188 protein-coding genes, 1 tRNA gene, 1 rRNA gene and 7 pseudogenes (1 of these 197 only partly in view) are annotated in these 213,655 nt (G+C 71.7%); 119 read left to right on the top strand and 78 right to left on the bottom strand.

What is annotated here, in order from left to right; translation table 11 throughout:
• Nucleotides 1-178: 178 nt before the first annotated feature.
• From rrf to ACIBL4_RS22165, 3 genes are all read left to right on the top strand, one after another.
• Nucleotides 179-295: ribosomal RNA gene (gene rrf, locus ACIBL4_RS22175) — 5S ribosomal RNA — on the top strand.
• A gap of 225 nt (nucleotides 296-520) precedes the next feature.
• The gene (locus ACIBL4_RS22170; protein ID WP_399412611.1) at nucleotides 521-1,624 is read left to right on the top strand and encodes a hypothetical protein; all 1,104 of its coding nucleotides are present in this window, start codon (nucleotides 521-523) and stop codon (nucleotides 1,622-1,624) included.
• Entirely contained in the window at nucleotides 1,516-2,265 is a 750-nt protein-coding gene (locus ACIBL4_RS22165) for a hypothetical protein (RefSeq protein WP_399412609.1), read from the top strand. The genes ACIBL4_RS22170 and ACIBL4_RS22165 overlap by 109 nt, the downstream gene beginning before the upstream one ends.
• A gap of 62 nt (nucleotides 2,266-2,327) precedes the next feature.
• Here ACIBL4_RS22165 and ACIBL4_RS22160 read toward each other — a convergent pair whose 3' ends face one another.
• Nucleotides 2,328-3,620 (bottom strand): DUF1015 domain-containing protein, encoded by a 1,293-nt coding sequence (locus ACIBL4_RS22160; protein ID WP_399412576.1) that lies wholly within the window; start codon nucleotides 3,618-3,620, stop codon nucleotides 2,328-2,330.
• Nucleotides 3,621-3,692: 72 nt separating this feature from the next.
• Here ACIBL4_RS22160 and ACIBL4_RS22155 point away from each other — a divergent pair, with 72 nt between their 5' ends.
• The 4 genes from ACIBL4_RS22155 to ACIBL4_RS22140 all read left to right on the top strand — a co-directional run bounded on the left by ACIBL4_RS22155 (nucleotide 3,693) and on the right by ACIBL4_RS22140 (nucleotide 7,780).
• A complete protein-coding gene (locus ACIBL4_RS22155) occupies nucleotides 3,693-4,724 on the top strand; it encodes an HAD hydrolase-like protein (RefSeq protein WP_399412574.1) in 1,032 nt (343 codons plus the stop codon).
• A gap of 106 nt (nucleotides 4,725-4,830) precedes the next feature.
• Nucleotides 4,831-5,874, top strand: a complete 1,044-nt coding sequence (locus ACIBL4_RS22150; protein ID WP_399412572.1) for a FecCD family ABC transporter permease — start codon at nucleotides 4,831-4,833, stop codon at nucleotides 5,872-5,874.
• A complete protein-coding gene (locus ACIBL4_RS22145) occupies nucleotides 5,871-6,911 on the top strand; it encodes a FecCD family ABC transporter permease (RefSeq protein ID WP_399412570.1) in 1,041 nt (346 codons plus the stop codon). The genes ACIBL4_RS22150 and ACIBL4_RS22145 overlap by 4 nt, the downstream gene beginning before the upstream one ends.
• Complete coding sequence (locus ACIBL4_RS22140; RefSeq protein WP_399412568.1) at nucleotides 6,908-7,780, top strand: ABC transporter ATP-binding protein; 873 nt, start codon at nucleotides 6,908-6,910, stop codon at nucleotides 7,778-7,780. The genes ACIBL4_RS22145 and ACIBL4_RS22140 overlap by 4 nt, the downstream gene beginning before the upstream one ends.
• Here the strand turns inward: ACIBL4_RS22140 and ACIBL4_RS22135 are convergent.
• On the bottom strand, nucleotides 7,764-8,111 hold the full coding sequence (locus ACIBL4_RS22135) for an SCP2 sterol-binding domain-containing protein (protein ID WP_399412566.1): 348 nt from the start codon (nucleotides 8,109-8,111) through the stop codon (nucleotides 7,764-7,766). The two genes, ACIBL4_RS22140 and ACIBL4_RS22135, sit on opposite strands and share 17 nt — an antisense overlap.
• Nucleotides 8,112-8,153: 42 nt before the next feature.
• On the opposite strand from ACIBL4_RS22135, the gene ACIBL4_RS22130 reads away from it, so the two are divergent.
• The 5 genes from ACIBL4_RS22130 to ACIBL4_RS22110 all read left to right on the top strand — a co-directional run bounded on the left by ACIBL4_RS22130 (nucleotide 8,154) and on the right by ACIBL4_RS22110 (nucleotide 13,438).
• Nucleotides 8,154-8,438, top strand: coding sequence for a hypothetical protein (locus tag ACIBL4_RS22130; RefSeq protein ID WP_317926984.1), 285 nt, complete (start codon nucleotides 8,154-8,156; stop codon nucleotides 8,436-8,438).
• A 7-nt stretch (nucleotides 8,439-8,445) separates the two neighbouring features.
• Entirely contained in the window at nucleotides 8,446-9,261 is an 816-nt protein-coding gene (locus ACIBL4_RS22125; RefSeq protein WP_399412564.1) for a TlyA family RNA methyltransferase, read from the top strand.
• Nucleotides 9,258-10,163, top strand: a complete 906-nt coding sequence (locus ACIBL4_RS22120; protein ID WP_399412561.1) for an NAD kinase — start codon at nucleotides 9,258-9,260, stop codon at nucleotides 10,161-10,163. Before ACIBL4_RS22125 ends, ACIBL4_RS22120 begins: the two co-directional genes overlap by 4 nt.
• 166 nt (nucleotides 10,164-10,329) lie before the next feature.
• Entirely contained in the window at nucleotides 10,330-12,048 is a 1,719-nt protein-coding gene (recN, locus tag ACIBL4_RS22115; RefSeq protein ID WP_399412607.1) for a DNA repair protein RecN, read from the top strand.
• Between the two features lie 244 nt (nucleotides 12,049-12,292).
• Complete coding sequence (locus ACIBL4_RS22110) at nucleotides 12,293-13,438, top strand: glycosyltransferase family 4 protein (protein WP_399412559.1); 1,146 nt, start codon at nucleotides 12,293-12,295, stop codon at nucleotides 13,436-13,438.
• Between the two features lie 35 nt (nucleotides 13,439-13,473).
• On the opposite strand, the gene ACIBL4_RS22105 is transcribed toward ACIBL4_RS22110, so the two are convergent.
• Entirely contained in the window at nucleotides 13,474-15,117 is a 1,644-nt protein-coding gene (locus ACIBL4_RS22105; protein WP_399412557.1) for a PucR family transcriptional regulator, read from the bottom strand.
• 92 nt (nucleotides 15,118-15,209) lie between these two features.
• Here ACIBL4_RS22105 and ACIBL4_RS22100 point away from each other — a divergent pair, with 92 nt between their 5' ends.
• Entirely contained in the window at nucleotides 15,210-16,166 is a 957-nt protein-coding gene (locus ACIBL4_RS22100) for an LLM class F420-dependent oxidoreductase (protein WP_399412555.1), read from the top strand.
• A 21-nt stretch (nucleotides 16,167-16,187) separates the two neighbouring features.
• Here the strand turns inward: ACIBL4_RS22100 and ACIBL4_RS22095 are convergent, their stop codons facing one another.
• On the bottom strand, nucleotides 16,188-17,990 hold the full coding sequence (locus ACIBL4_RS22095) for a glycoside hydrolase family 15 protein (RefSeq protein WP_399412553.1): 1,803 nt from the start codon (nucleotides 17,988-17,990) through the stop codon (nucleotides 16,188-16,190).
• A 516-nt stretch (nucleotides 17,991-18,506) separates the two neighbouring features.
• On the opposite strand from ACIBL4_RS22095, the gene ACIBL4_RS22090 reads away from it, so the two are divergent.
• From ACIBL4_RS22090 to ACIBL4_RS22045, 10 genes are all read left to right on the top strand, one after another.
• The gene (locus tag ACIBL4_RS22090) at nucleotides 18,507-20,165 is read left to right on the top strand and encodes a CTP synthase (RefSeq protein ID WP_397628120.1); all 1,659 of its coding nucleotides are present in this window, start codon (nucleotides 18,507-18,509) and stop codon (nucleotides 20,163-20,165) included.
• A 115-nt stretch (nucleotides 20,166-20,280) separates the two neighbouring features.
• Nucleotides 20,281-20,907, top strand: a complete 627-nt coding sequence (locus ACIBL4_RS22085) for an NUDIX domain-containing protein (RefSeq protein ID WP_399412551.1) — start codon at nucleotides 20,281-20,283, stop codon at nucleotides 20,905-20,907.
• A gap of 221 nt (nucleotides 20,908-21,128) precedes the next feature.
• On the top strand, nucleotides 21,129-23,213 hold the full coding sequence (locus tag ACIBL4_RS22080) for a tetratricopeptide repeat protein (protein ID WP_399412549.1): 2,085 nt from the start codon (nucleotides 21,129-21,131) through the stop codon (nucleotides 23,211-23,213).
• 136 nt (nucleotides 23,214-23,349) lie between these two features.
• Nucleotides 23,350-24,474: an alanine dehydrogenase gene (gene ald / locus ACIBL4_RS22075; protein ID WP_399412547.1), complete on the top strand. Its 1,125-nt coding sequence runs from the start codon at nucleotides 23,350-23,352 to the stop codon at nucleotides 24,472-24,474.
• Between the two features lie 413 nt (nucleotides 24,475-24,887).
• Entirely contained in the window at nucleotides 24,888-26,015 is a 1,128-nt protein-coding gene (locus ACIBL4_RS22070) for a ParA family protein (RefSeq protein WP_399412544.1), read from the top strand.
• Nucleotides 26,000-26,587, top strand: coding sequence for a hypothetical protein (locus ACIBL4_RS22065; protein ID WP_399412542.1), 588 nt, complete (start codon nucleotides 26,000-26,002; stop codon nucleotides 26,585-26,587). The genes ACIBL4_RS22070 and ACIBL4_RS22065 overlap by 16 nt, the downstream gene beginning before the upstream one ends.
• Nucleotides 26,588-26,983: 396 nt before the next feature.
• Nucleotides 26,984-28,114, top strand: a complete 1,131-nt coding sequence (locus tag ACIBL4_RS22060) for a segregation and condensation protein A (protein WP_399412540.1) — start codon at nucleotides 26,984-26,986, stop codon at nucleotides 28,112-28,114.
• A complete protein-coding gene (scpB, locus tag ACIBL4_RS22055; protein WP_399412538.1) occupies nucleotides 28,111-28,800 on the top strand; it encodes an SMC-Scp complex subunit ScpB in 690 nt (229 codons plus the stop codon). The genes ACIBL4_RS22060 and scpB overlap by 4 nt, the downstream gene beginning before the upstream one ends.
• Entirely contained in the window at nucleotides 28,800-29,861 is a 1,062-nt protein-coding gene (locus tag ACIBL4_RS22050) for a pseudouridine synthase (RefSeq protein ID WP_399412536.1), read from the top strand. The genes scpB and ACIBL4_RS22050 overlap by 1 nt, the downstream gene beginning before the upstream one ends.
• Nucleotides 29,862-29,933: 72 nt before the next feature.
• Nucleotides 29,934-30,953, top strand: a complete 1,020-nt coding sequence (locus ACIBL4_RS22045) for an ADP-ribosylglycohydrolase family protein (RefSeq protein ID WP_399412534.1) — start codon at nucleotides 29,934-29,936, stop codon at nucleotides 30,951-30,953.
• 46 nt (nucleotides 30,954-30,999) lie between these two features.
• Here the strand turns inward: ACIBL4_RS22045 and ACIBL4_RS22040 are convergent, their stop codons facing one another.
• Nucleotides 31,000-31,761, bottom strand: coding sequence for a DNA polymerase beta superfamily protein (locus tag ACIBL4_RS22040; RefSeq protein ID WP_399412532.1), 762 nt, complete (start codon nucleotides 31,759-31,761; stop codon nucleotides 31,000-31,002).
• Nucleotides 31,762-31,783: 22 nt separating this feature from the next.
• A complete protein-coding gene (locus tag ACIBL4_RS22035; protein ID WP_399412530.1) occupies nucleotides 31,784-32,212 on the bottom strand; it encodes a Rieske (2Fe-2S) protein in 429 nt (142 codons plus the stop codon).
• A gap of 188 nt (nucleotides 32,213-32,400) precedes the next feature.
• Between ACIBL4_RS22035 and aroH the strand changes: the two genes are divergently transcribed.
• From aroH to der, 5 genes are all read left to right on the top strand, one after another.
• Nucleotides 32,401-32,763 carry a chorismate mutase gene (aroH, locus tag ACIBL4_RS22030; RefSeq protein ID WP_184982189.1) on the top strand — a complete coding sequence of 121 codons (363 nt, stop codon included), beginning with the start codon at nucleotides 32,401-32,403 and terminating at the stop codon, nucleotides 32,761-32,763.
• Entirely contained in the window at nucleotides 32,760-33,845 is a 1,086-nt protein-coding gene (locus ACIBL4_RS22025) for a prephenate dehydrogenase (protein ID WP_399412527.1), read from the top strand. The genes aroH and ACIBL4_RS22025 overlap by 4 nt, the downstream gene beginning before the upstream one ends.
• A 115-nt stretch (nucleotides 33,846-33,960) precedes the next feature.
• Complete coding sequence (gene cmk, locus ACIBL4_RS22020) at nucleotides 33,961-34,641, top strand: (d)CMP kinase (protein WP_399412525.1); 681 nt, start codon at nucleotides 33,961-33,963, stop codon at nucleotides 34,639-34,641.
• Nucleotides 34,599-35,282 carry a lysophospholipid acyltransferase family protein gene (locus ACIBL4_RS22015; protein ID WP_399412523.1) on the top strand — a complete coding sequence of 228 codons (684 nt, stop codon included), beginning with the start codon at nucleotides 34,599-34,601 and terminating at the stop codon, nucleotides 35,280-35,282. The genes cmk and ACIBL4_RS22015 overlap by 43 nt, the downstream gene beginning before the upstream one ends.
• An 80-nt stretch (nucleotides 35,283-35,362) precedes the next feature.
• A complete protein-coding gene (gene der / locus ACIBL4_RS22010) occupies nucleotides 35,363-36,856 on the top strand; it encodes a ribosome biogenesis GTPase Der (RefSeq protein WP_399412521.1) in 1,494 nt (497 codons plus the stop codon).
• A 68-nt stretch (nucleotides 36,857-36,924) separates the two neighbouring features.
• Here the strand turns inward: der and ACIBL4_RS22005 are convergent, their stop codons facing one another.
• Together ACIBL4_RS22005 and ACIBL4_RS22000 are read right to left on the bottom strand one after the other, a co-directional pair.
• The gene (locus ACIBL4_RS22005; RefSeq protein ID WP_399412519.1) at nucleotides 36,925-37,314 is read right to left on the bottom strand and encodes a hypothetical protein; all 390 of its coding nucleotides are present in this window, start codon (nucleotides 37,312-37,314) and stop codon (nucleotides 36,925-36,927) included.
• 85 nt (nucleotides 37,315-37,399) lie between these two features.
• On the bottom strand, nucleotides 37,400-38,182 hold the full coding sequence (locus ACIBL4_RS22000; RefSeq protein ID WP_399412517.1) for a hypothetical protein: 783 nt from the start codon (nucleotides 38,180-38,182) through the stop codon (nucleotides 37,400-37,402).
• A 544-nt stretch (nucleotides 38,183-38,726) separates the two neighbouring features.
• Here ACIBL4_RS22000 and ACIBL4_RS21995 point away from each other — a divergent pair.
• Entirely contained in the window at nucleotides 38,727-39,371 is a 645-nt protein-coding gene (locus ACIBL4_RS21995) for a transglycosylase family protein (RefSeq protein ID WP_399412515.1), read from the top strand.
• Nucleotides 39,372-39,481: 110 nt separating this feature from the next.
• On the opposite strand, the gene ACIBL4_RS21990 is transcribed toward ACIBL4_RS21995, so the two are convergent.
• From ACIBL4_RS21990 to ACIBL4_RS21980, 3 genes are read right to left on the bottom strand one after another with little or no spacing between them, the layout of a single operon-like run.
• Nucleotides 39,482-40,123 carry an ATP-binding cassette domain-containing protein gene (locus ACIBL4_RS21990; RefSeq protein WP_399412513.1) on the bottom strand — a complete coding sequence of 214 codons (642 nt, stop codon included), beginning with the start codon at nucleotides 40,121-40,123 and terminating at the stop codon, nucleotides 39,482-39,484.
• On the bottom strand, nucleotides 40,120-43,188 hold the full coding sequence (locus ACIBL4_RS21985; RefSeq protein ID WP_399412510.1) for an ATP-binding cassette domain-containing protein: 3,069 nt from the start codon (nucleotides 43,186-43,188) through the stop codon (nucleotides 40,120-40,122). The genes ACIBL4_RS21990 and ACIBL4_RS21985 overlap by 4 nt, the downstream gene beginning before the upstream one ends.
• A gap of 9 nt (nucleotides 43,189-43,197) precedes the next feature.
• Complete coding sequence (locus ACIBL4_RS21980; RefSeq protein WP_399412508.1) at nucleotides 43,198-43,674, bottom strand: hypothetical protein; 477 nt, start codon at nucleotides 43,672-43,674, stop codon at nucleotides 43,198-43,200.
• A gap of 143 nt (nucleotides 43,675-43,817) precedes the next feature.
• Here ACIBL4_RS21980 and ACIBL4_RS21975 point away from each other — a divergent pair, with 143 nt between their 5' ends.
• From ACIBL4_RS21975 to ACIBL4_RS21965, 3 genes are read left to right on the top strand one after another with little or no spacing between them, the layout of a single operon-like run.
• On the top strand, nucleotides 43,818-44,375 hold the full coding sequence (locus tag ACIBL4_RS21975; RefSeq protein WP_399412506.1) for a hypothetical protein: 558 nt from the start codon (nucleotides 43,818-43,820) through the stop codon (nucleotides 44,373-44,375).
• The gene (locus tag ACIBL4_RS21970) at nucleotides 44,350-45,636 is read left to right on the top strand and encodes an ABC transporter substrate-binding protein (protein ID WP_399412504.1); all 1,287 of its coding nucleotides are present in this window, start codon (nucleotides 44,350-44,352) and stop codon (nucleotides 45,634-45,636) included. Before ACIBL4_RS21975 ends, ACIBL4_RS21970 begins: the two co-directional genes overlap by 26 nt.
• A gap of 39 nt (nucleotides 45,637-45,675) precedes the next feature.
• On the top strand, nucleotides 45,676-46,716 hold the full coding sequence (locus ACIBL4_RS21965; RefSeq protein WP_399412502.1) for a helix-turn-helix transcriptional regulator: 1,041 nt from the start codon (nucleotides 45,676-45,678) through the stop codon (nucleotides 46,714-46,716).
• Nucleotides 46,717-46,759: 43 nt separating this feature from the next.
• Here ACIBL4_RS21965 and ctaD read toward each other — a convergent pair.
• Nucleotides 46,760-48,286 (bottom strand): annotated as a pseudogene (ctaD, locus tag ACIBL4_RS21960) (cytochrome c oxidase subunit I); the annotation flags it as partial.
• A 430-nt stretch (nucleotides 48,287-48,716) separates the two neighbouring features.
• On the opposite strand from ctaD, the gene ACIBL4_RS21955 reads away from it, so the two are divergent.
• Nucleotides 48,717-48,932, top strand: a complete 216-nt coding sequence (locus tag ACIBL4_RS21955; RefSeq protein ID WP_356926717.1) for an I78 family peptidase inhibitor — start codon at nucleotides 48,717-48,719, stop codon at nucleotides 48,930-48,932.
• A gap of 118 nt (nucleotides 48,933-49,050) precedes the next feature.
• Here the strand turns inward: ACIBL4_RS21955 and ACIBL4_RS21950 are convergent, their stop codons facing one another.
• Both ACIBL4_RS21950 and ACIBL4_RS21945 read right to left on the bottom strand, forming a co-directional pair.
• Entirely contained in the window at nucleotides 49,051-50,043 is a 993-nt protein-coding gene (locus tag ACIBL4_RS21950) for a phosphatase PAP2 family protein (RefSeq protein ID WP_399412500.1), read from the bottom strand.
• A gap of 227 nt (nucleotides 50,044-50,270) precedes the next feature.
• Nucleotides 50,271-51,674 carry a glycosyltransferase family 39 protein gene (locus tag ACIBL4_RS21945; protein WP_399412498.1) on the bottom strand — a complete coding sequence of 468 codons (1,404 nt, stop codon included), beginning with the start codon at nucleotides 51,672-51,674 and terminating at the stop codon, nucleotides 50,271-50,273.
• Nucleotides 51,675-51,948: 274 nt separating this feature from the next.
• On the opposite strand from ACIBL4_RS21945, the gene ACIBL4_RS21940 reads away from it, so the two are divergent.
• Entirely contained in the window at nucleotides 51,949-53,550 is a 1,602-nt protein-coding gene (locus ACIBL4_RS21940; RefSeq protein WP_399412496.1) for an MFS transporter, read from the top strand.
• A gap of 251 nt (nucleotides 53,551-53,801) precedes the next feature.
• Nucleotides 53,802-54,992 carry an acyl-CoA dehydrogenase family protein gene (locus ACIBL4_RS21935; RefSeq protein ID WP_399412494.1) on the top strand — a complete coding sequence of 397 codons (1,191 nt, stop codon included), beginning with the start codon at nucleotides 53,802-53,804 and terminating at the stop codon, nucleotides 54,990-54,992.
• Nucleotides 54,993-55,027: 35 nt separating this feature from the next.
• Here the strand turns inward: ACIBL4_RS21935 and ACIBL4_RS21930 are convergent, their stop codons facing one another.
• Nucleotides 55,028-55,465 (bottom strand): cell division protein SepF, encoded by a 438-nt coding sequence (locus ACIBL4_RS21930; protein WP_399412492.1) that lies wholly within the window; start codon nucleotides 55,463-55,465, stop codon nucleotides 55,028-55,030.
• Nucleotides 55,466-55,754: 289 nt separating this feature from the next.
• On the opposite strand from ACIBL4_RS21930, the gene ACIBL4_RS21925 reads away from it, so the two are divergent.
• The 3 genes from ACIBL4_RS21925 (at nucleotide 55,755) to ACIBL4_RS21915 (ending at nucleotide 59,593) form a co-directional block, all read left to right on the top strand.
• The gene (locus ACIBL4_RS21925) at nucleotides 55,755-57,002 is read left to right on the top strand and encodes a DUF5685 family protein (RefSeq protein ID WP_399412490.1); all 1,248 of its coding nucleotides are present in this window, start codon (nucleotides 55,755-55,757) and stop codon (nucleotides 57,000-57,002) included.
• 232 nt (nucleotides 57,003-57,234) lie between these two features.
• Nucleotides 57,235-58,140, top strand: coding sequence for a S1 family peptidase (locus ACIBL4_RS21920; protein ID WP_399412488.1), 906 nt, complete (start codon nucleotides 57,235-57,237; stop codon nucleotides 58,138-58,140).
• 370 nt (nucleotides 58,141-58,510) lie between these two features.
• Complete coding sequence (locus ACIBL4_RS21915) at nucleotides 58,511-59,593, top strand: S1 family peptidase (protein ID WP_399412486.1); 1,083 nt, start codon at nucleotides 58,511-58,513, stop codon at nucleotides 59,591-59,593.
• A gap of 265 nt (nucleotides 59,594-59,858) precedes the next feature.
• Here ACIBL4_RS21915 and ACIBL4_RS21910 read toward each other — a convergent pair.
• Nucleotides 59,859-60,623, bottom strand: a pseudogene (locus ACIBL4_RS21910) (DUF3533 domain-containing protein).
• A 152-nt stretch (nucleotides 60,624-60,775) separates the two neighbouring features.
• Here ACIBL4_RS21910 and ACIBL4_RS21905 point away from each other — a divergent pair.
• On the top strand, nucleotides 60,776-64,249 hold the full coding sequence (locus tag ACIBL4_RS21905; protein ID WP_399412484.1) for a DNA polymerase III subunit alpha: 3,474 nt from the start codon (nucleotides 60,776-60,778) through the stop codon (nucleotides 64,247-64,249).
• Complete coding sequence (locus tag ACIBL4_RS21900; RefSeq protein ID WP_399412482.1) at nucleotides 64,246-65,229, top strand: DNA polymerase thumb domain-containing protein; 984 nt, start codon at nucleotides 64,246-64,248, stop codon at nucleotides 65,227-65,229. The genes ACIBL4_RS21905 and ACIBL4_RS21900 overlap by 4 nt, the downstream gene beginning before the upstream one ends.
• Nucleotides 65,230-65,245: 16 nt before the next feature.
• Here ACIBL4_RS21900 and ACIBL4_RS21895 read toward each other — a convergent pair whose 3' ends face one another.
• A complete protein-coding gene (locus ACIBL4_RS21895; RefSeq protein ID WP_399412480.1) occupies nucleotides 65,246-65,620 on the bottom strand; it encodes a cupin domain-containing protein in 375 nt (124 codons plus the stop codon).
• An 80-nt stretch (nucleotides 65,621-65,700) separates the two neighbouring features.
• On the opposite strand from ACIBL4_RS21895, the pseudogene ACIBL4_RS21890 reads away from it, so the two are divergent.
• Nucleotides 65,701-66,148: pseudogene (locus tag ACIBL4_RS21890) on the top strand (MarR family winged helix-turn-helix transcriptional regulator).
• A gap of 171 nt (nucleotides 66,149-66,319) precedes the next feature.
• Nucleotides 66,320-67,180 carry an esterase/lipase family protein gene (locus ACIBL4_RS21885; RefSeq protein WP_399412478.1) on the top strand — a complete coding sequence of 287 codons (861 nt, stop codon included), beginning with the start codon at nucleotides 66,320-66,322 and terminating at the stop codon, nucleotides 67,178-67,180.
• Nucleotides 67,181-67,254: 74 nt separating this feature from the next.
• Here the strand turns inward: ACIBL4_RS21885 and ACIBL4_RS21880 are convergent, their stop codons facing one another.
• Nucleotides 67,255-68,286: a lytic polysaccharide monooxygenase gene (locus ACIBL4_RS21880; protein WP_399412476.1), complete on the bottom strand. Its 1,032-nt coding sequence runs from the start codon at nucleotides 68,284-68,286 to the stop codon at nucleotides 67,255-67,257.
• Between the two features lie 185 nt (nucleotides 68,287-68,471).
• Between ACIBL4_RS21880 and ACIBL4_RS21875 the strand changes: the two are divergent.
• Nucleotides 68,472-68,920 (top strand): annotated as a pseudogene (locus ACIBL4_RS21875) (GNAT family N-acetyltransferase).
• Nucleotides 68,921-68,947: 27 nt separating this feature from the next.
• On the opposite strand, the gene ACIBL4_RS21870 reads toward ACIBL4_RS21875, so the two are convergent.
• Nucleotides 68,948-69,082 carry a hypothetical protein gene (locus tag ACIBL4_RS21870; protein WP_399412474.1) on the bottom strand — a complete coding sequence of 45 codons (135 nt, stop codon included), beginning with the start codon at nucleotides 69,080-69,082 and terminating at the stop codon, nucleotides 68,948-68,950.
• A gap of 139 nt (nucleotides 69,083-69,221) precedes the next feature.
• Here ACIBL4_RS21870 and ACIBL4_RS21865 point away from each other — a divergent pair, with 139 nt between their 5' ends.
• Nucleotides 69,222-69,893, top strand: coding sequence for a class I SAM-dependent methyltransferase (locus tag ACIBL4_RS21865; protein WP_399412471.1), 672 nt, complete (start codon nucleotides 69,222-69,224; stop codon nucleotides 69,891-69,893).
• Here ACIBL4_RS21865 and ACIBL4_RS21860 read toward each other — a convergent pair.
• Together ACIBL4_RS21860 and ACIBL4_RS21855 are read right to left on the bottom strand one after the other, a co-directional pair.
• Nucleotides 69,852-70,352, bottom strand: coding sequence for a DUF402 domain-containing protein (locus ACIBL4_RS21860; protein ID WP_399412469.1), 501 nt, complete (start codon nucleotides 70,350-70,352; stop codon nucleotides 69,852-69,854). The two genes, ACIBL4_RS21865 and ACIBL4_RS21860, sit on opposite strands and share 42 nt — an antisense overlap.
• Nucleotides 70,333-71,259, bottom strand: a complete 927-nt coding sequence (locus ACIBL4_RS21855) for a GNAT family N-acetyltransferase (RefSeq protein WP_399412467.1) — start codon at nucleotides 71,257-71,259, stop codon at nucleotides 70,333-70,335. Before ACIBL4_RS21855 ends, ACIBL4_RS21860 begins: the two co-directional genes overlap by 20 nt.
• Nucleotides 71,260-71,330: 71 nt before the next feature.
• On the opposite strand from ACIBL4_RS21855, the gene ACIBL4_RS21850 reads away from it, so the two are divergent.
• Nucleotides 71,331-71,699 (top strand): GntR family transcriptional regulator, encoded by a 369-nt coding sequence (locus ACIBL4_RS21850; RefSeq protein ID WP_399412465.1) that lies wholly within the window; start codon nucleotides 71,331-71,333, stop codon nucleotides 71,697-71,699.
• Nucleotides 71,700-71,707: 8 nt separating this feature from the next.
• On the opposite strand, the gene ACIBL4_RS21845 is transcribed toward ACIBL4_RS21850, so the two are convergent.
• From ACIBL4_RS21845 to ACIBL4_RS21815, 7 genes are all read right to left on the bottom strand, one after another.
• On the bottom strand, nucleotides 71,708-72,481 hold the full coding sequence (locus tag ACIBL4_RS21845) for a DUF72 domain-containing protein (protein ID WP_399412463.1): 774 nt from the start codon (nucleotides 72,479-72,481) through the stop codon (nucleotides 71,708-71,710).
• Between the two features lie 62 nt (nucleotides 72,482-72,543).
• Nucleotides 72,544-72,939: a hypothetical protein gene (locus ACIBL4_RS21840; RefSeq protein ID WP_399412461.1), complete on the bottom strand. Its 396-nt coding sequence runs from the start codon at nucleotides 72,937-72,939 to the stop codon at nucleotides 72,544-72,546.
• Nucleotides 72,940-73,040: 101 nt separating this feature from the next.
• The gene (locus ACIBL4_RS21835; protein WP_399412459.1) at nucleotides 73,041-74,135 is read right to left on the bottom strand and encodes a DUF5925 domain-containing protein; all 1,095 of its coding nucleotides are present in this window, start codon (nucleotides 74,133-74,135) and stop codon (nucleotides 73,041-73,043) included.
• A gap of 73 nt (nucleotides 74,136-74,208) precedes the next feature.
• Nucleotides 74,209-75,009 (bottom strand): polysaccharide deacetylase family protein, encoded by an 801-nt coding sequence (locus tag ACIBL4_RS21830; protein WP_399412457.1) that lies wholly within the window; start codon nucleotides 75,007-75,009, stop codon nucleotides 74,209-74,211.
• Nucleotides 75,002-75,991: a glycosyltransferase family 2 protein gene (locus ACIBL4_RS21825; protein WP_399412455.1), complete on the bottom strand. Its 990-nt coding sequence runs from the start codon at nucleotides 75,989-75,991 to the stop codon at nucleotides 75,002-75,004. The genes ACIBL4_RS21830 and ACIBL4_RS21825 overlap by 8 nt, the downstream gene beginning before the upstream one ends.
• Nucleotides 75,988-76,809: a glycosyltransferase family 2 protein gene (locus ACIBL4_RS21820; protein WP_399412453.1), complete on the bottom strand. Its 822-nt coding sequence runs from the start codon at nucleotides 76,807-76,809 to the stop codon at nucleotides 75,988-75,990. Before ACIBL4_RS21820 ends, ACIBL4_RS21825 begins: the two co-directional genes overlap by 4 nt.
• Nucleotides 76,810-77,276: 467 nt before the next feature.
• Nucleotides 77,277-78,488, bottom strand: a complete 1,212-nt coding sequence (locus tag ACIBL4_RS21815) for a S8 family peptidase (protein WP_399412451.1) — start codon at nucleotides 78,486-78,488, stop codon at nucleotides 77,277-77,279.
• A 336-nt stretch (nucleotides 78,489-78,824) separates the two neighbouring features.
• Between ACIBL4_RS21815 and ACIBL4_RS21810 the strand changes: the two genes are divergently transcribed.
• The gene (locus ACIBL4_RS21810; RefSeq protein WP_399412449.1) at nucleotides 78,825-79,631 is read left to right on the top strand and encodes an SGNH/GDSL hydrolase family protein; all 807 of its coding nucleotides are present in this window, start codon (nucleotides 78,825-78,827) and stop codon (nucleotides 79,629-79,631) included.
• A gap of 4 nt (nucleotides 79,632-79,635) precedes the next feature.
• On the opposite strand, the gene ACIBL4_RS21805 is transcribed toward ACIBL4_RS21810, so the two are convergent.
• The 4 genes from ACIBL4_RS21805 to ACIBL4_RS21790 all read right to left on the bottom strand — a co-directional run bounded on the left by ACIBL4_RS21805 (nucleotide 79,636) and on the right by ACIBL4_RS21790 (nucleotide 86,429).
• A complete protein-coding gene (locus ACIBL4_RS21805; RefSeq protein ID WP_399412447.1) occupies nucleotides 79,636-81,285 on the bottom strand; it encodes a protein kinase in 1,650 nt (549 codons plus the stop codon).
• Between the two features lie 79 nt (nucleotides 81,286-81,364).
• Nucleotides 81,365-82,933, bottom strand: coding sequence for a nickel transporter (locus ACIBL4_RS21800; RefSeq protein WP_399412445.1), 1,569 nt, complete (start codon nucleotides 82,931-82,933; stop codon nucleotides 81,365-81,367).
• Nucleotides 82,930-84,771: a tetratricopeptide repeat protein gene (locus ACIBL4_RS21795; protein ID WP_399412443.1), complete on the bottom strand. Its 1,842-nt coding sequence runs from the start codon at nucleotides 84,769-84,771 to the stop codon at nucleotides 82,930-82,932. The genes ACIBL4_RS21800 and ACIBL4_RS21795 overlap by 4 nt, the downstream gene beginning before the upstream one ends.
• Before the next feature lie 107 nt (nucleotides 84,772-84,878).
• Complete coding sequence (locus tag ACIBL4_RS21790; protein ID WP_399412441.1) at nucleotides 84,879-86,429, bottom strand: DUF4331 domain-containing protein; 1,551 nt, start codon at nucleotides 86,427-86,429, stop codon at nucleotides 84,879-84,881.
• 227 nt (nucleotides 86,430-86,656) lie between these two features.
• Here ACIBL4_RS21790 and ACIBL4_RS21785 point away from each other — a divergent pair, with 227 nt between their 5' ends.
• The 3 genes from ACIBL4_RS21785 (at nucleotide 86,657) to ACIBL4_RS21775 (ending at nucleotide 88,398) form a co-directional block, all read left to right on the top strand.
• On the top strand, nucleotides 86,657-87,199 hold the full coding sequence (locus ACIBL4_RS21785; protein WP_167537312.1) for a sigma-70 family RNA polymerase sigma factor: 543 nt from the start codon (nucleotides 86,657-86,659) through the stop codon (nucleotides 87,197-87,199).
• Nucleotides 87,196-88,005 carry an anti-sigma factor domain-containing protein gene (locus ACIBL4_RS21780; protein WP_399412438.1) on the top strand — a complete coding sequence of 270 codons (810 nt, stop codon included), beginning with the start codon at nucleotides 87,196-87,198 and terminating at the stop codon, nucleotides 88,003-88,005. The genes ACIBL4_RS21785 and ACIBL4_RS21780 overlap by 4 nt, the downstream gene beginning before the upstream one ends.
• Before the next feature lie 126 nt (nucleotides 88,006-88,131).
• Nucleotides 88,132-88,398, top strand: coding sequence for a hypothetical protein (locus ACIBL4_RS21775; protein WP_037671693.1), 267 nt, complete (start codon nucleotides 88,132-88,134; stop codon nucleotides 88,396-88,398).
• Between the two features lie 181 nt (nucleotides 88,399-88,579).
• Here ACIBL4_RS21775 and ACIBL4_RS21770 read toward each other — a convergent pair whose 3' ends face one another.
• Entirely contained in the window at nucleotides 88,580-89,362 is a 783-nt protein-coding gene (locus ACIBL4_RS21770; RefSeq protein ID WP_399412436.1) for an ABC transporter permease, read from the bottom strand.
• Complete coding sequence (locus ACIBL4_RS21765; protein ID WP_399412434.1) at nucleotides 89,359-90,345, bottom strand: ATP-binding cassette domain-containing protein; 987 nt, start codon at nucleotides 90,343-90,345, stop codon at nucleotides 89,359-89,361. The genes ACIBL4_RS21770 and ACIBL4_RS21765 overlap by 4 nt, the downstream gene beginning before the upstream one ends.
• Before the next feature lie 63 nt (nucleotides 90,346-90,408).
• Between ACIBL4_RS21765 and ACIBL4_RS21760 the strand changes: the two genes are divergently transcribed.
• Nucleotides 90,409-91,125, top strand: a complete 717-nt coding sequence (locus tag ACIBL4_RS21760) for a TetR/AcrR family transcriptional regulator (RefSeq protein WP_399412432.1) — start codon at nucleotides 90,409-90,411, stop codon at nucleotides 91,123-91,125.
• Nucleotides 91,126-91,129: 4 nt separating this feature from the next.
• Here ACIBL4_RS21760 and ACIBL4_RS21755 read toward each other — a convergent pair whose 3' ends face one another.
• The 3 genes from ACIBL4_RS21755 to hmgA are packed head-to-tail and all read right to left on the bottom strand — an operon-like array spanning nucleotide 91,130 to nucleotide 94,457.
• Nucleotides 91,130-92,302, bottom strand: a complete 1,173-nt coding sequence (locus ACIBL4_RS21755) for a type ISP restriction/modification enzyme (RefSeq protein WP_399412430.1) — start codon at nucleotides 92,300-92,302, stop codon at nucleotides 91,130-91,132.
• Nucleotides 92,303-92,328: 26 nt separating this feature from the next.
• On the bottom strand, nucleotides 92,329-93,078 hold the full coding sequence (locus ACIBL4_RS21750; RefSeq protein ID WP_399412428.1) for a GntR family transcriptional regulator: 750 nt from the start codon (nucleotides 93,076-93,078) through the stop codon (nucleotides 92,329-92,331).
• 26 nt (nucleotides 93,079-93,104) lie between these two features.
• Nucleotides 93,105-94,457: a homogentisate 1,2-dioxygenase gene (gene hmgA, locus ACIBL4_RS21745; protein ID WP_399412426.1), complete on the bottom strand. Its 1,353-nt coding sequence runs from the start codon at nucleotides 94,455-94,457 to the stop codon at nucleotides 93,105-93,107.
• Between the two features lie 179 nt (nucleotides 94,458-94,636).
• Here hmgA and ACIBL4_RS21740 point away from each other — a divergent pair, with 179 nt between their 5' ends.
• The 10 genes and pseudogenes from ACIBL4_RS21740 (at nucleotide 94,637) to ACIBL4_RS21695 (ending at nucleotide 107,334) form a co-directional block, all read left to right on the top strand.
• Nucleotides 94,637-95,167, top strand: a complete 531-nt coding sequence (locus tag ACIBL4_RS21740; RefSeq protein ID WP_399412424.1) for a hypothetical protein — start codon at nucleotides 94,637-94,639, stop codon at nucleotides 95,165-95,167.
• Between the two features lie 208 nt (nucleotides 95,168-95,375).
• Entirely contained in the window at nucleotides 95,376-95,981 is a 606-nt protein-coding gene (locus ACIBL4_RS21735; protein WP_399412422.1) for a TetR family transcriptional regulator, read from the top strand.
• A gap of 93 nt (nucleotides 95,982-96,074) precedes the next feature.
• Entirely contained in the window at nucleotides 96,075-98,354 is a 2,280-nt protein-coding gene (locus ACIBL4_RS21730; protein WP_399412420.1) for a molybdopterin oxidoreductase family protein, read from the top strand.
• A 135-nt stretch (nucleotides 98,355-98,489) separates the two neighbouring features.
• Nucleotides 98,490-99,908 carry a CitMHS family transporter gene (locus tag ACIBL4_RS21725; protein WP_399412418.1) on the top strand — a complete coding sequence of 473 codons (1,419 nt, stop codon included), beginning with the start codon at nucleotides 98,490-98,492 and terminating at the stop codon, nucleotides 99,906-99,908.
• A gap of 22 nt (nucleotides 99,909-99,930) precedes the next feature.
• Entirely contained in the window at nucleotides 99,931-101,226 is a 1,296-nt protein-coding gene (locus ACIBL4_RS21720) for an MFS transporter (RefSeq protein WP_399412416.1), read from the top strand.
• Between the two features lie 40 nt (nucleotides 101,227-101,266).
• Nucleotides 101,267-101,621: pseudogene (locus ACIBL4_RS21715) on the top strand (sortase domain-bontaining protein); the annotation flags it as partial.
• Nucleotides 101,622-101,786: 165 nt separating this feature from the next.
• Nucleotides 101,787-103,142 (top strand): ABC transporter ATP-binding protein, encoded by a 1,356-nt coding sequence (locus ACIBL4_RS21710; protein WP_399412414.1) that lies wholly within the window; start codon nucleotides 101,787-101,789, stop codon nucleotides 103,140-103,142.
• Nucleotides 103,143-103,278: 136 nt separating this feature from the next.
• A complete protein-coding gene (locus ACIBL4_RS21705; RefSeq protein ID WP_399412412.1) occupies nucleotides 103,279-104,667 on the top strand; it encodes an aldehyde dehydrogenase family protein in 1,389 nt (462 codons plus the stop codon).
• A 20-nt stretch (nucleotides 104,668-104,687) separates the two neighbouring features.
• Nucleotides 104,688-105,770, top strand: a complete 1,083-nt coding sequence (locus ACIBL4_RS21700; RefSeq protein WP_399412410.1) for a Zn-dependent alcohol dehydrogenase — start codon at nucleotides 104,688-104,690, stop codon at nucleotides 105,768-105,770.
• A gap of 193 nt (nucleotides 105,771-105,963) precedes the next feature.
• Complete coding sequence (locus tag ACIBL4_RS21695) at nucleotides 105,964-107,334, top strand: MFS transporter (RefSeq protein ID WP_399412408.1); 1,371 nt, start codon at nucleotides 105,964-105,966, stop codon at nucleotides 107,332-107,334.
• Here ACIBL4_RS21695 and ACIBL4_RS21690 read toward each other — a convergent pair.
• The 3 genes from ACIBL4_RS21690 to ACIBL4_RS21680 form a co-directional block, all read right to left on the bottom strand.
• On the bottom strand, nucleotides 107,323-108,291 hold the full coding sequence (locus ACIBL4_RS21690; protein ID WP_399412406.1) for a DMT family transporter: 969 nt from the start codon (nucleotides 108,289-108,291) through the stop codon (nucleotides 107,323-107,325). The genes ACIBL4_RS21695 and ACIBL4_RS21690 overlap by 12 nt on opposite strands.
• A gap of 100 nt (nucleotides 108,292-108,391) precedes the next feature.
• The gene (locus tag ACIBL4_RS21685; protein ID WP_399412404.1) at nucleotides 108,392-109,102 is read right to left on the bottom strand and encodes an ArsR/SmtB family transcription factor; all 711 of its coding nucleotides are present in this window, start codon (nucleotides 109,100-109,102) and stop codon (nucleotides 108,392-108,394) included.
• 46 nt (nucleotides 109,103-109,148) lie between these two features.
• Complete coding sequence (locus ACIBL4_RS21680; RefSeq protein ID WP_399412402.1) at nucleotides 109,149-109,790, bottom strand: TetR/AcrR family transcriptional regulator; 642 nt, start codon at nucleotides 109,788-109,790, stop codon at nucleotides 109,149-109,151.
• A 110-nt stretch (nucleotides 109,791-109,900) separates the two neighbouring features.
• Between ACIBL4_RS21680 and ACIBL4_RS21675 the strand changes: the two genes are divergently transcribed.
• The 3 genes from ACIBL4_RS21675 (at nucleotide 109,901) to ACIBL4_RS21665 (ending at nucleotide 112,100) form a co-directional block, all read left to right on the top strand.
• Nucleotides 109,901-111,052 carry an acyl-CoA dehydrogenase family protein gene (locus ACIBL4_RS21675; protein ID WP_399412400.1) on the top strand — a complete coding sequence of 384 codons (1,152 nt, stop codon included), beginning with the start codon at nucleotides 109,901-109,903 and terminating at the stop codon, nucleotides 111,050-111,052.
• 60 nt (nucleotides 111,053-111,112) lie between these two features.
• A complete protein-coding gene (locus tag ACIBL4_RS21670) occupies nucleotides 111,113-111,400 on the top strand; it encodes a YiaA/YiaB family inner membrane protein (RefSeq protein WP_399412398.1) in 288 nt (95 codons plus the stop codon).
• 70 nt (nucleotides 111,401-111,470) lie between these two features.
• Nucleotides 111,471-112,100 carry a TetR/AcrR family transcriptional regulator gene (locus tag ACIBL4_RS21665; protein WP_399412396.1) on the top strand — a complete coding sequence of 210 codons (630 nt, stop codon included), beginning with the start codon at nucleotides 111,471-111,473 and terminating at the stop codon, nucleotides 112,098-112,100.
• Between the two features lie 10 nt (nucleotides 112,101-112,110).
• On the opposite strand, the gene ACIBL4_RS21660 is transcribed toward ACIBL4_RS21665, so the two are convergent.
• Nucleotides 112,111-112,572, bottom strand: a complete 462-nt coding sequence (locus tag ACIBL4_RS21660; RefSeq protein WP_399412395.1) for a MaoC family dehydratase — start codon at nucleotides 112,570-112,572, stop codon at nucleotides 112,111-112,113.
• A 108-nt stretch (nucleotides 112,573-112,680) separates the two neighbouring features.
• Here ACIBL4_RS21660 and soxR point away from each other — a divergent pair, with 108 nt between their 5' ends.
• Nucleotides 112,681-113,145 carry a redox-sensitive transcriptional activator SoxR gene (soxR, locus tag ACIBL4_RS21655; protein WP_399412393.1) on the top strand — a complete coding sequence of 155 codons (465 nt, stop codon included), beginning with the start codon at nucleotides 112,681-112,683 and terminating at the stop codon, nucleotides 113,143-113,145.
• Nucleotides 113,146-113,623: 478 nt separating this feature from the next.
• On the opposite strand, the gene ACIBL4_RS21650 is transcribed toward soxR, so the two are convergent.
• Nucleotides 113,624-114,364, bottom strand: a complete 741-nt coding sequence (locus ACIBL4_RS21650; RefSeq protein WP_399412604.1) for a 3-keto-5-aminohexanoate cleavage protein — start codon at nucleotides 114,362-114,364, stop codon at nucleotides 113,624-113,626.
• 75 nt (nucleotides 114,365-114,439) lie between these two features.
• A complete protein-coding gene (locus ACIBL4_RS21645) occupies nucleotides 114,440-115,042 on the bottom strand; it encodes a hypothetical protein (protein ID WP_399412391.1) in 603 nt (200 codons plus the stop codon).
• Nucleotides 115,043-115,306: 264 nt separating this feature from the next.
• On the opposite strand from ACIBL4_RS21645, the gene ACIBL4_RS21640 reads away from it, so the two are divergent.
• Nucleotides 115,307-118,105 carry a penicillin acylase family protein gene (locus ACIBL4_RS21640; RefSeq protein WP_399412389.1) on the top strand — a complete coding sequence of 933 codons (2,799 nt, stop codon included), beginning with the start codon at nucleotides 115,307-115,309 and terminating at the stop codon, nucleotides 118,103-118,105.
• A 34-nt stretch (nucleotides 118,106-118,139) separates the two neighbouring features.
• Here the strand turns inward: ACIBL4_RS21640 and ACIBL4_RS21635 are convergent, their stop codons facing one another.
• Both ACIBL4_RS21635 and ACIBL4_RS21630 read right to left on the bottom strand, forming a co-directional pair.
• Nucleotides 118,140-119,456: a serine-threonine protein kinase gene (locus ACIBL4_RS21635; RefSeq protein WP_399412387.1), complete on the bottom strand. Its 1,317-nt coding sequence runs from the start codon at nucleotides 119,454-119,456 to the stop codon at nucleotides 118,140-118,142.
• A gap of 115 nt (nucleotides 119,457-119,571) precedes the next feature.
• Complete coding sequence (locus tag ACIBL4_RS21630) at nucleotides 119,572-120,807, bottom strand: exo-beta-N-acetylmuramidase NamZ domain-containing protein (RefSeq protein ID WP_399412385.1); 1,236 nt, start codon at nucleotides 120,805-120,807, stop codon at nucleotides 119,572-119,574.
• 174 nt (nucleotides 120,808-120,981) lie between these two features.
• Here ACIBL4_RS21630 and ACIBL4_RS21625 point away from each other — a divergent pair, with 174 nt between their 5' ends.
• The 3 genes from ACIBL4_RS21625 to ACIBL4_RS21615 are packed head-to-tail and all read left to right on the top strand — an operon-like array spanning nucleotide 120,982 to nucleotide 124,038.
• Entirely contained in the window at nucleotides 120,982-121,755 is a 774-nt protein-coding gene (locus tag ACIBL4_RS21625) for an SDR family oxidoreductase (RefSeq protein ID WP_399412383.1), read from the top strand.
• A complete protein-coding gene (locus ACIBL4_RS21620) occupies nucleotides 121,752-123,416 on the top strand; it encodes a class I adenylate-forming enzyme family protein (protein ID WP_399412381.1) in 1,665 nt (554 codons plus the stop codon). Before ACIBL4_RS21625 ends, ACIBL4_RS21620 begins: the two co-directional genes overlap by 4 nt.
• 28 nt (nucleotides 123,417-123,444) lie before the next feature.
• Nucleotides 123,445-124,038, top strand: coding sequence for a TetR/AcrR family transcriptional regulator (locus tag ACIBL4_RS21615; protein WP_399412379.1), 594 nt, complete (start codon nucleotides 123,445-123,447; stop codon nucleotides 124,036-124,038).
• Between the two features lie 460 nt (nucleotides 124,039-124,498).
• On the opposite strand, the gene ACIBL4_RS21610 is transcribed toward ACIBL4_RS21615, so the two are convergent.
• Together ACIBL4_RS21610 and ACIBL4_RS21605 are read right to left on the bottom strand one after the other, a co-directional pair.
• Nucleotides 124,499-125,713 carry an acyl-CoA dehydrogenase family protein gene (locus tag ACIBL4_RS21610; protein ID WP_399412376.1) on the bottom strand — a complete coding sequence of 405 codons (1,215 nt, stop codon included), beginning with the start codon at nucleotides 125,711-125,713 and terminating at the stop codon, nucleotides 124,499-124,501.
• Between the two features lie 5 nt (nucleotides 125,714-125,718).
• Nucleotides 125,719-126,741, bottom strand: a complete 1,023-nt coding sequence (locus ACIBL4_RS21605; RefSeq protein ID WP_399412374.1) for a phosphotransferase family protein — start codon at nucleotides 126,739-126,741, stop codon at nucleotides 125,719-125,721.
• Between the two features lie 198 nt (nucleotides 126,742-126,939).
• Between ACIBL4_RS21605 and ACIBL4_RS21600 the strand changes: the two genes are divergently transcribed.
• Nucleotides 126,940-127,884, top strand: coding sequence for an NADP-dependent oxidoreductase (locus tag ACIBL4_RS21600; protein ID WP_399412372.1), 945 nt, complete (start codon nucleotides 126,940-126,942; stop codon nucleotides 127,882-127,884).
• Nucleotides 127,885-127,962: 78 nt separating this feature from the next.
• On the opposite strand, the gene ACIBL4_RS21595 is transcribed toward ACIBL4_RS21600, so the two are convergent.
• The 4 genes from ACIBL4_RS21595 to ACIBL4_RS21580 form a co-directional block, all read right to left on the bottom strand.
• Complete coding sequence (locus ACIBL4_RS21595) at nucleotides 127,963-128,298, bottom strand: DUF202 domain-containing protein (RefSeq protein ID WP_399412370.1); 336 nt, start codon at nucleotides 128,296-128,298, stop codon at nucleotides 127,963-127,965.
• Nucleotides 128,295-128,687 carry a DUF202 domain-containing protein gene (locus ACIBL4_RS21590; RefSeq protein WP_356925507.1) on the bottom strand — a complete coding sequence of 131 codons (393 nt, stop codon included), beginning with the start codon at nucleotides 128,685-128,687 and terminating at the stop codon, nucleotides 128,295-128,297. Before ACIBL4_RS21590 ends, ACIBL4_RS21595 begins: the two co-directional genes overlap by 4 nt.
• A gap of 96 nt (nucleotides 128,688-128,783) precedes the next feature.
• The gene (locus tag ACIBL4_RS21585; protein WP_399412602.1) at nucleotides 128,784-129,341 is read right to left on the bottom strand and encodes an NUDIX hydrolase; all 558 of its coding nucleotides are present in this window, start codon (nucleotides 129,339-129,341) and stop codon (nucleotides 128,784-128,786) included.
• Between the two features lie 48 nt (nucleotides 129,342-129,389).
• The gene (locus ACIBL4_RS21580) at nucleotides 129,390-130,295 is read right to left on the bottom strand and encodes a DMT family transporter (RefSeq protein WP_399412368.1); all 906 of its coding nucleotides are present in this window, start codon (nucleotides 130,293-130,295) and stop codon (nucleotides 129,390-129,392) included.
• Between the two features lie 365 nt (nucleotides 130,296-130,660).
• On the opposite strand from ACIBL4_RS21580, the gene ACIBL4_RS21575 reads away from it, so the two are divergent.
• From ACIBL4_RS21575 to ACIBL4_RS21560, 4 genes are all read left to right on the top strand, one after another.
• Nucleotides 130,661-131,611: a hypothetical protein gene (locus ACIBL4_RS21575; RefSeq protein WP_399412366.1), complete on the top strand. Its 951-nt coding sequence runs from the start codon at nucleotides 130,661-130,663 to the stop codon at nucleotides 131,609-131,611.
• A gap of 35 nt (nucleotides 131,612-131,646) precedes the next feature.
• Complete coding sequence (locus tag ACIBL4_RS21570; protein ID WP_399412364.1) at nucleotides 131,647-133,197, top strand: APC family permease; 1,551 nt, start codon at nucleotides 131,647-131,649, stop codon at nucleotides 133,195-133,197.
• A 111-nt stretch (nucleotides 133,198-133,308) separates the two neighbouring features.
• The gene (locus tag ACIBL4_RS21565; protein WP_399412362.1) at nucleotides 133,309-134,034 is read left to right on the top strand and encodes a molybdopterin-dependent oxidoreductase; all 726 of its coding nucleotides are present in this window, start codon (nucleotides 133,309-133,311) and stop codon (nucleotides 134,032-134,034) included.
• Entirely contained in the window at nucleotides 134,018-134,632 is a 615-nt protein-coding gene (locus ACIBL4_RS21560; RefSeq protein WP_399412359.1) for a cytochrome b/b6 domain-containing protein, read from the top strand. The genes ACIBL4_RS21565 and ACIBL4_RS21560 overlap by 17 nt, the downstream gene beginning before the upstream one ends.
• Nucleotides 134,633-134,783: 151 nt before the next feature.
• Here ACIBL4_RS21560 and ACIBL4_RS21555 read toward each other — a convergent pair whose 3' ends face one another.
• Genes ACIBL4_RS21555 through ACIBL4_RS21540 form a run of 4 tightly spaced genes read right to left on the bottom strand, consistent with a single transcriptional unit; the run spans nucleotide 134,784 to nucleotide 138,581 of the window.
• Complete coding sequence (locus tag ACIBL4_RS21555) at nucleotides 134,784-135,815, bottom strand: L-idonate 5-dehydrogenase (RefSeq protein WP_399412357.1); 1,032 nt, start codon at nucleotides 135,813-135,815, stop codon at nucleotides 134,784-134,786.
• A 20-nt stretch (nucleotides 135,816-135,835) separates the two neighbouring features.
• Nucleotides 135,836-136,600 (bottom strand): SDR family oxidoreductase, encoded by a 765-nt coding sequence (locus tag ACIBL4_RS21550; protein ID WP_399412355.1) that lies wholly within the window; start codon nucleotides 136,598-136,600, stop codon nucleotides 135,836-135,838.
• Nucleotides 136,601-136,613: 13 nt separating this feature from the next.
• A complete protein-coding gene (locus tag ACIBL4_RS21545; RefSeq protein ID WP_399412353.1) occupies nucleotides 136,614-138,011 on the bottom strand; it encodes a GntP family permease in 1,398 nt (465 codons plus the stop codon).
• Between the two features lie 51 nt (nucleotides 138,012-138,062).
• Entirely contained in the window at nucleotides 138,063-138,581 is a 519-nt protein-coding gene (locus ACIBL4_RS21540; protein ID WP_399412351.1) for a gluconokinase, read from the bottom strand.
• 138 nt (nucleotides 138,582-138,719) lie between these two features.
• On the opposite strand from ACIBL4_RS21540, the gene ACIBL4_RS21535 reads away from it, so the two are divergent.
• A complete protein-coding gene (locus tag ACIBL4_RS21535) occupies nucleotides 138,720-139,421 on the top strand; it encodes a FadR/GntR family transcriptional regulator (RefSeq protein WP_399412349.1) in 702 nt (233 codons plus the stop codon).
• Nucleotides 139,422-139,431: 10 nt separating this feature from the next.
• Here the strand turns inward: ACIBL4_RS21535 and ACIBL4_RS21530 are convergent, their stop codons facing one another.
• The 3 genes and pseudogenes from ACIBL4_RS21530 to ACIBL4_RS21520 all read right to left on the bottom strand — a co-directional run bounded on the left by ACIBL4_RS21530 (nucleotide 139,432) and on the right by ACIBL4_RS21520 (nucleotide 140,212).
• Nucleotides 139,432-139,806, bottom strand: a complete 375-nt coding sequence (locus ACIBL4_RS21530; RefSeq protein WP_399412347.1) for a YchJ family protein — start codon at nucleotides 139,804-139,806, stop codon at nucleotides 139,432-139,434.
• A gap of 13 nt (nucleotides 139,807-139,819) precedes the next feature.
• Nucleotides 139,820-140,050: pseudogene (locus ACIBL4_RS21525) on the bottom strand (M1 family peptidase); the annotation flags it as partial.
• Nucleotides 140,051-140,127: 77 nt separating this feature from the next.
• Nucleotides 140,128-140,212, bottom strand: a tRNA-Leu gene (locus tag ACIBL4_RS21520).
• A 197-nt stretch (nucleotides 140,213-140,409) separates the two neighbouring features.
• Here ACIBL4_RS21520 and ACIBL4_RS21515 point away from each other — a divergent pair.
• From ACIBL4_RS21515 to ACIBL4_RS21505, 3 genes are all read left to right on the top strand, one after another.
• On the top strand, nucleotides 140,410-141,735 hold the full coding sequence (locus tag ACIBL4_RS21515) for a M20/M25/M40 family metallo-hydrolase (RefSeq protein WP_399412345.1): 1,326 nt from the start codon (nucleotides 140,410-140,412) through the stop codon (nucleotides 141,733-141,735).
• A 150-nt stretch (nucleotides 141,736-141,885) separates the two neighbouring features.
• Nucleotides 141,886-142,119 carry a chaplin ChpH gene (gene chpH / locus ACIBL4_RS21510; protein WP_399412343.1) on the top strand — a complete coding sequence of 78 codons (234 nt, stop codon included), beginning with the start codon at nucleotides 141,886-141,888 and terminating at the stop codon, nucleotides 142,117-142,119.
• A gap of 129 nt (nucleotides 142,120-142,248) precedes the next feature.
• Nucleotides 142,249-143,076, top strand: a complete 828-nt coding sequence (locus ACIBL4_RS21505; protein WP_399412341.1) for a chaplin — start codon at nucleotides 142,249-142,251, stop codon at nucleotides 143,074-143,076.
• A 98-nt stretch (nucleotides 143,077-143,174) separates the two neighbouring features.
• On the opposite strand, the gene ACIBL4_RS21500 is transcribed toward ACIBL4_RS21505, so the two are convergent.
• The gene (locus ACIBL4_RS21500) at nucleotides 143,175-143,363 is read right to left on the bottom strand and encodes a DUF5703 family protein (protein ID WP_010045410.1); all 189 of its coding nucleotides are present in this window, start codon (nucleotides 143,361-143,363) and stop codon (nucleotides 143,175-143,177) included.
• Between the two features lie 47 nt (nucleotides 143,364-143,410).
• Here ACIBL4_RS21500 and ACIBL4_RS21495 point away from each other — a divergent pair, with 47 nt between their 5' ends.
• Nucleotides 143,411-144,118 (top strand): hypothetical protein, encoded by a 708-nt coding sequence (locus tag ACIBL4_RS21495; protein ID WP_399412339.1) that lies wholly within the window; start codon nucleotides 143,411-143,413, stop codon nucleotides 144,116-144,118.
• 64 nt (nucleotides 144,119-144,182) lie between these two features.
• Here the strand turns inward: ACIBL4_RS21495 and ACIBL4_RS21490 are convergent, their stop codons facing one another.
• A complete protein-coding gene (locus ACIBL4_RS21490; protein WP_399412337.1) occupies nucleotides 144,183-146,438 on the bottom strand; it encodes a helix-hairpin-helix domain-containing protein in 2,256 nt (751 codons plus the stop codon).
• Nucleotides 146,435-147,421, bottom strand: a complete 987-nt coding sequence (locus tag ACIBL4_RS21485) for an aldo/keto reductase (RefSeq protein ID WP_399412335.1) — start codon at nucleotides 147,419-147,421, stop codon at nucleotides 146,435-146,437. Before ACIBL4_RS21485 ends, ACIBL4_RS21490 begins: the two co-directional genes overlap by 4 nt.
• Before the next feature lie 183 nt (nucleotides 147,422-147,604).
• Between ACIBL4_RS21485 and ACIBL4_RS21480 the strand changes: the two genes are divergently transcribed.
• Both ACIBL4_RS21480 and ACIBL4_RS21475 read left to right on the top strand, forming a co-directional pair.
• Nucleotides 147,605-148,660: an LLM class F420-dependent oxidoreductase gene (locus tag ACIBL4_RS21480; RefSeq protein ID WP_399412332.1), complete on the top strand. Its 1,056-nt coding sequence runs from the start codon at nucleotides 147,605-147,607 to the stop codon at nucleotides 148,658-148,660.
• Between the two features lie 283 nt (nucleotides 148,661-148,943).
• Nucleotides 148,944-149,732 (top strand): ferritin-like domain-containing protein, encoded by a 789-nt coding sequence (locus ACIBL4_RS21475; RefSeq protein WP_399412330.1) that lies wholly within the window; start codon nucleotides 148,944-148,946, stop codon nucleotides 149,730-149,732.
• A gap of 32 nt (nucleotides 149,733-149,764) precedes the next feature.
• Here the strand turns inward: ACIBL4_RS21475 and corA are convergent, their stop codons facing one another.
• A complete protein-coding gene (corA, locus tag ACIBL4_RS21470; RefSeq protein ID WP_399412328.1) occupies nucleotides 149,765-150,760 on the bottom strand; it encodes a magnesium/cobalt transporter CorA in 996 nt (331 codons plus the stop codon).
• Nucleotides 150,761-150,821: 61 nt separating this feature from the next.
• Between corA and ACIBL4_RS21465 the strand changes: the two genes are divergently transcribed.
• From ACIBL4_RS21465 to mshC, 4 genes are all read left to right on the top strand, one after another.
• Nucleotides 150,822-151,508, top strand: coding sequence for a histidine phosphatase family protein (locus tag ACIBL4_RS21465; RefSeq protein ID WP_399412326.1), 687 nt, complete (start codon nucleotides 150,822-150,824; stop codon nucleotides 151,506-151,508).
• A gap of 78 nt (nucleotides 151,509-151,586) precedes the next feature.
• Nucleotides 151,587-152,177, top strand: a complete 591-nt coding sequence (locus ACIBL4_RS21460) for a DUF3090 domain-containing protein (RefSeq protein WP_086600096.1) — start codon at nucleotides 151,587-151,589, stop codon at nucleotides 152,175-152,177.
• The gene (locus ACIBL4_RS21455) at nucleotides 152,141-152,971 is read left to right on the top strand and encodes an SCO1664 family protein (protein WP_399412323.1); all 831 of its coding nucleotides are present in this window, start codon (nucleotides 152,141-152,143) and stop codon (nucleotides 152,969-152,971) included. Before ACIBL4_RS21460 ends, ACIBL4_RS21455 begins: the two co-directional genes overlap by 37 nt.
• Before the next feature lie 94 nt (nucleotides 152,972-153,065).
• Nucleotides 153,066-154,295, top strand: coding sequence for a cysteine--1-D-myo-inosityl 2-amino-2-deoxy-alpha-D-glucopyranoside ligase (gene mshC, locus ACIBL4_RS21450; RefSeq protein WP_399412322.1), 1,230 nt, complete (start codon nucleotides 153,066-153,068; stop codon nucleotides 154,293-154,295).
• Between the two features lie 65 nt (nucleotides 154,296-154,360).
• On the opposite strand, the gene ACIBL4_RS21445 is transcribed toward mshC, so the two are convergent.
• The 6 genes from ACIBL4_RS21445 to ACIBL4_RS21420 all read right to left on the bottom strand — a co-directional run bounded on the left by ACIBL4_RS21445 (nucleotide 154,361) and on the right by ACIBL4_RS21420 (nucleotide 161,449).
• Nucleotides 154,361-155,344, bottom strand: coding sequence for a PAC2 family protein (locus ACIBL4_RS21445; RefSeq protein WP_399412320.1), 984 nt, complete (start codon nucleotides 155,342-155,344; stop codon nucleotides 154,361-154,363).
• Nucleotides 155,345-155,501: 157 nt separating this feature from the next.
• Entirely contained in the window at nucleotides 155,502-156,173 is a 672-nt protein-coding gene (locus ACIBL4_RS21440; RefSeq protein ID WP_399412317.1) for a FadR/GntR family transcriptional regulator, read from the bottom strand.
• A gap of 184 nt (nucleotides 156,174-156,357) precedes the next feature.
• Nucleotides 156,358-157,974 (bottom strand): FAD-dependent oxidoreductase, encoded by a 1,617-nt coding sequence (locus tag ACIBL4_RS21435; protein ID WP_399412316.1) that lies wholly within the window; start codon nucleotides 157,972-157,974, stop codon nucleotides 156,358-156,360.
• A gap of 8 nt (nucleotides 157,975-157,982) precedes the next feature.
• Nucleotides 157,983-159,521, bottom strand: a complete 1,539-nt coding sequence (gene glpK, locus ACIBL4_RS21430; RefSeq protein ID WP_193504432.1) for a glycerol kinase GlpK — start codon at nucleotides 159,519-159,521, stop codon at nucleotides 157,983-157,985.
• 83 nt (nucleotides 159,522-159,604) lie between these two features.
• A complete protein-coding gene (locus ACIBL4_RS21425; protein WP_356925532.1) occupies nucleotides 159,605-160,396 on the bottom strand; it encodes an MIP/aquaporin family protein in 792 nt (263 codons plus the stop codon).
• A 279-nt stretch (nucleotides 160,397-160,675) separates the two neighbouring features.
• Nucleotides 160,676-161,449: an IclR family transcriptional regulator gene (locus tag ACIBL4_RS21420; protein ID WP_020276830.1), complete on the bottom strand. Its 774-nt coding sequence runs from the start codon at nucleotides 161,447-161,449 to the stop codon at nucleotides 160,676-160,678.
• A gap of 339 nt (nucleotides 161,450-161,788) precedes the next feature.
• Between ACIBL4_RS21420 and metH the strand changes: the two genes are divergently transcribed.
• The 4 genes from metH (at nucleotide 161,789) to ACIBL4_RS21400 (ending at nucleotide 169,879) form a co-directional block, all read left to right on the top strand.
• Nucleotides 161,789-165,301 (top strand): methionine synthase, encoded by a 3,513-nt coding sequence (gene metH / locus ACIBL4_RS21415; RefSeq protein ID WP_399412313.1) that lies wholly within the window; start codon nucleotides 161,789-161,791, stop codon nucleotides 165,299-165,301.
• Between the two features lie 170 nt (nucleotides 165,302-165,471).
• Nucleotides 165,472-166,173, top strand: a complete 702-nt coding sequence (locus tag ACIBL4_RS21410; RefSeq protein WP_399412311.1) for an HAD family hydrolase — start codon at nucleotides 165,472-165,474, stop codon at nucleotides 166,171-166,173.
• Nucleotides 166,174-166,580: 407 nt separating this feature from the next.
• Nucleotides 166,581-168,185, top strand: a complete 1,605-nt coding sequence (locus ACIBL4_RS21405) for an ABC transporter substrate-binding protein (RefSeq protein ID WP_399412309.1) — start codon at nucleotides 166,581-166,583, stop codon at nucleotides 168,183-168,185.
• A gap of 107 nt (nucleotides 168,186-168,292) precedes the next feature.
• Entirely contained in the window at nucleotides 168,293-169,879 is a 1,587-nt protein-coding gene (locus ACIBL4_RS21400; RefSeq protein ID WP_399412307.1) for an ABC transporter substrate-binding protein, read from the top strand.
• A 70-nt stretch (nucleotides 169,880-169,949) separates the two neighbouring features.
• Here the strand turns inward: ACIBL4_RS21400 and ACIBL4_RS21395 are convergent, their stop codons facing one another.
• Both ACIBL4_RS21395 and ACIBL4_RS21390 read right to left on the bottom strand, forming a co-directional pair.
• Nucleotides 169,950-170,621: a response regulator transcription factor gene (locus ACIBL4_RS21395; protein WP_010045368.1), complete on the bottom strand. Its 672-nt coding sequence runs from the start codon at nucleotides 170,619-170,621 to the stop codon at nucleotides 169,950-169,952.
• A gap of 14 nt (nucleotides 170,622-170,635) precedes the next feature.
• Nucleotides 170,636-171,656, bottom strand: a pseudogene (locus ACIBL4_RS21390) (RecB family exonuclease).
• Nucleotides 171,657-171,833: 177 nt separating this feature from the next.
• Here ACIBL4_RS21390 and ACIBL4_RS21385 point away from each other — a divergent pair.
• From ACIBL4_RS21385 to ACIBL4_RS21375, 3 genes are all read left to right on the top strand, one after another.
• A complete protein-coding gene (locus ACIBL4_RS21385; protein WP_399412305.1) occupies nucleotides 171,834-173,708 on the top strand; it encodes a site-2 protease family protein in 1,875 nt (624 codons plus the stop codon).
• A 153-nt stretch (nucleotides 173,709-173,861) separates the two neighbouring features.
• Nucleotides 173,862-174,764, top strand: coding sequence for a tRNA (adenine-N1)-methyltransferase (locus ACIBL4_RS21380; protein ID WP_020274881.1), 903 nt, complete (start codon nucleotides 173,862-173,864; stop codon nucleotides 174,762-174,764).
• Between the two features lie 339 nt (nucleotides 174,765-175,103).
• Nucleotides 175,104-175,682, top strand: a complete 579-nt coding sequence (locus tag ACIBL4_RS21375; RefSeq protein ID WP_399412303.1) for a hypothetical protein — start codon at nucleotides 175,104-175,106, stop codon at nucleotides 175,680-175,682.
• A gap of 59 nt (nucleotides 175,683-175,741) precedes the next feature.
• On the opposite strand, the gene ACIBL4_RS21370 is transcribed toward ACIBL4_RS21375, so the two are convergent.
• Complete coding sequence (locus ACIBL4_RS21370; RefSeq protein WP_391086785.1) at nucleotides 175,742-176,047, bottom strand: ferredoxin; 306 nt, start codon at nucleotides 176,045-176,047, stop codon at nucleotides 175,742-175,744.
• Between the two features lie 246 nt (nucleotides 176,048-176,293).
• On the opposite strand from ACIBL4_RS21370, the gene arc reads away from it, so the two are divergent.
• The 5 genes from arc to prcA all read left to right on the top strand — a co-directional run bounded on the left by arc (nucleotide 176,294) and on the right by prcA (nucleotide 182,224).
• Nucleotides 176,294-178,060 carry a proteasome ATPase gene (arc, locus tag ACIBL4_RS21365; RefSeq protein ID WP_399412300.1) on the top strand — a complete coding sequence of 589 codons (1,767 nt, stop codon included), beginning with the start codon at nucleotides 176,294-176,296 and terminating at the stop codon, nucleotides 178,058-178,060.
• 234 nt (nucleotides 178,061-178,294) lie between these two features.
• Nucleotides 178,295-179,806, top strand: a complete 1,512-nt coding sequence (gene dop / locus ACIBL4_RS21360; protein WP_399412298.1) for a depupylase/deamidase Dop — start codon at nucleotides 178,295-178,297, stop codon at nucleotides 179,804-179,806.
• Nucleotides 179,807-179,984: 178 nt separating this feature from the next.
• A complete protein-coding gene (locus ACIBL4_RS21355) occupies nucleotides 179,985-180,203 on the top strand; it encodes a ubiquitin-like protein Pup (RefSeq protein WP_094055289.1) in 219 nt (72 codons plus the stop codon).
• A gap of 335 nt (nucleotides 180,204-180,538) precedes the next feature.
• Nucleotides 180,539-181,384, top strand: coding sequence for a proteasome subunit beta (gene prcB / locus ACIBL4_RS21350; protein WP_086564245.1), 846 nt, complete (start codon nucleotides 180,539-180,541; stop codon nucleotides 181,382-181,384).
• Between the two features lie 69 nt (nucleotides 181,385-181,453).
• Nucleotides 181,454-182,224 (top strand): proteasome subunit alpha, encoded by a 771-nt coding sequence (prcA, locus tag ACIBL4_RS21345; RefSeq protein WP_399412295.1) that lies wholly within the window; start codon nucleotides 181,454-181,456, stop codon nucleotides 182,222-182,224.
• A 436-nt stretch (nucleotides 182,225-182,660) separates the two neighbouring features.
• Here prcA and ACIBL4_RS21340 read toward each other — a convergent pair whose 3' ends face one another.
• Complete coding sequence (locus ACIBL4_RS21340) at nucleotides 182,661-183,719, bottom strand: LacI family DNA-binding transcriptional regulator (protein ID WP_399412293.1); 1,059 nt, start codon at nucleotides 183,717-183,719, stop codon at nucleotides 182,661-182,663.
• A 46-nt stretch (nucleotides 183,720-183,765) separates the two neighbouring features.
• Between ACIBL4_RS21340 and ACIBL4_RS21335 the strand changes: the two genes are divergently transcribed.
• The 17 genes from ACIBL4_RS21335 (at nucleotide 183,766) to ACIBL4_RS21255 (ending at nucleotide 201,172) form a co-directional block, all read left to right on the top strand.
• On the top strand, nucleotides 183,766-185,025 hold the full coding sequence (locus tag ACIBL4_RS21335; RefSeq protein WP_399412291.1) for an MFS transporter: 1,260 nt from the start codon (nucleotides 183,766-183,768) through the stop codon (nucleotides 185,023-185,025).
• Nucleotides 185,026-185,034: 9 nt separating this feature from the next.
• Nucleotides 185,035-186,396: a Pup--protein ligase gene (pafA, locus tag ACIBL4_RS21330; RefSeq protein ID WP_119101884.1), complete on the top strand. Its 1,362-nt coding sequence runs from the start codon at nucleotides 185,035-185,037 to the stop codon at nucleotides 186,394-186,396.
• A 194-nt stretch (nucleotides 186,397-186,590) separates the two neighbouring features.
• On the top strand, nucleotides 186,591-187,571 hold the full coding sequence (locus tag ACIBL4_RS21325) for an FKBP-type peptidyl-prolyl cis-trans isomerase (protein WP_399412289.1): 981 nt from the start codon (nucleotides 186,591-186,593) through the stop codon (nucleotides 187,569-187,571).
• Nucleotides 187,572-187,626: 55 nt separating this feature from the next.
• Nucleotides 187,627-187,998, top strand: coding sequence for an FKBP-type peptidyl-prolyl cis-trans isomerase (locus tag ACIBL4_RS21320; protein WP_020274869.1), 372 nt, complete (start codon nucleotides 187,627-187,629; stop codon nucleotides 187,996-187,998).
• A gap of 128 nt (nucleotides 187,999-188,126) precedes the next feature.
• The gene (locus ACIBL4_RS21315; protein ID WP_399412286.1) at nucleotides 188,127-189,104 is read left to right on the top strand and encodes a helix-turn-helix transcriptional regulator; all 978 of its coding nucleotides are present in this window, start codon (nucleotides 188,127-188,129) and stop codon (nucleotides 189,102-189,104) included.
• 18 nt (nucleotides 189,105-189,122) lie between these two features.
• A complete protein-coding gene (locus ACIBL4_RS21310; protein ID WP_399412284.1) occupies nucleotides 189,123-190,202 on the top strand; it encodes a helix-turn-helix transcriptional regulator in 1,080 nt (359 codons plus the stop codon).
• A 100-nt stretch (nucleotides 190,203-190,302) separates the two neighbouring features.
• Complete coding sequence (locus ACIBL4_RS21305; RefSeq protein ID WP_399412281.1) at nucleotides 190,303-190,596, top strand: hypothetical protein; 294 nt, start codon at nucleotides 190,303-190,305, stop codon at nucleotides 190,594-190,596.
• A 45-nt stretch (nucleotides 190,597-190,641) separates the two neighbouring features.
• Nucleotides 190,642-190,836, top strand: coding sequence for a hypothetical protein (locus tag ACIBL4_RS21300; protein WP_399412279.1), 195 nt, complete (start codon nucleotides 190,642-190,644; stop codon nucleotides 190,834-190,836).
• Between the two features lie 259 nt (nucleotides 190,837-191,095).
• Nucleotides 191,096-191,377 (top strand): Sec-independent protein translocase subunit TatA, encoded by a 282-nt coding sequence (gene tatA / locus ACIBL4_RS21295; RefSeq protein ID WP_010045330.1) that lies wholly within the window; start codon nucleotides 191,096-191,098, stop codon nucleotides 191,375-191,377.
• A 47-nt stretch (nucleotides 191,378-191,424) separates the two neighbouring features.
• Complete coding sequence (gene tatC, locus ACIBL4_RS21290) at nucleotides 191,425-192,387, top strand: twin-arginine translocase subunit TatC (protein ID WP_399412276.1); 963 nt, start codon at nucleotides 191,425-191,427, stop codon at nucleotides 192,385-192,387.
• A 31-nt stretch (nucleotides 192,388-192,418) separates the two neighbouring features.
• Nucleotides 192,419-193,309 carry a diacylglycerol kinase gene (locus ACIBL4_RS21285; RefSeq protein WP_399412274.1) on the top strand — a complete coding sequence of 297 codons (891 nt, stop codon included), beginning with the start codon at nucleotides 192,419-192,421 and terminating at the stop codon, nucleotides 193,307-193,309.
• A 40-nt stretch (nucleotides 193,310-193,349) separates the two neighbouring features.
• A complete protein-coding gene (locus ACIBL4_RS21280; RefSeq protein ID WP_399412272.1) occupies nucleotides 193,350-196,196 on the top strand; it encodes a DEAD/DEAH box helicase in 2,847 nt (948 codons plus the stop codon).
• Nucleotides 196,197-196,567: 371 nt separating this feature from the next.
• A complete protein-coding gene (locus tag ACIBL4_RS21275) occupies nucleotides 196,568-198,208 on the top strand; it encodes a sensor histidine kinase (RefSeq protein WP_399412270.1) in 1,641 nt (546 codons plus the stop codon).
• Nucleotides 198,205-198,612 (top strand): roadblock/LC7 domain-containing protein, encoded by a 408-nt coding sequence (locus ACIBL4_RS21270; RefSeq protein WP_399412268.1) that lies wholly within the window; start codon nucleotides 198,205-198,207, stop codon nucleotides 198,610-198,612. Before ACIBL4_RS21275 ends, ACIBL4_RS21270 begins: the two co-directional genes overlap by 4 nt.
• On the top strand, nucleotides 198,609-199,007 hold the full coding sequence (locus tag ACIBL4_RS21265; RefSeq protein WP_356925556.1) for a DUF742 domain-containing protein: 399 nt from the start codon (nucleotides 198,609-198,611) through the stop codon (nucleotides 199,005-199,007). The genes ACIBL4_RS21270 and ACIBL4_RS21265 overlap by 4 nt, the downstream gene beginning before the upstream one ends.
• Nucleotides 198,988-199,608, top strand: coding sequence for a GTP-binding protein (locus tag ACIBL4_RS21260; protein ID WP_399412266.1), 621 nt, complete (start codon nucleotides 198,988-198,990; stop codon nucleotides 199,606-199,608). The genes ACIBL4_RS21265 and ACIBL4_RS21260 overlap by 20 nt, the downstream gene beginning before the upstream one ends.
• Nucleotides 199,609-199,669: 61 nt before the next feature.
• Entirely contained in the window at nucleotides 199,670-201,172 is a 1,503-nt protein-coding gene (locus ACIBL4_RS21255) for a cytochrome P450 (protein ID WP_399412264.1), read from the top strand.
• Here ACIBL4_RS21255 and ACIBL4_RS21250 read toward each other — a convergent pair.
• Nucleotides 201,166-202,152 carry an RluA family pseudouridine synthase gene (locus ACIBL4_RS21250; RefSeq protein ID WP_399412262.1) on the bottom strand — a complete coding sequence of 329 codons (987 nt, stop codon included), beginning with the start codon at nucleotides 202,150-202,152 and terminating at the stop codon, nucleotides 201,166-201,168. The genes ACIBL4_RS21255 and ACIBL4_RS21250 overlap by 7 nt on opposite strands.
• Before the next feature lie 79 nt (nucleotides 202,153-202,231).
• Here ACIBL4_RS21250 and ACIBL4_RS21245 point away from each other — a divergent pair, with 79 nt between their 5' ends.
• Nucleotides 202,232-202,813 carry a GNAT family N-acetyltransferase gene (locus ACIBL4_RS21245; protein ID WP_399412260.1) on the top strand — a complete coding sequence of 194 codons (582 nt, stop codon included), beginning with the start codon at nucleotides 202,232-202,234 and terminating at the stop codon, nucleotides 202,811-202,813.
• 238 nt (nucleotides 202,814-203,051) lie between these two features.
• Here ACIBL4_RS21245 and ACIBL4_RS21240 read toward each other — a convergent pair whose 3' ends face one another.
• Both ACIBL4_RS21240 and ACIBL4_RS21235 read right to left on the bottom strand, forming a co-directional pair.
• Complete coding sequence (locus tag ACIBL4_RS21240; protein WP_399412258.1) at nucleotides 203,052-203,894, bottom strand: siderophore-interacting protein; 843 nt, start codon at nucleotides 203,892-203,894, stop codon at nucleotides 203,052-203,054.
• A gap of 125 nt (nucleotides 203,895-204,019) precedes the next feature.
• Nucleotides 204,020-204,976, bottom strand: a complete 957-nt coding sequence (locus tag ACIBL4_RS21235) for a 5'-3' exonuclease H3TH domain-containing protein (protein WP_399412256.1) — start codon at nucleotides 204,974-204,976, stop codon at nucleotides 204,020-204,022.
• A 141-nt stretch (nucleotides 204,977-205,117) separates the two neighbouring features.
• Between ACIBL4_RS21235 and ACIBL4_RS21230 the strand changes: the two genes are divergently transcribed.
• The 4 genes from ACIBL4_RS21230 to ACIBL4_RS21215 all read left to right on the top strand — a co-directional run bounded on the left by ACIBL4_RS21230 (nucleotide 205,118) and on the right by ACIBL4_RS21215 (nucleotide 210,359).
• Nucleotides 205,118-206,209 carry a glycine betaine/L-proline ABC transporter ATP-binding protein gene (locus tag ACIBL4_RS21230; protein ID WP_399412254.1) on the top strand — a complete coding sequence of 364 codons (1,092 nt, stop codon included), beginning with the start codon at nucleotides 205,118-205,120 and terminating at the stop codon, nucleotides 206,207-206,209.
• A complete protein-coding gene (locus ACIBL4_RS21225) occupies nucleotides 206,202-208,820 on the top strand; it encodes an ABC transporter permease/substrate binding protein (RefSeq protein WP_399412252.1) in 2,619 nt (872 codons plus the stop codon). The genes ACIBL4_RS21230 and ACIBL4_RS21225 overlap by 8 nt, the downstream gene beginning before the upstream one ends.
• A gap of 253 nt (nucleotides 208,821-209,073) precedes the next feature.
• Nucleotides 209,074-209,643, top strand: a complete 570-nt coding sequence (locus ACIBL4_RS21220) for a helix-turn-helix domain-containing protein (protein WP_399412249.1) — start codon at nucleotides 209,074-209,076, stop codon at nucleotides 209,641-209,643.
• Nucleotides 209,640-210,359: a helical backbone metal receptor gene (locus ACIBL4_RS21215; RefSeq protein WP_399412247.1), complete on the top strand. Its 720-nt coding sequence runs from the start codon at nucleotides 209,640-209,642 to the stop codon at nucleotides 210,357-210,359. The genes ACIBL4_RS21220 and ACIBL4_RS21215 overlap by 4 nt, the downstream gene beginning before the upstream one ends.
• Here ACIBL4_RS21215 and ACIBL4_RS21210 read toward each other — a convergent pair.
• Nucleotides 210,271-211,431, bottom strand: coding sequence for a TDT family transporter (locus ACIBL4_RS21210; protein WP_399412245.1), 1,161 nt, complete (start codon nucleotides 211,429-211,431; stop codon nucleotides 210,271-210,273). The two genes, ACIBL4_RS21215 and ACIBL4_RS21210, sit on opposite strands and share 89 nt — an antisense overlap.
• A gap of 71 nt (nucleotides 211,432-211,502) precedes the next feature.
• On the opposite strand from ACIBL4_RS21210, the gene ACIBL4_RS21205 reads away from it, so the two are divergent.
• Nucleotides 211,503-212,432 (top strand): LysR family transcriptional regulator, encoded by a 930-nt coding sequence (locus ACIBL4_RS21205; protein WP_399412243.1) that lies wholly within the window; start codon nucleotides 211,503-211,505, stop codon nucleotides 212,430-212,432.
• Nucleotides 212,433-212,754: 322 nt separating this feature from the next.
• On the opposite strand, the gene ACIBL4_RS21200 is transcribed toward ACIBL4_RS21205, so the two are convergent.
• On the bottom strand, nucleotides 212,755-213,447 hold the full coding sequence (locus ACIBL4_RS21200) for a gamma-glutamyl-gamma-aminobutyrate hydrolase family protein (protein WP_399412241.1): 693 nt from the start codon (nucleotides 213,445-213,447) through the stop codon (nucleotides 212,755-212,757).
• A 22-nt stretch (nucleotides 213,448-213,469) separates the two neighbouring features.
• Nucleotides 213,470-213,655 carry the final stretch of an ethanolamine permease gene (gene eat / locus ACIBL4_RS21195; protein WP_399412239.1) on the bottom strand. The gene runs 1,260 nt beyond the window's last position, so only the last 186 of its 1,446 coding nucleotides appear in the window; the start codon falls outside the window, past its right edge; the stop codon is at nucleotides 213,470-213,472.

The raw sequence follows: 213,655 nt of genomic DNA, 5'->3' as shown, positions 1-213,655 counted from the left end.
GTTGATAGGCCGGATATGGAAGCCAGGTAACTGGTGGAGTTGACCGGTACTAATAGGCCGAGGGCTTGTCCTCAGTTGCTCGCGTCCACTGTGTTAGTTCTGAGACAACGAACAGTTGTCGGCTTTGAGCAGAACACACAATTGAAGAGTGTGCTTGTTCGCTCGAAACCATTAGGGTTTCGGTGGTTATAGCGTAGGGGAAACGCCCGGTTACATTTCGAACCCGGAAGCTAAGCCTTACAGCGCCGATGGTACTGCAGGGGGGACCCTGTGGGAGAGTAGGACGCCGCCGAACAATCTTTGGAAGGACCCCTGGTCACCAGCGTTCAGCTGGGACCAGGGGTCCTTTTTGTTTTTGCACTGCGCGCTGGGCACCCGGCTGCGCGAGAATGACTTGCGGTACCGAAGACAGGAGTCACCATGTCCACCAACTCTCCCGACGACCGACCGGAGCGCGACCAGCAGCGACGGGAGGGGGACCGGAGCGACCGCGGCGGTCAGCGCGGGGACCGTGGGGACCGTGGCGGCTTCCGCCGAAGCGAGCGAAGCGGAAGCGACCGAAACGACCGAAACGACCGGAGCGACCGCGGCGAGCGTGGTGGCTTCCGGCGGGACGACAACCGGGGTGGCGGTTACGGCCGGCGTGACGACCGTGACCGGGGTGACCGTGGCGGGTTCCGTCGGGACGACCGCGGAGAGCGTCCCTCCTTCCGGCGGGACGACCGCGGAGAGCGTCGGGACGACCGGGACCGTGGCGGATTCCGCCGCGACGACAACCGCGGCGGTGGCTACGGCCGCCGTGACGATAGCCGGCGTGATGACCGACGGGGCGATGACCGTGGGCAGCGCGGTGGTTTCCGGCGGGATGACCGTCGGGATGACAGGCGTGATGACCGCCGTGACGACAGGCGCGAGGGCGACCGCGGAGGGTTCCCCCGGCGGGACGACCGTGCCCCCGAGCGCCGCGACAACCGGGATCGTAACTTCCGTGGAGACGACCGGGATCGCGGGCCTCGTGGCGACGACCGCGACCGCGGTGTCCGGCGTGATGACCGGGACCGTGGCTTCCGTGGGGACGACCGCGACCGTGGTTTCCGGCGTGATGACCGGGATCGCGGGCCTCGCGGCGATGACCGCGACCGTGGCTTCCGGCGTGACGACCGCGGTGGTTTCCGCGGCCGTGACGAGCGCCGTGACGACCGACGCGGGGACGACCGCGGGGAGCGTGGCGGTTTCCGGCGCGACGACGCCCCTCGGGGCGGGCGTGGCGACTTCCGTCGGGATGACAGCCGCGACACCCGTGGCGACCGCGGCGGTTTCCGTGGACGGGACGACCGTGGGCGCGACGATCGCGGGCGTGACGACCGTGGGCGTGGCCCGCGGCGCGACGATCGTGGTGGGCGGCCCGGGGGCTTCCGGGGCCGTGACGACCGGCGCGACGACCGCCGTGACGACCGCCGAGGTGGCGGCCGGTTCCGCGAGGAGCGGGAGCGCGACAGGGAGCCGATCAAGCGGCTGCCGATCCCCGAGGACGTCACGGGCGAAGAGATCGACAAGGACGTACGGCAGGAGCTCCAGAGCCTGCCGAAGACGCTCGCGGAAGATGTCGCGAAGAACCTGGTGATGGTCGCGCGGCTCCTCGACGAGGACCCCGAGGGCGCGTACGGCTACTCCAGGGTGGCGTTGCGGCTGGCGTCGCGGGTCGCCGCCGTGCGGGAGGCCGCCGGGTTCGCCGCGTATGCCACCCAGAAGTACGGCGAGGCGCTGGCCGAGTTCCGGGCCGCCAAGCGGATGACCGGGAACATCGACCTGTGGCCTGTCATGGCCGACTGCGAGCGTGGGCTCGGGCGGCCGGAGAAGGCGCTGGACATGGCCGGGGCACCCGAGGTGCACAAGCTCGACAAGGCCGGGCAGGTCGAGATGCGGCTCGTCGCGGCCGGTGCGCGGCGGGACATGGGGCAGCTGGACGCGGCCATCGTGACGCTGCAGAGCCCGGAGCTGGCCTCCAACTCCGTGCAGCCGTGGACCGCGCGGCTGCGGTACGCCTATGCCGACGCGCTGCTGGCGGCCGGGCGGGAGCCCGAGGCGCGGGAGTGGTTCGCGAAGGCCGTGGAGGCCGACCGGGACGGCAGCACCGACGCCTCGGACCGGCTCGCCGAGCTGGACGGGGTGGAGTTCATGGACGCCCTGGCCGAGGACGAGACCGAGGACGAGACCGTCGGCGAGGGTGAGGCCGGCGACGTCGCCGAGGAGAAGAAGGACTGACCTCGCACAGAAGGGGCGGATCCCGTTCGGGATCCGCCCCTTCCGCCTTTGTGGGTCTGACGTCAGAGGTCCAGCGCCCGCAGCACCAGACCCGAGGCCGGCTTCGGGCCGAACGACGTCGACTTGCGTGGCATGGTGACGCCCTGCCGGGCCAGGTCGCGGACGACCTCCTCGCGTACCGGGTGCATCAGGACGGCCGTACCGCCGTCGCGTTCCGCCTTCGCGACCGTGGCGGCCGTGTCGTGGATGTAGGTGATGTGCGCGGGGGAGTCCTCGGGGATGCGCCAGACGTGGTCGAGGAGCGTGGCGTGCAGGACCGTCGCGTCGAGGGTGCGCCAGGCGGCGGGGCGGTCGGCGGGGATGGTGCGGGCCAGGAGGTCCGGGTCGGGGCGGTCGACGAGGTGGAAGGCGCCGTCGCCGGCCAGGAGGAAGGCGTTGCCCGCGCAGGCCGCGTCCGCCAGTGCCTCCAGGGCCTCGGGGAGCGGGACTTCGAGGCGGCGTACGCGGAAATGGCCGTCCAGGGCGGCCACGGCCTCGACGACCGGCAGGTCGTGCAGGAGGCGGTGGATGGCGCGGACGCGGAGGGGGTAGCGGGCCGTGTCGACGAGGAGGACCAGGCCGTGGTCCCACGGGCTGGGGGACGGGTGCTCCGTGCGCAGGCGGCGGTAGGTCGCCCAGCGGTGGTGGCCGTCGGCGATGAGGGCCTGGTGACGGGCCAGGTCGTTCTGGATGGTCGTCAGGTCGGCGGGGGCGGTGACCGACCACAGGCGGTGGCTGAAGCCGTCCTCCGTGGTGGTCGCGAGGAGCGGTGGCCGCTCGGCGGTCCGCTCGATCAGGTCCGCCGTGGCGGTCGTCGAGTCGTCGCCGCGGTAGGTCAGCAGGAGGGGTTCGAGGTTCGCGGAGGTGGCCCGCATCAGGGCCGCGCGGTCGGCCACGATGTGCGGCATGACGTCCTCGTGCGGCAGCACTACCTGCTCGGCCGGGTCCGTCACGCGCAGGGCGCCGATGACGCCGCGTTGCAGCATGCCGTCGCCGTCCCGCTGCTCGTAGACGTAGAGGCAGGGTTCCGGGTCGGTGGTCAGGACGCCTTCGGACAGCCAGCGGCGCAGGGTCTGCGCGGCCTGGTCGTTGCGGGCGTCGGGAGTGTCGGCCTGGGGGAGGATCAGACGGACGATGTTGTACGGGTCGGCGGACTGGAGGTGGTGCACTCCGTCGGGGCGGACGACGACGTCGTACGGCGGGGACGTCACTGCGGCCAGGCTGCCGACCCGGTCGGGGTCGTAGCGAAGGCCTCGGAACGGGGTGAGTTCCAGGCCTCGGCGCTCCGTTGCTTCCGAGTGACCTGCTGTGTTCATCCCGGCATCGTACGGGTGTCAGTGGCATGGGGGATGATCGGGGGAAAGCCGTCGAACGAGGAGCGATGCGGGATGAGCCGGAGCGTCAGGACGAGGCCCGAGGGCAGTGGGCAGGCCCTGAGCGAGGCGTACGACACGGCGCTGCTCGACCTGGACGGTGTCGTGTACGCGGGCGGGAGCGCGATCGCGCACGCCGTCGAGTCGCTGGCCACGGCCCGGTCGGGCGGGATGCGCCTGGCGTACGTCACCAACAACGCGCTGCGGACGCCGGACACGGTGGCCGAGCATCTGACGGAGCTGGGCATACCGACGGGCGCGGACGATGTCATCACCTCCGCGCAGGCGGTCGCCCGGCTGATCAGCGAGCAGGTGCCGCGGCGCGCCCGCGTGCTGGTGGTCGGCGGTGAGGGGCTGCGGGTGGCGCTGCGCGAGCGCGGGCTCGTACCGGTGGAGTCGGCGGACGACGATCCGGCGGCTGTGGTGCAGGGGTACGGCGGTCCCGAGCTGCCGTGGGGCCGTTTCGCGGAGGCCAGTTACGCGGTCGCGCGCGGTGTGCCCTGGTTCGCCTCGAACACCGACCTGACGATTCCGAGCGGGCGCGGCATCGCGCCGGGCAACGGCGCGGCGGTGGAGGTCGTGCGGATCGCCACGGGTGCCGAGCCGCAGGTCGCGGGCAAGCCGCTGCCGCCGATGCACCGGGAGACCATCCTGCGGACGGGGGCCGAGCGGCCGCTGGTGGTGGGGGACCGGCTGGACACGGACATCGAGGGCGCGTTCCACGGGGAGGTCGACTCGCTGCTCGTCCTGACCGGGGTGACGGACGGCGCGCAGCTGCTGGCCGCGCCGCCGCAGCACCGGCCGACGTATGTGGACGCCGATCTGCGCGGGATGCTCAGCGGCCAGCCGGATGTCGTGGAGGCGGGCGACGGCGGGTTCCGGTGCGGTGGCTGGACGGCGAGGGCCCGTGCGGACCGGCTGGAGCTCGACGGGGACGGCGAGGCGCTTGACGGGCTGCGCGCGCTGTGCGCCGCGGCGTGGACGGCCGCCGGTGGGGGGGTGTGCGAGCTGGACGGGGAGAAGTCGCTGGCGAGGCTGGGTCTTTGAGTGCCGGTTGGATCCGCGGTGCGGGGGCACGCTCCGAGCGGGCGTCCGTGGCGGCGGCCGGGCTCCGGATCGAGGTCGGATGGCAGGGTAGGCTAACCTAACCTGCGTGTTGGTCGACAGTCCCCCCGAACAGCGCGCGGAGACCGCCCCCGCGCCCCCGACCCGACGGGCGATACGGGCCTTCGGGCTCCTCCTGGCCGTCGCGATCCTGGTGCTCGTCGCGCTGGCGAGTATCGCGATCGGAGCGAAAGAGCTGTCCCTCGGGCAGGTCTGGCACGGCTTGTTCGAGGACTCGGGGACGTACGGCGACGTCGTCGTCGCCGAGCGGTTGTCGCGGACCGTGCTCGGGCTGCTCGCCGGCGCCGCCCTCGGTCTGGCCGGGGCGGTTCTCCAGGCGCTCACGCGCAACCCGCTGGCCGATCCCGGGCTGCTCGGCATCAACGCGGGCGCGTCCGCCGCGGTCGTCACGGCCATCTCCTACCTCGGGGTCACCTCGCTCAGCGGCTACGTCTGGTTCGCGTTCTTCGGCGCGGCCGCGGTCGGGGCGCTGGTGTGGTTCCTCGGCGGCAGCCGGGGCGCGACGCCGGTGCGGCTCGCGCTCGCCGGTACGGCGATCAGCGCCGCGCTCTACGGCTACCTCCAGGCCGTGATGATCATGGATGACGCGGCGCTCGGCAAGATGCGGTTCTGGACGGTCGGTTCGCTGTCCTCGGCGAGCGAGTCGACCATCCGGCAGGTCCTGCCGTTCCTGCTGGCCGGTGTGGTCCTGGCGCTGGCGTTGTCCCGGCCGCTCAACGCCATGGCCATGGGCGACGACACCGCCAAGGCGCTCGGCGCCAACCTGAACCGGACGCGGGCGCTGTCCATGCTGGCCGCGACCGTGCTGTGCGGGGCGGCGACCGCGGCCTGCGGGCCGATCGTGTTCGTCGGGCTGATGGTGCCGCACGTCGTGCGTTCCTTCACCGGGCCCGACCTGCGCTGGATCCTGCCGTACGCGGCGATCCTGTCGCCCGTGCTGCTGCTCGGCGCCGACGTCATCGGCCGGATCGTGGCCCGGCCCGCGGAACTCCAGGTGGGCATCGTCACCGCGATCCTCGGCGGCCCGGTGTTCATCTATCTCGTACGACGGCGGAGGACGGCGCAGCTGTGAAGACCACCAACCGTGCCGTGCGGACCCCGGGCGGGCTCTCCATACGCCTGGACGTGCGGGGCTTGACCGTCGTGCTCCTGCTGCTGGTCGCGGCGCTCACGGCGAGTGTCGTGCTCATCGGCACCGGCGACTTCCCGATCCCGGCCGCCGACGTGCTGCGGACGCTGTTCGGCGAGGGCAACGCGGGCCAGGAGTTCATCGTCAACGAACTGCGGCTGCCGCGGGTCCTGGTCGGGCTGCTGGTCGGGGCCTCGCTCGGGCTCGGCGGCGCGCTGTTCCAGTCCATCTCCCGCAATCCGCTGGGCAGTCCGGACGTGCTGGGCCTCGGACAGGGGGCGACGGCCGGCGCGCTCACCGTGATCGTGCTGTTCTCCGGGAGCGCGAACCAGGTCGCCGCCGGCGCGCTGGTGGGCGGTCTGGTGACCGGCCTGGCCATCTACGTTCTCGCCTGGAAGCGGGGCGTGCACGGATACCGGCTGGTGCTGGTCGGCATCGGCGTCTCCGCGATCGTCACGGCGGTCAACGGCTATCTGCTCACCAAGTCCGACATCGTGGACGCGGCCCGCGCGGTCGTGTGGATGACCGGATCCCTCGACGGCCGTGACTGGGCCCAGGTCTGGCCGCTGCTCGGGCTGTGCGCCGTGCTGGTGCCGCTGGTCCTGGTCAACGCGCGCGGGCTGCGGATGATGGAGATGGGCGACGACGTGTCGTACGCCCTCGGGGTGCGGGTGGAGCGCGTACGGCTGCTGCTGATGGTGGCGGCCGTGCTGCTGACCGCGTCCGCGACCGCCGCCGCCGGTCCCGTCAGCTTCGTCGCGCTCACCGCGCCGCAGCTGGCCCGGCGCCTGACCCGCGCGCCCGGCCCGAACCTGCTGGCCTCCCTGTGCATGGGCGCCGCCCTGCTGGTCGTCGCCGACTGGCTCTCGCAGCGGGCGTTCGGCGCCGAGCAGTTGCCCGTGGGTGTGGTCACCGGCGTGCTCGGCGGCGTCTACCTGCTGTGGCTGCTGGTCACCGAGCGCAAGGCGGGCCGGATATGAGCAAGAACCGAAGGAGCACCGTGAACCGTCTGTCCGCCGAGAACGTCACCCTCGCCTACGACCAGCGGGTGATCGCCGAGCAACTGTCGGTGGAGATACCCGACAACTCCTTCACCGTGATCGTCGGCCCGAACGCGTGCGGCAAGTCGACGCTCCTGCGGGCGCTGTCGCGGATGCTCAAGCCCAGCGACGGCCGGGTGCTGCTCGACGGCCAGACCATCCAGTCGATGCCCGCGAAGAAGGTCGCGCGGACCCTCGGTCTGCTGCCCCAGTCGTCGATCGCGCCCGACGGCATCACCGTCGGCGACCTGGTGGGCCGCGGCCGCTACCCGCACCAGGGCATCCTGCGCCAGTGGTCGACCGAGGACGAGCGGGTCGTCCAGGAGTCGATGCGGCAGACCGGCGTCGCCGAGCTGGCCGAGCGGTACGTCGACGAACTGTCGGGCGGTCAGCGCCAGCGCGTGTGGATCGCCATGGCACTCGCCCAGCAGACGCCGCTGCTGCTGCTCGACGAGCCGACGACGTTCCTGGACATCCAGCACCAGATCGACGTCCTGGACCTGTGCGCGGAGCTGCACGAGGAGCAGGGGCGCACCCTCGTCGCCGTGCTGCACGACCTGAACCACGCCGCCCGCTACGCCACGCACCTCATCGCCCTGCGCGATGGCCGGGTCATCGCCGAGGGCGCGCCGAAGGACATCGTGACGGCCGGCCTGGTGGAGGAGGTCTTCGGACTGCGCTGCCAGGTCATCGACGACCCGGAGACGGGCACGCCGCTGGTCGTGCCGGCGGCGCGGAAGGCCCGCGTCGGGGCGACGGCCGGGGCGGGGACCGGGGCCGGGAAGGCGGCCGCTACAGAAGCTTCCTGAGCTGGAGCAGGTCCCGCACGCCCGCGGACAGCTTCACCCGGCCCGAGCCCCAGGCCTTGGCGAAGTTCAGCTCGCCGTCGACCAGGGCGACCAGGTCGTCGCCGGTCATGGCCAGCCGGATCTCGGCCCTCTCGGGCGGCGGTCCCTGGACCGTGTCGCGCACGACGATCCGCCCGCCCTGCATACGGCCGACGAAGGTGACGTCCAGGTCCGTGATGTGGCAGCTCACGGAACGGTCCAGGGCCGCGGCCTCGCGGACGTCTCCTTCGGCGTGCTGCATGTTGTCGGAAAGCTTGTCGAGTGCGCTGCGGCACTCCTCGATCGTGGCCATCGCGGTCGACGGTACCGCAGCGGTTCGCGGTAGCGTCGGGGCATGGACGACGCAGTTCCCCCGACGGACCTCCCGGAGGAGGCGCAGCAGGCGGAGCCCGAGCACGACCCCGCCGCCCCCGCCCCTTTGAACGTGCCCCGCACGCCCACCGGTGACGCCGACGTGGACGCGGCCCTGGACCGGCTCGGTGACGCGGACCACCTCGCCACGGACGGCCATGTCGAGGTGTACGAGGATGTACACCGGGGGCTGCGCGACGCGCTCACCGCGCTCGACGCCCGCCCGGGACCTCCGGCGCCCCCGCGGCCGCACGAACACAGGAGCTGAACACACCGTGGCAGGAGTCGCACGCCGCCGTCTCGACGCGGAGCTGGTCCGCCGGAAGCTCGCGCGCTCGCGTGAGCATGCGGGCCAGCTGATCGCCGCCGGGCGGGTCTCCGTCGGCAAGACCGTCGCGACCAAGCCCGCCACGCAGGTGGAGACCGCGGCCGCGATCGTGGTCGCGGCCGACGCGAACGATCCCGACTACGTGTCCCGCGGCGGTCACAAGCTCGCCGGCGCGCTGACGGCGTTCCTGCCGCAGGGCCTGGTCGTCGAGGGACGCAGGGCGCTCGACGCCGGCGCGTCCACCGGCGGTTTCACCGATGTCCTGCTGCGGGCGGGCGCCGCCCATGTCGTCGCCGTGGACGTCGGATACGGACAACTCGCCTGGTCTCTTCAGAACGATGAACGCGTCACCGTCAAGGACCGTACGAACGTTCGCGAATTGACACTTGAAGAGATCGATGGGGAGCCTGTGGATCTTGTCGTGGGGGATCTGTCCTTCATCCCGCTCGGGCTGGTCCTGCCAGCCCTGGCGCGGTGCGTGAAGCCGGACGCGGACCTGGTGATGATGGTCAAGCCGCAGTTCGAGGTGGGGAAGGAGCGTCTGGGCAGCGGCGGAGTCGTCCGCAGCCCCCAGCTGCGGGCCGAAGCGGTGACGGGGGTGGCCCAGAAGGCCTGGGGGCTGGGGCTCGGGGTGAAGGGCGTGACGGCCAGTCCGCTGCCCGGGCCTTCGGGGAATGTCGAATACTTTCTGTGGCTGCGGGCCGGGGCACCGGAACTGGACCCGGCCGATGTCGACCGTGCAGTGGCGGAGGGGCCGCGTTGACCGAGAACCTAGCTCGTACTGTTTTCCTGCTCGCCCACACGGGGCGGCCCGCCGCCGTGCGCAGTGCCGAGCTCGTCGTGAAGGGGCTGCTGCGCTCCGGTCTCGGCGTGCGCGTCCTGGAGGCCGAGGCGTGCGACCTGCCGCTGCCGGACGAGGTGGAGCTGGTCAAGGAGGCCACTCCGCAGTGCCTCGACGGGTGTGAGCTGCTCATCGTGCTGGGCGGTGACGGCACGCTGCTGCGCGGTGCGGAGTTCGCGCGGGCGTCGGGCGTGCCGATGCTCGGCGTCAACCTGGGCCGGGTCGGCTTCCTCGCGGAGGCCGAGCGGGACGACCTCGACAAGGTCGTCGACCGGGTGGTGAGCAAGGCGTACGAGGTCGAGGAGCGGATGACCGTCGACGTCGTGGTGCACCGCAACGGGGACATCGTGCACACGGACTGGGCGCTGAACGAGGCGGCTGTGCAGAAGGTGTCCGCGGAGCGGATGCTGGAGGTCGTCCTGGAGATCGACGGGCGGCCGGTGACGGGGTTCGGCTGTGACGGGATCGTGTGTGCGACGCCCACGGGGTCGACGGCGTACGCGTTCTCCGCGGGCGGGCCCGTGGTGTGGCCGGAGGTCGAGGCGCTGCTGATGGTGCCGATCTCGGCCCATGCGTTGTTCGCGAAGCCGTTGGTGACGTCGCCGGATTCTGTGTTGGCTGTGGAGGTTCTGCCACACATTCCGCCGGGGGTTCTGTGGTGTGACGGGCGACGGACTGTGGAGTTGCCGCCCGGGGCGAGGGTGGAGGTGCGGCGCGGGGCTGTGCCGGTGCGGCTGGCTCGGCTGCATCATGCGTCGTTCACGGATCGGCTGGTGGCCAAGTTCGCGCTGCCTGTTTCCGGGTGGCGGGGGGCTCCTCACTAGCCATCTGTGGGGGGGGTCTCGTCGTTGGCGGCCACGGGTCGTCTTTTGGTTGCTCGCGCAGTTCCCCGCGCCCCTGGAGGGGCGCTGCCACTCTCGTGGGTGACAAGGGCAGGCCAGTCGCAATCCTCGGCCCGGACCTCGTAAGGTCGTGTCCGTGTTGGAGGAGATGCGGATACGGTCGCTCGGTGTGATCGACGACGCTGTTGTCGAGCTGTCGCCGGGGTTCACCGCGGTCACCGGTGAGACGGGTGCGGGCAAGACCATGGTGGTCACCAGCCTCGGGCTGCTGCTGGGCGGGCGCGCGGACCCGGCGCTCGTGCGGATCGGGGCCGGGAAGGCGGTCGTGGAGGGGCGGATCACCGTCCCCGACGACGCCACGGCCGCCGTACGAGCCGAGGAGGCCGGGGCCGAGCTCGACGACGGGGCGCTGCTGATCAGCCGTACCGTTTCCGCCGAGGGGCGCTCGCGGGCGCACCTGGGCGGGCGCAGCGTGCCCGTGGGAGTGCTCGCCGAGCTCGCCGACGAGCTGGTGGCCGTGCACGGGCAGACCGACCAGCAGGGGCTGCTCAAGCTGTCCCGGCAGCGGCAGGCGCTCGACCGGTACGCCGGTGACGCGGTCGCCGTGCCGCTGGCCAAGTACGGCGAGGCGTACAAGCGGCTGCGGGCCGTCTCCGCCGAGCTCGACGAGATCACCACGCGCGCGCGTGAACGGGCCCAGGAGGCCGACATGCTGCGCTACGGGCTCGACGAGATCGCCGCCGTCGAGCCCCGGGCCGGTGAGGACGTGGAGCTGGCCGAGGAGGCCGAGCGGCTCGGGCACGCCGAGGCGCTGGCGTCCGCCGCCGCGGTCGCGCACGCCGCGCTCGCGGGCAATCCCGAGGACCCCGAGGGCGTCGACGCCGGGACGCTCGTCGCGGGCGCGCAGCGGGCCCTGGACGCCGTACGGTCGCACGACCCGGCGCTGGCCGCGCTCGCCGACCGCATCGGTGAGATCGGGATCCTGCTGCGCGACGCGGCCGGGGACCTGGCCGGGTACGCCGACGATCTGGACGCCGATCCGCTGCGGCTCGCGGCCGTCGAGGAGCGGCGGGCCGCGCTGACCGGGCTGACGCGGAAGTACGGCGAGGACATCGCCGCCGTGCTGGCCTGGGCCGAGCGCGGTGCCGCCAGGCTGACCGAACTCGACGGCGACGACGAGCGGATCGGGGAACTGACCGCCGAGCGGGACGCGCTGCGGGCCGAACTGGGCGGGCTCGCACAGGCGTTGACGGACGCGCGGACGGAGGCCGCCGATCGGTTCGCGGCTGCCGTGACCGCCGAGCTGGCCTCGCTGGCCATGCCGCACGCGCGCGTGTCGTTCGACATCCGGCAGACCGAGGACCCGGAGGGTGTCGAGGTCGGGGGCCGTCCGGTCGCCTACGGGCCCGCGGGTGCCGACGAGGTCGAATTGCTGCTGGCTCCGCACCCGGGTGCTCCGGCGCGGCCGATCGCCAAGGGGGCGTCCGGCGGTGAGCTGTCCCGCGTGATGCTGGCCGTGGAGGTCGTGTTCGCGGGGACGGATCCCGTGCCGACGTACCTCTTCGACGAGGTCGACGCCGGTGTCGGCGGCAAGGCGGCGGTCGAGATCGGCCGGCGGCTCGCGCGTCTGGCGAAGACCGCGCAGGTCGTGGTCGTGACCCATCTCCCGCAGGTCGCCGCCTTCGCAGACCGGCAGTTGCTGGTCGAGAAGACGAACGACGGGTCGGTCACCCGTTCCGGTGTGAAGGTGCTGGAAGGGGAGGAGCGGGTGCGGGAGCTGTCCCGGATGCTCGCCGGCCAGGAGGACTCGGAGACGGCACGCGCGCACGCGGAGGAGCTGCTGGCGACGGCTCGGGCGGATCTGTAGTGAGGCGGTCTGTAGGGAAAGAGCGGATCTGTAGTGGAGGAGCGGTCGCGTAATTGACGGGAGATGCGCCGATCTTCACTCGTGTGGGTGACCCGGCCCGGCGCGTCTCCCCGATGCCGCGCCCCACTGTCACGCCGCCGGGCCCCGGGCGTTCCCGGAACCCGCATATGTCCTGGCATCCTTGGCGGAGTACGCGTGGGAATCCTGCGCGGTGACCCCCGACCCGAACCAGGAGCCCGGCCACGTGACCCCCGTGAGCAGCCACTCACCGCATGGCCAGTCGCCGTTGCGCACCGTGCAGGTGCTGGGCGGAGGCAACGCGGCCAGCAGTGCGCATGTGCGCTCCCTGGCCGCGGGGCTCGTTGCGCGGGGCGTGAAGGTCACGGTGTGCGCCCCTTATGAGGCGGACCAGGCCTATGACTTCAGCGGTGCCGGGGCCGACCATGTGCATGTGCCGCGCAGCAGTGACCCGGTGTCGGTGGCGGCCCTGCGGGCGGCCTGTGCCGACGCCGACCTGGTGCACGCGCACGGGCTGCACGCCTCGTTCCGTACCGTGCTCGCCCTCAGCGGGCGGCGGGTGCGCACTCCGCTCGTCGTGACGTGGCACGACCGGGCGCATGCCGACGGGGCCCGCGCCCATCTGCTGCGAGTCCTGGAGCGGCGGGTCGTGAAGGCCGCCACCGTGGTGCTGGGGACGACCTCGGCCCTCGTGGACCGGGCGCGGCTCACCGGCGCGCGGGACGCGCGGCTCGCAGCCGTCGCGCTGCCCGGCCCCCGCAGGCCCGTGGAGCCCGACGACCCCGACCGGCTGCGGCCGAAGGTGCGTGCCGAACTCGGCGCCATCGGACGGCCGTTGCTGATCGCCGTCGGCTCCCTGGAGCGGCACCGGGGATACGACGTGCTGCTGGACGCCGCGCGCGCCTGGCGCCGGCTCGATCCCGTGCCCCTGGTGGTGATCGCGGGCGAGGGGCCGCTGCGCGGTGAACTCCAGGAGCGGATCGAGGGCGAGGGACTGCCCGTCCGCCTCATCGGGCGGCGCGAGGACATCACCGACCTGCTCGCCGCCGCCGACCTCGCCCTGCTGCCGAGCCGGTGGGAGGAGGCACGCTCCGTCCTCGCCCAGGAGGCCCTCCACGCGCGCGTGCCGCTCGTCGCGACCGACGTCGGCGGCATCCCGGAACTCGTCGGCGACGCGGCCGAACTCGTCCCGCGCGGCGACGCGGAGGCGCTCGCCGGAACGGTCGTACGCCTGCTCGGCGACCCCGAGCGCCGGGAGCTGCTGAAGGCCAAGGGCACGCGGCAGGCGGCGACCTGGCCGAGCGAGGACGAGACGGTCGCCCAAGTGCTCAGCGTTTACGACGAGTTGACGCAGCCCCGGCCCCTCGCATAGACACCCCCGGCCCCTCGCTCAGACCCCGCCGGGTCTCAGGGGACGTGTCTGCGGGCCCGCAGGGCCAGGCTCAGGGCCAGAACCGTCTGCGGGTCGTCGAGGTCCGTGCCCAGCAACTCCCCGATGCGCGCCAGGCGGTTGTAGAGCGTCTGCCGGTTGAGGTGGAGCTCACGGGCCGTCTCCGCCTTGCGTCCCGCGTGGGCGAGGTAGGTCGACAGGGTGGGCAGCAGCGACGGACGGGAGCGCCGGTCGTGCTCCAGGAGCGGGCCGAGGGCCCGGTCGACGAAGGCGGCCAGGTCCGGATGGTCGCGCAGCCGCCACAGCAGCAGGTCGATGTCCAGCCGGCGGGCGTCGTACCAGGGCCGGTCCGGCAGGCCCTGGGCCGCCGTGGCCGTCTCGGCCGCGTGCCGCAGGCCCGATGCCGCAGCCGTCCAGCCGCCCGGCACCCCCACGACCACCACCGGCGGCTGCCCGCCCGGCCGCAGCATCCCGGCCCGGCCGGCCCCGGCCCGCAGCGCCGCCGCGACCCGTTCCGCCACCGTCGCCCGCTCCGGCTCCGCGCGCAGCCCCAGCAGCACCAGCACCCGGCCCTCCACCGGCCGCACCCCGAGCAGCACCGGCACGCCCACCGAGGCCAGTTCCTCGGACACCGCCCGGGCCAGCACGGCCCAGCCTCCCCCCGGCGACAGCGTGTCCCCGAGCCGCATGACGACCGGCAGCAGCGGGCCGTCACTCGGCCGGAAGCCCAGCACGCGGGCCTGCGCCGGGGCGTCCTGCGCCGTGACCCGGCCCTCGGCGAGGTCCGTGAGGAAGTCGCCGCGCCCGCGCGCCGCCAGCTCCTCCTCCTGCCGCGCCTGCATCAGCACCACGGCCAGGATGCCCGCGGCCCGCTCCGCCGCCATCCGGTGCACCAGCGCCAGGGGAGCCCGTACGGGCAGCAGCACGAGCCGCGCGCGGACGCCTCCGCTGCCGGGCCCGCCGCCCGGCACGTCCACCAGGACCGAGCCCGCGAGCGGCGGCTCGTCCTTGTGCTGGCCGCGCAGCCCCTCCCACACCTGGAGCGGGTCCGCGCCCTCGGGACCCTCCCCGGCGGCGTACAGCAACTGCCCGTCCGCCGTCTCCAGGAAGACGGGATTGCCGCCGAAGTCGGCCAGGATGCCGAGGACTTGAGGTACCCCGCCGCCGCCCAGCAGGGCCTCCGTGCACCGCCGGTGCACCTCCTCGGCCCGCTGGAGCAGCGCGTAGTGCCCGTTGACGATCTCGGTGTGGATCTCCTCCGTGACCGTGACGAACGGCACCTCGCGGTGCAGCTGGACGAGCGGCAGCCCGGCCGAGCGGGCCGTGTCGACGAGGGCGGCGGGCAGCCGCGTGAAGCGCGGGCCGAGCTCCACGACCAGGGCGGTGATGCCGCGCTCGGCCAGCGTGCGCACGAACGCCCGCTGTTCGGCCGGGCGGGTGCCGAGGCCGTAGCCCGTGGTCAGCAGCAGCTCGCCGCCCTTGAGCAGCGAGGCGATGTGCGGCACCTCACCGGCGTGCACCCAGCGCACGGTCCGCCCCAGCCGGTCGGCGCCCGCCAGCACCTCGGGCAGCCCGCTGCGCAGACCCGGCAGCTCCAGTGCCCGCTGCACGGTGATCCCGGCGCCCTGGGTGCCGTAGCCGCTGTCCGTCGCGCTGTCCATGAGCCGGACGCTACCCGCGCGGGTGCGTGTCGGACATCTCAGGGACGACCGAACCCGGATTACGCCGCAGGCGACCGGGTACGGGCGCGGTCATGGACATCAGCGTGGTCGACGTGGGGCGGGAGGACGACAGTCCGGTCGAGGAGCCGTTGCGGGTGGCGGTGCTCGCCGACCGGCTCGGGTACCGGGAGGTGTGGGCGGGCGAGGGACCGACGTGGGACTCGTTCGTCCTGGCGACGGCGATCGGCGCGGCCACCGGGCAGGCGACCCTGACGGCCGGTCCCGTGCCGGTGTCGGTGCGCGACCCGCTCACCATCGTGCGGGGCGCCGCGTCCACCGCGGCCGTCACCGGCCGGCCCGTCGGCGTGGCCCTGGGCACGTCCAGCAAGCGGGTCGTCGAGGGCGTGCACGGCCGGCCGCGGACCCGGCCCGCCGCCGCGCTGACGGAGTCGGCGGCGGCCGTGCGCGCGCTGATGGACAGCCGGCCGGGCGAGCCGATCGTGCCCGGCAGCGGCTTCCCGCGCCGGCTGCCGCCGCCCGGAGGCCTGCTCACCGTCGCGGCGTTCGGGGAGCGCGCGGTCGCCGCGGCCGTCGAGCACGCCGACCGGATGCTGCTCGACCTCGTCTCCCCCGAGCAGGTCCGCATGCTGCGGGCCCGGATGCTCGCCGCCGCCGAGCGGGCCGGGCGTACGCCGCCGAAGCTGGCCGCCTGGCTGCCCGCCGCCGTGGATCCGGAGCCGGAGACGCTCACGCAGGTCCTGCGCAGTGCCGTCGGCTATCTCGCCGTGCCGGGCTACAGCGACATGTTCGTCGAGGCGGGGTTCGCCGAGGTCGTGGAACTGGCCGCCAAGGGAGCCGACCCGGACACCCTGCTGCGGGCCCTGCCGCCCCGGGCAGCGGACACGGTCGCCCTCGTCGGCGACGCCGGAACCGTCCGCGCCCGCATGGACGCCTACGCCGAGGCCGGCCTCGACGAGATCGCCCTCGTCCCCGCCACGGCGGGCGACCCGGCGGGGGAGCGCACGCTCACGGCCCTCAGGCCGGAGTGACACCCCCGAGGGCCGCCCCGCTCAGCCGCCGTACGCGCCGGAAGCCGTCAGCCGCAGTGCGGTGTCGATCAGCGGCACGTGGCTGAACGCCTGGGGGAAGTTGCCCACCTGGCGCTGGAGGTGCGGGTCCCACTCCTCCGCCAGCAGGCCGAGGTCGTTGCGCAGCGACAGCAGCTTCTCGAACAGCTTGCGGGCCTCGTCCACGCGGCCGATCATCGCCAGGTCGTCGGCCATCCAGAACGAGCAGGCGAGGAACGCGCCCTCGTCGCCGGGCAGGCCGTCGACGCCCTCGTTGTCGCCCTGCGTCGGGTAGCGCAGGATGAAGCCGTCCGGCGTGGACAGCTCCCGCTGGATCGCCTCGATGGTGCCGATGACCCGCTTGTCGTCCGGCGGCAGGAAGCCCATCTGCGGGATCAGCAGCAGCGACGCGTCCAGCTCCTTCGAGCCGTACGACTGCGTGAAGGTATTGCGTTCCTTGTCGTAGCCCTTCTCGCAGACATCACGGTGGATGTCGTCGCGCAGTTCCTTCCACCGCTCCAGCGGGCCGTCCGCGTCGCCGGACTCGATCAGCTTGATCGTGCGGTCGACGGCGACCCAGGCCATCACCTTGGAGTGCACGAAGTGGCGGCGCGGGCCGCGCACCTCCCAGATGCCCTCGTCCGGGTCCTGCCAGTGGTCCTCCAGGTAGCGGATCAGCTTCAGCTGGAGAAGGGAGGCGTAGTCGTTGCGCGCCAGGCCCGTCATGTGGGCCAGGTGCAGGGCCTCGGTGACCTCGCCGTAGACGTCCAGCTGGAGCTGGTGCGCGGCGCCGTTGCCGACCCGGACCGGGGTGGAGCTCTCGAAGCCCGGCAGCCAGTCCAGCTCCGCCTCGCCGAGCTCCCGCTCACCGGCGATGCCGTACATGATCTGGAGGTTCTCCGGGTCGCCGGCCACGGCCCGCAGCAGCCACTCGCGCCAGGCGCGGGCCTCCTCGCGGTAGCCGGTGCGCAGCAGGGAGGACAGCGTGATCGCCGCGTCGCGCAGCCACGTGTAGCGGTAGTCCCAGTTGCGGACACCGCCGATGTCCTCGGGCAGGGAGGTGGTCGGCGCGGCGACGATGCCACCGGTCGGGGCGTACGTCAGGGCCTTCAGCGTGATCAGCGAGCGGACCACGGCCTCCCGGTAGGGGCCGTGGTACGTGCAGTGGTCGACCCACTCGCGCCAGAAGTCCTCCGTCGCCTCCAGCGACTGCTCCGGCTCGGGCAGCGGCGGCGGCTCCTTGTGCGAGGGCTGCCAGGAGATCGTGAACGCGATCCGGTCACCCGGTGCGACCGTGAAATCCGCGTACGTCGTCAGCGACTTGCCGTACGTCTCGGCGGATGTGTCGAACCACACGGAGTCGGGGCCCGCCACGGCCACCGTGCGCCCGTCGTGCTTGTGCACCCACGGCACCACCCGCCCGTAGGAGAAGCGCATGCGCAGAGCCGAGCGCATCGGCACGCGGCCCGAGACGCCCTCCACGATCCGGATCAGCTGCGGGGCGCCGTCACGCGGCGGCATGAAATCGGTCACGCGGACCGTGCCCCGCTGGGTGTCCCACTCGGATTCCAGGATCAGCGAGTCACCGCGGTAGCTGCGCCGGGCCGCGGTGGGCGGCTGCTGGTCGGAGGCGTACGCCGGTCCGAGCCGCCAGAAGCCGTGTTCCTCGGTGCCCAGCAGGCCGGCGAAGATGGCGTGCGAGTCGAAGCGGGGCAGGCACAGCCAGTCCACCGTGCCGTCCCGGCAGACCAGGGCAGCGGTCTGCATGTCTCCGATGAGTGCGTAGTCTTCGATGCGCCCGGCCACGTGCAACTCCAGTCGAACGGCCACGTCACCCCGCAAGGGGGCTGTCGCTAGTGCGGTCAAGGGGATTTTCAGCAAGTCTTGCAATGCATCGTTGAGCGATGAAGCAAAACAGGTCGCTTGCCGTGATGCAAAGCGCCAATTGTTGCTCAACGAACTGTCGAGCTCACGTTGTTCCGGTACTTCCGGGCGGGGGTGGTGCCGTTGGGCCGGCGGGCTCGGCAGCGAGTGTCCGAGCAGGATACGACGCACGCCGATGTTCCGGGTGCCCGTCCAGGCAAGGCGAGTACGCCGAACGAGTGAGCAAGGGGTGAGAGACCGGTGAGGGCGACCGTCTCCGTGTCGAGATGTGTGCGGAGCGTGGCCGGAAGCCATCGCCCCGCGGCGCTGATACGCTGGTAGCCCGTGGACCGGTGGGCAGCAAACCCCCGAACCGCAGCGACGGCGACCCCCCGGAAACCTCCGGCAGGCAGCCGTACCGCACCCCCAGACCGCGACCACGGGAGCCCCGTCTTGGCCATGCCGCCCGCCGCATTTCGTAATTCGACGACCAAGCACATCTTCGTCACCGGGGGTGTCGCCTCCTCGCTCGGCAAGGGCCTGACGGCCTCCAGCCTCGGCATGCTGCTCAAGGCCCGGGGCCTGCGCGTCGTGATGCAGAAGCTCGACCCGTACCTGAACGTCGACCCCGGCACGATGAACCCCTTCCAGCACGGTGAGGTGTTCGTCACCAACGACGGCGCCGAGACCGACCTGGACATCGGCCACTACGAGCGCTTCCTCGACCGCGACCTGGACGGTTCCGCGAACGTCACCACCGGCCAGGTGTACTCGACTGTGATCGCCAAGGAGCGGCGCGGCGAGTACCTGGGCGACACCGTGCAGGTCATCCCGCACATCACCAACGAGATCAAGCACCGCATCCGCCGCATGGCGACGGACGAGGTCGACGTCGTGATCACCGAGGTCGGCGGCACGGTCGGCGACATCGAGTCGCTGCCGTTCCTGGAGACCGTCCGCCAGGTCCGGCACGAGGTCGGCCGCGACAACGTGTTCGTGGTGCATATCTCGCTCCTGCCGTACATCGGCCCCTCGGGTGAGCTGAAGACGAAGCCCACCCAGCACTCGGTTGCGGCCCTACGCAACATCGGTATCCAGCCGGACGCGATCGTGCTGCGCTGCGACCGCGAGGTCCCGACCGCGATCAAGCGGAAGATCTCGCTGATGTGCGACGTCGACGAGGCCGCCGTCGTCGCCTGCCCCGACGCCCGCTCGATCTACGACATCCCGAAGACCGTGCACGGCGAGGGCCTGGACGCCTATGTCGTCCGCAAGCTCGACCTGCCGTTCCGCGACGTCGACTGGACGACCTGGGACGACCTGCTCGACCGCGTCCACAACCCCGACCACGAGATCACCCTCGCGCTGGTCGGCAAGTACATCGACCTGCCCGATGCCTACCTGTCGGTCACCGAGGCGCTGCGCGCCGGCGGCTTCGCCAACCGGGCCCGCGTGAAGATCAAGTGGGTCACCTCCGACGACTGCAAGACCCCGGCGGGCGCCGCGGCGCAGCTCGGCGACGTCGACGGCATCTGCATCCCCGGCGGCTTCGGCGACCGCGGTGTGCTCGGCAAGGTCGGCGCGATCAAGTACGCCCGCGAGAACAAGATCCCGCTGCTCGGCCTCTGCCTCGGCCTGCAGTGCATCGTGATCGAGGCCGCGCGCAACCTGGCCGACATCGGCGACGCCAACTCCACCGAGTTCGACCCGGCCACCGCCCACCCGGTCATCTCCACGATGGCCGAGCAGCTCGACATCGTCGCCGGTGAGGGCGACATGGGCGGCACCATGCGGCTCGGCATGTACCCGGCGAAGCTGGCCGAGGGCTCGATCGTGCGCGAGGTGTACGACGGCAAGGAGTACGTCGAGGAGCGCCACCGGCACCGCTACGAGGTGAACAACGCCTACCGCGCCGAGCTGGAGAAGCGGGCGGGCATCCTGTTCTCCGGCACGTCCCCGGACGGCAAGCTCGTCGAGTACGTCGAATACCCGCGCGACGTCCACCCGTACCTGGTCGCCACCCAGGCGCACCCGGAGCTGCGCTCGCGGCCGACCCGCCCGCACCCGCTGTTCGCCGGGCTCGTCAAGGCCGCGGTCGAGCGGAAGACTTCGAAGTAACACACCAGTTGTACGGTGGCCGGGGTGCATCCCTTCAAAGGGTGTGCACCCCGGTTTCTTTTCGGCACGTCGGGCCCGGCACGCGCAGTCGCGCCGGGCATCTGGAAGGACAGCCATGACGATCAAGGACACCCCGGAGGAGTGGGAGATCCGGGCGACGGACACCCCCTTCGTGGGCAACAAGACCTCCGTCCGCACCGACGACGTGGTCATGCCCGACGGCACCGTGGTCGGCCGCGACTACCAGGTCCACCCCGGCTCCGTGGCCGTCCTCGCCCTCGACGAGGCCGACCGCGTCCTGGTCCTGCGCCAGTACCGCCACCCCGTGCGCCACAAGCTGTGGGAGATCCCGGCCGGTCTGCTCGACGTCCCCGGCGAGAACCCGCTGCACGCGGCGCAGCGCGAGCTGTACGAGGAGGCGCACGTCAAGGCCGAGGACTGGCGGGTGCTGGCCGACGTCTACACCACCCCCGGCGGCTGTGACGAGGCCGTCCGGATCTTCCTCGCCCGCAATCTGTCCGAGGCCGAGGGCGAGCGCTTCGCGGTCGAGGAGGAAGAGGCCGACATGGAGCTCGACCGGGTGCCGGTCGACGACCTCGTCCGGGGTGTGCTGGCCGGGGAACTGCACAACAACTGCCTCGTCGTGGGCGTCCTCTCCCTGGTGGCCGCGCGCGCCGGCGACGGCCTGGACGCCCTGCGCCCGGCCCAGGCGCCGTGGCCGGCGCGTCCCTTCGAGGCGTGAAGGGACGTGGAGGGGTCTGAAGGGCCGTGGAGGGTCTGAGGGGGTCTGAACCCCACCCTGCCTCCCGTGCGGTGTGAAGATCGGCTGATCCGATCGAGGGATGTGCCCGCCGTGTCCGTCGTGCTCCGGCCGGGGCGTTGCAGAGCGTGAACTAGGCTCTGTTCACGCCCGGACCGGAGTCCCGGCGGGCTTGTGCGTGTGGTGGGACGGGAGTGTGGCCCGTGACGGATCAGGTCGTTGAGACAGGCGACGTGCGGCTGGCCGGACACGCCTGCGGTGAGAGCCGATTCCTGGGCCGCACGCGGGAGTTGAAGGGACTGCGCGCCGACATCGAGCGTGCCGGACTCGACACCCTCGCCGGCCGCAAGGCCCCACGCGCGCGCGTGCTGCTCATCGCCGGCCGGCCCGGCTCGGGGCGCACCGCCCTCGCCGAGGAACTCGTCCGGCAGATCGCGGACCGTTACCCCGACGGGGTGCTGCGCGCCCGCCTGAGCGAGCCCGACGGCACCCCCGTACCCGTCGGGCGCACCGCCCGGGACCTGCTCGCCGCCCTGGACCAGGAGGCCCCGGCCGGAGCCTGCGAGGACGACCTCACCGAGGCCCTGCGCACCGCCCTGGCCGACCGCCGGGCACTGCTCCTGCTGGACGACGCGGCCGAGGCCGAGCAGGTCGACGCCCTGCTGCCCGACACCCCGGAGTGCCTGGTCGTCGCGGTCTCCGAGGGCCCGCTGACCGGCATCTCGGACGTCCGCCCCTGCACCCTGGGCGGCCTGGACGCCAAGTCCGGGGTGGAGCTGCTGTCCCGGCACACCGGCTCGGTCCGCATCACCGTCGACCCCCGGGCCGCCGAGGGCCTCGCCGAGGAGTGCCAGGGGCAGCCGGCCGCGCTCATGCTGGCGGGCGGCTGGCTCGCCGCCCGCCCCAAGGCGGCCGTCTCCGACCTCGCCAAGCAACTCCGCGCCGAGGACGGCGAGGGCACCGCACTGAACCGGGTCTTCCGCCTCGCCTACGCCGCCCTGCCCGCAACGGCCGCCCGGATGCTGCGCCTGCTCGCCCTCGCCCCGGCCGGACTGGTCGACCCGCATACCGCCTCCGCGCTCGTCGGCTGCTCGGTCGACAGCGCCCGCACCACCCTCGACGACTTCGTCGCCCTCGGTTTCCTGCACGCGGTGGACTCACCGCTGCCGCAGTACGAGGTGCCGGGCTGTCTGCACGACCGGCTCCGCGTCCTCGCCGAGCACCACGAGCGCCCGGCCGAGCTCCAGCTGGCCCGCGCCCGCATGCTGGAGCGGACGGTACGGCTGCTCCAGGCCTGCCGGGCGATCACCGAGACCGACAGCCCCCAGGCCCGCCAGAAGCTCCTCGACCTGCCGCGTGCCCTGCGCTTTCCCACGCCCCGGGAGGCCGCCGACTGGCTGCGCGTGACCCGGCCCGCCCTGCTGGCCTCGGCCCGGCTCGCGGTCGCCGACGGGCAGCTGGACACCCTGGCCCGGCGGCTGATGTCCCAGCTGGTGCGGGCCATGGTGGCGCATGTCGGCACGCAGGCGGCGGCGCCCGACCTGTACGACATCCACAGCCTGCTCCTCGACGTGGCCGAGCGCCGGAACCTGCCGAGGGAGCGGGCCGCCGCCCTGCTCAACCTCGGCGACCTCGACGCCCGGACCGGCCGCACGACCGACGCGCTGGCCCGCTACCGCGCCGCGCTGGACGCCGGACGCGAGGTGAACGATCCGTATGCGACCGGCCGCGCGATGGAATCCGTAGGCGGTGCGCATCTGGAGCTCGGTGACTTCGACCGGGCCGCCGACTGGTTCGGCCGGGCCCTGGTCGAGCGGCTCGCCCGGGACGAGCGCGCCGAGGCCGCCCGGCTCTACGGGCGGATCGCCGCCGCCCACACCTTCGCCGGCCGCTACGGCGAGGCCCTGCGGAACTGGCGCGCGGCGATCGCCGGGCACCGCAGATACGGCGACGTGGCCGCCCAGGCGCGGGCGCTGAGCGAGTTGGCGCGGGTCCAGGAGTACGCGGGCCGGCCCGAGGAGTCGCTGCGTACCTGCCGGGAGGCCGTGGAATGGGCGCGGCGGGCCGAGGACACGCGGTTGCAGGCCGCGCTGCACCTGCGGGTCGCCGACACCCTCGAACACCTCGGCGACCCCGCGTCGGCCCGGCTGCACCGCGGCGCCGCCGAGCGCATCCTCGGGGAGCACCAGGAGGACGACGAGGGGCCCGTGACCGCCTCCGACGGCGACTCACAGCGGAAATCGGAGCCTGACACCTGCGAAATCCGTGGCGCATCCGCTGAAGATTGATGCAATGAAAGGCTAGACAGCGGGAACACCTTCATTAGACTGGCTCTGCCGCACGTTCTCCTGCGGTCTCTCCCGGTGTGCCCGCGCGCGCCCGGGTATGTCTAGTAATGCACCCATACCCTCTGAGCCAAGGACCGTGATCGACGTGAAGGTCGGCATCCCCCGCGAGGTCAAGAACAACGAGTTCCGGGTGGCCATCACCCCCGCCGGCGTGCACGAGCTGGTGCGTCATGGCCACCAGGTCGTCATCGAGCGCGGCGCCGGCGTCGGCTCCTCGATCACGGACGAGGAGTACGTGGCCGCCGGTGCGCGGATCCTGGACACCGCCGACGAGGTCTGGGCCGCCGCCGACCTGCTGCTGAAGGTCAAGGAGCCCATCGCCGAGGAGTACCACCGCCTCCGCAAGGACCAGACGCTCTTCACCTACCTGCACCTGGCCGCCTCCAAGGAGTGCACGGACGCCCTGCTCGAGTCCGGCACCACCGCGATCGCCTACGAGACCGTCGAGCTGCCGAGCCGCGCGCTGCCGCTGCTCGCGCCGATGTCCGAGGTCGCGGGCCGGCTGGCCCCGCAGGTCGGCGCCTACCACCTGATGCGCGCCAACGGCGGCCGCGGCGTGCTGCCCGGCGGCGTCCCCGGCGTGCCGGCCGGGCGGGCCGTCGTCATCGGCGGCGGCGTCTCCGGCTGGCAGGCGGCGCAGATCGCCATCGGCCTGGGCTTCCACGTGACCCTGCTCGACAAGGACGTGAACAAGCTCCGCGAGGCGGACAAGATCTTCGGCACGAAGATCCAGACCGTCGTCTCCAACGCCCTGGAACTGGAGAAGGCCTGCCTGGAGGCCGACCTCGTCATCGGCGCGGTGCTGGTCCCCGGAGCCAAGGCCCCCAAGCTGGTCACCAACGAGCTCGTCTCGCGGATGAAGCCCGGAAGTGTCCTTGTCGACATCGCGATCGACCAGGGCGGCTGCTTCGAGGACTCCCGTCCGACCACCCACGCCGAGCCGACCTTCCAGGTCCACAACTCGGTCTTCTACTGCGTCGCCAATATGCCCGGCGCGGTGCCGAACACCTCCACCTACGCGCTGACCAACGCCACGCTGCCCTACATCGTGGAACTCGCCGACCACGGCTGGGCGGAGGCGCTGCGCCGCGACCCGGCGCTGGCCAAGGGTCTCAACACCCACGACGGCAAGGTCGTTTACAAGGAGGTCGCCGAGGCGCACGACGTCGAGCACGTCGAGCTGTCCTCGCTGCTCGGCTGAGCCCTGCGGGCCGACGAGTCGACCAAGTCACCTACCCGTAAAGGCGATACGTCAACACAGGTCGTCAACGCCGCGCACCCGGCCGGACCTTGCCCGACAAGGTCCGGCCGGATGTGTGTATGGTCACTTCGCGATTCTCGGGCAACTCGCCTCGAACGTAACCCTTCAACCGATTCGCACACCGGTGAAACCTGCCGTGCGACGGCCGTACGCCCTTGACAGCGGGATGTTTCATTGCCGACACATCGGGCCGGGTCCGGCGGATTGTGTTGCTGCGGACGCCCGACACGCCATAGAGTCGCCAACCGTCGGCATGGTGCCACGCTGACCTGTCTAGAAGTTTCCTGGTCACCAAGGAGGTAAGACGACTTGTGAATGAGTCGACATTTACTCCCGGGGGTGGTCAACCAGGAATGCCTGCACGGGGCCAGGGTCCCGCGGGGTTCGCTGCTGTCGGCTCCGTCGCTGTGCGCACCTTCGCAGCCCACCAGAGTCAGCAGACGACTCACACTGCACACCAGAAGATGGATGGCCATCACGTGAACGCCATGGCCGGCGACGGAAGTGGCGCGCCCCACAACCACTTCGCCGACTACGACGAACTGCCCGAGGGGCACTTCTACGACCCCGACGCGGAGTACGAGCCCGACCCCGAGTACGCGGCCACTCTCGCGCCCGACGCGGCCAGACAGCGCCGGGAGCGCATCGGCCCGACCGGACGCCCGCTGCCGTACTTCCCGATCCCGGGCCCACTGACCGACCACGGACCCGCGAAGATCATCGCGATGTGCAACCAGAAGGGCGGCGTCGGCAAGACCACGTCGACCATCAACCTGGGTGCCGCGCTCGCGGAGTACGGACGCCGGGTCCTGCTCGTGGACTTCGACCCGCAGGGCGCGCTGTCGGTCGGACTCGGCGTCAACCCGATGGAACTCGACCTCACCGTCTACAACCTGCTCATGGAGCGGGGAATGGCGGCCGACGAGGTGCTGCTGAAGACGGCGGTCCCCAATATGGACCTGCTGCCCAGCAACATCGACCTGTCGGCGGCCGAGGTCCAGCTCGTCTCCGAGGTCGCCCGCGAGTCGACCCTGCAGCGCGCGCTGAAGCCGCTGCTGGACGACTACGACTTCATCGTCATCGACTGCCAGCCCTCGCTCGGCCTGCTCACGGTGAACGCCCTGACGGCCGCGCACAAGGTGATAGTGCCTCTGGAGTGCGAGTTCTTCGCGCTGCGCGGTGTGGCCCTGCTGACCGAGACCATCGAGAAGGTCCAGGAGCGGCTCAACCCCGACCTGGAGCTCGACGGGATCCTCGCCACGATGTACGACTCACGCACGGTGCACAGCCGTGAGGTGCTCGCGCGTGTCGTCGAGGCCTTCGACGATCACGTCTACCACACGGTCATCGGGCGCACGGTCCGGTTCCCGGAGACCACGGTCGCCGGTGAGCCGATCACCACGTACGCCTCCAACTCCGTCGGTGCCGCCGCCTACCGCCAGCTCGCCAGGGAGGTGCTCGCCCGGTGTCACGCCGAGTGAGTCTGCCGGGGGCCGACGAACTCTTCCGTACGACAGGGGGGATGGCGCTTCAGTCGTCCCAGCCCAGGCGCCAGGCCAACGGCGACGCCCGGGTGCCCGCTCCGGCGGGGGAGGGCGACGCGGTGGCGGCAGCGGCCACGGCCGCGGAGGACGTGCCGCAGTCGGTGCCGGCGCGGGGCGGTGACGGCGAGGGCGCGGAGCATGTCGCGGCGGACGCGGAGTCGGCCGAGGCCGGGGAGTCCCGCAGCCGCTCCGGCTCCGCCCGTCGGCAGGCGGCGCAGGAAGGTTCTGCCGCGGGTGCGGCCGGTGCCGCCGCCGCGGCACCCCGCAAGCGCGGGCGGGCCGCCGCACGCCGCCCCAGCGGCCGTGAGCGGCACGACGAGAAGATCACGGTCTACGTGTCGGCCGAGGAGCTCATGGACCTGGAGCACGCCCGTCTCGTGCTCCGCGGGGAGCACGGCCTGGCCGTCGACCGCGGCCGCATCGTCCGCGAGGCGGTCGCCGTGGTCCTCGCCGACCTGGAGACCCGCGGGGACGCCAGCATCCTCGTACGACGGCTGCGCGGGCGCTAGCGGTAGCCTGCGGGGGCCATGACCTCGAACGCCTCCCCACCACCCCCCGGCGGCCCGTCCGGGCGTCGGCGTGCGCTGGGACGGGGGCCGGTGGCTCCGCCGGTTGAGCCGTTGGACCCGGTCGAGCCCGGTGGGCTTGCCGGGGGCACCGCCGAGCCGGGCGTGACGTCCGAGGAGACGGAGACCGCCGGGTCGGGTGTCCGGGCCGCGGAGGCAGCGGCCGGCGCGCAGGCGCCTGTTGCCGAGGAGTCGCCCGACGTCGTGGAGCGGCAGGTCCCTGCCGAGCCGGGGACGGTGGCCGGAACGAGTCGACCGGAGTGTGCGGCGGGGCCTGCCCAAGTGGAGTCCGCGGCTGTCACTGCTACCGGGGCGGGCCGTGAGGGCGCTTCCCCGAAGGTGGACGACGCATCCGGGCCCGGGCCCGAGGCCGGTCATCCGGCGACGGGGCGTGAGCATCCCGCCCCGGGGCCGGTGGCTGCGGCTGAGACCGCCCCTCCGGCCGCTGAGCCCGTGGAGACCGGGCCCCGGCACGAGGCTCTCGCTTACGCCTCGGCGCCCGATACCCACGTCGAGATCGCCGTTCCGCAGTCGGGAGCCGAGGCTGTTCCCCCGCGGGCCCCGGCCGAAGCCGGGGCGGCCCCCGGGGCGCGGGCCCCGCAGGGCCGGGACGAGTCGGGGAGCACCGACCAGCCTTCGGCCGACGGCGCCGGCGGCGACGACGGGGTCTTCAAAGTCCGGCTCGCCAATTTCGAGGGGCCCTTCGATCTGCTGCTGCAGCTGATCTCCCGGCACAAGCTGGACGTCACCGAGGTCGCGCTGTCCAAGGTGACCGACGAGTTCATGGCGTACATCCGGGCCATGGGGCCGGACTGGGACCTGGACGAGACGACCGAGTTCCTCGTCGTCGCGGCCACACTGCTCGATCTGAAGGCGGCACGGCTGCTGCCCGCCGCCGAGGTCGAGGACGAGGCCGACCTCGCGCTGCTCGAAGCCCGGGACCTGCTGTTCGCCCGGCTGCTGCAGTACCGCGCGTACAAGCAGATCGCCGACATCTTCAGCGGGCGGCTCGACGACGAGGCCCGGCGCTATCCGCGTACCGTCGGCCTCGAACCCCACCATGCCGAGCTGCTGCCCGAGGTGGTCATCAGCATCGGCGCGGAAGGGTTCGCCAAGCTCGCCGTGAAGGCGATGCAGCCCAAGCCCAAGCCGCAGGTGTACGTCGACCACATCCACGCCCCGCTGGTCAGCGTGCAGGAGCAGGCGGGGATCGTGGTCGCCCGGCTCAAGGAGCTCGGCGAGGCCCGCTTCCGGGAGCTCGTGGCGGACACCGACGACACCCTGACCGTCGTGGCCCGGTTCCTGGCGCTGCTGGAGCTGTACCGCGAGAAGGCCGTCGAGCTGGAGCAGGAGACCGCGCTCGGCGAGCTGCTCGTGCGGTGGACCGGCGGGGACGGGGACGAGGCCCCGACCGTCACGGACGAGTTCGACCGGCCGCCCGAGCCGCCGAAGGAGGAGAAGAAGGCATGAGCCAGGAAGCCACCGACGTCCCGGCCGGGCTGCGTGCCGTCGCCGGCCTCGACCTCAAGCCCGCTCTGGAGGCCGTCCTGATGGTGGTGGACGAGCCCGCGACCGAGGAGCACCTCGCGAAGATACTGGAGCGTCCAAGGCGCCAGATCGCGGACGCGCTGCGCGAGCTGGCCGACGAGTACACCGTCCAGGGGCGCGGCTTCGAACTGCGGTTCGTGGCGGGCGGCTGGCGGTTCTACACTCGCGCCGAGTACGCCCCGGCCGTCGAGCGTTTCGTGCTGGACGGCCAGCAGGCCCGCCTCACGCAGGCCGCCCTGGAGACCCTGGCCGTCGTCGCCTACCGGCAGCCGGTCAGCCGCAGCCGGGTCTCCGCGGTACGCGGAGTCAACTGCGACGGCGTCATGCGCACCCTCCTGCAGCGGGGTCTGATCGAGGAGGCGGGCACGGAACCCGAAACAGGTGCGATCCTGTACACGACGACGAACTACTTTCTGGAGCGGATGGGCCTGCGCGGTCTGGACGAGCTCCCGGAACTCGCGCCCTTCCTCCCGGAGGCGGAGGCGATCGAGGCCGAGACCCAGGAAGGCGTACCGTCGTTCGACCCGGACGCGCCTGATGACGACGTGCCGGGCCGCCGCCCGGTCACCCCGGGTACCGACGACGAAGACGACCAGACGGACATTTGATGCGAAGCAGCGGCAGCGGCAAGAGCGGCGGACGCGGTAACCACCGCGGCGCCGGTAACAACAGGGACCAGAAGCAGGGGCAGGGCCGCCCCAGCAAGCCCCGCCCCGAGGAGCGCCGCTACGACGTGGGCCCCGGAGCGACGAAGGAGGGACCCAAGTCCGGGCGCGGCGGTGCCGCGCGCGGCGGCGCCAAGGGCGGACCGAAGCAGCCCCAGCAGCGTGGACGTACGGCCCCGGCACGCCCTCGCGAGTACGAGGCGCAGATCGAGGAGCGCAACCGCGACCGGTACGCCGGGAAGAAGGACGTCAAGCTGCCCAAGACCTTCCCGGGCGCCGAGCAGGAGGGCGAGCGCATCCAGAAGGTCCTCGCCCGCGCGGGCTTCGGCTCCCGGCGCGCCTGCGAGGAGCTGATCGAGCAGGCCCGGGTCGAGGTCAACGGCGAGATCGTGCTGGAACAGGGGCGGCGGGTCGACCCGGAGAAGGACGAGATCAAGGTCGACGGGTTGACCGTCGCCACGCAGGCCTACCAGTTCTTCGCGCTGAACAAGCCCGCCGGTGTCGTCTCCACCATGGAGGACCCGGAGGGCCGGCAGTGCCTCGGTGACTACGTCACCAACCGCGAGACCCGGCTCTTCCACGTCGGCCGGCTCGACACCGAGACCGAGGGTGTCATCCTGCTGACCAACCACGGTGAGCTGGCGCACCGGCTGACCCACCCCAGGTACGGCGTGAAGAAGACCTACCTCGCGCACATCGTGGGCCCGATCCCGCGCGACCTGGGCAAGCAGCTCAAGGACGGCATCCAGCTGGAGGACGGCTACGCGCGCGCGGACCACTTCCGGGTCGTCCAGCAGACCGGCAAGAACTACCTCGTCGAGGTCACCCTGCACGAGGGCCGCAAGCACATCGTGCGCCGGATGCTCGCGGAGGCCGGATTCCCGGTCGACAAGCTGGTGCGCACCGCCTTCGGCCCGATCACCCTCGGCGACCAGAAGTCCGGCTGGCTGCGGCGGCTGTCCAACACGGAGGTCGGCATGCTGATGCAGGAAGTCGATCTCTAGGCTTACGCGCACAGCCCGGGTGCCGCGAGTTCCCCGTGCCTTTCGGGGCGCGGGGACGGAAGGACTTCTGACATGGCCACGCTCGTCTCCAAGCAAGCCGCCACCGGAGCGCTGACCGGGCTCGCCCTGGGGGACGCGCTGGGGTATCCGACCGAGTTCAGCGACGTGCCGACGATCGTCGCCAAGCACGGACCGTGGCGCGAACTGGCGTTGCCGAAGAGGGCTTACGTCTCCGACGACACGCAGATGACGCTGGCCCTCGGACGGGCGGTGCGCACGGCGATGGACCGGGGGCTGCTCACGCCGTTGCGACTGGTCCGTCCCTTGCGTGAGGAGTTCGTGGACTGGTACCAGTCGCCGGAGAACAACCGGGCTCCGGGCCGCACCTGCCTGAAGGCCTGCTGGGTGCTGAAGGACGAGTCCCGCCCCTGGCAGGACGCCAGTCAGATCCACTCCAAGGGCTGCGGCGCCAACATGCGGGTCGCGCCCCTGGGGCTGGTCCCCGGCCTGAGCGACGAACAGCGCGCGGGTGCCGCCCAGTTGCAGTCCGCCCTCACCCACGGGCACCCCACCGCGCTCGCCGCGTCCGACCTCACCGCGCACGCCGTACGGCTGCTCGCGCAGGGCGCCGAGCCGGCCGGGCTGATCGGTCTGCTCCGTACGTACGCCCTGGACAACCGCAGCCACTACCACGAGCGCTGGCTCGGCGACCTGTGGCGCCGGGCCCAGGACCGGAGCCCCGAGCAGTTCATCGCGCGCGGCTGGGACGAGTGCCTGGCGATCCTCGACCGGCTCCAGCAGGCCGTGGGCACCGTCTCGCCGGAGGACGACCCGTGCCTGGCCACCGGCGAGGGCTGGATCGCCGAGGAGGCCCTGGCGACCGGGCTGCTGTGCTTCCTGCTCTTCCCCGACGAGCCGCTCACGGCCCTGCGCCGCGCCGCCTGCACCGCCGGCGACTCGGACTCCATCGCCTGCCTGGCGGGCGCCTTCGCCGGTGCGTACCTGGGTGCGGAGTGCTGGCCGGGCGAATGGGCCGACCGGATCGAGTACCGGAGCGACCTGCTGACCCTCGGCGCGCTCTGGGACGCGTGACGGAGCCGAGCGGTTGCGGGGCGCGCTCGGCGAGGTACAGGAGGCCTCAGTCCTGGCGCCGGCCCCGGTCGTCCGCGACGCCCTGCACGACCTCGTCGTACGGGACGACCTCGTCGTACGGGTCCGCCTGGAGGGCTGAGGCGCGGCGGGCGCGGGCGAGGAAGTCCTCCACGCGCCGCCGGTCCGGTGCGGCCGGGAGCGGGCCGCGGCCTGCGGCCTCGGCGGCCTCCTGCTCCAGGCGGGTCATCCAGGACTCGACCTCGGACCAGGGCACCTCGCCGCGCTTCACCGCGAGCAGCGGCTCGCGGTGGTCGCCGACGTCCACCGTGAGCGAGCCCGTGCTCAGCAGGTCCCGGGCGCTGATGAGCAGGCGCAGCAGATGCATCGCGTGTTTCCAGCGCGGGGCGCCGTGGGTGCGGACGTCGGCTTCCAGCTTGCGGCGCTGGCCGTGCGCGTACCGAATGAACGTCTCGTGGACCCGCCGGGACAGAAACGCGCCGCGCAGGGCGAGCAGCTCGCGGCCGGTGGCGTCGGCGTACTCCACGAGCGGGGAGTGCAGGCACTCCAGGATGTTGGGATTGGCGCGCAGGGCCAGCTCGCAGAAGCGTTCCAGCTCCCAGCTGAACTGCTCCTCGGCCGGGCCCTCGACGTGCGTCGGCGGCTTGTCGAAGCGCCAGAACAGAGGCGTGGGAGCCAGGAACACGCCACGGCGGTCGGTGTCGCTGTCGTCCGTCGCCAGCCCGAAGGCGCGCGAACCCATCACACAGGCGTAGATCGTGTGGTCGCGTACCAGGGCCTCGGGCTGCATGCCCGGGAGCGTACGCGGGCCCTCACGTCAGGCGAACCGAGTTTCCCTCCACGGTGATCTGCTCGGCGGGCAGCGGCCGCGTCGCCGGGCCGTGGGCCACCGAGCCGTCGGCGATGCGGAACTTGCTGCCGTGACAGACGCAGTTGATGGTGCCGTCGGAGACGGACGCCACCGTGCAGCGCTGGTGGGTGCAGATCGCCGAGAAGGCCTTGAACTGTCCCTGCTCGGGCTGGGTCACCACGACTTCTTCCTCCTTGAAGATCTTGCCGCCGCCGACGGGGATCTCGTCCGTGGAGGCCAGCTCCTGACCGGCCGCCTCCCGGCCGGTGGGGGAGCTCGTCGACGCGGAACCGTTGTCGTCGCCGCCCCCGCCGCAGGCCGCGACGAGCGCCGCCGCGCCCGTCGCGCCCGTCGCGAGGAGAACCGTGCGGCGTGTGGTCTCGTAGGTCATGTCGTCACTCCAAGAGGGCAGGAGAGGGGTAAATCGGAATTCTCGGAATCTTTGCATCGAAAATACCCAAGGAGTGGTAAGCCCGGTGTCTCACCGGATGGGCGCCGCGCACCCCGGCCGCGCGGGCTGACTAGGCTTGACGCACAGAGCGACACACAGCGACACGCACGTCAGCAAGGAGCATCGCCGTGGCGGTACGAGCGGTCCGGGGCGCCGTCCAACTCGAACGGGACGAGGCCGGGCACATGGACGAGCAGGTCGGAGCCCTGCTCACGGCCATCCTGGAGCGCAACGACCTCACCGCCGAGGACCTCATCAGCATCTGGTTCACGGCCACGCCCGACCTGCACAGCGATTTCCCGGCGGCCGCCGCCCGCAAGCTCGGCATCGTCGACGTCCCGCTGATCTGCGCCCAGGAACTGGACATCGAGGGCGCCATGCCGCGTGTCGTCCGGGTCCTCGCGCACATCGAGTCCGACAAGCCCCGCGCCGACATCGCGCACGTCTACCTCGGCGCCGCGGGCGCCCTGCGCAAGGACATCGCCCAGTGAGGACCGCACTCGTCATCGGCACCGGGCTCATCGGCACGTCCGCCGCCCTCGCCCTGTCCCAGCGGGGCGTCACCGTGCACCTCGCCGACCACGACCCGGAACAGGCCCGTACGGCCGCCGCGCTCGGCGCCGGCACGGACGAGGCGCCGGACGGGCCCGTCGACCTCGCGATCGTCGCCGCCCCGCCCGCCCACGTGGCCGACGTGCTCGCCGACGCCATGCGCCGCGGTGTGGCGCGCGGCTACCTCGACGTCGCCAGCGTCAAGGGCGGGCCGCGCCGCGAACTGGAGGCCCGCGGCCTCGACCTGACGGCGTACCTGGGCACGCACCCCATGTCGGGCCGGGAGAAGTCCGGCCCGCTCGCCGCCACCGGCGACCTCTTCGAGGGCCGCCCCTGGGTGCTCACCCCGACCCGGGACACCGACACCGAGGTGCTGAACCTCGCCCTGGAGCTGGTCTCGCACTGCCGTGCCGTGCCGGTCGTGATGGACGCCGACGCCCACGACCGTGCCGTCGCCCTCGTCTCCCACATGCCGCACCTGGTCTCCAGCCTGGTCGCCGCGCGCCTGGAGCACGCCGAGGAGGCCGCCGTACGGCTGTGCGGGCAGGGCATCCGGGACGTGACGCGGATCGCCGCCTCCGACCCCGGGATGTGGATCGACATCCTCTCCGCGAACCCCGGGCCGGTCGCCGACCTGCTCACGGACGTCGCCGCCGACCTGGAGGAGACCGTGCGGGCCCTGCGCGCCCTGCAGTCCGCCGACGAGGACAAGCGCCGCGACGGCACGACCGGCATCGAGGACGTCCTGCGGCGCGGCAACGCCGGGCAGGTCCGCGTGCCCGGCAAGCACGGATCCGCCCCGCGGGCCTACGAGGTCGTGGCCGTGCTCATCGACGACCAGCCGGGACAGCTGGCCCGGATCTTCGCGGACGCGGGCAGGGCCGGCGTCAACATCGAGGACGTGCGCATCGAGCACGCGACGGGGCAGCAGGCCGGTCTGGTGCAGCTGATGGTGGAGCCGAAGGCGGCGCCCGTACTGAGTGCCGCGCTGCGGGACCGTGGCTGGGCGATCCGGCAGTAGGGCATGCTGGATGTGGCTGAGCGACGCGCGGCCGGACGAGTGACCCGCACCCAGTAACCTTGTGCGGGGCCGTCGCGCCCTCACCCCCGCCAGCCCGGTTCAGGAAGGTCCCACAGTGGAAAGCGCCACGCCAGTGATTGTCGCCATCGACGGCCCCGCCGGCACGGGCAAGTCGAGCACCTCGAAGGCCGTGGCGGCACAGCTCGGGCTGAGCTACCTGGACACCGGCGCCCAGTACCGGGCGATCACCTGGTGGATGGTGACCAACGGCATCGACATCGACGACCCCGCCGCCATCGCAGCGGCGGCCGGCAAGCCGGAGATCGTCTCCGGCACCGACCCGCAGGGCCCCACCATCACCGTCGACGGCGTCGACGTGGCCGGCCCGATCCGCACCCAGGAGGTCTCCTCCAAGGTCAGCGCCGTCAGCGCGGTGCCCGAGGTGCGCGCCCGGATCACCGAGCTCCAGCGTTCGATCGCGGCCTCCGCGGAGAGCGGCATAGTGGTCGAGGGCCGCGACATCGGCACGACCGTGCTGCCGGACGCCCACCTGAAGATCTTCCTCACCGCCTCCCCGGAGGCGCGTGCCGCCCGCCGCAGCGGTGAGCTGAAGGGCGCCGACGTGCACTCCACCCGCGAGGCCCTGATCAAGCGGGACGCGGCCGACTCCAGCCGCAAGACCTCGCCGCTCGCCAAGGCGGACGACGCGGTCGAGGTGGACACCACCGAGCTCACGCTGGCCCAGGTCATCGAGTGCGTCGTCACCCTCGTCGAGGAGAAGCGGGCCGGGAAGTGAACCTGCCTTCGGAAAAGGGCGCCGAGGTCGGTCGGCGCATCGGCGTCGGCCTGATGTACGGGCTGTGGAAGCCGCGCGTGCTCGGCGCCTGGCGCGTGCCCACGACCGGCCCGGTGATCCTCGCCGTCAACCACTCCCACATGATCGACGGCCCGATGGTCATGGGCGTGGCGCCCCGGCCGACGCACTTCCTGATCAAGAAGGAAGCGTTCATCGGCCCGCTCGACCCCTTCCTGACCGGCATCGGCCAGGTCAAGGTGGACCGCGACACCACCGACCGCACGGCGATCACCCGGGCGCTGGGCGTGCTGGAGAACGGCGGCGTCCTCGGCATCTTCCCGGAGGGCACCCGGGGCGAGGGCGACTTCGCCTCGCTGCGCGCCGGGCTCGCGTACTTCGCGGTGCGCAGCGGCGCCCCGGTCGTGCCGGTCGCCGTGCTGGGAAGTTCCGAGAAGCGGGGACGGTTGATAAAGGGGCTGCCTCCGCTGCGGTCCCGCGTCGACGTCGTCTTCGGGGAGCCCTTCGAGGCGGGCGACGGCAGCGGGCGCCGTACGCGCACGGCGCTGGACGAGGCGACCGGGCGCATCCAGAAGCAGCTCGCCGCCCACCTGGAAAACGCCAGGCGCTTCACCGGGCGCTAGGCAACACTGAGTAGTGGATCAGCCCGCGGGACAGCGGGTACTCCACCGACCACCACGATGAACGACGAGGTACGGACTTCATGAACGACCACACCCAGCCCGACGGCTCGGACGCCTACGACGGCGCGCCCGAGCACGACCACGGGGCGCTCGGCGACGCCGAGTACGCGGAGTTCATGGAGCTCGCCGCGGAGGAGGGCTTCGACCTCGAGGACGTCGAGGGCGCGATCGAGGCGGCCGGGCACGGCCCGCTGCCCGTCCTCGCCGTGGTCGGCCGCCCCAATGTCGGCAAGTCGACCCTGGTGAACCGCATCATCGGCCGCCGCGAGGCCGTCGTCGAGGACAAGCCCGGCGTCACCCGCGACCGTGTGACCTACGAGGCCGAGTGGGCGGGTCGCCGCTTCAAGGTCGTCGACACCGGCGGCTGGGAGCAGGACGTCCTCGGCATCGACGCCTCCGTCGCCGCCCAGGCCGAGTACGCCATCGACGCGGCCGACGCCGTCGTCTTCGTCGTCGACGCCAAGGTCGGCGCCACCGACACCGACGAGGCCGTCGTCCGGCTGCTGCGCAAGGCCGGCAAGCCGGTCGTGCTGTGCGCCAACAAGGTGGACGGCCCGAGCGGCGAGGCCGACGCGGCCTACCTGTGGTCGCTGGGCCTGGGGGAGCCGTACCCGGTCTCGGCGCTGCACGGCCGGGGCACCGGCGACATGCTCGACCAGGTCCTTGAGGTGCTGCCGGAGGCGCCGCGCGAGACGTTCGGCGGGGGCGGCATCGGCGGGCCGCGCCGCATCGCCCTGATCGGCCGCCCGAACGTGGGCAAGTCCTCGCTGCTGAACAAGGTGGCGGGCGAGGAGCGCGTCGTCGTCAACGAGCTGGCGGGCACCACCCGCGACCCGGTCGACGAGCTGATCGAACTCGGCGGCGTCACCTGGAAGTTCGTCGACACGGCGGGCATCCGCAAGCGCGTCCACCTCCAGCAGGGCGCCGACTACTACGCCTCGCTGCGCACGGCCGCCGCCGTCGAGAAGGCGGAGGTCGCGGTCATCCTCATCGACGCCTCCGAGTCCATCTCGGTGCAGGATCAGCGGATCGTCACCATGGCCGTCGAGGCGGGCCGTGCGATCGTCCTCGCCTTCAACAAGTGGGACACCCTCGACGAGGAGCGCCGCTACTACCTGGAGCGGGAGATCGAGACCGAGCTGGGCCAGGTGGCGTGGGCCCCGCGCGTCAACGTCTCGGCGCGCACCGGCCGCCACATGGAGAAGCTGGTCCCGGCGATCGAAACGGCCCTGGCGGGCTGGGAGACCCGGGTCCCGACCGGCAGGCTGAACGCGTTCCTCGGCGAGCTGGTCGCCGCTCACCCGCACCCGATCCGGGGCGGCAAGCAGCCGCGCATCCTGTTCGGCACGCAGGCGGGCACCAAGCCGCCGCGGTTCGTGTTCTTCGCCTCCGGCTTCATCGAGGCGGGCTACCGGCGCTTCATCGAGCGCCGCCTGCGCGAGGAGTTCGGCTTCGAGGGGACGCCGATCCACATCTCGGTGCGGGTCCGCGAGAAGCGCGGCAGGAAGAAGTAGTAGGACAAGGGCGAAAAGAGGAAGGGCGGTCCCGGCCGGGACCGCCCTTCCTCTTTTCGGTGCTCGCTTCAGACGCTGCTGCGCCGACCCGGCGGCAGCGCGGCCGGCACGTGGTGCATCCCCGTGCAGTGCGAGCCGATGGCCCCGACGCGCTGCCACTGCGGCTGCTGTCCGGTGGCATGGCGGGCGCTCTGGGCGCCCGCGCTGTAGGCACTGTAGGAGTTGCTGTGGGAACTGCCGTACGAACCCGTACTGTGCGGGAGGTTCCCGAAGGCGGTGAAGCCGAGTTCCTCCTCGCCGCTGCGGTCGCCGGGAAGTGCGCGGAAGGACTTGACGTACTCGGCGTAGAGCGCGTCGTAGATCGGCGTGGCCGATGGGCCGCGCTGGGAGTCCTGAGCCGACCGTGCGGAGGGGATCGGCGAGTAGGACTGGCGGCGGGGAACGTCATATGCGTGCACGTATGTCCAAACGACCCCGCGGGTCAAGGGATGCGGCCCCGGTACGGCTTTCGCAGGGGTGCCGTCCGCCCGGGTGACGCGCCGCTCAGGTGCCGGCCAGCGGCAGCGCGGCGGCGACGAGTTTTCCGGTCGCCGCCGCCTTGTCCAGCGCGTCCCGCAGCAGGTCCTCGCGTGGCTGCCGGCCGATCGAGCCGACCGGCGCGGCGAACATCAGCACCTGCTGGTGCTTGTTGGCGGCCGCGCGCCAGCCCTCGGTGACCTGGAGCGGCTGGTGCGCCTGCCACCAGGCCACCGGCTGGCCGCCGTTGCTGCCGGGCTGGAGCACCGCGTGCAGCCGGCCCACGGCGAGCAGCACGGACCAGCCGTGCAGCACGGGCGGTACGGCGGACAGCTCGGTCAGTGGCATGAAGCCCTGCTCGATGAGCAGCGGCAGGAAGTCGTCGCCGGAGCTCGTGGTGCCCGGCCGGGCGATGGGCGCGGTCGGCTCCACCACCAGGGCCGGGTGCAGTTCCCCGGCGATCAGCACGAGTCCGCTGGTCACGCCGAGTACCGCCTGCTCGGGCACCACCTTGTCGGGCTCCAGGTCGACGGTGTCGCCGGTGATGGACTTCACGGCGCCCCGGAGCTGTTCCTCGGTGACCTGGACGACCTGCGAGGGCAGGCAACCGGCGTGGGCGAAGGCGAGGACGGCGGTCTGGTCCCCGATGAACAGGACGGTGCTGGTGCGCTCCTGCTCGGAGTCGCCCGGAGTGCGGCAGGACGTGCAGTCGTAACTGCCCGGGGCGGTCTCTCCGGCGAGCAGGCGGTCGGCTTCTTCGTCGCCGATCTCGGCGCGTACCTCGTCGCTGACGTCGAGCATGCGCGGCACGGGTGGCTCCCTCGGGGATGCGGTGCGTGGCAGGACCGGGTGGCTCCCGGCCCGTGGTCCGGGTGGGCCCCGGCTCATGAAGATGACAACGGGCGATCTGTGGCGGGAGTCACGCCCCAGAGCGAACGGAATCGAACCAACCAGCGCGCAGGGTCACGCCCTGCGCGGAATCGCGTACTCACCGTCAACTCGCCGGTTAATCGGGGGGGTTGAAGGGGTGAAGTGGGTCACAGGCCGCCGGGCGCGTGGGTCGACATATCCGGAAATCCAGGAATGAAGTGGGTGTCCGGAAATAGCCGTTACCCGAGGTATCGGGGAACTGGCCTGGCACGACGGGCAACCGGTTGATGACGGCCCGTCAACTCCTTAGATTCCTCGGCCGTGTGCAGCGAGCACCGCTCGGGTACGTCCGCCGGCCGCGTGATTCTCCGGAACCACGCGCAGCACCACACCGGCGGACGGGGCGAGCGCGACCCCCGCGCCCCATGGCGCGGGGAGTGGCGTTCCGCCTTGGGGGACCCCGGGTGTTTCGAGAGGGAACTACATGTCCGAATGTGCCGATACCACGCGCGACAACGCTCGGAAGAACCAGGTTCGTACGACGGCGGTCCTCGCCGGCGCGGCACTGCTCGCGCCCCTCGGACTGCTCGCCGCGACCGGAAACGCCGCGGCGGCTGACAGCGGAGTGTGGGACCGCATCGCCCAGTGCGAGAGCGGCGGCAACTGGCACATCAACACCGGCAACGGCTACTACGGCGGACTCCAGTTCGCCCCCTCCACCTGGCGCGCCTACGGCGGCACGGCCTACGCGCCCACCGCCGACCGGGCGAGCAAGTCCCAGCAGATCGCCGTCGCCACCAAGGTCCAGCGCGCCCAGGGATGGGGCGCCTGGCCGACCTGCTCGGCACGCGCCGGGGCGAGCGGCAGCGCACCCGCGGCGTCCGCTGCGGCCGACCCGGTCACCTCCGCCAAGCCCGCTCCGGCGAAGCCCTCGAAGGCGCCGGCGCGTTCCACGGCACACCCCGACCGCGGCTCCTCCCGCGGCGACTACACCGTCCGCGCGGGCGACACCCTGAGCGGCGTCGCCGCCCGGCACGGGACCACCTGGCAGCACCTCTACGCCGCCAACAAGACCGCCATCGGCGGTGATCCCGACATCATCGTGCCCGGCCTGCGCCTCGACATCTGAGCCGCTCCCCTTCGCCGGGACACGGGCCCCGTCCGGTCGGCCGACCGGACGGGGCCTTCGCGCGCCGGGCCGGTGGGGAAGCCCGCCGGGTCGGTGGGGGAGCGCGCGGGTCAGTGGGGGAGTTCGCCCGCCTCGCCGGCGAACACGACCGTGCCGCGCCGCAGTTCGTAGACGATCGCGGGCCGCTCCCGCAGGGCGGGCGGCAGGCGCTGCTCGGCGATCACCACGCACGCGTCGAGCGCGCTCAGCAGCTCGTAGGTACGGGCCGCGACCGAGGGCGACATGCCCTGGGCGGGCTCGTCGACGAGCACCACACGCGCGCGTGCCAGCAGCGCCCGGGACAGGGCGAGCATGCGCTGCTCCCCGCCGGAGAGGGTGCCGGCCCGCCGCTCCAGCAGGGACCGCAGCTGTGGATAGGCGTCGAGGGCCGGGCCGTGGTCGGGGGCGGCGAGGCCGAGGTTCTCGCGCACGGTGAGCGAGCCGAACACGGCCTGCCGCTCCGGGACCAGGCACAGACCGCGCCGGGCCCTCTCGTGCGCGGGTACGCGGGTCACGTCGGCGCCGTCCCACACCACCGCGCCGCCCGACAGGGGCACCGCTCCGGCCAGGGCACGCAGGGCGGTGCTGCGGCCGGAGCCGTTGCGGCCCAGCAGCACGGTCAGGCCCGGGCCGGGGGCGGCGAGGGTGACGCCGTGCAGGGCCTCCAGCGGGCCGTAGCGCACGCGCGCGTGGCGCAGGGAGACGGTGGTCATCGCCCGGCCGCCGTTCCCAGGGCGTCCAGGACCTGCCCGGGCGGGCCGGAGGCGACGATCCGGCCCGCCGCCATCACGTGCACGACGTCGGCGAGGCCGGTGACCAGGTCCAGGTCGTGCTCGACGACGAGCAGGGCCGTGCCGTCGGCGGCCAGGGCCCTCAGGACCCGGGTGAGGGCGGCCACTTCGGTGGTGTCCAGGCCGGCGGCGGGCTCGTCGAGCAGCAGGACGCGCGGGGCGCCCGCGAGGGCCCGGGCCAGTTCGACGCGGCGCAGCGTCCCCGTGGGCAGCCCGGCGGCGGGCAGCGCCCGCACCGGCCCGTCGAGACCGAGCAGCCTCAGCGTCCGCTCCACGGCGCCCGGGTCGCTCACCCGGCCCTGCTCGGCGCCCACCCGGACGTTCTCGGCCACGGTCAGCGACGGGAAGACGGCCAGCTGCTGGAAGGTCCGTGCGACACCGAGCCGGGTGCGGGCGTGCGAGGGCAGCGCGGTGATGTCCCGCCCGCCCAGCCGTACCTCTCCACGCGCGGGCCGCAGCGTCCCGGCCAGACAGTGGAACAGGGTGCTCTTTCCGGCCCCGTTGGGGCCCACGACCGCGGTGATCCGCCCGGGGAAGACGTCCAGGTCGACCCCGTCGAGCGCGGTGAAGCCGCCGTAGTGGGCGTGGAGGCGGCGGGCGGTGAGGACGGGGGAGGAGGCGGCCGGGACGGCAGGCGGTCGGGCCACTCGCGGAGGCACTGCCGCGCGCGGCCGGGGCTTCTTGAAGGGCCTGGAGGCCGCGTCGCCCGCTGCCGGGGGCGCTGGAGTGGAAGGGGGCCGGGCACTGCCGGGGCGCGCCTCGCCGGGCGAGCCGTGTCGGTCCGACGGGGCGGACCCCGACGTTCCGTCCGCCGGAGTTGCCGGGGCCGCCGGAGTTGTCGGGGGCGCCGGAGTTGCCCGGGCTGCCGGAGTTGCCGGGGTCGCCGGTGGCCGATGGGCGGCGGGGGTCGAGGGGCCGTGGGCCGGTGGCTGAGGTGCTTCGTGGCCCGCGGGCCCGGCATCGGGAGCCGCTCGGCGTCCGTCGGCGGTGGTGGTGGCGCGCGGTGCCGTACCGCTCTCGTCCCCCGGGAGACCGGCCCGCCCGGCCGCCCCCGTACCCTCGGCCTCCCGCACCACGCGGGCCGCCGTCGCCCCCGTAGGCACCGGTGCGGTCCGGGCCGCCCGCGGCTCCGCCGGGCGCAGCAGCCCGCGGGCGTGGGCTCCCACCGATGTGAGGGCCGGTGCGCCGCGCCGCAGGCGCAGGCGTTCCGCCGCTGTGCGCAGGGCCTCGTACGGGCCGCCGGGGAAGCGGCCCACGAGGACCGCCAGGACGCCGATCAGGGCCGCCGCCACACCGCCGCGCGTGCCCGCGTCCAGGCCGACGAGGAGGGCCGCGGCGCCGAGGGCACCGAGGGTGCTGTCGGCGCCCAGCACCACGACCGCCGCGAACCACAGCAGACCGCGCACGGGGTCGTAGGCGGCGGGGTCGAAGGCGCGCAGGCCCATGCCGAGCATGCCGCCGCCCAGCGCGGCGAGCGCGGCGCCCGCGACGAAGGCGAGCAGCTTCAGGGACGGCACCCGCACGCCCGCCGCCTGCGCCCCCGCCTCGTGGTCCCGCATGGCCGCGAGGGCCCGGCCCGTCCGCCCCCGGCGCAGCCCGTGCGCCGCCAGCAGCGCGAGCACCAGCAGGAGCAGCTCCAGGAGGTAGTACGCGCGATCCCCCTCGAAACCCGCCGGGCGGCCCAGCGACAGGCCCGCCGTGGCGTACGGCTGGTCGAAGACGAAGCGGCTCACGCCCACGCCCACGGCGAACGTCGCCAGCGCCAGCGCCAGGCCCCGCCGGCCGATCGCCGGCCAGCCCGTGAGCAGGCCGAGCGGTGCCACCAGGACGACCGCCACCGCGAGGGCCGCCAGCTCCGGCACGGCCGGCAGGCCCGGGAAGCGGCCCGCCGCCAGCAGCGCGGTGAACAGGGCGCCCAGACCCGCGTACGCCGCCTGCCCCAGGGAGATCTGGCCGCCGCGGCCGGTGACCACCACCAGGGACAGCAGGACGACGGCCAGCGCCGGCACCTGGATCGACGTGTGCAGATCCCGGCCGGCCAGGCCCAGCGGCAGCAGGAACAGCACGGCCGCCACGATCCACGCGCCGGGCGGCGTCGGAACCCGGGCGGTGGCGGTGCGCGGCAGCGCGTCACGCGTGCCCACGCCCGGCAGGACTAGGGCCGCGACCAGCAGGGCGACGACGAACAGGTTCGTGCCGGCCGTCTGCAGCAGCGGCGCGCCCCACCCGGACGGGTGCAGCCGCGTGAGCTGGCTCTGCGCCACCCCGACGCCCAGCGCCACCACCACCGCGACCGGCAGACTCCGCATCCGCGCGGCGACCGCTACCGCCACGACCTCCATCACGAGCAGCGACAGCCCGTACGGGTCGAGCCGCACGTACGGCGCCAGCAGCACGCCGGTCAGGCCCGCCGTGAAGGAGCCGAACGCCCAGCCCGCCGCCGCGACCCGGTCCGCGTCGATGCCGCCCAGCACGGCGAGCTGCCGGTCGTCGACCACGGCCCGCAGCTCCCGCCCGAACCGCGTCCAGCGGACCACCGCCGCGACCCCCGCGGCCAGCACCAGCACCACCGCCAGCTGCCCCCACGGCTCGTCCGCCACCAGCTCCGGCGCGTCGTCCCGCGCCCCCTGCCCCCACAGCAGCGCCGCCCCGCCCACCAGCAGCACGAACACCCCGATGGACGCCACCAGCGTCTGCGCCGGGTCACCGCCGAGAACCGCCAGGGGCCGGAAGACGAACCGTTCCAGTACGACCCCCAGCCCCGGCGCCAGCACCAGCAGCGTCACCGCGGCCGCCGGCCACAGCGGCCAGCCCCACTCGACCACGCACTGCCGCAGCACGTAGGCGCACACCATCGCGATCGCGCCGTGCGCGAAGTTCAGCACCCCGGTGGCGCGGTACGTCACGATCAGGCCGATCCCGGTCAGCGCCGCCGCGCTGCCCACCGCCAGGCCGGCCAGGGTGAGGTCGTACGTCAGCGAGGACATCGCCCGGTCTCAGTCCGTCTCTTCGGCGGGCTCGCAGATCGGGCACGGGCCCAGCTCGCCGCTCGCCACCAGCTTGGAGTCAACCGGAACCGCCTCCGCCTTCCCCGTCACCAGCGGGCAGTCCGCGCGGTGCCACAGCGTGCCGCCCGGCACCATCAGCAACTCGCCGCTGACGGCGAGGGGCGCGAGCGCGGCCTGCCCGGTCTCGTCCACCTCGGCCGGCTCGGCCGCCACCAGCAGGCCGTACAGCTCCTCCACGCGCGCGGCGGCGATCGAGCCCCGGCCGTGGGCCAGCAGCACCGCCCCGGAGACGATCAGCGCCGCGCCGGGGACCGTGCAGGAGGCGAGGTAGGGCAGCTGCCGTTCGGCGAAGCGCTCCCCGGAGACGCCGTACCAGCCGACGACGCACAGCACCGCCCCGGCGGCCAGCACCACCCAGGCTGCCCACAGGACGGGATGCACGGTCCGCAGTCGGCTTGTCCGCATCGCTGGCTCCCACACGTCGGTTGTCCGGGCACGCGCCTGGCCGCCTGTTCAAGTCCGCCGCTCGCTTGCACTATGCCCCTTGGAAGCTGACCCTGAAAGCACCGGGCGCGCATGGCCCGGACCGACACCCGGTGGTGAGCCAGATGGTTCTCTGCAGCGACCTCAGGCGGGGGAATCCGACACGGGGCCCACGGGCCGCTGGACGGGGCACGGCGATCACGGCCGCCCTGATCCTGGCTCTCGCCCCGGCCCTCGCGGCATGCAGCGACGACGGCGGCGGCGGGAGCACGCCGCCCACACCGACCGCGGAGCGGACCACGAGCGCTCCGGCCAGCGCGCCGGCGGACCGGGCCGCGGCCGAGGCGGAGATCAGGCAGAACTGGCAGAAGTTCTTCGACCCGAAGACCTCGACGCAGGACAAGCAGGCCATCCTGGAGAACGGCGACCGGATGGGCCCCGTCCTCCAGGCGTTCAGCGGTGACGAGCGCGGCGGACAGGTCCAGGCGACGGTCACCAAGATCGAGTTCACCTCGGCGACCGAGGCGGACGTGACGTACACGCTCACCCTGAAGGGCGCGACCGCCCTGCCGGACGCCTCCGGGACGGCCGTCGAGCAGAACGGCACCTGGAAGCTGTCCGCCAAGACGCTGTGCGCGCTGGTGCAACTGAGCGGCAATGCGTCGCCGGTCCCGGGCTGCTGAGGCCCTCGCCGCGGCGCTGCTGCTCGCCCTGAGCGCGGCCTGCGGCAGCCGGCTCCCCGAGAGCGACTTCGAGCACGACGACCGCACCCCCGCGCCCCGCGACGCCGCGCCCCTGCGGGTCGGCATCATCACCAGCGCCACCAGCCCCGTCGGCGGCGCCGCCTTCACCGGCCCGCGCGACGGGGCCAAGGCCTGGTTCGACGGGCTCAACGCGCGCGGGGGCGTCGACGGCCGCCGCGTGGAGGTACGCCTGTGCGACGACGGCGGCAGCGGCGTCGGGAACAACGAGTGCGTGCACCGGCTGGTCGAGGAGGACGAGGTCGTCGCCCTGGTCGCCACCACCGCCCTGGACTACGCGGGTGCCTCCCGCGTCTCCCGCGCGCGCGTGCCGGACATCGGCGGCCAGCCCCTCGGCAGCGCCTACGACACCTACCCGCACCTCTACGGCATCTACGGCAGCCTCGCGCCGCGCAACGGCACCACCGGCTGGGACGGCAAGCTGTACGGCGGCACCGAGGTCTACCGCTACTTCAAGCGCGAGCACGGCGCCCGGACCGCCGCCGTCGTCTCCTACAACCAGTCCGCGTCCGCCGCCTACGCCCGGCTCGTCGAACGGGGCCTGCGCGCCGAGGGTTACAAGGTCGTCACCGAGCAGGTCGACTTCGCCCTGCCCAACTTCCGCGCCGTCGCGGCCGACCTGAAGGAACAGGGCGCCGACCTCGTCTTCGACGCCATCGACAGCCACGGCAACGCCCGGCTGTGCCAGGCCATGGACGAGGTCGGCGCCCGCGTCACCGCCAAGGTGACCAACGTGCAGAACTGGACGTCCACCGTCGCCGAGGCCTACAAGGACGCCCCGCGCTGCCGCAACGCCCTCTGGGCGACCGGCTCCAGCCGCAACTTCGACGACACCGGCCACCCGGCCGTACGGGAGTTCCGCGCAGCGACGAAGGACCTGAGGACGCACTCGCAGTGGCAGCTGGAGGGCTGGGCCGCCGCACGCTGGTTCACGGACGCCGCGCGGTCCTGCGCGAAGACGGGCATCACGCGTGCGTGCGTCGACGCCTTCATGAACCGCAGCCAGGGATACACCGCGGGCGGACTGCTCCTGCCCGTCCGGTTCGAGCGGCGCCCCGAGCCGCCCACGACCATCCGGACCTGCCTGTCGGTGGCCCGCTGGCAGGACGGCAGGGGCTGGGTCGGCCAGGGGGACATGAACCGCACCTGCTTCGACGTCCCCCAGCTGGCCTACGAGCCTTGAGGACAGTCGCTGTCCGCAAGGGCTGGCAGACTCGCCCCCATGTTGGAGACCTCGGCACGCCTGCTGCGTCTGCTGTCCCTGCTCCAGGCCCACCGCGAGTGGACCGGCCCCGACCTGGCCGGGCGGCTCGGCGTCAGCGCCCGCACCCTGCGCCGGGACGTGGACCGGCTGCGCGAACTCGGCTACCCGGTCAACGCCAGCCCCGGCACGGGCGGCGGCTACCAGCTGGGCGCGGGCGCCGAGCTGCCGCCGCTGCTCCTGGACGACGACGAGGCCGTCGCCGTGGCGATCGGGCTGCGCACGGCGGCCGGGCAGGGCATCGAGGGCATCGGCGAGACCTCCGTACGGGCCCTCGCCAAGCTGGAACAGGTGCTGCCGAACCGGCTGCGCCGCCGCGTGGGCGCCCTCAACGCCTTCACCGTGCCGATGCTGCGCGGCCCCCTGCCCGACGCCGTCGATCCGGCCGTACTGACCGAGCTCGCCCACCTGTGCCGGGACGCCGAGCGCCTGCGTTTCGAGTACCGCGGCCACGACGGCACCACCAGCCGCCGCAGTGTCGAACCGCACCGCCTCGTGTGCACCGAGCGCCGCTGGTACCTCGTCGCCTGGGACCTCGACCGGGCGGACTGGCGCACGTTCCGCGCGGACCGCATCACGCCCAGGCCGCCGCACGGCCCGCGCTTCGAGCCGCGCGAGGCGCCCGCCGAGGACCTCGCCGCCTACGTCTCCCAGGGCGTCTCCACCCGCGCCTACGCCACACACGCCGTCGTGCGGCTCCTGGCGCCCCTGGAGGAGGCCGCCGCGCACATCTCGCCCAGCGCCGGGGTGCTGGAGGCGGAGGGCCCGGACAGCTGCCTGCTGCGCTGCGGCGCCGGGAGCCTCGACGTGATGGTCATCCACGTGATGATGCTGGGTTTCGAGTTCGAGGTGCTCGAACCCGACGGGCTGATCGAGGCGATCAGGAAGGTTCGCGACCGGCTTGATGGGGCTCTGGCTCGGGCTGCGCAGTCACCGCCGCGTACTGCGGGTGGTGCAGGTCGAACGCCGGCGACTCCGAGCGGATCCGGGGCAGCACCGTGAAGTTGTGCCGGGGCGGCGGGCAGGACGTCGCCCACTCCAGGGAACGGCCGTAGCCCCAGGGGTCGTCGACCTCGACCTTCTCGCCGTACCTGGTGGTCTTCCACACGTTGTAGAGGAACGGCAGCGTCGACATGCCGAGCAGGAACGCGCCGATCGTCGAAACGGTGTTCAGCGCCGTGAACCCGTCCGCGGCGAGGTAGTCGGCGTACCGGCGGGGCATGCCCTCGGCGCCCAGCCAGTGCTGCACCAGGAACGTGGTGTGGAAGCCGGTGAAGAGCGTCCAGAACTGGATCTTGCCGAGCCGCTCGTCGAGCATCTTCCCGGTGAACTTCGGCCACCAGAAGTAGAAGCCGGCGAAGATCGCGAAGACGACGGTGCCGAAGACCACGTAGTGGAAGTGCGCCACCACGAAGTACGTGTCCGTCACATGGAAGTCCAGCGGCGGCGACGCCAGGATCACCCCGGTCAGCCCGCCGAACAGGAACGTCACCAGGAAGCCCGTCGCCCACAGCATCGGCGTCTCGAAGGACAGCGAGCCCTTGAGCATCGTGCCGGTCCAGTTGAAGAACTTCACGCCCGTCGGCACCGCGATCAGGAAGCTCATGAAGGAGAAGAACGGCAGCAGCACCGCGCCCGTGGCGAACATGTGGTGCGCCCACACCACCACCGACAGGCCCGTGATCGCCATCGTCGCGCCCACCAGCGTCAGATAGCCGAACATCGGCTTGCGGCTGAAGACCGGGATGATCTCCGTGATGATGCCGAAGAACGGCAGCGCGATGATGTACACCTCGGGATGGCCGAAGAACCAGAACAGGTGCTGCCACAGGATGGCCCCGCCGTTGGTCGCGTCGAAGACCTGCGAGCCGAACCGCCGGTCCGCCTCCAGCACCAGCAGCGCCGCCGCGAGCACCGGGAACGCCATCAGGATCAGGATCGACGTGAAGAGGGTGTTCCAGACGAAGATCGGCATCCGGAACATCGTCATGCCGGGCGCGCGCATCCCGATGATGGTGGTGACGAAGTTGACGGCGCCGAGGATCGTGCCGAAGCCGGACAGCGCCAGCCCCATGATCCACAGGTCGGCCCCGATGCCGGGAGTGCGCTCCGCGCTGTTGAGCGGGGCGTAGGCGAACCAGCCGAAGTCGGCCGGTCCGGTGGGCACCAGCAGGGAGCCCAGCACGATCAGGCCGCCGAACAGGAACAGCCAGTACGAGAACATGTTCAGCCGCGGGAAGGCCACGTCGGGCGCGCCGATCTGCAACGGCATCAGCTCGTTCGCGAAGCCCGCGAAGGTCGGCGTCGCGAACAGCAGCAGCATGATGGTGCCGTGCAGCGTGAACGCCTGGTTGAACTGCTCGTTGGTGATGATCTGCAGTCCCGGGCGGGCCAGCTCGGCGCGCATCAGCAGCGCCATCACCCCGGCGATCAGGAAGAACACGAACGATGTGATCAGGTAGAGGTGCCCGATCTTCTTGTGGTCCGTCGTGGTCAGCCAGTCCACCACCACCCGTCCGTGCTTCTTCCTCGGCACGGGCCGAGCCGTCGCCTGTACGGTCTGCGTCCCCATCGCTCGCTCGCCCCTTCGCTCATCGCGTGCCGGGCCCGCCGAAGCCCGCGCCACACGTACCCGCGAGCTCACGCCATGATGCTCGCGTCACCGAGCGCTCCGACAGGGGGCGTACCGGCCTTTGCGTGCCGAAGCCATGCATTTCCTGTGCGGCGGCGGCTGAGCCGGCCGGGTGCGGCGCCGGAATGGAATGAGGCCCCGAGATCACTTCTCCCGGAACTTTCCGCCGGGCTTTTCCATGGGCTCATGTGACACGCGGAAATTGCGATCGAATACCTGCGGAAGGACTAGGAAACCGCTCGTCCGTGTGACGGACAGCGCCCGAAACAGCTGTCGTGATCTTGTGACAGAAGTGTGACAGGGGAGGGACGGGGGCCGGGGTCACAGGCCCGGACTTCCGCGGTCGCCGGGCACGGCATAGCGTGGCGGCATGGCACCGATTCCGACACCTTCCGCGGAACCCGACGACAGCCCGGACACCTATGTCGGCCTGGACGCCGACCGGGCCGAGCACCTCGCGCGTGAGCGCGGCTGGCCGACGGTGCGCACACTGCCGCCGGGGGCGATCATCACGATGGAGTACCGCGTGGGCCGGCTGAACTTCGAGGTGAGGGGCGGCCGGGTGGCGCGGGCCTGGAAGGGCTGAGACACCGCGAAAGCCCCGGTTCCGGAGCGGAACCGGGGCTTTCGCCGTGCCTGGCCGGGGTGTGCGTACCGGCCGGCCGCCCGTCGTGGCCGGCCGCCTGTCAGGGGTGGGCCGCCTGTCAGGGGCGGGCCGAGGAGGAGGCCGAGCCGCGTGGGTGCCGTTCCGTGTGCGGCGGGCGGCGGCTGCCCGCGGGGGTGGTCGGGGTGCGCTCCGAGCGGGTCGTGTGCGGGCCCGGCGCCAGATAGACCGGGGCCCGGGGCGAGCGGGCCGCGACGTCGTCCCGGTCGGCGGGCAGCGGCGTGACCACCACGGGCGGCGCGCCGACCGGCGGAGCGGCCGTCGCCGCACGCCTCCGGCGGTCCCGCCAGCGGTCGCGCAGGTCGAAGATCCGGTCCTCGGAACGGGCGATCAGCGGCTCGAACCACGGCAGACCGAGCAGGATCAGCAGTCCCGCGACCCAGCCCAGCAGCACATCGCTCAGCCAGTGCGTACCGAGGTAGACGGTGGCCATCCCGACGCCGAGCGAGGTCACCGCGGACACGGCGGACAGCCAGCGCTGCGCTCTCGCGGTGGAGGCCAGGTAGGCCAGGATTCCCCAGGTCACCACGGCGTTGGCGGTGTGACCGCTCGGAAATATATCGCCGCCGCGCCACATCTCGTTCGAGCCGATCACGGTCGCGTAGTGCGGCCCCAGGCGGCCCATGCCGTACTTGGCGGCGCCGACCGTGATGTTCAGCAGGAGCAGCGAGACGCCGAGGGCGAGGAGCGGGCGCAGGGTGTGCTGCCGCCAGGAGCGCCAGCCCAGCCAGGCCGCGACCATCACGGCGGTCGGGCCGCGCTGGCCGAGCACCACGTAGTAGTCGACGAACCAGTGGATCTCCGACCACTGCTGGTACGGCCGGAAGAACATGACCTGCCAGTCGAGCCGCACCAGCCAGGACGTGATGATCACGGCCCACACGATCGCGCCGTAGAAGGCCAGGGTCGCCGCAAAGAGCACGATGCGGTGCCTGCTCATCTTCGGCACATCGATGTGGGCCGGTCGTTCCGGCTCACGGTCCAGCCGGGCGAACACCCGGTCCAGACGGGTGAGCTTCGGTTCGGTACGCACCCAATCGACGTTACAGCGAGTGAGCTCGGATCCCCGTCGAATCAACGGCTTTGTGATGACGATGTGATGTGGGATTCCTCTCAGGAGGAGGTTTATTTCCAGCGAATCCGTAATCGCCGGGGCCTGCGGCCTTCAATTCCTTTGATCATTCCGGAAGCGCGTTTTATTGAGCTTTTGAATTCGTTCACCGGGGCATGGCGTGCAATTCTCCGGACGCTCACAGCGGGTCAGGGGGGACCGGAACCGTTCAGCCAGAGCGCCCCGTACACCGCCGAGGCGACCGCCACCGACCCGAGCACCAGCGCTGACCTGCGGATACGCAGCCGGGCCAGGGCGAGCGCGAGGGGCAGCAGCAGCGGGAAGGCGGGCATCAACAGGCGCGGTTTCGAGCCGAAGTAGCTCGACGCGCACAGGGCGAGCGCGGTGACCACCCCGGTGTAGACCAGCAGCGGAAGCGGCTGGCGCCCACGTACTCCGGCCACATACAGCCAGACGACTGACGCGACCCCCGCGATCAGCCCGGCACCGGCCAGGGCCGAGGGGAACGACGTGAACTTTTCGGCGACGAACCGGGCGAAGGCGTAACCCCCGTCGAAGCCGTTGCGCCATCCCGCCTGTACGTCGAGATAGCCGAGCGGGCCCTTGCCGGTGCGGTGGCCGACCCACAGCACGTATCCGGCGGTGCCGAGGGGGGCGAGCAGCATGCCGAGGACGCGGCGGGTGCCAGGGCGTGTCCGCAAAGTCCCGTCGTCCGCCCGGAGGGCGGGCCGCGCGGCGTTCGGTGCGTGCTTGGGGGTCCCCCCGGCCGAAGGCTGGGGGAGTGCCGGGCGGACGCCCGCGTACTGGTTGTACGCGGGTGTTCGACCGGTGCGGCGAGTGGGGGCACCTCCCACGCCCTTAAGGCAGTGGGGGAGCGTGCCGGGCGTCGCGGAGCAGGCGGGACTTTGCGGACACGCCCTAGGGCCGGGTTCGGGGGCGTCGCCGGCCCGCCGCTCCCGCGCGAAGGAGGCGATCGCCGCCACCCACACCGCGGCCACCACGGCCATCCCGACCGGGCGGGTCAGCCCCGCCAGCAGAGCCAGCGTGCCCGCGGTCACCCAGCGGCCCGTCAGAACCGCGTACAGCGACCACGCGGCGAGCGCCGTGAACAGCGACTCGCTGTACGCCATCGACTGCACGATCCCGACCGGGAGCACGGCCCACAGCAGCACCGCGCACACCCCGGCCCGGCGGCCGTACACATGGTCCGCGACCGCGAAGATCCCCCAGGCCGCGGCGACCGAGGCGACCAGGCTCACCAGGAAACCGCCGTCCGCGTACGACAGCGGGGACACCGCCGCCACCAGCCGCTCCAGCCAGGGCAGCAGCGGGAAGAACGCGAGGTTCGAGTGCACGTCCCCGTTCGCCAGACGCACCTCGTAGCCGTAGCCGAGTTCGGCGACCCTGGTGTACCAGAGCGCGTCCCAGCGAGCGGTCAGCAGCGTGTACGCGCTCTTGTCGCGCGCCGCGCTCCACAGGGCCAGGGCGACGAGGCCCAGGGCACGGACGGCCGCGTACCCGAGCAGCGCCGGGGCCGCACGGCGCAGCGCCCCGGCGCGGGACGGGGCCGCGCGCGTCTCAAGATCGGTCACGGGCCCGATTATCGACCCGTGCCGGAACCGGCCGGCCGCCCGGGGCGTGGTCGGCGCAGAGGGGAGTGGCGAGGGGAGTGGCGTACACCACATCTTTCCGCCGGACGTGTGAGAGGTCCGCCACTCGGCTCCGGCGCGGACTCGCGTACTCTGACGTGTCACTCGCTTTTCGTTTGCGCGGGCCGGAGACCACCGCTCCTCTCCGGCCGAGTCGCGGGGGTGTCCCCCACCCCGTGAGCCCGCCGATCGCGAGGAACATCTGGGAGGTACGTACATGTCCGGGACGACCACGGCCGCTGCGCTGCGCCGTCGGGCGGCCGGGGCCGGTGCCAACCGCTGGGTGGTTCTGGTCGTCCTCTGCGTCAGCCTGCTGCTGGTCGCCGTCGACGCCACCGTGCTGCACGTGGCGGTCCCCGCCGTCACCGAGGACCTGAAGCCCGGCGGGATCGAGCTGCTCTGGATCGTCGACGTCTATCCGCTCGTCTGCGCCTCGCTGCTGATCCTGTTCGGCACGCTGGGCGACCGCGTCGGCCGCCGGAGGGTCCTGCTCCTCGGGTACGCGCTGTTCGGCGTCGCCTCGGGCATGGCGGCCCTGGCGGACAACGCACAGGTACTGATCGTGGCGCGGGCGCTGCTCGGTGTGGGCGGCGCGATGATCATGCCCGCGACCCTGTCGATCCTGCGGCAGGTCTTCCCGGACCGGCGCGAGCGGGCGCTCGCGATCGGCATCTGGAGCGCCGTGGCCGCGGTGGGCGCGGCGGTCGGGCCGCTGCTCGGCGGCTTCCTGCTGGAGCACTTCTGGTGGGGCTCGGTGTTCCTCGTCAACATCCCGTTGATGCTGGTCAGCCTCCCGGTTGGGCGGCTGCTGCTGCCCGAGTCCAAGGGCGACGGCGAAGGGCCCTGGGACGTGGTCGGCGCGCTGATGGCGGCGATCGGGCTGTCCGGGGTGGTGCTGGGCGTCAAGCGGCTCGGCGGCGGGGAGTCGGTGGGGAGCCTGCTCACCGTGCTGCCGCTGGTGGTGGGCGCGTCGCTGCTGGTCGCGTTCGTACGGCGGCAGCGGCGGCGGACGCATCCCCTGGTCGACCTCGGGATGTTCGCGCGGCCGGCGTTCAGCACGGCCGTCGGGTGCATCGTGCTGGCGATGCTCGCGCTGGTCGGACTCGAACTGATCGCCGCGCAGTACCTCCAGCTGGTGCTCGGGCTGTCGCCGCTGGAGACGGGGCTGCGGCTGCTGCCGCTGACGTTCGCCGCGATGGCGGCCGGGCTGGCCGGTGCGCGGATGCTGCGGCGGTTCGGGCCGCGGCGGATGGTGTGCTTCGGGTTCTGTCTGACGGCCTTCGCGGTGGTGCTGCTGACGGCGCTGGGCCGGACGGACGACTGCGCGCTGATGCTGACCGGCTTCGTGCTGCTCGGCTTCGGGCTGGAGACGACGCTGTTCGGGGCGTACGAGTCGATGCTGAGCGAGGCGCCGCAGGACCAGGCCGGTGGGGCGGCGGCGATCGGGGAGACGTCGTACCAGCTGGGGGCGGGGATCGGGATCGCCCTGCTCGGCACGGTGATGAACGCGGCGTACGCGCCCGGGTTGTCGGGTGTGCCGGGGGTGCCGGAGTCGGCGTCCTCCTCGGCGGGGCATTCGCTGGGGGAGGCGTACGAGGTTGCCGCGCAGCTGGGCGGGGTTGCCGGGGTTGCCCTGCGTCATGCCGCCCGGGACGCGTTCGTGCACGGGCTGCATGTGACGTTGCTGGTGAGTGCGGGGTTGTTGCTGCTGGGGGCGGGGATGGCGTTGCGGTTGCCGCGGGTCATGCAGTGTGAGGGTGAGGGTGCGGTGGAGTTGCCCGCACCCAGGGACGCTGCGGAGTCGCGCGTCTCGGTGTGACGCCTTTTCGCCCGCCCACGCGCCACCCGTATCTGCCGACTGAGGGGTGGAGGTCGCCTGTGGGGGTGCGGCGCCGTCGGCGGCTTGCGGTCGTGATGAGGGGCGCGGACGCCGGTGGTGCTGTGCCCCCACTGGCGACTTCCCACTGGCGACTTCAGCCCTGTAGTCGGCAGCTACGGGTGGTGCGTGGGTGGGTGGAGGTCGTAGCGTCTTGGCTAGCAGTGCTAGTTAAAGAGTTCCGGAGGGTGTCCATGTCCGAGTCGTCCAAGCTTCCTCCCTTCGACCCAGCCGACCTCCTCGGGCTGGACGACCTCCTGGCTCCGGAGGATCTCGGGATCAGGGGCACCGTGCGGGCCTGGGCCGCGGACCGGGTGCTGCCCCATGTCGCCGAGTGGTACGAGAAGGGGGAGCTGCCGGGGATCCGGGAACTCGCCCGGGAGCTGGGAGAGCTCGGCGCCCTGGGCATGTCCCTGGACGGCTACGGGTGCGCCGGCGCGTCCGCCGTGCAGTACGGGCTCGCCTGCCTGGAGCTGGAGGCCGCCGACTCCGGCATCCGGAGCCTCGTCTCCGTGCAGGGCTCCCTCGCCATGTACGCCGTCCACCGCTTCGGCAGCGAAGCGCAGAAGCAGCAGTGGCTGCCCCGCATGGCCTCCGGCGAGGTCATCGGCTGCTTCGGACTGACCGAGCCCGACCACGGATCCGACCCGGCCTCCATGCGGACGTACGCCAAGCGCGACGGCACCGACTGGATCCTCAACGGCCGCAAGATGTGGATCACCAACGGTTCGGTCGCCGGCGTCGCCGTCGTGTGGGCGCAGACCGACGACGGGATCCGCGGGTTCGTCGTGCCGACGGACAGCGCCGGTTTCTCCGCCCCTGAGATCAAGCACAAGTGGTCCCTCAGGGCCTCCGTCACCAGCGAACTCGTCCTCGACGACGTACGGCTGCCCGCCGACGCCGTACTGCCGGAAGGCGCCGGCCTGCGCGGACCGCTCAGCTGTCTGTCGCACGCGCGGTACGGGATCGTCTGGGGCGCCATGGGCGCGGCCCGCAGTTGCTTCGAGGCCGCGGTCGACTACGCGAAGTCGCGGGAGCAGTTCGGACGGCCCATCGGCGGCTTCCAGCTCACCCAGGCCAAACTCGCCGACATGGCGGTCGAGCTACACAAGGGAATTCTGCTCGCCCATCACCTGGGGCGGCGTATGGACGCCGGCCGCCTGCGTCCCGAGCAGGTCAGCTTCGGCAAGCTCAACAACGTACGAGAAGCGATCGAGATCTGCCGCACGGCGCGCACCATTCTCGGCGCCAACGGGATCTCGCTCGAATACCCCGTCATGCGGCACGCGACCAACCTCGAGTCGGTGCTCACCTACGAGGGCACCGTCGAGATGCACCAGCTCGTGCTGGGCAAGGCGCTCACCGGGCTCGATGCCTTCCGGTGAACCCCGCGGGGGCAGGGCCGGTGAGCGGCCCTGCCTCAGCTCTGGTTGAAGAAGCCGTCCGTGCGGTGCGCGGCCGGGTCGCCGTTCACGATCTCCGTGTTGGCGGGGGTCAGCAGGAACACCCGGGTCGACACCCGCTCGATCGAACCGCGCAGGCCGAAGATCAGCCCGGCCGCGAAGTCGACCACGCGCTTGGCGTCGCCGGCGTCCATGGCCGTGAGGTTCATGATGACCGGCACGCCCTCGCGGAACAGCTCGCCGATGGAGCGGGCGTCCCGGAAGCTGTCCGGGGTCACCGTGCCGATGCGGCGCCCCTTCTCCTCGGCGACGTCCGAGGCCACCTTGACGCGCGGATCGGTGACCCAGGCCTCCCCGGGCTCGGTCCCGTCGGAGTAGTCGTCGTCGTAGTAACGCTCGTCTTCGTTGTCGTCGACGAGGCCAAGCCAGGCACTTGCCTTGCGTACCGATCCCATGGACGCCTCCTCTCACAGCGGTCTTTCTTGCTTTCCGCATCCCTATGGTCGTCCATGATGCGGATGGCGCGCCAAGTGGATAGACGCCGCACGGGGGGTTTGTGACGGTACTGGTGCACAGCGAATCCGTCGAGAGTCCGTGTTTCCCAAGGGTCTTGTCGTAAACGGCTGCTGACTGTGAGTGAAATATGATTCTTCGCGGCGTACGGGTGATGAGCGGTGCGTACGGGTGAACGTGATGGCCGATACCATGCGGCGCCAAACGTCGTACGAAGCACGGGGGGACGTCGTGTTCGGAATGGTCAGGCCTTGTCGGCACCGGCTCGGTGAGAGCCTCACGGCCCAGTGGATGGCGCATTTGTGTGGTCTGTGTCTCGCGCTGCGCGGGGACCACGGTCAGCTCGCGCGCATCGTCACGAACTATGACGGGCTTCTCGTCTCCGTGTTGACGGAGGCTCAGGCGGAACGGACGTCCGGCACGTCGAGTGGTGTGGGGCGGCGTACGGCGGGGCCGTGTCCGCTGCGCGGGATGCGTACCGCGTCCGTCGCGCACGGTGAGGGAGCGCGGCTCGCGGCGGCCGTGTCGCTGGTGCTCGCCTCCGCCAAGGTGCGCGACCACGTCGCCGACGGCGACGGGCTGCTGGCCCGCGCGCCGGTCGCGCGCGCCGCGCGCCGGATCGCCGCGGGCTGGGACCGCGCCGGGGCGCGCACCGGCTCCGCCGTCGGGTTCGACACGGCCGTCCTGGTCGACGCCGTGGACCGGCAGAGCGGCATCGAGACGCTCGCCGGGCCCGGTACGCCGATCCTGACGGTCACCGAACCGACCGAGACCGCGACCGCTGCCGCTTTCGCACACACGGCGGTCCTCGCCGGACGGCCGCACAACGCCGGGCCGCTCGCCGAGGCCGGACGGCTCTTCGGGCGGCTGGCCCACCTCCTGGACGCCGTGGAGGACCTGCACGCTGACGCGACGTCAGGTGCCTGGAACCCGATCGCCGCGACCGGCACCTCCCTCGCGGAGGCCCGGAGGCTCGCCGACGACGCGGTGCACGGGGTGCGGCTCGCGCTGGGCGAGGCCGAGTTCGCCGACGCGAAGCTCGTGCATCTGCTGTTCGTGCACGAACTGCGGCGCTCGGTGGACCGGGCGTTCGGCGCGGTGCCGGTGTGCGCGTCACACCAGGGCGGGCCGTACGGGCAGCAGCCGTCTCAGGGGCCGTACGGCCAGGGGCCGCACGGGCCGTACGGGGCGCATGGCTCCGGACAGAACCCGTACGCGGGTGGTGGCGGGAACCCGTTCGCAGGTGGGGGAGGGTACGGCGGCGGTGGTCTCGGCGGTGGTGGTGTGCCGGTGCCCCAGCCGCCCCGGGGCCGGCGCGGGTTCTGGGCCGGCTGCGGGATGTTCTGGCTGCTGTGCTGCACCTGCAAGCTGTGCTGTGCCAAGGAGTACGAGGGGCCCTGGTCCCGCAAGAAGCGCGAGGGCTGCTGCCGTGATTGCGACTGCGACGGATGCGACTGCTGCTGCCCCTGCGACGGCTGACCCCGCCGACTGCTGCTGCCCCTGCGACGGCTGACCCAGCCGTGACCGGTGGTTCAGAAGGGCACGGCCGAAAGGCCCTCTTGCGCCTACCGGCCGTTCGGCCGAATACTCCCCCCACAGCGCTTGTCAGGGGCACGGCGGATTCGGAATCCGGCCTGCCTCGCCCCGGACTGCGCCTCACGGGCCCGAAACCCCACGAGGGCCCCCGACTTCCTTTGTGGAGGAACGAAAAGTGAGGATCAAGCGCACCACCCCCCGCAGCGGCATTTCGAGACGGACCCGGCTGATCGCCGTTTCCACCGGCCTCGTCGCCGCCGCAGCGATCGCGATCCCCAGCGCGAACGCGTCCGGCACCCCCGCCACCTTCAGCGCCACCGAGCTCAAGAGTGCCAGCGGCTCGATCCTGAAGGCCGACATCCCGGGCACCGCCTGGGCCGTCGACAGCAAGACCAACCGCGTGCTCCTGACCGTCGACAGCACGGTCAGCCAGGCCGAGATAGCGAAGATCAAGCAGCAGGCCGGCGCCAACGCCGACGCGCTCACGATCAAGCGCACCCCCGGCAAGTTCAACAAGCTGATCCAGGGCGGCGACGCCATCTATGCGAGTAGCTGGCGCTGCTCCCTCGGCTTCAACGTCCGTGCCAGCAACGGCACCGAATACTTCCTGACCGCCGGTCACTGCACCGACGGCGCGGGCACCTGGTACTCCAACTCCGGCCGCACCAACGTCATCGGCTCGACCGCCGGCTCCAGCTTCCCGGGCAACGACTACGGCATCGTCCGCTACAGCGGCTCCGTCAGCCGTCCCGGCACCGCGAACGGCGTGGACATCACGCGCGCGGCCACCCCGAGCGTGGGCACCACCGTCATCCGCGACGGCTCCACGACCGGTACGCACAGCGGCCGGGTCACCGCCCTCAACGCCACCGTGAACTACGGGGGCGGGGACATCGTCTCCGGCCTGATCCAGACCACCGTCTGTGCCGAGCCCGGTGACTCCGGCGGTTCGCTCTACGGCAGCAACGGCGTCGCGTACGGTCTGACCTCCGGCGGCAGTGGTAACTGCTCCTCCGGTGGTACGACGTTCTTCCAGCCCGTCACGGAGGCCCTGAGCGCCTACGGGGTCAGCGTGTACTAAGAAGCCCCCGGCGGCAGTTCGCAGCGCTTCGCAGCCCCCGCACGCATGGCGTGCGGGGGCTTTCGTGTGGAGCGCGGGCGTCCCTCTGAACCGGCTGGCGGAGGGGCGAAATCCAGCCATGCGTGAACCCCGCAGAGTGCCCGCACATTACTCACGCGTAATGTTTGCACTGTGAACGCAGGGGAGTTGGGTCCGATTTGATCGTGGACGGTCAAAATGAGGGGCGTGCGAAGCGCTGTCTACGCGCGTCTCGAACTCACCCTTGTGTGCTCCCCGTTGTCCTCGGAATAGTGGGCGCTCGTCAACAAGGCCTTCCGGTTCGTGAGGTCCCCACAACCTCTCGGGCCGACCCCCCACAGGAGGACGTGAGTTGAAGCACCGACGCATACCCAAGCGGCGTGCAGCCGTGGCAGGTGCGGGCATCGCCGCACTGGTCGCCGCGGGAGTCACCTTCCAGACTGCGAACGCGAGCGAGACCCCGGAGGCCTCCACGCCCCGGACCCTGTCGGTCGCGGCGGCCGGAAAGCTCGCCTCGACGCTGGCCGAGGACCTCGGCGCCGACGCGGCGGGCACGTACTACGACACGAAGAGCAAGAAGCTCGTGGTGAACGTGCTCGACGAGGCCGCGGCCAAGGCCGTCGAGAAGGCGGGAGCCAAGGCGAGAGTCGTGGCGAACTCCCTCGCCGAACTGAAGAGCGCCCGCGGCACGCTGCAGCAGGACGCGACGATTCCGGGCACCTCCTGGGTGACCGACCCGACGACGAACAAGGTCGTCGTCACCGCCGACCGTACGGTGTCCAAGGCCGAGTGGACGAAGCTGACGAAGGTCGTCGACGGGCTCGGTGCGAAGGCCGAACTCAAGCGGACGAAGGGCGAGTACAAGCCCTTCGTCGCCGGTGGCGACGCGATCACCGGCGGCAGTGGCCGCTGCTCGCTCGGCTTCAACGTCGTCAAGGGCGGCGAGCCGTTCTTCCTGACCGCGGGGCACTGCACCGAGGGCATCTCGACGTGGTCGGACTCCAGCGGCAAGGAGATCGGCACCAACGCGGACTCCAGCTTCCCGGGCAACGACTACGGGCTCGTCAAGTACACCGCGGAGGTGGCTCACCCGAGTGAGGTGAACCTCTACAACGGCTCGACGCAGAAGATCACGGGTGCCGCCGAGGCGACGGTCGGCATGGAGGTCACGCGGAGCGGTTCGACGACCCAGGTGCACGACGGGAAGGTCACGGGGCTGGACGCCACCGTGAACTACGGCAACGGCGACATCGTGAACGGTCTGATCCAGACCGACGTGTGCGCGGAGCCCGGTGACAGTGGTGGCTCGCTTTTCTCGGGCAGCAACGCGATCGGGCTGACGTCCGGTGGCAGTGGTGACTGCACGTCCGGTGGGGAGACCTTCTTCCAGCCGGTGACGGAGGCGCTGTCGGCGACCGGGACCGAGATCGGCTGAGTTCCGGCTCCAGGCTTGTGAAGTCCCGCCCCTTGTGTGAGGGGCGGGGCTTTTCTGTATGGCGCTGCCCGTGTGTGTGGCGCCTTCGCGGTGGTGGGTCTCGGCTGAGCCGGCGCAGGCCGCCGCTGCGGGCAGTCGTGCCTCCCCCAGTGCCTTAAGGGCCTGGGAGGTACCCCCAGGCGGCACGGGTGGGCGCAGCGGCACCCCGCAACGCCGGGCTGCGAAACCCCCTAGGGCTCAGCTGCCGCCTCAACGCCGGGCACCGTTACAGCGCCTTGCGGCGGGTCGCGGATGCCGCCACCGCGATCGCGGATCCCGCCGCCGCCCATGCCGCCAGTACCAGGAGTGGTGCGGTCAGGGTGTTGTTCTCGAAGTAGCGATCGAGCGGGTCGACCAGGTGCCGGCGCCCGGGGGCAGGGCCGGGTCGAGGGCCTTCCAGAAGGGTGGGAGGAGGGGTGGGGGCAGGGCGCCGCCCGCGCTCGGGTTGCCGAGGATCACCACCAGCAGGATGACCAGGCCGATGCCGATCGTGCCGAAGATGCCCTGCAGGGCCAGCGTGGCCGCGCCCACGGCGAAGATGATCAGGGTGCCCAGGCCGATGGGATGACGTCGACCGTCCGGAAGGGGCGCCTCTCCGATCTCTCCAGGGTGGTGACGAGGGTGGGCAGGGTGGTGGAGAGGATCCTGCCGCCGCCGGAGGCGACCAGGAGGGTGTCGATGCCGGTTGGGTTGATGACCAGGGCGCCGTCGGTGTCCCGGTTCTTGATCTGGTGCCGGGCGGTGGACTCGTCGGGCAGTGCTCGGGGGTCCTGGGGAGAGCCGGGCAGCTGGTTCAGCCGGGTCGCCGCCTGATCGGACGCGGCCCCGGGGGCGACCACCGCGAAGGGCAGTCCCTGGGTTTCGGGTCGTGCAGCGCTCCCACGTAGGAGGCGACGAACAGCAGCTGGAGTGCGACCACGCCGACGATGAGCAAAGTGGCCCGCGGGGTGACGGCGTCTCTCACCTCGTCGCGGAACGAGCGGTGCGGCATGGCTCCACGGTCGGGGGCGTTCCGGTGTTTCCGCAGGTGGGGCGGGGCCGAACGGATGTCGCACATGCATTCGAGGATGGGGGTATGGTGGGGGTGAGGTAGCTGGGAACAGATGTTCGAACCGGTGTGGTTCACGAGTGCGGGAGGTGCGTGTGCCGGGGTTCACGCATCTGCACACCGCCTCCGGATTCTCGTTGCGGTATGGAGCCTCGCATCCGGAGCGGCTGGCCGAGCGTGCCTCCGAGCGGGGCATGGACGCCCTGGCTCTGACTGATCGCGACACGCTCGCCGGGACCGTCCGGTTCGCCAAGGCCTGTGCGAAGGCGGGGGTCCGTCCCGTGTTCGGGGCGGATCTGGCGGTGGCGGGAGGGGAGCCGCCCGAGCCCGGGCGGGGGCGGCGCCGGACTCCTGTGCGCGGTGGCGCCTTCGTCGACGAGTCCGCCCCCCGGGTGACCTTTCTCGCCCGGGACGGCGCCCGTGGGTGGGCCGGGCTGTGCCGGCTCGTCTCGGCGGCGCACGAGGGGGAGGGGACGCCCCTGCTGCCCTGGGGGCGCCATCACGCCGAGGGCGTGACCGTGCTGCTCGGGCCTGATTCGGATGTGGGGCGTGCCCTGGCCGCCGGGCGTCCCGACCGTGCGGCGCGGCTGCTCGCGCCCTGGCGGGAGGCCTACGGCGACGCCCTGCGGCTGGAGGCCGTCTGGCATGGCCGGAAAGGTACGGGGCCCGGCTCCCTGCGGCTGGCCGCCCGGACCGTCGGGTTCGCCGCCGAGCAGCGGATCCGGCCCGTGCTCAGCAACGCCGTACGGTACGCCGACCCGGGTCTGGGGCCGGTCGCCGACGTGCTGGACGCCGCGCGCCGGCTGGTGCCCGTCGACCCGACCAAGGAGCTGGACTCCGGTGAGGCCTGGCTCAAGGGGGCCGGGGTCATGGTCGGGGTGGCGGAGCGGATCGTCGAGGCCGCGGGGTTCCGGCGGGACACCGCTCATCGGCTGCTGGAGCAGACTCAGGTCACCGCCGCCGAGTGCCTGGTCGATCCCGAGGACGATCTCGGGATCGGTACCGTCCACTTCCCCGAGCCGCATCTGGTCGGTGCCGACCGCCGCAGCGCCCAGCGGACGCTGGCCTCGCGGGCGGCGGCGGGGATGGTGCTGCGCGGGTACGACCGGCGGCGGGAGTACTGGGAGCGGATGCACCACGAGCTGGACATCATCGTCCACCACGGCTTCGCTTCCTATTTTCTGACCGTGGCCCAAGTGGTCGACGATGTGCGGGAGATGGGAATCCGCGTCGCCGCCCGGGGGTCCGGGGCGGGGTCGCTCGTCAACCATCTGCTCGGGATCGCGCACGCCGATCCGATCGAGCACCGGCTGCTGATGGAGCGGTTCCTGTCGAAGGAGCGGGTCGTCCTGCCCGACATCGACATCGACGTGGAGTCCGCGCGCCGGCTGGAGGTCTACCGCAAGATCATCGGCCGGTTCGGCACCGAGCGGGTCGCGACGGTCGCGATGCCGGAGACGTATCGCGTACGGCATGCGATCCGTGACGTGGGGGCCGCCCTGTCCATGGACCCGGCCGAGATCGACCGGGTGGCCAAGTCCTTTCCCCACATCCGGGCGCGGGACGCCCGGGCGGCGCTGGAGGAACTGCCCGAACTGCGTGCGCTGGCGGGGGAGAAGGAGAAGTACGGGAAGCTGTGGGAGCTGGCCGAGGCGCTGGACGCCCTGCCGCGCGGGGTGGCCATGCATCCGTGCGGTGTGCTGCTGTCCGACGCCTCCCTGCTGGCGCGTACGCCGGTCATGCCGACCAGTGGCGAGGGTTTTCCGATGTCGCAGTTCGACAAGGACGACGTGGAGGACCTGGGGCTGCTGAAGCTGGATGTGCTGGGGGTGCGGATGCAGTCGGCCATGGCGCACGCCGTGGCGGAAGTGGAGCGGGTTTCGCGGGTGAGGGTCGATCTGGACGGGCTGTCGCCGGGGGATCCGGAGACGTACCGGTTGATCCGGTCGACCGAGACGCTCGGCTGCTTCCAGATCGAGTCGCCGGGGCAGCGGGACCTGGTCGGGCGGCTCCAGCCGGCCGACTTCCACGATCTCGTCGTCGACATCTCGCTGTTCCGTCCCGGACCGGTCGCCGCCGACATGGTGCGGCCGTTCATCGAGGCGCGGCACGGGCGGGCGCCGATCCGCTATCCGCACCCGGACCTGGAGGAGCCGCTGAAGGAGACGTACGGGGTCGTCGTCTTCCACGAGCAGATCATCGACATCGTCGCCATCATGACCGGCTGCGGGCGCGGTGAGGCGGACCGGGTGCGGCGCGGGCTGTCCGATCCGGAGTCGCAGGGGCGGATCAAGGTGTGGTTCGCGCAGCACGCGGCGGCGAACGGCTATGACGCGGAAACGGTTCAGCGGACCTGGGAGATCATCGAGGCCTTCGGGTCGTACGGCTTCTGCAAGGCCCACGCCGTCGCCTTCGCCGTACCGACGTACCAGTCGGCGTGGCTGAAAGCGCATCATCCGGCCGCCTTCTACGCGGGATTGCTGACGCACGACCCCGGGATGTACCCGAAGCGGCTGCTGCTGGCGGACGCGCGGCGGCGCGGGGTGCCCGTGCTGCCGCTGGACGTGAACAAGTCGGGCGTCGCACACCGTATCGAACTGGTGTCCGGTAAATGGGGGCTGCGGCTGGCGCTCTCCGATGTGCACGGCATCAGGGAGGACGAGGCGGCACGGATCGCCGAGGGGCAGCCGTACGCCTCGCTGGTCGACTTCTGGGAGCGGGGCCGGCCCAGCCGTCCGCTGGCCCAGCGGCTCGCGCAGGTGGGAGCGCTGGACGCGTTCGGCGCCAACCGCCGTGATCTGCAACTGCATCTGACCGAGCTGCACCGGGGTGCGCGGGGCGCGGGCGGTGGGCAGTTGCCCTTGGCCGGGGGGCGGAAGACCGCCCCGGCGGGGCTGCCCGACCTCACCTCGTCGGAGCGGCTCAGCGCCGAGCTGGGCGTGCTGTCCATGGACGCCTCACGCAATCTGATGGACGATCACCGGGCCTTCCTCGACGAGCTCGGCGTGGTGTCGGCGCGGCGGCTGCGCGAGGCCCGGCACGGGGAGACGGTGCTGGTCGCGGGCGCCAAGGCGGCCACGCAGACACCGCCGATCCGGTCCGGCAAGCGGGTCATCTTCTCCACCCTGGACGACGGCACGGGCCTGGTCGACCTCGCCTTCTTCGACGACTCCCACGACGCCTGCGCCCACACCGTCTTCCACTCCTGGCTGCTGCTGGTGCGCGGGGTGGTGCAGCGGCGCGGCCCGCGCAGCCTCAGCGTGGTGGGCGCCGCCGCCTGGAACCTCGCGGAGCTGCTGGAGGTGCGCCGGGAGGAAGGGCTGGAGGGGGTCGCGGCCCGGTTGGCCGGTGCCGGTGCCGGTGCCGGTGCGGGTGCCGATTCCGGTTCCGGTGATTCCGGTGGCGGCGAGGGGGCGGCGGGCTCCGCGGACCAGGATCCGGCGGAGCAGCGCAAGATCCGGATGCCCACGGGGTACGAGATGCACCCCTGGGCCGATCTGCGTCCCGCGGGCGAAGGGCCCGCGGTGGGAAGGAAGTTGTGGCACCAGAGTCCGGGGAGTGCGGGATGACCATCCTCTGCGTACGTTTCCAGCTGCCTCCGACGCGCGAGGCCGACCTGCCCCGACTGCTCGGGATGCTCGAGGAGTTCACCCCCGTCGTCCAGGCCCTGCCACCGGACGGGGCGCTGGCCGATCTGCGGGGCGCCGAGCGGTACTTCGGGCGCAACGCCGTCGAACTGGCCTCGGTGATCCGGGTGCGCTCGCTCGCGCTGTACGGCGTCGACTGCGTGATCGGAGCCGGGCCCGGGCCGATGCTGGCCCGCGTGGCGCTGCGCGACGCCGTGCCCGGGGTGACGTGTGCGGTGCCCGAGGAGCGGGACGCCATCGCGGAGTTCCTCGCGGACAAACCCGTCGCCGCGCTGCCCGGCGTGGGCGCCGCAACCGCCCGTACGCTGGGCGACTACGGCCTCGACACCCTCGGCCGGGTCGCCGCCGCGCCGCTGTCCACGCTCCAGCGGCTGATCGGCGCGAAGGCCGGCCGCGAGCTGCACGAGAGGGCGAACGGCGTCGACCGCGGCCGGGTCGTACCGAACGCCGTCTCCCGCTCCCTCGCCACGGAACGCCCCTTCGGCCGCGACGAACTGGACCCGGACCGTCACCGCCGTGCCCTGCTGTCGGCCGCCGAGGAGATCGGTGCCCGGCTGCGCGCCCTGGAGAAGGTCTGCCGCACGCTCACCCTCACCGTGCGCTACGCCGACCGCTCCGCCACCACCCGCAGCCGCACGCTGGCCGAACCGACCGCGCACTCCCCCGACCTGACCAGGGCCGCGTACGGCATGTACGAGGCCCTCGGCCTGCAACGCGCCCGGGTCCGCGCGATCACCCTGCGCGCCGAGGGGCTCGACCCCGCCGATCAGGCCTCCCATCAGCTGACCTTCGACCCGGTGGACGAGAAGGTCCGCCGTATCGAGGAGGTCGCGGACCGAGCCCGGGCGAAGTTCGGGCCGCGGGCGGTGATGCCCGGGGGACTAGGGGGACTGGCGGCGTAGATCCTTCTGCGTGACGTCAGTTGGCCCACGGTGGCACGATGCTGGTGCCGTCGGCGAGTCGTGCCTCCAGGCCGATCGAGGTGGTGACCCAGGAGTACGCGGTCCGGTCGGTGGGGTTCTCGACGGTCAGGGTGGCGCCGGGGTTGATGATCACCGTGTCGCCCGCGGCGATCCGCTCGCTGCGGCCGTCGAGGGTGATCAGCAGCTCGCCGTCGAGCAGATGGAAGATCTCCTCCCGGTTGACCGTGTGCGCCGGCGCCTTGAGACCGGCGGGAATCTCACCGCGCCAGGCGCACAGCTCCTTGCTGCCGCTGCGCGGGGTGGCGTACGAGACGAAGCGGGCGCCGTGGATCTCGTGGGTGACGGCTTCGGACGAGCGGATGACGGGCATGCGGGCCTCCAGTTGGTCAAGCAACTTGACTATATGGTCAAGCTGCTTGACCGTCACGTCAAGGGTGTTTCAATGCATGGGTGCAGAACTCCGAGGCCATGGCCCTGTCCGCCGCCCTGCTCGCCGCCGCCGGCGGGCTCACGCATCGCATCCATGAGGGCGTCGTCGCGCGCGGCTTCGAGGGGCTGCGGCCCGCGCACGGCTTCGCCTTCGCCCGGCTCGCCCCGGACGGCGCGACGGTCACCGACCTGGCCGCCCACCTCGGGGTGACCAAGCAGGCCGCCAGTCAGCTCGTGGACGAAATAGTACGCAAGGGGTACGCCGAGCGGCGCCCGCACCCCGAGGACGCGCGAGCTCGACTGGTCGTGCTGACCGGGCGCGGGTGGGAGTGCACGCGGGCTGCGGAGGAGGCGGCCGCGGAGGTGGTGCGGCAGTGGGGGGACGTGCTGGGGGAGGAGCAAGTGCGGGTGCTGCGGGAGCAGTTGCTGCGGATCGCGCCCCAAGGGGCCCATCCGGCCTGCCTGGTGAGGCGGTGTCAGGCGGGTTCACCGTCGTCGGTTACCACTGGAAGTTTTTACTGACGCGTAACTTCCCAGTTTGACTACTGACTCGTAACTTGACGAGTGAACAGCATCCCGTGATCCGGATCACAGGGCGTCGTGCCGTCGCACCTCCCTTGAGCCGCAAGGAGATCACCCGATGCTGCCCTGGAAACGAGTGCTCAGACCCCTGGCCGCGCTGCTGCTGACCGCCGCGGCCGTCACCGTCCCCGCCACCTCCGCCCAGGCCGCCGGTGCCCCGGGCTCCGGCTGGAACGACTACAACTGCAAGCCGTCCGCCGCTCATCCCCGCCCCGTCGTCCTCGTCCACGGCACCCTCGGGAACTCTGTCGACAACTGGCTGGGGCTCGCCCCCTATCTGAAGGTCCGGGGCTACTGCGTCTTCTCCCTCGACTACGGACAGCTCCAGGGCGTCCCCTTCTTCCACGGCCTCGGACCCGTCGAGAAGTCCGCCACCCAGCTGAAGGACTTCGTCGACCGGGTGCTCGCCGCCACCGGCGCGGCCGAGACCGACATCGTCGGACACTCCCAGGGCGGCATGATGCCCCGCTGGTACCTGCGGTTCCTCGGTGGTGCCGCCAAGGTGAACGCCCTGGTCGGCATCGCGCCCAGCAACCACGGCACCGACCTGAACGGCTTCACCCGCCTGCTGCCGTACTTCCCGGGCGCCGGAGACCTGTTGGCGAAGACCACGCCCGCCCTCGCCGACCAGGCCACCGGCTCCGACTTTCTCAAGCGGCTCAACGCGGGCGGCGACACCGTGCCCGGTGTGCGCTACACCGTCATCGCCACCAAGTACGACGAGGTGGTCACGCCGTGGCGCAGCCAGTACCTCAGCGGGCCGGACGTGCGCAACGTCCTGCTCCAGGACCTGTGCGCGGTCGACCTGTCCGAGCACGTGGCCGTCGGGCTGCTGGACAGGGTCGCCTTCCACGAGGTGGCCAACGCGCTCGACCCGGCGCGGGCCAGGCCCACCACCTGTGCGTCGGCGTTCGACTGACACGTGTACATGTGCCGGGGAAACGTTTCGGGGCCTGTCCGGCCTGAGCCGCCGGACAGGCCCCGAGTCCTGGGTCAGCGGCCGTGGCGACCGCCGCTCACCGCATGGCGCCGGGCCGACAGGAACAGGGCCGAGGAGCCGAGCGCCAGCGCGGCCGCGCCGCCGATCGCGAGGTAGGGGGTGCTGCTGTCGCCGCCGGTCTCGGCGAGGTTCGTCGTGGCGCCGGCCGCCTTCGGCCGGTTGGGAGCGGCGTCGGCCTGCGTGGGCCGGTCCGGGGCGGTGTCGGCCTGCGCGGGCCGGTTCGGGGCGGGGCTCTCCGGGGCCGCGGCCGGCTCGGCCGAGGTGCTGGGGTCATCGTCGCCGTGGCCGTTGTGCTCGATGGTCGACTTGTCGTTGCCCGCCTCGATCTGCTCCTTGGTGGGAGCGGAGGCCGTCGGGGCCGGAGCGGCGCCGCCCGCCGCGCTGTCGCCGCCGCCGAAGGTGACGTCCGAGCAGGAGTAGAACGCCTCCGGGCTGTCCGACCGCTGCCAGACGGCGTACAGCAGATGCCTGCCGGAGCGCTCGGGCAGGCTGCCGGAGAAGGTGTAGAAGCCGCCCGTGGCCGCCGGGTCGGTGGCCGTCGCGACCGGGTGCTCCAGATCCAGGTCGTTCCAGGCGAGCGGCTCGGCCGGGTCGTAGCCGGGCTTGGTGAGGTACACCTTGAACGTGCCCTTGTGAGGGGCCGTCACGCGGTACTTGAAGGTGTGCGAGCCGCTGCGCACCCCGGTCGCCGGCCAGTCGGCGCGGGCCAGGTCGAGCCCCTTGAACTGCTCGTTGTTCGCGCTGCACAGCTTGCCGTCCGGGATGAGCCGCTGGTGCCGCCCGCCGGCGTCACCGATGCGGATGCCGTTCCAGTCGTAGAGGGCCTGCGTGCCGCCCGCCGCGACCGCCGCCTTGCACGCGGCCGACTCGGGGCTCTCCGGGCCCTCGGCGTAGCACTGCGAGACGCGGCTGACCGGGTCGCCCATCGAACCGTGCGCGGCCGCCGGCGTGGCGGTCAGCCCGGCCAGGGCGAGCGGGAGGGCGCCGAGGGCGGTGACGGTGACTGCCGTGCGGCGTGCGGGCATGCGGGAACTCCTCGAGACGGTACAGGGGAACGGGCCCGGGCCCGAGTGGGCCCGGGCCCCGTGGGGGGTGATCCGAAGCTAGCCCCTGAAAACCGTGAAATCGCCTGCTGAGGGCGGGTGGGGGAGATCCTTATGGCCCGCTTAAGGAAGTGCTCAGACTGACATCAGGTAGGTACCGTCGCGGCATGGCAGACGAGGAGATCCGGCCGGCCGGAGCCGCCGACGTTCCGGTCGTCGAGGGCGTGATCGACGCGGCCTTCCGCCCCTGCATCGAGCGCATCGGACGGGTGCCGCAGCCCATGGAGGAGGACCACGCGGCGAACGTGGCCGCGGACAAGGTGTTCGTGACGGGCGAGCCCGTGACCGGCCTCGTCGTGACCGAGGCGTTCGAGGACCATCTCTTCCTCGACACCATCGCCGTCCACCCCACCGCGCAGGCAGGGGAGTGGGGCGACGGCTGCTGCGGTTCGTGGACGCACACGCGCGTGCGCTGGGACTGCCCGAGGTCAGGCTCTGCACGAACGCGCTGATGTGGGAGAACCAGAAGATCTATCCGAAGTACGGCTATGAGCTGGTGGAGCGACGACTGGACGGGTCCTACGACCGCGTCCACTACCGCAAGCGGCTGTGCTGAACGGGTCTCATGATCGGTACCGGCCGCTCAGGCGTCCGGCCACCACGTGCGTGCGATGTCCTTGCGGACTTCCGGGCGTCCCGCGGGGCGCTCGTCGGCCTCCTCGCGGGCCTGGCGGACGTCCGTCTTCTTCAGGGGCTTCTGCACGGTCACACGGCGCATGGCTGCCTCCTTAAGGGTCTACCGGGTTCCGCGTTCTCACGGAGGTAGACCTTTCGGGGGAGAGTTCCTCATCGCTCCTGGTCTGTCAGTGGCGGCTGTCACGATTCGAGTGTCAGTGGCGGGTGTCACTCTTGGGCCCATGGCGAACGACAGTGACGGCACGACCTCGACCCACACCGGCGCCGACGTGGACTGGGACGCGCGGGCGGCCTCCTTCGACGAGGAGCCGGACCACGGGCTGCGCGACCCGGAGGTGCGCCGGGCCTGGGCCGCGCGGCTGCGCTCCTGGCTGCCCGGGCGGGCCGGCGACGTCCTCGATCTCGGCTGCGGCACCGGCAGTCTGTCGCTCCTCGCGTCCGAGCGGGGACACCGGGTGACGGGCGTGGATCTCTCTCCGGCGATGGTGGCGCTCGCCCGGCGCAAGCTGGCCGGGCGTGACGCGGTGTTCCTCGTCGGTGACGCGGCGGCGCCGCCGGTCGGCGAGCAGCGCTTCGACGCCGTGCTCGTGCGACACGTCCTGTGGGCCCTGCCCGACCTCGGCCGCGCCCTGCGGCACTGGGCCGGGCTGCTGCGACCGGGCGGGCGGCTCGTGCTGGTCGAGGGCGTGTGGGGGACGACCGCGCCGGTCGGGATACCGGCGCGGCGGCTCGCCGGTCTGCTCGCGCCGATCGCCGGTCAGGTGCGCGTGGAGCGGCTGTCCGGCGATCCCCTGCTGTGGGGCGGGGTGGTGACCGACGAGCGGTACGCGGTGGTGGCCGTGAGCGGCGGCTCAGGCCAGGAGCGCGGTGAAGTCGTCGCCGCGGGCGAGTGACTCCAGCTCGTCGAGGGCGGCCAGGGCGGCTTGTGCGGCACCGGGGTCCGACTCGGCGAGGCCGCTGGCGGCGAACTCGTCCTCGTCCAGGCGTCGTACGTCCGTGCCGTCCGCGGAGACCCACAGGTCCAGGTCGAGGTCCTCCACGACCAGCTCCGGGCCGGAGCGTGCGGCGGGGCGGGTGATGTCGCAGTACCAGCCCTTCAGCGCGCCCGAGGCGGAGCGGACCTCCTTCACCGCGTACCAGCGGTCACGCCAGTAGTACTCCGTGAAGACGTCCCCGGGCTCGAAGCGGACGAAGCCGAAGTCGCGGACGCCGCTGCCCGCCCAGGGGGCGCGGACCGCGACGCGGGTGCCGTCGTCCGTCAGGAGCTCGCCGGTGTAGCGGATCTTCGTACGGCCCGCCTTGACGAGCACGACGTCGACCTGGCCGGACCGGTCAGCCGAGTTCGCGGACATAGCGCACTTCCTTCGCAGAGATCTCGTAGCCGAACCACTTGTTGATGGCGATCATCGGTTCGTTGCCGGTGTCGTTTCCGGTGAACGCCTCCGTGTACCCCGCCGCCAGGGCCCGGTGCAGGGAGTCGTTCTTGGCGAGCTTCGCCAGGCCCCGGCCGCGGAACGCCCGGGCGGTGCCGGTCATGGCGGTCCCGTAGCGGCTGCCGTCCGTGTGCGCCACGCTGAAGGCGGCGGGGCGGCCGTCGACGACCGCGACCGAGGTCAGCTCGCGGTTGAGGAGCGGGTGCTTCCAGTTCTGATCCAACCATGCCTCGTAGTCCGTGAACTCGGCCTCGATGTCGCTCGGTTCGTCCGAGACCGTCACCGCGTCCAGTTCGAAGATCGGACGCGGGTCGTCCACGAAGTCGGCGGCCGTGCGCAGTTCGACGCCCGCCGGCGGGTCCTGGCGGGGCGGCAGCGTGCCGCCTGCCAGGTCGAGGCGCATGAAGTAGGCGGAACGGCTGGCCCGGAAGCCGTGCCGCTCGGCGAAGGCCAGATTGTCCGGCTCGTCCAGCACCCAGGCGAACAGCTTCCGCACGCCCAGCGAGGCCAGGCGCTCCTCGGCCGTGCGCAGCAGCAGCGAACCGGCGCCGCGTCGCGTGCGGTCGGGGCGTACATAGATGTTGGCGGATCCCTGGCCGGGTTCCGGGCTCTCGTGGGCGACGCTGATCTGGGCCGTGCCGATGATCTCGCCGTCCTCCTCGGCGACGAGCTGCCCGAAGTGGGCGTCCGGGTGGGCATGGGTCAGCGTGTGCACCACGGACTCGGGCGTGGACAGCATGTAGGGCAGGGCGACGCGGCGCGTGTGGGAGAACCCCTCGGCGTCGGCTCGGACCTCGGGTCGCAGGTCGCGCACGATCACGGTCATGGAGGCGCACGCTACGCGGGAGCGCACCCCGGGTGCCTCCCATTTTCCGTCGGGTACGGGACAATCGGCCTGTGACCTTGAAGATCGACATCGACGACAGTGCTCCGCCGTACGAGCAGGTGCGGGCGCGGATCTCCGAGCAGGCGCGGTCCGGTGAGCTGCCGGTGGGGTACCGGCTGCCGACCGTGCGGGGGCTGGCCGAGTCGCTGGGGCTCGCCGCGAACACGGTCGCCAAGGCGTACCGGGCGCTGGAGGCGGACGGCGTGATCGAGACGCGGGGCCGCCACGGCACGTTCGTGGCCGCCGCCGGCTCGGCGGCGGAGCGGGAGCTGGCGGTCGCCGCCCAGGCGTACGTGGAGCGGGCCCGAAGGCTCGGGCAGGGGGAGGACGCGGCGCTCGCCGCGGTACGGGACGCCCTGCGGGCGACTCAGGGGGAGTAGGACGTCGCTCAGCCGGCCCGCGTCAGACGCTCGGGTGTCCGGGTGATCTCCAGGCCCGCCGATCTCCCCAGCCGCGCGAACGTCATCGCGTCCTCCACCGCCGCACCCCCCGGGTCGTTGTTGAAGTACGCGTAGACGTCCTCGCCGCCGGGCCAGGTCGTGGCGATGCGGTCGAGCCAGGTGGCCAGCGAGCGGCGGCCGTAGTGGGGCCAGGGCCGGGCGCGGCCCTGGTGGAAGCGGACGTAGCCCCAGTCGGTGGTGCGCCACAGCGGGGTCGCGGGGCGGGCCAGGACGTCGGCCCAGCACAGGGCCGCGCGCCGGGACTCCAGGACCGTACGGACCTCCCGCGTCCACCACGAGTCGTGGCGGGGCTCGACCGCGACCCGGGTCGAGGCGGGGAAGCAGGCGAGGCAGGCGTCCAGGAGGCCCGGGTCGGCGCGCAGGTTGGGCGGGAGCTGGAGCAGCACCGGCCCGAGCCGGTCACCGAGACCCGCCGCGTGGCTCATCAGGCGACCGACCGGCTCCTCGGGGTCCTTGAGCCGTTTGATGTGGGTCAGATAGCGGCTCGCCTTGACCGCGACCACGAAGTCCGCGGGCACCCGGCCGCGCCAGTCCTCGAAGGTCTCCCGGGCCGGCAGCCGGTAGAAGGCGTTGTTGATCTCGACGGTGGCGAAGTGCCCCGCGTACTCCTCCAGCCAGAGCCGCATCGGCAGCCCGGACGGGTACAGGACGTCCCGCCAGTCCTTGTACTGCCACCCGGACGTGCCGACGAACAGGGTCATAGACCCATCAAAGCACCCCACGTCTGGAGGGCGGCAGGGGCGACCCGGCCTTCCGGACCCCGCTACGTGTCGGCGCGCGTGTGGAAGCGGTAGAACAGCAGCAGGAAGGCGGCTGCCGTGACCAGCAGCGACGTGATGACCACGGGACGGAGGTCGTCGCCGGTCTGGCTGTAGAGGAAGCCCAGCGCGGCGCCGGCGAAGGCCGCCCGGAGCAGGGCGTGCAGGGCGTGCAGGTCGCGCCTGAGCCGCCGGGTCACCTGGACCACGGCGATGCACAGGACCATGAAGGCGAGCCCGCTCCACACACCCGACGCCACATCCGGTCCGGTGATCGGACCACCGTGACGCCGGTTCACCGCCACCCAATTGCCGTAGACGAGACCGAGGACGACGGGCAGCACCCACCGCATGACGCGGTGGGTGGGTTCGCTGAACACGGTGGGTGCCGTGTGTGCCATCAGAGCCCTCCTTCGTCCCGGCGAAGCGCGGCGTCGCCGCTCCGCACACCTTGGCACGCCTGGGTAACAGGGAGGTGAGAGGCGGTTGTGTGCGAACCGAGCTACAGATACAGCCCCGCGTCGGCGTCCCCGCGCGGTTCCGGCAGGGCCGTCGGGGACGTGCCCCGGCGCAGCGCGTACAGCTCGGCCAGCGTCGCGCCCTCGCGGCCGATGCCGTCCTCGCGGCCCAGCCAGCTCACCGCCTCCGCGCGGGTCAGCGGGCCTACCTCGATCCGGGCCAGACAGCGGCCGGGCCGGACGACGGCGGGGTGCAGGCGCTCCAGGTCCTCGTTGGTCGTGACCCCGACCAGGACGTTGCGGCCCTGGCCGAGCAGTCCGTCCGTCAGGTTCAGCAGCCGCGACAGCGCCTGGCCCGCCGTGTGCTTGGCCTCGCCGCGGATCAGCTCGTCGCAGTCCTCCAGGAGCAGCAGCCGCCAGCGGCCCTTGCCCGCCGCGTCCTCCTCGCCGATCGCGATGTCCATCAGATAGCCGACGTCACTGAACAGCCGCTCGGGGTCCAGGACGCAGTCCACCTGGCACCAGTCCCGCCAGGAACGGGCGAGGGTGCGCAGCGCGGACGTCTTGCCGGTGCCGGGCGGGCCGTGCAGGAGGAGGAGCCGGCCCGAGATGTCTTCGGGGGTCGTCTTCATCAGGCGGTCCATGGCGTCCGCCACCGGCGCCGTGTAGTTGGGCCGGACCTCGTCCCAGGTGCGCGCCGCGATCTGGCGTGTGGTGCGGTGCGGGCCGCGGCGCGGGGAGACGTACCAGAAGCCCATCGTGACGTTCTCCGGCTGCGGTTCGGGTTCGTCCGCCGCGCCGTCCGTGGCCTGGTCGAGGATCTTCTTCGCCAGCTCGGCGGTGGTCGCGGTCACCGTGACGTCGGCGCCCCGGTTCCAGCGCGAGATCAGCAGCGTCCAGCCGTCGCCCTCGGCGAGGGTGGCGCTGCGGTCGTCGTCCCGGGCGGCGCGCAGCACGCGGGCGCCGGGCGGCATCAGCGTCGCCCCGGACCGTACGCGGTCGATGTTCACCGCGTGGGAGTACGGCTGCTCGCCCGTCGCGAAGCGGCCGAGGAACAGCGCGTCGACGACATCGGACGGGGAGTCGGAGTCGTCGACGTTGAGCCGGATCGGCAGCGCCTCGTGCGGGTTTCCAGACATGCCGCCATGATCCGGCACGAGGGCGCCGCGTGCACCCGGTTTCCCGGTGCACGCGGCGTGTTCCACGTGCGGGTCAGGCCCCGGGGCGGGAAACGAGCCGTCGTGCCCGGCGTGTCCTGCGGACCACGGCGTACCCCTTGGTCAGGGCCCGGTCCCTGGCGAACGTACGGGCGATCGCGCGGCCTTCGACCAGCCGCTCGAACTCACCGGTGCCCGTGCTGCGGCGCACCGTCACGCGCCGCAGGGCGTACGGCCCCTGCGCCCGGCGCGCGAGGCCGTTGCCGACGGCGAGCGCCTGCGCGTACCCCGTCTCGCGCACCGCCTGCCGGACCCGGCGGCTGGAGTAGCCGTAGGGATAGGCGAACGAGGCCGGTGCGGTGCCCAGTTGGTCGGCGACGATCTCCTTGCAGTGGATCAGCTCGAACCGCAGCGTGGCGTCGGAGACCTGGTCGAGCTGCGGATGGCTGTGGCTGTGCCCGCCGATCTCGACGCCCGCCGCCGCGAGCTCGCGGACCTGGTCCCAGTCCAGCATGGTGTCCAGGCCGCCGCCGGTGTCGTACGGCCCCCGGATCCACCCGGTCGAGACGAACAGGGTCGCCGGGAAGCCGTGCTTGGCGAGCACGGGCAGGGCGTGCCGGTGCACGCCCTCGTAGCCGTCGTCGAAGGTGATGAGGACCGGCCGCTCGGGCAGCGCGCGGCCGGAGCGCCAGCACGCCGCCAGCCCGGCGGTGGTGACGGGGGTGAGACCCCGGTCCGCGAGCACCGCCATCTGCTCGGCGAACGCCTCGGGGGTCACGGACAGGGCGCGGGTCGCGTCGTTCGGGTCGGTCGCGACCGCGTGGTACATGAGGATCGGTACGCGGACGTCACTCACGGACCGCCACCTCCACTTCGGGTACCGAGAACGTGGTCCCGCCCCGGCGGGCCCGCACGCTGCCCACCACGTATCCGCCCGCCGCCGTCAGCACTCCGGCGACGATCGCCCCCGCCCGCCCGGCACCGCCCGGCCGGGCCAGCAGGGCGTCCCGCAGCCCCCGGGCCACCCCGGCCGGCAGGACCCGGGTGGCGTACCGGCGTTCGGACTCCAGCCCCTTGCCGGCGCCGACGCTCCGGGCCACCAGGGCCTTGGACAGGCCCTCGGCATAGGTGCGCGTGCGGAAGTAGCGGAAGTGCTCACGGGCCTCGGGCACCCGGTGGTGGATCATCGCCCGGTCGTCGATCAGCAGCACCGCGTCGGGCCGCGCCCGGGCCAGGCGGATGCACAGTTCCGTCTCCTCGCAGCCCAGCGGGCGTTTGTCGCCGTCCCGGCCGATGCCGGTGGCGAAGCCGCCCGCCGCGTCGAAGGCACTGCGGCGGAACGAGGCGTTGCCGCCGAGCACGTTGCGCACCCGGACCCGGCCGCGCGGCAGGCCCCGGTAGGTGCAGCCCACCACCCAGTCGAACTCCTCGGGGAACCAGGCGGGCCGCCGCCCCGACGCCCAGACCGGCTCCGTGCGCCCGCCGACCGCCAGCACGCGCGGGTCGGCGTACGCCTCGGCGAAGTGCAGCAGCCAGTCGCGCTCGGCCACGGCGTCGTCGTCGAGGAAGGCGACGACCTCGCCGCGCGCGGCGGCGATCCCGGTGTTGCGGCCGGCGGACAGGCCGCGGGGGCCCGCGTTGGCGAGCACCCGCACGTCGTCGACTTCCTTGTACTCCTTGCCGAGACGGTCCAGAAGGGTCTGGTTGTGGTCGACGACCAGCAGCGTCTCCAGGGCCGGCCGGGACTGCGCCCGCACCGAGGAGACCGCCGCGAGGATGTCCTCCCAGCGGTCCTCGGTGTACGCGCAGATCACGACGGAGATGCCGGGACCGCTCAAGACACCTCTCCCCGGACCGAGTCGAGCATCGGCGACTGGGGCGAACGGCGGCGCAGCGCCCGGCGGTTGGAGCGCTCCTGCAGGATCACCCGGAGCACGCGCAGCCCGTCGCGCACGGCCCGCAGATTGCTGGTGCCGTGGATGCGCAGGTACTCGTGGCTCGGGATCTCCTGCACCTTGAGCCCGGCCTTGACGACCCGGATGTTCATCAGTGTCTCGACCTCGAAACCGGTGCAGTCGAGGTCGATCTTGTCGAGGCAGTGCCGCCAGAACGCGTTGTAGCCGTAGCACAGGTCGGTGTAGCGGGCGCCGAACTTGCGGTTGACGACCGAGCACAGCGCCCAGTTGCCGAGCTTGCGGATGAAGGTCATGTCGTCCGTGCCGCCGCCGTTGGCGAAGCGGGAGCCCTTGGCGAAGTCCGCGCCGGAGACCAGGGCGGAGACGTACGACACGATCTCGTTGCCGTCCGCCGAGCCGTCCGCGTCGATCATCACGATGATGTCGCCGGTGCACGCCTGGAACCCGGTGATCAGGGCGTCGCCCTTGCCCTTGCCGCGCTGCTCGACGACCTTGACCTCGGGCCACAGCTCGCGGGCCACCTGGACGGTGCCGTCGGTGGAGTTGCCGTCGACCAGGACCACTTCGTGGATCCAGTCGGGCAGGGTCTTGAAGACGTACGGAAGGTTCTCCGCCTCGTTCATGGCCGGGATGACCACGCTCACCGGCGGCGCTATGGCCAGGTGAGAGGAGACGGGGCGGTACTTCCCGGCGGTCGGCGGATACTGCTCCGCCGCGGCCGGCTGCAGAACTGAGCTCACGAGTCTGGTCCCTCTCGTCCGGTGGACCGCCCCCCCAGGGCAGTCCGGATCCAAGCCGGTTCGAAAGGGGGGTTCTCACCCGTGGCATGCCGAGATGGAGCTTCGGGCACGCCGGGTGAGCTGGCAAAGCTGGCCGGCAGCGGAAAAACGGCAGCCGACCGCGCGGCACGGCCCGGTCACCTCGCGGTCACCGAGCACGGCACCCCCCTACCGCGCCCCGCGCCGGTTCGTCGCGGTCCTTGAGCCCTCCCCTAGAGCCGCGTACTGACGGACCGATGCGGGTGAGATGTATGACGGTATTGACGATTGAACCCGTATGGCAAGACCTGGAACGGCCCCTCACGTTTTTGTTGGTTTTGTCGTTACGGGATGCGTTTCACGGGGCGCGAGTTGAAAGTTCCGGTGACGGAAACAACCGTTCCCCGGAGGCTCAATTCGCCTCCGGGGAACGGTTGTTCAGGTTCCGGTTACGGTACGAGCTTCAGCAGCCGGTTCGGCGAGCCCGAACCCGCGCTGGTGACCTTGCCGGTGGTGGCACCGGCGACCAGGGCCGAGGCGACCTGGGCCGGGGTGGAGGCGGTGTGGCCCGCCAGGTAGACCGCCGCCGCGCCCGCGACGTGCGGCGTCGCCATCGAGGTGCCGGAGATGGTGTTGGTCGCGGTGTCGCTGGTGTGCCAGCCGGCCGTGATGGAGGAGCCGGGGGCGAAGATGTCCAGGGCCGAGCCGTAGTTGGAGTAGCTCGCCTTGGCGTCGGTGCTGGTGGTGGCGCCGACGGTGATCGCCTCGGCGACCCGGGCCGGGGAGGACGAGGAGGCGGTGGTGCTGCTGTTGCCCGCGGCGACGGCGTACGTGACGCCGCTCGCTATGGAGTTGCGGACCGCCGTGTCCAGCGCGGTGGAGACGCCGCCGCCGAGCGACATGTTGGCGACCGAGGGGCCGGAGTGGTTCTTCGTCACCCAGTCGATGCCCGCGATCACACCGGCCGTGGTGCCGGAGCCGCTGTTGTTCAGCACGCGCACGGCCACGATCTTCGCCTTCTTGGCGACGCCGTAGGTCGAGCCCGCGATCGTGGTGGCCACATGGGTGCCGTGGCCGTTGCCGTCGGAGGCGGTGGTGTCGCCGTCGACGGCGTCGTAGCCGTAAGAGGCCCGCCCGCTGATCTGCTGGTGGGTGATGCGCACGCCGGTGTCGATGACGTAGGCCGTCACGCCGCTGCCCGCGCTGTCCGGGTAGGTGTAGGTGCCGGAGAGCGGGAGGGAGGTCTGGTCGATCCGGTCCAGGCCCCAGGGGGCGTTGGACTGGGTGGTGTCGGCGAGCTGGACGCGCTGGTTCTGCTCGACGGAGGCCACCGCGGGGTCGGCGGCGAGGCGCCTCGCCTCGGTGGCGGACAGTGTGGCGGAGTAGCCGTTCAGCGCCTTGCCGAACGTCTTGCGCACGGACCCGCCGTACTCCTCGACGAGGTCCTTGCCCGCGGCCGAGGACGCCTTCAGGCCCGCGCTCTTCTTGAGCGTGACGATGTAGCTGTCCTTGATCGCGTCCGGGGAGTCCGCGGCGAGCACCCGGCCCTCGGCGGGAGCGGCGGCCTGGGCGGGGAGGGCGGTGAGCCCGCCGACGAGGGCGGTGGCCGCCGACAGGGTGATCGCGGCGAGTCCGAGTCTCTTGCTGCGCAGTTGTGCCATTACGAGGGATTCCTCCTCTAGGCGGCGCGCGCCTGGGTGGGGCGCGCGTCATGTGGGGGTTGTGCGCGTGCTCGCGCACACGGCCGGGAGCGTCGCGTTCCGCTCTCGGACGGAGTAAAGCGTCGGCCAACTACCGGCGTAGAACAAGGGAGTTGAGCACTAGTCAACAAATCTGTCATGAGCGCGTAACAAGAGGTGCCCAGGGCGTAACAAGGCGTGAGGCGAACACGCCGTGAGCGTCCCGGAAAGGGCTGAAAAGACTTGGCATGGACACTTCCTGTCAACACGCGTAGGTGCTACGACGGTTGTGGCAGAGATCCTGCTAAGGGAGGTTCCATGAGACGTTCCCGACTTGTCGTCTTCGTGAACTCGCTCCTCCTCGCCGCCGGCACCGCCCTCACCGGGGCAGCCACGGCGCAGGCGTCCGCACTCGCCGCAACTGGCGGCTATGCAGCGCTCGGTGACTCCTACTCCTCCGGAGTGGGCGCCGGCAGCTACATCAGCTCCAGCGGCGACTGCAAGCGCAGCACGAAGGCCTACCCCTACCTCTGGGCCGCCGCCCACTCACCCTCGACCTTCGATTTCACGGCCTGCTCCGGAGCCCGAACGGGTGATGTTCTGTCCGGACAGCTCGGCCCGCTGAGCAGCGCCACCGCCCTCGTCTCCGTCAGCGTCGGCGGCAACGACGCCGGATTCGCCGACGTCATGACGACCTGTGTGACCCAGTCCGACAGCGCCTGCGTCTCCCGCATCAACACGGCACGCGCTTACGTCGACTCCACGCTGCCCGGCAAGCTCGACAGCGTGTACTCGGCGATCCGCTCCAAGGCCCCGAGCGCCCACGTCGTCGTGCTCGGCTACCCCCGCTTCTACAAGCTCGGCACCACCTGCCTCGGCCTGTCCGAGACCAAGCGCAAGGCCATCAACGACGCCTCCGACCACCTCAACACCGCCATCGCCAAGCGCGCAGCGAACCACGGCTTCACCTTCGGCGACGTACGCGGCACCTTCACCGGCCACGAGATCTGCTCCGGTGACTCCTGGCTGCACAGCGTCAATTGGCTCAACATCGGCGAGTCGTACCACCCGAAGGCACCCGGCCAGTCGGGCGGCTATCTGCCCGTGCTCAACGCCAACGACTGACCGCTCAGCCGGAGTCGGTGTCCGACTCCGTGCCTGAACCCGTGTCCGAACCCGGGCCCGAGTCCGAAGGAGAAGGGGAGGCCCCGCCCGTCGGGGTCTCCGTCTCGCACGTGATCGAGAACGGCACCGACTCGGACGTCGTGCGCACCGGCTCCCGCACCTCGACACTGATCTCGTCCTCGAACGTCCCGCTCTCCGCCTCGGTCGTCACGGTCACCGCGTCCTGCCGCGTACGGCCGTCGCCCTCCGGGAACGACAGCGTCTTCCAGCCACCGTCGAGTTCCGAGCCGTCCCGCGTCACCCAGCGGTAGCGCACATCGGCCGGCAGCCGCCCCACCGTGAACGTCGCCGTGAACCTCGGCGCCCGTGCGCCCGGCGGCGGACACGAGCCCGTGTAGTCCGTGCGCGTGCCGTCCAGGGCGACCCGCACCGACTGCGGCGGCGGAGTGCTCTCCTCGCTCTCGCTCTCGCTCTCGCTCGGCGTCGGGGAAGGACTGGACTTCCCGCTCCCGGTGTTCTTCGGCGGATCCTTGGTCGCGGCGGGCGTACTCGCCCCGGCACCCCGGTCGCCGGTCCCGTCGCCGTCCCCGCGGTTCAGCAGCGCGTACGTCAGACCGCCCACCGCGAGCGCCAGCGCGACCACGCCCGCGACCAGCACCCGTCCGGCCCGGCGGTCGCGGTCCTGCCTCGTGGCCGTCGTCGTCCCACCCGGGCCGGACGGCGCCGGCTGCCCCGGGAAGGACATCGGAGGCGTGGGCGAGGGCTCCGGGCGGGCCGCCACCGTCGGCGGGTACGGCACGGCCCGCACGGTGTCCGCACTCGGCGAGCCGCCCGCGGCGATGACCCGCAGGTCCCGCTCCGCCTGCTCGGCCGGCAGCCGCTGCGCGGGATCCTTGCGCAGCAGCCCCTCGATGACCGGGGCGAGCGGCCCTGCCCGGAACGGCGGCGGCAGCTCCTCGTCGACGATCGCGCGCAGCGTGCTCAGCGGCGTGTCGTGACGGAACGGGGAGTGGCCCTCGACCGCCGCGTACAGCAGCACGCCGAGCGACCACAGGTCGGACTCCGGGCCCGGTGTGCGGCCGAGCGCCCGCTCCGGGGCGAGGAACTCGGGCGAGCCGATGACCTCCCCGGTCATGGTCAGCGCGGAACTGCCCTCGACCATGGCGATCCCGAAGTCGGTGAGCACGATCCGGCCGTCGTTCGCGATCAGCACATTGGCCGGTTTCACATCCCGGTGCAGCACCCCGGCCTCGTGCGCGGCCCGCAGCGCGGCCAGCACCTCGGCGCCGATGTGCGCGGCCCGCTGCGGCGGCATGGGGCCCTCGGCGTCCAGGACCTCCGCCAGGGAGAGCCCGCGGACCAGCTCCATGACGATCCACGGCCGGCCCTCGTCCGTCGCCACGTCGTACACCGTGACCACGTTCCGGTTGGCGACCCGGGCCGCCGCCCACGCCTCCCGCTCCAGCCGGGCGTACATCCGCCGCACGTCGTCGCCCGCGAGCCCCGCCGGGGCGCGCACCTCCTTGACGGCGACCTCGCGGTGCAGCACCTCGTCGCGGGCGCGCCACACCGTCCCCATACCGCCCTCGCCGAGCGGTGCCAGGAGCCGGTAGCGGCCCGCGATCACACGCTCATGGCCCGGTTCTTCGGACACGGCGCCCCCATTCGCAGCCGGGCGAAATCTCCATGAGGTCTGTTTTCCCCATGACGTCGGATTTCCTCACGAACGTAACTCAGCCCAGTGCGGATGCCGCCCCCTTGAACACCAGTCCGGCCCCGAGGACGACGACGGCGAAGGCCGAGCCGAGCGGCGCGGTCCGGCGCACCAGGGCCGCCATCGGGCCCGCCGTCCAGCGGGGGCGCCGGTCCAGGAGCCGGGTCATCCCGCTGCCCGCCTTGACGACGGCGTACCCGGCGGCCGTCAGGGTGAGTGCGAGCCCGACGCCGTAGGCGACGACCAGCAGCAGACCGAACCAGGCCTGCCCGAGGGCCGCGGCACCGACGAGCACCACCACGGCGGACGGGCTGGGCACGAGCCCGCCCGCGAAGCCCATGAGGATCGTGCCGCGGAGGGTGGGGGCGACGGGGTGGGAGTGAGTGAACCCGCCGTGGGTGTGCTCGACCGTGTGGGGGTGGGAGTGGGGGCGGTTGTGGTCGTGCGGGTGGTCGTGGTCGTGCGGGTGGTCGTGATCGTGGTGGTGGTGATCGTGGTCGTGAGTGTGGCTGTGGCTTTCGTCGTGTGCGGGGCCGTGGTGGTGGATGTGCGCGCGGTTGCGCAGGGCGCGGCGGAGCAGGCTCGCGCCCGCCAGGGTCACCAGGAGACCGCTGGCGACGCCCAGCCAGGCGATCACCGAGGGGGCCGCCGCCGAACCGGCCGTGACCAGCAGGCCCAGGGCGACCACGCCCAGGGTGTGGGTGACCGTCACCGAGGCGGCCATGGGCAGGACGTCCTTCATCCTGGCCCGGCCGCCCCGGGCCGCCGCCGTCGCGGCCATGATGGTCTTGCCGTGGCCCGGGGCGAGCGCGTGCGTCGCGCCGAGGACGATGGCGATGAGCAGGGCCAGCGCGGCGAAGCCCGGGGTGAGGTCGTGCCGGGCGACCAGGTCGTCCAGGGCCCGCGTCCAGCGGTCGGCGCCGCGTGGCAGTACGGAGGCGGCGGGGGCGTCCGACTCCTCCTCGGACAGGGCCGCACCACCGGGGCGCACGCGCAGGGCGGCGGCCGCGGTGTCGGCCGGAGAGGAGAGCAACTCCTCGGGATAGCGGGTCAGTTCGGCCGAGATCGACTTCTCCGGGACGTCCGAGTCGGTGAGCGTCATACGGTCGCCCCGCGCCGTGATCTCCCGCCAGCCCGGGCCGGAGGAGTCGCCCGCGCCACGGAACCCCAGCGACACGGCTGGCTTGTCCGACGGCAGGGGAGCGGTCAGCTCGCACTCCACGCGGAGGGTGTCCAGCCCCGCCTGCCCGGGCCGCACGCGCGCGTGGCTGCGCTCGGCGGTGAGCGGGGTGCCGCGGCCGTCGACGGTGACCCTGCTGTCCGCGGCGGCCGCGGCGCACCGCTCGCGGGCCCACAGGGTCATGCCCAGCCGCTCGATGTCGGGTCCCGCCTGGGTGGCCGGGATCTCGGCGAGGTCCTCGACGTGGTGGACGCGGAGTTCGCCGGGGGCGGCGACCAGGCCGTCGTAGCGGTTGACGGTGAAGTTGCCCAGCGGGTGGGCGCTCGCCGCGCCGGCGGGCAGCAGGGTGAGCGCGCAGGCGGCCGTGAGGACGGCGGCGCCGGACGCGAACAGGCGGCGCAGAGTCACCGGGCCCCCTTCAGGTCCTTGAGTGCGGTACGGGCCTCGCGGGCGCCGAGCGGGGAGAAGCCGGGGTTCAGGTCGAGCGCGGCCTTCAGGTGGTCGCGGGCCTCGCGGTCGTTGCCGGTGGCGCGTTCGATGACGCCCCGGTGGTAGAGGAAGCCGGCGTTGCGGTAGCCCGTGGCGGTGGCGCGGCGGGCGTACGGCAGAGCTTCCTCGTCGCGGCCGTTGACGTGCAGGGCCCAGGCGAGGGCGTCGGCGGTGTGGACGCTGTGCCGGCGGTTCCACTCGGCGCGGGCGGCGCGCAGGGCCTCCTTCTTGTCGCCGTGGTCGGCGGCGGCCATGGCCGAGTCGAGGTCGGCGTTGACACCGCCCGCGCGGGCGAGGGACGTCCAGGCGTCGACGAGGGCGTACTGGTCACCGGCCTTCGCCCGGTCGCCGTCGGCGCCCCGGTCCTCGTACAGCTCGCCGAGGGCGACGAGCGGGCCGGGCAGCGGGAAGCGGGCGACGACCTGCTCCAGTCCCTCGACGGCGGCGGCCCGGTCGCCGTTCGCGGCCTCGGCGCGGGCGCGGCCCTCCAGAGCGGGGAGGTAGTCCTCGTCGGCGGCGAGGGCACGGGCGTAGTGGCCGAGCGCCGTCTTGTACTCGCCCTGGTTCCAGGCGAGTTGCCCGAGCGCGGTGGCGACGTAGGCGATGTCGCCGGGCGAGTCGGCGGCCTCCAGGGCGCGCTCCAGGACGTCACGCGCCGTACGGACGTCGCCGCGCAGCTCCTCGACGTACGCGTACCGCGTGAAGACGGGCACCCCGGGGCGCCTGTCGTCGGCGGTGCGGGCGGCCTCGGCGGCGTCCTCGTACCGCCCGAGCTCGACGAGGGCGTCGATACGCGTGCACAGGGCGCGTTCGTTGTAGGGGTTCTGCTTCAGGGCACGGTCGGCGTCTGCCAGCGCGCCGGTGAAGTCGTGCCGGGCGGCGGCGAGGGCGGCACGGCCGGCGAGGGCCTGGTCGTTGCCGGGGTCCAGCTCCAGGGACCGCTTCAGCGCGCGTTCGGCCTGCGGATAGCGCGAGGGGTCGCCTTTCGTCCGGGCCTGCTCGACGTAGGCGGTCCCGAGGGTGGCCCAGCCGCCGAAGTCCCTGGGCTGGGCGCGGAGATGCTTCTGCAGGGACCTGATCCCCGCGTCGAGATCGCCCCGGGCCAGCACACCGGCCGCCGGCGCCCCGGCCGCGGACACGGCCTCGGCCCCCGCCCGGCCGTCTCCCGTGCCTCCGAAGGCGATGGCCCCACCGGTCAGTGCGACCGCCAACAGCGCGGCGCACCCGGCCAGATGAACGGCCCGCCAGCGCCGCCCGCCATCAGCGGCCCGCCGCACCGCGGCCACGCGCTCGCCGGCGTCGGCGTCGTTCTCGGGGCGAGGGCCGGAGTCGCCGTGCCCGTCAGGCTCGCCCTCGGCGGCTGATTCGTTCCCGGCGCCGGGACGGTCGTGGGCGCCGGGCGTGCTTTCGGCATCCGGGCCGGTGCCGGTGCCGGTGCCGGTATCAGTGCCCTTCGCGGCGCGCGCCTCCACGCCGGGGGAGTCCGCACCTCCCGTGCCCGCCGACCCGGGAACCGGGTCGGTGTCGAGCGCGCCCCCTGCCCCCCCTTCTGCCCCGTCGACTGGGGCCGGGCGCGGCCCGTCGCCCGCTTCGGCAACCGGACCGCCGCCCCGCCCCGCGCCCGCCCCGGCGTCGGTGCCCGGGCCGGCCTGCCCCTGACCCCGCCCCGCCGACCGCTCTCCGTCGGTCTCCTGGTCCGGGCGCTGGTGGTCGTCGTCGCGCCTCTCCGGTGCGCTGTCCGTCGTACGCGGAGGCATGGCCTCTCCTCGTTCGGCTGTGCGGGTGCGGTGGGGTGGGACAGAGGCGCGGCCCGTGCCGTGGGGGACGGGAGACGGGCCGCGCCGGTCGGTGGGAGCGGAACGGGTCAGTACGCCCGGTTCCGCATGCGGCGCCACCACATGAGGGCCGCGCCGATCAGGACGATGCCGCCCGCGCCGGCCCCGGCGGACGCGGCGATCAGGCGCATGTCGTCCGAGCTCTGCGCCTCGGCGGGCTGGAGGGCGTCGCCGAGCTGGCTGCGGACGTCGTTGCCGCCGTCCACGCCCTTGGCGAGCGGACCGCGCGACCCCTCCGTCGGCAGGGCGACGTACGGGAAGGCCTTCTCGAAGTCCTTGTCGTTCTTGTCGACCGCGTCACCGAGGTCGTTCTTCGCGCCCAGCAGCTCACCCTCGACGACCTGGAGCGAGGCGTCGATCACGTCGTCGGTGAGGCGACGGCCGTTCGGGAAGCCGGCGTTGTCGCCGTCGAGGACACCGAGCCGCTTGGGCTTGGCGGCCGGCTTGATCGAGGTGTTGAGGCGCAGCTGCTCCGACGGCGTCACGTGCGGCGGCTGGTTGAGGTCCTTGACGCCCTTGAGGAAGACGTCGACCAGGTCGTTGCGCGGCTCCTTCGGCGCCGGGATCTTGTAGATCGCCTCGATGAGCTTGGGCAGCTCCGGGTTGGTGACGTTCTTCAGGAACTGGGCGTCGTCCCGGGGCGCGGACGCGTTGAACGTGTCCTTGTCCTTCAGCGGGTTGACGACCTCGTTCACCAGCGGGTTGCCGAGACGGGAGACCTGCGTGAAGTAGCCCTGGGCGTTCTTGCGCTGCGTCGTCGACCAGATGCCGACGACCGGCTGGTCGTGCGACTGGGTGATGAAGCTGTTGGGGACCTGCAGGGCGATGGTGTTGACGTTGTAGCCCTTGAGCGTGTCGTTGCCGACCTCGGAGAGGTTCCCGCCGTAGAGCAGGTCGAAGACCCGCAGGTCCAGGAAGAACGGGTCGTCGGCCTGCCCGGCGAACGTCTGGGCGCCCCCGGCGAGCTTGTGGACCGCCTGCTGGCGCAGGGTGTTGTAGTCCGGCATCGACGCCTTGCCGACGTTCGACGGCGCCACGGGCACGTCGTCGGCGACCTTGGTCTTCGACACCGGCTTCAGGTGCTTCAGTTTGATCAGTTCGAGGTCGTACGTCTGCGTGATGTTGAGGTCGGGGTCGTCGAGGCTCTCGACCGGGCCCGTGTTGTAGAGGAACGTCTTGTCGTTCTTCGTGTGCGTCTTGAACGTGTACCGGAACAGCAGGTCTTCCTGCGCGTCACCGTCGCTGTCGATGCGCAGGTCGTACTGGGCGTCCTCGGCGAACGTGAAGAAGTTGGGCCCGCCGGCGGGTTCCTCGAACGGGATCCAGTTCGCGACGATGGTCGTCGTGTCCGGCTTGTCCGGGCTGACGAACGCGTACACGTCGGTGTTGTCGTACTGCGGGGTCCCCGAGATCAGCGGGGCCTCCCGGTGACTGGAGGCGGAGGCCGCCTCGGGTTCCAGCGCGGTCACACCGGCGGCCGCGAGCCCGCCGGCGGCCAGCGCACCACAGATCGCGGTCGCGATGCTCCTGCGTCCCACACCGGTCGCACCGGTCTCGCCGGTCCTGGAGAAAGGTGTCATGCCGTCCGTCCTCAGTGCCAACTTGCCTGACACACGCCATTCGGAGCGGTCGGCGAAGCGGATTGGTCGAATCTCAAACGTTCTTACGGCGCGTCGGCAAAGTTGTTTCATCGCCGGGCGACCCGCTTTTTCGGCGCGCTGATCCGTAACCCCATCCGGAGGTGTGTGCGTTGCGAATGCCTCGTATGAGGGGACAGGCCCCGTGCGGCCTGGGAGAGGGGGACCGAGTGGAGGCGGACGAGCTGCTGCTGCGCGTGGCGGGCGGCGACCAGCAGGCCTTCGAGGACTTGTACGGGCTGGTGTCCGGCCCGGTGTTCGGGCTCGTACGGCGCGTGGTGCGCGATCCCGCCCAGTCGGAGGAGGTGGCTCAGGAGGTGCTGCTCGAACTGTGGCGCTCGGCGGCGAAGTTCGACCCGGGACGGGGCAGCGCGATGTCGTGGATCCTCACCCTCGCCCACCGCCGTGCCGTCGACCGGGTGCGCAGTGCCCGCGCCGCCGGCGAGCGTGAGCAGCGGGAGGCCTGGCGCGCCCACCACCCGGCCTTCGACCAGGTCACCGAGGAGGTCGAGGCGGGACTCGAACGCGAGTGGGTACGCGTCTGCCTGGACCGCCTCACCGACCTCCAGCGCCAGTCCGTCACCCTCGCCTACTACGAGGGCTACACCTACCGTGAGGTGGCCGAGCGGCTGTCCCTGCCGCTGGGCACCGTCAAGACGCGGATGCGCGACGGGCTGACCCGGATGCGCGAGTGCCTGGGAGGCGTGGCATGAGTCTCTTCCGCCGCGAGGACCCGCACTCGCTCGCCGCGCCCTATGCGCTCGACGCCCTGGAACCCCCGGAGCGGGTCCGCTTCGAGAAGCACCTGAGGGACTGCGGCCGCTGCGCCGCCGAGGTGCGCGCCCTGTCCGAGGACGCCGTCCGGCTCGCCTGGTCCGCCGCCGCCCCGCCCCCGGCCGCCCTGCGCGACCGGGTCATGGCCGCCGTACGGACCACTCCGCAGGACCCGGCGCCGCAGACCGCGGCAGGCGAGCCGGCACGCGCGCGTGCGCCGCAGCTGCCGCCGCACGTGTGGGGCACCCAGCCGCCGCCGCGGCAGCGCCGGATCCCGCTGTTCGTGCCCTTCGCCACGGCCACCGCCGCCGCGGCCCTCGTCGTCGCCTCGCTGTTCGCGGTGCAGGCGGACCGGACCCGGGATCAGCTGACCGCCGAGCGGGACCGCTCACGTGAGATCGCCCACGTTCTCGCGGCTCCGGACGCCCGTGCGAGCAGCGGCCGGGACGGGCGGGGCCGGACCATCGGAGTGATCGCTTCCGCCTCGGAGGGGAGCGCGGTGGTCACCCTCGGCGGATACGGCGCCCCGCCCGGCGGCCGAGTGCACCAGTTGTGGCTCATGCGCCCGGGCGCGCAACCACGCTCCCTGGGCCTCTTCGAGGGCGACACGCCCTTGGTCGCCACGGGGCTCGGCACCTCCGCGACGTCACTGGCCGTAACCGTCGAGCCCGACGGCGGATCACCGCAGCCCACCAGCCAGCCGATCGTCCAACTCGCCCTGAAATCTGTTGGATTCGGAGAGTAATCGGCAATACATCGTCAACCCCCTTATGGGGAAGGTGAATCCTGTGACCGCGATACACGAGTGCCCGGACGGGGCGATAGGGTTAACCTGCCCGGGCCGGGTGGACTCGTACGGGTGGGGAGTGACATGGAACAGATAACAGTGCGCAGCAGGGCGAGGGTCCCTGCGATCACCTGCGGGAGCAGCGCGACCAGTTCGCGCCTCGACCGCCACCTCTCGGTGCTGGGCGGCCCTGCCGTCCCGCAGCGGGAGACGGTCGAGGCGACCTCTCTGATGCGTGAACTGACCGCGCGTCAGCCGCACGACCGCAGTGGCAGGGGAGCGCGCGTGCGTCGCGTCTCGCTCTTCGCACCGCTGCGCAGGCTGCGCCGCTCGCTGTTCGGCGGCAAGTAGGGGCCCGCGCTCGGGCGGTCACACCGCCCCTGGTGCAACGCTGCGCACTCGTCGTCCGTCATCCCCACGGCACGCAGCGGCGCCAGGTGTGTACCCGAGCGCGGCCCGTCCCCAGTCGTGCCCCATCCCCGCCCGGCAGTGACCGGGGGCGTCGTCCGGCTCCGGTGTTCCGGCCGCCCCGTCACCGCTCCCCGTGCGCGTGCCGACGCACGGCCAGCGGCACGAACACCCCGAGCAGCACGGCGCACCACAGCAGCGACCCCGCGACGGGGTGGGCCACCGGCCAGGCCGCCCCGTCGGGCACCGGGGCGTTGCCGAACAGGTCCCGCAGCGCCGTCGCCACCGCGCTGATCGGATTCCACTCGGCGACCGTCCGCAGCCACCCCGGCAGCCCGCTCGTCGGGATGTACGCGCTGGACAGCAGCGGCAGCAGGAACGTCGCCCCGCCCAGCTGACCGGCCGCCTCCTCGTTCCGGGTGAGCAGGCCGAGGAAGATCCCGGCCCACACGCAGGCGAAGCGGAACAGCATCAACAGCCCGACGGCCCCGAGCGCGGCGAGCAGGCCGCCCTCGATCCGCCAGCCCACCGCGAGCCCCACCAGCAGGAACGGCACCGTCCCGACGGCCGTGGCCACCAGGTCCGCGGCGGCCTGCCCCAGCGGTACGGCCGCCCGGCTCATCGGCAGCGTACGGAAGCGGTCCGTCACGCCCCGGTGGGTGTCCTGGGCCGCCTGGAACATGCCGGTCATGATCCCGCCCGAGGCGGTCGCCACCAGCAGGCCCGGCACCAGGAACGACCGGTAGGCCTCGCCCGGCATCGCCAGCGCGCTGCCGAAGACGTAGCCGAAGAACAGCAGCATGCTGACCGGCATCGTCTGGGTGAGGATCAGCAGCCCCGGGTTGTTCCGCATCCGCAGCAGCTGGCGGCCCAGCATCGCGGTCCCGTCGTACGCCAGCATGCTCATGCGGCACGCGCCCTCTCGTCGGTGGCGGCCCTGGTCGTGGTGGTGGCCGTGGCCGTGGTGTCCGTCAGGCGCAGGAAGACGTCGTCTAGGGTCGGGGGCCGCAGGCTCACGTCGAGCAGCGGCACGCCCGCCGCGTCCAGCGTGCGCACGAGCAGCGGGAGGGTGAGCGTCGGGTCCTTGCTGACCGCTCCGACGGCGCCGCGCTCGCGGTCGAACGACGGCTGCGCGCCCGTGAGCCGGTCGAGGACGGCCGCCGCCTTCGTCAGCGCGTCCGGGTCCGTCACGACGACCTCGGCGTGCGCCCCGACGAGCGCCTTGAGCTGGGCCGGCGACCCGGTGTGCGCCACCCGGCCGCGGTCCACCAGGGCGACGTCGTCGGCGAGCTGGTCGGCCTCCTCCAGGTACTGGGTGGTGAGGAGCACGGTCGTGCCCTCGGCGGTCAGCTCGCGCACCACGTCCCGGATGAGGCTGCGGCCGGCCGGGTCGAGGCCGGTCGTCGGTTCGTCCAGGAACAGCACCTCGGGGCGGCGGATCAGGCTCGCCGCCAGGTCCAGCCGGCGCCGCATGCCGCCGGAGTAGGTGGAGGCGAGCCGGTCGGCGGCCTCGGCCAGCCCGAAGCGGTCGAGGAGCTGCGTGGTCCGGCCGGCGGGGCCGCGCACCCGGTGCAGCCGGCCGAACAACAGCAGGTTCTGACGTCCGGTGAGGTCCCCGTCGATCGACGTGTCCTGACCGGTGACACCGATCCGGCTGCGGACGGCGGCGGCCTCCCGCGCGAGGTCGTGCCCGGCGACCCGGGCGGAGCCCGCGTCCGGCCGCACCAGCGTGGTCAGCACCCGTAAGGCCGTCGTCTTGCCCGCCCCGTTCGGCCCGAGGACCCCGCACACCGTCCCCTCGGCCACCGCGAGATCCAGCCCGCGCAGGGCGTGAACCTCCCCGAAACGCTTCTCCAGACCCTCACTAAGTACAGCGTACGTAGAAGTCATGGCCCGACCATAGCGCACTACGTACGGCGTACGTAACTAGGATGGTGGCCGAGGTGATGATCGATGGCGGGCAGAGCTGCCGTACCCGAAGTGATCTGGGCGCGCCCCGAGCGCACCGGCCGCGGGCCGAAACCCGCGTTCACCCGCGCCGATATCGCGGCCGCGGCGGTGCGGATCGCCGACGCGGAGGGGCTGGACGCGGTGTCCATGCGGCACGTCGCCGCGGAGCTGGGCTGCGGCACGATGTCGCTGTACAACTACGTCCCCCGCAAGGAGGACCTGTACGAGCTGATGATCGACGCCATCGGTGCCGAGCACGAGCTGTTCGAGCCGACGGGCGACTGGCGCGCCGACATGCTCCGCAACGCCGAGGAGACGCGCGCCATCATGCGCCGTCACACCTGGGTGCCGCGCCTGATGCCCGGGGTGTTCGCCTTCAGCCCCAACTCCCTGCGCTACCTGGAGCACTGCCTGGCCTGCCTCGAACCGCTCGACGTCCCGGCCGGCACGAAGACGGAGCTGATCGCCCTGCTCAACGGCGTCGTGACGACGTACGCCGCGAACGACATCGCGACTGTCGAGCGCACGCGCTCCATGCCGTGGTCCGTGGAGGAGGAGAACGCGGTGCGGATGGCCTATCTGGGCAGCCAGGTGGCCACCGGCGCGTATCCGCGACTGGCCGCGGCCTTCATGGAGCAGAGCGGGCCGGTCGATCTGGAGGCGGTGTTCCGGCGGGCCCTCGAACGTGTCCTGGACGCCTACGACCCCGACCTGCGCTGACGCGCTACAGCAGCGCGAGCTGGCCTTCCGGGCCCTCCTCGGGGCCGTCCAGTACCGAGGCCGGGCGGCGGGCCGAGGCCGGTACCGGGAGGACGCCGGCCTCGCGCAGCTCGGTCGCCGTGACCGGGTCGGGGACCTCCGGCTCCTCCAGGGGGCGCAGTTCGGCCAGCAGGGCCAGGACCGTGATCAGTTCCAGCAGCTCCGACGTCCAGGCCTGCGGCCAGGTCGCGGGGCGGATCGCGGCGAGTGTGCCCGGCTCGGCCTCGGCGACGCGCGCCGCGAACCACTGCTCCAGGACGCGCACCCCGCCCACCTCGAAGTCCCAGGCCTCCGGCGGCACCGGGGAGACGCGGCCCTCGTCCAGCAGCAGAGCCTCCTCGTCCCGGTCGTAGCGCAGGTCCAGGGGGCGGGAGGGCAGCGGGGCGCGGACGTAGGGGCGGCGGCCGCCGGGCAGCTTGGGGCGTTCGCCGTCGCGGCGCATCAGCCACAGCAGCCGGTGGCCCAGCTCCAGGCCCCGCGCCCAGGCGTCGGCGTCCCCGGTGAGCGGGACGGAGAGGTCGGGGCGTGCTGTCGCCGTGATCCACGCCAGTACGTCAAGCGGCGTGGGGGCGCTGCCCAGACGGGTGCCCAGGTGCTCCAACAGGCCTGGCGCCAGGTTGGGCTCCTGCCCGCCCGGCCGCCGGAACAGCGGGCGGATCCGGCCGGGCCGCAGCAGCGGCAGCAGTGAGGTGACGAGCAGGCGGGGGACTTCCCGGGCGCTCCCCGGGGCCTCGGGCGCCTCCAGTACGAAGACCTGCCGTTCGTCCGCCACCCGCCACAGCTCCGGGCGGGCCGCGTCGATCAGCCGCTGGTCGGGGATCAGCCACTGCTCGTCGAAGGGGGCGCACAGCACGCGCACCGGCTCCGGGCACGGCCCCGAGGCGCGGGCCAACTTCTGAGTCCCGCTGCCGGCCTGGCCGGGCAACTGGCCGACCGCCGTGTGCGGCGTGCGCGAACGGGTCGGCTCGAACAGGGTTTCGCGGTCGGGTCCCTCGGCCTTCAGCAGGGCGTCCCAGCGGGCCTTCAGGGACGCCGGGTCGGGTCCTGCCGGCCACCCCCGGCCGAGCCGCGGCGGTGCGACGGACCACGGCATGAGGTCCGCCAGCAGCGGAGCGTCGTCGTGCGTCACGCAGGGCATGGTACGGCGTGGCTCCGACACCCGGGTCAGGTCGCCTCCAGGGTCACCGTGAAGGAGAAGCGGTCCCCCCGGTACTGGATGACGGCCACGTCCAGAGGCCGCCCATCGGCGTCGTACGTGATGCCGGTGTAGTGCAGGATCGGGCTGAGCAGCGGGACTTGGAGCAGTTTCGCCGTCTCCGGGTCGGCCAGCCGGGCCTCCACCGTGTCCGTGATGCGGCTGATGTCCGCCCCGACGACGTCCCGCAGCACCTTGGTCATGGGCCACCGGACCAGGTCGTCCAGGTCGATGCGCGCGGCCAGTTCGGGGCGCACGTAGTTGCGGGCGTGGTTGGTCGGCTCGCCGGTCTTCTCGTCGCTGCGCAGCCGGTGGTACGTCGCCACCTCGGCCAGATCCAGGAAGAACTCGGTGAGTTCGGCGGGCACCAGGGCGGTGCCGTGGTCCAGCAGCTCGGTCGTCATGCCGGACTGCTGGGCCACGATCGCGTCCACCGAGCCCAGCAGCCGGACCGGGGAGCCCCGGCGCGCGTCCGGCTCGATGAACGTGCCGCGCCGGCGGTGGCGCGTGATGAGCCCCTCGTCCTCCAGCTCCTTCAGCGCCTGCCGCATGGTCAGCACGCTCACGCCGTAGTGCCCGGCCAACTGCTCCTCGGTGGGCAGGCGCAGCGGGTCCTGGGGCGAGCGGCCGAGGATCGAGGCGCGCAGCGACTGCGACACCTGGTACCAGAGCGGCAGCTTGCGGTTCAGGACGATCGAGTCCGGAGCGAAGGAGGTCACGGGCCATCCGTACCGGTCGGGGATGTTCAGTGCAAGGGACGGTAGTGCCGCTCCAGGCCCTGCCAGACGTCGTCGTAGCGCTGCTGGAGGTGTTCGGCGCGGGCCGCCTGCGGGGTGAGGGTGATCGGCCAGCGGGTTTCGAACATGAACGCCAGGCCGTCGTCGATCTTCTGCGGCCTCAGCTCGGCGGCGCTCGCCCGGTCGAAGGTCTCACGGTCCGGGCCGTGCGCCGACATCATGTTGTGCAGCGAGCCGCCGCCTGGCACGAAGCCCTCCGCTTTCGCGTCGTACGCGCCCTCGATCAGGCCCATGTACTCGGTCATCACGTTCCGGTGGAAGTACGGCGGCCGGAACGTGTCCTCGCCCACCAGCCAGCGCGGGGCGAACACCACGAAGTCGACCCCGGCCAGGCCCGGGGTGTCCGACGGGGACGTCAGCACCGTGAAGATCGACGGGTCGGGGTGGTCGTACGTGATGGTGCCGAGCACATTGAAACGGCGCAGGTCGTAGATGTACGGCACATGGTTGCCGTGCCAGGCGACGACATCGAGCGGGGAGTGGTCGTACGTGGCCGTCCAGAGGTTGCCGCAGAACTTGTTCACCACCTCCACCGGGCCCTCGACGTCCTCGTACGCGGCGACCGGGGCGCGGAAGTCCCGGGGGTTGGCGAGGCCGTTCGCGCCGATCGGGCCGAGGTCCGGGAGGCGGAAGGGCGCCCCGTAGTTCTCGCACACATAGCCGCGGGCGGACTCGTCGAGCAGCTCCACACGGAAGCGGACCCCACGCGGGATGAGCGCCACATGTCCCGGTTCCACATGGAGCAGACCGAACTCCGTGCGCAGCAGCAGCCCGCCGCGCTCCGGGACGATCAGCAGCTCGCCGTCGGCGTCGCTGAACACCCGGTCCATCGAGGCGTTGGCGGTGTAGAGGTGGACGGCGATGCCGGTGCGCTGGGTGGCGTCGCCGTTGCCGCCCAGGGTCCACAGCCCGGCCAGGAAGTCGGTTTCCGGCGCCGGGTCGGGCAGGGGGTTCCAGCGCAGTCGGTTGGGGTCGGGCACGGTCTGGGTGAAGGGGGCGGTGCGGACCGAGCCGTTGTGCGTGCGCGTGAACGCCGGGTGCGCGGCCGACGGGCGGATCCGGTAGAGCCACGAGCGGCGGTTGTGCGCCCGGGGCTCGGTGAAGGCCGTACCGCTCAGCTGTTCCGCGTACAGCCCGAGCGGGGCCCGCTGGGGGGAGTTGCGGCCCTGAGGCAGTGCGCCCGGTACGGCCTCGGAGCTGTGCTCGTTGCCCAAGCCGGAGAGATAGGTCAGCCCTTCGGCGGTCTTCCGCGCTCCCTCACGCTCGAACCCGCTCGCGCGGGAGGTACCCCCATCGCCCATGATCACTGCTCCCTTGTGGTCCGATTCCTGCGCCGGCCGATTCCTATGCAACACCGTAGGATTGCGATTTCCCCGACGCAAGAGGGACGCGCGGGCCTGCGGGTCTCCTCATTGCGGAGGAGGGGAACCCGACTCCAGGACGATCCGCCGGACCGGACGCCTGTTCTACGCTCCCCGGCATGTCGTGGACACGGGGATCTCGCGCCGTGCTCGCGGTCTGTGTCCTCCTGCTGACCGGATCCGCGGGCTGCGGTTCCGGTGAGGCGCGGGAGGACGGGACGCGGCACGTGCCGGTGGGCAGCCTTCTGGAGGACCGGGAGCAGGAGGGGCGTGCCTACCGCGAGGTGGCGCGGCAGGACGCCCCCGGCGTCGGCATCGAGGTGCAGCCCGGCGCGGCCGGCGGCTGGGACGTCCGTCTGACCGTGCGGAACTTCCGTTTCTCCCCGGCCGGTACGGCGGCCCGGGCGGTGGCCGGGCACGGCCTCGCGCGGCTCTACGTGGACGGCCGCCCGGTCGCCCGGCTCCGGGCGCCCGAGTACCGTCTCGCCGAGCGCCTCGTGCCACGGGGCACGCACCGCGTCACGGCCCGTCTCCACGCCGACGACGGCACGGTGTGGGCGGTGGACGGCACACCCGTGGAGAGCACGGCCGACATCACCGCGTCGGAGCCCGGCCCCGGCGTCACGCGGGGTGCGGACGGTGGGCGGTAGGCGGGCGGGCACGGGTCGGAATCGGGTCTGGGTGTCACGCGGGGTGCGGACGGTGGGCGGTAGGCGGGCGGGCACGGGTCGGAGCCCGGCCTGGGTGTCACGCGGGGTGTGGACGACCGGCGGCAGGCGCGCACGCACGCGTCGGACGCCCGGCCCAGGATCGGGGGGCGAGGTTCACCGGAGCGCGCCGGAAAGGCATCATGAGCCCGTGCCCCACGCGACATCGCTCCGTCGTGCGCCCGTCCAGCGGCGCAGCGCCGAACGCCTGGCCAGAATCCTCGACGCCTGCGCCGACCTCCTCGACGAGGTCGGCTACGACGACCTGAGCACCCGGGCCGTCGCCCAGCGGGCCGCGGTCCCCATAGGCTCGGTCTACCGCTTCTTCGGCAACAAACGCCAGATGGTCGACGCGCTGGCCCAGCGCAACCTCGAACGCTACGCGGAGCGGGTCACCCAGCGCCTGAGCGCGGCGGGCGACGGGGGCTGGCGCGAGGCCATGGACGCCGTGCTCGACGAGTACCTGGAGATGAAACGCACCGCGCCCGGCTTCTCCCTCGTCGACTTCGGCAACCAGATCCCGGTCGGCGCCCGCACCGAGCCCAACCACCGCGTCGCCGACCGCCTCACCGAACTCCTCTCCGGCTATCTCGGCCGCGAGCCCGACGAGGAACTGCGCCGGGTCTTCCTCATCGCCGTCGAGACCGCCGACACCCTCGTGCACCTGGCCTTCCGGGTCGCGCCGGAAGGGGACCCGAAGATCATCGAGGAGATGCGGGAGATGCTGCGGGCCTACCTGGCCCGGGTGCTCGACTGACCTCACACCGAACAGGGCCTCCCCTCCGTGCATACCGGTCGGTATGCTCGGGCGCGTCCGTGCGTCACCGTAGCCGCCGCCCCTGGAGGACCCGTGTCCCGCACCGCCCTGCGTATCTGTCCCCTGTGCGAGGCCACCTGCGGCCTGACCCTCACCATCGAGGGGACGCGCGTCACCCACGCCCGCGGTGACCGCGACGACGTCTTCAGCAAGGGGTTCATCTGCCCCAAGGGCGCCTCCTTCGGCGCCGTCGACGCCGACCCCGACCGGCTGCGCACCCCGCTCGTGCGCAGGGACGGCGAGCTGTGCGAGGCCACCTGGGAGGAGGCCTTCGAGGCGGTCGCCGCCGGCATCCGGCCCGTCGTCGAGCGGTACGGCCCGAACTCCGTCGGCGTCGTCCTCGGCAACCCCAACGTGCACACCATGGCCGGCGCCCTCTACCCGGCGGTGCTGCTCGCCGGGCTCGGCACCCGCAGCGTCTTCACCGCCTCCACGGTCGACCAGATGCCCAAGCACGTCTCCAGCGGACTGCTCTTCGGCGACGCGAACGCCATCCCCGTGCCCGACCTGGACCACACCGACCATCTGCTCCTGATCGGCGCCAACCCGCTGGAGTCCAACGGCAGTCTGTGCACCGCCCCCGACTTCCCCGGCAAGCTGAAGGTGCTCAAGGCCCGGGGCGGCACGCTCGTCGTGATCGACCCGCGGCGCACCCGCACCGCCAAGCTCGCCGACCGGCACATCGCCGTCCGGCCCGGCACCGACGCGCTGCTGCTGGCGGCGATGGCCCAGGTCCTCTTCGACGAGGGCCTCACCGAACCGACCCCGCATGTCCAGGGCGTCGAGGAAGTGGCCGATGCCCTGCGGGAGTTCACCCCCGAAGCCGTCGCCGCCGCCTGCGATGTCGAGCCCGGCGTCATCCGCACGCTCGCCCGTGAGCTGGCCACAGCCCCCACCGCCGCCGTCTACGGCCGCATCGGCAGCTGCACCGTCCCGCACGGCACCCTGGCCAGCTGGCTCGTCGACGTACTGAACGTCCTCACCGGCAACCTCGACCGGCCCGGCGGCGCGCTCTTCCCGCAGGCCGCCACCGACAAGACCCCGCGCCCCGCCGGGCCCGGCCGCGGCTTCGCCCTCGGGCGCTGGCACTCCCGCGTGTGCCGGCACCCGGAGGCCAAGGGCGAACTGCCCCTCTCCGCCCTCGCGGAGGAGATCGACACCGCCACCGAGGAGGGCGAGCCGGTCCGCGCGCTCCTCGCCGTCGCCGCCAACCCCGTGCTCTCCGCACCCGACGGCGACCGGCTCGACAAGGCGCTCGCATCGCTCGACTTCATGGTCAGCGTCGACCCGTACCTCAACGAGACGTCCCGCCACGCCGACGTCGTCCTGCCCCCGCCCCCGCCCTCCCAGAGCCCGCACCACGACTTCGCCTTCAACACCCTCGCCGTCCGCAACCAGGTCCGCTACACCCGCCCCGCGATCCCGCTGGAGCCCGGCCGCATGGCCGAGACGGAGATCCTGGCCCGGCTGATCCTCGCCGTCACGGGCATGCACGGGGCCGATCCCGCTGCCGTCGACCAGATGGTCATCGACCAGACCCTCGGCAAGGCCGTCAAGGAACCGCACTCGCCCGTCCACGGCCGCGACTCACGCGAACTCGCCGCCCAGCTCACCGGTGACACCGGCCCCGAGCGGCGCCTGGACATGATGCTGCGCCTCGGCCCCTACGGCGACGGCTTCGGCGTACGACCCGACGGACTGACCCTTGAGAAGCTGCTCGCGCACCCGCACGGCATCGACCTCGGCCCGCTGCGCCCCCGCCTGCCGCAGCCGCTGAAGACCAGGAGCGGCAAGGTCGAGCTGCTGCCGCAGCCGATCGCGGACGACCTGCCCCGCCTCAAGCGCGCCCTGACCGAGCGCCCCGACGGACTCGTGCTGGTCGGCCGCCGTCACCTCCGCTCGAACAACAGCTGGATGCACAACGTGCCGGCCCTCACCGGCGGCTCCAACCGCTGCACCCTGCACATCCATCCCGAGGACGCCGAACGGCTGGGCGTGCGCGACGGGGCGCCGGTGCGCGTGAAGGGCGCCGGGGGAGAGGTGACCGCACCGGCCGAGGTCACCGACGACGTGCGCCGGGGTGTGGTGAGCCTGCCGCACGGCTGGGGCCACAACCGCCCCGGCACCCGGCTCAGCCACGCCGCGACCGACCCCGGCGTCAACGTCAACCAGCTCCTCGACGGCCGCCTGCTCGACCCGCTGTCCGGCAACGCGGTCCTCAACGCAGTGCCCGTCGAAGTCACCCCCGAGACGGCCCCCGAGACGGCCCCCGGTTGCGCATCCGTGACCGAAAAGCTCACCGCTCTGACCTGAGCAAAGCTGTGACCAGCAGTTTTGCGCTTATTGCTCGCACGTCAACGTCTTGTTAACGCTGCTTGAACGCACCTAACGTCTCGGACACCGCCGGCCCTGGTGGGATGTTCAAGGGCGAACGTTAGGTATCCACTCATGCTGACCATCCTCGGCTTCGCCATGATCGCGACCTTCCTGGTCCTGATCATGATGAAGAAGATGTCGCCGATCGCGGCGCTCGTGCTGATTCCCGCGCTGTTCTGCGTGTTCGTCGGCAAGGGCGCCAAGCTCGGCGACTACGTCCTCGACGGCGTGACCGACCTCGCCCCCACTGCGGCGATGCTCATGTTCGCGATCGTCTACTTCGGTGTGATGATCGATGTCGGTCTCTTCGACCCGGTCGTCCGCGGCATCCTCAAGTTCTGCAAAGCCGACCCGATGCGGATCGTCGTCGGCACCGCCGTGCTCGCCGCGATCGTGTCGCTGGACGGCGACGGCTCCACCACCTTCATGATCACCGTCTCGGCGATGTACCCGCTGTACAAGCGCCTGAAGATGAGCCTGGTCGTGATGACCGGTGTCGCCGCCATGGCCAACGGCGTGATGAACACCCTCCCCTGGGGCGGCCCGACCGCCCGCGCCGCGACCGCGCTCAAGCTCGACGCCAGCGACATCTTCGTCCCGATGATCCCGGCGCTCCTCGTGGGCCTGCTGTTCGTCTTCATCCTGTCGTACGTGCTCGGTGTGCGTGAGCGCAGGCGGCTCGGCGTGCTGACGCTGGACGAGGTGCTGGTGGAGGAGAAGGTCGAGGAGAAGGAGACCGAGACGGTCCTCGTGGGCGCCGGCGGCTCCGGCGACGGCAAGGTCTCCATGCGCAAGGGCGTCACCGGCGGTGCCGGCTCCGGCACGGACGCCGACGAGCAGGGCGACGACTTCCAGGGCCTCGACCCCCACCGCGCCACGCTGCGCCCCAAGCTGTACTGGTTCAACGCGCTGCTCACGGTCGGCCTGCTCACCGCCATGATCATGGAGGTGCTGCCGATCCCGGTGCTCTTCCTGCTCGGCGCCGCCCTCGTGCTCACCGTCAACTTCCCGCACATCCCGGACCAGAAGGCCCGCATCGCCGCCCACGCCGAGAACGTCCTGAACGTCTCCGGCATGGTCTTCGCCGCCGCCGTCTTCACCGGCGTCCTCCAGGGCACCGGCATGGTCGACCACATGGCCAAGTGGATGGTGGACGTCATCCCCGGCAGCATGGGCCCGCACATGGCCCTGGTCACCGGCATCCTCAGCCTTCCGCTGACGTACTTCATGTCGAACGACGGCTTCTACTTCGGCGTCCTGCCCGTCCTCGCCGAGGCGGGTGCCGCGCACGGTGTCTCCCCGCTGGAGATGGCCCGCGCCTCCCTCGTCGGCCAGCCGCTGCACATGTCCAGCCCGCTCGTCCCGGCCGTGTACGTCCTGGTCGGCATGGCCAAGGTGGAGTTCGGCGACCACACGAAGTTCGTCGTGAAGTGGGCCGCCCTCACCTGCCTGGTCATCCTCGGGGCGGGCATGCTCTTCGGGATCATCTGACCACCGCATGGAGGACGTCATCGTGAGGCCCGGTGGGAACCGCGGCTGGCTGCTCCGCCTCGTCATCGCCTTCGGCTTCGCGCAGGGGGCGGTGTCGATGGCCCGGCCCGCCGTGTCCTACCGGGCCCTCGCGCTGGGCGCGGACGAGCGTGCGGTCGGTGTGATCGCGGGTGTGTACGCGCTGCTGCCGCTGTTCGCCGCCGTGCCCCTGGGCCGCCGCACCGACCACGGCCGCTGCGCGCCCCTGCTGCCCGTCGGCGTGGTCCTGATATCCGGCGGCTGCGCGCTCAGCGGCATCGCGAACTCCCTGTGGACGATGGCCCTGTGGAGCGGGGTGATGGGCCTCGGCCACCTCTGCTTCGTCATCGGCTCCCAGTCCCTCGTCGCCCGCCAGTCCGCGCCGCACGAACAGGACCGCAACTTCGGCCACTTCACCATCGGCGCCGCGCTCGGCCAGCTCGTCGGGCCCATCGCCGCGGGCGCGGTGATCGGCGGCGACGACATGACGGGCACCAGCGCGCTCGCCCTGATCGTGGCCGGCGCGATCGGGGCGGTCGCGTTCACCTCGCTGTGGCGCATCGAGCACCGCCGCACGGCGGCCACGTCCCGTGCGGAGAAGGGCGACCGCGTCCCGGTCCGGCGCATCCTGCGGACCCGGGGCGTGCCGGCCGGCATCCTCATCAGCCTCGCCGTGCTGTCCGCGACCGACATCCTCACCGCCTACCTTCCGGTGGTCGGCGAGCACCGGGGCATCGCGCCGTCCGTGATCGGCGTCCTGCTCAGCCTGCGCGCGGCGGCCACCATCGCCTGCCGCCTGGTGCTGACGCCCTTGCTGCGGCTGCTCGGCCGCACCCTGCTGCTCACGGTGACCTGTCTGCTGGCGGCCCTGCTGTGCGCGGGCATCGCCCTGCCGGTGCCGGTGTGGGCGCTCGGGCTGCTGCTGGTGCTGCTCGGCTTCTGCCTCGGGGTGGGGCAGCCGCTGTCCATGACGACGGTGGTCCAGGCAGCCCCCGACGAGGCCCGTTCCACGGCCCTGGCGCTGCGCCTGACCGGCAACCGGCTCGGCCAGGTCGCCGCGCCCGCCGCGGCCGGGCTGATCGCCGGGGTCGCGGGCGTGGCGGCGCCGTTCGTGATGCTCGGGGTGTTGTTGCTGCTGTCCTCGGGGGTCGCGGTGCGGTCGCGGGGCGAGTCGCGGGAGTCGGAAGAGCCGGGGGAGCCGGAAGAACCGGGGGAGTCGGGGGATCCGGGGAAGGCGGGAGGAGTTTCGGGTGAGGGCCGCCGGTCGAGGGTGCGGCTCCGCCGGAAGAGCGATATCTGACGCGTCGTAGGGCGCGGTGGCGTGGTTTCGGTACCGCGCCCCGGAGGACGAGCCCAAGCTGGTCGGCTGGTACGAGGACGGCGCCTCGCCGGGCGAGCGGGGCACCGCCGTGGCCGTCGGGCATCTCGACACGGACAGCGGCCTCGCCGTCTTCGCGGGACTGCCCGAGCTCACCCGAGGCCGCATCGTCAAGGCCCGCCGCGCCGACGGGCGGATCGCCGTCTACACCGTGGACAAGGTCAAGTCGTACGAGCGCGCACTTCCCGAGCCAGGAGGTGTACGGCGCCCGGGGCCGCCCCGAGCTGCGCCTGATCACCTGCGGCGGCAGCTACGACCGCAGGAAGGGCCACTCCGGGAACGTCGTGGTCTTCGCCCACCTCACCGGCGTCCACTGACCCCGTCCGCCTTCTCACCAGCTGGACCGAACGCCCGGATTCCGACAGGTGTCTTCCCCAGGCCGCGTACTTTCCGTTAACTTCCGTGACCCACAGCCCCGTACGACCCGCACGGGGCTTCCGACCGCGGAGCAACAGCGCCCTGATGACCCCTCGGGGGCACCCATGACACGCGCCATCTCCCTGCACGACGTGAGCAAGGCCTACGCACGAGGCGCCCGCGTGGTGGACCGGCTGTCGCTGGACATCACGCCGGGCGAGTTCCTCGTGCTGCTCGGCCCGTCCGGCTGCGGCAAATCGACCGTGCTCCGGATGATCGCCGGCCTGGAGGAGATCGACGAGGGCGAGTTGCTGCTCGACGGTGAGTACGCCAACGACCTGCCGCCGTCCGGGCGGGACATGGCGATGGTCTTCCAGAACTTCGCCCTGTACCCGAACATGACCAGCCGGGCCAACATCGGCTTCCCGCTGCGGATCGAGGCCCCGGGCACGGACCCCGGGCCGCGCGTGGACGCCACCGCCCGCATGCTGGGCATCGAGGACCTCCTCGACCGCCTGCCCGGCCAGCTCTCCGGCGGTGAACGCCAGCGGGTCGCCATGGGCCGGGCCATCGCCCGTCACCCCTCCGCGTTCCTGATGGACGAGCCACTGTCCAACCTCGACGCCAAGCTCCGCACCCATCTGCGCGCCGAGATCTCCCAGTTGACCAGGGAGCTGGGCGTCACCACGCTCTACGTCACCCACGACCAGGCCGAGGCCATGTCGCTCGGCGACCGGGTCGCGGTGCTGCGCGGCGGCGTGCTCCAGCAGGTCGACAGCCCGCGGGCCGTCTACGCGCTGCCCGGCAACGTCTTCGTCGCCGCCTTTATCGGCACCCCGCGCATCAACCTGCTGCGCGGCCTGGTGCGCGCCCCGCTGGACGGCGCGATGACCATCAGCCTGGGCAAGCAGTTCCTGCGCCTGCCCGAGCCGCTCTCCCTGGACCACCAGCTGCTGCGCGTCGAGCAGGGCCGCGAGGTCATCGTGGGCCTGCGCTCGGAGGCCGTCCGGATCGCCAAGCACTCCGCGGCCCGCCCCGGCGAGGTGCCGATCACCGGCCTGGTCGAGCACGTGGAGTTCCAGGGACACGAGATCCTCGTCCACTTCAACACCGGCTCCAGTCCCGCCGTCGTCCCCGAACTGGAGGCCCCACGCCCCCGCCCCGGCCGCCCCGCCCGGCGCCGCCGCCGCGAGGCCTCGGTCCTCACCCGCCTGCGGGAGCGGACCGGAGCCGGGCGGACGGGAGCCGGGCGGGCCGGACCCGTCGTGACCCTGGACGACCCCAGGGACGCCGAAGTCCGTGCGCCGTCCGCCGAGCCCCGCCTGCCCGGCGACCTCATCGTCCGCACCACCCCCGACCTCGCCCTCCGCCACGGGATGCAGGTGCCGCTCCTGGTCGACCTCGCCCACCTCTTCGTCTTCGACCAGCACGGCGACCGCATCTGCCCGCACCCGGCGCGCCTGCCCGACCTGGGGGAGTGAGGAGCCGCACACCCGGGCGGGGCCCCGGCCGTGCTGTGATGACCCGGGACCCGGCACCCCGTGACGTATGGCGCCGGAAAACTATCGTCGCTAGTTTATGTACCGGACGACGACGCCCCGCCCCGGAGGAAGCACGATGAAGGCATACGACGGCATGTACATCCAGGGCGCCTGGCGCCCCGCCGCCGGCCAGGACGTGATCGAGGTCGTGAACCCGGCCGACGAGCAGGTCATCGGCACGGTCCCGGCCGGCACCGCCGAGGACGTCGACACCGCCGTGCGGGCCGCCCGCGCCGCCCTTCCGGACTGGGCCGCGACCCCGCCCGCCGAGCGCGCGGCGCGCCTGGCCGCCCTGCGGGACGTGCTCACCGCCCGCGCGGACGAGATCGCCGAGACCGTCACCGCCGAACTCGGCTCGCCCCTGAAGTTCTCCCAGGCCGTCCACGCGGCCGTGCCGATCGCGGTCGCGGGCTCCTACGCCGAGCTCGCGGCGACGTACGCCTTCGAGGAGAAGACCGGCAACTCCGTCGTGCACCACGAGCCGGTCGGTGTCGTGGCCGCGATCACGCCCTGGAACTACCCGCTGCACCAGATCGTCGCCAAGGTCGCCCCGGCCCTCGCGGCGGGCTGCACGATCGTCGTGAAGCCCGCCGAGGACACCCCGCTGGTCGCCCGCCTGTTCGCGGACGCGGTCCACGAGGCCGGCCTCCCGGCGGGCGTCTTCAACCTGGTCACCGGCCTCGGCCCGGTCGCAGGCCAGGCCCTCGCCGAGCACCCCGGCGTCGACCTGGTCTCCTTCACCGGCTCCACCGCCGTCGGCCGGCACATCGCCGCGATCGCCGCCGGGCAGGTCAAGAAGGTCGCCCTCGAACTCGGCGGCAAGTCCGCCAACGTCATCCTCCCGACCGCCGACCTCGCCAAGGCGGTCAACGTCGGTGTCGCCAACGTCATGTCCAACTCCGGGCAGACGTGCAGCGCGTGGACGCGGATGCTGGTCCACCGCGACCAGTACGACGAGGCGGTGGAGCTCGCCGCGACGGCCGCCGCCAAGTACGGCGAACGCATCGGCCCCGTCGTCAACGCCAAGCAGCAGGCCCGCGTGCGCGGCTACATCGAGAAGGGCGTCGCCGAAGGCGCCCGCCTGGTCGCCGGCGGCCCCGAAGCCCCGCGCGAGAAGGGCTACTTCGTCAGCCCGACCGTCTTCGCCGACGTCACCCCGGACATGACCATCGCGCAGGAGGAGATCTTCGGCCCGGTCCTGTCGATCCTCCGCTACGACGACGAGGAGGACGCCCTGCGGATCGCCAACGGCACGGTCTACGGCCTGGCCGGCGCCGTCTGGGCCGGTGACGAGGCCGAGGCGGTGGCCTTCGCGCGCCGGATGGAGACCGGCCAGGTCGACATCAACGGCGGCCGCTTCAACCCCCTCGCCCCCTTCGGCGGCTACAAGCAGTCCGGCGTGGGCCGCGAACTCGGCGTGCACGGCCTGGCCGAGTACCTCCAGACCAAGTCCCTCCAGTTCTAGTCAGGGGAGTCCCTTCCGTCATGGCTGTCCGCGCCGCCGTCCTGCCCGCCGTCGGTTCCCCGCTGGAGATCACCGGCATCGACCTGCCCGACCCGGGACCCGGCCAGGTCCGCGTCCGGCTCGCCGCCGCCGGTGTCTGCCACTCCGACCTGTCCCTGTCCAACGGCACCATGCGCGTGCCCGTCCCCGCCGTCCTCGGCCACGAGGGCGCCGGCACGGTCGTCACCGTTGGCGAGGGCGTCGGTCACGTCGCGCCCGGCGACGGGGTCGTCCTCAACTGGGCCCCGTCCTGCGGCAGCTGCCACGCCTGCTCGCTCGGCGAGGTCTGGCTGTGCGCCGACGCCCTGAGCGGCGCCGCCGACGTCTACGCCCGCACCACCGAGGGCACCGACCTGCACCCCGGCCTGAACGTCGCCGCGTTCGCCGAGGAGACGGTCGTCTCCGCGTCCTGCGTCCTGCCCGCCCCGGACGGCGTGCCGCTCACCGACGCGGCCCTCCTCGGCTGCGCCGTCCTCACCGGCTACGGCGCCGTCCACCACTCGGCCCGTGTCCGGCAGGGCGAGACGGTCGCGGTGTTCGGCGTAGGGGGAGTGGGACTCGCGGCCCTGCAGGCGGCCCGGATCGCGGGCGCCTCGAAGATCATCGCCGTGGACGTCTCCCCGGCGAAGGAGGAACTGGCCCGGACCGCCGGAGCCACCGACTACCTCGTCGCCTCCGACACCACGGCCAGGGAGATCCGCGGCCTCACCGGCAAGCAGGGCGTCGACGTGGCCGTCGAGTGCGCCGGACGCGCGGTCACCATCCGCACGGCCTGGGACTCCACCCGGCGCGGCGGCCGCACCACGGTCGTCGGCATCGGCGGCAAGGACCAGCAGGTCACCTTCAACGCCCTGGAGATCTTCCACTGGGGCCGTACCCTCTCCGGCTGCGTCTACGGCAACTCCGACCCCGCGCGGGACCTCCCGGTCCTCGCCGAACACGTCCGGGAGGGCCGTCTGGACCTGACGGCCCTGGTGACCGAACGCATCTGCCTGGACGGCATCCCGGCGGCCTTCGAGAACATGCTGGCGGGCAAGGGCGGCCGCGCACTGGTCGTCTTCTAGTCCGGCCCCACCCGCACCCCGGCCTCCGCGCGAGGCCGGGGCCCGAGGCATGCCCGCCCGCACACTGCGTGCCCCGTACAGGCAAAAGTCCTGGTGTACGACCCGTTGACGTCCATACCGTCCGGTCAGTACGTTCCCCGGACCATCGAGTCACCCCCCGTTCCGTCCCCGCACCCACCGGAGCGTGCACCGCATGGACACGGCCCCTTCCGCTCAGCCGCACACCTCCACCGCGCCCGCCGCGGGCAACCGCCGCCGCGTCGCCACCGCGGCGGCCCTCGCCTCGGCCGTCGAGTGGTACGACTACTTCGTCTTCGGCATCGCCGCCGCCCTCGTGCTCGGCGACCTCTACTTCCCCGCCGGCAGTACCAGCGCCGGCGTGCTGGCCTCCTTCGCCACGTTCGCCGTCGGCTTCCTCGCCCGCCCCCTCGGAGGCATCGTCGCCGGCCACCTCGGCGACAAGCGCGGCCGCAAGCCGATGCTGGTCCTCGCCCTCACGCTGATGGGCGTGGCCACCACCGGCATCGGCCTGCTGCCGACGTACGACACGATCGGTGTCGCCGCCCCGATCCTGCTCGTCCTGCTCCGCGTCGCGCAGGGCGTCGCCGTCGGCGCTCAGTGGGGCGGCGCGATGCTCCTGGCCACCGAGTACGCCCCGGAGGGCAAGCGCGGTGTCTACGGCAGTGTCGTCCAGCTCGGCGTCCCGATCGGCGTGGTGACCGCCAACACGGTCTTCCTGGTCGCCGGCGCGCTCACCACCGACTCGGCGTTCGCCGCCTGGGGCTGGCGCGTGCCGTTCCTGGTCGGCCTGCTCGTCCTCGCGCTCGCCTGGTACATCCACACCCGCGTCGAGGAGACCCCGGCGTTCCGGGAAGCCGAACGCGCCCTCGCGGAGCGGGAGAAGACCGAGCAGAGTTCGCCGCTGCGCACGATCCTGCGCGGCCACCTCGGCACGGTCCTCCTCGCCGGCGGCTCCTTCGCTGTGAACACCGCGACCTTCTACATCCTCATCACCGGCGTCCTCGACTACACGACCCGGGAGCTGGACATGGAGAAGGGCCCGGTGCTCATGGTCTCGCTCTGCGTCAGCCTCACGCAGCTCGTGCTGATCCCGGCCGCCGCCGCGCTCTCGGACCGCGTCGGCCGGATCCGGATCTACGCCTTCGGGGCGGCGGGCATCGCACTGTGGGCCGTGCCGCTCTTCCTGCTGATCGACACCGGCTCGCTGCTGTGGCTCGCGGTCGGCACGTTCGTCGCCAGCTGCTTCCTGAGCATCATGTACGGCCCCCAGGCCGCCCTGTTCGCGGAGCTGTTCACGCCCGAGATGCGCTACACCGGCGCCTCCCTCGGCTACCAGATCGCGGCCGTCGCGGGCGGCGGCCTCGCTCCCTTCGTCATGGTGCTGCTGCTGGAGGCGACGGGCACCTCGATGGCGGTGTCCGGCTACATCATCGCGCTCTCGGTGATCGCCCTGGTGTCGATCAAGGTCCTCGCGGACCGGGCGCGTCCGGCGGAACCGGAAGCCGCGCCCGAGGCCAGGGCGGAAGCCGAGTCAGCGGGCTGAGCCCCCAGTGCGCTCGGGCCGGGGCTGCGGAGCCGCTCCCGGATCCCCGGCCCGAGCCGCCGCCCGCGACCTCGACCGGGACACCGCGACACCCGCCAGGCACAGCACACCGCCGGCCAGCGTGAGCAGCCCCGGCACCTCGCCGAGGAAGAGCCAGGACATCAGGACGACCAGCGCGGGCGCCGCGTACGTGGTCGCGCCCATCCGGCTCGCGGTCGTCCGGGACAGCGCGTACGCCCACGTCGTGAAGGCCAGGGCGGTCGGGAAGACGCCCAGGTACACCATGTTGAGCGTCGCGGAGGCCGGCGCCTCGGCGGCCTCCTGGACGAGCTGCCCGGCGAACGGCAGACAGACCACCGCGCCGATCAGGCAGCCGAACGTCGTCACCTGCAACGGACCGGCCGTGCCCAGTGCCGGCTTCTGCGCGACGACACCGGCGGCGTATGTGACCGCCGCCAGCAGACACAGCACCACCCCGAGCACCGAGGAACCGCCCTCGCCGGACATCGACAGACCCACGGTCACCGCACCGGCGAACGACACCGCCATCCCCGCCAGCAGCCGCGGCGGCATCGGATCACCGAGCAGCCGGGCACCCAGCAGCGCGATGAGGATCGGCCCGGTGTTCACGACCAGCGCGGCCGTACCCGCGTCGACCTGCTGCTCACCCCAGTTGAGGACGACCATGTAGACGCCGAACCACAGCAGGCCCGATATGGCGATACCGCGCCAGGCCGAGCGCGGCGGCCACCCCTCCCGCCGCAGCAGACAGATCACCCCCAGCGTCAGCGACCCGGCCAGCAGCCGCCCGAGCGCCAGCGCGCCCGGCGAGTACGCCTCCCCGGCGCTGCGGATCGAGACGAAGGCGGAGGCCCACAGCACGACGGTCACCGCGGCCGCGCCGGCGGCCAGCAGCTCGGCCCGGCGGGCGGGGCGGGGAGGGGTCTGGTTCATCATGATCCCGAGGCTAGGAGGGGTGAGGGGACGGACGCTCGCGAATTTCGGACAGGGCTTCGGCGGCCCATCGGATGGTGGGCTCGTTCGGTGGGACTCGGGATCAGTGCAGCGCCGCGGCCTCCACGCCCAGCAGCTCGGACAGGGCCCGCTCACCGGCCGCCGTCACCTTCACGGCCCGCTCGGAGCCGATACGCACGCACCATCCCGTCTCAAGGGCGTGCCGGCACAGGGCGGCGCCCGCGACGCCCGCGAGATGGGGCCGGCGTTCGGTCCAGTCGAGACAGGCACGGGCCAAGGGGCGCCGGCCACGCCCCTCGAGGCCGATACCGGCCGACTCGAACCACGCCAGACCCGCGTCGGTGAGCGCGAACCCGGTCTCCTGTTGCAGCAGCCCGCGCGCCGTCAGCGCGTCCATGACCGCGATGCCGAGCCGCCCGGCGAGATGGTCGTAGCAGGTGCGGCCCCGGGCCATCGCCGAACCGGCGCTCGACTCCCGCAGGTTCCGCGGGCGTACGGGCCTGTCCGGTGCGACCTGCGCCGCCAGGTCCTCCACCAGCTGCGCGACCCGCGCGTCGGCCAGCCGGACGTACCGGTGCCGGCCCTGCCGCTCCTCGGCGAGCAGCCCGCCCGCGACGAGCCTGCCCAGGTGCTCGCTCAGCGTCGACGCGGCGACACCCGCGTGCCGCGCCAGCTCGCCCGCGGTCCAGGCCCGCCCGTCGAGCAGCGCCAGCAGACACGCCGCCCGGGTCTCGTCCGCGAACAGCGCGGCGAGCCGGGCCAGAGCCGTGACCTGCGGGTCCCTCGTCGTCATGTCCCCAGCATGGAACACGAACCCTTCGGCTGAGGCCGAAGTGTCGCTACGCGGTCCGCCGCACCTGCTCGTACTGCCGGGCCAGCCCGTCCAGCAGGGCCGTCAGCCCGGTCTCGAAGGCCCGCTCGTCGATCTTCTCCTGGTGCTCGGCGAGCAGATGGGCCTGCTGGAGATGCGGGTAGTCGGCGGGGTCGTAGGCGCTCGCGTCGTCCACGAAGCCCCCGGCGAAGGAGCCGAGCGCGGAGCCCATCACGAAGTAGCGCATCAGCGCGCCGATGGACGTGGCCTGCGCCGGCGGCCAGCCCGCCTCGACCATCGCGCCGTAGACGGCGTCCGCCAGGCGCAGCCCGGCCGGGCGGCGGCCGGGGCCGCGGGCCAGCACCGGGACGATGTTCGGGTGGTCGCGCAGCGCGGCCCGGTAGGAGACGGCCCAGTCGTGCAGCGCGGTCCGCCAGTCCCGGCCGTCCTGGAACATCGACAGGTCCACCTGGCCGCTCACCGAGTCGGCGACCGCCTCCAGGATCTCGTCCTTGGTGCGGAAGTGGTTGTAGAGCGAGGGCCCGCTGACCCCGAGTTCGGCGGCGAGCCGGCGGGTAGAGAGGGCCGCGAGGCCCTCCGCGTCCACGAGCGCGCGGGCCGTCTCGACGATCCGGTCGGTGCTGAGCAGGGGCTTGCGCGGTCGGGCCATGGCGCACATAGTAGGGCTGCCGATGGAAACTAGCAGTGCTAATTTAAATGTACGGTTTTCAAGTGGCTTTGAAGTGGCTTTCGAGTGGCTTTCGACTGGAGTGGCTTGTGGTGAACCTGGAGCTCAGCGAGGAGCAGACCGCCGTCCGGCAGCTCGCCCGGGACTTCGTCGAGCGCGAGATCGCCCCGAACTCCGTCGCCTGGGACCGCGCCGAGGAAGTCGACCGGGCGATCGTCAAGAAGCTCGGCGAGGTCGGGTTCCTGGGTCTGACGATCGACGAGGAGTACGGCGGCTCCGGCGGCGACCACCTCGCGTACTGCCTGGTCACGGAGGAACTCGGCCGGGGCGACTCGTCCGTGCGCGGGATCGTCTCCGTCTCGCTGGGGCTCGTCGCGAAGACCGTCGCCGCCTGGGGGAGTGAGGAGCAGAAGCGGCGGTGGCTGCCGGGACTCACGTCCGGTGAGTCGGTCGGCTGCTTCGGCCTGACCGAGCCGGGCACGGGCTCGGACGCGGGCAACCTCATGACGCGGGCGGTGCGGGACGGCGACGACTACGTCATCAACGGCACCAAGATGTTCATCACCAACGGCACCTGGGCCGACGTCGTCCTGCTCTTCGCCCGCTCCGCCGACGCCCCCGGCCACAAGGGCGTCTCCGCCTTCCTGGTCCCCACGGGCACGCCCGGCCTGACGCGCCGCACGATCCACGGGAAGCTGGGGCTGCGCGGCCAGGCCACGGCCGAAATCGTGCTGGAGGACGTCCGGGTGCCGGCCTCGGCGCTGCTGGGGGAGGAGGGCAAGGGCTTCTCGGTCGCCATGTCCGCCCTCGCCAAGGGGCGGATGTCGGTCGCCGCGGGCTGCGTCGGCATAGCCCAGGCCGCGCTGGACGCGGCCGTGCGGTACGCGGGCGAGCGCGAGCAGTTCGGGAAGGCGATCGCCCGTCACCAGCTGGTCCAGGAACTGATCAGCGACATCGCCGTGGACGTCGACGCCGCGCGGCTGCTGACCTGGCGGGTCGCCGACCTGATCGACCGCGGCCGGCCGTTCGCCGTCGAGTCGTCCAAGGCCAAGCTGTTCGCCTCGGAGGCGGCGGTCCGCGCCGCCAACAACGCGCTCCAGGTGTTCGGCGGCTACGGCTACATCGACGAGTACCCGGCGGGCAAGCTGCTGCGGGACGCCCGCGTGATGACCCTCTACGAGGGCACGAGCCAGATCCAGAAGCTGGTCATCGGGCGTGCGCTGACGGGGGTTTCGGCGTTCTGAGTACGTTCCTGAGTAGTTCGGCGGATGTGGCCGCCGGCCCCTTCCCCGACCCTGGTCCCCATGAGTGACGCACCGGTCAAACAGCAGAGCACGGCCGCCTTCTACGGCCAGGCGATCGCCTCGTTCTCCGTCGCCATGGCCGCCACCGCCGTCGGCATCTTCAGGTTGAACGCCGACGCCTGGGTGCGGGGTTTCCTCGCGATCGCCGTCCTCTACCTGGTCACCTCCGCCTTCACCCTGGCCAAGGTGATCCGGGACCGGCAGGAGGCCGGGCAGATCGTCAGCCGGGTCGACCAGGCGCGGCTGGAGAAGCTGCTCGCCGAGCACGACCCCTTCGAAAAGCTCTGAGCGGGCACGCTAAGCGCCCGCTCACCCTCAGCGGTATGGTGTTACTCCTGCCAGTGATGAGGGGTGAGCGATGAGTACGGCGGAGGAGACGGCCGGCGGCGAGGCGCAGGCGTGGGGCGAGGTCACGCCCGACGCGGCGCGACGGCTGCTGATCGCCGCGGTGGAGGCCTTCGCCGAGCGCGGGTACCACGCCACGACGACCCGGGACATCGCGGGTCGCGCCGGGATGAGCCCGGCAGCGCTCTACATCCACTACAAGACCAAGGAAGAGCTGCTGCACCGCATCAGCAGGATCGGGCACGAGAAGGCCCTGGAGATCCTGCGGACGGCGTCACGGCGGGAGGGCACCGCCCGCGAGCGCCTGGCCGGCGCGGTCAGCTCCTTCGTCCGCTGGCACGCCGGCGGGCGCACCACCGCGCGCGTCGTCCAGTACGAGCTGGACTCGCTCGGTCCGGACGCCCGCGACGAGATCCTCGCGCTGCGGCGGCAGTGCGACGCCGAGGTGCGGGGGATCATCGAGGACGGCGTGGCGGCCGGTGAGTTCGACGTGCTCGACGTCAAGGGCACGACCCTGGCTGTTCTCTCGCTCTGCATCGACGTGGCCCGTTGGTTCAACGTCGACGGGCCCTGGACGCCGGACGAGGTCGGCGCGCTGTACGCCGACCTCGTGCTGCGGATGGTGGGGGACGGGTCGAAGTAACCCGCCGGGATCAGAAGTAGTAGCGGGAGACCGACTCGGCGACGCAGACGGGCTTGTCGCCGCCCTCGCGTTCCACGGTGAAGGCGACGGTCACCTGGACGCCGCCGGGGACGTCGTCGACGGCGCTGATGGTCGCGGTGGCGCGGAGCCGGGAGCCGACGGGGACGGGCGAGGGGAAACGGACCTTGTTCGACCCGTAGTTGACGCCCATCTTCACGCCCTCGACCGAGATCAGCTGCGGTCCGAAGAGGGGAAGCAGCGACAGGGTGAGATAGCCGTGGGCGATGGTGGTGCCGAAGGGGCCCGCGGCGGCCTTCTCCGGGTCGACGTGGATCCACTGGTGGTCGCCGGTGGCCTCCGCGAAGAGGTCGATCCGCTTCTGGTCGATGTCGAGCCAGTCGGTGTACCCCAGTTGCTCGCCCACCGCCGACTTCAGGTCGTCGATGGACGTGAAGATCCTCGGCTGTGCCATGTCCCGGCCTCTCGCGTCAGGAAGTCTACGTGCACTTGAATCTCTAAGCGACTGCTTAGCATGGTCGGCCGCAGGGGCCCTGTCAACGGACTGGGTAGGGTTCGAGGGGTGCCCCAGATTTCAGAGAAGATCCACGAACTCACGGTCGGCCAGCTGGCGGCGCGCAGCGGGGCCGCCGTTTCCGCCCTGCACTTCTACGAGTCCAAAGGCCTGATCAGCAGTCGCCGGACCGCCGGCAACCAGCGCCGCTACGCGCGGGACACGCTGCGCAGGGTCGCCTTCATCCGGGCCGCGCAACGGGTCGGCATCCCGCTGGCGACGATCCGGGAGGCGCTGGCGGAGCTTCCCGAGGAGCGGACGCCGACCCGGGAGGACTGGGCGCGTCTGTCGGAGACCTGGCGCTCGGAACTGGACGAACGCATCAAGCAGCTGAACCGTCTCCGCGACCACCTCACCGACTGCATCGGCTGCGGCTGCCTCTCCCTGGACACGTGCGTCCTGTCCAACCCGGGCGACGCCTTCGGCGAACGCCGCGCGGGCTCACGCCTGCTGGTGGACAGGGGGCGGGCATAGCGCCTGCGCGGTGGTGGTGGGTCGGGGCCGCGTCGGGGGGTGTCCGTCCTCGGAACGGCGCGATGGGCTTGCGAACCGATCAACTGTCCCTTGACGCGCCAACCGCTGCGGGCGGACACCCCCCGACACGTCCCCTTCGCGCCGTGCGCGGGTGCGGGGCGCGTCGTGGTCCCGCTTCGCGCGGGGCTGGCGCTCGGCGCTGGGCTGCGGTGCGTCGTGGCTTCGGTGCCGCAGGCCGGCCGCTGCGTGTGCGGGCGCGCGGCGGTCCGCTCAGCTGCCGTAGCCCCCGCGCTGCGGGCCGCCGGTCCCGCTTAGCTGCGGGCAGTCGTGCCTCCCCCAGTGCCTTAAGGGCCTGGGAAGTGCTCCCAGGCGGCAGGGGTGGGCGCAGCGGCACCTCGTCGCGCCGAGCTGCGCAACGCCCCGGCCTCAGCAGCCGTCGGCGGCACCCCGCTCCGCCGTGCTGCGGACCCGCCCGGCCTCAGCGACCACTCCCAGCACTCCGCCGACCCGCCTCGTACTCCACCAACCCCGCCGCGACCAACTCCGCGTTGGATCCGGCCCGCCTCCCATCCGGCAGGACCAGCACATCCTCCACCCCGACCCGCGTCGCCAAGTCCAGCTCGCCCGCAAGCCGCAGCACGGGCCACGCGCCCCCGTCCTCCCCGTGCAGCAGCACAGGACGCCCATGGGCGGCACCAAGGCCGGACAACAACCCCCGCGCGGAAGCCACCGCACTCGAGGGGTTCGTGTCCGTCACCTCGGCCAAGACCCGCAGCACCTTCGGCCCCAGCGGCGAGGCGGCGAACCGCTCCGCACCATCCGTCCCGGACCAGATGCCCGCCTCCACACCCACCCCGCGCTCCAGGAGCAGGCCGGCGACCTCCTCCGCACCGGGCTCATGCCAGTTGACCGAGGCATGGTCGGGCAGGACGGTCCAGCTCCGTATCCGCTCCAGCCGGGCCGCAGGATCCGGCTCGGCCCACGCCCCCGTGGTCACCCCCACCGGCACCCGCACCCGCGAGCGCATCGCCGACAGCGTCTCCGCGAGCACCCGGGGCGACAACGTGTCCCGCCCGCACGGCGTCTTGGGATGGACATGGATGTCCGTGGCCCCGGCCGCGACGGCGTCGGCGGCGGAGTCGGCCATGGACTCGGGCGTCAGCGGCACCGCCGTACCGTCGGCGGCGGTCCGCGGACCGTTCAGGCACACCTGCACCATGTCGACGATGGTGTCAGCCCCCACTGACAGTGGGGGTGCGGCATCCCCGGCGCACCCCCCGCGCACCCGCGTTCGTCAAGCCGACACCAACAGCCTCGCCCGCCTGGCGTCCGCGAGGGCTTCGGGCGTGAGCACCGGACGCGGTACGAGAATTCCGCAGTCCGTGCAGACCGGACCCGCCGAGGGCTCGTGGTCCAGGTCGTGCTTCCAGGCGAGTTGCTCCCCGCCGCACACCGGGCACGTCGAGCCCGGTTCGCGCTCCAGCGCGGCGATCAGCCGGCGCAGCACCTCGGCCAGCGGTTCACGGGGATGGACCGCCGGATCGTCGCACCACGCCACGCCGAAACCGCCCCAGGTCAGCCGGTGCCAGTCGTCCACACTGCCCGGCCGGCGCAGTCCGTCGTGCTTCTCCTTCTTGCGGCGCTCGGCGAACTCGACCTCGTAGGCCAGCCAGACCGCCCGCGCCTCCTCCAGTTCGTCCAGTGCGGCCACGAGCCGCACCGGATCGGGGGACCGGTCCTCGGGGCCGAACCCGGCCCGGGAACACAGATGGTCCCAGGTCGCCCTGTGCCCATAAGGGGCGAACCTCTCAAGGCACTTGCGAAGCGAATAACGCCGCAGTGCCAGATCGCACCGCGGATCGCGGACCTGTCTCGCCAGACTCCGGAAACCGGCCATCGTCCTGCACCTCCGTCACACCTGCACCTGATTCGGTCACTTCGGCGTCGTCATAAGGACGTCGCCGAATAGACGTATCGACAAGCGAATCGGCTCCATCCGATTTCAAATGGCCTCCATAAGCGGTCCGACGAGGCTTTGAGTCGACTGCCGTGGTCCGTGTGCCTGTTGTGCTGACTCCGAAAAGTGACGCCTGTTCATCTTCAATCCTGGAGCTACCGGCGGTAACATCCCGCCCACCCCCCGTCGGGAGGAGCCCCCCACATGCCACGGCGTTACCCACGCACCGTTCTCGACAGAATGAGAACTCCCCGCGGAATCCCCGGGTTCCTGAAGACCGCATCGGTATGCGCGCTGATCGCGGGTCTTTTGTCGCCGCTGTCACAGGCGGCCGCCTCGGAGACGGGGACCGCGCAGGGCACGGCGGCGGCGAACGACCACTGCGGCAACCAGTGTTCGGACATCCTCCCGCCCGGCCAGAACGGCAACGCCACCCTGGCCCAGGTCCTCCTCAACCAGGCCTTCGGCACCCAGCCCGAACACGCCGAGGACCAGCTCGGGCCCTATGCCAACCTCGCCAAGGGCTACACCGGCCTCACCAACGACAAGATCAACAACTTCTTCAACGACGCGTCGTTCGGGGTCCCGGCGGATCAGGTCGCCTCCACCGTCAAACCCGCCGGACGCGGTGACGTGACGATCGTCCGGGACAAGAAGACCGGTGTGCCGCACATCACCGGCACCACCCGGTACGGCACGGAGTTCGGGGCCGGCTACGCCGCCGCACAGGACCGGCTGTGGCTGATGGACGTCTTCCGGCACGTCGGACGTGGTCAGGTGACCTCCTTCGCGGGCGGCGCGCCCTCCAACCAGGGCCTGGAACAGCAGTTCTGGCGGCACGCGCCCTACACCGAGGCCGATCTCCAGGCGCAGATCGACAACGCCGTCGCCACCAACGGCGAGCGCGGCAAGCAGGCCCTCGCCGACGCCGATGCCTACCTCGACGGCATCAACGCCTACATCGACGCCTCCGACAGCGGCCGGTACTTCCCCGGTGAGTACGTCCTCACCGGGCACAAGGACTCAGTCACCAACGCCGGGAAGATCGAGCACTTCAAGATCACCGACATGGTCGCGCTGGGATCCGTCATCGGCGCGCTGTTCGGCTCCGGCGGAGGCGGCGAGGTCAACAACGCGCTCTCCCTGCTCGCCGCCCAGGAGAAGTACGGCGTGGCGGAAGGCACCAAGGTCTGGGAGTCCTTCCGGGAACGCAACGACCCGGAGGCCGTCCTCACCGTCCACGACGGCAGCTTCCCGTACGCGACCAAGCCGGACGACCCGCAGGGCACGGCAATGCCGGACGCCGGTTCGGTGAAGCCCGAGCCGCTCGTCCACGACCGCACCGGCAGTGCCACCACGGCCAGTGCCACCGGCGCGTCCGGCGAGGCGTCCAAGTCGGCCCTGTCGTCCGCCAAGCGCGGCATGTCCAACGCCCTCGTGGTCAGCGGCGAGCACACCGCCAGCGGCCACCCGGTCGCCGTGTTCGGCCCGCAGACCGGCTACTTCGCACCCCAGTTGCTGCTCCTCCAGGAACTCCAGGGCCCCGGCATCAGCGCCCGCGGCGCCTCCTTCGCGGGCCTGAGCATGTACGTCGAACTCGGCCGCGGCCAGGACTACTCGTGGAGCGCGACGACCTCCGGCCAGGACATCATCGACACGTTCGCCGTCGAACTCTGCAAGGACGACCACCACTACCTGTACCGCGGCACCTGTACGCCGATGGAGAAGATCGAGCAGAAGAACGCCTGGAAGCCGACGGTCGCCGACGGCACCGCGGCCGGCTCGTACACCATGCGCGTGTGGCGCACGAAGTACGGACCCGTCGAGTACCGCGCCACCGTCGGCGGCAAGAAGGTCGCCTACACCACCCTGCGCTCGTCCTTCATGCACGAGGCCGACTCCATCATCGGCTTCCAGATGCTGAACGACCCGGACTACGTGAAGGGCCCGGAGTCGTTCCAGAAGGCGGTGCAGCACATCAACTACACCTTCAACTGGTTCTACGCCGACTCCGAGCACACCGCGTACTACAACAGCGGAGACAACCCGGTGCGCGCGAACGGCGTCGACGCCGAGTTCCCTGTGTGGGCCCGGCCGGTGTACGAGTGGCGCGGCTGGGACCCGGCGACCAACACGGCCGACTACACCCCGCCCTCCGCCCACCCCCACTCCATCGACCAGGACTACTACATCTCCTGGAACAACAAGCAGGCCAAGGACTACACCACCGCCCCCTGGGGCAACGGCTCCGTGCACCGCGGCAACCTCCTCGAGGACCGGGTGAAGAAGCTGGTCCAGCAGGGCGGGGTGACCCGGGCCTCGCTGGTGAAGGCCATGGCCGACGCGGCCACGGCCGACCTGCGGGCGGAGGGCGTCCTGCCCAAACTGCTGAAGGCCGTGAACAGTTCGCCGGTCACCGACCCCACCGCCGCGGCCGCCGTGAGCAAGCTCCAGGCATGGGTCGCCGCGGGCGGCAAGCGCACGGAGACCTCGGCCGGTTCCGAGAAGTACGCCGACGCCGACGCGATCCGCATCCTGGACGCCTGGTGGCCGCTGCTGGTCAAGGCCGAGTTCGAACCGGGCCTCGGCAGCGAGCTCTACAAAGCCATGACGGCCAATCTGCCCGTCGACGAGTCCCCGTCGGCCGCGCACGGCCCGACCGGATCGCACGCCGGAAGCTCCTTCCAGTACGGCTGGTGGAGCTACGTCGACAAGGACATCCGGTCCGTGCTCGGCGAGCAGGTGCGCGGGCCGCTGGCCCGCGAGTACTGCGGCGGCGGAGACCTCGGCGCCTGCCGTGACACCCTCGTCAGCACCCTGAAGGAGGCGGCCGGCAAGACCGCGGCCCAGGTCTACCCCGGCGACGACCAGTGCTCGGCGGGCGACCAGTGGTGCGCCGACTCGGTCATCCACCGCACCCTCGGCGGCATCAAGCACGGCAAGATCAGCTGGCAGAACCGGCCGACCTACCAGCAGGTCGTGGAGTTCACCTCACACCGGTGAGGCCAGGGGGACACCCCCTAGGTCAGGCGGCGGGTCAGCGGACGCGGCCCGCCGCCAGTACCAGCCGGGTCAGCTCCTCGTGCAGGATGTCGCTGTGCGCACCGGCGGGCGGGCCACCGCGTCTGACCACCGCCGCCGCGTCCACGTTCACGCACCCCGAGGTGGGCAGCTTCGCCCGCAGGGCCTCGGCGAGGGTGTACGCGCGCGTGCCCGGCACCGCCTGCACCCCGTCGTAGCCCATCGCACCCCACTTGGCGCCCAGGGCCCGCCCCAGGTCGAGGCCCGCGACCGACCGGCTGTCGCCCGCCATGCGGGACGCCAGCGGATACATCGTGCCCAGGGCCGAGTCGTGCCGGGAGTGGCAGCACACCACAGGGCCGTCGACGCGGTTCTGCTGCCCCTGGAGCACCCCTCCGGCGCGCGCGTCGTGCGGCAGCCGGGCCGCGAACGCGTAGTGGGAGAACGCTCCTTGGAGCAGCGTCACCGACTTGACCGTGCGCACGCCCTCGGGGAGGCCGCGCAGCGCGAACGACACCAGCCGGGCGCCGAAACTGTGCCCCACGAGGTGCACGCGCACGTCCGGCGCCGCCTTCGCGAGCTGTCCGACGACCCGGCCGAGACCACGCTCGCCGACGGTTCCCGCACGCCGTTTCATCGCGTAGTACGTCGCCTGCCGCAGCAGCTCGTGCGCCCCCTCCCAGGGGTTGGGCAGGCCGAACCCCTGCCGCGCGCCGGACGCGTCGAGCTCCGCCAGCGCCCGCGCGAACTCCTCGCAGGCCGCCGCCGAGGACCCGGCCAGCATCTCCGGCTCGCTCTGCGGCACTCCCTCCGCCACCGTGTCCGCCGCGAACAGCGCCTGCGGACCGGGCGCCACCACCTCCACGAGCAGCCGCACCAGCCGCCCGAACTCCTCCAGTTCGGCCTCCTCCGGCGGCTGCTGCTCCAGCAGCCGGGTGATCTGCTCGATCAGGATCGCCCGGCCCGGGAAGGACTCCAGCAGCGCGTGCCGCGTGGCCTTGTCGAGCACCGGGCGCCGGGGGAGCCCGGCCGCCACGGCCCGCGGGAAGTCCGGGATCGGTTCGTCGGAGAACCGCATCGCCGGCCACAGGACCCCGACGTAGCCGATCCGGGCGGCCGGTGCCAGCCGCGGAACCGGCGCGAGGAAGCGGTCGTAGAGCCGGGTCGCGCCCGAGCGGTCGTTGTTCCAGCCGTGCGCGAAGACGATCAGGTCGCGCACCTTCCGTTCGCTCACCCCGGCGAGCAGCCGGTCCCGCCCGCGGCCCGCCGGGTCCCCGTCCGCGTCGAAGGTCAGCTCCCAGTAGGGACTCACGCTCATCGCCGGATCCGCCATGACAGGCCCCCTGTTCCCCCGGGTTGCGCCGCGATGTGGCGCATCGTCCTGCCAACGGGGGAGCTTGGCCATACGTCACGGGCGCATTGGGCGCCGCGTTGTCGCGCTGCCGCGCTCAGCGGTAGAGGAGGTACTTCCGCCGCGTCCTCCGGAACGCCGCCAGCTCCTCCTGCCACCCCGCCACGACCGCGTCGGTGTCCGCGCCCGCGTCGATCATCGTGCGCACGCGCGCGGAGCCGGTGAGTTTGTCGATCCAGTGGTCGGGCCGCCAGGCGAACCCGTCCCACACCTTCCGGGCGGTCACGAGCAGGGCGATACCCGTCCGTACGGGATCGAAGACGTCCCGGTCGTGCACATGGACCTGCACGCCGCCGATCGTCCTGCCCTGGAACTTGGAGAAGGTGGGCGCGAAGTACGCCTCCCTGAAGTGCACGCCGGGCAGGGCGAGTTCGTTCGCGGCGGCGGCCCAGCGCCGGTCGATGCCCTCGGCGCCGAGCAGTTCGAACGGCCGGGTGGTGCCGCGCCCCTCCGACAGGTTCGTGCCCTCGAACAGGCAGGTCCCCGAGTAGACCAGGGCCGTCTCCGGCGTCGGCATGTTCGGGCTGGGCGGCACCCAGGGCAGCCCCGAGGCGTCGTAGAAGTCCGAGCGCTTCCAGCCCGACATCGTGACGGTCTCCAGCGGTACGGGCTCGGTCAGGAACTCCCCGTTGAACAGCCGCGCCAGTTCGGCGACGGTCATGCCGTGCGCCTGGGAGATGGGCTGCCGTCCGACGAAGGTGGCGAACTCCTTGTGCAGGACGGGCCCGAGGGCCGCCCGCCCGGTCACCGGATTGGGCCGGTCCAGGACCACGAAACGCTTGCCGGCGAGCTGGGCGGCCTCCATGCAGTCGTACAGGGTCCAGATGTACGTGTAGAAGCGGGCGCCGGCGTCCTGGATGTCGAACACGACCGTGTCCACGCCGGACGCGGTGAAGATGTCGGCGAGCGGCCGTCCGCTCTTGAGGTACGTGTCGTAGACGGGCAGTCCGGTCGCCGGGTCGTCGTAGCGGCCCTCGGAGCCGCCGGCCTGCGCGGTGCCACGGAAGCCGTGTTCAGGGCCGAAGACGGCCCTTAAGTCCACTCGGGTGTCGGCGTGCATGACGTCGACGATGTGGCGGACGTCGCGGGTGATGCCGGTGGGGTTGGTGACGATGCCGATCTTGTGGCCGTCGAGCAGGGCGTAGCCGTCGTGGGCGAGTCGTTCGAAGCCGGTGCGGAGTTGTCTGGGGCGTTGGGCTGTTGCCGCGGTTGTCGCGGGCAGTGACACAGCTGCCGTGGCTGTGGCCAACAGGCCTCGTCTGGACAGGTGCATGGGTGGCCTCCGTGATCCGTTGTGTGCCGCTTTCGTGGTGGCTGGTCGCGCCCACGCGGCGGAGCCGCACATCGGTACAGCCCCGCGCCCCTAGGGTGCTGCCCCACCCCCTTCCCTGGTACATACCGACCGGTTAGTCTGATGGCATTGCTGGAGCCGCGTCTGAGGAGACCGATGGTGGGAGCCTTTCAAGGGGCCGGAGTCGTTGTCACGGGGGCCGGGGGCGGTATCGGAGCCGCACTGGCCCGGCGTTTCGCCGCCGAGGGGGCCCGGGTCGTCGTCAACGATCTGGACGCCGAGCGGGCCAAGCATGTCGCGGACGAGGTCGGGGGTGTCGCCGTGCCCGGTGACGCCTCGGCGATCGTCGGCGAGGCCAGGGACGCGCTCGACGGGACCGTCGACGTGTACTGCGCCAACGCCGGTGTCGCCTTCGACGGCATCGATGCCGGTCAGGCACTGGACGAAAAGGCCTGGGCGACCTCCTGGGACGTGAACGTCATGGCGCACGTCCGGGCCGCTCACGAGCTGCTGCCCGCCTGGCTGGAGCGGGGAAGCGGCCGGTTCGTCTCCACCGTCTCCGCCGCCGGGCTGCTCACCATGATCGGCGCCGCCCCCTACGCCGTCACCAAGCACGGCGCCCTCGCCTTCGCCGAGTGGCTGTCGCTGACGTACCGGCACCGGGGTGTGAAGGTCCACGCCATCTGCCCGCAGGGCGTGCGCACCGACATGCTGGCCGCCACCGGCAGCGCGGGCGACCTGGTGCTCCAGCCGACCGCGATCGAGCCGGAGGCCGTGGCGGACGCCCTGCTGAAGGGCATCGAGGAGGACCGTTTCCTGATCCTGCCGCACCCCGAGGTCGCCGCGTACTCCCAGGCCCGGGCCGGTGACCCCGACCGCTGGCTGACGGGCATGAACCGCATCCAGCAGCAGTGGGAGGAGAACCGGTGACCGAGTCCCGTTACGCGGCCCAACCCTGGCTGGACCTGCTGAACGACGCCCAGAAGGGCGCGATCAGCCCGGCCGACTCCCTCGTGCACGCCCTGCGCCGGGCCGTGGCCGAGACGCCGGACGGCGACTTCCTGGCCTACTTCGACGGCCGCCTGACCTACCGGGAGGTCGACGAGCTCAGCGACTCCGTCGCCGGGCATCTCGCGGCGCGCGGACTGCAGCGCGGAGACCGGGCCGCGGTACTGCTCCAGAACTCCCCGCACTTCGTGCTCGCCGTGCTGGGCGCCTGGAAGGCGGGCGCGGTCGTCGTGCCCGTCAACCCGATGTACAAGTCGGGAGAGGTGGCCCACGTCCTGCGCGACGGCGAGGTCGCCGCGCTGATCTGCGCGGACCGGGCGTGGGAGTCGTATCTGCGTGAGACCGCGGCGGACTCGCCCGTGCGGATCGTGCTCACCGGCTGCGAGCTGGACTTCCAGACGCGTGGCGACGCGCGCGTGCTGACCTTCGAGCGGCTGCCGCAGGCCCCGGACGCCGACGACCTGGTGACCGTGGCGCGGGCCGGGCACAAGGCGCCAGGGGACCGGGATCCCGACCCTGCCGACATCGCGCTGATCAGCTACACCTCCGGCACCAGCGGCACGCCCAAGGGTGCCACCAACACGCACGGCAACATCATGTACAACGCCGAGCGGCAGCGGACCGGCCTGGGGCTGCCCGAGCAGCCCGTCTACTTCGCGCTGGCGCCGCTGTTCCACATCACCGGCATGGTCTGCCAGTTCGGTGCCTGCCTGAGCAGTGCGGGCACGCTCGTGCTGGCCTACCGCTTCGAGGCGGGAGTGGTCCTCGACGCGTTCGCCGAGCACCGCCCGCACTACACCGTCGGCCCGTCCACGGCGTTCATGGCGCTGGCCGCCCATCCGTCCGTCACCCGCGACCACTTCTCCTCCTTCCGGGTGATCTCCTCCGGCGGCGCCCCCCTGCCGCCCGCGCTTGTGGAGAAGTTCCGGGCGGGTTTCGGACCGTACATTCGCAACGGCTACGGACTGACCGAGTGCACCGCGCCCTGCGCCTCCGTGCCGCCCGGTCTGGAGGCGCCCGTCGACCCGGTCTCCGGGACCCTCGCGGTCGGCGTGCCCGGCCCCGACACGGTCGTACGGATCGTCGACGACAACGGCGACGAGGTGCCGTTCGGCGAACAGGGCGAGATCGTCGTGCGGGGGCCGCAGGTCGTGCCCGGCTACTGGCGGCGCCCCGACGCCACGGCCGAGACGTTCCCCGGCGGCGAACTGCGCACCGGTGACATCGGCTTCATGGACGAGCAGGGCTGGCTGTACGTCGTCGACCGCAAGAAGGACATGATCAACGCGTCCGGCTTCAAGGTGTGGCCGCGCGAGGTCGAGGACGTGCTCTACACACACCCGGCGGTGCGCGAGGCCGCCGTCGTGGGCGTGCCGGACGGGTATCGCGGGGAGACCGTCAAGGCGTACATCAGCCTGCGCCCGGACGCCGATACGGACCCGGATGCACTCGCCGTCTACTGCAAGGAGAGACTGGCCGCCTACAAATACCCGCGCCAGGTGGAGATCCTGCCGGACTTGCCGAAGACGGCCAGTGGGAAGATCCTCCGTCGGGAGCTTCGTTCCCGGACGCAAGGCAACTGACAGCAGGACGGAAAGGCAGGTGGCGGCAGTGCCCAGGACGACGGACTCGGACGGCACCCCCGTACCTCAGCGGCTCCTGGCCGCCGCCACCCGGCTCTTCGCGGAGCAGGGCTACGACCGCACCTCGGTGCAGGAGATCGTCGAGGCGGCCGGGGTCACCAAGGGGGCGCTGTACCACTACTTCGGCTCCAAGGACGACCTTCTGCACGAGGTGTACGCGCGCGTGCTGCGCATCCAGCAGGAGAGACTGGACGCCGTCGCGGGCGCCGACGAGCCGGTCGAGAAGCGGCTGCGGGCGGCGGCCGCGGACGTCGTGGTGACGACGATCGACAACCTCGACGACGCGATGATCTTCTGGCGGTCCATGCACCATCTGAGCCCCGAGAAGAACAAGCAGGTCCGCGCCGAGCGCCGCCGCTACCACGAGCGCTTCCGGGCGCTGGTGGAGGAGGGCCAGGAGGCGGGCGTCTTCTCCAAGGCGACGCCGGCGGACCTGGTCGTCGACTACCACTTCGGGTCGGTCCACCACCTGTCGACGTGGTACCGCCCCGAGGGTTCGATGAGCCCCCAGCAGGTAGCCGACCACCTGGCGGACCTGCTGCTCCGAGCCCTGCGCCCGTAACCGCACCCAGGGGGCTCCGCCCCCTGGACCCCCGGCCTGTGCCCACCCACCACCCGAATCGGCCGACCAGGAGGCCCGGCTCGAACCCCGGGCCGAGCCACACCCAGCCCGTCCCACGGATCGGCCGGCGGGCCGCGAGGCCGAGCTCGAAACGCCAAGCGGAGCCACACCCGGGCCGCCCGGCGAACCGGCGTCCGGCCGGGCTCGAAACGCCGGGCTGAGTGGCTTCCCTCAGCCCGTCCGGCGTTTGTGGGCTGGGCCGGCGAGGTGACCGTCCGGCCGGGCTTGAAGCGCCGGGCTGAGGCACTCCCCCAGCCCGTCCGGCGTTTGAGGACGAGGCCGTTCAGGCCGATCGGGGGTCCAGGGGGCGGAGCCCCCTGGCGGGGTCGAAGGGGCGGAGCCCCTGGGGATGGGACGGGTAGGGGCGGCGGGGGCGAGAAACCCCCCGCCGCCCACCGCGTCACACGTACCGCTTCAACTCCCGCCGCGCGAGCGACCGCTGATGCACCTCGTCCGGCCCGTCCGCGATCATCAGCGTCCGCGCCCCCGCGTACAGCTCCGCCAACGGGAAGTCCTGACTCACACCCCCCGCCCCGTGCAACTGAATCGCCCGGTCGAGAATGTCCACCACCGCCCGAGGCGTAGCGATCTTGATCGACTGGATCTCGGTGTGCGCCCCCCTGTTCCCCACCGTGTCCATCAGCCACGCCGTCTTCAGCACCAGCAGCCGCAACTGCTCCACGGTCACCCGCGCGTCCGCGATCCAGTTGTGCACCACACCCTGCTGCGCCAGCGCCTTCCCGAACGCCGTCCGGGACACCGCCCGCCGGCACATCAGCTCGATCGCCCGCTCCGCCATCCCGATCAGCCGCATGCAGTGGTGGATCCGGCCGGGACCGAGCCGGGCCTGTGCGATGGCGAAGCCGCCACCCTCCTCGCCGATGAGGTTGGACGCCGGCACGCGCGCGTGATCGAAGATCACCTCGGCATGGCCGCCGTGGGAGTGGTCCTCGTAGCCGAAGACCTGCATCGCGCGCGAGATCGTCACGCCCGGTGTGTCACGAGGAACCAGGATCATCGACTGCTGACGGCGGATGTCCGAACCCTCCGGATCCGTCTTGCCCATCACGATGAAGATCTTGCAGTCCGGGTGCATCGCCCCGGAGATGTACCACTTGCGGCCGGTGACCACGTACTCGTCGCCGTCCCGCTCGATGTGCGTGGTGATGTTGGTGGCGTCCGAGGAGGCCACCTCCGGCTCGGTCATCGCGAACGCCGAGCGGATCTCGCCCGCGAGCAGCGGCTCCAGCCACTGCTTGCGCTGCTGCTCGTCCCCGAACTGGGTGAGCACCTCCATGTTGCCCGTGTCCGGTGCCGCGCAGTTCGTCACCGTCGGGGCGAGCTGCGGGGAGCGCCCCATGATCTCGGCGAGCGGCGCGTACTGGAGGTTGGTCAGCCCGGCGCCGTACTCGGAGTCCGGCAGGAAGAGGTTCCACAGGCCCTGCCTGCGCGCCTCGGCCTTCAGCTCCTCGACCACCGCCGGGGTCTCCCACGGCGACGCAAGCCGGGCCCGCTGCTCCTCCGCGACGGCCTCGGCCGGATAGACGTACTCGTCCATGAAGGCCAGCAGCTTGCCGCGCAGCTCCTCGGTGCGCGCGTCGAACGCGAAGTCCATGTCCGTCAGCCTTCCTGAAGGGTGGTGAGACCGTGCTCGATGAAGACCGGGACCAGGTCGCCGATGCGGTCGAAGCCGCGTCCGACCGTCTGGCCCAGGGTGTAGCGGTAGTGGATGCCCTCCAGGATCACGGCGAGCTTGAACCAGGCGAACGCCGTGTACCAGGAGACCGCGGAGACGTCGCGCCCCGAGCGGGCGGCGTACCGCTCGATCAGCTCGGCCGGGTCCGGGTGCCCCGGCGCCTCCGCCGTCGTGGAGACGGGGGAGTCGGGGGCCTCGAGCGGCAGGCTGTACATCGCCAGCAGGCCCAGGTCGGTGAGCGGGTCGCCCAGGGTGGACATCTCCCAGTCGAGGATCGCCTTGATGCGGTCGTCCTCGCCGATCAGGACGTTGTCCAGCCGGTAGTCGCCGTGCACCACGGTCGGGGCGGGGGAGGAGGGCAGCCGCCTGCCGAGCGTCGCGTGCAGCTCGTCGATCCCGGCCAGCTCGCGGTTGCGGGAGGCGTCCAGCTGCTTGCCCCAGCGCCGCAGCTGCCGGTCCAGGAAGCCCTCGGGCCGGCCGAAGTCCGCCAGCCCCACCTCGCCCGGCTCCACGGCGTGCAGCTCCACCAGCGCGTCCACCAGGTTCAGCACCGCGCCCCGGGTGCGCTCTGGACCGAGCGGGGCGAGCTGTTCGGCGGTGCGGTACGGGGTGCCCTCGACGAATTCCATGACGTAGAACGGCGCGCCGAGCACCTCCTCGTCCTCGCACAGCAGCACCGGCCGCGGAACCGGCACGGCGGTCGGGTGCAGCGCGCTGATCACCCGGTGCTCGCGCTTCATGTCGTGCGCGGTGGCCAGGACATGGCCGAGCGGGGGCCGTCGTACGACCCACCGGGAGGTGCCGTCGGAGACGGCGTAGGTGAGGTTCGACCGTCCGCCCTCGATCAGCCGGCCGGACAGTGCGCCGCTCACCAGGCCGGGCCGCTCGCGGTCGAGCAGGCCGCGCAGCCGGTCCAGGTCGAGTCCGGGCGGGTGGTCGGGGCTCATGCGTCGCTCCTACGGGCAGATGAACAGTTCCCGACTCATGATGCCGACCGGTCGGTATGTCGTCCAGAGCGGGGCCGAAACGTGATCGGAGCCACGATAGGCCGACGACTCCCGCCATGGGGCGCCGGGAAGGTTTAGGCCGCTTCGTTCAGGCCATCCGGCTTGCGTGCCGCGCGGCGAGCTTGGAGGGTCGGACCCATGAAGGCGATCAGCTACTCACGGTACGGCGGGCCCGAGGTGCTGGCGTTCGGGGAGGTCCGCGATCCCAAGGTCGGCCCGGACTCGGTGCTGGTGAAGGTGCGGGCGGCGTCCGTGAACCCCGTCGACTGGAAGGCCCGCGAGGGCTACCTCGACGGGCTCTTCGAAGCCGCGTTCCCGGTGGTGCCCGGCTGGGACGTCTCGGGGGTCGTCGTACGGCCCGGGGTGGCGGTCTCGGAGTTCGACGTCGGGGACGAGGTCATCGGGTACGTGCGCGAGGACTTCCTCTCCCGCGGCACCTTCGCCGAGTACGTGGCCGCGCCCCTGCGCACCCTCGCGCCCAAGCCGCGCAACCTCTCCTTCGAGGAGGCGGCCGGGCTGCCGCTGGTCGGGCTCACCGCCTACCAGGTGCTTCTCAAGGTGCTCCAGGTGAAGCGAGGCGAGACGGTGCTGGTGCACGCCGCGGCCGGCGGGGTCGGCTCGATCGCCGTCCAGCTCGCCGCCCACCTCGGCGCCCGAGTGATCGGCACGGCGAGCGAGCCCAACCACGACTTCGTGCGCGGCCTCGGCGGGGAGCCGGTGACGTACGGCGAGGGCCTGGGCGAGCGCGTGCGCGGGCTGGCGCCCGAGGGGGTGGACGCGGTGTTCGACACGGTCGGCGCGGACGCGCTGAAGGTCTCGGCGAACCTGCTGGCCCCCGAGGGCCGCCTGGTGTCCATCGCCGACAACGACGTCGTGAACTACGGCGGCCGCTACTACTTCGTCCGCCCCGACGCCGAGGACCTCCGGCGGCTGTCCGAACTGGCGGAACAGGGCGTGGTGAGCGTGCACATCTCCGAGACGTTCCCACTGGAGCGAGCGGCGGACGCACACCGGCTCAACGAGGAGGGCCGCACGCGCGGCAAGATCGTCGTGACGGTGGACTGGGAGCCGGAGGACACGTAGCCGCAGGCCCACGCCCTGACGCCCGACGCGCGGCGCCGCGGGGCGGGGGCACGCCCGGCGCCCGCAACGCGCCGCGCCCTAGAGGACGAGCCCCGCCCCGCACACCGCCATCGCGAGCGTGCACAGCGCCGCGGCCGTGGCGTGGCGTGGGGCGAAGGCCTCGGGGCTGGGCGTGGCCGCGAGCGTGCGGATGCGGCGGTGGGCGATGGTCAGGAAGCCCAGCCACAGGACGCAGCACAGTGCGCAGGCGATGATCCTGGGCGCAGAGGGCCCGCCCTGCAGCGCGGTCTTCACGGCGAGCACGGCGGCGGCCGTGCCCGACAGTGTCGTGCGCCGCCACGCGAGCCGGGTCCGCTCGGGTTGCAGTCCGGGGTCGCGGTCGGGGTCCTGCCGTCGGGCCGCCGGTGCGTTCACCCCTCCCACCCCACCAGCACCACGACGACCATGGCGAGGGCCACGATCGCGACGACGAGGCTCAGCACCGCCGGGAACCGGGACACCGGCAGGTCCTCGCCCCGGCGCATGGCCCGCTCGCAGCGGACCCAGTGGTTGACCGCGCGCAGCGCGCACAGCACACCCGCACCGAGCAGCGCGAGCGCCAGCCCCACCCGCCAGCCCCAGCGCAGGTCCGGCAGGAACTGGTCCACGGCGAACCCGCCGCCGATCAGCGCCATGGCGGTGCGCAGCCAGGCCAGGAAGGTGCGTTCGTTCGCCAGCGAGAACCGGTAGTCCGGCGTCTCGCCGTCCCGCCGCACCTCCGCCGGCGCGAACCACAAACGGACGTTCCGTACGAACTCGATCACGTGCGCGACCCTACCGGGGGCGTCGCCACGGGGCGCTCCCGGTGGTCGCCCGGTGCTCCGCCCCCGGCCCCCGCCTCGCCGCGGCCTCCTCAGCCCTCAGTCCGTCGACCGGAACGCCACGAGCCGCTCGTACGCCGCCAGCCCGTCCGGCACCCACTCCCAGTCGCCCAGCCGCCGCCGCACCTCCTCCTCGGGCAGGAAGTCGTGCCAGGCCACCTCCTCGGCCTGCGGCTGGACCGGAAGGTCGCACCGGACCTCGTACACCGCCGACCACCAGGTCTGCCCGGCCCCGTTGTCGTAAAGGAACTTGAACAGGTACCGGGGGCGCGGCAGACCCGTCACGCCCAGTTCCTCCTCGGCCTCGCGCAGGGCCGCCGTGTCGTAGGACTCGCCCGCGCCGACCACGCCGCCGACGAACATGTCGTACAGGGAGGGGAAGACCAGTTTGGTCGGCGTCCGCCGGTGCACGAAGATCCGGCCCTCGGCGTCCCGGGCTTGGATGAACACACAGCGGTGCCGCAGCCCCCGGGCGTAGACCTCGCCCCGGGGCGACTGCCCGATGACCCGGTCGTTCTCGTCGACGATGTCGAGGATCTCGCCAGCCGGGCCCACGCCCTCGCCAGCCGGGCCCACGCCCTCGCCAGCCGGGCCCATGCTCTCGTCCGCAGCGCTCATGTCCTCATCCAAGCAGGGCGTGAGGCCTCACTGCGCCTGCGGCTGCGGCTGAGGCCGCCCCGCCCGGGCCCGCTCCGGCGCCCCCGTCGGCATGGCCGGATGCAGACCCAGCAGCACGATGCCGGCCACCACGGCCAGCAGACCGCCCGCCTCCCAGCTCAGGGCGACGGTGTCGGTCCGCAGCCGGTCACCCAGGAAGCCGACGCCGCAGATGATGCCGGCGATCGGCTGGGCCGCGGTCAGGGCCGGCAGCGACTTGCGCAGGGACGCGGTCTCGAAGGCGCTCTGCACGAGGACCAGCCCCGTGACGCCCAGCGCGAGCACGGCGTACGGCTGCCAGCCGGTCAGCAGCTCGGTGAAGCCGCCCTCGGAGAACTTCTCTCCGCTCACCCGCGTGAGCGCGTCCTGCACGCCGTAGAGGAGCCCGGCGCCCAGGGCCAGCAGCACCGGCCCGGAGCTCAGCCGGGAGCGCTTCGCGTGCGCGGTGAGCAGCAGGGCCAGCCCGATCATGGCCCCGATGATCAGCCACTGCCGGGTGGGATCGGCCGTGGCGGCGCCGCCCTGTGGCTCGCCCGCCACGATGAACGCGCTCACCCCGCCCGCCAGCAGCAGCAGGCCCGCCCAGCCCTGGCGGCCGAGCGGCTGCCGGGTCTGCCGGCGGGACAGCGCGAGGGCGAACAGCAGGTTCGTCGCCAGCAGCGGCTCCACGAGCGACAGCTCGCCCTGCCCCAGCGCGGCCGCGCCCAGCGCCATGCCGACCACCATCAGTCCGATGCCGCCGAGCCAGCGCGGCACCTTCACCAGGTCGATCAGCAGCCGGAAGGACAGGAAGTCGTTGAGCGGGGCGCGCTGGGCCGCGTTCTGCTGGAGCACGAATCCGAAGCCCAGACAGCAAGCGGCGCTCACGGCGAGCACCAGTACCAGAAGCGACACGCGGTGTACCTCGATCATCAGGTCGGGTTCACGATGGCGTAGGGGCCGACTGTACCGGCCGGCTCCGCCCGGCGCGCCCGTACGTCATGCCATGGTGCGCGGTGGTGACCGCCCAGCACTATGACGCACGCCACAAAGGGCGAAACGGATAAATCGGATGCCCGCCTCGCCTCCCTCTGGAGTCCCGCTGGTCACAAAATCCTCACAAGTGGCATGAGCTGACGCGTGTAACGCCCTTGCGGCCCTTGACGTCAACCGTTGGCTGGGGGTTGGCTGTCCGTGATCAGCTCATGGCGAAGCGCACACACGCGCTCCATCGACCCCGTGAGCCGAAACACAAGAAGAGCGCGTGAGGAAGTTCCGCGGTGCCCCCACCCCCGCCTCCCCTCGGCCGTGGCCGCAGACGTGCGTCGCAGGCCTTCGACGAGGCCCTCGACGACGCCGACCTCGTGACCGCGCGCTCCGCGCTGGCGCAGGGCCGCTGGCAGAACGCCCGCTCCCTGCTGGTGCACACCGGAGACGACTGGGACCGGCGCGGCCACCGCGTCACCGTCCTCGCCCGGGAGTCCTACTGCGCCGCGTGGGCCCGCGAGTGGCTGCTCGCCGAACCCGAGTCCGCCGACGCCTCCGTCCTGCTCGCCGTCGCCCAGGTCCGGCGCGCCCTGCACGGCAAGGGCAAGCCGGTCCGCGCCCGTGAGGCCTGCGCGACCGCCGCCGCCCGCGCCCCCGCCGACCCCACCCCCTGGCTCGGCCTGCTCCTGCTGGAGTGCGCGGTCGGCACCGATCAGGACGTGGTCCGGACCTTCGAGCAGGTCCGCGCCCGGTACGCCGACCACCACCACGCCCACCACCTGATGGTCGCCCGGCTCGCCGGACGCCGCGCGGAGGCCGGCGACGACCCGCTGCACGAGGTCTACGACTTCGCCAACTGGGCCGCCGAACAGGCACCCGCCGACTCCCCGCTCGCGATCCTGCCGGTCATCGCGCACGCCGAGCGCTACCGCGTCCTCGCCGCCGCCGGGCACCAGCCCGCCGACCCGGCCGCCTCGGGCCACTGGACCGGCCGCCGCGCCCGGCAGGTCATGAAGGCCGCCTTCGACTGGTGGCTGGAGTGGGAGCTGGAGGGGCATCCGCGCCGGCTGATCGACCTGAACTTCCTCGCCCACGCCAAGTACTGCGAGGGCCGCGGCGCCGAGGCCGCCGCCCTGTTCCACCGGATCGGCCGGTACGCAACCCCGGCGCCCTGGTCGTACCCGGACCGCGACCCGCACACCGCCTTCGCCGCCGCCCGCGCCGGCGCGCTCGGCACGGCCTGACACCCCCGGAAACCCAAAGTGAGGACGCTCTCCCGATGACCACGGACAGTAGTTCGAGCACGAATGCGAGTACGAGCACATCCGCAGCCGGCGGCATCAGTACGTTCAAGGGGCAGGAGCGCGCCCTGCGCGCCGACCGGCTCGGCACCGGGGGACTGCTGCTCTCCGTCCTCGCCGCGACCGCCCCGCTCATGGTGGTCGCGGGTGTCATGCCCACCACATTCGCGGTGATGGGCATCGTCGGCCAGCCGCTGCTCTTCGTCGTCCTCGGCGTCGTCCTGATCCTGTTCAGCATCGGGTACGCCGAGATGAGCCGCCACGTCCACAACGCGGGCGCCTTCTACGCGTACATATCCCGCGGCCTCGGCGGCACCGCCGGCGCGGGCGCCGCCCTGGTCGCCCTCGTCGCCTACAACGCGCTCCAGATCGGCATCTACGGCATCTTCGGCTTCGAGGTCTCCGGGCTCCTCGCCACCTACGCCGACGTGGAGATCGCCTGGTGGATACCGGCCCTGGTGGCCGCGCTCGCCGTCGGCCTGCTGGGCTGGCTGAAGATCGACGTCAACGCGCGCGTGCTCGGCGTGCTGCTCGTCATCGAGGTGCTCCTCGTCGTGATCTTCGACGTCGCCGCCCTCGCCGACCCCGGCAAGGAAGGCCTCTCGCTGCACGCCTTCAACCCGGACACCCTCACCGGCGCGGGCGTGGGCACCGCGCTGTGCTTCTGCATCGCCGCGTTCCTCGGCTTCGAGCAGGCGCCCGTGTACGCCGAGGAGACCAGCCGCCCGCACGTCCTCGTGCCGCGCGTGATGTTCCTCGCCGTCGGCGGGGTCGCCGTCTTCTTCGCGCTGAGCAGCTGGGCCCTCACCGTCGCCACCGGCCCCGCCGCGATCGTCGGCACGGCCCAGAAGCAGAGCGCCGGACTGCTGTTCTTCCTCACCGAGTCCCGCCTCGGCGGCACCTTCACCGACGTCCTGCACGTCCTGTTCGTCACCGGCATGTTCGCCGCGCTGCTCAGCTTCCACAACGTCGTCGCCCGGTACGCCTTCGCCATGGGCCGCGAGGGCCTGCTGCCCGCCGCCTTCGGCCGCACCAGCGGCACCAGCGGCGCCCCCGGCACCGGCTCGCTGCTCCAGACCGTCGTGGCGGTCGTCGTCGTGGTCGGCTTCGCGATCGCCGACGACAAGCCGGCCGGCGACCCGACCGCGCCCGTCCTGCAGCTGTTCACCTGGTTCGGCAACATCGGCGCCCTCGGTGTGATCGTGCTGATGGCGGCGGCCTCCCTGTCCGTCGTCGTCTTCTTCGTCCGCCGGGGTGCCGCGGGCGCCCAGGCCTGGCGGCTGGTCACCTCCGCGCTGGCGGGCCTCGCCCTGCTGGTGATCGCCGGCTACACGGTGAAGGACTTCGAGGTCCTCGTCGGCGCCGGCCCGGACTCCTCGCTGAGCTGGGTGCTGCCCGGCATCATCGGCCTCGCCCTGGTCGCCGGCCTGGTCCTGGGCCTGGTGCTGCGCGCCCGCGCCCCCGAGAAGCACGCCCGGATAGGGCTCGGCAACGAGGCGTTCCAGCTGGACAAGGCGGCGTCGTCCTGACCCCGGCCGCGTAAGAAGTGGTTACGGAACTCTGACGAGCACCCGCGATCCCTGTCGTACAGGGGCCGCGGGTGTTCGAATGAGAACGTGAACGAGGACGTACATGAGGGCATGAACGACGAACGCCCCCCACAGCGGGGCACCCCGGTCGGCCGCCGCGTCTTCCTCGGCACCCTCGGCCTGGGCGCCCTCGGCGTGGTCGCCGCACCCCGGCTGCAACGCGGCCTGGAGGACTTCCTCGGCGGCGCCGCCGACAAGGACCCCACCGGCCTGACCGGACTGCTCCCGAACGGCGGCGGCTTCCGCTACTACTCGGTCGCCTCGTCCGTTCCCCGCAAGAACGCCGACAGCTACCGCCTCACGATCGACGGCCTGGTCGACCGCCCCACCACCTACACCCTGGCCGACCTCAAGGCCCTGCCCCAGACCCGCATGGTCCGCGACGTCCAGTGCGTCACCGGCTGGCGCGTCCCCGACACCCCCTTCGAGGGCGTACGCCTCTCCCGCCTCCTCGACGCCGCCAAGGTCCGCCCCACCGCGAAGGCCATCCGCTTCACCTGCTTCGACGGCACCTACACCGAGAGCCTCACCCTCGACCAGGCCCGCCGCGCGGACGTCCTGGTCGCCCTGCGCATGCAGGACAAGGACCTCGGCCACTCCCACGGCGGCCCGGTCCGCCTCTACGTGGCGCCCATGTACTTCTACAAGTCCGCCAAGTGGCTCTCCGGCATCACCGTCACCGACGAGGTCCGGCCGGGCTACTGGGAGGAGCGCGGCTACGACGTCGACGCCTGGGTGGGCCGCTCGAACGGACGCGACGATGAGCCTACGAGCTGAAGCCCCGGCCGGTGTCAGGCGCTTCAGCCGGACCGAGCGCTGGGTGCACCGCACGACGGCCGCGCTCATGGGCGTCTGCGTCCTGACGGCGGCCTGCCTCTACGTCCCCCAGCTCGCCGAACTCGTCGGCCGCCGCGAACTGGTCGTCCGCATCCACGAGTGGGCCGGCCTCGCCCTGCCCGTCCCGGTCCTGGCGGGCCTCACCTCCCGCGCCTTCCGCGCCGACCTGGGCCGCCTCAACCGCTTCGGCCCGCACGACCGGACCTGGCTGCGCGCCGCCCTGCACCGCGACAAGAGCCCCGCGTCCCGTCCGGCCGGCAAGTTCAACGCGGGCCAGAAGCTCTACGCGTCCTGGATCGCCGGCGCCACCCTCGTCATGCTCGGCACCGGCCTGATGATGTGGTTCACCCACCTCACCCCCCTGCTCTGGCGCACCAGCGCGACGTTCGTCCACGACTGGCTGGCCCTCACGATCGGCATAGTCCTGGCCGGCCACATCGGCATGGCCCTGGCGGACCCCGAATCCAGAAGAGGCATGCGCACGGGCTCGGTGAGCAGAGAGTGGGCGGACAGGGAGCACCCTCTATGGCGCCAGTAGGTCTCGCGGGGGCGCGGGGAACTGCGCGAACAACCACGACGCACCCGCAGCCGCCCGATCACCACACCTTCTACGGCGCTTAGGCCCAAGGGGCGCGGGGAACTGCGCGACAAGCCCCATCGCACCCGCACCCGCCCGACGACACCCATCCCTATGGCGCCACGGCGAAATCCAACAGCACCTTGCAAGACCGACTCCGATCCGCTGCCAGGGCAAAAGCGGACTCGGCATCAGCCACAGGCACCACCGCACTGACGAGCCCGTCGAACGCCCCTTCCCCCGCCAGCAGCTCCAACGCCTGATCGAACTCCCCGTCGAACCGAAACGCCCCCCGCAACTCGATCTCCCGACTCACCACAAGGTTCCCCGCAAACGCACTGTGCCCCGCCGGCAGCATCCCCAACTGCACGACGACCCCACCCCGCCGCACTCGCCGCAGACACGTGTCGAGCCCGGCAGCCACCCCCGACGCCTCGACCGCGACGTCCACGTCACAAGGCCACCCCGGGTCGTCAGGATCATCGGCCCGTACGAGAGCCCCGGCACCGGCGACCCGCGCGTACTCCAGCGCCTCGGGCAGCAGATCCGTGACAGTCACCCGGGAAGCCCCCGCCGCCTTCGCCGCCGCGACGACGAGACACCCGATGGGCCCCGCACCGGTCACCAGGACATGCCGCCCGGCCACCTCCTCGGCCCGCCGCACCGCGTGCAGCGCGACGGACAGCGGCTCGGCGAGCGCGGCCCGGCGCAGCGCCAGACCGTCCGGCAAGGCCCGTACCTGCTCGCAGGGCACGACGACCTGCGCCGCGAATCCGCCCTGCACATGGGGAAAGCGCGCCGCACTGCCCAGATACCGGGTGTCCCGGCAGATGTTCCGCCGCCCCTCCGCGCACTCCGGACACACGCCGCACGGGGTCGCCGGATGCACGGCGACGGCGCTGCCCGGTGCCGGCCCCGACGCGCCGGCACCGTACCCGACCACCGTCCCGACGACCTCGTGCCCGAGCACCATCGGCTCCCGGAGCCGGAAGTCCCCGACCCCGCCGTGCCGCCAGTAGTGCAGATCGGACCCGCACACCCCGCCGTACCGCACGGCGACCAGCGCCTGCCCCGGCCCGGGCTCGGGCACCGGCAACTCCGCCACGCGCAGGTCACCCTGACCGTGGATCACACAACCCAGCATCACAGCCTCCCGGCAGGTGGTCACAGCACGCTCGTCATACCGCCGTCGACGTACAGCACCTGCCCGCTGACGAAGTCGGCCGCGGGGGAGGCGAGGAACAGCACCCCGCCCACCAGGTCCTGCGTGCGGCCCCACCGGCCGGCCGGGGTGCGCCGCCGCACCCAGGCACTGAACTCCTCGTCGTCGACCAGCGGCCGCGTCAGCTCGGTCTCGATGTAGCCCGGGCCGAGCCCGTTGACCTGCACACCGCTCGGACCCCAGTCCGCGCACATGCCCTTGGTGAGCATCTTCAGCGCGCCCTTGGTGGCGGCGTACGGCGCGATCCCGGGCCGCACCACCTCGCTCTGCAGCGAGCAGATGTTGATGATCTTGCCGTGGCCGCGTTCCGTCATCCGGCGCGCGGCCTCCCGGCCGACCAGGAAGGCACTGGTCAGATTGGTGTCCAGGATCCGGTGCCAGTCGGAGTCGGTGAACTCCAGCAGCGGGGCGCGCAGTTGCATGCCCGCGTTGTTGACGAGGATGTCGAGCGGGCCCACCCGCTCCTCGACGTCCGCGATGCCGTCCGCCACCGACGGGCCGTCGGTCACGTCGAACGCCGCCGTGTGCACCCGGTCGCCGGGCAGTCCGGCGGCGGCCTCGGCGAGCCGGTCCTTGTCGCGTCCGTTCAGGACGACCGTGCATCCCGCCTCCGCCAGACCATGGGCGAGGGCGAGTCCGATGCCCCGGCCGGAGCCGGTCACCAGCGCCGTACGGCCGCTGATGTCGAAGAGGGGGTGAGCCGTCATGGCCGTGGCACTCCTAGATCACGAGGGACAGCAGCAGGACGATGCCGCCGGCGACCACCGAGATGATCGTCTCCATGACCGACCAGGTCTTGATGTTCTGGCCGACACTCAGCCCGAAGTACTCCTTCACCATCCAGAACCCGGCGTCGTTGACATGGCTGAAGAACAGCGAGCCGGCGCCGATGGCGAGGACCAGCAGGGCCGCGTGCGTGGTCGACATGTCGGCCGCGAGCGGGGCGACCAGCCCGGCGGCGGAGACCGTCGCCACCGTCGCCGAACCGGTCGCCAGCCGGATCACCACCGCGATCAGCCAGGCCAGCAGCAGCGCGGGGATCGACCAGTCCTTGGAGATGTCCAGGACCATCTGGCCCACCCCGGTGTCGATCAGGGTCTGCTTGAAGCCGCCGCCCGCGCCGACGATCAGCAGGATGCCCGCGATGGGCGCGAGGCTCTTCTCCACGAGCGGCGAGATCCGCTCCTTGGAGAACCCGGCGGGCCGCAGCAGCGTGAAGATGCCGACCAGCACCGACGCGAGCAGCGCGATCATCGGGGCACCGATGACGTCGAAGACCCGCTGGACCAGGTTCTCCGGGTCGTCGATGACGATGTCGACGAGCGCCTTGGCCAGCATGAGGATCACCGGCAGCAGGATCGTGAACAGCGTGGCCCCAAAACCGGGCCGCTTGTCCAGGTCCTCCGAAGCCCGCTGCGGAATCATGCGGTCCGGGGCGGGCACGTCCACCCAGCGGGCCGCGTACCGCGAGAACACCGGGCCGGCGATGATCACCGTGGGTATGGCGACGAGGACACCGAGCGCCAGCGTCACCCCGAGGTCGGCCTTGACCGCCTCGATCGCGACCAGCGGACCGGGGTGCGGCGGCACCAGCCCGTGCATCACGGACAGGCCCGCGAGCGCCGGGATGCCGATCCGCATCAGCGAGTAGTTGCCGCGCTTGGCGACCATCAGCACCACCGGGATCAGCAGCACGATGCCGACCTCGAAGAACAGCGGCAGCCCGATCACGGAGGCGATGAGCACCATCGCCCACGGCATCGACCGCCCGCCTGCCTTCGCGAGGATGGTGTCGACGATCTGGTCGGCACCCCCGGAGTCGGCGAGCATCTTGCCGAGGATGGCACCGAGGGCGATCAGTACGCCCACGCCGGCGACCGTGGTGCCGAGGCCGGTGCTGAAGCTGGTGAGGACCTTGTCCAGCGGCGCCCCGGCGATCGCGCCGAGCGCCAGCGACCCGATGGTCAGCGCCAGGAAGGCGTGCAGCTTGGACTTGGTGATGAGCAGGACGATGACGGCGATGCCCGCCAGGACGGCGATGCCCAGCTGAGCGTGGCCGGCCGAGGTGATCGGCTCGGGTGCGTCCGCTGCCAGCATCTCGACGCTGAGTCTGGTCACGGGGTGGGTTCCCTTGCGTTGGAGGGGAATAGGGGGACGAGACCGTCAGGGCTACTGGACGGGCTCGGGGAGGTCCTCCAGAGCGAGCGCCGCCCGCTCGGTGATCTCCTCCGGGCTGCCCGAGACGTCCACGTCGACCCCCGCCTCGTCCGCCTGGAGCGGCTGGAGCGTGGCGAACTGGGAGTCGAGCAGCGCCGTGGGCATGAAGTGCCCCTGCCGGTGCGACATCCGGTCCTCGATGAGCGCGCGGTCACCCGTGAGGTGCACGAAGACCACGCCGGGCGCGGCGGCCCGCAGCCGGTCGCGGTAGGACCGCTTCAGCGCCGAGCAGCTGACCACCCCGCCGAGCCCGGCCCGCCTGTGCGCCCACGTGCCGATGGCGTCCAGCCAGGGCAGGCGGTCCTCGTCGGTGAGCGGGGTACCGGCCGACATCTTGGCGATGTTGGCCTGCGGGTGGAAGTCGTCGCCCTCGGCGTACGGAACGCCGAGCCGGGCCGCGAGCAGGGGACCGATGGTGGTCTTGCCGGTGCCGGCGACGCCCATGACCACGACGACGTGGGGGGTGTTCATCGCTGCCTCACTGATCTGCTGTCTCCGTCGACACGTGATGTCGACGCAACTGAAACCCATTAGGTACGACGAATTCAAGAGCTCGTGATGAATAAGTCTGACTTTTTGTCTCCGTGATCTACCCCGTACGCTGAGTGCATGAGCACACCGGGCCGGGGGCTGCACGGCCATGTTCTGGACACCCTCGGCCCCGAGATCACCGGGGGTGAGTACCCGCCGGGCAGTGTCCTGCGCACGGACGAGCTCGCCCAGCGTTTCGACGTGTCACGCTCGGTGATGCGCGAGGCGGTCCGCGTCCTGGAGTCCATGCACCTCGTCGAGTCCCGCCGCCGCGTGGGCGTGACCGTCCGCCCGAAGTCGGAGTGGAACGTCTACGACCCGCAGGTCATCCGCTGGCGCCTGGCCGGCAGGGACCGCGCCCCCCAGCTGCGCTCCCTCACGGTGCTGCGCTCGGCGATCGAACCGGTCGCCGCGGGCCTCGCCGCCCGGCACGCCACCGCCGACCAGTGCGCCGAACTCACCCAGTGCGCCCTCGGCATGGTCGCCAACTCGCGGGGTCACAAGCTGGAGGAGTACCTCGTCCACGACATGGCCTTCCACCGCGTCATCCTGGACGCCTCCGGCAACGAGATGTTCGCCCGCCTCGGCGATGTCGTCGCCGAGGTCCTGGCCGGCCGCACCCACCACGACGTGATGTTCGAGGACCCCGACCCCGCCGCCGTCACCCTGCACGTCCAGGTCGCCGAGGCGGTCCGCTCCGGCGACGCGGCCCGCGCGGAGGAACTGACCCGCGAGATCACGGTCGGCGCCCTTCAGGAACTCGACATCCTGGCGCCCTGAAGGGTGTCCGCTAGGGCAGAAACTCCCCGTGGACGTACACCCAGGCCCCGTCGACCCGCTCGAACCGGCTCCGCTCGTGGAGCGAGCCGCCCCGGTACGACGCCCGGAACTCCACGGTTCCGGCGGAGTGGAACGCCGACCCGTCACTGGTGTCCAGGATCTCCAGCCCGGTCCACCGCATCCGCGGATCCAGCTCCAGCGTCGCGGGCCGCGTCCGCGGATGCCAGGTCCGCAGCAGATACCCGGCGTCGCCCTTCACGAAGGCGCAGTAGCGCGAGCGCATCAACGCCTCGGCGGTCGGCGCGGCGGCCGTCCCGGAGTGGTAGCGCCCGCAGCAGTCGCCGTAGGCCCCGGGCAGGCCGCAGGGGCAGGAACGCGTCGTCATGCCGGTCATTGTCCTAGACGGCCGAGCCGGTCCCGTACGAGGGCAGCGGTGGCAGCGCCGTCCGGTACACCCACGCGTCGAACAACTCGTCCAGCGGCTCGTCCGCGAACCGCGCCACGTGCGAGGTGAAGGCCGCCGTCGTCACCGCCCCGCCCCGGTGCAGGCCCGCCCACCCGCGCAGCATGCGGAAGAACGCGTCGTCGCCCAGGGCGCACCGCACCGCGTGCAGGGTGAGCCCGCCGCGCCCACATTCCTCCGGAGGGCGGCCTTCCTCCCCGGAAACGACGAAAAGCCCCTCGACGAGAGGGGCTTTTCGATCTGTGTCCGAGGGGGGACTTGAACCCCCACGCCCGATAAAGGGCACTAGCACCTCAAGCTAGCGCGTCTGCCATTCCGCCACCCGGACAAGGTGTCTGTCGCGCGGGTTCTCCCCGTGGCGACGACGTAAACATTACCAGGCTCTCAGGGGTGGCCGATCACCCCCCCCGCCCGCACCCGGCCGGGCGTGAACGGCGTGTGACGGGCCGGGACCGGTCTTGGGGTGCGGGCCGGGGAGAGGGAGGATGAGGAGGACCCACCAGCAGTGACAGCGGGAGGAAGCACGTGAGCGAGACGGACACGGCCAGGAGCGTCACCGGCGAGGACGAGGTCGTGGACCTCTGCCGCGAGCTGATCCAGATCGACACCAGCAACTACGGCGACCACTCGGGTCCGGGCGAGCGCAAGGCGGCGGAGTACGTCGCCGAGAAGCTCGCCGAGGTGGGGCTCGAACCGCAGATCTTCGAGTCGCACCCGGGCCGTGCGTCCACGGTGGCCCGGATCGAGGGCGAGGACCCGTCCCGGCCCGCGCTCCTCATCCACGGGCACACCGACGTCGTACCGGCCAACGCCGACGACTGGACCCACCACCCCTTCTCCGGCGAAGTCACCGACGGCTGCGTGTGGGGCCGTGGTGCCGTCGACATGAAGGACATGGATGCGATGACCCTCGCGGTCGTCCGGGACCGGATGCGCAGCGGACGCAAGCCGCCGCGCGACATCGTCCTCGCGTTCCTCGCGGACGAGGAGGCGGGCGGCACCTACGGGGCCCGCTACCTCGTCGACAACCACCGGCACCTGTTCGAGGGCGTCACCGAGGCGATCAGCGAGGTGGGCGGCTTCTCCTTCACCGTGAGCGAGGAGCGGCGGCTGTACCTGATCCAGACGGCCGAGAAGGGCATGCACTGGATGAAGCTCACCGTGGCCGGCACGGCCGGGCACGGGTCGATGATCCACCGGGACAACGCGATCACCGAGCTGTCGGAGGCCGTCGCGCGGCTGGGACGGCACAAGTTCCCGGTGCGGGTCACCAAGACCACCCGCGCCTTCCTCGACGAGCTCGGTGACGCGCTCGGCACCGAGCTCGACCCGGAGGACATGGAGTCGACCCTCGTGAGGCTCGGCGGCATCGCCAAGTTCATCGGCGCGACGCTGAGCAACACGGCCAACCCCACGCAGCTGGGCGCCGGCTACAAGGTCAACGTCATCCCGGGCGAGGCGACCGCCCACGTCGACGGACGGTTCCTGCCCGGGCACGAGGAGGAGTTCCTCGCCGACCTCGACCGGATCCTCGGCCCGAAGGTGCGGCGCGAGGACGTCCACGCCGACAAGGCCGTCGAGACCACCTTCGACGGGGCGCTCGTGGAGGCGATGCAGTCCTCGCTGCTGGCCGAGGACCCGACCGCCAAGGCGATCCCCTACATGCTCTCCGGCGGGACGGACGCGAAGTCCTTCGACGACCTGGGCATCCGGGGCTTCGGCTTCGCGCCACTGAAGCTGCCGCCGGAGCTGGACTTCGCCGGCATGTTCCACGGCGTGGACGAGCGGGTGCCGGTGGACGGCCTGAAGTTCGGTACGCGGGTGCTCGACCGGTTCATCGACGCGTCCTGAGACAGCCCATACGAAACAGCGCTATTCGGTCGGGTGTGCGAGATCGACCGGGAAGGGTGAATGTGACCATAAGCTCGTAGCCTCATTACTCCCTCCTCGTTACAGGTAATGCGATCGCAAGATGGGTCGCTTTGCCAACCAGGAGGAATAATGATCAAGAAGGTCGTCGCTGCTGCGGCTGCCACCGGTGGGCTGGTTCTCGCGGGCGCGGGCCTTGCCGTCGCCGACTCGGGTGCCCAGGGCTCTGCCATGCACTCCCCGGGTGTCGTGTCCGGCAACGTCATTCAGGCGCCCGTTCACATCCCGGTGAACGTCTGCGGCAATACGGTCTCCGTGATCGGGCTGCTGAACCCCGCCTTCGGCAACACCTGCGTCAACAAGTGACGCTCCCCGCCCTTCCAGGGGAGTTCTGAGCCATCGGTCCCGGAGCGCGTGCCATGCGCTCCGGGGCCGAACGCTTCTTTCGAGGAATTCGAGAAGAATTCGAGACAGGTCGAAGGCAGGTATTCAGTAATGCGACAGGTCACCCGCAAGGGTCTGATGACCGTGGCGGCCGCGACCGGCGTGATCGCCGCCGCGGGCGGCTCCGCTCACGCCGACTCGGGCGCGCAGGGTTCCAGTTCGGGCTCTCCCGGCGTGCTGTCCGGGAACACGGTGCAGGCACCGGTGCACGCGCCGGTCAACGTGTGCGGGAACACGGTCAACGTGATCGGTGTCCTCAACCCGTCGGTGGGCAACTCGTGCGCCGACCAGGGCGGTGGATCGTCGTCGGGCGGCAACGGCGGCTCGCACGCCGACGGCCAGGCCGGTGACTCACCCGGCGTCGGCTCGGGCAACCATGTCGAGGCGCCGGTCTACGCGCCCGTGAACGTCTGCGGCAACAGCGTCGACGTCATCGGCGCCGGCAACTCCAGCACGGGCAACGACTGCGCGAACGGCGGCTCCGGCGGGCATCACACCGACCCGCCCGGCGGCGGCCACGAGAACCCGGGACAGCCGGGCGACCCGGGTGACCCCGGAAACCCGGGCAACCCCGGAAATCCGGGTGACCCCGGAAATCCGGGTGACCCCGGTGGTCCGGACGGTCCCGGAAACCCGGGCGACCCCGGCAACCCCGGACACCCGGGCGACCCCGGCACCCCGCCCGGCGCGGACGGCGAGCAGCCGGGCGGTTCGTCGGACGGCAACAAGCTGGGCGGCCAGTTCGTCACCCAGCCCAAGGGCGACTCGCAGCTCGCCAGCACCGGCAGCGACCTGCCGCTCGGCCTCGCCCTGCCGGCCGGCGCGGGCGCGCTGCTCGCGGGCTCGATCCTCTACCGCAAGGCCCGCACCTCGGCCTGACAGTTCCGGAAAGGCCTGACAGCAGCGGAAAACGGAGCGGGCCCCGCCGATGCGAGGCCCGCTCCCGTGTGTGCCTTCTCCCAGTGCCCCGTCTCAGCTCACCACGTGGCCCGCACCTGACGGATGATCCGCCGGCGCAACCGCACCTTGCGACTGCCGTCGCGCAGCAGGCTCAGACGGTGCAACTCCCAGTGTCCGTACTCGGCATGGTCGGTCAGCAGACGTGCCGTCTCCTTGCGAGAGACCCCGCGCGGCACGTACACGTCGACAAATTCGTATTCCGGCATCGCATCTATTGTGCGGGCTGGGGCCTGGTACGGATAGCGTCTGCACTATGTCTGATGCTGCGCAGCCCACCGCTGCCGAGGTACGCGCCGCCGCCGAGGCGGTCAAGACCGCGCTCGACCGCCACCTGGCCGCGGTCGAACGCAGGTCGGGGGAGGACGACCCGGCCGTCTACGAGGCGTTCAACCAGCTGGCCGCGGCCGCAGAGGTGTACGACGAACTGCTCTACGACCGTTACGACGAGGTCACACCCTTCGAGATCCCCGGTACGGAGGACGCGCTGCCCCCGTACACGGGGCCCGAGGAACCGAACGCGCTGAGCGTACTGATCCGCCGCGACTACGCGGTGGCGGAGCCACAGCGGCTGCTCTCCCATGCCCAGCGGATCGAGGCCGTGGAGGGCGAGGACGGCCCGGCCGCCTCCGGGACGATCCACGGTGCGCTCGGCCTCCTCTTCGGCGAGTTCGAACCCGACGAGATCGCCTCCCGGCACAAGGAGTTCGGGCTGGAGGAGGGCGACTCCACGCTCTGGGTGACGGCGGCGGAGGAACCGGCCGACCCCGGCGAGTGGCTGGAGGCGCCGTTCGAGCAGGTCGATCCGCAGAGTGTGGTCTGCCGCTTCGACGTCAGCGCCGTGTTCGACGACGTCGACGACGATGACGACGACGAGGACGACGTAGTGGTGGTCGAGGACGACCTCGACACCGACCTGGACGAGGACGAGGATCTGGAGCCGCTCGACGCGGACCGCCGCTGAGCGCACACGTCAGCCACCCGACGGCGGTGGTCATGGGGCCGCCCCGTGACCACCGCCGTCGCCGTCAGCCGCTGATCTGCGGGCTGAGCAGCACCGGAAGCCGGGTCGTCCGGGGCTTCGCCGGAACCTCGGCCACAGCCCTGGCCAACGCCTGTTCCACGCCGTGCACGACGGACAGGTGGCGGTCGGCCCGCCCGAACGCCGTGTACACCCACGGCCGGCTGAGGGCCTGCGCGGCATCGCCGGGCAGCACCACGACCACCGCCGGCCACCGGCTCCCCACCGCCTGGTGCGCGGTGAGCGCCCAGCCGTGCCGCACGGTGTGTTCCACCCGCTCCTTCGGTACGACGACGTCCTCGCCCTCGCACACCAGATGCAGCCCCTCGGCATCCGCCTTCACCACGCGGCCCGGCAGCGCACGGCCCGGCACGGGGGAGTGGACGACCCGGTCACCGGGGTCGAAGCCGCCGAAGCGGCCCGGGCCCGGATTGAGCCGCTCCTTCAACGCCGCGTTGAGCGCGCGCGTGCCGACGGCGCCGCCGTGCCCCGGTGTGATCACCTGCGTCTGCTCGGGCGGTACGCCGATCGCCCGCGGCACCGAGTCCACGACGAGCTGCACCGTCCGGTGCACGGCCTCGCCCGCGTCCCGCACCGGCACGATCACGACCTCCTTGCCGGGGGCCTCGACCTGGTTCAGCTCGCCGACGCCGATACCGGAGACCAGCTCGCCCAGCGGCCCGGGATCCGGCTGCCGCGAGGCGATCTGCGGGCAGATCCGCGCCGCGAGCAGATCCGCGAACACCCGGCCCGGACCCACGGACCACAGCACCGCCGGATCCCCGGCCAGCACCAGCCGCGCCCCGTCCGGCAGCGACTCCGTCAGCAGCGCGGCCGTCTCGACATCCAGCTGCGGCGCGTCGAGCACGACGAGCAGATCGAGATCCAGCGCCCCGTCCGCGTCCCGGCCAGGTCCTTCGGCCCCGGAGAGCAGCCCGGCGACGGTGGCCACGGGGGCGTGGGCGACGGGAGTGGCCTCGGCCGTTTCGGCGGCCTGCCCGGGGAGGGCAGCCGCCTGATCCGCGGCCGGGTCCGCCGGGTGGCCGGTGCGGCGGAGCAGGGCCGCGAAGCGGGTACGGCCGATCGGGCCGTGGGTGGCGGCCCAGGCGCGCAGGCCCAGGGTGTGCGCGGCGGTCAGCAGTGCCGCGGGCTCGGTCAGGGAGGCCTCGCCGCCGGTGTGCAGGACCAGGCCGTGTGCGGCGACCGCGCGGAGCAGCTCGGCCGTCGAACCCCGGGCCGCGGCGGCGGCCCGCTCCCAGTCCTCGGCCGAACCGTCCTGCTTGGGCACCGAGTTCACCAGCCGGGCCAGACCGTCGGCCAGGCTCTCCTCCGCGAGCGCGTACCGCTCCAGGCCGACCAGGACACGGACCGGACGCTCCTCGTCCTCCTCCGCGCCCTCCTCCTCCGTCCGGGCCGGCGCGGCCCCGGGCTCCTCCAGGGCGTCCTGGAAGACGAGCACGTCGCCCTCCGCGATCGCGTCCTGCACCGCACTGTCGGGGTCCGGCACGCCCCGCTGGGCCAGGGCCGCGAGGAGCGCCGGCATCTCCAGGGCCGTGTGCCCGGCCAGCGCGGCCTGCTCCAGGAGCCAGACGGTGACGGCCCGGCCCCGCCGTTCGTCGTCCGGGCCGCACTCGGCGCCGAGCAGGGCCCGGGCGAACCCGTCGGCCTGCTCGGGCCGCACGCCGGAGATACGCAGCAGCTGCCAGGGATCGGCCCGCAGCAGTTCGTCCGCGCCCTCGCCGAGCGCGGCGGCCACCTGCGGTGCGAGCACTTCGGGGGCACCGCCCTCGCCGAGCACCTGCCGTACGGCCTGCACCGCGGCCGGCGCGGGGGCCGTCGACGCGGCGACGGCCCCGGCCGCGACCGGCTGTGGCCGTCGGACCGGCTCCGGGGCGGAGCGGCGCGGGGCGGGCTCGGGCTCCGCGAACACCGCGGCGGCCGGCTTCTCGCCGCTCTCCACGGCCCGTACGGCCGCGAGCAGATCGGCGGCCGTGCCGCTCAGCTTGGTGCCGGCCTCGATCGGCGCCTTCTTCCCGGCCTTGCGCTGCTCGATGCGCTCCCGCTCCAGGCGCTGGGCCCGCAGCTCGGCCTCGGCCTCGGACACGTCACCGGCATCGGCCGCGTCCCCTTCGGACCCCTCGGCCTTGGACACGTCACCGGAGCCGGCCGCGTCCGACCCGGTCTCCTCGGCCCCCTCGGTCTGCGCACCACCGGTCGGCGTCCCCGGCTCGGCGTCCTCCGTGGTCTCCGGCTCCGTGCTCACAGCGTGCTCCAGTCGTGATCGGGATAGCGGTGCACGGGCGCCGACACGTCGTCGAGCGCCCGGCAGATCTCGTCAGGAAGACTAAGGGTCTCCACTGACAACGCCGCCGTGAGCTGCTGCGCGTTGCGCGCGCCGACGATGGGCGCGGCCACCCCCGGCCGGTCGCGGACCCAGGCCAGCGCCACCTGGAGCGGTGTCACCGCGAGACCGTCGGCCGCGGTGGTCACGGCGTCCACGATGCGCCTGGCCGTGTCGTCCAGGTACGGCGCGACGAACGGCGCGAGATGCTCCGAGGCACCGCGCGAGTCCGGCGGCGTGGTGTCGCCCCGGTACTTGCCCGTCAGCACCCCGCGCCCCAGCGGCGAGGACGGCAGCAGCCCGATGCCCAGGTCCAGCGCGGCCGGGAGCACCTCGCGTTCGACGCCCCGCTGGAGCAGCGAGTACTCCAGCTGCGTGGCCGCGAGCCGGGTCCGCGTGCCGGGGGCCGCCAGCTGCCAGGTCGCGGCCTTGGCGAGCTGCCAGCCGCAGAAGTTGGAGACGGCGGCGTAGCGGGCCCGCCCGCTGGCGACCGCGAGATCGAGGGCCTGGAGGGTCTCCTCCAGCGGGGTGTCCGGGTCGAAGGCGTGCACGTGCCACAGGTCGACGTAGTCGGTGCCGAGCCGGGAGAGCGAGGCGTCCAGCGCGGAGAGCAGATGGCCTCGGGAGGTGTCGAAGCGGCGGTCGGGGTCCGGCACGCTGCCGGCCTTGGTCGAGATGACCAGGTCCCGGCGGGCCACCAGGCCGTCCATGAGCCTGCCGAGCAGGTACTCGGCCTCTCCGTCGCCGTACACGTCCGCGGTGTCGACGAGGGTCCCGCCCGCTTCCCAGAACGTCTTCATCAGGTCCGCGGCGTCGTGCTCGTCGGTGTCCCGTCCCCACGTCAGGGTGCCGAGCCCGATCCGGGACACACGCAGGCCGGTGCGGCCGAGATGCCTCTGCTCCATGAACGCCGAGATTACTGGCCAGAGCCTTCCCTGTGGTGGGCTGTGGACAGCCGATTTCGCGGCCCCGGCCCCCGAGTTGTCCGGCACCGCCGCCCGCGGCCGAGTCACTGCACCTAGGTCCCCGCCGAGCCGCACGCTAAGGTCTCCGCACGTGCACGTTACTGATCGGTAAGGGGATTCGGCATGCAGCTCGGTATCAACCTCGGCTACTGGGGTGCCGGAATGGACGCGGACAATCTGGCCGTCGCCCAGGAGGCCGACCGGCTCGGATACGCCGTCTGCTGGGCCGCCGAGGCCTACGGCTCCGACGCCGCCACCGTACTGACCTGGGTCGCCGCCCAGACCGAACGCATCGACGTCGGCTCCGCCATCTTCCAGATCCCGGCCCGCCAGCCCGCGATGACAGCCATGACGGCGGCCACCCTCGACTCTCTCTCCGGCGGCCGCTTCCGCCTCGGCCTCGGAGTCTCCGGCCCGCAGGTCTCCGAAGGCTGGTACGGCGTCAAGTTCGACAAGCCCCTGGCACGCACGCGTGAGTACGTCGAGATCGTCCGCAAGGCCATGACGCGCGAGCGCCTGTCCTACGAGGGGCAGCACTGGACGCTGCCCCTGCCCGGCGGCCCGGGCAAGCCCATCAAGCTGACCGTGCACCCGCAGCGCGAGCACATCCCGCTGTACATCGCCGCGATCGGCCCGAAGAACCTGGAGCAGACCGGCGAGATCGCCGACGGCGCCCTGCTGATCTTCCCCTCCGCCGACCACCTGGAGGAGACGACGATCAAGTACCTGCGCGCCGGGCGCGAGAAGGCCGGCAAGACCCTCGACGGCTTCGACGTCTGCCCGACCGTCCCGCTCGCCGTCGGCGACGACAAGGACGTCGCCGCGCTCGCCGACACCTTCCGCCCCTACACCGCGCTGTACGTCGGCGGCATGGGCAGCCCCAAGCAGAACTTCTACAACCAGCTCGCCCAGCGCATGGGCTACGAGAAGGAGGCCGCCGAGATCCAGGCCAAGTACCTGTCCGGCGACAAGCAGGGCGCCGCGGCCGCCGTCCCGCACGAGCTGATCGACAAGACCACGCTGCTGGGGTCCGTCGACCGGATCGCGGACCGGATGAAGGCCTACGCGGAGGCCGGCGTCACCACCCTGAGCCTCGCCCCGGCGGGCTTCACCCTCGACGAGCGGCTCGCGTCCCTCCGCGCCGGCACCGAGGCCCTGGAGCGCGCCGGGCTCGCCTGACACGAGGCACCCGGCGGAGTTGTCTGCGGCCGTGGTGGGGGCTCGAGGGTCTTCCCCGCCACGGCCGTCACGCAGAACAACGCCCCGCGCCTCCCGCGGTTACGCGGGATCTCCCCGCCCCGGCGGCGGAGACCCCGCGGCCGTGCCGGATCGCCTGTCCTCCATTCGGCGGAGTTGTCCGTCGCACCTGTTGCAGCGCCTTTCGTCCCGCACTTGACTCGTTCTTTGCGACAAACCTGCGGAATCACGCAGCACGCGCACGTGCGCGGGAGAGGTGCTCACGATGCTTTCGGCCAAGAGTGTGTTCCAGGAGATCCTCGCCGACGACGAGGCCTTCGCCCTGTTCTGCTCCATCGCCGCGAGCGGCGAGTCCCAGGGCGGCTGGGAGAACGCCCGGATCGCCGCGCTCGTCCCCGACAGCGAGCGGGAACTCGCCCCCAAGATCACCCGGCACGGCGCCGACGAGGACAAGCACGGCCGGATCTTCAACGCCCTGCTGAAGAAGCGCGGCCTCGACCCCGTCCCGGTCCCGCCGGAGACCGACTACACGATGCTCCTGGAGAAGAACGGGATCGGTCTCGCGCACGAGCAGCTGGGCCGTGACGAGCGGCTCACGGTCCAGGACGTCGTCACGTACCTCTCGCACAGCAGGGTCACCGAACAGCGCGCCTCCGAGCAGATGCAACTGCTCCGCAAGCACTTCGCCGACGACCCCGACATCGGCCGCGCCGTCAAGCAGATCTCCCACGACGAGGACAACCACCTCGCCTACTGCCACGAGGAACTGCTGCGCTTCGCCTACGCGGGTCACGGCCGGGCCATCCAGCGGACCCTGCGCGCCTGCGCGCTCGCCGAGATCCGGATCCACCGGGACGTCAGCCTCGCCGTCATGGCGCACATGGGCCGCATCCTCGGCTGGTCCAGGCCCAAGTCGGCGGTGCTCGCGGCGGGCATCCACGCCATGTACGCCTACGAACGGCTGGGCGGCTGGCGCCGGATGGTGTCGCTGAAGATGCCCGAGCGCCGCGACGCCCTCGGCGGACCCGCGTCCACGGCCCCCGAGTTCGCCTGAGCCGGCCCGCCCGCAGCCGGCCCCGGCCCGTCCTACAGCCAGCCCCGGCGCTTGAACAGCCGGAACACCAGCACCTCGAGTACGGCCATCACCGCGATCAGCGCCGGATAGGACCACTCCCAGCGCAGCTCGGGCATGTGCTCGAAGTTCATGCCGTAGATCCCCGCGAGCATCGTGGGGATCGCGGCCATGGCCGCCCACGCGGAGATCTTCCGCATGTCGTCGTTCTGCCGGACGCTCATCTGCGCCAGATGCGCGTTGAGGATGTCCGACACCAGCCGGTCCAGGTTCTCCACCGACTCGTTCACGCGCGTGAGGTGATCGCTGACGTCCCGGAAGAACGGCCGCGCCCGGTCGTCCACGAACGGCACGGCCACGCCGGCGGGTGCCGTGCCCGCCAGCCGGCTCATCGGCAGGGCCAGCGGCCCGGTCGCCCGGCGGAACTCCAGGACCTGCCGCTTGAAGTTGTAGATCCGGGAGGCGGTGTGCCGCGAGCCCCCGTCGTCCGGCGAGAAGACCTCCGCCTCCAGTCCCTCCAGGTCGGCCTGCAGCTCGGTGGCGACCTCCAGGTAGTGGTCGACGGCGGCGTCGGCGACCGCGTAGAGGACGGAGGTGGGACCCGTGCCCAGCAGGTCCGGCTCCTGCTCCAGTCGGCGCCGTACGGCCTTGAGCGGGGCGCCCTCGCCGTGCCGGACGGTGACGACGAACGCGTCGCCCAGGAAGATCATGATCTCGCCGGTGGAGACGGTGTCGCTCTGCGGCTCGTACGCCACCGGCTTGAGCACCAGGAAGAGCGAGTCGTCGTACACCTCCAGCTTGGGCCGCTGGTGGGCCTTGAGGGCGTCCTCGACGGCCAGCGGATGCAGCCCGAACTCCTGGGTCACGAGGTCGAATTCGCGTTCCGTCGGCTCATGCAGCCCGATCCACACGAAACCGCCCGCCGCCCGGGCCTCACCCAGGGCGTCGGAGAAGTCCTCCGGCCCTTCCGACCGGTGTCCCTCGCGGTAGATGGCACAGTCGACGATCACGAAGCGAGTCTCCCGTCACTCGAACGACACCGTACGCGCGCGTGCGCCTACGCTGGACCGCATGCCCACGTTGATCCTGGTCCGGCACGGACGTTCCACCGCCAACACCGAGGGACTGCTCGCCGGCTGGACGCCCGGTGTCGCCCTCGACGAACGCGGCGCGGCGCAGGCCGCCGCGCTGCCCGGGCGGCTCGCCGAACTGCCCCTCGCCGAGATCGTCACCAGCCCGCTCCAGCGCTGCCAGGAGACGATCCGGCCTCTTCTCCGGGCCCGGCCGGACCTCAGCCCGCACACCGACGAGCGCATCGGCGAGTGCCACTACGGCGACTGGTCGGGGCGCAAGCTCGACGAGCTCAAGGACCAGCCCCTGATGGAGGTTGTGCAGGCGCACCCGTCCGCCGCGGCGTTCCCCGGCGGCGAGTCGATGCGGGCCATGCAGACACGCGCCGCCGAGGCCGTACGCGAGTGGAACGCGCGCGTGGAGCGCGACCACGGCGCCGACGCCGTCTACCTCATGTGCTCGCACGGCGACGTCATCAAGTCGCTCGTCGCGGACGCACTCGGACTTCATCTGGACCTCTTCCAGCGGATTTCCGTTGAACCGTGTTCCATCACCGCGATCCGCTACACCCGGTTGCGTCCGTTTCTCGTCCGCCTCGGCGACACCGGCGACTTCACGTCCCTGGTGCCGCGCGAGGAACCGCCGGGCGACGAGGCCCCCGTCGGGGGTGGTGCGGGCGCACCGTGATCGTCGGCCGCAGTAGGGTGAAGCGGTCGCAGCAGTGCCGTAGTCACACGGTTCCCACGATTCCAATGGAGACAGGACGTGTCCCGTCAGGTGTTCCTCTACGACCATCCGGAGCGTTTCGTGGCCGGTACGGTCGGACTGCCCGGGCGCCGTTCGTTCTTCCTCCAGGCCTCCGCCGGCTCCCGGGTGACCAGCGTGGCCCTGGAGAAGACCCAGGTCGCCGCGCTCGCCGAACGCATGGACGAGCTGCTCGACGAGGTCGTGCGCCGTAGCGGAGGCAGCGCCGCCGTCCCCGCCGTCGCACCGTCGGAGATCACCGACACCGCCCCGCTGGACACCCCCATCGAGGAGGAGTTCAGGGTCGGCACCATGGCGCTCGCCTGGGACGGCGAGGAGCAGCTGATGATCGTCGAGGCGCAGGCGCTCGTCGAGCTCGACGCCGACACCGAGGAGGACCTCGCCGAGGCCGAGGAGCGGCTGCTCCAGGACGAGGAGAACGGGCCCCCGATGCTGCGGGTGCGGCTCACCGGCGCGCAGGCGAGGGCCTTCGCCAAGCGCGCCCTCGACATCGTCAACGCCGGGCGGCCGCCGTGCCCGCTGTGCAGCCTCCCGCTCGACCCGGAAGGACACGTATGTCCGCGCCAGAACGGATACCGCCGCGGAGCGTGACACCTCCTCCTGACGCCGACGAACTGCTCGCCCGGGGCGAACTCACCGTGCGCGGGCGCATCCGTGAGGCGTCCAACGCGGCCCTGTACTGCACGGTCTCCCTCGACGGCCGGGACGCGGCCTGCATCTACAAGCCGGTCGCCGGGGAGCGGCCCCTGTGGGACTTCCCCGACGGGACGCTCGCCCAGCGCGAGGTCGCCGCGTACGAGGTCTCCGAGGCGACCGGCTGGGGCCTGGTCCCGCCCACCGTGCTGCGGGACGGCCCCTACGGCGAGGGCATGTGCCAGCTGTGGGTCGAGGCGGCGCCGGAGGCGGAGCTGCTCGCCCTGGTCGACGCCGAGGAACCGGAGCCGGGCTGGAAGGCCATCGGCTTCGCCGAGGTCGGCGAGGGCCGCACCGCGCTCCTCGTCCACGCGGACGACGAGCGGCTGCGGCGGCTCGCCGTGCTGGACGCGGTGCTCAACAACGCCGACCGCAAGGGCGGGCACCTGCTGCCGACCGGCGAGGGGCGGCTGTACGGGATCGACCACGGGGTCACCTTCAACGTCGAGAACAAGCTGCGGACCCTGCTGTGGGGGTGGGCGGGGGAGCCCCTCACACGGGAGGCCGTCGACGTTCTCGAAGGCCTCAGGAAGGTCCTGGCGGAGGGCGGTCCCCTCGCCGCCCGGCTCCAGCCGCTGATCACCGGCGCGGAGATCGACGCCACACGCGCGCGGGTCAGCGCACTGCTCGCCTCGGGGAAGCATCCGGAGCCGAGCGGGGAGTGGCCGGCGATCCCCTGGCCCCCCGTGTAGCAGCACAGCCGCCGAGCTCCCGCAAGAGCGCCTTCTCGGCCGTCCGGCCCGCTCTCATTCGTATATGGAACTTCAGTCCGGTTAGGCTCAAGGCATGCATGCCTGGCCCGCTTCCGAGGTCCCCGCCCTGCCTGGTCAGGGCCGCGACCTGAGGATCCACGACACCGCGACCGGTGGTCCGGTCACCCTCGACCCCGGTCCCGTCGCCCGTATCTACGTCTGTGGCATCACCCCGTACGACGCCACCCACATAGGACACGCGGCGACCTACAACGCGTTCGACCTCGTGCAGCGCGTGTGGCTCGACACCAAGCGGCAGGTTCACTACGTCCAGAACGTCACCGACGTCGACGACCCGCTCCTGGAGCGGGCACAGCGCGACGGCATCGACTGGGCCGCGCTCGCCGAGCAGGAGACGGCCCTCTTCCGTGAGGACATGACGGCCCTGCGGATGCTCCCGCCGCGCGAGTACATAGGCGCCGTCGAGGCCATACCCGGGATCGTCCCGCTCGTCGAGCGGCTGCGGGACATGGGCGCGGCGTACGAACTCGAAGGCGACGTGTACTTCTCCGTCGAGTCCGACCCGCATTTCGGCAAGGTCTCCGGGCTCGACGCCGCGGCGATGCGGCTGCTGTCCGCCGAGCGCGGCGGCGACCCCGACCGGCCGGGCAAGAAGAACCCGCTCGACCCGATGCTGTGGATGGCGGCCCGGGAGGGCGAGCCCAGCTGGGACGGCGGATCGCTCGGGCGCGGACGCCCCGGCTGGCACATCGAGTGCGTGGCCATCGCCCTCGACCACCTCGGCATGGGCTTCGACATCCAGGGCGGCGGCTCCGACCTGGTCTTCCCGCACCACGAGATGGGCGCCTCGCACGCCCAGGCCCTCACCGGCGAGTTCCCCATGGCCAAGGCGTACGTGCACGCCGGCATGGTCGCCCTCGACGGCGAGAAGATGTCCAAGTCCAAGGGCAACCTGGTCTTCGTTTCCACGCTCCGGCGCGAGGGCGTCGACCCGGCCGCCATCCGGCTCGCGCTGCTCGCCCACCACTACCGCGCCGACTGGGAGTGGACCGACCAGGTCCTCGAGGACGCCGTAGCCCGGCTCGGCCGCTGGCGGGCCGCCGTGTCCCGGCCCGACGGGCCGCCGGCGGAGGCGCTCGTGGCGGAGATCCGCGAGGCCCTCGCCGACGACCTGGACGCCCCCACCGCGCTCACCGCGGTCGACCGCTGGGCGGCGCTCCAGGAGCGCAGCGGCGGCACGGACGAGGGCGCCCCCGGGGTGGTCTCCCGGGCGGTGGACGCCCTGCTGGGCGTCGCGCTGTAGCCGTACAGCACGCGAAGGGGCGCCTCCCGGCCGGGAGGCGCCCCTTGTGCTGTGCTCGGTTCCGCTCAGTCCTCCGACGACTCCTCGTCGTCCGTGCCCGGCTTGGGCGGCTTCGGGGGCCGCGTACGGCCGCTGGGGTTGTCCCGCAGGTACGACGTGCTGTCGCTGCCGTCCGCCGTGGCGTGCCCGCCGGAGGCGGTCGGTCCGCCGCCGTCCCGGCGCCGCAGATAGCGCTCGAACTCGCGGGCGATCGCCTCGCCGGACGCCTCCGGCAGCTCGGCGGTGTCCCGGGCCTCCTCCAGCGACTGGACGTACTCGGCGACCTCGCTGTCCTCGGCGGCCAGCTGGTCCACGCCGACCTGCCAGGCGCGCGCGTCCTCGGGCAGCTCGCCCAGCGGAATGCGCACGTCGATCAGGTCCTCCAGCCGGTTCAGCAGGGCCAGCGTGGCCTTCGGGTTCGGCGGCTGCGACACGTAGTGCGGCACCGCCGCCCACAGCGAGACGGCCGGCACGCCCGCGTGCGTGCATGCCTCCTGGAGGACGCCGACGATGCCCGTGGGCCCCTCGTACTTGGTCTCCTCCAGGTCCATGCGGCGGGCCAGGTCCGGGTCGGACGTCGTCCCGCTGATCGGAACCGGGCGGGTGTGCGGGGTGTCACCGAGCAGGGCGCCCAGCACGACCACCAGTTCCACGCCGAGTTCGTGTGCGAAGCCGAGCAGTTCGTGGCAGAACGACCGCCATCGCATGGACGGTTCGATGCCCCGGACCAGGACGAGATCGCGTGGCTTGTCCCCGCCGACCCGGACCACCGACAGCCTTGTCGTCGGCCAGGTGATCTTGCGGACGCCGGCTTCCATGAACACCGTCGGGCGGTTGACCTGGAAGTCGTAGTAGTCCTCGGCGTCCAGCGCCGCGAAGACCTCGCCCTTCCACTCCCTGTCCAGATGCGCGACCGCGGTGGAGGCGGCGTCGCCGGCATCGTTCCAGCCCTCGAACGCGGCCACCATGACCGGGTCGATCAGCTCGGGAACCCCCTCGAGCTCGATCACCCAGCGCCTCCTTCCGACGTGCCCTCGCGTACCCCCCAACCTTACGGTGTGCCAAGGGGGCGCCCGCAGCCCCCTTGCAGGGGGAGTGACCCCATCACTGCCCCGCGATCCACCGCTGAACACCCCGGATTCATCCGAGCTGTGCGTGAGGCCCTGGTCACAGCGTGGAGCGCAGCCACTGCTCCACGCTCGCGATGTGCACCGTCGCCCACGAGCGCGCCGCCTCGGCGTCCCGGTCCCGCAGGGCCGCGAGGATCGCCCGGTGCTCGCGCAGCGTGCGGCCCACCGCGTCCTCCTGGGTCAGGCCGCGCCAGATCCGGGCCCGGGTCGTGGGGCCCGACAGCCCGTCGAGCAGCGAGCACAGCACGGAGTTGCCCGAGCTGTGCACGATGCCCCGGTGGAACTCCAGGTCGCAGCCGACCAGGTCCTCGACGGACGGGTCGTCACCGAGCTTGTCCAGCTGGGCCGTGAGCGCGTCGAGCTGCTGTTCGCTGATCCGCAGGGCCGCCATCGCCGTCGCCGCCGGCTCCAGGATGCGGCGCACCGCCAGGAACTCCAGGACCGTGTCGTCGCGGTGGAAGTCCACGACGAAGCTCAGCGCCTCCAGCAGCAGCTGCGGATCGAGGCTGGTGACGTAGGTGCCGTCGCCCTGCCGGACGTCCAGGATCCGGATGAGGGACAGGGCGCGCACGGCCTCCCGCAGGGAGTTGCGGGACAGGCCGAGGTCGGCGGCGAGTTCGCTCTCCTTGGGCAGCCGGTCGCCCGGGCGCAGGGCGCCGGAGACGATCATGCCCTTGATCTTCTCGATCGCCTCGTCGGTGACTGCCATGGCCGGCCTCCCTGTCGCTCAAGACCTCCGACGTATCAGGTCATTATGGGGGTCCCGAACGGCGTCGGGAACGCGGAAGGGGCGGCTCCGTCGGCGTGGAACCGCCCCTTCCGGCAACGGGAGCCCCCCGGTCTCCGTTATGGGGTCCCCCGGTCCCCGTGGCGGGGCCCCTCCCTGCCCGTGCCTACTTCTTGTCGAGCAGGTCCTGGACCTTGGCGCGGACGTCGTCCGTGGCCAGGCCGCGGATCGTCAGCGTCGTACGGCGGCGCAGCACGTCGTCCTGCGTCTCGGCCCACTCGTGGTCCCGGGCCCAGACCACCTGCGCCCAGATCTCCGGGGCGTCCGGGTGGACGCGCTCGGCGAGCTCGGGGCTCTCGTTGGCCAGACGGGCGATGTCGAAGGCCAGCGAGCCGTAGTGGGTGGCCAGGTGCCTGGCGGTGTCGGCCGCCATGCGCGGGCCGGGCGCCGGGCGGTCGGTCAGCAGCCGGTGGGCGACCGCGCGCGGGTTGGCGATGCCCGGCAGCGGCAGCTTCTTCGGCAGCGAGCTGATGGGCTCGAAGTCGTCACCCAACGGGTGGCCCGGCAGCGACTCCAGCTTCTTCATGATCGTGCGGCCGATGTGCCGGAACGTGGTCCACTTGCCGCCCGCGACGGACAGCATGCCGCCCCTGCCCTCGGTCACCACCGTCTCGCGCTTGGCCTTCGCGGTGTCGCCGGGTCCGCCCGGCAGCACGCGCAGACCGGCGAAGGCGTACGTGATGAGGTCGCGGCTCAGCTGCTGGTCGCGGACCGAGAAGGCGGCCTCGTCGAGGATCTGGGATATGTCCTTCTCGGTGACCGAGACATCCGCCGGGTCGCCCTCGAACTCCTCGTCGGTGGTGCCGAGGAGCAGCATGTCCTCCCAGGGGAGGGCGAAGGTGATGCGGTACTTGTCGATCGGGGTGGCGAGCGCGGCCTTCCACGGGGAGGTCCGCTTCAGGACCAGGTGCGCGCCCTTCGACAGGCGGATGGAGGGGGCCGCGTTCGGGTCCTCCATCTTCCGCAGGTGGTCGACCCAGGGGCCGGTCGCGTTCAGCACCAGGCGGGCGTTGACACCGAACTCGTCGCCGGAAAGACGGTCCCTGAGCTCGGCGCCCGTCACGCGGCCCTTGGTGAAGCGCAGGCCCGTCACCTCGGCGTGGTTGAGGACGACCGCGCCCGCCTCGACGGCCCCGCGGACCGTCATCAGCGCCATGCGGGCGTCGTTCATCTGGTCGTCGCCGTACACGGCCACGGCCTTGAGGTTCTCGGTGCGCAGCTCGGGCACGTCCTGCGCGGCCTTGGCCGGCGAGAGCAGGTGCCCGACGCCGTCGCCGAAGGCCGACAGTGCGGAGTAGGCGAAGACGCCCGCTCCGAGCTTCGCCGCGCCGTGCGGCCCGCCCTTGTAGACGGGGAGGTAGAACGTGAGCGGGTTCGCCAGGTGGGGAGCCACCTGCCGGGAGACCGCACGGCGCTCGAAGTGGTTCTCCGCCACCAGCTTCACCGCGCCGGTCTGCAGGTAGCGCAGACCGCCGTGGAGCAGCTTGGAGGAGGCGGAGGACGTGGCACCGGCGAAGTCGCCGGCGTCGACCAGAGCCACCCTGAGGCCGGACTGCGCGGCGTGCCAGGCGGTGGAGATGCCCAGAATGCCGCCGCCGATCACGAGAAGGTCGTACGACGCCTTGGCGAGCTGCTCCCTGGTCTCGGCTCGGCTCGGGTTCGAGCCGGAGGACGGGCGCGTCCCCAGGGCAGGCACGGACTTCAGGGTGGACTCAGTGGTCATGCTGTTTCTTACTCCTCGTCCTCGAGCCAGCCCATGGTCCGCTCGACGGCCTTGAGCCAGTTCTTGTACTCACGGGCGCGGGTGTCCGCGTCCATGCGGGGGGTCCACTCGGCGGCCCGGCGCCAGTTGGCGCGCAGGTCGTCGGTGCTGTTCCAGAAGCCGACGGCGAGACCGGCGGCGTAGGCGGCGCCGAGGCAGGTGGTCTCGGCGACCATCGGGCGCACCACGGGGGCGTCCACGAAGTCGGCGAGGGTCTGCATCAGCAGGTTGTTGGAGGTCATGCCGCCGTCGACCTTCAGGGCGGCCAGCTCGACGCCGGAGTCCTTCGTCATGGCGTCGGCGATCTCGCGGGTCTGCCAGGCGGTGGCCTCCAGGACGGCCCGCGCCAGGTGCGCCTTGGTGACGTACCGGGTCAGGCCGGCGATCACACCGCGGGCGTCGGAGCGCCAGTACGGGGCGAACAGGCCGGAGAAGGCCGGCACGAAGTAGGCGCCGCCGTTGTCCTCCACCGACAGCGCGAGCGTCTCGATCTCGGCGGCCGTGGAGATCAGGCCCATCTGGTCGCGCATCCACTGCACCAGCGAACCGGTGACGGCGATCGAGCCCTCCAGGGCGTAGACCGTGTCCTGGTCGCCGATCTTGTAGCCGACGGTGGTCAGCAGGCCGCTGTACGAGTTGATGATCTTGTCGCCGGTGTTCATCACCATGAAGGTGCCGGTGCCGTACGTCGACTTGGTCTCGCCCTCGGCGAAACATGTCTGGCCGAACAGGGCCGCCTGCTGGTCGCCGAGCGCCGAGGCGACGGGGATGCCGCCGAGCAGGTCGCCCAGCTTGCCGCCGGTGATCTCGCCGTAGACCTCGGCGGAGGAGCGGATCTCGGGGAGGATCTGCTTCGGGACACCGATGGACTCGCAGATCTTGTCGTCCCACTCCATGGTGTGCAGGTTCATCAGCATGGTGCGCGAGGCGTTGGTGACGTCCGTGACGTGCTTGCCGCCGTCGGTACCGCCGGTCAGGTTCCAGATGACCCAGCTGTCCATGGTGCCGAAGAGGATGTCGCCCGCCTCGGCGCGCTCCTTCAGCCCGTCGACGTTGTCGAGCAGCCAGCGGGCCTTCGGACCGGCGAAGTAGGAGGCGAGAGGGAGACCCGTCTCGCGGCGGAAGCGGTCCTGGCCCACGTTGCGGCCGAGCTCGCGGCAGAGGGCGTCGGTGCGGGTGTCCTGCCAGACGATGGCGTTGTGGACGGGCTCACCGGTGTTCTTGTCCCACAGCACGGTCGTCTCGCGCTGGTTGGTGATGCCGATGGCCTTGATGTCGTCGCGGGTGATGCCGGCCTTCTCGATGGCCCCGGCGACGACCTCCTGGACGTTCGTCCAGATCTCGGTGGCGTTGTGCTCGACCCAGCCCGGCTTCGGGAAGATCTGCTCGTGTTCCTTCTGGTCGACGGAGACGATCCGGCCGTCGCGGTCGAAGACGATGCAGCGGGAAGAGGTCGTGCCCTGGTCGATGGCGGCGATGAAGGGGCCGGCGGTGTGCGCGTCGGTCACTGTGTGCTCCTGAAAATTCCGGGTTTAAGGGGCTTTACGTACGGCGCGTGCTGGAAGTTTCGCGACGGGCGCGAGGATTGCTTCTAAGCGAACGCGACGTTGTAGATGCCTGCCGCGATGGCGCCGCCGATCAGCGGACCGACCACCGGGACCCAGGCGTAGCCCCAGTCGGAGCCGCCCTTGTTGGGCAGGGGCAGCAGGGCGTGCACGATGCGCGGACCGAGGTCACGCGCCGGGTTGATCGCGTAGCCCGTCGGACCGCCGAGGGACAGGCCGATGGACACCACCACGAGCGCGGTGATCAGCGCGCCCAGCGTGCCCAGGCCGTTGCCCTTGTCGTTCAGGCCCTGGGTGAGCACGGCGAGCACGAGCACGACGGTGCCGATGATCTCCGTGGCGACGTTCTGCCAGGCGACCCGGACCTCGGGCCCGGTGGAGAAGATGCCCAGCACGGGGCCGGCGGCCTTCTCCTGGGCCTCGACGGCCTTGGCCGTGTCCTGCGCGCCCGGACCGCCGACGATCTCCCGGTCGGTGAGGTGGGCTTGGAACTGGCCGTAGTAGGCGATCCAGACCAGGGCGGCACCGATCATGGCGCCGAGGATCTGTCCGGCCCAGTAGACCGGAACGTTCTTCCAGTCACCGTCCTTGATCGCGATCGCGAGGGTCACGGCGGGGTTCAGATGGGCGCCGGACAGCGGCGCCGACGTGTAGACCGCCGTGAGCACCGCGAAGCCCCACCCGAAGGTGATGGCGAGCCAGCCGGCGTTACGGGCCTTGGAGGCCTTCAGCGTAACGGCGGCGCAGACTCCGCCGCCGAGGAGGATGAGTATGGCGGTACCGATGGTCTCGCCGATGAAGATGTCGGAGCTGGACACCCGCGACTCCTTTGTCCTTCGTCCAGGGGTGAAGTTCTGTACCGGCCTGGCGTTGTCACACTCTAGCGCGTATTGCCGGTAGCTGTTCGACAATGTCGACCGATGGACGGGAGTCTTGCTTCGGCGTTACGAGCACGTCAAGGGCTGTGTTGTCGAAAACACGATCGTTACTGATCGCCGCGGCTCCCGGGGATCTCCAGCGCGGTTCGCCGGCGGCCGGTGCGCGGGCATGCCGAGGACCGGAACGCCCCGTGGCGCCCCGGTCCTTCCCTGTCCCGGTCAGAAGCGCCCGGCACCCAGATCCCGCGAGACCGCGCGGGCGCAGTCCCGGACCGCCGCGATCAGCTCGGGGCGCAGCGCTCGCTCTTCGTCGGGCCGGCACAGCCGCTCCACAGCGCCCGTGATGCCGACCGCGCCGACCGGCATGCGGCGCCGGTCGTGGATGGGCGCGGCCAGGGAGGCGACGCCCTCCCAGGTCTCCTCGACGTCCGCCGCGTAACCACGCGCGCGGGTGACGTCGAGGATGTGCTCGAAGTCCTCCGGCTCACACACGGTCCGGTCCGTGAACGCCTTGCGGTCGGCCTCCAGGGCCTCGCTGTGCGCCACCGGGTCGTAGGCGGAGAGCACCTTGCCCAGAGCCGTGGAGTGCAGCGGCTGCATGGCCCCGATCTCCAGGACCTGGCGGCTGTCGTCGGGCCGGAACACGTGGTGCACGATCAGCACGCCCTGCTGGTGCAGCACTCCCAGGTAGACGCTCTCGCCGCTGGAGCGGGCCAGGTCGTCGGTCCACACCAGGGCGCGCGCCCGCAGCTCGTGCACGTCGAGGTAGGTGGTGCCCAGGCGCAGCAGTTCCGCGCCGAGCTGGTAGCGCCCCGAGGTGTCGTCCTGCTCCACGAAGCCCTCCTGCTGGAGGGTGCGCAGGATGCCGTGAGCGGTGCCTTTGGCCAGGCCGAGCGACGAGGCGATGTCCGACAGGCCGAGCCGCCGCTCGCCGCCCGCGAGCAGCCGCAGCATCGCGGCCGCCCGTTCGAGCGACTGGATGTTCCGTGCCATCGCCGTACTGCCTCCGTCCCCTTCGACCGCCGACCAGCGGCGCCCGCAGCCTTTGTTCGGCAATGCCGAACACTACCGGTCGTTGCCGACCTCTCGCTAATGGCGGTCACCATTTGTTGCGTCGGCGGGTCGTCACGAATGGCTCACCAGGGGCACAGCAGGGGGACATCAGTGGCACAAAGGCCGCTCGGGACGCCACGCGCGTCCGTCCCGTGGACGCCCTGCCCATAGCGGCCCGCGCCCGGTTACGCTGGCGCCGTGCGCCGTTCCCCCGGATGCCCCCCGTGTGTCCGGGAAGCCGCATAGCCGACAGCCGTCGCACTCGAGGGAGCCCTTTACATGGCCTCGTTGCCACCGACCCCTTCCGACAGCCGGACCCGCGTGTCCGCCCTCCGAGAGGCCCTGGCCAGCCGTGTGGTCGTGGCCGACGGGGCCATGGGCACCATGCTCCAGGCGCAGGACCCGACGCTCGAGGACTTCGAGAATCTCGAAGGCTGTAACGAGATCCTCAACGTGACCCGGCCGGACATCGTCCGTTCCGTCCACGACGCGTACTTCGCGGTCGGCGTCGACTGCGTCGAGACCAACACCTTCGGCGCCAACCACACGGCCGCGGCGGAGTACGAGATCTCCGACCGAGTGCACGAACTGTCCGAGGCGGGTGCCCGGATCGCCCGCGAGGCGGCCGACGAGTACGCCGCCCGGGACGGCCGGCCGCGCTGGGTGCTCGGCTCGATCGGCCCCGGCACCAAGCTGCCCACGCTCGGCCACGTCACCTACGGCACCATCCGCGACGGCTACCAGGCCAACGCCGAGGGCCTGCTCGCCGGCGGCGCCGACGCGCTGCTCGTGGAGACCACGCAGGACCTGCTCCAGACGAAGGCCTCCATTCTCGGCGCCCGCCGGGCCATGCAGGCCACCGGCGTCGAGGTGCCCCTGCTGTGCTCCATGGCCTTCGAGACCACCGGCACCATGCTGCTCGGCTCCGAGATCGGCGCGGCGCTGACCGCGCTGGAGCCGCTCGGCATCGACATGATCGGCCTGAACTGCTCCACCGGCCCCGCCGAGATGAGCGAGCACCTGCGCTATCTGACGCGCCACTCGCGCATCCCGCTGCTGTGCATGCCGAACGCCGGCCTGCCGATCCTCACCAAGGACGGCGCCCACTTCCCGCTCGACCCCGAGGGCCTGGCCGACGCCCAGCAGAACTTCGTCCGGGACTACGGCCTGTCCCTGGTCGGCGGCTGCTGCGGCACCACGCCGGAGCACCTGCGCCAGCTGGTGGAGCGCGTCCGGGACGTCACCCCGAGCGAGCGCAGCCCGCAGCCCGAGCCGGGCGCGGCGTCGCTGTACCAGTCGGTGCCGTTCCGGCAGGACACCTCCTACCTGGCCATCGGCGAGCGCACCAACGCCAACGGCTCGAAGAAGTTCCGCGAGGCCATGCTGGACGGCCGCTGGGACGACTGCGTGGAGATGGCCCGCGAGCAGATCCGCGAGGGCGCGCACATGCTCGACCTGTGCGTGGACTACGTCGGCCGCGACGGCGTCGCCGACATGGAGGAGCTGGCCGGACGCTTCGCGACCGCCTCCACGCTGCCGATCGTGCTGGACTCCACCGAGGTCGAGGTGATCCGGGCCGGTCTGGAGAAGCTCGGCGGCCGCGCGGTGATCAACTCGGTGAACTACGAGGACGGCGCCGGCCCCGAGTCCCGCTTCGCCAAGGTCACCCAGCTGGCCAGGGAGCACGGCGCCGCGCTGATCGCGCTGACCATCGACGAGGAGGGCCAGGCCCGCACCGCCGAGAAGAAGGTCGAGATCGCCGAACGGCTCATCGACGACCTGACGGGCAACTGGGGCATCCACGAGGAGGACATCCTCGTCGACTGTCTGACCTTCACCATCTGCACCGGCCAGGAGGAGTCCCGCAAGGACGGCATCGCCACCATCGAGGGCATCCGCGAGCTGAAGCGGCGCCACCCGAAGGTGCAGACCACGCTGGGCCTGTCGAATATCTCCTTCGGCCTCAACCCGGCAGCCCGCATCCTGCTCAACTCCGTCTTCCTCGACGAGTGCGTCAAGGCGGGCCTGGACTCGGCGATCGTGCACGCGTCGAAGATCCTTCCGATCGCCCGCTTCAGCGAGGAGGAGGTCCAGACGGCTCTGGACCTCATCTACGACCGCCGCGCCGAGGGCTACGACCCGCTGCAGAAGCTCATGCAGCTGTTCGAGGGCGCCACCGCCAAGTCCCTCAAGGCCGGCAAGGCCGAGGAACTGGCCGCCCTGCCGCTGGACGAGCGCCTGAAGCGGCGCATCATCGACGGCGAGAAGAACGGCCTGGAGGCCGACCTCGACGAGGCCCTGCAGTCCCGCCCCGCGCTCGACATCGTCAATGAGACGCTGCTGGAGGGTATGAAGGTCGTCGGTGAGCTGTTCGGCTCCGGCCAGATGCAGCTGCCGTTCGTCCTGCAGTCGGCCGAGGTGATGAAGACGGCCGTCGCCCACCTCGAACCGCACATGGAGAAGACCGACGAGGCCGGCAAGGGCACGATCGTGCTGGCCACCGTGCGCGGCGATGTGCACGACATCGGCAAGAACCTCGTCGACATCATCCTGACCAACAACGGCTACAACGTCGTCAACCTGGGCATCAAGCAGCCGGTCTCCGCGATCCTGGACGCCGCCGAGGAGCACAAGGCCGACGTCATCGGCATGTCCGGTCTCCTGGTCAAGTCCACGGTGATCATGAAGGAGAACCTGGAGGAGCTGAACCAGCGCGGCCTGGCCGCCCGCTTCCCGGTCATCCTCGGCGGAGCCGCCCTCACCCGCGCCTACGTCGAACAGGACCTGCACGAGATCTACCAGGGCGAGGTCCGCTACGCCCGCGACGCCTTCGAGGGCCTGCGCCTCATGGACGCCCTGATCGGCGTCAAGCGGGGCGTGCCCGGCGCGAAGCTGCCCGAGCTGAAGCAGCGACGGGTCCGGGCCACCGCCCCGGCCGCCGTGGAGGAGCGTCCCGAGGAGGGGCACGTCCGCTCCGACGTCGCCACCGACAACCCGGTCCCCGAGCCGCCCTTCCGCGGCACCCGCGTGATCAAGGGCATCCAGCTCAAGGAGTACGCGAGCTGGCTCGACGAGGGCGCCCTGTTCAAGGGCCAGTGGGGCCTGAAGCAGGCCCGCACCGGCGAGGGCCCGTCGTACGAGGAACTGGTCGAGAGCGAGGGCCGGCCCCGGCTGCGCGGGCTGCTGGACAAGCTCCAGACGGAGAACCTGCTGGAGGCGGCCGTGGTCTACGGCTACTTCCCGTGCGTCTCCAAGGACGACGACCTGATCATCCTGGACGAGCAGGGCAACGAGCGCACCCGCTTCACCTTCCCGCGCCAGCGCCGCGGCCGTCGCCTGTGCCTGGCCGACTTCTTCCGCCCGGAGGAGTCCGGCGAGACCGACGTCGTCGGCCTCCAGGTCGTCACCGTCGGCTCGCGCATCGGCGAGGAGACCGCGCGGCTCTTCGAGGCCAACGCCTACCGCGACTACCTCGAACTGCACGGCCTGTCCGTGCAGCTGGCCGAGGCGCTCGCCGAGTACTGGCACGCGCGCGTGCGCTCCGAACTCGGCTTCGCCGGCGAGGACCCGGACGAGATGCAGGGCATGTTCGAGCTGAAGTACCGGGGCGCCCGCTTCTCGCTCGGCTACGGCGCCTGCCCCAACCTGGAGGACCGCGCGAAGATCGCCGACCTGCTCCAGCCGGAGCGCATCGGCGTCCACCTGTCCGAGGAGTTCCAGCTGCACCCCGAGCAGTCCACGGACGCCATCGTGATCCACCACCCGGAGGCGAAGTACTTCAACGCCCGCTGAGCAGCCCCCTCGGGCGCATGCCACAGCGGCCCCCGGCGTATGCACGGTGTGCCCGGGGGCACAGCGGTTAAACGAGGCACTTCGGCCGCACACGACGTAGACTGGTCGGTCCACTGCAGGCCGGTTCCCCCGTGGGAACCGGCCTGATCGTCCCTCAAGGAGGTAGGTGGATGACCAGTACGGTCCCCGCGCTCGGTACACGTACGGCCGAGGGGTCGGCCCTGCAGGCCGTGCTCCTCGACATGGACGGCACCCTGGTGGACACGGAGGGCTTCTGGTGGGACGTCGAGGTGGAGGTCTTCGCCTCCCTCGGCCACAGGCTGGACGAGTCCTGGCGGCACGTCGTGGTCGGCGGTCCCATGACCCGCAGCGCGGGCTTCCTGATCGAGGCCACCGGCGCGGACATCACCCTCGACGAGCTCACGGTCCTGCTGAACGACGGCTTCGAGGAACGCATCGGCCGCGCCCTGCCGCTGATGCCCGGCGCCGGCCGGCTGCTGGCGGAGCTGTACGAGTACGAGATCCCCACGGCCCTCGTCTCCGCCTCGCACCGGCGCATCATCGACCGGGTACTGACCTCCCTGGGCGCGCACCACTTCGCCCTGACGGTGGCCGGTGACGAGGTGCCGCGCACCAAGCCCCACCCCGACCCGTACCTGGCGGCCGCCGCCGGCCTCGGCGCCGACCCCGCCCGGTGCGCCGTCATCGAGGACACCGCGACCGGAGTCGCCGCCGCCGAGGCCGCGGGCTGCCAGGTCGTGGCGGTGCCCTCCGTGGCCCCCATCGCCCCGGCCCTCAGGCGTACGGTCGTCACCTCTCTCGAAGAGGTCGACCTGACATTTCTGCACGGCCTGATGACGGAAATGCGCTAGCTGTTCACCCAGCGTGCGGCGGCGTTAGGACGGTAATTCCGAAGGTGAATTCGAACTCCCCGGAGGATCGAATTCCCGTACCCCGCACCCGTTTACGGGTGTGACGTTCCCCACGCGGCCCGGGGTCGACAGCACGTCCGGCGCGTGCTGCGCACCCCCTCAAGAGGGCTGTCGGCGTGCCCTTGTGTCCCGATTGATGGAACGCTGCACCAAAGCTTCCGCTGTCGGGTTTTCGGTGCGTCCACGCCCGGTTCCGCAGCGTGATGGGTGCTCAACTCCGGTGGCGGCGAACCCTCCTGCCGACCGCGACTAATCTCGACGCGAGAACATCGCCCCACCCCCGTGATCCGCTGCGCCACCCCTGCATGCCGGGTACACGGAGTCGACAGCTCTGGAGAAACTCGAGCATGAACCGCAAGACTTTGGTGCTGCCGACCGTGATCGGCCTGCTCGCGCCGGTGCTCGCCGCCTGCGGCGGGACCGACAGCGGGAGCGACAACGGCGACGCGATCGTCGTCGGCACCACGGACCGGTTCACCGCCTCGAAGGACGCCCCCGCACCCCTCGACCCGGCGTACGCCTACGACGTCGGCACCTGGAACATCCTGCGCCAGACCGTGCAGACCCTGATGATCCAGCCGCGCGGCGAGGGCGAGCCGGTACCCGAGGCCGCCGAGCGCTGCGGCTTCACCGACACCGGCAACGAGCGCTACGCCTGCACCCTGCGCGACGGACTGAAGTTCGCGAACGGCGACCCCGTCACCGCGGCCGACGTCAAGTACTCGATCGACCGCGCCCGTTCCCTCAAGGCCGACAGCGGCGTGTTCGCGCTGCTGTCCACCATCGACACCGTCGAGACGCAGGGCGACCGCGAGGTCATCTTCCACCTCAAGACCGCCGACGCGACCTTCCCGTACAAGCTGTCGACCCCGGTCGCCGGCATCGTCGACCCCGACGACTACCCGAAGAACAAGCTGCGCGACGGCTTCGACCTCGAGGGCTCCGGCCCGTACACGCTCAAAGCCGAGGTCGAGAACAACGAGATGGTCAAGGCCCGGTTCACCCGGAACCCCTCCTACAAGGGGAGCCTGAAGGTGAACAACGACAAGGTCGACATGGTCTCCTTCAAGGACGCCGACGCCATGGGCACGGCGTTGAACAAGGGCGACATCGACCTGATGACCCGTGCGATGTCACCGGAGCAGATCCGCAAGCTCTCGGGCGACGCGGACACCGGCATCGACCTCGTCGAGATGCCCGGCCTGGAGATCCGCTACCTGGGCTTCAACACCGACGCCCCGACCGTGAAGTCCAAGGCCGTTCGCCAGGCGATGGCCCAGGTCGTCAACCGCAGCGAGCTGGTCTCCAAGGTCTACGGATCGCAGGCCGAGCCGCTGTACTCGCTCGTCCCGGCCAGCGTCACCGGCCACTCCAACTCGTTCTTCAACAAGTACGGCGACCCGAACGTCACCAAGGCGCGCTCGCTGCTCAACCAGGCCAACATCACCACCCCGGTGAAGCTGACGCTGCACTACACGACCGACCACTACGGTCCGGCCACCAAGCAGGAGTTCCAGGTCCTCCGCGACCAGCTGAACTCCAGCGGGCTGTTCGACGTCAGCGTCAAGGGCACGCCGTGGGACACCTTCCGCCCGGCTGAGAAGAAGGGCGAGTACGACGTCTACGGCATGGGCTGGTTCCCGGACTTCCCGGACGCCGACAACTTCCTCGCGCCGTTCCTGGACAAGGACAACACCCTCGGCTCGCCGTACGACAACAGCCGGATCCGGGGCACCCTGATCCCGGAGTCGCGCCGTGAGGCGGACCGGCTGTCCGCCTCCACCAGCCTGACGGACATTCAGGACATCGTCGCCTCCGACGTACCGGTGCTGCCGCTGTGGCAGGGCAAGCAGTACGTCGCCGCGCGCGACGACATCACGGGTACCGCGTACGCCCTCAACTCCTCGTCGACGCTCCAGTTGTGGGAGCTCGGCCGGGGCGTGAGTGGCTGACGGACCCATGGGAACCCCGGGGCCGGTGACCGCGGCCCCCGGGGAACCGTGCCCGGAGCCAGGGACATGCTCCGGGCGCTCTCGAGAACCGACGACAGGGCACACACGTGAACATACGCAACCAGTGGCCGGTCCTGCCCCTCGTGGCGGGGCTCGCCTCCGGCCTGCTGACCGGCTGTGGCACGGAGACCGGAGACTCCGCGGGGGACGACTCCAACGTGGTGGTGGGGATGTCGGACGACGTCCTGGCCACCGACCCGGCATCCGGCTACGACCCCGGCTCCTGGCTGTTGTTCAACAACGTCTTCCAGTCGCTGCTCAGCTTCCCCAAGGGCGCCACGGAACCCCAGCCGGAGGCGGCCGAGAGCTGCTCCTTCAGCGACACACAGACCACGGTCTACAAGTGCACGCTGCAGGACGGCCTCAAGTTCAGCAACGGTGACAAGCTCACCTCCGAGGACGTCAAGTTCTCCTTCGACCGCATGCTCAAGATCAACGACCCCGACGGGCCCGCGATCATGTTCCCCACGCTGGAGAAGGTCGAGACGCCCGACGAGAAGACGGTCGTCTTCCGGCTCAACACGGCCGACGCCACCTTCCCGAGCAAGATCGCCTCGGGCGCCGGCTCCATCGTCGACCACCGCGAGTACGACGCGGACGGGCTGCGCAAGGACGGCAAGGCCGTCGGCTCCGGCCCCTACCAGCTCGACTCGATCGACGACGAGCAGGCCGTCTTCTCCGTCAACGAGAACTACAAGGGCACCGCCGAGGTGAAGAACGCCGGCGTGACGCTCAAGTTCTTCGACGGCGACCAGACCGCCCTGAAGCAGGCCATCCAGGGCGGGGACGTCGACATCGCCTACCGCGGCCTGACCGCCGGCGACATCGCGGACATGGAGAAGGCCGACGACGGCACCGGCGTCGAGGTCGTCGAGGGCAGCAGCGCCGAGGTCCAGCACCTGGTGTTCAACATGGACGACCCGGTTGCCGGAAAGCCCGGCGTGCGCAAGGCCATCGCCCACCTGCTCGACCGCGAAGCCCTCATCAAGGACGTCTACCAGGGCACCGCGACCCCGCTGTACTCGATCATCCCCGCGGGAATCGCCGGCCACAACACGGCCTTCTTCGACACCTACGGCGCCCGCCCGTCCAAGTCCAAGGCGGCCGCGGCACTGCGCGCCGACGGCATCGACGGCAAGGTGAAGCTGACCCTCTGGTCGACGCCGTCCCGCTACGGCCCCGCCACCGACCAGGAGTTGAACGCCATCGCCGGCCAGCTCAACGCGAGCGGCCTGTTCGACGCCACCGTCAAGTCCGTCCCGTTCGGCCAGTACGAGAAGGACATCGCCGCCGGCAAGTACGGCGTCTACGTGAAGGGCTGGGTGCCCGACTACCCGGACGCCGACAACTTCACGGCCCCCTTCTTCGGCAAGGGCAACGTGCTGGGCAACAACTACGACAACGGCACCATCACCGGCACGCTGATCCCGCGCACCGCCGCCCTGACCAACCGCGCCGCCACGGACAAGGAGTTCGGCGAGCTCCAGGACATCGTCGCCGACGAACTGCCCGTCCTGCCGGTGTGGCAGGCCAAGCAGTACGCGGTCGTCCGGGACGGTGTCTACGGACTGGAGTACTGCCTCGACGCGTCCACCGTGTTCCGCTTCTGGGAGCTGAGCAAGGACGACTCCTGACGCACACGCGTTCGTGAAGGAAGAGGGCGCCCTCTGCTCGGCAGGGGGCGCCCTCTGTGTGTCCGGGTGTCTACTGCGCGCCGGGGCGCACCAGCCCGCTCTCGTAGGCGTACACCGCGGCCTGCACGCGGTCGCGCAGGCCCAGCTTGGTGAGCACATGCCCGACGTGCGTCTTGACGGTGGTCTCGCTGACGAACAGGTCGGCGGCGATCTCGGCGTTGGACAGCCCGCGCGCCACCAGCTTCAGCACCTCCACCTCGCGGTCGGTGAGCGTGTGCAGCGTGTCCGGCACCGGCTCCTCGCCCGACGGCAGATGTGTGGCGTACTTGTCGAGCAGCCGCCTGGTGATGCTCGGCGCGAGCATCGCCTCACCCGCGGCCACGACCCGGATCGCCTGCACCAGCTCGTTGGCCGGGGCGTCCTTGAGCAGGAAGCCGCTGGCACCGGCCCGCAGGGCCTCCACGACATACTCGTCGAGGTCGAAGGTGGTCAGCACCAAGACCTTCGCCGGACCGTCCCGCCCGGGCCCGGTGATCTGACGGGTCGCCTCCACACCGTCCATCCGCGGCATGCGGATGTCCATCAGGACCACATCGGGCTGCAGCGCCCGCACCTGGTCGAGCGCCTGGAGGCCGTCTCCGGCCTCGCCGACGACCGCGAGGTCCTGCTCGGCCTCCAGGATCATCCGGAAGCCCGTACGGAGCAGGGGCTGGTCGTCGACCAGTAGGACGCGGATGGCCACGTAAGTCTCCTTCGCTAGTCCGGCCCCATTCTGCCCTGCGCGGGGCCGCCGGACTCAGCCGCCCTGGCCGGTCGCGCGCAGCGGCAGCGGGTACGGCGGGGGAGTGCCGCCGAACTCCGGGCAGTGCGCCTGGTGGTCGCACCAGCCGCACAGCTTCGTGGGGCGCGGCCGCCAGTCGCCCGTCTCGGTCGCCAGCCGGATCGCCTCCCATAGCGCGAGCAGCTTGCGCTCGACCCGCTCCAGGTCGGCGAGGACGGGGTCGTACGTCAGCACCTGGCCGCTGCCGAGGTAGACCAGCTGGAGCCGCCTCGGGACCACGTTCTTCAGCCGCCACACGACCAGGGCGTAGAACTTCATCTGGAACAGGGCGCCCTCGGAGTACTCGGGCCTGGGAGCCTTGCCCGTCTTGTAGTCGACGATCCGGACCTCGCCCGTGGGCGCCACGTCGACCCGGTCGATGATCCCGCGCAGCCGCAACCCGGACTCCAGCTCGGCCTCGACGAACAGCTCCCGCTCGGCCGGCTCGAGACGGCTGGGGTCCTCCAGGCTGAACCAGCGCTCGACGAGTTGCTCGGCCTCGCCCAGCCAGCGCGCCAGCCGCTCGCCCTGCGGATCGTCGGCGAACAGCTCCACGACCTCCGGCCGCGTCTCCCGCAGCCGGTCCCACTGACCCGGGATCAGTGACTTCGCCCGCGGTGCCGTGCGCTCCGCGGCCGGGGCGTCGAAGAGGCGCTCCAGGACCGCGTGCACAAGCGTCCCCCTGGTCGCCGCCTCGCTCGGCTTCTCCGGCAGCCGGTCGATGACGCGGAAGCGGTAGAGCAGCGGGCACTGCATGAAGTCACTGGCACGCGAGGGGGACAGCGAGGCGGGCGGTATGGCCGGGGGCGTGGTCTCGGCAGCGGACTCGGCCGCCGTCTCCACTGCTGTCTCCGCCGTCTCGACGGCCGCCTCCGCAAGTCCGGCCCGGGCCGGCGGATCCACCGCCACGACAGGGCTGCTGTCGGGCTGCGCCGCGCCCTCGGTGCTCGTCTCCATGCCCCAGACCATACGGGCCGCCACTGACAGTGACCCAGCCGCGGTCACGCCACGGGCTGGAGTGAGGAGGGAAACTCAGGGGTGCCGGAGCGGAAGGCACCTCGACGGACGCATACCATCGACTCGAGACCCTCCCGTCCGGCAGGCGCGGGAGACGATGCGAACGAGGGGACACCGGTGGACGAGAGCGGCGGGCGCGGGCAGCCGCGGTCCGGCAACGAGGAGTCGGCCGAGCGCCACGCAGGGCCTCCGGCCCGGGCCACCGATCCCACCTCCGCCGACGAACGGTCCACGGACGTACGGCGGTTCACCTCCACGAGCGACGACGACGCCCCTGCCGCGACGCCGCCGGCCCGGCCGGACGAACGCCCGTCTCAGCAGACACCCGGACCGGCGGCCGACCCGGCAGCGGATGAGCCCCCCACCACCGACGGCCCCCCGGAGGCGTCACCCCGGGAACACCCCGACCACGCCGAGGCCTCCGCGCGCGGCGAGGGCGCCGACAGCCCCCGTCCGGAGGCCGCCCCGCACGCGGACCGCCCCGAGGAGTCCGCTCACGACGCCTCCGGCAGCCGCCGTTCCGGGGGCGACGCGCACCCGGACCGCCCCGAGGCCGATACCCGCCGCGAGGCCGACGGCAGCCGACCGGCGGACGCCGACGCGCACCCCGACCGCCCCGAGCCTGACGCCCTGCGCAAGGCCCCCGCCCACGGCGACCGTGACGGCAGCAACCGGTCGCCGGAAGGTGACGCGCACCCCGACCGTGCTTACGCCACCGGTCCGCACGCGGACCCCGCTGCGGGCAGGCCCGACGCGCACAGCCGGCACGCCACCCCCGGCACCGGTGACCGCCACCTCGCGCACTCGGCCGACGGCAAGGGCCCCGCGCCCCAGCGTCCGGAGCCGCGAGGCGGACTGCTGATGGGGCGGCCGTTCGGCGTGCCCGTCTACGTCGCGCCCAGCTGGTTCCTCGTCGCCGCGCTGATCACCTGGGTGTTCGGCGGACAGCTGGAGCGCGTGCTGCCCGAGCTCGGCGCCGCCCGGTACCTGGTCTCCCTGTTCTTCGCGGTCGCCTTCTACGCGTCCGTGCTGGTGCACGAGCTGGCCCACACGGTCGCCGCCCTCCGCTTCAAGCTCCCCGTCCGCCGCATCCAGCTCCAGTTCTTCGGCGGCGTCTCCGAAATCGAGAAGGAGGCCGAGACCCCCGGCCGTGAGTTCGTGCTCGCCTTCGTCGGACCGCTGCTCTCCCTCGCCCTGGCCGGCGTCTTCTACGCCGCCCTGCAGGCCGTGGAACCCGGCACGGTTCCGGGCGTCCTGCTGGCCGGCCTGATGATCTCCAACCTGATCGTGGCCGCCTTCAACCTCCTGCCCGGCCTGCCCCTGGACGGCGGCCGCATGCTCCGCGCGGTCGTCTGGAAGATCACCGGCAAGCCGATGACCGGCACCGTCACCGCCGCCTGGGTCGGCCGCGCCCTCGCCGTCTCCGTCCTGATCGGCCTGCCCCTGCTGACCCAGTCCGGCGCCCTCGGCACCGACGCCGTGGACAACGTCGGCATGGACACAGTCCTGGACGCCCTGCTCGCCGCCATCCTCGCCGCGATCATCTGGACCGGCGCCGGCAACAGCCTGCGCATGGCCCGGCTGCGCGAGCACCTCCCCGAACTGCGCGCCCGCGCGCTCACCCGCCGTGCCGTCCCGGTCCAGACCCACACCCCCCTCTCGGAAGCCCTGCGCCGCGCCAACGCCGCCGGTGCCCGCGCCCTGGTCGTCGTCGACGCCCATGGCAACCCCGTCTCCCTCGTCCGCGAGGCCGCCATCGTCGGCGTACCCGAACACCGCCGCCCCTGGGTCGCGGTCAGCGGCCTCGCCCAGGACCTGACCGACGGCATGCGCGTCTCCGCGGAGCTGTCCGGCGAGGAGCTCCTGGACGCGCTCCGGGCGACCCCCGCCACCGAGTACCTGGTGGTCGAGGAGACCGGCGAGATCTACGGCGTCCTGTCCGCGGCCGACGTGGAACGAGCCTTCGTGAAGGCCATGGCCCGTCCCTCCTAGGGCCTGTCGTTTGGATCAGGTCGCAGGGAACCGACAGCGCTGATCAGCGCAGATGCGCGTGCCAGACCCGGCGTCTGCGGCGTGATCCAAACGACAGGCCCTAGCGGTCGGACCGTGGTCGGAAGGCCTCTCAGGTGCCGGTAGGCTGGTCACATGTCCGAACCGACCGGTGCCGCCCGCAGGCGCGGGCCCTTCAAGGTCGGGGACCAGGTACAGCTGACCGACCCCAAGGGCCGCCACTACACGTTCACGCTCGAGGCCGGGAAGAACTTCCACACCCACAAGGGTTCCTTCCCGCACGACGAACTGATCGGCGCTCCCGAGGGCAGCGTTGTCCGCACCACGGGAAACGTCGCCTACCTCGCGCTGCGCCCCCTGCTCCCCGACTACGTCCTGTCCATGCCCCGCGGGGCAGCCGTCGTCTACCCGAAGGACGCGGGGCAGATCCTCGCCTTCGCCGACATCTTCCCCGGCGCCCGCGTCGTGGAGGCCGGTGTCGGCTCGGGCTCGCTCAGCAGCTTCCTGCTGCGCGCCATCGGTGACCAGGGCATGCTGCACAGCTACGAGCGCCGCGCGGACTTCGCCGAGATCGCCCAGGCGAACGTGGAGCGCTACTTCGGCGGCCCGCACCCCGCCTGGCAGCTCACCGTCGGCGACCTCCAGGACAACCTGTCCGACGCCGACGTCGACCGCGTCATCCTCGACATGCTCGCCCCCTGGGAGTGCCTGGAGGCCGTCTCCAAGGCACTGGTCCCCGGCGGCATCCTGTGCTGCTACGTGGCGACCACCACCCAGCTCGCCCGGACCGTCGAGTCCATCCGCGAGATCGGCTGCTTCAACGAGCCGACCTCCTGGGAGACGATGATCCGCAACTGGCACATCGAGGGCCTGGCCGTCCGCCCGGACCACCGGATGATCGGCCACACCGGCTTCCTGCTCACGGCCCGCCGCCTCGCCGACGGCGTCGAGCCGCCCATGCGCCGCCGCCGCCCCGCCAAGGGCGCCTACGGCGAAGACTACGCCGGCCCCAACGCCGACGGCGGCACCGGCCGCTGACACGGCCCGCCGCCCCGCACAACGCACAGGCGCCGTGGCGGAGTTCCCGGACCCACTCCGGAACTCCGCCACGGCGCCTCACCGTTGCCCCGCGCGCCGCGACGGGTGGACCAGCGCGTGTCCCCCTCGACCTGAAACAGGCCCCCGGCGGCCCGCCTTGCCGAGGTGACGCCGTCCCACAGCGGCCCGATCCGGCACCCGCCCGCTGACACGGCGGCAGGGACCGTAACCCTTCCGGCTTCCCCGCCACAGGACCTGCACACCCCGCCGTTCCCACACGGTGTGACGTGTGGCACCATCTTGGCCACCCACCGGTACAGCCCTCAGGAGACACTCCTAGTGCAGCCTTCCGCCGTCCCGGAGCTCGCCCACACCCACACCCGCCCCATCCACTGGCTCGCCACCGCGACAGCCGTCGCCGGCGTCATGGCCCTCTCCTCGCTCTTCCAGCCGGGCGCGGCCACGGCGGCCCAGCCGTCCGCCCCCGAGACGAAAAGCGCGCCGGCGAACGTGACGGCGCCCGCCCCGGCCGCGGTGGAGTTCCCCCTCGAGTGCGGCCCGGTGAAGGCCGTGGTGGAGAAGAAGGCCTCCGGCGACCTCGACGGCGACGGCAACCCCGAGACGGTGGCCGTGGTCCACTGCGACTCCCCGATGGGCACCCCGCCGGACGGCGTGTACGTCCTCACCCGGGGCCGCGACGGCGGCGCACCGCGTGTGGTGGCGACTCTGCTCGACCCCGAGGACGGCACCTCCGTCAGCGACTTCGCCGTACGCGACGGCGCCGTCACTGCCACGCTCCTCGGCTACTCGTCGTCCGATGTGCCGCGTTGCTGCCCCGATGTGCGCAGCGACGCGAAATGGCGTTGGCAGAACGGCGCGTTCGTGCGCTCGGTACCGGCCGGTGCCCGCAGCGTGTGAGGCTTCTGCGCCGCTACGTGTGAGATATCAGACAGTAGTAACGGTACGTAGAGAAGCAGTCACTCCGCGTCCGGTCCGTAGACCTCGGTCCTGTCCGAAACTCGACGTACGTGGATGCAGTCGCCCGGACACTCCTTCGCCGAGTCGATCACGTCCGTGAGAAGCGGCAGCGGAACGGGCGTTGTCGCGCCCTTGTCCTGGAGCAACTCGTCGTCGGGGCTCTTCACATAGGCCAGACCGTCGATGTCCAGCTCGAACACCTCGGGCGCGTACTGGGCGCAGATGCCGTCACCGGTACACAGGTCCTGGTCGATCCAGACCTCCAGTGCCTCGCCGTCGACCCCGGCCTCCTGCTGCACGCTCATGTCTCCTGCCGTTTCATACGTCGAGCCGTGCCGGGAATCCGGCCAGCTCTGACGGGTGTTGAACGCTTCGACCGTACCTGAGGCTGGGTTCCAATCATGTTCGCTGGGTATTCCCCTGGCGTGAGGGAGAGCGCAAGGGTGAAGATCGGACACACCCCGACCGTCTTTGTGATCTAGGGGTTTCAATCGACACCCGCCCAGGTAGGGTCTGGAAGCGTCCAGCTCCCCTTGGAGGAGGTGAGGACCGTGGCAGCCCACGACGACGACATGAACCGCGGCATCCGCCCGGGACGCGGGTCCGACGACCCGGCCGGGCAGATCGCCTACCTTGAGCAGGAGATCGCCGTCCTGCGACGCAAGCTCGCCGACTCTCCGCGACACACGAGGATTCTCGAAGAGCGGATCGTCGAGCTGCAGACCAATCTGGCCGGCGTGTCCGCACAGAACGAGCGGCTCGCCAACACGCTCCGTGAGGCTCGTGACCAGATCGTGGCCCTCAAGGAGGAAGTCGACCGGCTCGCGCAGCCGCCGGCCGGCTTCGGTGTCTTCCTGACGGCCAACGAGGACGGCACCGCCGACATCTTCACCGGCGGCCGCAAGCTCAGGGTGAACGTCAGCCCCAGCGTCGAGCTCGACGAGCTCCGGCGCGGCCAGGAAGTGATGCTCAACGAAGCGCTCAACGTGGTCGACGCCATGGAGTTCGAGCGCGTCGGCGACATCGTCACACTCAAGGAGATCCTCGAGGACGGCGAGCGGGCCCTGGTGCTCGGGCACACCGACGAGGAGCGGGTGGTACGGCTCGCCGAGCCGCTGCTGGACGTCACCATCCGCCCCGGCGACGCCCTCCTGCTCGAACCCCGCTCCGGCTACGTCTACGAGGTCGTGCCCAAGAGCGAGGTTGAGGAGCTCGTCCTCGAAGAGGTCCCCGACATCGGCTACGAGCAGATCGGTGGTCTCGGCGGCCAGATCGAGGCCATCCGCGACGCGGTCGAGCTTCCGTACCTGTACCCGGACCTGTTCAAGGAGCACGAACTGCGGCCGCCGAAGGGCGTCCTGCTGTACGGGCCCCCCGGATGCGGTAAGACCCTGATCGCCAAGGCCGTGGCCAACTCGCTGGCCAAGAAGGTCGCCGAGGTGACCGGCCAGGCCGCCGGCAAGAGCTTCTTCCTGAACATCAAGGGCCCGGAGCTCCTGAACAAGTACGTCGGTGAGACGGAGCGGCAGATCCGCCTCGTCTTCCAGCGGGCCCGTGAGAAGGCCAGCGAGGGCACCCCCGTCATCGTCTTCTTCGACGAGATGGAGTCCCTCTTCCGCACCCGTGGCTCCGGTGTCAGCTCGGACGTGGAGAACACCATCGTCCCGCAGCTGCTCGCCGAGATCGACGGTGTGGAGGGCCTGCAGAACGTGGTCGTGATCGGTGCCTCCAACCGTGAGGACATGATCGACCCCGCCATCCTGCGTCCCGGCCGGCTGGACGTGAAGATCAAGATCGAGCGTCCGGACGCCGAGGCGGCCAAGGACATCTTCGGCAAGTACCTCACCGAGCGCCTCCCGCTGCACAGCGACGACCTCGCCGAACACAGTGGGTCCAAGGCCGCCACGGTCCAGAGCATGATCCAGACGGCCGTCGAACAGATGTACGCCGAATCCGAGGAGAACCGCTTCCTGGAGGTCACCTACGCCAACGGCGACAAGGAAGTTCTCTACTTCAAGGACTTCAACTCCGGCGCCATGATCGAGAACATCGTGGGCCGCGCCAAGAAGATGGCGATCAAGGACTTCCTCGAGAAGAACCAGAAGGGACTCAGGGTCTCCCACCTCCTCCAGGCCTGCGTGGACGAGTTCAAGGAGAACGAGGACCTGCCCAACACCACCAACCCGGACGACTGGGCCCGGATCTCCGGCAAGAAGGGCGAGCGGATCGTGTACATCCGTACGCTCATCACCGGAAAGCAGGGCGCGGACACCGGACGCTCCATCGACACGGTGGCGAACACCGGTCAGTACCTGTAAAAGGCAGGGCGGCTGCGGGTGCCCTCGGCGGGTACCCGCAGCCGACTGTTTTTCAGGCCACGGCTGGAGCAACGCAATGACGCAAATGATCTCCCCACCAGCGCAAAGGCGTTCTAGGCTCTTGCGTACCGCCACGTCGCGCAGTGCGGGGACGGGCACCGCACACGCAACCGAGCGCCAGCGGTATCTGAGTGGCGCCCACGACCGAGGGCGCCGCCGGGCAAGGAGGGCCGCATGACCGTACGGCGAGTAATGGGCATCGAGACGGAGTACGGAATCTCCGTCCCCGGCCACCCCAACGCCAATGCCATGCTCACCTCGTCCCAGATCGTGAACGCCTACGCGGCGGCGATGCACCGGGCCCGCCGGGCCCGCTGGGACTTCGAGGAGGAGAACCCGCTGCGGGACGCGCGAGGCTTCGACCTCGCCCGCGAGGCCGCCGACTCCAGCCAGCTCACCGACGAGGACATCGGCCTGGCCAATGTGATCCTCACCAACGGCGCACGGCTCTACGTCGACCACGCGCACCCCGAGTACAGCGCCCCGGAGGTCACCAATCCGAGGGACGCCGTCCTCTGGGACAAGGCCGGCGAGCGGATCATGGCGGAGGCCGCGGAACGGGCCGCCCAGCTGCCCGGTGCCCAGCCGATCCACCTGTACAAGAACAACACCGACAACAAGGGCGCGTCCTACGGCACGCACGAAAACTACCTGATGAAGCGGGAGACCCCCTTCTCGGACATCGTGCGCCACCTGACGCCGTTCTTCGTCTCCCGCCAGGTCTTCACCGGCGCGGGCCGCGTCGGCATCGGCCAGGACGGGCACGAGCACGGCTTCCAGCTCAGCCAGCGAGCCGACTACTTCGAGGTCGAGGTCGGCCTCGAGACGACGCTCAAGCGCCCGATCATCAACACCCGCGACGAGCCGCACGCGGACGCCGAGAAGTACCGCCGGCTGCACGTGATCATCGGCGACGCGAACCTGTCGGAGATCTCGACCTACCTCAAGCTGGGGACGACCTCCCTGGTCCTGTCGATGATCGAGGACGGTTTCATCGCAGTCGACCTGGCCGTCGACCAGCCCGTCCGCACCCTCCACCAGGTCTCGCACGACCCCTCCCTGAAGCGCCTGGTCACGCTGCGCAGCGGCCGTACGCTCACGGCGGTCCAGCTTCAGATGGAGTACTACGAGCTCGCGCGCAAGTACGTGGAGGAGCGTTACGGCGCGGACGCCGACGACCAGACCAAGGACGTCCTCTCGCGCTGGGAGGACACGCTCACCCGTCTGGAGCACGACCCGATGAGCCTGGCCGGGGAGCTGGACTGGGTCGCCAAGCGGGAGCTCATGGAGGGCTACCGGCGCCGGGACAGTCTCGACTGGGACGCGGCGCGGCTGCACCTGGTCGACCTCCAGTACGCCGACGTACGGCCCGACAAGGGCCTGTACAACCGTCTGGTGGCCCGCGGGCGCATGAAGCGGCTCCTGGACGAGGCGGACGTCGAGCGGGCCCGTACGGCGCCGCCGGAGGACACGCGCGCCTACTTCCGCGGCCGCTGCCTGGAGCAGTACGCGGACGACGTGGCGGCGGCCTCCTGGGACTCGGTGATCTTCGATCTGCCGGGCCGGGATTCCCTTCAGCGCGTTCCAACCCTGGAACCGCTTCGCGGAACGCGTAATCACGTCAAGGAGCTTCTGGACCGCTGCCGCACCGCGGAAGACCTGGTCAGGGTCCTTTCGGGCGGGTGAGTGCGGTCAACGGGTACACGGTTGGGGCCCGCCGGGCAGGGTGGAAAATCCCAGGTCCGGGAATCATCGAGGTGGTCCCCGTACGTTGGAGCAACAGCGGGGCCATTGTCAGACCCGGCGAGTAGGGTCTGATCTTGACCGAGCAACTGTGTCGGGCGAACCGAGCGGGGTGAGGGATATGGCGACCAAGGACACCGGCGGCGGACAGCAGAAGGCCACCCGGTCCACCGAGGAGGTCGAGGAGCAGGCGGCAGAGTCGCAGGCTTCCGAGGACCTCAAGGAGCGACAGGAGAAGCTGAGCGACGACGTGGACTCGGTTCTGGACGAGATCGACGACGTCCTCGAGGAGAACGCCGAGGACTTCGTGCGGTCCTTCGTTCAAAAGGGTGGCCAGTAAGGCGCCTGAGCCTTCACTCCGAAGGTGAACGGGGTGTCGTGAGTGACGGACGAGCCGAGCGCGGAGCGCTGCGCGCGGGGCACCGCAGGACGTGATGCCCTCGTGTGCGGCGCTCCGGGCGTCGGTGGCGCCCGGAGCCCGGCTGTCCGCCGGGCGGGAGGCCGGCAAATGCGGCGTGGCTCCCGCGGAGTTGGATCCGCCGGGCATGTGGATCACCGCCGAAGGACGGGTAGGGTCCGTGGCATACCGAGCCCCCGGCCGCAACCGGGCCGGGGTTGTTCCAAGGATCGGCCCGACGTCACAGGGCGGGCTGTCGCATACGTGGAAGGAATCGCGTGGAAGCCAACACTCGTAGCACCGGGCGTCTACCAGCTGCCTTCCTGACGCCAGGGTCTTCCTCCTTCATGGACTTTCTCTCCGATCACCAGCCGGAACTGCTGCCGGGCAACAAGAAGTTGCCGCCGGTGCAGGGCGCGATCGAGGCGCCGCACGGCACGACGATCGTGGCCGTGACGTTCCCGGGCGGCGTCGTCCTCGCCGGTGACCGGCGGGCCACCATGGGCAACGTCATCGCGCAGCGGGACATCGAGAAGGTCTTCCCGGCCGACGAGTACTCGGCCGTGGGCATCGCCGGTACGGCGGGTCTGGCCGTGGAGATGGTGAAGCTGTTCCAGCTGGAGCTGGAGCACTTCGAGAAGGTCGAGGGCGCGCAGCTGTCGCTGGAGGGCAAGGCGAACCGGCTGTCGACGATGATCCGCTCGAACCTCGCCATGGCCATGCAGGGGCTGGCCGTCGTCCCGCTGTTCGCCGGGTACGACGTGGACCGGGAGAAGGGGCGGATCTTCTCCTACGACGTCACGGGCGGGCGCTCCGAGGAGCAGAACTTCGCGGCCACCGGTTCCGGGTCGATCTTCGCTCGCGGCGCCATGAAGAAGCTCTTCCGGGACGACCTGAGCGAGGCCGAGGCCACGACGCTCGTGGTCCAGGCGCTCTACGACGCGGCAGACGACGACTCGGCGACCGGCGGTCCCGATGTCGCCCGCCGGATCTATCCCATCGTCACCGTGATCACCGAGGACGGCTTCCGCCGGCTCTCCGAGAACGAGTCGTCCGAGATCGCGCGGTCGGTTCTGGAGCGGCGGCTGGAGCAGCCCGACGGTCCGCGGGCCGCGCTGCTGTGAGCAGCGGGCTGTCTTCGTGAGGGTGGTCCAGTGAACCGACGGAATCTTCCAGAGAGGGACGGATAACCGGTGTCGACGCCGTTCTATGTCTCACCCCAGCAGGCGATGGCCGACCGGGCGGAGTACGCCCGCAAGGGCATCGCCCGTGGTCGCAGCCTGGTCGTGCTGCAGTACGCCGACGGCATCGTGTTCGTCGGCGAGAACCCGTCCCGTGCGCTGCACAAGTTCAGCGAGATCTATGACCGGATCGGCTTCGCGGCCGCCGGCAAGTACAACGAGTACGAGAACCTGCGGATCGGCGGTGTGCGCTACGCCGACCTGCGGGGTTACACCTACGACCGGGGCGATGTGACGGCCCGGGGCCTGGCGAACGTGTACGCGCAGACGCTGGGCACGATCTTCTCCAGCGCGGCGGAGAAGCCGTACGAGGTGGAGCTGGTCGTCGCGGAGGTCGGGGAGACGCCCGAGGGCGACCAGATCTACCGGCTGCCGCATGACGGGTCCATCGTGGACGAGCACGGCTCGGTCGCGGTGGGAGGCAACGCGGAGCAGATCAGCAGCTATCTGGACCAGCGGCACCAGGACGGTATGACGCTGGCCGAGGCGCTGAAGCTGGCGGTGCAGGCGCTGTCCCGCGACACGAACGGCAGTGAGCGGGAGATTCCCGCGGAGCGGCTGGAAGTGGCGGTGCTGGACCGTACGCGGCCGCAGAAGCGGAAGTTCAAGCGGATCAGTGGGCGCCAGCTGGGGCGGCTGCTGGAGGCGGACGGGGCGACCACGGCGTCGGAGGCCGAGGCGGATGCCGCGGCGGAGTCGGAGGCGTCGGGGGACGGCGAGTAGTCGTCCACGGCCGCGCGCCCTCGCCGTTGTGTTGTGCGGTGTGGGCGCGCGGCTTGTGCCTGCGGCGGCCTGTGGCTGCTTCGGTGGGGGTGCGCGTAGCGCCTGCCGGGGTGCGGTGGGTCGGGGCCGTGCCGGGGGGTGTCCGTCCTCGGAACGGCGCGATGGGGTCGCACACCGACTGACTGGCGTTGACGTGCCAACCGTTGCGGGCGGACACCCCCCGACACGTCCCCTTCCGTCCGTCGGCGCCTGCGGGCGTGTGGTGGCTGCCGCAGGCCCGCCGCGCTGCGGGCCGCCGGTCCCGCCGCGCTGCGGGCAGTCGTGCCTCCCCCAGTGCCTTGAGGGCCTGGGAGGTGCCCCCAGGCGGCACGGGTGGGCGCAGCGGCACCACGTTCCGCCGGGTTGCGGACCCAGCCGGCCTTCGCCCCAGCGGGCGCTACCGCGCTCCCGGCGGTGCCGTAGAGCCCCGTACCACCAGCCGTACCGGGATGTCCCCGCTCTCGGGCTCGCGGCCCTCCAGGACGGCCAGCAGCGCCGCCATGCCCCGTTCACCGAACAACTCGGCGTCGAAGCGGACCGTCGTCAGTTCCGGGTCGATCGCCGTGGCCAGGGCGAGATCGTCCAGGCCGGTGACCGACAGGTCGTCCGGGACGCGCAGGCCCAGGCGGCGAGCTGCCTTGTACGTGCCGGCGGCCAGCAGGTCGTCGTCGCAGACCACCGTCGTGGGGCGCGGGCCGGGCCCCGAGAGGGCGGTTTCGGCCGCGGTCACGGCGCCCTCGATGGAGATCGGTGAGCGGGCCGTACGGACGGACGTGCCGGGCATCCCGGCCAGGCGGGCCGCCAATTCCCGGGCTCGTACCTCGAAGGTCCAGGACGGCACGTCAGCCGCCAGGTGGAGGAATCTCCGGTGGCCCAGGGACAGCAGGTGTTCGGCGACCTGGCGGACACCGTCGGCGATGTCCAGGTTGACCGTCGCCGCTCCCAGGCTGCCCGCCGGGTCGCTGTCCAGCATCACGAGCGGCAGCGCCTCCCCGCGGATCGTGGTCAGAGCGTCCGCGGCCATGGAGGACGCGATGACACCGTCGAGGGCGGCCTGTGCGGAGGCGAAGGGGTCCCGGGCGGGGCCGATGCCCTCGGGGGAGGGGTAGAGGACCACGCCGAAGCCGTGCTCGGCGGCGACGCGGGTGGCGCCCGTGTAGACACCGGCGAAGAACTCCGTGGTCAGGGCCGGGACCACCAGGAGGACCGTGCGGGTACGGCCCAGGCGCAGGTTGCGGGCGGCCAGGTTCGGGCGGTAGCCCAGCTCGCGGGCGGCCTCGCGGACCCGCTGAGCGGTCGCCTCCGAGACGCGGCCGTGCCACTTGTCCCCGAGGACCAGGGAGACCGCCGCCTGGGACACGCCGGCGGCCTGGGCGACGTCCCGGCTCGTGGGGCGGGTGCTGCCTCGTGCCACCGTCGGGGTGCTCCTTCGTCTGGACTCGTGAACAGCGGCCATGGTACGTATGGAGGCAGACGTTATACGTACAACCTAGGCGGGGGACATGGCCACGGGATACCTGGAGATCCTTCGGGCGCGACACGCCGCCCGGCTGCTCGTCGGCACGCTCGTCGGCCGGCTGCCGAACGCCACGGCGGCCATCGCGATCCTGCTGTTCGTACGGGCCGAAGGCGGTTCGTACAGCCTCGCGGGGGTGCTCGCGGGTGTGTACGGCGTCGCCAACGCCGTGGGGCAGCCGGTGCTGGGCCGGTTCGTGGACCTGCGCGGGCAGCCGCGTGTGCAGCTGCCGGCGGCCGTCCTCTCCGGGCTCGCCATGGCCGTCTTCGCCTTCGCCGGGATCGGATCGCTGCCCCTCGCGTACGCCGCCGTGGCCGGTGCCGGGCTCTTCACGCCGCCTCTCGAGGGCGGGCTGCGGGCCCTGTGGTCGTCGGTCCTCCGCAAGGAGGAACACGTGCACACCGCGTACGCCATGGACGCCGTGGCCCAGGAGGTGATGTTCACCGTCGGGCCGCTGCTCGTGACGCTGTGCGTGTCCCTGTGGTCCGCCCAGGCCGCGCTGCTCGTGCTGAACGCGGTCGGGGTGCTGGGTGCGCTGTCCGTGGTGGTGTCGCCGCCCTCGCGCGCGTGGCGGTCGGCGCCGCGTGAGGCGCACTGGCTGGGCGCGCTGCGCTCGCCGGGGCTGCTCGCCCTGCTGGCGGCGTTCCTGTTCATCGGGATGGCGCTCGGCTCCATCACGGTCGCCTCGGTGCCCTACGCCGACGACCACGGCGGTGACGTCGTGTACGGCTGGCTGATGGCGGCCCTGGGATTCGGGGCGCTGGTCGGCGGCACCGTCTACGGGGCCCGGCAGTGGGCCGGTGAGCCCGCGCGGCGACTGCGGGTGCTGGTGGCCCTTCTGGTGGTGTGTTACCTGCCGCTGATGCTCATGCCGGACGCGGTGCCCATGGTGGCGCTGACCGCCCTCGCCGGGGTCTTCCTCGCGCCCGCCATCGCCTGCGCGTTCGTCCTGGTCGACCGGCACGCGCCGCGCGGCACGGTCACCGAGGCGTTCTCCTGGCTGGTGACGACGTTCACCGTGGGCCACTCGGTCGGAACGGGCGTCGCGGGGCCCGTCGTGGAGACGGGCGGGGCACTGTGGGGCTTCGCCGTGCCGGGTGTCGCGGGTGGCGTGTCCCTGCTGGTTTTGACGGCCACGGGACGGGTACTCGCAGCTCCCGGCGGGGGAGCGGTGGTTGCCGCCGGTTCGGAAAATGATCCAAACCGTGCCGTCGAACCCCGTTTCAGTTCAGGGGATCGGGCGTAATGTTCCCTCATGGACCGCCGCATTTTCGGGCTGGAGAACGAGTACGGCGTCACGTGCACGTTCAGGGGACAGCGCCGCCTGTCTCCTGACGAGGTGGCGCGGTACCTCTTCCGCCGTGTCGTGTCATGGGGCCGCAGCAGCAATGTCTTTCTGCGAAACGGCGCCCGCCTCTATCTCGACGTGGGTTCACATCCGGAATACGCCACACCCGAATGTGACAATGTGACCGAGCTGGTCACCCACGACAAAGCGGGCGAGCGCATTCTCGAAGGACTCCTGGTGGACGCCGAACGACGCCTGCACGAGGAGGGAATCGCGGGCGACGTCTACCTCTTCAAGAACAACACCGATTCGGCGGGCAACTCCTACGGCTGCCACGAGAACTATCTGGTCGCCCGGCACGGGGAGTTCTCCCGGCTCGCGGACATTCTGATTCCGTTCCTGGTCACACGGCAGTTGCTGTGCGGCGCGGGCAAGGTGCTCCAGACACCGCGCGGTGCCGTGTACTGCGTCAGCCAGCGTGCCGAGCACATCTGGGAGGGCGTCTCGTCGGCGACGACCCGCTCCCGGCCGATCATCAACACGCGTGACGAGCCGCACGCCGACGCCGAGCGCTACCGCCGCCTGCACGTCATCGTGGGCGACTCCAACATGTCCGAGACGACCATGCTGCTCAAGGTCGGCGCCACCGACCTGGTGCTGCGCATGATCGAGGCGGGCACCGTGATGCGGGATCTCACGCTGGAGAACCCGATCCGGGCCATCCGCGAGGTCAGCCACGACATCACCGGCCGCCGCAAGGTCCGCCTGGCCAGCGGACGCGAGGCCTCCGCCCTGGAGGTGCAGCGCGAGTACTACGAGAAGGCCGTGGACTTCTGCGAGCGCCGCGGCATCCGCACCGGCACCGTGGAGCAGGTCCTGGAGCTGTGGGGCCGCACCCTGGACGCGATCGAGACCGAGGACCTCGACCGCATCGGCACCGAGATCGACTGGGTCATGAAGTACAAGCTGCTCGAGCGGTACCGGGCCAAGCACAACATGACCATGTCCCATCCGCGCGTCGCGCAGATAGACCTCGCCTACCACGACATCCACCGCCGTCGTGGCCTGTACTACCTGCTCGAGAAGAAGGGACAGGCGGCGCGCATCTGCAACGACTTGAAGATCTTCGAGGGCAAGTCCGTTCCGCCGCAGACCACTCGGGCCCGGCTGCGCGGCGACTTCATCCGGCGCGCGCAGGAACAGCGCCGTGACTTCACGGTCGACTGGGTGCACCTCAAGCTCAACGACCAGGCTCAGCGCACCGTGTTGTGCAAGGACCCGTTCCGTTCCGTGGACGACCGGGTGGAGAAGCTGATCGCCGGAATGTGAGCCGGTTCCGCCCAGTCCGGGAAGGCCGATGCCCGGAGGTTTTCGGACCTCCAGGCATCGGCCCTTTTCCGTTCCGGGCCCGCCCGTACGGGAGCGGCCCGGGTGACGTCGTATCGCGCGGTGAGGCGAGTGAGGAGCGTGTACGCCGTAGAGTGGCGGCCATTGCCCCCACACCACCGATCCCAGTTGGACTGATGAACTACAACACGAAACGACGCGTGGCCGCGCTGCTGGCCGTTCCCGCCCTGTTGTTCACCGCCGCGTGCGGGTCGGACGACGGGAACAACGGCGACACGGCGGGAGGCGTCGCCGAGGTCACGGGGAAGGTCGGGGCGAAGCCCGAGATCTCCGTGCCCAAGGACGGCAAGCCGTCTGACAAGACCGTGGTCAAGACGGTCTCGGCGGGCAGCGGAAGCCCGATCAAGGGCTCGGACTTCGTCCGCCTGGACTGGACCGTCGAGAAGTGGGGCGGTGGCCAGGACCTCGGCGGTACCTGGGCCGCGGGATCGACGGGTGACAAGGCGCCCCGACGGCAGTCCATCGAGCAGCTCGGCAAGCCGAGCCAGCAGCTCCCCGCGAAGGTCCTCGACGCGGTGAAGGGCAAGAAGCCCGGCAGCCGGATCCTGGTGCAGGGCACCGCGGGCGACCTGATCGGCCAGAGCCTGAACACCTCCTCGGGGATCGCCGCGAAGGACGTGCTGATCTGGGTGGTCGACCCGGTCGGGGCCGCGAGCGTCGACTCCAAGGGTGAGGCCAAGGGCGAGCAGGCGCCCTCCGAGGCGGGCATGCCCGAGGTGAAGTCCCCCTCGCAGAAGGCCGCGGAAATCACCGTCCCCAAGGGCGAGAAGGCTCCCAAGGACCTCAAGGAGCAGGTGCTGGTCAAGGGCGCCGGCAAGAAGGTCGAGGCCGGGCAGGGCCTCATCGCCCAGTACACCGGGGTCAAGTGGGAGGACGGCAAGAAGTTCGACTCCTCCTGGGACCACGGTGGGGCCACCGCCTTCCAGATCGGCAACGGCTCCGTGGTGGCGGGCTGGGACAAGGGCCTCGTCGGCAAGCACGTGGGCGACCGCGTGCTGCTGGTGATCCCGCCCTCGCTCGGCTATGGCGCGAGCCCGAGCAGTGAGCTGGCCAAGAACACCCTGGTCTTCACGGTGGACATCCTCGGCACGGTCTGACCCGGCCGGTCTGTGAGACTGTTCCCGACGCAGGTCACGTAACAAGGAGAGACAAGTGAGCATCGACAAGCCCGAGATCGACTTCCCGGGCGGCGAGCCCCCGGCGGACCTCGAGATCAAGGACATCTGGGAAGGCGACGGCCCGGTCGCGCAGGCCGGCCAGACCGTCACCGTGCACTACGTCGGCGTGGCCTTCAGCACGGGCGAGGAGTTCGACGCCAGCTGGAACCGCGGGACCCCCTTCCGCTTCCCGCTGGGCGGCGGCCGGGTCATCAAGGGCTGGGACCAGGGCGTGCAGGGCATGAAGGTCGGCGGCCGCCGCCAGCTGACCATCCCCGCCCACCTCGCCTACGGCAACCAGAGCCCGTCCCCTCTGATCAAGCCGGGCGAGACGCTGATCTTCGTGGTCGACCTGCTCGGGGTCTGAGCAGGATCCGAACAGACTCGATCACGTGGGGCCCATGCCTGTTCGGGCATGGGCCCTCGGCTTTTGCCGGGCCACCGCGGGGCGGTACGGTCAACGTCGTCAAGCACATAGGGAGGCGAAGCGCGTCGATGGCCATTGCCAAGGCCGAGCGGCTGATGAATCTGGCGCTGTGTCTGCTCGGGACGCGGCGGCCGCTCAGCAAGCGTGAGCTGCGCGACTCCATCGAGGCCTACGTCGAGGCCTTCGGGCCGGGAAACGGCCCGGGCGGCAACGATGACTCCTTCAACCGCATGTTCGAGCGGGACAAGGACGACCTGCGCGAGCTCGGACTGGTCATCGAGACCGTCGAGAGCCTCGACGGCGAGGTCGGCTATCTGGCCCGCCGCGACAGCAACCGCCTCCCGCCCATCACCCTGGACGCCGAGGAGGCCGCCGCACTCGGGCTCGCCGCCAAGGTGTGGCAGCAGGCCCGGCTCGCCGGCGCCGCCAGCGGCGCCCTGCAGAAGCTGCGCGCCGCGGGACTCCCCGAGGACGTCGATCCGTACGGGTCGCACGGCGCGCTGGAGCCGCGCATCCCCGTGCACGAGGCGGCGTTCGAGCCGCTGATGCTCGCCTGCCGGGACCGCCGGCCCGTCGCGTTCGACTACCGCAAGGCCACCGCCGCCCACCCCGAGCAGCGGCACGTGGAGCCGTGGGCGCTGGAGTGCTGGCGGGGCCACTGGTACCTGGCGGGCTGGGACCGCGACCGGGGCGCCGAGCGGGTCTTCCGGCTGTCCCGGATCACCGGCAAGGTCCGCTCCCGCGGCGGCCGGTACACCGCCGACGTGCCGGACGTCGTCACCGTCCGTGAGACCGTCGCGAGCTGGGCCGGGGAGATCACCGACCGCTCGGCGCGGATCCGGCTGCGCTCGGGCGCGGGGTACCCCCTTCGGGCGAAGGCCACCTCGGTCCGGGAACTCGGTGACGGCTGGGACGAGTTGGAGATTCCGTACGGCCACGGGCTGGACGCCTGGCTGGTGGAGTTCGGGCCGGACGTGGTCGTCCTGGAGCCCGCCGAGCTGCGGGCCGACGTGGTGGACCGGCTGCGGGCCGTGGCCAAGGGCTGAGGGGGAGCGGACGAGACAGTGGCAGGCAAACCGGTCAGGCCCGTGAACGCCATCGACCAGACCAGACGGATGCTCTCCCTGGTGACGTATCTCAGGGAGCGCCCCGGAGCCCGGGTCGAGGACGTCGCGCGCGCCTTCGGCATCACCGAGGACGAGCTGGTCTCCGACCTCGATGTGCTGCCCATGTGCGGCACCAGCTTCCGCGGCGGTGACCTGCTCGACATCGACACCGACGGCGAGCGCATCTGGTGGCACAATCCGGCCGCCCTCGCGGCGGAGGCGGCGGAGCCGCTCAGGCTCGCCGCCGACGAGGCCACCGCCCTGCTCGTCGCCGCCCGGGCCGTGGCCACGCTGCCCGGACTTCGCGAGAGCGACCGGCAGGCCCTGCTGCGGGCCACGGCCAAGGTGGAGACGGCGGCCGGTGAGGCGGCGGGTGCCAGCTCGCGGCTGTCGGTGACCTTCGAGTCCGAGGGCGGGGTCTTCGCGGACGTCGACCGGGCGATCGCCGAGCGCCGCCGGCTGTGGATCCGCTACTACTCGCCCGCGCGCGACGAGGTCACCGAGCGGGAGATCGACCCGATCCGCCTGGTCAGCGTCGGGCACACGTATGTCGAGGCCTGGTGCCGCCGCTCGGAGGCGCGCCGCACCTTCCGGCTGGACCGGGTCGCCGAGATCAAGATCCTCGACGAGCCGTCGGCGCCGCCCGAGATCGAGCTGCGGGACCTGTCCGAGGCGCTGGTGCAGCCCGCGGCCGAGGACCCGGAGGTCGTGGTCGAGGTCGGGCCCGGCGGCCGCTGGGTCGCCGAGTACTACCCGCACGACAGTGCGGACGAGCTCCCGGACGGCGGCCTGCGTATCACTCTGCGAACCCCCGAACCGGCGTCGCTGCGGCGTCTGGCGCTGCGGCTCGGGCGGGACGGCCGCATCGTGTCGCCGCCCGAGCTGGCGGACAGCGCCCGGCAGGCGGCCCGCGAGGCGCTGGCGGCGTACGACGGGATCGAGGCCGTGGCGGCGGCCGGCGGGGCCGAGGCCGGCGACACGGACGGGCCGCGTGCGGTGCACGCCGTCGCGGACGGGCCGGACGGCAGACGCGAGTGAGCCGCGGGTGCCGCCGGCGTCGACGGCCGGAGCCGGTCGTCCCGCGACACCGGCCGTGGCGCCCGCGAGGCGTACGACCCGAGAAAGAGGAGCCAGGGCTGTGAGCGAGTCGGTGACGTCCGGTGCGGCGGGCACGACGGTGGAGTCCGCGTTCGCCGGGATGAGGAGCGTGGCCCCGGTGGTGTTCCGGGCGGGCTGCCCGGACTGCCGGGAGCGCTTCGAGCTCACCGCGGGCGCCCTGCGCCTCGCCATCGGGGCCACGAGCCGCACCACCTTCTACTCCTTCACCTGCCCGGAGTGCGGCGCGGCCGTCCGCAAGCCCGCGGGGGAGCGGATCGTGGAACTGCTCACCGACGGCGGGGTACGCACCCTGCGGCTGCACTCCACCGTCTAGTGGGCCGGGGAATCCGGCCCGTCGGAAGGGTCTAGGCTCGGCGTCATGTTCTGGCCGATGTTCGCGATTGCCGTGGGATTCGTGGGTCTCGCCGTGCTCGGGGTGCTCGCCGTGCGGGTCTTCGTCGAGGCACAGCGCCTGGGCAGCCAGGTCTCGGACTCGGCGCGCCGTATCAACCGGGCCGCTGAGGACCTGGAACGGGCGGCGGAGAGCGCGGCCCGGTCCGTGGACGCCCTGTGAGCTGTCCGGCAGACGGCTGTGAGTCCGGCATTGGGACACTTCGCCCTGTCACCTCGGCGGTTCGGACAGGTACGCTGCTGGTCGCGGCCCGGTTAACGAGGCACTGGCCGCGGACGGGAGTACGCACAGGGGATGCAGAGGGATTGCCTCACGTTTACCCCTGAGCGTTACGATCGCTGTCAACACGATCGTTCGGACACATGTCCGACCGGTCGGACAGCACCCCACCACAGCCGCCTCGGTGAGAAGGTAAAGACTTATGTTCGGAAGGCTCGGAGCCCCCGAGATCATTCTCATCCTCGTCGTCATCATCCTGCTGTTCGGCGCGAAGAAGCTTCCGGACATGGCTCGGTCGCTCGGCAAGTCGGCCCGCATCCTCAAGAGCGAGGCCAAGGCCATGAAGGACGAAGGCAAGTCGTCCACGACCCCGGCCGGCCCGCCCAACAACGACGAGCCCTCGCAGCGCACCATCCAGGCAGCGCCCGGTGACGTGACCAGCTCCCGCCCGGTCAACGAGCCGACGGACACGACCAAGCGCTGACGCAGGGCCGGTGACCTCCGGCCCGCCGCACGAGATGGGAACGTGGGTTGCTGAAGTCTGCCCGCAAAAAGGAGAGGGATCCCGAGGGGCGGATGCCCCTCGCGGAGCACCTTCGCGAGCTCCGCAACCGGCTCGCCAAGGCGATTCTGGCGATCGTCGTCGTCACGGTCTTCGCCGCCTTCTTCTACAACGACATCATCAACTTGATCACCAAGCCGATCCTCGACTCGGTCGGCTGTGACAAGACCTTCGCGGAACTGGCCCAGTCGCAGCCGGGTTCGAAGCCGTGCGCGCAGATCACCATCAACGGCCTGCTCACCCCCTTCACGCTGGCGCTGAAGGTCTCCCTGATGGCCGGTGTCGTCCTGGCCTCGCCGATCTGGCTCTACCAGCTGTGGGCCTTCGTCGCGCCCGGCCTGCACCGGCACGAGAAGAAGTACGCCTACGCCTTCGTGGGCACGGGCGCCCCGCTGTTCATCGTCGGCGCCTACTTCGCGTACACGGTCCTTCCCACCACCGCGAAGGTGCTGCTCGAGTTCACCCCGGGCGGCACGTCCAACCTGCTCCCGCTGGACGACCTGCTCGACCTGGTCATGCGGATGGTGCTCGTCTTCGGCCTCTCCTTCGAGCTGCCTCTGCTGCTGGTCATGCTCAACCTCACCGGGGTGCTCACCGGTAAGCGCATGCTCGGCTGGTGGCGCGGCATGATCATGGGCATCACGGTGTTCGCGGCCATCGCCACGCCCAGCACCGACCCGTTGACCATGCTGGCCCTCGCGGCGCCCATCTGGATCCTCTACTTCGCCGCGGTCGCCTTCTCGCTGATCAACGACCGCCGCCGCAACCGTCGCGAGGCCCTCGGCCCCGCCGACGACGAGGCCTCCGAGCTGGACCTCACCCCCGACGACATCGGGGAGATCGAGCCCGTGACGACCAGCCGCGCCGCCCTGCCCGAGCAGGCGAGCGGGGATCGCACGGACCGGGTCAACGGTTATGACGACGTGACCTGAAGATCGGCGGGCAGCTCATAGGGTCGGTCCCGTGACCAGCGAGATCACCCTCTTCGTCAACCCCACCGCGGGTCGCGGCCGGGGCGCCCGCGCGGCGCAGCCGGCCGCTTCCGCTCTGCGGGCGGCCGGTTACTCGGTGCGTACCGTGCTCGGGGAGGACGCCGCGGACGCCCTCACCCGCGCGCGTACCGCCGTCTCGGGCGGCACCGGAGCGCTGATAGCCGTCGGCGGTGACGGCATGGCCCAGCTCGCCCTGCGGGCGGTCGCGGGCACGAGCACCCCGCTCGGCCTGGTAGCCGTCGGCACCGGCAACGACTTCGCCCGCGCTCTCGGCCTGCCCGTACGCGAGCCGGCCGCCGCGGGCCGCATGATCGCCGACGCCCTCAAGTGCGGCCGGCTCCGCGACATCGACCTCGGCCGGGTGGGGGACCACTGGTTCGGCACGGTCCTCGCCTCCGGCTTCGACTCCCGGGTCAACGACCGGGGCAATCGCATGCGGTGGCCGTCCGGCCGCTACAAGTACGACCTCGCGATGATCGCCGAACTGGCCGCGTTCCGGCCCGTGCCGTACCGGATCCGCCTCGACGACGGCGAGGTCCGCGAGATCGAGGCGACCCTCGTCGCCGTCGGCAACGGCTCGTCGTACGGCGGCGGCATGCGGATCTGCCCCGGCGCCGACCTGACCGACGGGCTGTTCGACATCACCGTGGTTGGGGACTGCGACCGTACGACACTGCTGCGGGTGTTCCCGCGGGTGTACCGGGGGACGCACACCGACCATCCGAAGGTGACCATACTGCGGGCGGCCCGGGTCGAGATCGCCGCCGAGGGGATCACCGGGTACGCGGACGGGGAACCGCTCGGCCCGCTGCCGCTGACCGCGCGTTGTGTGCGCGGGGGTGTGCGGGTCGTCGGCCCCTGAGCTGCGCCTATCCCCGGTTTCACAGGAACGGATCCGGATAATGATCGTCCTGTTGTCAGTGCGGCCCGGTACGCTCGAAAGCACGATGACAGAGGATCTCTCACCGGCCGAGCGGTACGCGGCAGCCCGTAAGCGTGCTGCCGAGCAGGCCACCGCGCTCGCCTCCTTCCGCGAGATGTACGACTTCGGCCTCGACCCCTTCCAGATCGAGGCCTGCCAGGCGCTCGAGGCGGGGAAGGGCGTGCTGGTCGCCGCGCCCACCGGCTCCGGCAAGACGATCGTCGGCGAGTTCGCCGTCCACCTCGCCCTCCAGCAGGGCAAGAAGTGCTTCTACACGACACCCATCAAGGCCCTGTCGAACCAGAAGTACGCCGACCTGTGCCGCCGCTACGGCACGGACAAGGTGGGCCTGCTCACCGGCGACAACAGCGTCAACTCCGAGGCCCCGGTGGTCGTGATGACCACCGAGGTGCTGCGGAACATGCTGTACGCCGGTTCCCAGACGCTCCTGGGCCTCGGCTACGTGGTCATGGACGAGGTGCACTACCTCTCCGACCGGTTCCGCGGCGCCGTCTGGGAAGAGGTGATCATCCACCTCCCCGAGTCGGTCACGCTCGTCTCCCTCTCGGCGACCGTGTCGAACGCCGAGGAGTTCGGCGACTGGCTCGACACGGTCCGCGGCGACACGGAGGTGATCGTCTCCGAGCACCGGCCCGTGCCGCTGTTCCAGCACGTGCTGGCCGGGCGGCGGATGTACGACCTGTTCGAGGAGGGCGAGGGCCACAAGAAGGCCGTCAACCCCGACCTCACGCGCATGGCGCGCATGGAGGCGACCCGGCCGTCGTTCCAGGACCGCCGGCGCGGCCGGCTGCGCGAGGCCGACCGCGAGCGTGAGCGCAGGCAGCGCTCCCGGGTGTGGACGCCGAGCCGGCCCGAGGTCATCGAGCGGCTCGACGCCGAGGGGCTGCTGCCCGCCATCACCTTCATCTTCAGCCGCGCCGCCTGCGAGGCCGCCGTCCAGCAGTGCCTGTACGCGGGCCTCAGGCTCAACGACGAGGAGGCGCGCCACCGGGTACGCGCGCTCGTCGAGGAGCGCACGGCGTCCATCCCGCGCGAGGACCTGCACGTCCTCGGCTACTACGAGTGGCTTGAGGGCCTGGAGCGCGGTATCGCCGCCCACCACGCGGGCATGCTGCCGACCTTCAAGGAGGTCGTCGAGGAGCTGTTCGTACGCGGCCTGGTCAAGGCCGTGTTCGCGACCGAGACGCTCGCCCTCGGCATCAACATGCCCGCCCGTTCGGTGGTGCTGGAGAAGCTCGTCAAGTGGAACGGTGAGCAGCACGCGGACATCACCCCGGGCGAGTTCACGCAGCTGACCGGCCGGGCCGGGCGGCGCGGCATCGACGTCGAGGGCCACGCCGTCGTGCTCTGGCAGCGTGGCATGAATCCGGAGCACCTGGCGGGCCTGGCCGGCACGCGTACGTACCCGCTGCGGTCCAGCTTCAAGCCCTCGTACAACATGGCGGTCAACCTGGTCGAGCAGTTCGGCCAGCACCGCTCGCGCGAGTTGCTGGAGACGTCCTTCGCGCAGTTCCAGGCGGACAAGTCGGTCGTCGGGATCTCCCGGCAGGTGCAGCGCAACGAGGAGGGTCTTGAGGGCTACAAGGCCTCCATGACCTGCCACCTCGGCGACTTCGAGGAGTACGCGCGGCTGCGCCGCGAACTGAAGGACCGGGAGAACGAGCTGGCCCGGCAGGGTGCGGCACAGCGGCGCGCGGAGGCCGCGGTCGCGCTGGAGAAGCTGAAGCCCGGTGACGTCATCCACGTGCCCACCGGCAAGTACGCGGGCCTGGCCCTGGTGCTGGACCCGGGCCTGCCCGCGGGCCGTTCGAACGGCCATCGCGGATTCGAGCAGCACGACGGGCCGCGCCCGCTGGTGCTGACCGCCGAGCGGCAGGTGAAGCGGCTGGCGGCCATCGACTTCCCGGTGCCGGTCGAGCCGCTGGAGCGGATGAGGATCCCGAAGTCCTTCAACCCCCGTTCCCCGCAGTCCCGTCGGGACCTCGCGTCCGCGCTGCGCACCAAGGCCGGGCACATCCCGGCGGACCGGCACCGCAAGCGACGCTCCCAGGCGGCCGATGACCGCGAGATCACCCGGCTGCGGACCGCGCTGCGCGCGCACCCCTGCCACGGGTGCAACGACCGTGAGGACCACGCCCGTTGGGCCGAGCGGTACCACCGGCTGCTGCGGGACACCTCGCAGCTGGAGCGGCGCATCGAGGGCCGTACGAACACGATCGCGCGGACGTTCGACCGCATCGTGGCGCTGCTGACCGAGATGGACTACCTGCGCGGCGACGAGGTCACCGAGAACGGCAAGCGGCTCGCGCGGCTGTACGGCGAGCTGGACCTGCTCGCCAGCGAGTGTCTGCGCGAGGGCGTCTGGGAGGGGCTCGGCCCGGCGGAACTGGCCGGGTGCGTCTCGGCGTTGGTGTACGAGGCGCGGGTCGGAGACGACGCCCTGGTGCCGAAGCTGCCGTCGGGCAAGGCCAAGGCCGCGTTGGGCGAGATGGTGCGGATCTGGGGGCGGCTGGACGCGCTGGAGGAGGAGTTCCGGATCAGTCAGACCGAGGGGGTCGGGCAGCGGGAGCCGGACCTCGGGTTCGCCTGGGCCGCGTACATGTGGGCCTCCGGGAAGGGGCTCGACGAGGTGCTGCGCGAGGCGGAGATGCCGGCGGGGGATTTTGTGCGGTGGTGCAAGCAGGTCATCGATGTGCTGGGGCAGATCGCGGCGGCGGCTCCGCAAGGGTCTTCCGTGGTGAAGAACGCCCGTAAGGCCGTTGATCTGTTGCTGCGGGGGGTTGTCGCCTACTCGTCGGTGGGGTGATTGTCGCTGCGCGGGTGCCGGTTGTTCGTGGTTGCTCGCGCAGTTCCCCGCGCCCCTGAGGGGGCGTTTCGCTGAAGCCTCTCACCCGATGCGGTGAGGGGCTTTCGCGTGTCCGTTCGTCGTTACGGGCCGCATTCGAACGGTGTCGCAGCGTGCAAACGACTGAGCGTACTATCCCGTCGCGCCCGGTTTCCGGCAGTTGCTGAATATGACATGGCGATGATCCGGTCGGACTAAGCTCGCCCGCAGCGCACCGGCTTGAGCTGAATTCGTGCGCTTGTTCCCCAATGTGCGGAAGAGTCCCACAGCTTCATGACATACCCCTCTGTAAGTCCTCCCGAACCCCAGCCGACTCCTTTCAGAAGGCCCACATGGTGAGTGTTCCATCCCCTCCTGGTCGCGGTGAGCTTCCCTACGCGCGCGTGCTGCTGCTGCCGGCCATAGTGATGGCCGCAGCGACCGGAGCCGCTGTCGCCCTGGTGACGGCGCCGGCCCGGCTCGCCGTCGGCTGGTGCGGTGGTATCGCCACCGTGCTGGTGATCGCGACGACGGCCGAGGCGGTGCGCCGCGGCCGTGCCCTGCGCAAGCAGCGGGGCGAGCACGCCCGTCACACCGCGCATCTGGAACAGCGGATCGCGGCCCACGAGAACGAGTTGGTCCGCTTCTCGCGGGAGATCATCCCCGCGGCGCTCCGGCTGCTGAGCACCGGAGAATCCCCCAGGGAGGTGATTCGCAAGCTCGGCCTCGCCAACCCCGCGTACCGAGACCTGCCCGCGCCGCAGGCCGAGACGCTGCTGACGGTGCTGAAGATCGTCGACCGCGAAGTGACCATGCGTGACGCCGCCGCGCGCTCCTTCGTCAGTGTCGCCCGCCGCGTCCAGGCGATCATCCACCAGCAGGCCGAGGAACTCCGGGAGATGGAGGAGGACCACGGCCGCAACCCCGAGGTCTTCGACGACCTGCTGCGCATCGACCACGGCAACGCCCTGATCGGCCGCCTCGCCGACTCCGTCTCCGTCCTCGGCGGCGGTCGCCCCGGACGGCAGTGGCCCGAGCCGGTGTCCCTCTACAGCACCCTGCGCGGCGCCATGTCCCGCATCCTGGAGTACCGGCGCATCCAGCTGTCCTCCATCGCCAAGGTCAGCGTCAAGGGCATCTACGTCGAGCCGGTCATCCACGCCGCCGCCGAACTCCTCGACAACGCCACGCGCTACTCGCCGCCGCAGACCAAGGTGCACGTCACCGCCACCGAGGTGCAGACCGGCGTCTGCATCGAGATCGAGGACGGCGGTGTCAACCTCAACGAGGAGGCACGCGCCCGGATCGAGGGCATGCTGGAGGCCGCCAAGGCCGGCGTCGACCTCCAGGACATCGGCGAGCACCCCCGCCTCGGCCTCGCCGTCGTCGGTCGCCTCTGCGCGGCGTACAACATGCAGGTCTCGCTGCGCGCCTCCGCGTACGGCGGTGTCCGCGCCATCCTCATCGTGCCGAGCGAGATGATCACCCATGAGCCCGGCGTCGGACTCGCCCACGGCATCGGCGCCACCGGCATCCCCATGCCGGTCGGCCTCCCCGAAGGGCCGAAGCGCACGCCGAAGAAGCGCCGCCCCACCAACCCGCGCATCCCCGAGACGGTCTCCCTGGAGGACGACGACGTCCCCGTGGTCACCGAGTGGACGCCGAACGGCCTGCCGCAGCGCCGCAGCCGGGTGAAGACGTCCCTCACCGAGCGGATCGCCCAGCAGGCCGCCTACGACCGGGAAGACCGGGAGGCCGCGGCACGGGGCGAGGCGAACCCCTGGGCGACGCCCGAGCCCGAGCCCAAGCCCCTGCGCGACATGAACGCCCCCGACGCCCCCGGCAAGGGCCTCGAGGCGTTCTGGGAGGGGCTCAAGCAAGGCATCGAGCCCGGAACCCACCCCACCGACTTCATCCGGAACCCGACCAAGTACCTGCACCTGCTCAACGACCCGGCCCCCACCGAGGCCGATGACGAGGGGGACCTCAAGTGATCCAGCAGCGAGGCAACTTCGACTGGATGCTCAAGCAGCTTGCCGATGGTGTGCCGGGCATCGAGATGATCGTGGTGCTGTCGGCCGACGGTCTGCGCATCGCCCGCTACGGCGGCGAGCCCGACGCGGCCGACCGGGTCGCCGCGGCCTGCGCCGGCCTGCAGTCCCTCGCGGGCAGCGTCTGCCAGGAACTCACCGTCGGCGACGGAGAGATGAAGCTCGTCATGATCGAGATCGACCGCGGCTACTTCTACCTGATGAGCGCCGGAGCCAACGCCTTCCTCGCGGTGCTCTCCGACGTGCGGTGCGAACCCGGCCGGATGAGCGCGATGATGCGCGACCTCGTCGTCCGCATCGGCGGCCATCTGACCAGTCCGCCCCGGCGGAACGGGCGGATCGTATGACGCCTCCTCAACGCCAGAGGCGCGAGCCCGCCGCGGAACCGCCCAAGCCCGAAGAGGGCGAGGGCAAGGTCCGCAACCCGGAGCGCATGTACGTGGTGGCCGGCCCGGACGGTGAACGGGCCGAGCTCGACCTGGTGACGTTAATCGTGGCGCGGGCCACGGACCCGCCGCCCTCCGCCTCACCCGAGCAGGCGGCGTTGCTCCGGCTCTGCGCCGCCCCCCTGTCCGTGGCCGAGCTGTCGGCCTACCTCAGCCTGCCGTTCAGCGCCATGGGCGTGCTGCTCACCGAGCTGCTGACGGCGGATCTGGTGACGGCGCGCTCCCCGATCGTCCGCCAGGCGCTCCCCGACCGTTCCCTCCTCGAAGCGGTGATGAATGGACTTCAAAGGCTCTGACACCATCCCGGGCCCCCGGGCCGAGGACCAGTTGCCCCACACGGCACAGGCCGCGGCCAAGATCGTGATCGTGGGGGGCTTCGGTGTCGGAAAGACGACCATGGTCGGCTCGGTCAGCGAGATCAAACCGCTGACCACCGAGGAGACCATGACGCAGGCCGGCATCGGTGTCGACGACAACTTCGGTTCCGCGTCCAAGACAGCCACCACCGTGGCGATGGACTTCGGCCGGATCAGCATCACCGACCAGCTCGTGCTGTACCTCTTCGGCACACCCGGCCAGCAGCGCTTCTGGTTCCTGTGGAACGGCCTGTTCGAGGGCGCGCTCGGTGCGGTGGTGCTGGTCGACACCCGCCGTCTGGAGGTCAGCTTCGACGTGATGGGGCGCCTGGAGGAGCGCGGCGTGCCGTTCGTGGTCGCCATCAACTCCTTCCCGGACGCGCCCCGTTACGCCATCGAGGAGCTGCGCACGGCGCTCGACCTCTCCCCGGACATCCCGATCATGGAGTGCGACGCGCGGCGGCGGGCCTCCAGCCGCGACGTCCTGATGACCCTCATGCGCTTCCTGCACTCGCTCGCCATGACGGACTCGCTCACCTGATCCGGTTCCGTCCCACCCCACACCTCCCCCCAGACACCTGGAAAGTTTCGGAGCGACCACTGTGACGCCTGAATCCCACGCCTCGACGGGTACGGACACCCCTCTGCCCGGCCCGCCCCCCGGCTGCCCCGCGCACCGCCTCGGGCCGGGCGGGCTGCACCGGCTGCACGAGTCGGAGGACCTGGCAGGGCTGTACGAGCAGCTGCGGAAGGAGCACGGCCCCGTGGCGCCCGTGCTGCTCCACGACGACGTACCGATCTGGATCGTGCTCGGCCACGCCGAGAACCTGCACATGGTGCGCTCGCCCACGCAGTTCTGCCGGGACAGCCGTATCTGGACCCCGCTCAAGGAGGGCCTGGTCAAGCCCGATCATCCGCTGATGCCGCACATCGCCTGGCAGCCCATCGCCTCGCACGCCGAGGGCGACGAGCACAAGCGGCTGCGCGGCGCGGTCCAGGGCGCCATCTCGACCATCGACTTCCGCAGTCTGCGCCGCTACATCAACCGCAGCACGCAGGCCATCGTCAACCGGTTCTGCGAGGAGGGCGAGGCCGACCTCGTCGGCCAGTTCGCCGAGCACCTGCCGATGGCGGTGATGTGCGAGATCCTCGGCATGCCCGACGAGTACAACGACCGTCTCGTCGAGGCCGCCCGCGACGCGCTCAAGGGCACCGAGACGGCGATCGCCAGCCACTCCTACGTCATGGACGCCTTGAGCCGGCTCACCGCCCGGCGCCGCGCCCAGCCGGAGGAGGACCTGGCCAGCTACCTGATCACCCACCCGGCCCGGCTGACGGACGACGAGGTCAGGGAGCACCTGCGCCTGGTGCTCTTCGCCGCCTACGAGGCCACCGCCAACCTGCTGTCCAACGTGCTGCTCACGGTGCTGATCGACCCACGCTTCAGGGCCCAGCTCAACGGCGGCCAGATGACGGTGCCGGAGGCGGTGGAGCAGTCGCTGTGGAACGAGCCGCCGTTCAGCACGGTCTTCGCCTACTTCGCCAAGCAGGAGACCGAACTGGGTGGGCAGCGCATCCGCCGGGGCGACGGGCTGCTGTTCGCCCCGCTGCCGGCCAACGTCGACCCGCGGGTCCGGCCGGACCTGAAGGCGAGCATGCAGGGCAACCGGTCGCACCTCGCGTTCGGCGGCGGCCCGCACGAGTGCCCCGGCCAGGACATCGGCCGTTCCATCGCGGACGTCGGTGTCGACGCGCTGCTGATGCGGCTGCCGGACGTCGAACTCGACTGCGACGAGGACGAGTTGCGCTGGACGGCGTCCATCGCCTCCCGGCACCTGGTGTCCCTGCCGGTGGCGTTCGCGCCCAGGCCGCCGCAGGACGTGACGGAGACGCCGAACCACAACCACGTCCCCGCCCAGCGCTCCGACTGGCAGATCGGCATCACGCAGCCGCAGCCCGTGGCGGTCGCCGGCGCACAGCCGCAGCCGGCGCCGGCGCAACCCCAGCCGGCCCCCGTACCGCCGCAGGCGCAGCCGGCCGCGGAGGAACCGGCCCGCCGCAAGGGCGTCTGGCAGCGCTTCCTGAGCTGGTGGCGCGGTTACTGACCGTCCGACGGGCCGTCGGACGCCCCGGCGGCCCACCGGTCGTACGACGCCCAGGCCGTGAGCACCCGGCCGCTGCGGAACCGGCGCTCCTCGCCCGTGACCGGGTCGGTGAACTCCAGGGCCCGCGCCAGCAGCTGGAGCGGGCGCCGGAAGTCACCGGCCGGCACGGGAGCGGTGACCTCGGGGTAGAGCGGGTCGCCGAGGATCGGCAGGCCCAGCGCGGTCATGTGCACGCGCAGCTGGTGGGTCTGCCCGGTGCTCGGCACCAGCCGGTACCGGGCGAGTCCGCCGGCCCCGTCCGGGCGGTGTGCGACGAGTTCGACGCGGCTGACGGCGTTGGGCTCGCCCTCCACCTCCCGTGCGGTGAGCTCGCCGCGTTCCTTCACGATCCGGCTGCGCACGGTCCGGGGGAGTGCGAGTCCGGGATCGTACGGGGCGACGGCCTCGTACTCCTTGCGCACGAGCCGGTCGCGGAAGAGCGTCTGGTACGCGCCGCGCTCCTCGGGGCGCACGGTGAACAGCACGAGTCCGGCGGTGAGCCGGTCCAGACGGTGCGCGGCGGCGAGCGTGGGGATGCCCAGCTCGCGGCGCAGCCGGGCCAGCGCGGTCTCGGCGACATGGCTGCCGCGCGGGGTGGTGGCGAGGAAGTGCGGTTTGTCGGCGACGACGATGTGCGCGTCCCGGTACACGACCTCCAGCGGGAACGGCACCGGCACCTCGTCGGGCAGTTCCCGGTGGAACCACACGAACATCCCGGGCACGTACGGCGCGTCCGCCGGCACGGCCCGGCCGTCCGCCCCGACGACGAGTCCCGCGTCGAACATGCCGTCGACGACACCGTCACCGGCTCCCGAGAGCCGCTCCACGAGATGCTCACGCACCGTGGCCCACGCCCCCGCGGCGGGCAGCCGTACCCGCACCGGGTCCACCCCGTGGCGCTGCGGCAGGGGAGGGGGCGGGACGCGCTTCTTCCGTCTCATCGCGGCCCAGCGTACGAGGCGGCCGGGAGCGGCGGAAAACCACTGGGGCCGTCCACCGCCCCCTTGCCAGGATGGGGCCATGCCCTTCCTCATCAGCCCTGTCCTGACCGCCGAGGCCTTTCCCGGCCGGCACCAGCCCACCCTTCCCACCGGCGACGGACTCCTGCTGCGTCCCTGGCGGGCCGGAGACGCGCCCGCGGTGTACGAGGTCTTCCAGGACCCCGTGATGCATCAGTGGCACGCCCGGACCGCCGACTCGGAGGAGGAGGTCGCCGGCTGGATCCGCGACTGGCAGCAGGCGTGGCAGGAGGGACGGGAGGCGCAGTGGGCCGTCGTCGACGAGGACTCCGACCGGCTGCTGGGGCGGGTGGCGCTGCGCGAGATACGGCTCGACGACGGCACGGCGGAGGTGGCGTACTGGACCGCCCCGGCGGCACGCGGCCGGGGCGTCGCCGCCCGGGCCACGACCGCACTGGCCCACTGGGCGCTCGACGAGATCGGTTTCCACCGACTCGAACTGCTGCACGCCGTGCGCAACGAGGCCTCCTGCCGCGTCGCCTCACGCACCGGTTTCACCCTCGAAGGCACGAAGCGCAGGGCCATCCTGCACCCGGACGGCTGGCACGACATGCATCTGCACGCGCGCGTGCGGGGTGACTGACTGCGGCATGCCCGGGAGGCCGGGGCGAGTGGCCCGGTGTCCACGGAGACGGCGGCACGCCAGGTGCCGGAGCGACCCGGCGGCTGCGCATGGGCTGGAGGCCGGGGCGGCTGACTGCGGCGCGCCGGGAGCCGTGACGTCCCGACGGGCGCGGTGCAGGAACACCGTCACCTGACCCCCCGGCAATCCGGAGGCTGCCGCACGCCAGAGGCCGGGACACGTGACGTGCTCGCGTTGCTCAGGCGGCCGGGGTGCTCTCCTGCTCCGCCTCGATGCGGGCGTTCCACTCGCGCTTCGTGGCCTGCCAGCCGTCCTCGTTGTGGCCGCGGCGCCAGTAGCCGGAGATCGACAGGTCCTCGCGTGCGATGCCGCGCTCGACGCGGAGCAGCCGGCGCAGCTCCTTCACGAAGTGGGCCTCGCCGTGGACGAAGGCGTGCACGCGGCCCTCGGGGAACGCGAGGTCCCGCACGGCCTCGACGAGTGCCTCGCCGAGCGGCCGGTCGCCGCGGTGCAGCCAGACGACGTCCACGTCCGAGTCGATCTTCTGCTCCTCCTCCGGGCCGGAGACCTCGATGAAGGCGTGGGCCCTGGCCCCGCGCGGCAGCGACTCGAGGGAGCGGGCGATCGCCGGCAGCGCGCTCTCGTCGCCGACGAGCAGGTGCCAGTCGGCGTCCGGGTCGGGCGCGTACGCCCCGCCGGGACCCATGAACCACACGGTCTCACCCGGCTGGACGCGGGCCGCCCACGGGCCGGCCAGGCCCTCGTCGCCGTGGATGACGAAGTCCAGCGTCATCTCGCGGTGTTCGGCGTCCCACTGGCGCACCGTGTACGTCCGGGTCACCGGCCACTGTTCGCGCGGCAGCTCGTCGCGGACGCGCTGCAGGTCGAAGGGTTCCGGATAGGTCACGCCCTCGGGCGGGAACAGCAGCTTCACATAGTGGTCGGTGCAGGTGCCCGCCTCGAAGTCGGCGAGGCCCTCGCCGCCGAGCACCACGCGCTGCATGCGGGGGGTCAGCCGCTCGGTGCGGACCACCTGAGCGGAATGCGGCTTGCGCGGCTGGCGTCCCGGTCGCTCTGCCATGAGGGCCTCCCTGATTCTTGTAGTTAGGCTTACCTAAGTTAACACCTCGCCCCCACCTGACACCTCACGCATGAAAACTTGATGAGGGTCACCGGGCTCAGGACGGCCACGGGGCCCCGCGCCCGTCACGCCGCGAGCGTCGTCAGCAGGCGCTCCAGCGACCCGCCCAGTCCCCAGCGCTCCGCCAGCACCTCCAGCTCCGCAGGGGCGCGCGGCGTCCGCGGCACCGCCGTCGTGACGTCCGGCAGCGGCACGTCGTCCGCGACCCGGACCACCTTCGGCGCGACCGCGAGATACGGGCGCGCCTCGTCCAGCCGCCTGCGCTGCGTCGGCGTCAGCTTCGACCCCCGGTCCTCCACCGCCGCCAGGATCCCGGCCAGGTCCCCGAACTCGGCCAGCAGCTTGGCGGCCGTCTTCTCGCCGATGCCCGGCACGCCCGGCAGGCCGTCACTGGGGTCGCCGCGCAGCAGGGCCAGATCCGCGTACCCGCTGCCGTCGACCCCATACTTCCCACGGAGCCATGCCTCATCGGTGAGCTGCAGCGTGCCCACGCCCTTCAGCGGGTACAGCACGCGCACCCCGCGCGCGTCGTCCACCAGCTGGTACAGGTCGCGGTCGCCCGTGACGATGTCGACCGGGCCCTTCGCCCGCGCCGTGAACGTGCCGATCACGTCGTCGGCCTCGTATCCCGCGACGCCCACGCGCGCGATGCCCACCGCGTCCAGCACCGCCTCGATGACCGGCACCTGCGGCGACAGGGTGTCGGGCACCTCCTCCTCGTCCGGGCCGGCCGCGTGCTCCTCGGCGACGCGGTGGGCCTTGTAGGAGGGGATCAGCTCCACCCGCCAGTGCGGCCGCCAGTCGGCGTCCATGCAGGCCACGAGATCGTCCGGCCGGTGGTCCCGGACCAGGCGCTCGATGAAGTCGAGCAGCCCGCGCACGGCGTTCACCGGCGTGCCGTCCGGTGCCTTCACCGAGTCCGGGACGCCGAAGTAGGCGCGGAAGTACAGGGAGGCGGTGTCGAGGAGCATCAGTCGTCCGGTCACGTCACGCATCATGCCGTACGCCACCGACAGCGACATGCCTCATATGTGACACGCCCCACTTGTGCGTTTGGGATCCGCGATCGAGGGGAGGCGCCGCCCCGCAGCGAGGCTGGTTGCGTAATTCAACTTTTGCGCGCCGCCCTGCTCTGTTCCATTGCCGTCCAAATTGAGGTGCACGTGTCAGCAAGGCTTCAGGCAGAGAGCCTGTACAAGGTGTTCGGCAGGAGACCTGACCGGGCGGTCGAGCGGCTCCGTGCCGGGGCCGACCGGGAGGAGCTGCGCGCCGAGGGTGCCACCGCCGCCGTGATCGACGCGTCCTTCACCGTCGAGCCCGGCCAGATCTTCGTCGTCATGGGCCTGTCCGGCTCCGGCAAGTCCACCCTGCTGCGCATGCTGAACGGCCTGCTGGAGCCGACCTCCGGACACGTGCGCTTCGACGGCCAGGACCTGACCACACTCGGCGACCGCGAGCTGCGCGAGGTCCGCTCCAAGAAGATCAGCATGGTGTTCCAGCACTTCGCGCTCTTCCCGCACCGCAGCGTCCGCGAGAACGCCGCCTACGGCCTGGAAGTGCAGGGCGTGCCCCGCGCCGAGCGCGTACGCCGCGCCGACGAGGCGCTCGCCCTGTGCGGCCTGGCCGGCTGGGAGAAGTCCTGGCCCGACGAGCTGTCCGGCGGCATGCAGCAGCGCGTCGGTCTCGCCCGCGCGCTCGCCACCGACGCCGACCTGCTGCTGATGGACGAGTCCTTCAGCGCCCTCGACCCGCTGATCCGCCGCGACATGCAGGACCAGCTGCTGGAGCTCCAGCAGAAGCTGAAGAAGACGATCGTCTTCATCACCCACGACCTGAACGAGGCCATGCGCCTCGGCGACCGCATCGCCGTCATGCGCGACGGCGAGATCGTACAGATCGGCACCGCGCAGGACATCCTGCTGCGGCCGGAGAACGACTACGTCGCCTCCTTCACCCAGGACGTCGACCGCTCCCGCGTGCTGACCACCGGCGAGCTCATGGACACCTCGGTCACCGGCGACGCCCCCGGCTGCCACTGCGAGACCGCCACCGCCGACACCCCGTTCACGGAACTGTGCGCGATCAGCGCCCGGCTCTCCCACCCCGTCTCGGTCGTGGACGAGGACAACATGCTGATCGGCGTCGTCCCCCGGCAGCGCCTGGTCGGCTTCCTCGGCGACGAACAGGACACCACCCCGGAGCCCTGCGACTCCCCGCGGGACGCGGGCGGAGAGAAGGTGACCGCCCGTGCCTAGGATTCAGCTCGGCACCTGGGTCAACGACGCGGTCGACTGGCTCACCACCCACATGGGGTGGCTGTTCGACTTCTGCAAGACCGTCTTCCTCGGCCTCTACGACGGCATCAACGCCGTCCTCCAGGCCCCCCAACCGCTGCTCCTCGCGGGCATCTTCGCCGTGATCGCCTTCTGGCTGCGCGGCACCCTCGCCGGTGTCCTCACCTTCGCGGGCTTCGCGTTCATCGACTCCCTCGACCTGTGGGAGAACGCGATGATCACCCTGACGCTCGTCCTCGTGGCGACCGTCATCGCGCTGGTGATCTCCATACCGGTGGGCATCTGGGCGGCCCGCTCGGACCGCGTCAGCGGTCTGGTCCGGCCCGTCCTGGACTTCATGCAGACGCTGCCCGCGATGGTCTACCTCATCCCGGCGATCCTCTTCTTCGGCACCGGCGCGTCCGCCGGCATCGTCGCCACCCTGATCTTCGCGCTCGCCCCGGGCGTGCGCATGACCGAGCTCGGCATCCGCCAGGTCGACCGGGAGCTGGTCGAGGCCGCCGACGCGTTCGGTACCACACCGCGCAACATCCTGCTGCGCGTCCAGCTGCCCCTCGCCCTGCCCACGGTCATGGCCGGCGTCAACCAGGTCATCATGCTCGGCCTGTCCATGGCCGCGATCGCCGGCATGGTCGGCACCGGTGGTCTCGGCGGCGACGTCAACCAGGCCATCGGCCAGCTCAACGTCGGCCTGGGCGCCGAGGCCGGTGTCGGCATCGTGATCCTCGCGATCTACCTTGACCGCATGACCAGCGCGCTGGGCACCCAGGTCTCCCCGCTCGGCCGCCGCGCCGCCGCCCGGCTGCGCGCCGCCCAGGGGCTGAAGATCTGGTCGTACCGGCCCCGCCCGGCCGTCGCCGTGATCGGCGTCGTCGTGCTCGCCCTCGTCTCCGGCGGCCTGGGCGTCTTCGGCAGCGGAGGCACCGGCACCACCGTCGCGGCCGGCAGCAAGGACGTCGGCCAGGGCAAGAAGATCAGCATCGGCTACATCCCCTGGGACGAGGGCGTTGCCTCCACCTTCCTCTGGAAGGAGGTCCTGGAGCAGCGCGGCTACCAGGTGGAGGCCAAGCAGCTCGACGCCGGACCGCTCTACACCTCCCTCGCCCAGGGCGACGTCGACTTCCAGACGGACGCCTGGCTGCCCACCACCCACGCCCAGTACTGGAAGAAGTACGGCAAGCAGCTCGACGACCTCGGCGCCTGGTACGACAAGACGTCCCTGGAGCTGTCCGTGCCCTCCTACATGAAGGGCGTCGACTCCCTGGAGGACCTCAAGGGCAAGGCGTCCGAGTTCGGCGGCAAGATCACCGGCATCGAGTCCAGCGCCGGCGAGATGGCCCTGCTCAAGAGCAAGGTCCTCAAGGACTACGGCCTGGACAAGGAGTACAAGGTCGTCGACAGCTCCACGCCCGCGATGCTGGCCGAGCTGAAGCGCGCGTACGCCAAGAAGGAGCCGATCGTCGTCACGCTCTGGTCGCCGCACTGGGCGTACAACGACTACAAGCTGACGAAGCTCAAAGACCCCAAGGGTGCCTGGGGCGCGGGCGACGGCGTGCACACGCTGGCCCGCAAGGGCTTCGCGGGCGACGACCCGACGGTCGCCGGCTGGCTGAAGAAGTTCAAGATGAGCGAGAAGGAGCTCACCAGCCTCGAAGCCGAGATCAACAAGGCGGGCAAGGGCAACCAGCAGCAGGCCGTCCGCGCCTGGCTGAAGCAGCATCCCGGCTACGTCGACAAGCTCGCCCCCGTGAAGGGCGCCGGCGGCAGCACGCCCGCCGAGGCCAAGCGGCCGCTGGACGTGGCGTGGTTCCCCTGGGACGAGGACATCGCCGTCACGTACCTGTGGAAGAACGTCCTCGAACGGCGCGGCTACACGCTGAACCTGAAGCAGATGGACGTCGGCCCCGTCTACACCGGTCTGGCCTCGGGCGATCTCGACCTCAACTTCGACGCCTGGCTGCCCTACGCCCAGAAGAACTACTGGGACAGGAACAAGGACCGGCTCAAGGACCTCGGCACCTGGTACCAACCGACCTCCCTGGAAATCGCCGTGCCGTCCTACGTCAAGGGCGTCCACTCCCTGGCGGACCTCAAGGGCAAGGCCGGCACCTTCGACGGGAAGATCATCGGCATCGAGCCCGGCACCGGCGAGATGGACCTGCTGAAGAACAAGGTCCTGCCCGGCTACGGCCTCGACAAGGAGTACGAGGTCGTCGACGGCTCCACCCCGGCCATGCTGGCCGAGCTGAAGCGCGCCTACGCCAAGAAGGAGCCGATCGCCGTCACGCTCTGGTCGCCGCACTGGGCCTACAGCGACTACGAGCTGACCAAGCTGAAGGACCCCAAGAAGGCCTTCGGCGAGGGCAACACGATCCGCACCATCTCCAACGAGAAGTTCCCCGAGGAGTACCCGCGGCTCACGAAGTGGATCAAGAACTTCAAGATGAGCGAGGACGAACTCGGCAGCCTGGAGAGCGAGATCAAGAACCGCGGCCAGGGCCATGAGGAACAGGCCGTCGCCGCGTGGCTGAAGCAGCACCCCGACATGGTGGAGCGCATGACGCCGCAGTGAGGCCCGTTACGGGGCGGGACGCGACACACCGCGTCCCGCCCCGTACGCGTACCCTCACTCGTACCCGGACCCCACCCGGGGGGCGGAGCCCCTGGCGTGAAGTGTGGGGTCGCGCACCGGCCGGTACGACGTCGATGTGACAGGCGCATGCACCGGTTTGCCGAACATGCGTAGGGTGCAGACAACTCAACAGAAGCAGTGCGCCGGGCCACCGGCGGACCGGAATCGACGGGCGAAGGAGGGAGCCGGAGCGATGGGCGACCACAAAGAACAGCCCCTGCGGGTGGGCGCGGCCGTGCGGCGGCGGCGCCGCGCGCTGGAGCTCACCCTCGCCGTCGTGGCCGAGCGCAGCGGCCTGTCGGTCCCGTTCCTCAGCCAGGTCGAGAACGACCGGGCGCGGCCCAGCACCAGCTCCCTGGAGAAGGTCGCCGACGCCCTGCGCACCACCGCGGTCGAGCTCCTCGCCGCGGCCGACCCTGCGTGCAGCGTGGACGTCGTGCGCGCCGACGACCCCGACCCGCTGCCCCGTCCCCGGACCCGGTCCCTGGTGCGCGGTCACCACCAGATGCACGCTTCCGAGTTCACCGGCGACCACGACGCCGGCCGTGAGTTCCAGTACCGCAACGACCAGTTGATGTACGTCGCCGACGGCGCGGTGGAGATCGAGGCGGAGGGCCGCGCCTACCGGCTCGGCCGCGGCGACACGCTGTACCTCACCGGCGGTGTGCGGCACCGCTGGCGGGCGGCGGAGTCCGACACGCGAGTGATCGTCGTCGCCGTGGCGGAGCACATCGAGGCGGTCCGGGACCGGCCACGCCGGTGAGGGTCGTCTCGCTGGTCCCGTCGCTGACCGAGGCCGTGGCCCGGTCCGCGCCCGGCGCCCTGGCCGGAGCCACCGACTGGTGCACGCATCCGCCCGGACTCGACGTCGTACGCGTCGGAGGAACGAAGAACCCGAAGACCGACCGGATCGTCTCCCTCGCTCCGGATCTGGTGATCGCCAACGAGGAGGAGAACCGCGCACCCGACCTCGCGGCGCTGCGCGCGGCGGGTGTCGAGGTCCTGGTCACGGAGATCCGCGACGTGCCGCAGGCCTTCCGGGAACTGGCCCGGGTCCTGGACGCCTGCGGGGTGACGGCCCGCCCGCGCTGGCTGGACGAGGCGGAGGAGACCTGGTCGTCCCTGCCGCCGCCCCCGGCCCGTCTGAGGGCGGTCGTACCGATCTGGCGCCGCCCCTGGATGGTCCTCGGCCGCGACACCTTCGCGGGTGACGTCCTGGCCCGCCTCGGCGTCGACCACGTGCACGCGACGCACCCCGACCGCTACCCCCGCGTCCCGCTGGAGGAACTCCGTGGCGCCGCGCCGGACGTGGTGGTCCTGCCCGACGAGCCCTACCGCTTCACCGCGGACGACGGCCCCGAGGCCTTCCCCGGCCTGCCCTGCGCGCTCGTCAGCGGACGGCACCTGACGTGGTACGGGCCGTCGCTGGCCGAGGCGCCACGGGTCCTGGGCCGGGCCCTGCGAGCAGCTCGCCCCTGAGCAGCCCCCGTACGGTGCCCACGGCGGCGGTGCCCCACGCGGCGACCAGCACCGCGTACAGCACGAGAGCCGGCCCCGTGCAGGCCACGAGCCCGGTGTGGCGGCCCAGCGCCTCGGCGCCCGTGACACAGGTGCCGACCGGGAAGGTGAACGACCACCAGGTCATCGAGAACCGCATCCCGTGCCGCCGGGCGCGCAGCACATGCGCGGTGGCGAGGCAGAACCACAGCAGCGCGAACCCCATCACGGGCACGCCGTACAGCACGGCGATGACACCGAAGCCCTGGCTGTACGGCGCCGGTACGACCCCGGGGGCGGCGTCCGCGAACGCGCCGACGGCGGTCGTGGACTGCCCGAGCGGCCCGAGCACCAGGAACAGGGTCGGAGTGAGGGGGAGCGGCAGCGGCCCGCCGGTGATCAGCCGCCCGAAGACCAGCGGCAGCATGAGCAGGGTCGCGAGCAGGCTCAGCCCGAACAGCGCGACGCAGACCAGGAGCCAGGTCTCCCGGGCCTGACCGGGAGGCAGATGGTGCACCAGCGGCGGCCCGACGGCGGCGGACACCATGGGCGCGACCAGCGGCAGCAGCCACACGGGTGTAGCCTGTCCCGGCTCGACCCGGTGGCGTACGGCCATCAGATACGGCACCGCGACGGCGGCGGCCAGCCCGAGAGCCGTACCGGCGCTGAACAGCACGGCATCCAGCGCCACGGCCGCCCGCACGCCGATCCAGTCCCGGCCGGCGCCCAGGGCACCCCCGCCGACGGCCAGCAGGGCCATGGCGAGGCAGCCGTAGAAGGGGGCCGTCGCCGGATCGAGGAGGTCGGCGCGGGCCTGGTCCCGGTGGCGGGCCCAGTGCGCGGCCCGGGCGCAGAGCAGGGTGACGATCAGGAGCAGCGAGAGGGCCCAGACACCGGCCAACGCGCCGCGCAGCCCGGGGACGTGCGGCGACAGGGCGGTCCCGGCGGTGGCGACGACGGCGGTGCCCATGACGGTGGCGTACCAGTTGGGTCCGAGGTGACGGACGGAGACTGCGCACGGAAGGGGCCGGACTGGCTGGGCTGCGGTGACCATGACTCCCACGGTCGGGCCGTGGGCACCCCACCACCAGGGAGCATGCCTCTATGGCGACATAAGCTGGGTTTATGAGCAGGAGCGAAGAGCAGGGTGAGGTCCCGGCCGGGGGGTCTCTCGCGCACCGGGTGCCGGATCTGGGCGGCCTGGAGCTGCTGCTGGCGGTGGCGCGGCTCGGCAGTCTCGGCGGTGCGGCGCGGGAACTGGGCATCACCCAGCCCGCGGCCAGCAGCCGGATCCGGTCGATGGAGCGGCAACTCGGCGTGGCGCTGGTCGACCGCTCACCGCGTGGGTCCCGGCTCACGGACGCCGGTGCGCTGGTGACGGACTGGGCGCGGCGGATCGTCGAGGCGGCGGAGGCGTTCGACGTGGGGGCGCAGGCGCTGCGCGACCGGCGTGACTCGCGGTTGCGGGTGGCGGCGAGCATGACGATCGCCGAGTATCTGCTGCCCGGCTGGCTGCTCGCGCTGCGCGCGCAGCGGCCCGACACGGCGGTGTCCCTGCATGCCGGGAACTCGACGGTGGTCGCGGAGCGGCTGTTGTCGGACGAGGCGGATGTGGGATTCGTCGAGGGTCTGACGGTGCCGACGGGGCTGGACTCGGTGGTCATCGCCCATGACCGGCTGATAGTGGTCACGGCTCCTGGTCATCCATGGGCCCGGCGGCGGCGTTCGCTGGCCGCGGAGGAGCTGGCGTCGACGCCGCTGATCCTGCGGGAGAAGGGCTCCGGTACGCGGCAGGTCCTGGACGCGGCGCTGGGTGGGCTGGCGCGGCCGTTGATCGAGTTGTCGTCGACGACGGCGGTCAAGGCGGCGGCGGTGAGCGGGGCGGGGCCGGCGGTGCTGAGTGAACTGGCGGTGGGGGAGGAGCTGGCGATGCGGCGGCTGGTGCGGGTGCCGGTGCAGGGGGTCGCGCTGGCGCGGGACCTCCGGGCGGTGTGGCCGACGGGGCATCGCCCTACCGGGCCGGCGCGGGATCTGCTGTCGCTGACGCGGGGGTAGTTTCCTCGCCCCCGCCGCCCCTACCCGTCCCATTCCCAGGGGCTCCGCCCCTTCGACCCCGCCAGGGGGCTCGAGCCCCCTGGACCCCCATCGGCCTGAACGGCCTCGTCCTCAAACGCCGGACGGGCTGGAGGAGTGCCTCAGCCCGGCGCTTCAAGCCCGGCCACCCCAGACCGTCCGGTCGGCCGGTTCGCCGGACGGTCTGGGGCGGCTCTGCTTGGCATTTCGAGCTCGGCCTCTTGGCCGGCCGATTCGGGTGGTGGGTGGGCGTAGGCCGGGGGGTCCAGGGGGCGGAGCCCCCTGGGAGCTTGCGTTCACCGGCTCAGGGCACCATCGCCGCCTCCACCAACGCCCGCATCACCCGCACGTCCTCGCCCATCTCCGGATGCCACTGCACCCCGAGTACCCACCCCTCCCCGGACGGCAGTTCCAGCGCCTCCACCGTGCCGTCGTCCGCGTACGCCGACGGGACCAGGCCGGTGCCCAGGCGGTCAACGGCCTGGTGGTGGTACGACGGCACGGACGTCTCCTCCGGCACGACACCCGCGTACAGACTCCCCGGCACCGGCTTGACGGCATGGTTGCCGAAGACTCCCACGACCTCCGCGTGCCCGTCCAGGTGCTGCACCAGCGTCCCCCCGAGCGCGACGTTCAGCAGTTGCATGCCCCGGCAGATGCCGAGCAGCGGAACCCGCGCCGTGAGCGCCGCATCGATCAGGGCCAGCTCCCACGCGTCCCGTTCCCGCGCCGGAGGCCCCGTGCGGGGATGCGGCTCGGCGCCGTACCGTACGGGCTCCACATCCGGCCCGCCCGCGATGACCAGCCCGTCCAGCCGGGCCACGGCCGCGGCCGCGTGCGCGGGGTCGTCCGGCGGGAGCATCGCGGCCAGGCCGCCCGCCCGCTGCACGAGCCGGGGATAGCCGACCGGCAGCAGCGCGGCCTCCAGTTCCCACACCCCCCAGCGCGCACCGGACTCCAGATAGGTGCTGACACCGATCAACGGCCTGGCCACCACGACTCCCTCGACAATCGACGCCTCAGTCCCGTGCCAACTCTGCCTCGGCCGCGGCCAGCGCCGCGAACTCCTCCTCCGGCGCCCTGGCCACCAGCCGCTTCCTGCTGTACAGACCGAAGTACGCGAGAGCCACGACGTACACCGCGAGGGCGATGAACGCCGCCGTCACATCCACCAGGAACGTCGCCACCAGGGCCGCACAGGCCAG

Source organism: Streptomyces sp. NPDC050416 (assembly GCF_044458845.1).
Lineage (GTDB): Bacteria > Actinomycetota > Actinomycetes > Streptomycetales > Streptomycetaceae > Streptomyces.
The sequence above is the reverse complement of the archived record's forward strand: the minus strand, read 5'-3'. Positions and strand labels throughout refer to the sequence as shown.

What these genes read in the sequence shown, in the direction of transcription:
- ACIBL4_RS22160 (WP_399412576.1), bottom strand. Translation starts at nt 3,620, where the DNA reads ATGAACACAGCAGGTCACTCGGAAGCAACGGAGCGCCGAGGCCTGGAA.
- ACIBL4_RS22155 (WP_399412574.1), top strand. Translation starts at nt 3,693, where the DNA reads ATGAGCCGGAGCGTCAGGACGAGGCCCGAGGGCAGTGGGCAGGCCCTG.
- ACIBL4_RS22140 (WP_399412568.1), top strand. Translation starts at nt 6,908, where the DNA reads ATGAGCAAGAACCGAAGGAGCACCGTGAACCGTCTGTCCGCCGAGAAC.
- ACIBL4_RS22135 (WP_399412566.1), bottom strand. Translation starts at nt 8,111, where the DNA reads ATGGCCACGATCGAGGAGTGCCGCAGCGCACTCGACAAGCTTTCCGAC.
- ACIBL4_RS22130 (WP_317926984.1), top strand. Translation starts at nt 8,154, where the DNA reads ATGGACGACGCAGTTCCCCCGACGGACCTCCCGGAGGAGGCGCAGCAG.
- recN (WP_399412607.1), top strand. Translation starts at nt 10,330, where the DNA reads ATGCGGATACGGTCGCTCGGTGTGATCGACGACGCTGTTGTCGAGCTG.
- ACIBL4_RS22105 (WP_399412557.1), bottom strand. Translation starts at nt 15,117, where the DNA reads ATGGACAGCGCGACGGACAGCGGCTACGGCACCCAGGGCGCCGGGATC.
- ACIBL4_RS22100 (WP_399412555.1), top strand. Translation starts at nt 15,210, where the DNA reads ATGGACATCAGCGTGGTCGACGTGGGGCGGGAGGACGACAGTCCGGTC.
- ACIBL4_RS22090 (WP_397628120.1), top strand. Translation starts at nt 18,507, where the DNA reads ATGCCGCCCGCCGCATTTCGTAATTCGACGACCAAGCACATCTTCGTC.
- ACIBL4_RS22085 (WP_399412551.1), top strand. Translation starts at nt 20,281, where the DNA reads ATGACGATCAAGGACACCCCGGAGGAGTGGGAGATCCGGGCGACGGAC.
- ACIBL4_RS22070 (WP_399412544.1), top strand. Translation starts at nt 24,888, where the DNA reads ATGCCTGCACGGGGCCAGGGTCCCGCGGGGTTCGCTGCTGTCGGCTCC.
- scpB (WP_399412538.1), top strand. Translation starts at nt 28,111, where the DNA reads ATGAGCCAGGAAGCCACCGACGTCCCGGCCGGGCTGCGTGCCGTCGCC.
- ACIBL4_RS22050 (WP_399412536.1), top strand. Translation starts at nt 28,800, where the DNA reads ATGCGAAGCAGCGGCAGCGGCAAGAGCGGCGGACGCGGTAACCACCGC.
- ACIBL4_RS22045 (WP_399412534.1), top strand. Translation starts at nt 29,934, where the DNA reads ATGGCCACGCTCGTCTCCAAGCAAGCCGCCACCGGAGCGCTGACCGGG.
- ACIBL4_RS22040 (WP_399412532.1), bottom strand. Translation starts at nt 31,761, where the DNA reads ATGCAGCCCGAGGCCCTGGTACGCGACCACACGATCTACGCCTGTGTG.
- ACIBL4_RS22035 (WP_399412530.1), bottom strand. Translation starts at nt 32,212, where the DNA reads ATGACCTACGAGACCACACGCCGCACGGTTCTCCTCGCGACGGGCGCG.
- der (WP_399412521.1), top strand. Translation starts at nt 35,363, where the DNA reads ATGAACGACCACACCCAGCCCGACGGCTCGGACGCCTACGACGGCGCG.
- ACIBL4_RS21995 (WP_399412515.1), top strand. Translation starts at nt 38,727, where the DNA reads ATGTCCGAATGTGCCGATACCACGCGCGACAACGCTCGGAAGAACCAG.
- ACIBL4_RS21990 (WP_399412513.1), bottom strand. Translation starts at nt 40,123, where the DNA reads ATGACCACCGTCTCCCTGCGCCACGCGCGCGTGCGCTACGGCCCGCTG.
- ACIBL4_RS21985 (WP_399412510.1), bottom strand. Translation starts at nt 43,188, where the DNA reads ATGTCCTCGCTGACGTACGACCTCACCCTGGCCGGCCTGGCGGTGGGC.
- ACIBL4_RS21980 (WP_399412508.1), bottom strand. Translation starts at nt 43,674, where the DNA reads ATGCGGACAAGCCGACTGCGGACCGTGCATCCCGTCCTGTGGGCAGCC.
- ACIBL4_RS21975 (WP_399412506.1), top strand. Translation starts at nt 43,818, where the DNA reads ATGGTTCTCTGCAGCGACCTCAGGCGGGGGAATCCGACACGGGGCCCA.
- ACIBL4_RS21970 (WP_399412504.1), top strand. Translation starts at nt 44,350, where the DNA reads ATGCGTCGCCGGTCCCGGGCTGCTGAGGCCCTCGCCGCGGCGCTGCTG.
- ACIBL4_RS21965 (WP_399412502.1), top strand. Translation starts at nt 45,676, where the DNA reads ATGTTGGAGACCTCGGCACGCCTGCTGCGTCTGCTGTCCCTGCTCCAG.
- ACIBL4_RS21955 (WP_356926717.1), top strand. Translation starts at nt 48,717, where the DNA reads ATGGCACCGATTCCGACACCTTCCGCGGAACCCGACGACAGCCCGGAC.
- ACIBL4_RS21940 (WP_399412496.1), top strand. Translation starts at nt 51,949, where the DNA reads ATGTCCGGGACGACCACGGCCGCTGCGCTGCGCCGTCGGGCGGCCGGG.
- ACIBL4_RS21935 (WP_399412494.1), top strand. Translation starts at nt 53,802, where the DNA reads ATGTCCGAGTCGTCCAAGCTTCCTCCCTTCGACCCAGCCGACCTCCTC.
- ACIBL4_RS21930 (WP_399412492.1), bottom strand. Translation starts at nt 55,465, where the DNA reads ATGGGATCGGTACGCAAGGCAAGTGCCTGGCTTGGCCTCGTCGACGAC.
- ACIBL4_RS21900 (WP_399412482.1), top strand. Translation starts at nt 64,246, where the DNA reads ATGACCATCCTCTGCGTACGTTTCCAGCTGCCTCCGACGCGCGAGGCC.
- ACIBL4_RS21895 (WP_399412480.1), bottom strand. Translation starts at nt 65,620, where the DNA reads ATGCCCGTCATCCGCTCGTCCGAAGCCGTCACCCACGAGATCCACGGC.
- ACIBL4_RS21885 (WP_399412478.1), top strand. Translation starts at nt 66,320, where the DNA reads ATGCTGCCCTGGAAACGAGTGCTCAGACCCCTGGCCGCGCTGCTGCTG.
- ACIBL4_RS21880 (WP_399412476.1), bottom strand. Translation starts at nt 68,286, where the DNA reads ATGCCCGCACGCCGCACGGCAGTCACCGTCACCGCCCTCGGCGCCCTC.
- ACIBL4_RS21870 (WP_399412474.1), bottom strand. Translation starts at nt 69,082, where the DNA reads ATGCGCCGTGTGACCGTGCAGAAGCCCCTGAAGAAGACGGACGTCCGC.
- ACIBL4_RS21865 (WP_399412471.1), top strand. Translation starts at nt 69,222, where the DNA reads ATGGCGAACGACAGTGACGGCACGACCTCGACCCACACCGGCGCCGAC.
- ACIBL4_RS21860 (WP_399412469.1), bottom strand. Translation starts at nt 70,352, where the DNA reads ATGTCCGCGAACTCGGCTGACCGGTCCGGCCAGGTCGACGTCGTGCTC.
- ACIBL4_RS21855 (WP_399412467.1), bottom strand. Translation starts at nt 71,259, where the DNA reads ATGACCGTGATCGTGCGCGACCTGCGACCCGAGGTCCGAGCCGACGCC.
- ACIBL4_RS21845 (WP_399412463.1), bottom strand. Translation starts at nt 72,481, where the DNA reads ATGACCCTGTTCGTCGGCACGTCCGGGTGGCAGTACAAGGACTGGCGG.
- ACIBL4_RS21840 (WP_399412461.1), bottom strand. Translation starts at nt 72,939, where the DNA reads ATGGCACACACGGCACCCACCGTGTTCAGCGAACCCACCCACCGCGTC.
- ACIBL4_RS21835 (WP_399412459.1), bottom strand. Translation starts at nt 74,135, where the DNA reads ATGTCTGGAAACCCGCACGAGGCGCTGCCGATCCGGCTCAACGTCGAC.
- ACIBL4_RS21815 (WP_399412451.1), bottom strand. Translation starts at nt 78,488, where the DNA reads ATGGCACAACTGCGCAGCAAGAGACTCGGACTCGCCGCGATCACCCTG.
- ACIBL4_RS21810 (WP_399412449.1), top strand. Translation starts at nt 78,825, where the DNA reads ATGAGACGTTCCCGACTTGTCGTCTTCGTGAACTCGCTCCTCCTCGCC.
- ACIBL4_RS21795 (WP_399412443.1), bottom strand. Translation starts at nt 84,771, where the DNA reads ATGCCTCCGCGTACGACGGACAGCGCACCGGAGAGGCGCGACGACGAC.
- ACIBL4_RS21790 (WP_399412441.1), bottom strand. Translation starts at nt 86,429, where the DNA reads ATGACACCTTTCTCCAGGACCGGCGAGACCGGTGCGACCGGTGTGGGA.
- ACIBL4_RS21780 (WP_399412438.1), top strand. Translation starts at nt 87,196, where the DNA reads ATGAGTCTCTTCCGCCGCGAGGACCCGCACTCGCTCGCCGCGCCCTAT.
- ACIBL4_RS21775 (WP_037671693.1), top strand. Translation starts at nt 88,132, where the DNA reads ATGGAACAGATAACAGTGCGCAGCAGGGCGAGGGTCCCTGCGATCACC.
- ACIBL4_RS21770 (WP_399412436.1), bottom strand. Translation starts at nt 89,362, where the DNA reads ATGAGCATGCTGGCGTACGACGGGACCGCGATGCTGGGCCGCCAGCTG.
- ACIBL4_RS21765 (WP_399412434.1), bottom strand. Translation starts at nt 90,345, where the DNA reads ATGACTTCTACGTACGCTGTACTTAGTGAGGGTCTGGAGAAGCGTTTC.
- ACIBL4_RS21760 (WP_399412432.1), top strand. Translation starts at nt 90,409, where the DNA reads ATGGCGGGCAGAGCTGCCGTACCCGAAGTGATCTGGGCGCGCCCCGAG.
- ACIBL4_RS21755 (WP_399412430.1), bottom strand. Translation starts at nt 92,302, where the DNA reads ATGCCCTGCGTGACGCACGACGACGCTCCGCTGCTGGCGGACCTCATG.
- hmgA (WP_399412426.1), bottom strand. Translation starts at nt 94,457, where the DNA reads ATGGGCGATGGGGGTACCTCCCGCGCGAGCGGGTTCGAGCGTGAGGGA.
- ACIBL4_RS21740 (WP_399412424.1), top strand. Translation starts at nt 94,637, where the DNA reads ATGTCGTGGACACGGGGATCTCGCGCCGTGCTCGCGGTCTGTGTCCTC.
- ACIBL4_RS21725 (WP_399412418.1), top strand. Translation starts at nt 98,490, where the DNA reads ATGCTGACCATCCTCGGCTTCGCCATGATCGCGACCTTCCTGGTCCTG.
- ACIBL4_RS21710 (WP_399412414.1), top strand. Translation starts at nt 101,787, where the DNA reads ATGACACGCGCCATCTCCCTGCACGACGTGAGCAAGGCCTACGCACGA.
- ACIBL4_RS21705 (WP_399412412.1), top strand. Translation starts at nt 103,279, where the DNA reads ATGAAGGCATACGACGGCATGTACATCCAGGGCGCCTGGCGCCCCGCC.
- ACIBL4_RS21700 (WP_399412410.1), top strand. Translation starts at nt 104,688, where the DNA reads ATGGCTGTCCGCGCCGCCGTCCTGCCCGCCGTCGGTTCCCCGCTGGAG.
- ACIBL4_RS21695 (WP_399412408.1), top strand. Translation starts at nt 105,964, where the DNA reads ATGGACACGGCCCCTTCCGCTCAGCCGCACACCTCCACCGCGCCCGCC.
- ACIBL4_RS21690 (WP_399412406.1), bottom strand. Translation starts at nt 108,291, where the DNA reads ATGATGAACCAGACCCCTCCCCGCCCCGCCCGCCGGGCCGAGCTGCTG.
- ACIBL4_RS21685 (WP_399412404.1), bottom strand. Translation starts at nt 109,102, where the DNA reads ATGACGACGAGGGACCCGCAGGTCACGGCTCTGGCCCGGCTCGCCGCG.
- ACIBL4_RS21680 (WP_399412402.1), bottom strand. Translation starts at nt 109,790, where the DNA reads ATGGCCCGACCGCGCAAGCCCCTGCTCAGCACCGACCGGATCGTCGAG.
- ACIBL4_RS21670 (WP_399412398.1), top strand. Translation starts at nt 111,113, where the DNA reads ATGAGTGACGCACCGGTCAAACAGCAGAGCACGGCCGCCTTCTACGGC.
- ACIBL4_RS21665 (WP_399412396.1), top strand. Translation starts at nt 111,471, where the DNA reads ATGAGTACGGCGGAGGAGACGGCCGGCGGCGAGGCGCAGGCGTGGGGC.
- ACIBL4_RS21660 (WP_399412395.1), bottom strand. Translation starts at nt 112,572, where the DNA reads ATGGCACAGCCGAGGATCTTCACGTCCATCGACGACCTGAAGTCGGCG.
- ACIBL4_RS21650 (WP_399412604.1), bottom strand. Translation starts at nt 114,364, where the DNA reads ATGGTGCAGGTGTGCCTGAACGGTCCGCGGACCGCCGCCGACGGTACG.
- ACIBL4_RS21645 (WP_399412391.1), bottom strand. Translation starts at nt 115,042, where the DNA reads ATGGCCGGTTTCCGGAGTCTGGCGAGACAGGTCCGCGATCCGCGGTGC.
- ACIBL4_RS21640 (WP_399412389.1), top strand. Translation starts at nt 115,307, where the DNA reads ATGCCACGGCGTTACCCACGCACCGTTCTCGACAGAATGAGAACTCCC.
- ACIBL4_RS21635 (WP_399412387.1), bottom strand. Translation starts at nt 119,456, where the DNA reads ATGGCGGATCCGGCGATGAGCGTGAGTCCCTACTGGGAGCTGACCTTC.
- ACIBL4_RS21630 (WP_399412385.1), bottom strand. Translation starts at nt 120,807, where the DNA reads ATGCACCTGTCCAGACGAGGCCTGTTGGCCACAGCCACGGCAGCTGTG.
- ACIBL4_RS21625 (WP_399412383.1), top strand. Translation starts at nt 120,982, where the DNA reads ATGGTGGGAGCCTTTCAAGGGGCCGGAGTCGTTGTCACGGGGGCCGGG.
- ACIBL4_RS21610 (WP_399412376.1), bottom strand. Translation starts at nt 125,713, where the DNA reads ATGGACTTCGCGTTCGACGCGCGCACCGAGGAGCTGCGCGGCAAGCTG.
- ACIBL4_RS21605 (WP_399412374.1), bottom strand. Translation starts at nt 126,741, where the DNA reads ATGAGCCCCGACCACCCGCCCGGACTCGACCTGGACCGGCTGCGCGGC.
- ACIBL4_RS21600 (WP_399412372.1), top strand. Translation starts at nt 126,940, where the DNA reads ATGAAGGCGATCAGCTACTCACGGTACGGCGGGCCCGAGGTGCTGGCG.
- ACIBL4_RS21585 (WP_399412602.1), bottom strand. Translation starts at nt 129,341, where the DNA reads ATGGGCCCGGCTGGCGAGGGCGTGGGCCCGGCTGGCGAGGGCGTGGGC.
- ACIBL4_RS21570 (WP_399412364.1), top strand. Translation starts at nt 131,647, where the DNA reads ATGACCACGGACAGTAGTTCGAGCACGAATGCGAGTACGAGCACATCC.
- ACIBL4_RS21565 (WP_399412362.1), top strand. Translation starts at nt 133,309, where the DNA reads ATGAACGACGAACGCCCCCCACAGCGGGGCACCCCGGTCGGCCGCCGC.
- ACIBL4_RS21560 (WP_399412359.1), top strand. Translation starts at nt 134,018, where the DNA reads ATGAGCCTACGAGCTGAAGCCCCGGCCGGTGTCAGGCGCTTCAGCCGG.
- ACIBL4_RS21555 (WP_399412357.1), bottom strand. Translation starts at nt 135,815, where the DNA reads ATGCTGGGTTGTGTGATCCACGGTCAGGGTGACCTGCGCGTGGCGGAG.
- ACIBL4_RS21550 (WP_399412355.1), bottom strand. Translation starts at nt 136,600, where the DNA reads ATGACGGCTCACCCCCTCTTCGACATCAGCGGCCGTACGGCGCTGGTG.
- ACIBL4_RS21540 (WP_399412351.1), bottom strand. Translation starts at nt 138,581, where the DNA reads ATGAACACCCCCCACGTCGTCGTGGTCATGGGCGTCGCCGGCACCGGC.
- ACIBL4_RS21535 (WP_399412349.1), top strand. Translation starts at nt 138,720, where the DNA reads ATGAGCACACCGGGCCGGGGGCTGCACGGCCATGTTCTGGACACCCTC.
- ACIBL4_RS21530 (WP_399412347.1), bottom strand. Translation starts at nt 139,806, where the DNA reads ATGACGACGCGTTCCTGCCCCTGCGGCCTGCCCGGGGCCTACGGCGAC.
- chpH (WP_399412343.1), top strand. Translation starts at nt 141,886, where the DNA reads ATGATCAAGAAGGTCGTCGCTGCTGCGGCTGCCACCGGTGGGCTGGTT.
- ACIBL4_RS21505 (WP_399412341.1), top strand. Translation starts at nt 142,249, where the DNA reads ATGCGACAGGTCACCCGCAAGGGTCTGATGACCGTGGCGGCCGCGACC.
- ACIBL4_RS21500 (WP_010045410.1), bottom strand. Translation starts at nt 143,363, where the DNA reads ATGCCGGAATACGAATTTGTCGACGTGTACGTGCCGCGCGGGGTCTCT.
- ACIBL4_RS21495 (WP_399412339.1), top strand. Translation starts at nt 143,411, where the DNA reads ATGTCTGATGCTGCGCAGCCCACCGCTGCCGAGGTACGCGCCGCCGCC.
- ACIBL4_RS21485 (WP_399412335.1), bottom strand. Translation starts at nt 147,421, where the DNA reads ATGGAGCAGAGGCATCTCGGCCGCACCGGCCTGCGTGTGTCCCGGATC.
- ACIBL4_RS21480 (WP_399412332.1), top strand. Translation starts at nt 147,605, where the DNA reads ATGCAGCTCGGTATCAACCTCGGCTACTGGGGTGCCGGAATGGACGCG.
- ACIBL4_RS21475 (WP_399412330.1), top strand. Translation starts at nt 148,944, where the DNA reads ATGCTTTCGGCCAAGAGTGTGTTCCAGGAGATCCTCGCCGACGACGAG.
- ACIBL4_RS21465 (WP_399412326.1), top strand. Translation starts at nt 150,822, where the DNA reads ATGCCCACGTTGATCCTGGTCCGGCACGGACGTTCCACCGCCAACACC.
- ACIBL4_RS21455 (WP_399412323.1), top strand. Translation starts at nt 152,141, where the DNA reads ATGTCCGCGCCAGAACGGATACCGCCGCGGAGCGTGACACCTCCTCCT.
- mshC (WP_399412322.1), top strand. Translation starts at nt 153,066, where the DNA reads ATGCATGCCTGGCCCGCTTCCGAGGTCCCCGCCCTGCCTGGTCAGGGC.
- ACIBL4_RS21440 (WP_399412317.1), bottom strand. Translation starts at nt 156,173, where the DNA reads ATGGCAGTCACCGACGAGGCGATCGAGAAGATCAAGGGCATGATCGTC.
- ACIBL4_RS21435 (WP_399412316.1), bottom strand. Translation starts at nt 157,974, where the DNA reads ATGACCACTGAGTCCACCCTGAAGTCCGTGCCTGCCCTGGGGACGCGC.
- ACIBL4_RS21420 (WP_020276830.1), bottom strand. Translation starts at nt 161,449, where the DNA reads ATGGCACGGAACATCCAGTCGCTCGAACGGGCGGCCGCGATGCTGCGG.
- metH (WP_399412313.1), top strand. Translation starts at nt 161,789, where the DNA reads ATGGCCTCGTTGCCACCGACCCCTTCCGACAGCCGGACCCGCGTGTCC.
- ACIBL4_RS21410 (WP_399412311.1), top strand. Translation starts at nt 165,472, where the DNA reads ATGACCAGTACGGTCCCCGCGCTCGGTACACGTACGGCCGAGGGGTCG.
- ACIBL4_RS21405 (WP_399412309.1), top strand. Translation starts at nt 166,581, where the DNA reads ATGAACCGCAAGACTTTGGTGCTGCCGACCGTGATCGGCCTGCTCGCG.
- ACIBL4_RS21380 (WP_020274881.1), top strand. Translation starts at nt 173,862, where the DNA reads ATGTCCGAACCGACCGGTGCCGCCCGCAGGCGCGGGCCCTTCAAGGTC.
- ACIBL4_RS21370 (WP_391086785.1), bottom strand. Translation starts at nt 176,047, where the DNA reads ATGAGCGTGCAGCAGGAGGCCGGGGTCGACGGCGAGGCACTGGAGGTC.
- dop (WP_399412298.1), top strand. Translation starts at nt 178,295, where the DNA reads ATGACCGTACGGCGAGTAATGGGCATCGAGACGGAGTACGGAATCTCC.
- ACIBL4_RS21355 (WP_094055289.1), top strand. Translation starts at nt 179,985, where the DNA reads ATGGCGACCAAGGACACCGGCGGCGGACAGCAGAAGGCCACCCGGTCC.
- ACIBL4_RS21340 (WP_399412293.1), bottom strand. Translation starts at nt 183,719, where the DNA reads ATGGCCGCTGTTCACGAGTCCAGACGAAGGAGCACCCCGACGGTGGCA.
- ACIBL4_RS21335 (WP_399412291.1), top strand. Translation starts at nt 183,766, where the DNA reads ATGGCCACGGGATACCTGGAGATCCTTCGGGCGCGACACGCCGCCCGG.
- pafA (WP_119101884.1), top strand. Translation starts at nt 185,035, where the DNA reads ATGGACCGCCGCATTTTCGGGCTGGAGAACGAGTACGGCGTCACGTGC.
- ACIBL4_RS21325 (WP_399412289.1), top strand. Translation starts at nt 186,591, where the DNA reads ATGAACTACAACACGAAACGACGCGTGGCCGCGCTGCTGGCCGTTCCC.
- ACIBL4_RS21315 (WP_399412286.1), top strand. Translation starts at nt 188,127, where the DNA reads ATGGCCATTGCCAAGGCCGAGCGGCTGATGAATCTGGCGCTGTGTCTG.
- ACIBL4_RS21300 (WP_399412279.1), top strand. Translation starts at nt 190,642, where the DNA reads ATGTTCTGGCCGATGTTCGCGATTGCCGTGGGATTCGTGGGTCTCGCC.
- tatA (WP_010045330.1), top strand. Translation starts at nt 191,096, where the DNA reads ATGTTCGGAAGGCTCGGAGCCCCCGAGATCATTCTCATCCTCGTCGTC.
- ACIBL4_RS21280 (WP_399412272.1), top strand. Translation starts at nt 193,350, where the DNA reads ATGATCGTCCTGTTGTCAGTGCGGCCCGGTACGCTCGAAAGCACGATG.
- ACIBL4_RS21275 (WP_399412270.1), top strand. Translation starts at nt 196,568, where the DNA reads ATGGTGAGTGTTCCATCCCCTCCTGGTCGCGGTGAGCTTCCCTACGCG.
- ACIBL4_RS21265 (WP_356925556.1), top strand. Translation starts at nt 198,609, where the DNA reads ATGACGCCTCCTCAACGCCAGAGGCGCGAGCCCGCCGCGGAACCGCCC.
- ACIBL4_RS21260 (WP_399412266.1), top strand. Translation starts at nt 198,988, where the DNA reads ATGGACTTCAAAGGCTCTGACACCATCCCGGGCCCCCGGGCCGAGGAC.
- ACIBL4_RS21250 (WP_399412262.1), bottom strand. Translation starts at nt 202,152, where the DNA reads ATGAGACGGAAGAAGCGCGTCCCGCCCCCTCCCCTGCCGCAGCGCCAC.
- ACIBL4_RS21245 (WP_399412260.1), top strand. Translation starts at nt 202,232, where the DNA reads ATGCCCTTCCTCATCAGCCCTGTCCTGACCGCCGAGGCCTTTCCCGGC.
- ACIBL4_RS21240 (WP_399412258.1), bottom strand. Translation starts at nt 203,894, where the DNA reads ATGGCAGAGCGACCGGGACGCCAGCCGCGCAAGCCGCATTCCGCTCAG.
- ACIBL4_RS21235 (WP_399412256.1), bottom strand. Translation starts at nt 204,976, where the DNA reads ATGTCGCTGTCGGTGGCGTACGGCATGATGCGTGACGTGACCGGACGA.
- ACIBL4_RS21220 (WP_399412249.1), top strand. Translation starts at nt 209,074, where the DNA reads ATGGGCGACCACAAAGAACAGCCCCTGCGGGTGGGCGCGGCCGTGCGG.
- ACIBL4_RS21210 (WP_399412245.1), bottom strand. Translation starts at nt 211,431, where the DNA reads ATGGTCACCGCAGCCCAGCCAGTCCGGCCCCTTCCGTGCGCAGTCTCC.
- ACIBL4_RS21205 (WP_399412243.1), top strand. Translation starts at nt 211,503, where the DNA reads ATGAGCAGGAGCGAAGAGCAGGGTGAGGTCCCGGCCGGGGGGTCTCTC.